The sequence below is a fragment of the Streptococcus mutans genome, assembly GCF_006739205.1.
Lineage (GTDB): Bacteria > Bacillota > Bacilli > Lactobacillales > Streptococcaceae > Streptococcus > Streptococcus mutans.
Genome location: NZ_AP019720.1, coordinates 576,715 through 807,400, shown reverse-complemented (window position 1 = coordinate 807,400; position 230,686 = coordinate 576,715). Strand labels below are relative to the sequence as shown.

The window sequence follows — 230,686 nt, the reverse complement described above, 5'->3', positions numbered from 1 at the left end:
AGAATAAGTCTTTTTCAAATGCTGAATCACTCTTAAAATATTCAATGAAGATATTCCGACTTCAAAAAAATTTTCGTCACGATCCAAAGCATAGCCAGTAACTGATTTAAATATTTTAATTAAGTGCTGTTGTGTCGCCGATAATTCTTCGACATTTTCAGACAGAACAAGTGATTTTTTAGCGATTTGAAGATATTTATTTTTTAATTTGGAAGTATCTATTTTTCCATTGATCATCAACGGCATTTCAGAAAGAAAGATAATGGAATTAGGAAGCATATATTTGGGCAAAATTTTAGATAATTCTTTTCTAGTTTCAATATCACTACAATGCTCTTTTGACTCACAAAAAGCTATTAGATTCCCTGTTTCTTCCTGATAAATAGTTTTTGCTCTTTTTATTTTTGACATTTTTGATATTATTGAATCTATTTCCCCTAGTTCAACCCTATATCCATTTACCTTAACTTGATCATCTTTTCTTCCAATAAACAGATAATCTTGATCATTAGTATATTCTACAATATCTCCCGTATGATATAAGATATTGTTGCCATGTTTTAAAGATTTTACAAAACTTTTTTCTGTCAGTTCTGGTCTATTTTGGTAGCCAGGTGAAACTCCTGAACCTTGTAAACACAACTCACCTTTTGGACTTTCTTTTCCATTCTCGTCTAAAATATAAGCTGTTGTATTATTTAAAGGCTCACCTAGATAAATTTGATTAGGATCCGTTACCTCACTAGCAAAGGCCCAAACCGTTGCTTCCGTTGGTCCATATAAATTAATAAGCTTTCCACCAATCGAAAGTAATTTCTCAGCAATATTTTTTGTCAGCTTTTCACCCCCAACTAAAACAAGTTTTAGTCGCTCTTTCAAAAGTGTCATAAGCTGCTCATCTTCTGTAAAAATTCCCCATCTGGATGGTGTACTTTGAATTGTATCAACTTGGTATATTCTTATTAACTGAGTCAACTTTGATATATCTTCAATTTCTTCATCGCTTGCAAAAACACATGTTTTCCCCATAAATATTGGGAAAAGGGTTTCAAGAATAAATATATCAAAGGAAATTGATGTCACACACAAAATAGAAGAATAATTATACTGACTGAATCTGTTAGAAATAGCTTTTAAAAAGCTATAAAGATTACTTTGCGTTATCTTTACTCCCTTAGGTTGTCCTGTAGAACCAGAAGTATAAATAATATAAGCTAAATTTAACTCAGAACTATCTAATTCTTTTGCTTCATACTCAACATTTTTAATCACCTGTTTATTGTTAACAATATATTTACAGTTAGCATCCTTCAGTATAAATTTTTTCCTTGACTCAGGGAATTTTGAATCTATAGGTATATAACACGCACCAATTTTTAATATCGCTAATATAACTAAAACATTTTCAATGGAACGATCCATCATAATAGCAATTCTATCAGATTTTCTTATTCCTTCTTGTTTGAATCTTTGAACATAATTATCCACAAATTGATCTAGTTCTGCATACTCTACCTTACTTTTATAAGAGACTAAAGCAGTTTTTCCATTAAAGTCACTAAGGTTTTCCATTATTTTATAATAAATATTAGTATCTTCAATATTTTGTAATGTTGTGACAGTATTAATATCTTTCTGAACTACAGCCTCTTCACAAATATTTATAAACTGCTCAACATACCATTTTGCTTCATTCCTTGTTAAAACTTCAACATTAAAACTAAAGCATCCTAATATCTCGTCTTCCCGTTCTTCAAGTGTCATTGAAAAATTGAATTTTTCTGAATTTTGTCGGACTGTAATATGATTTAAGCCAAATTTCTCTAGAGATTTCCAATTACGACTATAATTTTGATAATTGAACATTGTTTCAAATTCCAAACGAGGTAGTTGAGGATTGATTTTTTTTAATTGCTCTACCAAATGATCAAATTGATAGTCTTGATTTTCTAACATTTTTCTTATATTAGAATTCATTCGTTGGCTATATTGCTCGTAATTTTCTGAATCATTAATCTTTACTCTAATTGGTAAAGTATTTATAAACATCCCAATAGTTTTTATAAACCTCGGGTTTGTTCTACCAGAAACTGGAGTTCCAATGATAAAATCGTATAAATTATGTTCTTTATGTATAAGTTGAGCGTACATAGATAACAAAAATGAATATATACTTATCCCCCATTCTTTAGTTGTTTCACGAATCTTTTTATTTAAATCCTTTGAGAACGAGAATTCAATGGAATCTCCCTCAAAAGTAGAATTTGATTTTTGCTTTAAATGTTGAATTAATTGATAATTCTCAAAAATTTTCAACCAAAATTTTTCTTGTTTTTTATAGCTCGGTGAGTGAATATATTTTTCCATCCAAATACAATAATCAAAATAGTCCACATTTTCAAAATAGATCTTTTCATCAGAAAGTTTTTTAAAAAGTTCATTGTGTAACAAAACAATTGAATAACCATCTATAATACTGTGATGAAAATCAAGAATCAAGTATTTTTCTGAAGGGGCATCGGCATAGATTAATCTGATTAAGGAATCCTTACCAATTTCAAAAGGACTTATAATACTACTAAGAGTCTCATCAAATGCTGCTATTTTTATCTCTCTAACATCAATAATTTGATTTTGCACTTTTTGAAATATGCCGTCTTCATTAATACTAAAATTGATATTTAAAGTTTGATGTTTCTTTATTATTTCTTTTAAGCAATCTTCAAATTCATTTTTATCAAATTGATCAGTTAATTGGAAAATAACTGGAATATTAAAAGCTGTGGAAGAAGGATTAAATAGCTGATTTAATACCATTCTACTTTGTTGAGGAGAAGCTTTCAATGAATCCACAGGCCCACTTTCTTCTTCTAAAGTATCTATAGATTTACTTTCTTTTTCTAAAGTTTTATTGTTAATTACTTGTTTCGATAACCATAATTGGTTAACAATAAAATTCGCAAGTTTTTCTATTGAGTCATTTTTTAAAAGATCTTCAAAAGATACATCAACATGATAAGTATTTTTTATTTCACTAATAACTAAAGTTGCTATTAATGAATTGCCTCCTTCTGAAAAGAAGTTTGTCTGTGTAGAATCAATTTTGTGATCTAACACTTTATCCCAAATCATCAAAAGCGTTTCTTCGATTTTATTTTGAGGTTTACTTGTAGTCATATCGTATATAATCCCTTTCTTCATTCAAAGGTTTTAATGATAGTTAGTACTTTTAAAAAAGTAACTTATCTATTATTAAATTTCCTAAAGCCTCTATTGAGTCATTTTCATAGAATTCCTCTAGAGATAAATCAACATTACATTGATCCTTTATCTGACCTATAATGACCGTGGCCATTAATGAATTGCCTCCTTCTGAGAAGAAACTGTCTGTTACAGAAAGAACTTGATGTTCCAATACATTCTCCCAAATTGTCAAAACGGTCTCTTCTAACTGATTTTTAGGTTTTACATCTTTTACCTCTTTAATAGATTCTATTTTTTTAGGATCCGGTAATTGTTTTTTATCAATTTTACCATTTGAAGTTAATGGGAACTCTGACATATAAATATAATGGCTAGGAATCATATAATTTGGTAAATATTGTTTCATAAACTGATTCAGTACATCTTTTTCAATTTCATTATCAGATTTATAATATGCCAGCAATTGTTTTTGATAATCATTCTGTCCTACAGTTACTATCGCATTTTGAATGGTCTCAAAAGATTGAAGAATTGCTTGAATTTCTCCTAACTCTATTCTATTTCCGTTAACTTTTACTTGAATATCTTTTCTTCCACAAAATTCCATGTATCCTTGGGAAGTTAAGCGTCCCAAATCACCTGTCTTATAAATTCTGCCTAATTTAGGATGATTAATGAAACTATCATTAGTTTTCTCAATATCATTAATGTAGCCCATTGCAACTCCTACTCCTCCAATATATATATTTCCCATAACTCCAATAGGAAGTTCATTTCCCATATTATTCAGAATATACATCTGTTGATTAGCCAAAGGCATTCCATAAGGTATTGATTTCCATTCTGGTTCAACTTTAACAATTGGGTAATAAATTGACCATATTGATCCTTCAGTAGCACCTCCTGCACTAAAAAGATTAGCATTAGGAAAGATTTTTTTTATTTTCAAAGGCAATTCTAATGGTATCCAATCACCACTCAGAATAATATTTCTAATACTTAATATTGGCTTCTGGTCTGCTAATACATTACAAATTAATTCCATATACGCTGGTACGGAATTCCAAACTGTAATCGGGTTATTTTGAACGACTTTTTTCAAATAATTTGTGTCTTTATTTTGACTAGCAATAGTTAAAGTTGCCCCAGAAACTAATGCACCAAATATGTCATACACTGAAAGATCAAATGCAAAAGATGAAATCAATAGAATATTATCTTTTGGAGATAGTGTAAACTTATGATTAATATCCAAAATAGTATTAATACACTGTTTATTTGAAATAGCTACTCCTTTGGGCTCACCAGTACTTCCCGAAGTAAATATGATATATAGCATCTGATCTAAATTGATCTCTGTTTTTGGATTTTGTTTAGACAAACCTTGAAAGTCTGGAGCATTAGTATCAATAATTAGTATATCTTTCTGCAAAGGTACCAAATCAGTTATTACAAATTTCATTCCAGATTTAACAAAAATCTTTTTAACTCTTTCAATTGGCGTTCCCGAATCCAAGGGAACATATGTTACTCCTAGTTTAATTAAAGCTAGTATAATGATTATTGCCTCAATATTTCTATCTTTCATGACACCAACTACATCGCCCACTTGTAAGCCTAAATCTTTTAATTTATTGGCCATAAAATTAGATCTCATATTTAATTGTTCAAAACTAATATTTTCTTCATCACAGGCAATAGCAATTTTATTAGGCATCTTCGCTACATTTCTTTCGATCAATTGTTTCAAACACTGATTATCAAATTTAAAATCCTTAGCTGTTTTATTATAATTTAAATCAATAAAATCTTTTTGATCTTGAGAAATAATTTCTATTTCCTTTACATACCTTCTATCATTTTGAATAATTGACTCAATAACTTGTAAAAATGAATCCATAAGCTGAATAATACTGTCATCATCATACAGTTCAACAGGGTAAGTTATTTGAAACTTTACCGTATTTCCAAAATCAATTCCTTCAACAATTAAATTCATTTTAGAATCAATCGGAATCTCTTGATAGTCTAAAAATATCTGATTTGATTTTTCTTGTTCACCTTGCTTGAAATTGGTCTGCATAACAAACATAATATCAAACAAAGAAGCAATTTCCGTATTTTCTTTGTTCTTATCACTAACTATCGAATCAATCGGATATTCTTGATTTTCTAATGCATCCATCACTTGCTTTTTTACATCCTCAATCGTTTCCAAGATAGTTTTTGATGGATCTACTTTATATCTAATTGGTAAGCTATTAATAAAAGAACCAATCATTTCTTCCAAATCCGCTAATACTTTTCCTGAAACAGGGGAACCAATAACTATATCATTAATTGAGGAATATTTAGCTATAAGAATGTAAAGTGCAGTCATAAAAAGTATATTTAGACTAATATTATTTGTAACTATATAATCTCTCAATTGTTCATATAATTGTGAAGATATTTCTCTATTATAGTAAATCGTTCGTTTAGAATTGGGTTTTATAGTTTTTTCAATTCCTAAAAATATATTCTCCTGATAACCTTTAAGCTGTTCTTGCCAATACTGCTTCTTTTGCATATACTTACCATTACTAATCTGTTTATTTATCCAATTAGAGTAATCTTTATAAGTAAATTTAGGACGCGTAAATTTAATTTCAAAATAGTTTTTTTCAATATTTTTTAAGAGTTGATTTAATGAAAAACCATCTATGGCAATATGATGAATGTCTAGAAAAAGGATGATATCACTATTGGATTTTATGATAGAAGCCCTAAAGGGAATCGATTTTTCCAAATCAAATGGTTGAATCAAATACTTTTGCAAATACTCAAAATCAATTATTGGTTCATATTCTACAGAAATATTAAGTAGTTTTTTCTCAAACGGAAGAACTTTTTGGACAATTTTGGAATTGTTAAATGTATAAATTGTTCTTAAAATTTCATTTTCTTTTAGTTCTTTCCAAATAGCCTTTTTTAGTTGTTCCATATCAATATTGCTACTTACCTTAATGAAATATGGAATATTATAAGATGTGTCACTTCGGCTCTTGTTTAACAGAAAAAGTCTAGACTGAGTAGGAGAACAATCATAATTATCAGCTTTTGATAGCACTTCTAAATTAGAGCCAGCGTCATCTTCTGTCACCTTAGTCAAATGAAACAAATCTTTCAAATTTGGATTTAACATAACATCTCTGACAGAAATTTTTTTATGAAATGCTTCTGATAGTCTTGTTGATATAATTGTTGCATTTAAAGAATGTCCACCAATTTCAAAAAAATTCATCTCTAAATTAAGGTTTGGCTTTTTTAACACATCTTCCAAAATTTCTATGAAAAATCTCTCTGTGTTACTTTCGCTAGGTTTTTCAACCTGACTTTGTATTTTTTCCAAATAGATTTGTTTAAGCTTGTCAGAATCAACTTTCCCATTAAGTTTTAATGGCATATTATCTAGCAAAATAAGATCATTGGGCACCATATATTCTGGAAGCTCAACATGAAGTGTTTCAATAATAGAAGCTTCTGACACAGAAGAATTAGACTCAGCAAAAAGAACTAATTTAGAATTAGATTTTTCACCAATTAGGAGACAAATAGCTTCTCTAATATGATCAATCTTTTTTGCAATACTTTCAATTTCTCTAAGTTCTATTCGAAAACCTCGATACTTAATTTGACTATCTCTGCGGCCAATAAAAATGAGATCCCCATCATTATTTTCTCTAACATAATCTCCTGTTTTATAAGCACGTTTGATCCCTAGATTTGGAAGAGAAATAAAGGAACCTTGAGAAGCATCTTTTTGATTTAGATAACCAATAGCAAGACCTCCACCTGTTACAACTAATTCTCCAACTTCCCCTTTTTTTACTTCTTCAAAATTTTCATTAACGATAAGAATTCCAGTATCATTAATTGCTTTACCGATCGGAATATCACCTTCTAACTCTGAGTATTGAATATTATGCATGGTCGTAAAAACAGTGTTTTCTGTTGGTCCGTATCCATTATAAAATTGAGTTTTCTTGCTATTCTTCATTACTATTTTTAGGTGTTTATTAGATGCTCTATCTCCACCTATAATTACTTGTTCAAGCTCATTGAATACACTTGGATCTTGCTCACACAATGAATTAAATAAAGGGGTTGTAAAAAAGGCTCGATTGACATGATCATTTTTCAACTTTTCTTTTAATGTTTGACTATCAATTAAATCCTCCTTATCAATGATAGATAGGCATGCACCATTTAAAAGAGCTGCATATATTTCTAATGTTGACGCATCAAATGCTAAAGAAGAACCATGTAGCATAACTTCTGTATTTTTCATTGTTAAGCTTTTATTGTCCTTTATCAAACGAATAATTCCTCTTCCGCCAACCTGCACTCCCTTAGGAAAACCCGTAGTCCCAGAAGTATACATAATATAAACAATTTCATCTAAACTTTCTTTGACATAATGATCTGTTACTAAATCCTTTGAGGAAGATCCTTCTATAATTTGGTTCCAATTTACTTTTTTATAATTTTTATATTCAATATCTGATTCTGTGATAATAATTTTCGACCGGCAATCGTTCAGGATATATTCTTTTCTTGATTGAGGAAAATCAAAATCTAGTGGGACATAGATAGCTCCTATTTTTAAAATTCCCAAAATTGCAGCAATATAAGAAATTCCTCGTTTCATGTCAATTGCGACTTTATCACCATTATCAACCCCAGAAGAAATTAAAATATTTCCAACTTTATTTGCTAGTATATTAAGCTCCTTATAAGTTATTCTTGTATCATTATGAATAATTGCAATCTTATCTGGAAATCGTTCTACCTGTTTTTCGAACTCATTAATTATAGTGAGATAATTATCATAATCAAATTGATTATTTTTAAATTTCTTTTGCTGCTCCATCATATCCCCTCCCCATCTAAAATGTTATTTATAAACTCAACATATTTTTGTAACAACTGTTTGATGTCCTCATGGCTGTACTTATCGGTATTAAAACTGATTTGAATTTTTATATTATTTCCAAAATCTACCACATTGGCTGTTAAGTCATATTTTTCAATTAATATATTTTTCTTTTGTTCTACTAGTTCAATATCTCCAAGTTTTAATGGAGATTCATAAATCTGATAGGCAAACATAAAATTAAATAAACCACTTGAATTTAGCTGACCAGAACTTCGAAGTATTCGAATCAATCTATCAAAAGGATAGTTTTGATTAAGAAGAGCCATTTTAATTTTATTATTAAACTCCATTAAGTAGCTATTGAAATCATCTTCTTTCGGAATTCTAATTGGAACCGTATTCACAAATAAACCCACAACATTTTGCAACTCTGATAAATTTCTTCCTGAAACAGGTGTCCCAATTATATCAACAGGAAATTCAAGTGTATTTATTAACTTTGCGAAAACGGAAAAAAGAAAGACATACCGAGTTATATTAAGTCTTTTAGCAAATTCATCAATTCTTAACAAATCTCCCTCTTCAAAAGAAAATTCTTGTATATCACCTGAATAGCTTTGTTGAGAGTGTGGTAATTGATTAGAATGACTATAATTGGCAAATTCTTTTCGCCAATATTCTTCCTGTTCCTGCAAAATTTTTTCAAATTCATCTGTTTTAGTATATTCAGCATAATCCCCATAAGTGATCCTTGATACCTGTTTATCATCTTCTCCTAAATAAAAGTTACTCAATTTATTCATAATTAAATTCATTGAGAACCCATCTGAACTAATATGATGCATATCAATAAATAAATATTGGGAGTTTTGTTCAGAATATAAACCCATTCTTATCAACAAATCTTTAGATAAATCAAAAGGACGTATGAAACTCTTCTCAGCCTCTTCTAAGCTACCTAAATCTGATAAATCTTCTAGAGCAATGTTATAATTTGCTGTTTTATTCACAGTTTGAACAACTTCATTTCCAACAACATGATAAGTTGTTCGGAAAATATCATTAGTTGATACTAATTTATGAAAAGCAATTGCCAATTTATTACTATCCAAAAAGCCTTTAATTTTAAAAATAAAAGGAATATTATACAAAGTTGATTTTAAGTCAAACTGTTGCAAAAAATACATTCGTTCTTGTTCAGGAGACAGTCTATAAACTTGAGATTCTTCAAGATGAGGGATAGACGCTAATTTTTCCTGTTTAGAAACAGAATCATTTATATATTGATATAATTTTTCAATCGTATCATTTTCAAATAATTCTAAAACATTTAATGATATAGAAAATTCCCTACTTAGCTGAGTACAAATAAGCATTGCATTAATGGAATTCCCACCTAATTCAAAAAATGAAATGTCAGTTCCTATATTGTGCTCTCCTAAAACTGCTTTCCAAACATTATAAATTTTTTCCATCATTTTATCGGAAAAGGTAGGGCTAGAAATTGTTGTATTTCGCAAAGAGTCTTGATATCGTAGAAGTAATTCTTGACTATCTATTTTTCCATTTCTGTTAAGAGGCATCTGAGTATATTTTTTCACGATGGAAGGAATCATATAATTTGGTAAAATTTTTGATAGTTTTTCCTTTAAGTCATTCTCTGAAAGTGAACCACTATAAAATGCTAGCATTATGGTATTTTTATTTTGTAAAAATGGAATTACTTGAGCTAAATCAACTCCGTCAATATTTAAGATAGTATTTTCCACTTCCTGTAATTCTACTCTATACCCCCTAATTTTTAACTGTTTATCTGTTCGTCTAAGATATTCATATTTTGAATTTCCCAACTGTCTAACGACATCTCCTGTATTATACATTCGAATAGGAACTCCACTTTTATAAATTAACTTAAAAGACTCAGTTGTCTTTTCTTCATTATTTAAATAACCATCAGCTAAAGGTACTCCTTCGATATATAAATTTCCAGGCGCTCCAAAAGGTAACTCGTTTTCTTTTTCATCTAAAATATGAAATTGGGTATTTTGGATAGGTTTTCCTATTGTAACATCTACATTTGTAACTTCATCAATTGAGACAACATGTGTTTCAGATGGCCCATAGTGATTATATAGATGTACATTATTCTGTTTAATATTAGTAATTATTTCTTCATTTACAGTTAGAGCCTCACCAGCAACAATGATATTATCAACGTTTGACAAAAATTCTTGCAAGCCGATTGTATCAGACATTAGAACTTTAAAAAAAGAAGTAGGTAAAAAACTAGTCTGGATCTTATTTCTGTTAAAAAACTCCAAAAATTTTAGCGTATCTTTTTTGCTTTCTTCATTAACAATAACTAGACATCCACCTGAACACAATGTTGACCAAATTTCTTGTGATGCCACATCAAAAGCTAACGAGGCAAATTGTGAGACTGTTTTAGAAAGAGAATACTGACATTTTTGCTGTTGAAAATTAACCAAATTTTCCATAGCTTTATCTCTAAACAGAACACCCTTAGGTTTTCCTGTTGTTCCAGAAGTATAAATGACATAAAGAAGTGAGTTCACATCTCGTCGTCTCTTTTTAGGCAATTCAAATTCAATTTTTTCAAAATTCTTTTGTGAATAAATCATGTGTTTCAATGAACTTTCTTCACCAAACAAGTGGTTTTTCTCATCTGTTATAATAATTGAAGGTCGAGCATCCTCTAGTATTTGTTGGTTTCTTTTTGTTGGAGCTTCGATATCTAAAGGAATATAGGTTGCACCTGCTATATATATTCCTAAAATCATAATGACAGCATCAACTGATCGAGTAGCATATACTGCAACTCTATCCCCTTCTTTAACACCTTTTGAAATAAGCATATCTGCAAGATTACTACTAACTTTCTCAATATCATGATATGTAAGTTGTTTATCTGAATCTACTAATCCAATTTTCTCTTTGTTTTCTATAAATTGTTGATTTAATAATGTATATAGAGAGCTAGTTTCAACAACCTCCAATACCTTATTCTGAACAGTTTCTATTAATATATCTTGAATCTTTATTTCTACATTTTGAACTATTGTATTATAAATACTTTTAATAGTATTTAGCAAAGATTCTATTAAGCGTTCTGAATAAGATTGTGGAGAAAAGTAGATTTGGACAGTTCCCTCACTTTGAGAATTATAGATAAAATATAACTCTTCTAAGTGTAAAGAAACTTGATCTCTTTTCAACATACTCTCTTCTTGAAGATCAAAACTAATTGGTAAATCTAATTCATTTTGAACTACAGATTTTACTGACAGGGATTTCTTATAAGCCTCCAAAATTCTATATTTTGTCTCATTAAGAAATTCTTTCATTGTCTTTTCTTCCTCAATTTGACAATTGATGTACAATAAGATGTCGTCCGAATTAAAATCAAATACTTTATACGGAAAAGGTAGCGTGAAATTTGTTTTACTAGAAAATTTCCAAGTTAATAATTGCAGTATTGTAAAGAATAGAACAGCCTCAGCAGGTTTGCTTCCTTTAGTCATATTTTTTATTTCCTGCATTAAGTCTTCATCCAAATTAATAGATTTACATGTTACAGTTTCTACATTTTCTCCATATATATCTCTTAAAATTTTCACTAAATCAGTCGAAACATCTGTTATCAAATGATTTGGGGTATTCATTTTATATCCTCTCTTCTTTTAAAAATTAAAGTCTAGTTTATCTTCTACCGACTGTAAAGCCTCATTGAAAGTATTATCTGGAAGAGTAATCTCACGGAAATAATTTTTAGTGACTAAATCATCAATAATTCCTTGGATATTTTTTCCTAGAATCGAAATATACTGATTACTATATTTATGAGGATTATAGAGTATACGAATAGAAATCTTCTCTTCTTCCTCAGAAAAGATAAGAGTCAAGTCATACGTTGTAGCCTCAGTTGCTTTATAAGTTTGAAATTCCAATTGAGAATCTGACAATTCTGCTATAAAATCATCTTTATGGATAGGAAAATTTTCATAAACCAAAAGTGTATTAATCTGATCATGAGAAACTTGTGATTGTTGTAAAATCTCACTTAGAGGCAATTGTGAATAGCCAAATGCATTAGAAATATTTAAATGAATACTTTCGACTATACTTGATATACTACTATCATCATTGATATTAGTCACTTGAGGAATAGTATTTATAAAAAGTCCAACTTCATTTTCAATATTAATATCTCCATCTCGACCTGAAACAGTATAGAAAAATACTTGTGATTGACTCTTTAAATATTTATACAATATGGTTGACCAAATTAAATGAGCAAAATCATTTGTAGTACAGTTTAAATTTTCACAAAATTGTCTGATTTGTTTATCTTGTTGTTTTGATATTGAGAATCTATATTCACCAATATTATGTTCAATCGTTTTTCCCTCAAGATTTCTATCAAAGTAATTTTCTAAATTTAAATTCTCACCAATGTTTTCTAAGAAATTTTTCCAATATCTTTTAGCTGATTCAGTTTCAAATAAATCTTTATAATCAAAGTAATCATCTATATTTATGTTTTCTTCTTCATTTATATAGGTTGCATCCTTCAAAAGCTTAGTATAACAGGTGAATATTTTACGTAAAACAATCAACATTGACCAACCGTCCAAAATTATATGGTGATAGTCAAAAATTAAACTGACTTCTTGGTCTTTAAATTCTAAAATAGTAATTCTAAACAGATCTGATTCCTGAGTATCAAATGGGATATCTAAGAATTCATTTTCTAATTTCTTAACAGCAGCTTCACTATCCTGTCTTGGACTTTCAAATGTATAAGCGTCTATACTAATTGTATTATTTTGTTTAATAATTTGAGCAGGCTCACCAAATGTAGTTAAATCGAAACTAGTCCTTAGAGCTTCGTACTGATCTACTACAAATTGCACAGCTTTATCAAAAATTTTTTTATTCAGTCTACCTTTAAAGTCTACTTTAAATTGTTCATGATAAATATTTCTATTTTTTTGAAATTGTTCAAGAAACAAAATATTACTTTGCATTGGTAATGTTTTTCTAATTTTATCAATATTTTTATCATTAACAATAGGTAAATTGTTACTTTCATATTTAAATGTTTCATTTGTAACATCAGAAATACTTCGCATTGTTGATATATCTTCTGAACAATTTATCAGCTCATTTATTGTTTGCACAAAATTCTGATTCATTATTTCCACATCTTCTTGACTAATTAACGTGCTGTCAAAATAAACATCTACGAATAGTTCTCCCTTTAAGAAAAATACTGAAAATTCAATAAGATATGGATTACTATTTGACTTATTTATTAAACAATCTAACTCAATATTGTCCAAAGTCATGAATTGTGTACTTGATTCACTACTTATTTCTCCCAAAAAGTTAAAACTAATTTCAGGATCTAAATCTTGTAAATTACTATTTACCAAATGGAGTAATCCATAGCCAATACCATTATGAGGCACCCTATTAATGATATCTTTAACTTGAATTAATGTTTGTAAAACATCATCCTTGACTTTAAAAACAAGCGGATAAGTATTAGTAAACCATCCTATACTTCTCGCTAAAGTGGTTTGAGTAAGGTACTCTTCACGACCATATCCTTCCATTAAAATAGGAATATTTGAAATAGAATAACTTTTCTTTAAAGCCATTAAAACACTTGTCAAAAGAATATGCTCCTGGGTAACATGGGAATTTGATACTGATATATCTGATAGTTGAGAGCTGATTTCTTTTTCCAATTTTATTCTAGAATGTTTTCTATCCTTGATACTTCCTGGATTAATAACACCATCTTGATTAATTAAATCGACAGGCGTTTGCACAATATTATCCCAATACTTCTTTTCCATATTACTTTCAGAAAACTTAACAGATAACGTGTTTATTCTATTAGCCCAAGTAATAAATGAAGTTGTTTTAAAACTTGAATTTAATGACTGTCCATTTCTAAGTTGTCCATAATAACTACAAAAATCTTCTATAAGTATTTTCCACGAAATTGTATCTATCAAAAGATGATGAATTGAAAGCACGATTCTTTCACAATCATCACAAATGAATTTAACAATATTTATTAACTTTGAAGATTTAGATAAAATATTATATACATAGCTATTAATGATCTTTGCTTTATCATCCCATCCACAAATATCAATTTCTTGATAATCATAAAATCGTTGAGCGTCTTTTTGATTGTCAATTGATAACGAATTATTGTCAAGTTGACTCCTTAATATAGTATGCTCATCAATGATTTTTTCTATAGCTATTCTTAAAAATTCATCATTTATTTTATCTTTACTCACAAGTACTACAGCTTGATTCCAATGAGTTCGCACTTGAAAATTTTGTTTCCAAAACCATTGACTAATCGGAGTTAATGGGACACTATTATCAAGTTCCGAATCTTCTTCGATTTGATTAGACTTAACTACTATTTTTGTAAGTTGAGCTATCGTTGGATTTTTCAAAATTTCTTTAACTGAAACTTTATACCCTTTGGAAATGAGTTTCGAAGCCATACTAATAGCTTTAATAGAGTCTCCTCCAAGAGAGAAAAAATTATCATCTTCTGAAAAAGAATCAATGGAATAATCTAATATATTACTCCAAACAGATTTAATATCTTCTGTTAAATTACTTGATTTAATAAGACCTTCCTTAGGAGCAATATGTTTTGACGAATACATACTATCAAGTAACTTCCTATCCACTTTACCACTTTTATTTATAGGAAATTCTGGGACAATATAAATGTGACTTGGAACCATATATTGAGGTAATAAAGTCTTAAGTTCTTCTTTGATCTTGCTTTCATCAATAGTTGTTGAACTTTCAATATAAGCAATGAGGCTCTTATTATTTTTTGAAAGTTTATTTTGAAGGCTTACCAAGCAGTTCTTTTAGCTTACTTTCTTCAAATATTTTTCAATTTCACCCAATTCAATTCGATAACCTCGAATTTTAACTTGATCATCAGAACGACCAATGAATATTAACTTCCCTTCTGAAGTCCATTTTACTAAATCACCTGTAGCATATAATCTTGAATTTGAAATTTTCGGTAGTCTCACAAAAGATTTCTTTGTAGCATCTTCTTTGTTAATATATCCTTGAGCTACCTGTATTCCTCCTATATACAGTTCCCCAACAACACCGATAGGACATTTTTGTTTTTTATCATTAAGAACATAAGCTTCAACATTATCCAAAGGTTCTCCAATTGGAACATCTTCAGATTTATAATCAAGATTACTACAATCAAAATAAGTTACTTCAATTGCTGTTTCAGTTGGGCCATATAAATTAATTAATTGAGGCTTGTCGTTGTCAAAAATACTATAAAACTTGATTACTTGTTCTTTTGTCAGTGCTTCTCCACTCGAAAAAACTATGCTAAGACTTTTTAAAGAATCTTTGTTTTCTCTCTCACAAAATTCAAGAAATACATTTAACATTGATGGAACAAAATGAAGTTTTGAAATATTTTGGCTATTTATTAACTCAATAATCCTTTGAGGATCTTTTTCCTCTCCATTTTCTAAAAAATATAATACTGCACCTTCAAAAGTCCAGCCAAATAATTCCCAAATAGATACATCAAAACCAAATGAAGTTTTTTGCAAAATTATATCATTCTTTGTAATTGGATAAGCATTTTGCATCCATAGCAATCGATTCATAACAGCTTCATGGGTTAGCATAACTCCTTTAGGATCTCCTGTCGAACCAGAGGTATAGATGATATAACACAGATCTTTATAGGTACTGTCTGATTCAACTTTAGAAATATCTGGTTCTTCATTTAGAATATTTGATATTGTTTCAGAATTAATCTTTCCATTATAAAATGGTTCCTCACTAATAATGAAGTCACAACAGGAGTCATCTAAAATGTATTTCACTCTCTCCTCTGGTAAAGACGGTTCAATAGGAACATAAGCTGCACCAGATTTTAGAACACCTAGTATAGTTACCATCATATTTACTGATTTATTAACAATAATAGCAACTTTTTTATTGTTATTCACTCCTTGTCTTTGTAAAAAATTACCAACAATATTTGATTTCTGCATAAGTTCGGTTGTAGTCATTGAAGTATTTTTATCTTTAACAACAATCTTATTAGGAAATTGCTTGACTAAATTTTCAAAGGGTTCATGGAGTTTTTGCTGTTTTCCTGTAAATTGCTTCCACGTTAGAAATGATTGTAGTGTCTGTTCCTCTATTTCAGAAATAATTTTAATATCCGATAAATTATTTTTTTGCTTGTCAACTACTTCCATCAAAATCTTTTGCAAACTTTGTAATAGTCTATTTGCTAATTGGTTCGAATATTTTTTATTATCATATTCTAAAGAAATTGAAAAAGTATTATCCTTTGTATTATCTAAAACTTCAAATAACAAATCGTATTTCACATCTTTATTATCAGCAGACATTTTCTCGAAAGTTGTATTATCAATAGAAAAATTAAAATCTTCAATTTCATTCATTACAAATAGTACATTAAATAATTGGCTAATATCATTTTCTGTTTTGTCTCTACTAATTTTAATAATTTCTTCTAAAGAAAATTCTTTATATTTTAAAGCTTCGATAAATTGATTATTTACATATTTATTCATTTCCTCAACTGTATGTAAATTTTCATAATTCAATCTAACAGGTAGAGTATTAACAAACATACCAATAATATTTTTATACTGACTTCTATTTCTATTTGTTACTGGAACACCTATACAAATATCTTTTTGATTTGAAAAACAACTGAGTAAATATCCAACAATTGAAAACAACAGATTAAATACTGTTACCTTATTTTTCAAAGCGATATTTCTTATCTTATAAGAAAATTCACTATCGAAACTCACACCAGCCTTTTTTTGATGATCAATAGTTCCAAAATCAGATAATTTTAGTGGCTCCACAAGTGTTCCAAATTCCTTTTCAAAATGTGAATGACTTGCTTTTAAGAAATGAGGAGATAGTGTTTGTAAAGCATATTGACTATACGAAGCTTTTCTTTCAAGTTCTACTCCTGCATATGCCTTTTTAAAATCATTAATAAAGGGATTCAAGCTTCCCCCATCAAAAGAAATATGATGGCTATCTAAAAAGAGATATTTTTGAGACGAAGTTTTTATTATTTTCGCTCTGATAAGAACATCTTTTTCAAGATTAAATGGGCGTACAAATTTTTTAAATTCCTTTGTTAAATCAAAAGATTTTTCACTAAGCTCTTTCCTTTCCATAACATGATAATAATCTTTTACCTTAGGGGTTTTTACCATAACACGCTCATCTTTTAAATAAAAGTGAGATCTTAATAATTCATTATTTTTTACTACTTTGTCCAAACTAGATTCCAATTTTTCAAAATCTATTTCTCCATTAATTTTGTAAACAATTGGCATATTATATGCCAAAGACTTCTCATCAATCTTTTGTTCAATAAAAATTGCTTTTTGACTTGGACTTGATTCATAAGAAATCTCCTCCGAAGATTGGATACTAGTTTCTAGCGGTTTTAAGTTTTCCCTATTTGTTAAATTATCAACAAGGTTAATAGCATTTCTAAATTTAAATATATCATCAATTGTTACTTTTTTATTTAGTTCTTCTTGTAATTTATTGGCTAATTCAATAGCAGTTAAAGAATTTCCACCCATTTGGAAAAAATCTTCATCAGGATTAATTTGTCTACCTTTTAAAATCTCAGTAATAATTTTCATTACTTTAACTAATAAAGGATTATCATTATTAATTTCTTTAACAGATGTCGATTTATTTAGTACTATTTTTTCCAAATATTTTCGATCAACCTTTCCGTTAGAAGTTAAAGGAAATTGTGACAAAGACTCAATAGTACTAGGAACCATATATGAAGGTAATTTATTTGTAAGTTGTTTTAAGACTTGATTAGGATTAGAGTCAAATCCCGTAACTCCTTCATAAAATGCATGAAGAGATATTAAGCCATTAATAGAGACTGGAATAACAACAACAGAACAATCTGAATCCTGTCCTATTATTTCTAATATATTTTTTTCGATATCCTGAAGTTCTATTCTATATCCATTAATTTTAATTTGATTATCAATTCTTCCATAATAAAGTAACTCACCACTATCAGTATATGCAACTAAGTCTCCTGTTTTGTAAAAAACTTGTCCCATAATTTGTTCTAATTCAATAAAACTATTTTTTGTCTTTTTAGAATCATTTAAATAACCAGAAGATAAACTATCTCCTCCCAAATATAGTTCACCTTTAAAACCAATGGGGAGAAAGTGACGATCATTTGACATTACTAAAGCAGTTGTATTGGCGATAGGTTTACCAATTGGTATATTATCCATGTGTTTTTCTAACTTGAAAGATGTGGCTACAACAGTATACTCTGTTGGACCGTAATTATTATATTGTTCGTAAGCTTGTTCTGAAAAATAGTGTAGCTTTTCTGCACCGGTTAAAAGAATTTTCAAATATGGATTTTGCACCTTGCTAAATTTTTCAAAGACTACTGTGGGTAAAAAAGCAATACTAACCTTATTTTCAATAAATTTTTGATTTAATTTTTTAACATCAAAACGATCTTTTTCTGAAACAACATAAACTTTTGCTCCAATTGATAAATAAGGAAATAATTCCCAAATACTTGCATCAAAAGCCACACCAGCGTATTTAGCAGCTATAGTTTCAGAAGTTATTGAGAAATTATCATTATGCCAAGTAATGAGATTCATCAATGATTGATGAGAAACTTTTACTCCTTTAGGTGTTCCTGTTGTCCCTGATGTAAAAATAACATAAGCAATGTCGTCTCCTCTTACATTTACAGCATTTGAAAATTGATCTACTTCAACTGGAGCTTTATTTAACAAATCTTTAGCTACATATTGTTTTATTTCCTTAGAAATTTGAAGATTAGCTTCTTCTGGAACAATAACACTATTTAAATGAGTTTCTTTTATAATATGCTCTATTCTTTCTGGAGGATAATCTAAAGAAATGGGTGAGAAAGCAAAACCACTTTTCAATATGGCAAAAATAACAATAAACATTTCTGAACTATTATCCATCACCAAGGGAACAATACTTTTTGGCTCAAAGAGTTTACTTAAATAAAGAGAAAGTTTCTCTGATTCCTGATTAAGTTGTTCATAAGTTAAATACCAATCATCTGACGAAATAGCTACTTTGTTTTTTAATCTATCAGTAACTTTTTGAAATAACTTTAAAAAGGTTGGAGCTTCAATTGATAATTCTTTGCCCCTTGATATCTTTAAAATACTTTCTTTTTCTTCATTTGTGATTAAAGCAATATCCTTAATCTTCTGATTAATATTTTGAGGGAGTTCAGATATAACTGTTTTTATCAAATGAAACATTTCAGAAAGACCATTCTCTTCATTTTCTGAATTAGTTATACTACAATTCAGCATGTCTAATTGATAATAAAAATTTAAATATACATTATTCTTGCTATGTTCATCATTAATAGAACTAGCTTTCTTTTTTCTAAAATCAATGATATACCTTTGAAAAATATCATTTGTAACATTTTTCCTAAGAAATGATTGATTATTCTTTAGTATAATCTCCCTTTCTTCCAAAATAATTTGTTTAAGGGTTTGTTGTGGATCCATGTTTTCCGACTCTAAAAGTACCAGCTTCTGACTGTCCATTACAATACCCGTATCAAATCCTATTTCTCCATATCTTTTAAAAGTTATCATTTTTATGAGCGATGAAAAAAGAATCTGCGTCAATAAAGGATCTTTTTTTGTTATTTTTTCAATATTTCTCGTTTCATTTTGCTCAAATAAAATTTCCATTTTTAATCCCTTTCTTTTAAATCATCAATATAACCACTAGTAATATTAAAAATCAAATTGTGCTATTTCTTTTGTTTCTTGCTTTTGAAACTTTTCTTTCAATTGATAAATTTTCAATTCAGGATTTTTTATTGACTCATCGATAAATGAATTAAAAGTTTCAAATAGCAAAGTAATATCGCTTTCATCATAAATAGAAATTAAATATTTTATTCTAAAAGCTAATTGCTCACCAATTAGTGAGGCAACTAAAGCAAGTTCAAAATTCGATTCTATATTTTTTATTGGTATATCTATAAACTCACCATCAGAAATTACTATTTTAGGTAAAATTTGAAATGCAAAAATTTTACTGATATTTATTCTGTTTCCATTTTTATCTCTTACTTCTGAAACAAAATCATTAATCTGATAATCCTGATTATCTAAATAATCAAGCATTTTGCTTTGAGTATGCTTCAGTAAGTGAATAATTGAATCTTCTTTTGTAATTCTTGTTCGTGTTGCAATAGTATTGGTAAAAATTCCAATAACATGATCAACACTTGTTGACACTCGACCACTGACCGGATTCCCAATTATTTGATCATTTTGCTCCTCCAGATAATACAATGTCAATGCAAACATTGTATTCAAAAATACATGCTCTGTTATTCTATTTTTCTGGCAAAATGTCTTGATTTTTTGATATTTCTCTGCTTCAAAGATTACCTCCCTTTGTTGAGCTCGTTCACTTATTCTTTCTCTATTATTATAGGAGGTATAATCAATAAATTCTTTTTTCCAATAATTTTCTTGATTTTTATAAGAAATGGTATTTAATAAATGATCATCTAACCACTGTGCATAGTCTTTATATTCTGTATCGAAATGGTCTGCTTCTCCTCCTTCATAAGCAGTAATTAATTCTCTAACAAAAATATCCATTGAAGTAACATCACAAATAATATGATGAAAATCAATAAATAAATATTCTGAGGCATCCAAGAGAGATACTAAGTGATAAATTCGAAATAAAGGCAAATCAGATAACTTAAAAGGCTCAATTAAATTGGTAACTTCTGTCTTAGGATCATTTAAATAAATCGTTTCTAATGAAAAATTTACTGATTCTTTTGGTAAAATTTTTTGCTTAATTTCATTGTGATTCATGAAGACTGTTTGAAAAATTTCATGATTCTGTAAAACTTTTCTTATGGATTCTTCAAGATTTTCCCTCTGAATATTACCTTTCATTTCCAATAGAGCAGTCACATTATTAGAAGTACTTTCTGGATATCTTATTTGGTGAATGTACATTCTTTTTTGTTGAGGGGAAGTAGTGTATTCATTTAAATCATTTTTTTTAATCTTAGAAATACTTTCTTTATTTAACTTCGAGGATTCATTAGAAGAGTTTAAAAATTCCGACAAATCATTTATAGTATTATACTTATAAAGATCTCTTATAGTTAATTGTTTTGAAAAGTATTCCGAAACTTCATTAATGATTTTCATCATTCCAATAGAATCAATTCCTAGATCTAAAAAACTTTCATGATAATTAACATCTGTATATCCAAAAGTATTTTGTATGATAATCTCTAATGTTTTTCGACTGTCTTTTTCATCAACAATAAGACTCATATTTTTTCGGTTTTCAGCGTTAATCCAAAATTTGCTTTTTGAAAATTTGATTGAAGGCATTGGAACTAACTTTGGAACTCTTTTTTCAAACTCTATTCCTTTACAAAAGTTAGTGGCCAAATTTTCCAAATCTGTCAACACTTTTTCTTCTAAAGCTTTATTTCCAACTTCTGATGAAAAAAATATTTTTTCATCTTTTACAAAAGTATCATTATTTTTAGTAATCAAATTATTAATTGTAAAATTAATTTTCTCAATAAGTTTTTCCACTTTATTTTCTGAAATGATTACCAACCGATTCTTATAATGACTTTTTCTATACAGAAGATTTAACGATAATTTTTCTAAATTAATCTTTTTATTTAAGAGTAAAAATTGGTGCATCGCTTCTAATGAAGCAATTAAACCCTTTTTTGTTGGATTAGAAAAACAAAAACACAGTTCAGATTGATGTGTATTGGAAGTATCGGAAAAATTTTCTGGAGGATAAAATTCTTGTAGAATAATATGACAATTCGTACCTGAAAAACCAAAAGAGCTAACCCCAGCTGTTCTCAATTTATTTTTTTCTACATCCCACTTTTGAAATTCATTTACTAAATAAAATGGGCTATTGACAAACGAAATATTTCTATTTGGTCTTGAAAAGTTAATTGAAGGAACTAAATGCTGTTTCTCAATCATTAAGGCTGTTTTAATTACTGAAATAACACCTGCGGCTTCAAATAAATGACCAATATTTGATTTTACTGATCCAATACCACAAAATTGTTTCCTACGTGTAAATTTAGATACTGCTTGAGTTAATGCTTTTATTTCGATAGGATCTCCAAGCTTTGTTCCTGTTCCATGTGCTTCAATATAATCAATATCTTGTGGGTTAATATCATACTTTTTCCATAATTCTGTCAGTAAATCCACCTGTGCTTTACCATTTGGTGCAGTAATTCCTGCAGATGAGCCGTCTTGGTTTACATTTACTCCTTTTATTACCGAATAGATGTGATCTTCATCTTTTATTGCATCTGCCAATCGTTTTAAAACGACAATTCCTACTCCTTCACCAAGGACTGTACCATCTGCTTCAGAATCAAATGGCCTAGTCTGCCTATTGCTAGATTCTATTCCTAATTTTTCTGAACTTGTTTCTGGACAAAAAGAGATGCGAATTCCCCCAGCAATAGCCATATCGCATTCTTTATTGGTGATGCTCTTACACGCTTCACTAATCGCTACGAGTGAAGAAGAACATGCTGTATCAATTAAAACAGCTGGACCTTTTAAATTGAGGACATACGATATTCGACTAGGAATAATTGAATTCAAATTTCCTGGAATGGCCATTGGATCGTTATTATAAAATTTGTTAACCCAGTTTTTATATTTATAGCCCTCTAAATCTCCAATATGGCCGAGATAAATTCCTGTTTTAGAATCATTTAAAGTCTTTTTGCTAATACCCGCATCATCTAGAGCTTCTAGACATTTTTCCAAAGTTAATCTTTGAATAGGGCTCATCAATTCTGCTTCTCTAGGAGTTATATTAAAAAAATAAGGATCAAAAGAAGCAATATCTTCTAAATAAGAACCCACTTCAAATTTCATATTATTATTCTCCAATATATGTACATCTTTACTTCTTTGTTGTGGGAAAGAAGATATAGTTTCTTTTCCTTCTTTCAATAGATCCCAGAATTCTTCCAAGTTTTCTGCTTGTGCAACTTTTATTGACATTCCTATAATAGCAATATCTTCTTTCATTGTTTCTGACATTTTTGTTACCTCAAATAGTGATTAATTTCATTTTTAAAAGTATAATAGCATTCATCAAATCGTTCTAATTGGGTATTACTAACTTCTTTTAAAACTAAAGCTTTTTTGACTTCATTATAAATTTCATCTAGTTCAATTAAAAAAGCTATCTCCTCTTCAATTGAAAACTTTTCTTTTGCTTGTTCTAAATATTTGTAAATTTTAATAATTTCTTGATCATATAAATGGTTACTATTTTTATTAATAACCATTTGATTAATACCAAAATGACAAAATGATAAAATGACTTCTCTCGATGCTTGTAACCGATCATTCGGATCAATATTTTCTGGAATTAATTTATTAAAACTCATTCTTGATTCTTTTAATAAATTAGCTATAATCCGATTTCCTCCAATTTCAATAAAGTTAGAGAGACCATAAGATTGAAGATTTTCAATAATCTTTTGCCATTGAACTGGTTCGCAGATTTGGCGAGAAAGCAATTCTCTATAATTACTTTTATCATATATCGAACCTGTAACATTAGAGAATAACACTTTATCATTATGTACAAAATTAATCTCTCCCAATAGATTAAATAGTTTTTTGGCAGCAGGAGCCATCAATTTTGTATGAAAAGCTCCTAATGTATTCAATTTCATATAATAAACATTCTTAGATGCTAAATAAGAGATAAATTCCTCAACACAATGTTTTTCTCCTGAAACAATTACTTGTTTACTCGAATTAATATTAGAAATAAAAATATTTTGTTCTAATTTAATTTCTTTTATATACCTTTCAATTCGACTGATAGGCACATTTTTGAGAGAATACATACTCCCTTCATCTTTAGCAATACACTCTTGCATAAATTTTGCCCGATTTTTTACTAAATAAAAACCTGTTTCAACATCAACTTTTCTAGAACATACTAAAGCTGTTAGTTCACCAAGACTTTGTCCTGCAAAATAAATTGGATCAATATCTTTTCTTCTTTCAAAATCTTTAAACTCCAATAAACTATATAAAAAAACTGCAATTTGAGAAAGATAGGGATCATTCAAAATAGTTTTTGGTTCTTCGGAAATAATCTCTGTTCTCAAATTTATTCCTAAAACAGAACTCCCTTTGTCAATTATTTCTTTTAAGTTCTTTTCACTTAAAAAAAAAGAAGAAAAATCTAATTTTTTGACTCCTTGACCAGAAAATAATGCTACTAATCTCATAATCTGCTCCATTCTATTAGACTAAATTAACTCAATAGTCTTATTTGCTCTTCAATATACTCTGCTAACAATTTAGGAGTTTCATAAAAGAAAATATCAGTTTCACTAATTTCAGTATCAAATGCAAGATTAATCATTTCAACAAATTTCATAATAGTAATTGAGGAGAACCCGAGTTCAAAAAAATTTGTATTTAGTTCAATATTTTTCAGGCCAAGTTGGTATTCTGTAAATAAAATAATAAAATTTTCTATTGTATTTTCTATCGTTTGTTCTTCGAAAAGATTTAATAATTCGAACAACTCATTATATTCAAGGAACTCGCCACCTTGTATTCTTTGTCTTAACTCAACTCTTTTCAATTTCTGACTTCGTGTCTTAGGAATTACAGAAATTGGATATACCTCATTAATTTGTAATTTCTTAAATTTATTTACAATTTTCTTTATTTTTTTACCATATTTGTATAAATCAAAAATATTTTCACTTTGCCTTTTTTCAATAAAACAAAAAACTTCTTCATTTGAATTAGAATTGTTGACACCAATAATTACAACTCTTCCTGATAACTCTGGAATTTTTTGAACAATAGTTTGTTCTATATCATTTGGATAATAATTATGTCCATATATAATGATAATTTCTTTTTCCCTACCAAATATATATAATTCATTATCAAAAATTAAACCTTGATCTCCTGTTTTTAACCACCCATCATCACTAAATATTTTTTCTGACTCTTTCTCATTATTGTAATAACCTGGTGTAACACTCAATCCATTTAACTCAATATTTCCATAATATCCTTCGGGAAGAATTTTATTATCATTATCAACAATTCGGATGTCTGTTTCCGATATGGCTTTTCCTACAGAAACAACTCTATAACCTTCTGACTCTTTTCTTATAATAGCAGGTTCCCCGACTGTCACCCCTTCATGTCCTATTGTTATTGTTTTTAATGGTGATTGAGCTTTAGGCAAACAAGCTGCTACTGTATTTTCTGCTAATCCATACACTGGGTAAATACAATTTTCCCTCAACTTATATTTAGACAAATGCTTAGTAAGTTCCTCACATAATCCATAATCTATTGGTTCTGAACCATTAATAATCATATTAATACTAGATAAATCTACGTCATTAATTTTGGTTGTATTTAATGTTTTTATCAATAATTTTGAGGCAAAATTAGGACAAGAAACAATATTAATTTTGTATTTATCAATTTGATATAGCCAATTTATTGGATGTACAATAAATTCACGTGTCGGCATTAAATATTGATTCATTCCCTTTATTAAAGGAGCCAAATGTCCTGAAGCAAGTCCCATATTATGAGTTAATGTTAACCAAGTTAGAATCCTCTCTTCAGTTTTCCATTCGGTTGATTTTAAAATAGAAAACATATTAGTAGATAATGTATTATCAGTATAAATAACCCCTTTTGGTTCCCCAGTTGAACCTGAAGAAAATTGAACCATAACAATTCTATCTTTTGAATTATTTTGGGTTACCCTACCTGTTATTTTTTTAGTATCAAGTGAAGATAAAGAAAATTTATCTTTCAATACTATATTTTCACACTGCTTCTCTAACTCTGTTATAAGGACTGGCTTTTTTAACTTACTAATAACTTTATTTGTTCCTTGAATATATTCTATGGAATCAAACCCAGTTGGTATGGCAATATATCCCCCTAAGAAACAGGCCCACAACAAATATAAGAATTTATTATTATGTGTAGTCTGAAAAACAACTTCCTGTCCTTCTTCAATTCCTAATTCTTGCAGTGCACCTAAATAGTTAAGAGCATTAGTTCGTAAATGTTCATAGGTTTCAAACTTATATTTACCATTTTCTAAATAATAAATCCCTTTTTCTGGTTCTCTCAAAATAGTTTCATTAAGGCATTGTATTAACATCATTTTCCTACTTTCTACATATAAATAAAATCTTTTATTTGATTACAAAGACTAGCAATATTGTCATCGATGTAAAAATGGCCACCTTTAAATAAAGATATTGAGCACTTATCAATAAAGTAATTTTCCCATTGTACCAAATCCTTTACCCGAAATTTATCATCTTTACCACTACAAATCAGACTTTTTACAGGAAACTTTTCCTGCTTCTGTTGAAAATAATAGTTCTCTATCAATTTAAAATCATTTTTTATAATAGGAACAAAATATTCTACAAATTGTTTTTCTTTTATTATTTTTCCAGGTATCCCTCCCAATTTTGAGACTTCTTCTAGAAATATTTTATCTGGTAACAAATGAAGTGGTGGGGTAGACTTATGATAAAAACAAGGTGGGATATTCCCAGAAAATATTACACCTTTTGGATAAGGTAAATGGTATTCTTTAAAATAATAAAGTAATTCTAACACTATCCAAGCTCCCATACTATGACCAAAAATATAATAATCCATATCAAAATTAACCATTATTTTTTTGATAGAATTAAAAACATCATCAATCATATCTTCAAAACTAGCATCTAATTTTTCGTTCAAACGCTTTCCTCTACCACTTAATTCAATTGGTTTAAAAATAATATTATCGGGCATGTATCCTCTCCATTTATTAAAGCTACTACTATTACCTCCAGCATGAGGAATACAAAATAGGACAACCTTCTCTGTTTTATTCAACACTCTTTAACCCCTCAATCATATCAATGGCTTTAACCTTTCGATGCAAAAGTAAATTTGATAAAATGGTGATTCCTAAAACACAGACAATAGCTAAAGCAAAACACCAATATGGTAATTCGTTCGGCATAGCCTGCAGTTCTGTCGTCATAGCGTTAATAAAAAGGATAAAGAGCGAATGACCGACAGGTAAAGCAAAGCCCATAGCTACACAAGAAATAATTATATTTTCCTTAAAAATAAGGTTATTCACTTTATTTTTAGAGTAGCCTAACACTTTGAGTGTGGCAATATCTCTAGTTCGATCAAAAATATTAATAGATGAAATATTATAAATAGTCGCTACTGTTAATGACATGGCACAAATAAGAAATAGAACAACCATTGGAAATGTCGTTGATAAAATAGCATTCATATTTGATCGAACATCCTTTTTAGTTGTATAAGTTAAATCCTTATCAATAACTTTGGCCGATTGAATTAATTGGGATGTTTTTTCATTACTATTTTTTCCTTTTTGGATTAATAGCATTGAGGGGTGAAGGGTAACGCCTTGTTCTTTCAAATAGTCAGCGTCAGCAACAATAAATTTAGAAGAATATTGGGTTGATATGGCTGTTACTCTAACTTTTATGGGAGATTGTTGAGTATTTGAAAGGGCTAATCTTACTTTATCCCCAATCTTTAAATGAAGCTTATTAGCATAAACCTTTGGTATGACAATGCCATTTGAATAGTGAGACAATTCTTGACCGTTTTTCTTATAAACTTTCATAAAATGCTCTTTTTGACTACTAGCATATAAAGTCGTTGCAATACTATTATTTCCTTGTCCAAGTTCTAACTTTTGAATATCTAACTTTTCAAACTTTAGATGTGGATTATTTGATAATTTATCTTGTATAGAGTTAATTTTAGGAGAAATAATACTAATATTATAAGTATTGACATCATTAATTTCCGTATTAACTACAGTAGTCATAGCGTTATAATAACCAAAAGCTAATATAATCATCAAAAAAGATAAAGCAACACCTAGTAAATTAAGGCAAAAACGTATTTTATTTAAGAAAATATTCCGAATAACATATTTACTTCCATAAGATAAATACCGCCATAAGAAAGGAATCCTTTCTAATAAAATACCTTTAATATTTTTAGGAGGCTCCTGTCTAATCAAATTTGCTGGTCTCTCTTTTAAAACTTTTCGCGTTGAAAAATAAATAGCTAATAAACCAAATAATAAAACAAGGCAAAAAGAAGGAATCAAAGATTGTAACTCAATCTTCACATGATAATTTGGTAAAGCATACAATGAAGATACTTGAGCTTCACCAATATCAGTAAAAGCAAAGTAAGCTAGCACACTTCCAATAAATGTCCCAATAGAACTTGTCAATAAAGTATAGAATAAGTAATAACTTCTTATGTATCTAATTCTTTTACCTAAGGAGCGCATGATTCCTGTCTGTACTCTGTTTTGTTGTATGAGCCGTGTCATTGAAATAAAAGTAATGACCGCAGCAACAATAAAGAATAAGATAGGAATAACCCTGCTAAGACTTTCATCGGTTGTGATTAAACTTTTTAAATTAGTGTAGTTACTTGATTCAGTTGTAACAAGACCAGAAATATAAGTTGTATCATAATCTTCAGAAAGTTTTTGAAGAACCTTTTTACTATTATTACCCTTAATCTTTAAAAGAAGTTGATTATAAGAATGATTTTTTTTTGAAATATCGAAAGCTTTCTGTTCTGTGATATAACCTATGCCGAATTTTTGAGGCTCAGGTGTTAAATTATTTCCTGATACTTTCATAACAAACTCAGGATTCTCAATAATTCCTGCGATTTTAAAAGTGAACTTCTTACTATTGATTTGAATTTGTATAGAATCATTCATCTTATAATGATGCGCCTTAATATAATCACTATCTAACAAGATTTCGTTGTTATTGAGTTTTTTTCTTCCCTGCACAATATAAGAACGATTTAGCTTAGAAGTAGGAGAAAAGCTAGAAATTGTTAAAGCAGAGCTATAATTTTTGAAAGTTTGTTTTCCTTCAAAATTAACACGTCCCTCTGCCTCTTGTATATTAGTATATTTATCTTTAATAGCATCTATCTTTTTTGAAGTAAGCGAAATAAAATTTACTGTTGCATCGCTCAGGTGATAGTCATGATAGTAGTTTTTTGTATAATCTCTTAAGCTACTGGCAACACTAGACAAGCCAACAAAAAGAAAAGAACCAATAGAAACAATTAAAATAATTGTTATAAATTGTGCTATATTGGTACGAATATCTCTAAATAATTTTTTTAATAAAATTTTCATCATATTACCACTCTAACTCTGAAACTGGAATTTTATCTGAATTATATTCAATTTTCTCGATTTGTCCGCTTCGAACATGAATGACTTTATCGGCAATTTTTGAAATAGCACTATTATGAGTGATTAAAACAACGCTCTTTTTGGTACTTTCGTTTAATTCCTTAATCAATTGAAGGACTTCCTTCCCAGTTTCATAATCTAAAGCTCCTGTAGGTTCATCGCAGAGTAATAACAGAGGATTTTTAGCAATGGCTCGTGCTATTGATACCCTTTGTTGTTCACCTCCTGAAAGTTGTGAAGGAAAGTTCTTTAATCGTTCAGACAATCCTACTCTTTTTAGAATATCCTTTGGATTCAGAGATTTTTGGGATACCTCTATGGCAAATTCCACATTTTCTAGGGTATTCAAATTTGATATAAGGTTATAAAATTGAAAAACAAAACCAATTTTTTCAGCACGGTATTTTGTTAATTCCTTTTCACTGAAGTTAACAATATCCTGTCCTTCAACAAGTATTTGACCTTCAGATACTGTATCCATTCCCCCCAATAAATTAAGAATAGTACTTTTTCCAGCGCCACTGGCTCCTAAAACAACTACAAATTCTCCGGATTCAATGTTGAATGAAACATGCTTTACTGCTTCAATTTCCTGATTTCCTACTTTGTATCTTTTCGATACATTTTTAAATTCAATAATGTTCATCTTTTCCTCCGATTAGGTCTAAATTCATTATGACTAGATTATTAACCTGAATTTATTATCATAATATCATTCAGTTTCTTTTTTCTCTAGTTCTTTTTTTTGACAGTTTGTACATAATCATTATCTATTTATATTTAAATAATATAGAATAAATACTTTCACAGACCATATATACTAATAGCAAGTTGCTAAAATCTTATGAGATTAATAAATTTTGTAATCTAATATTAAAACTATGATTCGTACTTAAAATTATTCTTTTATAATTATTGTTTACAAATTTTGTTTACAAATTGTAATGTTTTTTGATAAAAAATAGTTTATACTACTAAGTAAGGAGAGGGAAGATTTTATGACTAAGGGAACAAGGGAAAATATTATAAATGCTTTTTTTAGACTAGCTTCTAAGTATCCAAAACGAACCAATTTTTCGTTTTCTGAAATTGCTGAGGAAGCCTGTATTTCAAGACAAACAATCTATAAGAACCACTTTAATAATCCAGATGAAATTGTATCTTCTATATGTTACGAAATCAATAAAAAAATAATGGAGGCACTTGAAATATGTTCAAAGAACCATTTAAATATGCAACCTTTAGATAATATTTGTACTTATCTTTTTCCGTTGCTCTTTCATTATAGAATTTGGCTAAATGTGCTTTATTCTACAGCTTCAGGAGCTGTCTGGCGCATGGCTCTGAAAAAGCAATATCTATCTTGGGTAAACGATAATTTAGAACTGCAGTTATTTAATATAAAATTTCCTAAGGAAATGCTAACTGATATATTTGTCAATAGTATTTTAGCAACTATTGAAACATGGATCACACAGCCAATACCAGAATCTCCTGATATTTTTACAAAAAAATTTCTATTGATGTATCAAACTCAATTTCAAATTACCTATAAAAAGAAGAGAAACCAATAATTAGACTGAAGACAAAGCTCTTAGAAATCATTTTTCAAGGGCTTCTCTTTATGTTTTACGGTATAATAAAAAAGAATTGTAAGGTAAGGCACTGCACCCCAAAAATGAGACAGTAGAAAAACACTATTAGTGGACTTGGTATAATAAAGTGAACAGGAAGTTAAGTGAAAACGAGGAAAAATATGATGCCAAGAGAAGTATTTGATAAAGCATTCAAAATAGCTGCAGTTAAACTCATTCTAGAGGAAGGACAGTCTGTAAAAATGGTTAGTTCAACTTTAGAGTTCATCCAAAAATCGTTTATATCGCTGGATTCAAGAAGACGAAAAATATGGAGAAAGAGCGTTCTCAGGACAGGGGAGCGCTCTTCGTCATGCCCAAAGCGTAAGCCATCTTCAAGACAGATAGAGAATGAAGCGTTAAAGGAAATCATTAAGACTATTTTCTATGAACATAAAGAACGCTATCGACGAGGAATAAGGGTCAATCGCAAACGTATTGCTAGACTATTTCATGAACTTTGTCTCTATACTAAAGGAAGCCCGCTATAAATACAAGTACTATAACCGTCGACGTTCCTCATTGAGACGTCCAAATTTGATTAATCCGTGTTTTCAAACAAAAGGTAAAAATGAAATCTGGCTAGGGGATTTCACTTATATTCCGACAAAAGCAGGAACACTTTATTTATCTGTATCCGTCTTTATAGATATCTATAGAAGAAAGATTGTAGGTTGGGCGATGGGAAATCATATGCAAGGCCAGTTGGTAACAGATGCTTTTAATCAAGCTTATCATAGAGAAAGACCTAAGAAAGGATTAATAGTCCATACAGATCAAGGTTCTCAATAGACTGAAGCACGATTTCAAGATCTGATGACGCAGAAAAAATGTCAGTCTAGTATGAGTCGAAAAGGTAATCCATATGATAATGCACTCATGGCATCCTTTTACAAGACCTTAAAAAGAGAGCTTGTCAACGATGCGCATTTTGCATCCATTGAACAAGCCCAACTTGAAATCTTTAAATAGATTGAAACCTATTACAATCCGAAACGTATCCACTCGGCCTTGGGGTATCAATTACCAATAGAGTTTGAAAAAAATAATCACTAATCCACTTAACTTCCTGTCTACTTTTTCTTGACAAGTCCATAGGCGGCCGACCTTCTGTACTCTATGGGAGATTGGTCGTTTAATTTATGTTGAATTCTAGTTTCATTATAAAACGTGATGTCATTTTGACAATATCTGTTATACTATCTTTGGTTAAGTTTTTCCAATTATGGAGATAGAAGGTTTCATACTTTAGGACAGAATGGAACCATTTGATACAGGCATTATCTGTAGGTGTGTGTTCCTTTACGGAACATAGAGCGGATGATGCCTTTTTCTGTGCAGGTCTGAAAGTAGGCTTTTAAGGTGTAAACAGAGCCCTGATCACTGTATAAAATGCTCCCCTAGGCAATTCCAATTGATTGAGCGTATCCAGTACAAAGTCAATATCTTGGCAATCCGAAATAGTATAAGCCACAATTTCACGATTATAGAGAGCCATGATGGAGGATAGGTAAAGCTTACAATTCCCAAAGTAGAGGTAGGTCATGTCTGTGACAAGCTTCTCCATTGGCTTTTCTGCTTGAAAATCACGATCTAGCTTATTCTCTGTCACATAGTAAGGCTTACCTAGATTTGGCACCTTCTTGGGACGTGTCCGACAGAGCCAGCCCTTTTCCTTCATGATGCAGTAGACCTTTTTAGGATTGACGATGAGACCATACATCTTCTTGAGTAATCGGGTGATGGTACGATAGCCATAGATAAAATGATTTTTCATACAGAGTTGCTCGATTTTTTCTACAATCTTGTCTCTCTTCTCAGGTTTTTCGCCTTTTGCTTTCCAACGGTAGAAAGTTGAGCGTTTGACGCCGAAACAGTCTAGAATGATAGACACTGGGTAGACATTCTTGTAGTCTTCCACTGGCTTGATAAGATTTACTTTGTCGGTTGCCTTACCAAGTTCCGATACTTTTTTAGGAATTCCACCTGTAGTTGTAGTTGTTCTACTTCAGATAGTTCCTCCATACCTTTACCGTAGGTATATTGTTTGCCTACAGCTTGATGAAAACGGTGCAATTCGTCGTTTTCATACCATCTCATCCAAGTGTAGATTTGACTATCATTCTTAATTCTTAAAGTCTCCTTAATGACCTTGTTAGACTTACCCGCCTTTTTCATTTCGATACAGGCTAACTTAGTTTCCACTGAATAGGCTTTTTTGACCATAATAAAACACTCCTGTTTCTAGTTTACTAGATTTCAACAGAAGTGTTTTTCTACTGTCCCATTTTATGGGACTAGTGCCATAATGCTCATATGTTTCACAAGGAAAATCCTGATTATAATCGCAAGCAATATGGCTTCTACATCCTAGCTGACCTTGTTCCAGATGACCATTTTCTCATACAAGTGGATGTAGTTAATTTTTCATTTATCTATGATTTGGTAGAAAATACTTATAGTTTCGATAATGATCGTCACAGTCTTGACCTTATCATGCTGATTAAAATTCCTCTGTTTCAGTATTTCCATATTCGCTCCATAAACCATTAAAGAGATTGAGGTGAACAATGCCTACCGTTGGTTTTTCCGTTTGACTTTAGCCGATAACATGCACCGTTTTACTACTTACGGTAAGGAATGGCAGCTGTCGTTTCCAAAATAAAGACTTTATAGAAGCTATTTTTAGTCATGCCCTTTGGTTTTATTTAAGGTTTGTTTAATTGATCCTTCTGAGTATTAATAGAAAAGCACCCCAAAAAAAGTTTATTTTCAATCTGACTAATAACATAATTTTAATATGAAATTAGCAGGAATTGAGAAAAAAATTAACCTATCAAAAAGAAGAAAACTCTATCTGGAAAACTCTATCTGGAAAATTCTTCACTACTTATAAATTATGTTAAAGTGAATATGTCTTATTAAAACTTGATACTTGAACTTGACATCATGTACAAAACTAATAAGGCGAACTAAGAAAGCCCCTACTTTTATGAATGGTTAGAAAAATCATGGCTACACGATTCTTACTGATATTATTGGCCTTTCTCGGTTGTTTTAAAACCTTAAATTTTTCCAAAAATTCCATACAAGAAAAGCCGATGAATTTGTTCAATTTCTTCTCCTAAATTCTCACTTTCTGATAATTGATTTCCAATACTATTGAGAGCATCCATAACGTTTAATATAAGTTCTGTTGACAAATCTTTAGCGATAACTCCTTCATCTTTTCCTAGCTTAATATAAGAACGATAAATCTCACGTTTTTTGGCAACAATGGCTTTCGTTAATAATTTTGAAAAAGTAGGATCTTTTATCGTTTTTTCTTTAAAATAGACAGAAATCTGATGACTCATTTTTTTTTGACATAACGCTAAAGCTTGACATAACTTCATCTTAAAATCTATTTCACTGGTTAAAATGTTTTCAGCTTCCTGTGTAATTTCTTCAAATAGTTTATTAACACATAAATCTACTAAACTCTCTTTACTTTCGAAATAATTGTAGATGGAAACAGGAGATACTTGTGCTGCCTTTGCAATAGACTTGATACTCGTCCCTTTAAAACCTTTTTCTTTAAATAAATGCAAAGCTGCTTGAATAATAGCTTGTTTTTTTCTCTCTGTTGTTTTTTGATATTGATTCATTGAATACCTCGCCATCATTATAACATAAAAATGAAATATATTGCTCAAATTTCATTTTTGTTTGTACCAAGTTTCCCTCGGAAAGTTTTCTAAAGTCTTAAATCCATTTCCTTAGTTATCCAATCGGGGTGCAAGTGCATCTCTAAAGCAGTACTTGCCTGTGACATACTTTCACCACGTGGTAAGAATCAAAGCAGTAAGCAAAGCTCTTATGCCGTCCCAACAACTCCTCAAACCTGTTGGCTTCGTAGCCTGAATCATCGTTGATAATAACCATGTTTTTGAGACCATAGTGTCCGTACTACGTCTTAAGATAGTCGGTCATTTGAGAAAACAAGTTCTTGCTTGTCCAAAAATAACCAAAATTGAACAGGTTTGATGAGTTTGCCACGTTGGCTATGGCAACGATCTCCTGCATGGATATAAGGATATAACCCCATCTAAACTTCAAATGCTGGTCTTTTCCCTGACACCCAATCTAGACACCCTCCCCTTCAAATCATAACCACCCGTCTAACGGGTGGTTTGGACGAGGGCTATAAGCCCACATCACCAGCCAGCGCCTAAAGACGCTGGCTTTCACTTTGTTCAAGCCTAACTGCTTTTGACTCGTCACTTACCTCTCAAAGGGGCTATGGTATTACTTGCCATTATCCCTAAAGGGATCTTCATATTCTTTCACGCTCAATTTATCAAGTGCGCTATCATGTTTTTCTTGTTCTTGTATATATTTCTTTATTGTGGCTTCGTTAAGTCCCACTGTACTCACATAATAGCCCTCTGCCCAAAAATGGCGATTCCCAAATTTATATTTGAGATTAGCGTGTTTATCAAACATCATAAGAGCACTCTTACCTTTTAAATAGCCCATGAAACTTGAAACACTTATTCTTGGTGGAAGGCTGACCAACAATATGAACATGGTCTGGCATCAGATGGCCTTCGATAATTTCAACATCTTTGTAACTGCATAATCGTTGGAATATCTCGCCTAAACTACTTCGATATTGATTATAGATGATTTTTCGTCTATACTTAGGGGTGAACACAAGGTGATAGAACATATCCACTTTGTATGTGATAAACTATGTGCCTTTTGTGCCATTTTTTGCTCCTTTCGCTTTACAATAGGCTTGAACACCTTTATTGTATCGCGTTTGGAGATTTTTTGTATAACATTCAATGCGCACCCGCATAGCGGGTGGTTTATTTGTCTCAGACTCTTTTTGGTGAGAGCCGTCAAAACAGATGTGGTTTTACTTAAGGACTAGTTTTTGCCCAAATTTGTGATTTTATTCAACACTCTTTAACCCCTCAATCATATCAATGGCTTTAACCTTTCGATGCAAAAGTAAATTTGATAAAATGGTGATTCCTAAAACACAGACAATAGCTAAAGCAAAACACCAATATGGTAATTCGTTCGGCATAGCCTGCAGTTCTGTCGTCATAGCGTTAATAAAAAGGATAAAGAGCGAATGACCGACAGGTAAAGCAAAGCCCATAGCTACACAAGAAATAATTATATTTTCCTTAAAAATAAGGTTATTCACTTTATTTTTAGAGTAGCCTAACACTTTGAGTGTGGCAATATCTCTAGTTCGATCAAAAATATTAATAGATGAAATATTATAAATAGTCGCTACTGTTAATGACATGGCACAAATAAGAAATAGAACAACCATTGGAAATGTCGTTGATAAAATAGCATTCATATTTGATCGAACATCCTTTTTAGTTGTATAAGTTAAATCCTTATCAATAACTTTGGCCGATTGAATTAATTGGGATGTTTTTTCATTACTATTTTTTCCTTTTTGGATTAATAGCATTGAGGGGTGAAGGGTAACGCCTTGTTCTTTCAAATAGTCAGCGTCAGCAACAATAAATTTAGAAGAATATTGGGTTGATATGGCTGTTACTCTAACTTTTATGGGAGATTGTTGAGTATTTGAAAGGGCTAATCTTACTTTATCCCCAATCTTTAAATGAAGCTTATTAGCATAAACCTTTGGTATGACAATGCCATTTGAATAGTGAGACAATTCTTGACCGTTTTTCTTATAAACTTTCATAAAATGCTCTTTTTGACTACTAGCATATAAAGTCGTTGCAATACTATTATTTCCTTGTCCAAGTTCTAACTTTTGAATATCTAACTTTTCAAACTTTAGATGTGGATTATTTGATAATTTATCTTGTATAGAGTTAATTTTAGGAGAAATAATACTAATATTATAAGTATTGACATCATTAATTTCCGTATTAACTACAGTAGTCATAGCGTTATAATAACCAAAAGCTAATATAATCATCAAAAAAGATAAAGCAACACCTAGTAAATTAAGGCAAAAACGTATTTTATTTAAGAAAATATTCCGAATAACATATTTACTTCCATAAGATAAATACCGCCATAAGAAAGGAATCCTTTCTAATAAAATACCTTTAATATTTTTAGGAGGCTCCTGTCTAATCAAATTTGCTGGTCTCTCTTTTAAAACTTTTCGCGTTGAAAAATAAATAGCTAATAAACCAAATAATAAAACAAGGCAAAAAGAAGGAATCAAAGATTGTAACTCAATCTTCACATGATAATTTGGTAAAGCATACAATGAAGATACTTGAGCTTCACCAATATCAGTAAAAGCAAAGTAAGCTAGCACACTTCCAATAAATGTCCCAATAGAACTTGTCAATAAAGTATAGAATAAGTAATAACTTCTTATGTATCTAATTCTTTTACCTAAGGAGCGCATGATTCCTGTCTGTACTCTGTTTTGTTGTATGAGCCGTGTCATTGAAATAAAAGTAATGACCGCAGCAACAATAAAGAATAAGATAGGAATAACCCTGCTAAGACTTTCATCGGTTGTGATTAAACTTTTTAAATTAGTGTAGTTACTTGATTCAGTTGTAACAAGACCAGAAATATAAGTTGTATCATAATCTTCAGAAAGTTTTTGAAGAACCTTTTTACTATTATTACCCTTAATCTTTAAAAGAAGTTGATTATAAGAATGATTTTTTTTTGAAATATCGAAAGCTTTCTGTTCTGTGATATAACCTATGCCGAATTTTTGAGGCTCAGGTGTTAAATTATTTCCTGATACTTTCATAACAAACTCAGGATTCTCAATAATTCCTGCGATTTTAAAAGTGAACTTCTTACTATTGATTTGAATTTGTATAGAATCATTCATCTTATAATGATGCGCCTTAATATAATCACTATCTAACAAGATTTCGTTGTTATTGAGTTTTTTTCTTCCCTGCACAATATAAGAACGATTTAGCTTAGAAGTAGGAGAAAAGCTAGAAATTGTTAAAGCAGAGCTATAATTTTTGAAAGTTTGTTTTCCTTCAAAATTAACACGTCCCTCTGCCTCTTGTATATTAGTATATTTATCTTTAATAGCATCTATCTTTTTTGAAGTAAGCGAAATAAAATTTACTGTTGCATCGCTCAGGTGATAGTCATGATAGTAGTTTTTTGTATAATCTCTTAAGCTACTGGCAACACTAGACAAGCCAACAAAAAGAAAAGAACCAATAGAAACAATTAAAATAATTGTTATAAATTGTGCTATATTGGTACGAATATCTCTAAATAATTTTTTTAATAAAATTTTCATCATATTACCACTCTAACTCTGAAACTGGAATTTTATCTGAATTATATTCAATTTTCTCGATTTGTCCGCTTCGAACATGAATGACTTTATCGGCAATTTTTGAAATAGCACTATTATGAGTGATTAAAACAACGCTCTTTTTGGTACTTTCGTTTAATTCCTTAATCAATTGAAGGACTTCCTTCCCAGTTTCATAATCTAAAGCTCCTGTAGGTTCATCGCAGAGTAATAACAGAGGATTTTTAGCAATGGCTCGTGCTATTGATACCCTTTGTTGTTCACCTCCTGAAAGTTGTGAAGGAAAGTTCTTTAATCGTTCAGACAATCCTACTCTTTTTAGAATATCCTTTGGATTCAGAGATTTTTGGGATACCTCTATGGCAAATTCCACATTTTCTAGGGTATTCAAATTTGATATAAGGTTATAAAATTGAAAAACAAAACCAATTTTTTCAGCACGGTATTTTGTTAATTCCTTTTCACTGAAGTTAACAATATCCTGTCCTTCAACAAGTATTTGACCTTCAGATACTGTATCCATTCCCCCCAATAAATTAAGAATAGTACTTTTTCCAGCGCCACTGGCTCCTAAAACAACTACAAATTCTCCGGATTCAATGTTGAATGAAACATGCTTTACTGCTTCAATTTCCTGATTTCCTACTTTGTATCTTTTCGATACATTTTTAAATTCAATAATGTTCATCTTTTCCTCCGATTAGGTCTCTTCAGATTTATAGATAGTATATAAAAACCAATCCTGATTTTTACTTTTTTCAATTTTTGAAAACCCAATGCTTTTTAGCAATTTACTCAGCTCATGGCTTGTTTGATACATTGTCATGTGATAGTTTATTTTATCTTTTTCAGAAGCGACAACCAAAATAGAATGGCTGGACATCACTCGGTAAATTTCTTGAAAACCTTTTTTTAGATCCTTCCAAAAAAGATGGGTTTGGATGGCGAATACGACATCAAAATATTGATTTTGATAGGGTAAGGCCTCTACACTTCCAATTTTAAGTTGAACACTTCCATTCTGTACTGACTCTCGATTAATCCGTTTTGTAGTTTGATAGGATTCTTTAGAGATATCTATTCCATGAATCTCAAGATTCTTACCTAAAGCGATAAGATTTTTGATGGTACTACCTCCACCATAGCCTACTTCTAAAATCCGACTATTGTCTGAGATAGCCGTCTGTCTGATCACCCAGAGACTGAGATCTTTAAAATAGGAAGACCAGATTTTGGTAATTACTCGGCCAACAGCACCGCTAGGTTTTTTAGCTTGCTTAATAAGATAATGAATCAACATGTAAAATTACAAAATTCTCCTTTTACATAAGTTTGAAATATTTATATTTATATTTCAAACTTTATTGTATAAAAATTAAAGAATAATGTCAAGAAAAAATCACGCCAATCGCATAAAGAAAATAGAAGGATAATTCCTAAAGTAAGTTCTAGTTTTCATCATAAACAAGAAGTTAGACTGAAATGACAAAATAGTGTAGAACTTAGTCTGGGACAAATAGGACTTACTAAGATGAAACACAAACATTTAACCCTCTCAGACACCGTCGTAATGACATTCAATGGGCATCGAACGGTAAAAGACTTTTCATGAGATCGGATCACAAATTGGCAAGATTCTTTCAACTGTTTCTAAAGAAATTCGTAAGCACCTCTCATCAAGAATAACTGTTATGAAGCACGTCAAATGCATGAAGAAAAGACTGTTTTCAGAGAATAATTTCACAAGCACAAACTCTCCTCTTAAGGATAATAGACTTAGGAGATGTTTTGAATGACTGAAATCCTTAATTTTCTGATTGCGGTACATGATGATCGTAAGAATTGGAAAATCAAACACTGTTTGTCTAATAGTTCTTTTGATTTTCTTTGCTCACCTGACAGCAGCCGATAATGGTAAGATATTGAAGACTTTGGAAAGCCTATGGGTCTGGTCTTCTTTACGTCGTGTTCTTAAGCTAGAAAATGGTATTCCATCCATGATACGCTGCAAGGCGTGTTTGCGACCTTAGATAATCAAGTTCTTGTGAGGGTCAACTCTGATGTAGTCAGAAATGCTTCAAGAAGCAGAGTTATCAGCTAAAACCTTCCCAACCTTTGCTGCTGGCTTTTGATGGCAAAACAATGAGAGGCAATGCCAGTCCAAAAAGCGTTACATGTTGTCTCTGCTTATGCGACAGACTTGGGCATCTGTTATGATCAAGTGGTAACTGTGATGATAAGGGAAGTGAAAACACAGCTATACCAGATTTATTAGAACACTTATCAGTAAAAGGTTGCCTAATTAGTATTGACGCTATGGGCATTCAGAAAGTCATTGCCAATAAGATTATCAAGAAGTAGGCAGACTGTTGCTTAGCTGTTAAAGAGAATCAAAAAGGACTCTTAGAGACTATAATGAACTGCTCCCTGTCAAGTGGACAATGAAATAATAAAAGATTAGGCAACTGTCAAGCCCCATCTAAAATAGACAGTATAAAAAGCGTATTATTTAGTAAGGTATGGCTTCCTGAATTCCATAGGAGTCATACCTTTTAATTTCTCTTGTGATCTGTGGTAGTTATACCAGTTAATGTATTCCCTAATTTGACGGATGAGTGTTCCCTTGTCTTTAGGTGGAAATGGTCTTAAGGACTCACTCTTCAAGTGAGAAAAGAAATTCTCACAGGCTGCATTATCGTAACTATTTCCCTTACCAGAATGAGAAATGGTCACTCCATATTGGTCTAGTTTTCGAAGATATTGTTGATTGGTGTATTGAAATCCTTGATCAGAATGAAGAATGCAGACCTTAGTTGAATCCCAGAAATTATTAAATACAAGATCTATATTATCAAAAACTAACTTGTTATCATTGAAATCGGATAGCGTATAGTCTAAAATGGAATTGTCATAACAATCTTTTATGACACTCAGGAACATCCTCCCATAGTTGTAGTAAACGTAGCTGACATCCGTTGTTAGTTTCTGGGGAGGGCGTTCTGCTTTAAAGTTTCGGGCAAGCACGTTGTAGTGGACGTGTCTTGCCTTTTCAGTTATCTCTCGTTGAGTACAAGAATGATACGTCTTCTTACGAATAGGTGAGTAATGACCAAGAATACGCATATAGCGTAAAATAGTCTTTGGGTTACGGAAGAGTTGATAACAGATGAAGCGATAACCTTTCTGAGTATCATGGAAGAGGTCTGTAACCTTTTGAGCGAGGTTTGAATCAAACTGCTTATATTCAGGTTTCCCATTGCTTAACCAGAGGTAGGTATGATGACCTTGGGAAACCAAAATAGGAACATAAAGAGGAGACAGGGTAACGATTCTTTAACCGATCAACGACTTGATAAAGATGGCCTCTTCTCACTTTCTGAGGAGAGGCCTTAAGGTCTTTAAAATAGTATTCTCCATGTGTAGATAAGCATTCTACTCTTCTAGTGACATCTCATCTAGATTTCTCGTTTTAGGACGACCAGTGGACTTAGTGCCTCGTAAATCTTGTGTGAGTAGGGCTGGGTTTTCGCGGTATTTCCTTGTCCAAGTTAGTCCCTGATTATCTGATTTTAACCCATATTTTTTGACAATGGAAGGCATCCCTCCACTCTTCCCACTAAGGTAATCTTTTACGACCTGTAATTTGAATTCTGATGAATACTTAGTGAACTTGCTTCCTTTTTTGGCCATATGAAAAGAACCTCCTTATAAGAACAGTATATAACTTTTTTATACTGTCCATTATAAGTGGTTCTTTTCAACGGCCTTGTCTCTCTTTTCAAGAGGGGCAAGATCGTATTGCAAGAAGGTAACACCTGTACACCTTTTCTGATTCGGTGCTTCAGCTGTGAAGTCACAATTGAGACTATTCTCTTCAATGTTTATCAAACTGGTCTTAGTACAATAGCCACAATAACGACGGATATTAGTTTGCTTTCAAGACCTTTTCCACGTCGGTCTAATAGTCCATTGATGCCATCTTTCTTAAACTTTCTCACCCATGAGTAAACTTGTTGGTAAGAGCCCCCATACTTCTCAACCGCCGCGTGATAGTTCTTATTGTGAACCATTGTGAAAGTGACAATTTCAATACGTCCTTCAAAAGTTGTCTTGCGTCCTTGTTTCATACGAGTCCGTTCTTTACGAGTGGTTGGTAATGTTTCACCACTAGTATACCGTTTTATCCACCTTATGGAACATGAAAATTAGAGACCCCATATTTTTCAACAATTGAGCTAAACTTCCTTGACCCTCAAGGTAATCCCGAATGGCTTGTTCCTTCAGTTCTTGACTATATTTCTTTCAAATTCTAGACTCTTTGAGACCCTCTATGTCTGATCCTTTGTATTTTCTAACCCAATCTTTGATGGTTTGATGATCTACTCCAGAATGCCTTGTTAAGGTTGAAATGGATCTCTCTCGTTCCAAGTACAACAAAACAATCTCCAGTTTTTCAGCTACAGACTTTGAACTTCTTTTAGACATAAGAAAACTCCCCTTATAACTTCTAGTGAATTTTTGGTTTTTCACTGTCCACTATATGAGGAGTGTATCATTGACCACTATTGGATCACTTATTGTAAGTAAAAAATGACCAGAAGAGGACAAGGTGGAACATAAGCTTTCACGCCTTTATCGTGGTTATGAAGGGAATAAGGATTTCTTTGAAGCTTTCTCCTGTTATTCTTACTGACAACGTGGGAGAGTTCACTAGGGTGGATAATATCAAGTTTGATGTGAGAGAAGAGTCTAAGCTACTACTCTTCTGTGCCTCAATCGTCCTGACTAGAAAGGACATATTGAGAAAAGCCACACCCTCATTCGGGATAATTTGCCTAAAGGAACTTCTTTTGCTAACTTAACACAAGATGATTATTAACCCACATGTTAACGGCGTTAGGCGTGCCACTCTGAATAATCAATCAGCCTATGATATCTTTACCTTTGTCTACATTGAAGAATTAGCTAAGTTACTTGGCATCTCTCCTATAAATCCTGAGAATATCATTCAATCACTAAAACTTATCCAACATAAACCCTCTCTAGTCGCAATCAAACTCATAACAAATTAACAACTAAATAGAAAGGTTCTGTCTCAACCAAATTGCCAGATAGGGAGAACTTACTTTGGGGCAGTCTGAAGTTAGTGATTTTAGTGTACACTTTTTTCAAAAAAGTACAGCCTATATCTCCTATTAAATAATCTACAAACTTAAAAATAGAGCTTAGATTCAAACTAAATTCTGTTGATTTGACACCTTTTTCCCATAACTAATACTCACTTAAAATCAAAAAGCAACCTCTCGTTCATTCTCTACTGACAATTGATTCCGCTTCTTCCAGACAGGCTTTAGATCACTTATTGAAATGAGGAACAAGGCCATTTCTTAATTTTTATTATTTCATTGTCCATTGGCAGAGAGCAGTTCAAAACATCTGACATTGTCTTTCCCTTTATCATTTTTCTTAGCCTTTTGTGTATATTTCCTAATAAAGTCAGACTTAGCATCAGTATAAGCATCACGATTATGCTCATATTTTTCCCATAAGCCAAGTTTTAACCTTTCATAGTCTTTAGCAACTTCCGGATACTCTCTTAAGTAATCTCTAAAATACAGTTCATCATTATCCCCTTGATAACGTAAATGAAGGTGAAATACTTTCTCGGCAAAGCCGTCTTTTGTATAACCTTTATTAAAAGATAACCGTTTCTCACCTTCAGACATGAGGAGATAACCAGCATCCAGCAACCGCTTCTTGAAATCTTGTAAATCTTCCTTTTCAGGAACTTCTAATAAAATATCAACAATATTTTTAGCCCAAATGTCAGGAACAGCTGTGCTGCCAATATGGGAAATACTTTTGATACTTTGACTTGGAAGCAAGTGTAAAAGCCGTTCTTTTTCTTCTTCATACCAATCTTCCCATTCCTCTTTGTGTTCAACAAGAAAAATAGGGAATAATTGCCAGAGTTCCTTTAAACTCATATCTGATAAGTCTTTGACCATCCTTTATTCATTTCCCTTTTTGAATTTTACCTTTTCATTATAGCAAAAACACCCTTGCGGAGTGATTTTACATTACCTATTTTAATATTGAAAAACAGTCCTAAGGACTGCTGCTTTTTAATAATACTCACCTTGTCGGTAATTCCAAGAGTTGAACTGATCTGATAGGTGCATCATGATTTTATCAATATCAAGACCCTTACGGATAACAACAGGGCACGGCTCTACTGAACGGCTATCCGCTCCTTGTTGCGGGATTAATTTGCCGTCTTTATCAACCATTGAGACCATAACACCTTGCTCATAGCGCGTTTCAATTGTCTTATCAGGCTGGATAGAAGCGACATAATCATCAGCTTCAATAACAAGGTCAACCATGGATTCGATACGTTCACCAATACCTTCCACTTTACCGCGGTTCCCTTTACCTGATGGATTAGCAGAGGAAGCATAAACCATACGGCCTTCTTTTTCCCACATTTCTTTGGCAATTTGCTCGCCAGCCACGCCAAATTTAATAACAAAACAAGAGGTGCCGCGAATATCTGTCATCAGTTCTTCACGTCCATCGCCATAAGCTTTCAATTTTTCGTAAGCTTCTGCTTTCCATGGTAAGATACAGCCAAGAAGGATATCTTCATCCCAATGTTTTTGATAAAAGGCATCAATTTCTGGTGTTAACTGGGCTAAGGCACGCAATTCTTCCATACTGCCGCAAAGGACAACCCCAGGTTTGTTGCGATTGCGCTTTTTAGCTTCAAATTTACGTTCGAGACCTTTTTTATCTGAAGTCATGATAATGTAGCCAACCTTAGTTGGACAAACGATTACACCGCCTTCGCCCTTAACAATTTCAAAGCCTTCTTGTGAAAGATTGCCATCCCAATGGATATGTTTAGTCATAAAAATTTCCTCTTCTAGTTAATATCTGTATTTTCTGACAACTTCTATTATAGCAGTAAGTCCTATGAAAATCAAACGCTATTTTCCTCCCAAAAGGCAAGTTTATAGTCTTCTAAAGATGCTGTTCTTGCAAATTACTGTCTCGGAAAATGGTTATAGCACAAAAATGACAAGCTTTGATGACTATCTCACTAAAGCAAATCAGTTAGAACAAAAATTACTCATTGAAATCAAAACATCTTCTCAAGATTCAAAGAAGATAATGGCACATTTTCTCAACAAATACGCTAAACCAATCAAACATCAGATTCATTCGCTTGATTACCATCTCATTGATAAGGTTAAAAAATATGATAAATCTCTTGTCGCTTACTTCATCCTTCCTTATAAGTCTATCTTCTCCAGAACCAAAGCCAACGGCTATACGATGGAATACTTTTCCTTAGACCAAAATTTCATGACCAAACTGCTGACCAATCATAAGAAGATTTACGCTTGGACAGTCAACAATGAATCAGTAATGACAGGGATGATTTTGATGGGTGTCAATGGCATTATTACAGATTACCTAACCACTTCCCAAGGAGAAAATCAAAGATAGCCAGTCCGACAAAAACTATTCCAACTTACTCCTACGCCACATTCAAGATATTTTTAATTTATTCTAAAGAAAATAAAAGAGAGCTTTTTCTGATTGCTAAAGCATCATAAGGCCTCTCTTATTTTTTTCTAGATAGCATATCTCATCACTCAATGATTGTTTTATCTACTTTTTTAGTGCCAATAGCTTGGACGGTTTTGCTCATACTGTGCAATCAGGTCTTCATACTGAAGAGTGATTCCAATGTCATCAAGTCCATTTAATAGTTTATGTTTCCATTCCCCATCAATATCAAAGGAAAAATCTCCTACGGGAGAATAGATTTTTTGTTCAAAAAGATTAACGGTTACTTCATCTGTCGGTTTTAATTTAGCCAGTTTATCTCGAACTTCCTTAGGCTGGATAATGGGCAAAATACCATTATTCAAATCATTATTATAGTGAATATCTCCAAAAGAGCCAGCTACAATAACTTTAAACCCATAATCAGCCAAAGCCCAAGCTGCATGTTCCCTTGAAGAACCTGCTCCAAAGTTATCACCTGTAATTAAAATACTCGCCTCGCGGTATTCTGGTTGATTAAAAATAAAATCTGGATTTTCTGTATAATTATTATCCAAATACCGCCACTCATACATCAGATATTTTCCAAAACCTTTTTTATCAATGAGTTTCAGAAATTGCTTAGGCAAAATTTGATCGGTATCAATATTATCATTCATTAAAGGAACCGTTGTTCCTGTATAAATTGTAAATTCTTCCATATTAAACTTGTGCCTCCGGTAATTGACGAACATCTATAAAGCGACCAGCAATTGCTGCTGCTGCTGCCATAGCAGGGCTGCAAAGGTGTGTTTTCGCTCCAACTCCCTGTCTATCTTCAAAATTACGATTGCTAGTTGAAGCACAGTGCATGCCTTCAGGTACCTTATCAGGATTCATACCAAGACACATGGAACAGCCCGGATCGCGCCATTCAAAGCCAGCATCTAAGAAAATTTTATCCAGACCAATTTTTTCAGCAGCCTGCTTGACAGGACGGCTGCCCGGAACCACAATAGCGGTCAAATTAGGAGCAATATGTTTACCAGCAACGTACTTAGCTGCCACTTTCAAATCACTTAATCGCGCATTGGTACAAGAACCTAAAAAAACATAACCAAGTTCAATATCCTCTGCTGTTTGACCCGGCTTCATGTCCATATAATCATAAGCCCGCTTATCATTCATATCTCTAATATCAGGAAAAGCTTGCCCAAAAGCGACTCCCATTGAAGGATTAGTTCCCCAAGTCACCATGGGAGCTAATTGAGAAACATCTAATTCAATCACCTTGTCGTAATGAGCATCTTCATCAGAAACCAAAGTCTTCCAATCAGCCACTGCTGTTTCAAAATCTTCAGGGACACACGCTTTGTTCTTAAGGTAATCAAAGGTCTTTTGATCAGGATTCATAATTCCCATTTTAGAACCAAATTCTATGGACATATTGCATATAGTCATTCGTTCTTCCATGCTTAGGGCATCAACAGCATCACCAATATACTCAACAACATAACCAACACCTAAAGCCACACCATATTTAGCAATTAAGGCTAAAATGTAATCCTTGGAATAAACACCCTTTTGTGGTTTTCCTGTAAATTTTACCAAGAGCTTTTTAGGTTTTACCTGCCAGATAGTCTGGGTCGCAAAAACATGCTCAACTTCGGTAGTTCCAATTCCAAAACCAATAGCACCAAAAGCGCCATGTGTTGCCGTATGGCTATCTCCGCAAACGATAAATTTACCCGGCTGTGTACGACCAGTCTCAGGGCCAACCATATGGACAATTCCCTGATTTTCAGAACCATGGTCTGCATGAGGAATATTAAATTCGATAACATTTCTAGCAAGAGCATCCATTTGTGCCTTAGAAATAACATCACGAATATCATAAATATTAACGGTCGGTACATTGTGATCAAATGTTCCAAAAGTTAAATCAGGACGGCGCACTTTTCGACCAGCATCTCGCAAGCCCTGAAAGGCTTGCGGGCTAGTCACCTCATGTATATAGTGCTGATCCACATACATGAGTTGGGGCTCTCCTTCCTTACCGGTAATCACATGGCGATCCCATAATTTATCAAAAATTGATTTTCCACTCATACTAGACTCTCCAAAATTGTCATTACAATCATACCTATATCTATTACCAAATAGCTTAATCAAAAATCTTTTTTATCTGATGATAAACAATTATTCTCTTAACAAATACCAAAAAAATACTGGCATTAGAGATTAGCAATAATAGCAGCTGTCATCTGTTTTGTATTAGCCAAACCGCCTAAATCACGCGTTAGAATCCCCTGCGTCAAGGTTTTATTAACAGCGTGTTCAATCATTTCAGCACCAGCAGTTTCTCCGAAACTGTCACGCAGCATCATAGCAACTGATAAAATCATAGAAATTGGGTTAGCAATACCTTTTCCAGCAATATCAGGTGCTGAACCGTGAATGGGTTCATAAAGGCTAGGACCGCTTTCTGAATGACTGGCAGACGGCATGACCCCTAAGGTGCCAGGCAGTACACTGGATTCATCGGACAGAATATCCCCAAAAAGATTTTCAGTCACTACAACATCAAAACAAGCTGGATTAGTAATCATAACCATGGCTGCACTGTCCACCAATTGATGCTCCAAAGTGACATCTGAATATTCTTTTGCTACTTCTTCTGCTATCTGTCGCCAAAGCTTTGAAGTCGCCAAAACATTTTGCTTATCAATACTGGTTACTTTTTTATTGCGACCACGTGCAATGGCAAAGGCCTTACGCATAATTCGACGGATTTCACTAGCTGAGTACTCATTAATATCACATGCCGAATTTTTAGTTAAAGTATGTTGACCAAAGTAGATACCACCAGTCAATTCACGAACAACCACAAAATCAACACCAGCAATACGTTCTGCTTTTAAAGGCGATAAGTGCCTGAGGGCATCAAAAATACGCACTGGACGAATATTAGCAAAAAGATTAAGTTCTTTACGTATAGCTAACAGACCTTGTTCCGGACGAACAGGTGCCTTGTCGTATTGCGGACTGCCAATGGCCGCCAATAGAATCGCATCAGCAGTTTTTGCTGCTGCTAAGGTATCATCAGGAAGCGGATGCCCACTGGCATCAATTCCTGCACCTCCAAAAGCTTTTGCTTCAATTTCATAGTCAAAGTTAATCTTTTGAGCAACAGCGTCAAAAACCTCTAAACCTGCTGCCATAATTTCTGGACCAATACCATCTCCTGCCAGCGTTACGATTTTTTTCATTTTCCTCTCCTAGTCATTACTTGGATAATCACGTTCTGAAACTTTGTGACCAATTTCACCAGCATTTTCCTTTTGAACAAAGGTATTAGCATTGATATAAGCAATAGCACTAGCTTTTAAAACATCAAAGTCAAGACCAGAAGCATTGAAAATGGTATCCGTATCAACATTTTCCACAGAAACGAGCACACGTGCCTGAGCATCAATACCATCAGTAACAGCCTCAATATTATAACTATCTAACTTAACAGTTTGATTAAAGAATTTATCGACAGCATTGAAAATAGCTTCAACAGAACCCTTACCATTAGCAATGATAGTTACTTCTTCCTCACCCTCATTGACCATAATAACTTGTGCTGTGATCGTGTCGTCATCATTTGATGTCAGCCTTAAGTCCTTAAAGTGGAAACCTTCAGGATTTTCAACACTAGTCCCTGCTACCAAAGCTCTAATATCAGCATCTGTGATATCGTGTTTTTTATCGGCCAACGATTTAAATTTTGCAAAAAGAGGTGCAACCTCTCCTTCTTCAAAATCAAGCTTCAATTCTTTTAATTTTTCAATAAAGGCATGACGGCCAGATAATTTCCCAAGCGGCAGGGAACTTTTCTTAACACCAACCAATTCAGGCGTGATAATTTCATAAGTGAGGGGATTCTTAAGAAAACCATCTTGATGAATACCGGATTCATGCGAAAAAGCATTGCCACCAACAACAGCTTTATTTTTAGGAACAGGAATACCCGAGAAACGTGATACCATTTCTGAAGTGGTCACTGTCTCATCAAGAACGATAGCACTGGTCGCATCATAGTAATCTTCACGAATATTAAGAGCTACGGCCACTTCTTCAAGAGCTACGTTACCAGCACGTTCTCCGATACCATTAACCGTTCCTTCAACACGTCCAGCACCATTTTTAATGGCAGCGAGGGTATTAGCGGTTGCCATTCCTAAGTCATCATGACAATGAGGGCTGAAAATAATGTCACGGTCAGATTTAACATTTTCAATGAGATACTTGAAAATATGGCCAAATTCTACTGGCGTGGTAAAGCCAACTGTATCAGGGATATTAATATAAGTAGCACCAGCATCTACAGCAGTTTGCACTACCTGCAATAGGAAATCAAGTTCTGTACGTGTGGCATCCTCTGGTGAAAATTCAATCACATCAAATTTTGAGCGCGCATAAGTTACATGTTCCTTAATTACTTCAAGAATTTCTTCTTTGGATTTTTTAAGCTTAAATTCACGATGAATAGGACTGGTTGCAATAAAGACATGACATTGTGGAAATTTGGCATCCTTAAGCGCCTCATAACAGGCATCAATATCAGATTTCACAGAACGAGCCAGACCTGATACAGCAGTCGTTGTCATCGCTGCTGCAATTTGCTTCACAGCTTCAAAAGAGTCAGGGCTAGCAGCTGGAAAACCGGCTTCAATATCAGAGATTCCCCACTTCTCCAATTGCTTGGCAATAGCTACTTTTTCTTTAATCGAAAAATTAACCCCCGGTGTTTGTTCGCCATCACGGAGCGTTGTGTCAAGAAATTCAACCTTACGCATAAGATTACCACCTTCTAATTGAAAAAATAAAGTAAAAAAACATCTCACTCAGAAACCCAAGCGAGATGTTTTTTCTTCCCGCTTGGTAAGCCAAACAGGACTAATGCTTTTGCATTAGCCCTCACACCTCAACAACAAAGCGTCATTTCGTGTAAACATTTGACTTTTTCCTTTCGATGTATGTTGTTAACATCATACCTTTTTTTAGAATGATTGTCAATAGAAATCAGGAAATTTTCTGAAAAATCAAACAATGACTTTTCAATTGAAAATTCTAAAATGAAGTTAGCCACTTAAAGATATGAAAAAACACAGTCTAAGCTAGATTAATGTGTTTCGTTTAAAATACTGGCCACTTTGGTATTGATTAAATCAATGGCAACGAGATTGCTGACACCTTCTGGAACAACAATATCAGCATAGCGCTTGGTTGGTTCAATAAATTGATGGTACATAGGTTTAACAACTCTTGTATACTGCTCAATAATGCTATCTAAACCACGACCGCGCTCTTGCATATCACGTTTAATTCGGCGAATAATACGAATGTCATCATCGGTATCAACAAATAATTTAATATCCATCAGGTCACGCAAACGCTGATCTTCTAAGACAAGAATGCCTTCAACAATAAAAACATCTTGAGGCTCTTGACGATAACTCTTTTCACTGCGTGTATGCTGTGTGTAGTCATAAATGGGAATATCTACCGGACGATCAGCAATTAACTCTTTCAAATGATTGATCAGTAAGTCTGTTTCAAAAGCCAAAGGGTGATCATAATTAGTTGTTACACGCTCTTCAAAAGTCAGATGACTCTGATCCTTATAGTAAGAATCGTGTTCAATCATAGCAATTTTAGCATTGGGGAAGTTGGCCAAAATAGCCCGTGAGACACTGGTTTTTCCACTACCAGAACCGCCTGTTACACCAATAATAATCGGTTTTTTTCGCATAATTAAAAGATAGAGACAAAGATACAATCAAAACAGCTCTTGCTAAAAATCCTAATGTCTAAAGGATTGATAAAAATAATCAGGCAGCTTGACCTACTTTAAAGCTAAAGCTCTTTATCTTTAAATTTCCTTTCTTATTGTTAAAAACTATATTCTTATTTATTTTACACTAAATCATGATATAATGAAATAAAAATCTAAAGATTCGGAGGCGACCTATGCTCAAACTTGGTATTATTGGGACAGGATCCATTTCGCATCAGTTTATTGAAGCAGCTCAGCTCAGCCAGCACTATCAATTAACAGCGGTTTATTCACGAAAATTAGAAACAGCAGAAGCTTTTTCTGCACGTTATCAAAATATTGCCTGCTATGATATGCTAGATGACTTTTTTAACGATGCTTTTGATGTTCTTTATATTGCCAGCCCAAATGCCCTTCATTTTGAACACGCCAAATTAGCATTAGAAGCTGGAAAGCATATTATTGTTGAAAAGCCGGCTTTCTCAACTCCAGAGGAGTTAAGCAATATTGTCCACTCGGCAGAAGAAAAACAACTGTTCTTTTTTGAAGCTGCTCGTAATTATCATGAAGAATCTCTCCTTCTTATTAAGGAATTCCTATCCCACAAAACAGTTATCGGGGCTGACTTTTCCTATGCTAAGTATTCTTCAAAAATGAAGGATTTACTGGCAGGCAAGCTGCCCAATGTTTTTTCAGATAAGTTTTCAGGAGGAGCTTTAGTTGATTTGGGAATTTATCCTATTTACGCTGCTATCAAACTTTTTGGAAAGCCTAAAAGTGTCAACTACACAGCGACACAATTGGAAAACACCATTGATTTGAACGGCAATGGCAATCTGATTTATCCTGATTTTCATGTTTCCATTAGGGCAGGAAAGAATTACAACACCTTAGAATACGCTGAAATTTATACCAGTGAGGGAACTCTCCGACTGAATCATATTCAAGGAATCAGCTCTGCTATTTTCCAAAAACATGATGGTAGCCGCGAAAAATTAGCCCTTCCTGACATTGAACACCTCATGTTGGAAGAAGCAAAGCACTTTGCTGAAATGATGAACAATAAAAATGAGGTCATTTACCAGACTTGGTTAGAGGATACTAAAACGGCTAGTCAAATTCTCTATCAGATGCGTCAAAGTGCCGGTATTGTATTTGAGGCAGACAAAAAATGAAAACACAATTTCCAAGCGTTTGGCAAGATAAACTCAGCCAAAAACATTTTTCAGCATTTACGACCATTCAAGAAGCTGCTTTTGACCCTATTAAAAATGGTAAGAGTCTTCTTGGTATCAGCCCCACTGGTAGTGGTAAGACCTTAGCCTATCTTTGGCCTAGTTTACTCACTCTCACACCTAAAAAAGCTCAACAATTGCTCATTCTAGCTCCTAATACCGAGTTAGCTGGACAGATCTTTGAAGTTACCAAGGAATGGGCTCAACCTCTTAATTTAACAGCTCAGCTTTTTTTATCAGGTTCCAGTCAAAAACGACAAATTGAACGTTTAAAAAAAGGACCAGAAATTATCATTGGCACATCTGGGCGTGTCTTTGACCTTGTGAAACTCAAAAAGATTAAGATGATGAACGTTAATACAATTGTTCTAGATGAATTTGATGACTTACTTGGTAAATCTCAAATTCACTTTGTTGAAAATATTGTGAAACGTGTTCCTCGTGACCATCAGATGATTTATATGAGTGCAACAAATAGCATTGATAGAACATTTTTGACTGATGATACCCTTGAGATTGACTTATCAAAACAAACGGTAGACACCATTTCTCATTATTATATCACTGTTGCTAAGCGTGAACGTGGAGAATTGCTGCGTAAATTTTCTAACATTCCTAACTTTAGGGGACTTGTTTTCTTTAACAGGCTGTCAGACTTAGGAGCCAATGAAGAGCGTCTACAATTTAGCGGTGCTTCTGCTGTTTCACTTGCCAGTGATGTTAATATTAAATTCCGCAAAGTCATTTTAGAAAAATTCAAAAATCATGAAATCTCTCTATTGCTGGCAACAGATTTAGTAGCGCGCGGCATTGATATTGAGCTTCTCGAAACAGTTGTCAACTTTGATTTACCAAGAGATAAAGATGCATACAATCACCGTGCCGGACGAACAGGACGCATGGGAAAAAATGGTATTGTTGTTACCTTTATTAGTCATCCTGAAGAACTTAAAAAACTGAAAAAATTTGCACACGTTTCAGAAGTCTATCTTAAAAATCAGATTTTACATAAAAAATGAAAACAGAGTTGGTGATTGCTCTGTTTTCATTTTTTTGATAGATTTGTTCAAAAGCCGCCTATTTTTTATCACTTTTCTTAAGCAGTAAGGGGAACGGCTGCTGTTAGCGGCTCGACAAAGACTAACGAGCAAAAAAGAAGGCAATCAATAGAAGAGAAATAGATTTACGAGTAAGCTTAATAGCAATACTAACTAACCTAAATTAGCCAAGACATCTTTCAAATGTGAGATTGCTTCATCAGGCAAAGACAATTTAGGATTTTTTCGATTAAAAGCTTCCAAATATTGCAATCGGATTTTCATCCGTTGGCGGATAATTTTGACATAAGCCTTATCAAAATTAGGAATCTTATAGTGAGAAGAAGAAAGGTACTCAAAACCTTTAACGGAACCAAAAGACTCAAATTTTGCAGTACCATCAACCACTTGTTCAATAACATCCAACGTAGTCTCTTTAGGAATATCTTGTCCCAAATAAGAACCTGTATTGATAATATAACAGTTTACTCCTGATTCAAATAAATGTTGAAACTTAATATAATCTTCCACCAATGGATAGACACGGAAAGGATTAGCATAAGGTTCAATAATTAACGCATCTAAACTGTCAGTCGTATTTTCAGCCGTTGATCGCGTCGTAACCAAAGTACACCCCATAATTGAAGCCATAATAGGGTCGGTAACCCTAATAAGAGGTGGTAAAGAATCATCCTTCATTATCCAAAAAATGGACTGAATAGGGTGATTAATACGATCCACACGGTTAGGTGTTGAAAAACGAGACTTAATGGTCCGGCCATTTCCATTTCTGATATCCTCAGTAACAAGGCGAAGATGCCCTTCCTTATCCAAAGCCGCACCGCAATTTTGAACCGCTACAAAATACTTCTGTTCGCGATGACCAGCTGGGTAGTCATTTGTCTTATCAAAATAAGCAGGCTCTAGGGCAATTGTTGAGCCGTCCTCTTCAGAAATAACAAAAGCGTCATCATGCAAGACATCTATCCGATATTTCCCATTATGTTTAGCATGTGTGAGAGTTGACTTGCCAGAACCAGATAGGCCAAAAAAGGAGGCCACATAAGGTTTTTGTCCTTCTTTTTCAAAAATTTTCAAACCACCATGACAGGCAACATATTTATTACGATTAGCTGTTCCCCAAGCCAAAGTCAAGGTTGCTTTTTTTAATTCTCCAAAATAATGGAGTCCCAGAATAGCAGCACAATTGTGATTGGTATCAAAATAAACCAAACCATCTGGATAATCAGGATGACTCCACTCTGGATCAGAAAAAATATAAATATCAGTCTCTTCATAGCGTTTTGATTTCTTTAAACGCTCACGATAAGTATCATTAAGAACTTGAAAATTATTAAGCCAAGAGTAGAGATTATTAATATCATCTTGTGGTACCATTAGATGAGCACGTAACATAAAAGCTTCATCAAGCCCTACAACTGCATCTGCGCGATAAAAAGTACGATGCCTAGCCTGAAAAATGGCTTCACGAATAATTTGAAGAATTTTTGCGTCTTCTTTACTATCCTGTCCAAAAATTCGACGAGCCTTGGCAGTACGTCCAACAATTCCGCCTGAATTTTCCAATAAAATTTTTGCATCTTTCGGAAGACCTAGATCCTCAGCATGAGCAACGGGTGTATCTAAAACAATAGTGTTAGGAGATTTTGCAGCTAACCGATAAGCTTCTGCCAACTCCTTCAAAGGCACCACATGATTTTCGTAAAAAGCAGTTTCAATAGTAGCTTTTAATGCTGAAAAATAAGAATTGTTTTTACGCATTGAATCTTCTGAAAAATGTTGGCGTGTAACCATATTAATTCCTCCCAAATAAAGTATTATTCTTCATTATTATATCATTTTTATGTAAACGCTGTTATTTTAAGATAAAAGAAAAACTCAAAAAACACGTTCCCATTCATGTTAATTATAGCTAGTGAGCAGGTTCTAGGAGTTTAAGAGAGTGAAATGCACATTATGTTCTAGCTGCTTATTTTAAATTTTTTAGAAAATTCTGTCACATCGTCTCATTTCTACAATTGCTTTAAGGTCTTCATTTTACAAAGTTTTTACTTACAGGTCAATGAAAATATGGTATGATAATAAAGGTTTTGTCCCTTAGAAAGGTTTATCATGTCCAAAACACAAGCTTTCAGAAGTCTGATTGCCCTTTTAGGTCTTATCGGCGTCAGCATTCAAATCAAACAATCCGGTTGGGGAATGCTCCTTTATTATACAACTCTTTCAAATGTCATTGTCTTTAGTTTTCTGACCTATCTTGTCATTAAAGAAAAGCGTAACGGTTCTATCAATTCCAATCCTAAGCTCTTACGCCTCAAGGGTGGTGTAACCATGACAATTATGATTACTTTTATGGTCTATCATTTTTTATTAGCACCTAAGGTAAGATCTTACGATTACTACACTATTCGCAATTTCCTTGTTCATTACATTGTTCCTCTTAGTACTATTTTTGATACCTTGATTTGTGATCGTCGCAAAATATATCGTTGGTTTGACCCTATTATCTGGACCTGTCTTCCCTTACTTTACTTTGGTTTTGCGCTTATCAATGGACTTCTCTTAAAATGGCCAATCCCTGGTACTGCTGATAGTCCCTTCCCATATTTTTTCATTAATATGAATAAATACGGAGCACAGCAAGTGTTAATCAATGCCTTGGTTATTGCACTACTGTACTTACTCTTTGGCTATATTCTATTGGGAATCAAGCAAATGATTGGTCAAAAGAGGCAAGTGACTGACAATTCCTCTTTGAACATGTCCTGATTTTTTCAATTAAACCTAAAAACACAAAAAAGTGAGATTTCATTTCCTCACTTTTTTATATTGCTTAATTTTCAGATTTATAGAAAATTCCCTTGCTGAAATCATCGCTGCCAAAAGTCGTTTGCGAGCTGATATAAAGACGATCACGAGAAGTATCTGAGGTATCACTATAACCTGTCGTAAAGTAATTTTCAGGTATTGCTGTCCCGCCTTTAACAAAGAGCAAATTATAAACCACTGTACTATCTGCTGAAGTCAAAGTTGCTTGATACAGGCCATCATTTGTTGCCTGTCCAGATGAAATGGTGAAATCCGTTGCATTTTGGATAGTGGCACTTTCAAGACCACTTGCATTAAACTTAAGCTGATCGCCCAGTTCATTTTGCCAAGTTCCCGCAGCTGAACTGTAATCTCCTGTAGCAATAGTTGTTAAATCAAACTTAGATGTTGCTTTTGAAGAGGAATCTGCTTCCTTCTTTTCTTCTGGATCCTTCTTAGGATTAACAATATGTGTCTGTGTCTTTTCTTTATTTGCTGTTTTCTTTGTATTTGTAAAATAGGCTGAAATAAAATAAACGGCTAAACCAATAATAATAAGAGTAATACCCGTTAATAAAATACTAAAAACAGCCTTCTTTTTTGATTTCCTACGGCTAGCACGACGTCTTGGCATGAGAATCCCTCCATCTTCTTATTCTACTCTTCTTATTTTACACAATTTTTCATGAAAAAAATAGTGCTTTAAAGGTTTTTTAAAGAATTTTCTCCATTTTCGTTTCTCTGGCTTTTAATCCTTGACGTTCATAAAAAGCCAAGGCTCCTTTATTGTCGTTCCAGACATTAAGAGTAAGATCATAGCAGCCCAATTTTTTCGCATACTTTAAGGCAAATTCAAAAAGCTCCTGACCAATCTTTTGTCCTCTGGCTTCTTTTGATACACATAAATCATCAATAAAAAGAGTTTTCAAGGGTTTTGATACCGAAGATCCCTCAGTCTCCTTTATAACCAAAAATAAATGCCCTAGGACTCTATTTTTACCATCCGTATAGACAAAAATAGGTTTTGACTCATCTTGTAAAAGTTCCTTCAATTCTGTTTCAGAATATTTACTTCCCTTGTCTGTATTCTTAAAGAGATCTGGGCGAACCGTTTGATGAACCTGAAAAATCTGATTTAAAAGCTCTTTCAGAACAGGAATATCTGTAACTTGTGCCAATCTAATAGACATAGAAGTCTCCTTTTTCTTTTATATCTTTTGAAACTTAGTATCAAAAAGCAGCTGTCTAGCTTCTACCTCTTCTATTTTTTACAACTTTTCATGATTTGACAGCAGTTGTTCAGCTTTTTCTAAAATGGAATTTGTTTCTGACCAGTGCAAATAATGATGCTGACCACAGAGAATAAGTTTTGTCTGTGTATGCTTATTTAGGTATTCAGATTCTAAATATTCTTTCTCACGAAAAGACTCCGAAAAAACAATAGAAGGAACTTTTTCAGAAATAACAGTTTTAAAATCCTCTTCTCCTAAAGCAAGCCTTATTTTAAAATCAGGCAAAGACTGGACATCATTTAATCGTCTCTGACAATAATCATAGCCCCGCCACAACTGCTTAAACTGTTGAGAAGAAAAATGAGAACGACTAAGATCTTTAAGGTAGTTAAGCCTATCAGCTGCTGTTTTTAATTTTTGCCGCCGCAGGGCCAATTGAGGATAAAGATCCGAAGAAAAACCCGCACGATAAATCATAGCAGTCGTTGGTTCCAGCCCAATAAAGCCTAAACAAGCCTTTGATGATTGATTCATTATTTGCAAAGCTGCAAAACCGCCAATGCTATGAACACATAAAAGATACGATTGGAATTTAAAGTGTTCAAAAATCATTAAAATAGCATTGACCCAATCTCTGAGTCCAACATTCACTTGATTACTAACAGGACTGTAGCCACTATTGGGGGCATCTATGGTTAATATGCCAATGCTATCAGGCAATTTGTCAATAATATTAGCAAAATTGTCAGCCGTACTGAAAAAACCAGCACCGCTTAAGAAGACAAGACAGGGATTACCCTCTCTGTGACAAGTATAAATCGGACCAAGCAAAGTATTAACCATTTCTTTATTAAGTGCTGCCATTGCAATCTCCTGCTGCCACTATTAAAAACTATTTTTTCTTATCGTCATCATCCATGGACAGAACGCTGAGAAAGGCTTCCTGAGGGACCTCAACTGAACCAATTGATTTCATCCGCTTTTTACCAGCCTTTTGTTTTTCCAAAAGTTTACGCTTTCTGGAAACATCTCCGCCATAACATTTAGCAAGAACATTTTTCCGCAAGGCCTTAATATCGGAACGCGCCACAATTTTTTGACCGATCGCTGCTTGAATGGGAACTTCGAATTGTTGCCGCGGAATGATCTTCTTCAACTTTTCAACAATTAATTTCCCCCTTTCATAGGCAAACTCTTTATGGACAATGAAGCTAAGCGCATCAACTTTATCACCATTGAGCAAAATATCCATTTTTACCAGCTTAGACTTGCGATACTCAGAAATATCATAATCAAAACTAGCATAACCACGGGTAGAGGATTTTAGTTTATCAAAAAAATCAAAAACAATTTCAGCCAAAGGGATTTGGTAAATAACATTGACTCGGTTATTATCAATATAATCCATAGTCACAAAGTCGCCGCGCTTACGTTGTGATAATTCCATGACAGCTCCCACATACTCTTGCGGCACCATAATCTGGGCTTTAACGTAAGGTTCCTCAATACTATCAACCTTAGTTGGATCAGGAAATTCAGATGGATTAGAAACCTCAAGCCTCTCCCCATCTGTGGTATAAACATGGTAAACTACAGATGGCGCTGTCATAATGAGATCAATATTAAACTCACGCTCCAATCGCTCTTGAATGACATCCATATGCAAAAGACCTAAGAAGCCACAACGAAAACCAAAGCCAAGGGCTTGAGAAGTCTCAGGTTCAAAGTGAAGACTGGCATCATTAAGCTGTAATTTCTCTAGGGCTTCACGCATGTCATTATATTTGCTGGAATCAATAGGATAAATTCCTGCAAAAACCATGGGATTCAACTGCTTATAACCATGCAAAGGTGCTTCGGCAGGGCAGTCCGCCAGAGTCACTGTATCACCAACACGAGTGTCTGCCACTGTCTTGATTGAAGCAGCTAAATAACCTACATCACCCGTTGCCAAAAAGTCACGATTAACAGCCTTAGGAGTGAAAATTCCTACTTCTGTCACGTCAAAAGTCTTGCCATTGCTCATGAGTTCAATTTTATCTCCGGGTTTGACCATACCATCCATGACCCGAATTTGCAGAATAACGCCGCGATAAGCATCATAGACAGAATCAAAAATAAGAGCTTTGAGTGGGGCTTCAACATCCCCCTTTGGAGCTGGTACTTTTTCCACAATTTGCTCCAAAATCTCTTCAATTCCGATGCCTGCTTTGGCGGAAGCCAAAACAGCTTCACTAGCATCCAGTCCAATGACATCTTCAATCTCAGTGCGCACACGTTCAGGATCAGCTGCTGGCAAGTCAATTTTATTGATAACAGGTAAAATTTCCAGATCATTATCTAAAGCCAAATAAACATTGGCTAAGGTCTGCGCTTCAATACCTTGTGCAGCATCTACCACCAAAATGGCACCTTCACAGGCTGCCAAAGAACGTGACACTTCATAAGTAAAGTCAACATGTCCTGGCGTGTCAATCAAGTGAAAAATATAAGTTTCACCATTTTTAGCCTTATAATTAAGCTCAATCGCATTTAATTTAATGGTAATACCACGCTCACGTTCTAAGTCCATGCTGTCCAAAAGCTGAGCTTGCATTTCTCTGCTAGAAACAGTTTCTGTCTGTTCCAAAATACGATCTGCCAGCGTTGACTTCCCATGGTCTATATGGGCAATAATAGAGAAATTACGAATTTTCTCCTGACGATTTTTAAGTTGTTCTATAGTCATTTTTTATCCTTGTTAAAATTAATCAGTAGCTTTATTATAACAAAAAAGACAGGGGCTTACCATAACCTTATCCTGTCTTTATATTATCTAACAGTCGTTCTAAGACAAAAATCCAGTCTCTTTTAAATCTATCAGACTTAGCAGTTTGACGCAGTAATTAATTGAAATTCTCACACTTTGACTTATAACCTTAATCCTACAAGATTGAAAAAGCAATGAGCATATCTTATAAATCATTTTATAAATCATTAGTAGTTCTGATCATATTCAGGAAATGCTTCATCAAAAAATTCTGTTATATCTTTAGAATAAGTGAAATCTAATCTTTTACTTTCAAGTTCAGTCACTATCAAATGTTCTAATTCTTGATCTGTCATAATACTTTCCTCTAGCTTCACCTACTAATATTTTTCAATTATTATTGAAAATTCCTATATTTTGCATATCAAACAACGATAGCCCATTTAACCTCACTATAAAATCATAGGATCTTTTTGGTGAACTCAAAATCTCCATAATACTTATAGTGAACTTACCCATCACAAAAACCACAAAGAGCGGAATAAAAATCGGTAGATCGTAATGAAATTGTGATTTCAATTCTGCTGTCCCACCTCCGCAAAATTGACTAGGTATTAACAAGAACTGCTGCTCAAGCCTTTAACAGTTCAGTAGACTATTAAAGGCTTGAGTCTAATCTAATCAACTACTATACAATAAAAAGGGCGGAACACTTTTTTGTCCCAACCTCTTTTTATAGAAATTAACACTCTAGTTTTCTTTTTTTCTAGCTGCAATCAAAGTAGCCGCAGCAAATGCAGTTGAAATAACACCAAGAGTAGCTAAACCATTTTGTTTAGCAGCCCCAGTATGTGGAAGAGTCGGTTGATAATCACGCTCTCTAACACGCATTTCTCCTTTTCTTGCCGTTCTAAAGCTTACTGACTTAGCTACGACAGGTGATTGAGGATCCTCTGGTGTTTTTGGTTTTTCTGGCGTTGGTTCATCAGGAGTTGTTGGTGGTGTCACTGGAGGAACTTCCTCAGTTTTAGTTTCAACAACAAGATTTTTATGCCAAGTCACAGTAAGTTTTTTCAACTCTGGTTTTTCTGGCGGTGTTGGTTTAGCTCCCGGATCTTTAGGCACAGCTACAGCTGAATTAGTCGCAAACCAAATGGTTGTTGGTAAGTTTTGATCATTACCACCAACAGTAAAGGTGAAGGGTTCTCCCTTGTAAGTCATAGCACCTGCACCATAATAAGCCGTCGCAGCACGTGGCGTTCCATCAGCATTGACAGCATCCCAGCCATCTGCTCCATCACCATTAAAGGTTGCACCATTAGCTTTATATTGGTTGTCCTTAGCCGAATAGATTTCATTTCCATGTAAGTCAACAGATGAGCCCGGTATTTTAACGAATTCATTATCCCCAAGGTTTACTTTTTCCACATGATCGCCATACTTAGTCGTCCAATGATTTAACGATGAGAGACTCATAATGGCATTATTGCCGCTTAAATCGATTTCATTGCCATTTTCATCATAAAAAATAATTTGCATCGTCACACTGATTTTATCATTTCTGCCAGCATTAGATGTCTGTGCACCAATGAAAATTGTCTTAGTTGGATCATGGAACAAATTGACCAGTGCACTGCCTTCATTATTCGTTGAACTATTGAGAGTATAATTAATCTTTACCTTACTAATCTTTTTATCATTATATTTTGAATTAACGATATTATCGTAGGTAACTGAAATCTGATCTCCCACTTTCATTTTGAACCAAGTATCTTCTTTTGGATCATATGGATTTGCTTGGGTAAAATCAGAAGCTGTATAATTATCAGTATTATATTGCTGAAGAATATCTTCAGTTGCATGTTTTTGACGTGCTTCTTTTGTTAGGTACTGATTAACACCCTCAATAGAAAGTTTTGCCTCAGGTTCATTAATAAACACAAGTCCTTGGGCTTTTTCAACACGCCCAGATGCCAAACCTTGTGCAACTTCTTTTTTATATTGCTCGTAAGCTGCCTTTTGAGCTTCATACTCCTTGACATCAGACTGATACTTTTCAAAATCTTTATTATATTGTTCTTGTTTTTGAGGAAATTCAGCTTTTGCCTTTTGATAATCAGCTACCGCTGTATTAATTGTTTGTGCCTGTGCTTTGTTATCTGCATCTGCAGCTTCTACCGAAGGCTGTTTTTGAGCTTCAGTTTCAGTGACTTCTAAACCTTCCTGATTAGCATTAGCCTTAGCATCTTCCAATTCTTTAGAAGTAACTTGAGACGTTGTCGTTGTTGTATTTCCTTGTGTGTGACTTTCGACAACAGCTACAACAGGAGACTGTTCTTTTTCTGTTGCAGCCGGTTCTGATGCTTGTGTATCAGCAGTAGGTGCTGCAACAGTATCAGAATTTAATTGAGTTGATGCTTCATCTGCAAAAACATTCGTTGCTCCAAAAGCCGCCAAAGCAAGGCTGCTTAGCAAAGTAATTTTAGCAGTTTTCGATTTCATAAAAACCTTCCTTTATATTATTAATTCATAAGAATACAATTTTAATTATAACAATAAAAAGACATTTTTTCAAAGAATAAGACTCATAAATTAAAAAATAATGTCTTTTTTATTACAAATTTTCACTTAAAATAGTTCCAATTGAAACCAAAGTGCTTTCTCTTATCTATTATTCTTATTTTTGAATTTCTGTTTTAAATCGGAATTTTTACCAAAAAAAATAGAGTCTAAACTGATATCATAGTAATTGGCCAAATCATTGGCCAGTTGAATGGGAATTTCAGAACTATCTTCTTCATAGCTTAGCAGAGTGTGTTGAGGGATTCCTAGACAATCAGCCACCTCTTTGGGACTTAAACTATAATTCACTCTGAGAGCTCGCAATGTCAACTTCTCCACTTCTGCATCCCCTTTCAACTTACCATTTGATTCCCATACAAACTGCATAGGAATCATTACCTAAAAATAGCAGTATTATTCATATGAAATACTTTTAATTTCAAAAGGCAGATTAATTAAGAAAAAGGGAACCTAATCAATCATCTTAACCACCACAGATTTTAAGATTTTGAAATTAATAAGGTGAAGATTATATTGTAGTTAAAATTTTACCTTTATGAAAGCTATTTTTAATAAGAATATTATAATTCGTTTTAAAACGGAAGTCAAGTATTTTTTTCTTAAAAACTATTTTTCTATTTACATTTATAGATGAAAGCGATATTATGTAATTAAATGATTTTACTTTAAGGAAGGTGAAGCATGGGACGCGGTAAATTAACTCCACAAGATTTAGAAGCAATGAAGGCTATTTCTGCCAATCTTCAAAGACTTCTAGCTGAGAGCGGAATGAAACAATCTCACTTAGCCACTATCCTTAACATTCCTACAAGTAGTCTTAATGAATATGTTAAAGGAAAGAGTTTGCCAAAAATAGGGAATATTCAAAAAATCGCAGATTACTTTGGTCTCCAAAAATCCGATATTGACCCTAGATTTGCAAGTAAAAAGGACTCTTCTACTCTTGATAAAATTAATCATATTGCCAAACAATTAGAAATGAAGAGACAGATAAAAGTCTTAGATTTCTGTTACCAACAATCAAAGGAACAAGATGAAACAGCAAGCTTATCTGCCAGTGATGAAACGACTGATGATAAAGTTGCTGACAAATCAAATCATACGCAGTATCAAAAGGTTGTTGATTCTTTTATTGCCAAAGAATTAAACGATCAGACAATTATTCATTGGGATAATGTGATAAAAGCTAAGGATTTGTATCAAACCTTTGGACGTCAATACGAAAACATTCAGATTTATGGTGAAGTTTCAGCTGGTACTGGTATCTGGGTTGGACATGAAAAACAAGAAACCATTAAATACCCAATACCAATTCCAGAACATGATATTGCTCTTACTGTCAATGGTAATAGTATGGAACCTTTATTTTACAACGGTGACGTTATTTTTGTTAAAAAGACTAAAGCTATCCATCACGGACAAATTATCGTTGTTATTGTAAATAATGAGGCATATGTCAAAAAACTCTACCGAAAAAACAAAGAAATTCGACTCATCTCATTAAATCCAGATTATGATGACATCATTTTAAAAGAAGATGATACAATTGAAGTCATCGGAACGGTCATTACCTAAAAATTAAAGAAAGTCCCATAAAAGACACTTGAATTATTGCTTCAAGTGTCTTTTGCTTATTTAAAAATCTTTCGCATAATGCGTTTTAGTAAATCAGTAACTAACATGGCTCTAAAACATGTGCCGCCTTTACGGATTATATATGCCGATTTTGGAACCATTCGAAACAACACAGCTCTAAAACAGCCTGTGTTACATGAGTTTGAATTAACAGGTTTTGGAACCATTCGAAACAACACAGCTCTAAAACCTCAAGATTATCGTCTTGAGCTGGCTTTTCGTTTTGGAACCATTCGAAACAACACAGCTCTAAAACCTCGTGGACCAATTTTCGTCACGACATTTCGTAATCGCGCCATTCATCTCAGCTAGAATTCAGCTTCAAATAATTCCTTTTTAAAAGGTTTTGATTGCTTATATTATACCTCAAAAATCGCTAGAAATCAATCTTTCTAGCGATTTTATTGTTTTATAATTGTAGTTTCTTTTCCAAAGCCTTTGTTAATACTTCAGAATAATTCACTTGATCACGATCTGCTAATTGTACTAGCCACTCAGGTACGGTAACATTCTTTCGAATAGCTTTGTTATTTTTGAGATAAGGATTAGGATCTGCTTGAATCATAGTTGCAAAGCCATCTTCAACAGATAGTTTCCTTATCTCACTTGGATTAGGCAGTTTCATTCCCTCATCTAGATAGGAGGCCAATACACTTTCTAACATCTGACGAGCGTTCTTCATGGCTTCTTCCAAATCTTCCCCTTGCGTACCACCGCCAAATTCAGGAAATTCAACCCAATACCCTTCCTCTTCCTTATGAAAAATTGCAGGATATGATTTTAACATGACAACTTCCTCCTCTATCATAATAAATTTAAATCCCTTAAGAGTTTCTTTTCAAGACCAATTTTAAGCACTTTATTTCCATGAATGGGAATCGTCACAATATAAGGTACTCCATCTTTCTTGAAATGATGATGACTTCCTCTCACCCGAACTTCTTCCCATCCATTGTTTATCGCTAATCTAGCTAATTCTTTCCCTGTTAATGGCAAATAACATTTCTCCTTTTATTTTATACGCATTATACGCATTTGTCAATTCATAATAGAAGATAGCCCCTGATTTAGAAACTATCTTATTATTCGTATTTAGTTGTTGCTTTCTGTTATCAAGAAATAATCTTCATCTAAAATATATTGAGCAAAACCATCAATTTTACGGGGTTCAAGAAATAAAACAACCATATCGGATAAGTGAATATATTCTAGAATTTGCGCGATTTCTTCTCTTTTAAAATAGGATAAAGTATTGATAAAAACGAGAAGCTTCTTTTTATTTAGATACTTATAAACTTGAAGGACTTCAAACATTTTTTCAAAAATGGTATCACTTTGTGTTTCAATTTTGACGCCTAAAGCTTTGATTAACTCTAAAATAGTAATCTCATCATATTCTAAGTCCAATTCATTTTCTAAACATTCATAAGCAATTAATTCCGTAATGGTATTTGCCAGTTTTTCAACCATAGACTTAACCTCTGGTTTTTCATTAAACTGATTTTCTAAATCAGCGTGAACCAACTTCAGCAAGGACGGGGCATTGACATCATAACCTAAAATATCTGTCACAAGCATTAACTCAGATGGTTTCAGACTCTTAAATTTTCTATTAAAAAATTTAAGTTCACTATCTTCATCATATTGATAAAGATTTCTCACCATTTGAGCAAAAACTTGCACATCTTCTAATACCAAAATCGTAGATTTTTCAAGAGTTATTGGTTCATCCAATATAGGAAAATTAAGTTTCATCAGGAAAAGCCTCCCCTAGAAAGACCAGTCGTGAATCCGAATTAGCAATGCTAGTATCACGCTCACCATTCAGGTAAATCATACGGGCAAACTGCTTTTCAGTCACGGTCAACAAGGTGATATTGCCCTTCTTTGGATTATTCTCCTTCAAGCGGGCAATCATGGCTGTATTGGCAGAGTTATTCAAAAGCAGCTTGCTGTATACTGAAAACTGATGCATGATGAAACCTTCGCTCAGTAAAAATTTCCGAAATTTACGATAAGCTTTGCGTTCCTCAGCAGTATCTGTTGGCATATCAAACATTAAAATCATTCGCATATATCGGTAACTCATATCCTAAACTCAGGAACTCCTTTCCCATCATTATTCAGCGCCTTGATTACCTTTTTGGTATAATCGCTGACAATATTTGTCAAATACATCTCCTTATTATTATAAAGATAGGTGTCTGAAAACATGCTGAATAGCTCACGTTTTATTTTAATAAAAGAGTTATTTCGATTTTCATAAACAATACGGTCAACAATTGGACGAAAAGGCTCCATAATATCACTGGCAAAGTTAAACTGATTGAATTGGTTGGCATGCTTGAGACCAAATTGTGTCATACAGCCAGATACAACCACTTCACGCGCAAACATACTTAACAGCAGCGTATAACCATAGTCAAGACCTGCATTAATATCATTATCTTGTTCTCTGAAAAAATCATTTCCAAATAAGGTATTGAAATAAATCCGCGCAGAATGTCCTTCTCGATTACTAGGGTCAAAAGGCTCTAAGTCATGATATAAATCCATAATTGACTGAGATTTTTCAAAATAAGAACATTCTCCCAAATAACATGACTGATTCAAAATCTTTTGAGCGATGATTGTTGTCCAAACATCACACTTTACCTCTTCTGCCCAAGAAATCTGATTGTTTAGCTGCAAACTGGAATCATGTCGCGCATAGTAAGGCATGAGCATAGCTGTTGGCAAACGTTTATCATCACAAAAAATGAGCAAAATATTCTCATCAACCAAACGCTTGACTAGCATAGTTGACAAAACAATATCTGTTGTCTCAAGTAATAAGATGTCAATCTCAGACAGATGAATCATCTCTGTCTGATAAGTATCTTTAAAAATCAAGTGGTTGTTCTTATAAGACAACTTGGAATGCGTATTAACAACCACTGTCCGCCAGCCCATTAGTCTCCTCCTAACTTACTGAGATCAATCCGCGTTTCGTAAAGACCGGTGATGGATTGGTGGATGAGGGTGGCGTTGAGAATTTCAGTAGTTGAAGTATATCGTTTTCGATCAATATTTTTATCAAAGAATTTAAAAGTAGCCGGTGCTCCTATAGCAGTAAATGTTAATAAGTTGATAAATGAACTTGCTAATTCTTTAAGATCTTCACCATTATTTTGTGCATATAATTCTTTGATTTTTTCTAAATTTCCTTCTGCTAAAGTATATTTTTTAGAAAAATTTGACACAACATCTAGCAACTCCTTAAATTCATCTTTATGTTTATCAACATAGTCCAAATGCTTTGGTTCATCAACTTTATGAATATTTTTAGCGTGATAAAGCAAGGTTCCTAAATGATTTGGCAAAACGATTTCATTTCCCTTTTGAAGTTCCCTAGCACTTGCCAATAGCCTTTTTCGTCCGTTTTCTAGTTTAAATAAACTATATTTTGGTAACTTTATAATATTTTCTTCTTGAACATTTCGATAGCCTTTTCGCTCAAGAAAAGCAACTGGATCCCTTTCAAAAGTCATCTTTTCCATAATAGTGACACCAACTAAGGCTTTGACTGTTTTCAATTTTTTAGACTTACCTTTTTCAATATCAGCAATAACTAAAATAGAATAAGCAACAATCGGGCTATCAAATCCTCCATATTTCTTGGTATCCCAATAAAATTTCTTCGTTTTTCGAGGAATAAGCTTGTCAGAATTACCTTTCGGCAAGATAGATTCTTTAGAAAATCCTCCCGTTTGCTCCTCTACTTTCTTAACAATATTAACTTGTGGATAAGAAAGCACTTTTTTAATATTAGAAATATGCTCATCTTTTTTCCAGATAATTTCACCATTTTTATCAGTACGGACATCATCTTTTTTAAAGAAGTTCATAATATTTGAATAGAAAAATTTCTTAGCAGTTGCTTTATTTTCTTTATGTCCATGAAAATGAGGATAATCCCCATAAACAAATTCAGGTTCCAATTGTGGGTAAACACCTAGTAAAGCCTTTCCAATTACAGCATTGAGATAGGCATCATGTGCATGATGATAGTCATTAATTTCACGCACTTTGTAGAGTTCAAACTCTTTACGGAAATTGGAAACAAGATTTGATTTCAAGGTCACAATTTTTACTTGACGAATTTTCTTGTTGTTTTCATCTGTTTCTGTATAAAATCGTTCATCCAGAATACGTGCTACATGTTTGGTAATTTGTCGTGTTTCTACTAATTGACGCTTGATGAATCCAGCTTTATCATCGTCGGTCAATCCACCTCGTTCAGCTTTTGTCAAATTATCAAATTTACGTTGTGTAATAAGCTTTGCCGAAAGTAGCTTACTCCAATAGGATTTCATTTTACGAACAACATCTTTACTTGGTACATCATCCGATTTTCCACGATTTTCCTTTGAGCTAGTCAATACTCTATTATCAATAGAATTATCCTTGATAAAAGCTTGCGGGATAATATGGTCTATATCATACTGGCTTAGATAATCAATATCCAATTCTTCTCCAGTATACATATCTCTGCCGTTTTGTAAATAATATAGAAACAATCTATCATTTTGTAACTGTGAATTCTCAACCGGATGTTCTTTAAGAATTTGACTTCCAAATTCTTTAATAGAATCTGTCAAACCTTTCAAACGTTGCTGTGAATTTCGCCGTCCCTGTTTGGTAAACTGGTTTTCACGCGCCATCTCCACGACGATATTTTCAGGTTGATGTCCCATAATTTTGACAAGCTCATCAACAATCTTCAAGCTTTGTAAAATTCCTTTTTTAATAGCAGGGCTGCCAGCAATATCACTAACAACTTGATTTAGATTGTCTGTTTCTCCAATAACTTGTGCCTTAGCAATCTCTTCTTTGAAAGAAAGAGCATCATCGTTAATCAGTTGCATAAAGTTCCGATTGCTATTGCCATCATCAATGAGATAATCAAGAATTGTTTTTCTGCTTTCTTTATTGCGAATACCATGAATTAACTCAGCTGATAATCTTCCCCAACCAGTATAATGACGTCTTTCCAGCTTTTTCACTTGTTCTTTGGTCAATAAATCACTGTAATTTTCTAGACGTTTTCTAATCATTTCTCTATCTTCAAATAACGTTAAGGTCAACACAATATCTTCTAAAATCTTTTCATTCTTTGAATTATCGAGAAAATCTTTATCTAAAATTTTACACAAATCATGATAAGTTCCATAAGAAGCGTTAAATACTTTATTTTCTTTATCCAGACCTGTTAAATCAACAATACGAAATTCATCAAATTCTTTTTCAAGGAAATCCATTAATTTATCTTTAGTTACTTTTCGATAAACCTTAAATACGCCATCAAAGATTTCTTGCTTCATATTGGCATCAAAAAATGCTGTTTTTCCTTGCTCTGTTTTATATTTAACCTTTGTTAATTCATTGTAAACAGTAAATTTTTCGTATAATAAACTATGTTTAGGAAGAACTTTTTGATTTGGCAAGTACAAATCATAATTTGTCATACGATTGATAAAAGCTTCTGCAGAGGATTCTTTATCAACGATTTCATCAAAATTCCATGGTGTAATTTTATCAGCCGATTTCCGACTTAACCAAGCAAAATCACTTTTTCCGCGCGCTAATGGACCAACATAGTAGGGAATACGGAAAGTCAATATTTTCTCAATCCTATCTTGATTGTCTGCTAAAAACGGATAAAATTCAGCCTGTCTACGAATGATAGCACGCATTTCTTGAAGATGAATCTGATGTGGAATAGAGCCATTGTCAAAGGTACGTTGCTTTCTTAGAAAATCTTCACGCTCAATTTTATCAAGGAAATAGCCACTTCCCTCAATCTTATTTAATAGACCTTTAAGGTATTTATAAAAAGCTTCTTGATTTGTTTTCCCATCAATATAACCCGCATAGCCGTCTTTTGAAACATCAGAAAAAACTTCGTTATATTTATCTGATAATTTCTGACGAATGAATTGTTTAAGCTGAGCTAAATCCATCTGATGTTCATTATATCGCTGAATCATCGAAGCAGATAAAGGCGCTTTGGTACTAACATCAGTAACTGTTAAAATCCCTGATAAAAGGATACTATCATACAGTTTCTTTGCTGATAAAAAGAGCTCTGCGTAATTATCTCCAATTTGAGCTAATAGTACTTCTAACTCTTCTTCATAAGTATCTTTAGAAAATTGCAATGGTGCTTTCTCTTCTAATTCAAAATGCTTTTTAAAATCAGCTTGATTACCAACAATTAGTTTTAGAAATTCTGCAAAGCGGCCATTAGACTTTTCATTAGGAAAAAGTTTCAAAACTCTATCTTTCTTAGCAGACTTACTGATTTTATCAGTCAGAATTTCCTCAACTTGAACATTTTGCTCCTGAAGCGAACTATTCTCAAAAGTATTATCATAGACTGCTAAAAATTCTTGAAACAGTCTTTGTACATCATTATTGCGTGTATCAAACTTTCCTTCAATTAAAAAATGGCCTCTAAACTTAATTATATGTGCCAAAGCCAAATAAACTAAACGCAAATCAACCTTTTCTGGATTATCCGCAAGATATTGCCGCAAATGATAAATGGTTGGAAAATTTTCATGATACTTAACTTCTTCTTCAAGATTCCCAAAAATGGGATGGCGCTCTCCTCGTTTATCCTCAGTAACAAGAAAAGAATCCTCTAAACGATGAAAGAAACTATCATCTACCTTGCTCATTTCTTCTGCAAAAATCTCTTGCAAATATAAAATACGATTTCTACGACGTGTATAACGACGGCGAGCTGTACGCTTTAAACGTCTATCTGCTGCAGTATTCCCGCTATCAAATAATAAAGCGCCAAGCAAATTTTTCTTGATATGACTTTTATCTGTATTTCCCAGAACCTTCATCTTCTTAGCAGGAACCTTGTAGTCATCTGTCACAACAGCCCAACCAACAGAATTGGTTCCAATATCAAGTCCAATAGAGTAAGGTTTTTTCATAAATGTCTCCTTTGAAAAAATGTCCTTGCAAAAAAGCAATAAGTATTATACAATAATTGTGTTGGAATCATTCGAAACAACACAGCAAGTTAAAATAAGGCAGTGATTTTTAATCCAGTCCGTACACAACTTGAAAAAGTGCGCACCGATTCGGTGCTTTTTTATTTGCTTTACTGTAAGCGTTTCTATTATACCACTATCTACGAAATATTTTAACAATATAAATGAAAAAATATAGAAATATTTCTGTATTTTTAAAATGTAACTAAGCTTTGTCCGATTTCAAGAAAAAACGTTTAAAAATTTTTAGTTTATCAAATCAAAAAATTGATGAAACCAGTCTAAAATAAACTATTTCATCAATCTGACATTTACTGTTCTTATCTTAATAAATTATCCAGCGGATCGGTTGTTTCGATACCTAAATCTTTTCCAAAGATATTGTCTAAGGCTTTTTCAAAAGGTATTGGTTGTTTTTTGATTGCTTTGTATTGGGCATCTAAATCCTTATCAAATGGATCTTCAAGTGTATCTTTCAAAGCCGGTCCATAAGTTTTATCTAGTGCTCTTTCAAAGGGAGTATTGGTCTCTTTCTTTTGTAGTGACAATTGCTTTTCTAGCATAGCAGATGTAGCAGAGTCCTCTTGGACTGATTCTGATGCTCCTGAAATTGCATCACTAAGTTGAATGGAATCTCCCTTTAACTCCTGAACAACAGTGACATAGCGAATAAAACGTTGTAAACATTGCGCAAGATAAATAACGGTATCATCATCTTTTATTTGATTATTTTCATCAAAGACTTCTGAGGCATTCCCTAGAAAAAATTCATTTCCGGGCATGACCCAAGCATCAAGACCGGGAGCATTTAGGATTTGCCTTAAGTGCTCTTGTGCATGAGAAGTTCCCTGATTATAATAAGAAGCTCCGACAATCATGACAGGTTTATTTTTAAAGGGATGAAGCTGGTAAGATAACCATTCAAGCATGGATTTTAAACTGGCTGTAATGGTTTGATTGTGCTCTGCTGTCGCAATAATGATGCCATCTGCATTTAAGATATCTTCATTAAGCTTTTGAATAAGAGGACAATCTGCAGCACTACTATCTTGATTGAAAAGAGGGAGCTCTTTAATTTCCAAAATCTCCAATGCAAAAGCTTGACCGAACCGCTCTTTAATAAATTGCAACAATAAACGATTATAGGAAAAGGAGGCATTAGAACCAACAATAGCAACTAATTTCATCGATAGTTCCTTTCTTTTTCTGATTATTCTATCTCTATTATACAGAAAAATGCATCTTGCGATTAAAAAAAGTCATATCTTATATAATGACTTTTTTTAACTTTTATTTAAGTATCTTTCTATTGTTTATCTTGTCGATAATCATTTGGTGTCATGCCCGTCTGACTTTTAAAATTACGATGAAAATTTGAAACAGCTTTGTAGCCTAATTCTTGGCTAATTTCTTCTACACTTTTAGTTGTCAGTCGCAATTGTTCTTTAGCAATTTCTAAACGAATGGTTGTTTTTAATTGATTAAAAGAAATACCAAAAAGCTCGTGGCAGAGCCTTGAAAAATAATTGGCTTGATAAAAAAAATGAGCTGCCGCTTCTTTTAAGCTAATATGATGAACATTATCTGAAACGTATTTCATAATAGCACCTGATTGGCTATCCTTAGAAGCATACTTAACATTTACTGAAGGAAAGCGAGAGGCAAATTTAGATACTTTAGCATCATGTTGACGCAGGAGCTCCGTAAATAACAAACCTGCTAGCTTTTGCCTTTGAAAATCAATATAGACTTGTTCATCATTATTGTCTCTTAGATTTTCTAATTTTTCAAGGGCATCAAGATAGGCATGGCAAATTAAATCGGATAGATTTGTAAAAAGAATATAAGCATCTTCACTTGTATGATCATTCATTAAATCATGAATGAGAGGATTGTCGCCCACAGTATATTGATTGAGCGGTGACGGTAGGTCAAAATCAAGACTATATAAACGCAGTAAAATGGGATTTCTATCTAGAGAGTCTATCTGCAAGTGATTAAAAGATTGAGCGAGGATAATATCATAAGGTTGTAAAGGGACTTGTTTTTGGTCTGAAACAATAACCACCTGCGAAAGAATTTCCAAAATATAAAGATGTTTGCAAGATTTATGAGATTGCTGAAAGGGTTCATTTAGAGTTTGCGATAAGGTATTTGAAATAAAACGGACCATACTAAGCAAACCTCCCATCTAAAAGTCATAAAAAGTCATTTTTTAAGATATTTGTAAGGCTTTTCAAATGTGATGTTTTTCACTTATAATTATAACATAAATTAAAAATGCGAGGAACTGTCATATGGAAAAAGAATACAAAGTTGATGTCGTCGTTGCTGGAGCTGGCGGTGCTGGTTTAGCTGCTGCTCATGCTGCCGCTCAAAATGGACTTAAAGTCTTGGTTCTCGAAAAATTAAAACAAATTGGTGGGAATACTAGAATTTCCTCAGGTTTTTTTGCCATTAACACTAAAGAGCAAAACGCTGCAGGTTTAAAGCTTTCTACGCAAGAAGCCATCAGACAACTGCAAGAACATAATCATTTTCTAAGTAATGGTGCTTTGTTAAAAAACATCATCGAACATGCTAAAGAAACTTTAGAGGAAATTGAAAAATTGGGAATGGAAATTAAGCTCAATCCAACTAAGAATTCTACTCAATTTGCACATTTTGGTAATGATTACCAAGGTGGTTCTTATCACATGTATATGAATAAGGACTCTAGTTATCTGCAAATTCAAAAATCGTTGGAAGCAATGGGAGTCACCTTTATCTTTGGTGTCAGAATGACGGAACTCCTTCAAGATTCTAATGGACATGTCCGTGGTTTGAAAGCTCTCAATGATGCAGGAGAAAGTATGACAGTGCATGCTAAAGCTAGCATTATTACTACAGGTGGCTTTGGCGGTGATAAAAGACGTGTAGCCAAGGTTATGCGAACTTTAAATCTTCGCACTTTAGGTGTTCCTAATATGGGAGAAGGCTTGTCAGCTATGGAAGCTGCTGGAGGAGTTAATATTGATGGATCAGCTCTTATTCATGCAGCGCAAATGGCTCAATCCACTGTTACCCAAGAAACCAAAGGCAAGCAATTAGCAGGCTTTAATGATTCACCTCTAACACAACTTTTGCTTTCACCCTTGCTTTGGGTAGATCCAAATGGTTCTCGTTTTACCAATGAAGATGTCGTTTATGATACGGTTCAATGGTCCAACGCTGCCTATGGTGTAGGTAGTAAATATTACTATGTCATGGACACAGCAACACTTGAAAGTTATACGAAGCAGCCACTGCTTACTATTTCCAAATCCGGACCGGGTGCTTCTCAGGCTAAGGGAGATTTTGTAAGCTTAGCTGAGCAAGCAGTCCAACAAGGCATCGCTTTTAAAGGAGACAGTCTTGAAGAGCTAGCTCAGAATTCCGGAATGGATCCTATCGCTTTTAAGGCAACCGTGGCAGAATACAACAAGGCCATTGCAAGCCAAAACGATGAAATATTCAGTAAATCTGCATCATCACTTAAATATGATGTCAAGAAGGGACCATTTTATGCTTTTATCGCTCAAGTGGTTTATTTAGGAACAGTTGGCGGTGTCCGTGTTGATAAAGATCTTCGCGTTCTTGATGCTTATATGAAAGCAATTTCTGGACTTTATACTGGCGGAGCTAATGCTGGTGGTTATTATGCCCCTCGCAATTATCCTGCTTATGAAGGTTTAGCTTCAGGCTTCTCATGGACATCTGGACGTTTAGCTGGTCTAGCTGCCGCTAACGATATTAAAAAATACAATTAGGAGGCTCTCATGAATCAAAAAAATCTCAGTCCAAGCTCTTGGTTTTTTAAAATTTCAGTCTTGTCTCTATCCATTCTAGCCATGACAGCTCCTTCGATTTCTATTGCCAATAATCTGTTGCAAAAGACTTTTACTCAACAGTCAACAGCAGAAATTGAGATGATTTCAACTCTTCCAAATTTCGGAGTGCTTCTGCTCATTCTCTTTGCAGATACGATTGCTAATAAATTTGGTATTAAACGTACTATTATGGCTGGTTTGTTGATGTACCTTTTAGGTGGTGTTTTACCTTCTTTTATTCCTAATTATTATGCTATTGTCTTCTTACGTTTCCTTATGGGCTGTGGAATTGGTTTATTTAATCCTTTTTCAGTTAGTTTAATGTATCGTTTTTATAAAGACCAAGAATTATCCGATATGTTAGGATTTCAAAATACTGGTCAAAATCTTGGAAATGCTGGTTTTGGTTTCTTATTAGGAGCCTTGGTATTAGCTGGTTGGAAAGTTGCCTTTATGGGATATTTTATTGCTCTTATTCCGCTTATTCTCTTCGGCGCTTTTGTTGTTATTCCTGACGATCAACCAACTATTAAAAAAGAAAGACCAAAATTGGCGGATTCTATTAATGGACATATCCTTCTCTTGGCCTTGCTTTTTCTCATTATCTTTGGCATGTTTATGATGATGACCATTAAGATGGCACTTTTTGGAGCGGAAACTGGCCTCATTTCTGCTTCAGCAGCCTCTTCTATTCTTGCAGTATTAGGGCTGTCATCTATGTTTTCAGCTATTGCCTTTGGAAAATTAAGTAAGCGCGTTGGTAATTTTATGCTACCCATCTCATTGACAGGTATAGCTATGGGCTTCTTCATTGTTGCCAGTGCCAGTAATGCAGCTATGGTTGTTTTGGGAGTTATTATTGCTGGAATTTTCTTTGGTTGGGTTTTTCCACAAGCTTTTCTCCGAGCAGCACAGGTTGGCCCCAAAGAGGGTGGAACATTGACAACTTCAGTTATCCTAATGGGAATCAATCTAGGTGCCTTTCTTTCTCCTTCAGTTGTTAATTTTGTTGCTAATCTTTTAGGAAATAAAACGGCTGCATCAGTTTTAGCAATGTGTGGCTGGGGCTTTGCTCTTTTGGCTATATTGGAATATCTTTATACGTTCTTCAACCAAAGAACGTAAGTTTCATAAATTTAAAATTAAAAGTTAAAATATGGAAAATGCTTGCCATTAAAATTTTTATCATCCTTTTAAAACAAACTTTAACTATTTTTAATTGAGTCTTTTAAAAGGACTTATTAGATAATGGTGCATAAAAAAGCGAAACAATTATTATCTTTTTGTTTCGCTTTTGTCTTTATTCTGTCCGTAAGGCTTCGACGGGATCTTTTTTAGCTGCTACACGTGATGGCAGAATACCTGCAAAGACGGTGAGTACGATAGAAATAGCAATGAGAACAATTGCTGACCAAATAGGTAGGGAAGAGATATGATTGATATTCAGCCAATTTTTCACAATAAGTGTAATCGCAATATTTAGTAAAAGGGTAATCAAGATTCCAAGTACTCCAGCGATAGCACCTTCAATAATGGTCTCTGCTGTAAAGATACGGGTTACATCCTTCTTAGAAGCCCCCATAGCACGCAAAACACCAATTTCCTTGGTGCGTTCTAAAACAGAGATATAGGTAATAATACCAATCATAATAGACGATACAATCAAGGAAATAGCAACAAAACCAATTAAAATATAGGTGACGGCATTAATCATTGTTGTTACTGATGACATCATCAAACCAACTGTATCTGTATAACGAATTACTCTAGACTTATGCTTATCCCTTTTGACTTTTTTATTATAATCACTGATTAAATCCTTCAGAGCTTCCTTATCTTTGAAAGAAGAGGCATAAAAATGGATGGTTTCTGGATTATTGTTATCAATGATACCAATTTTTTCCAAGTTATCTTTATAAGTTGCATTGGCATTTTCATTGTAACGATTGACATAATCAGCTAATTCTTCAGCTGACATCGAAGCCATACTAGCTTGCTGCTGAACACTCAAATTGTCTGAGGAGAAAGTTTTGTTACCGCTTGAAAAGGATTGACCGGTAAAGACATTCAATTTCTTATTAGCCAGCTGCTCTTTGGCAATAGTGCTGCTCTTGATTTTTTTAGCAAGATAATCAGTTAAATCATGGCTGTAACCAACACCGGCACTGGAACTTTCGCTTGTTGTTCCTTCTTGTGGTTTGACAATACCAACAATCTTAATATTTTCAGCAGCATTGATGACTTGCTTCATGTAAGCATCATTATCAGAACGATCAATCCAAGCATTACCTTCTTTTTGGTAAAGATCAGAATTGATAACGAGCTTGTAAGTTCTGCCAATCAAATCTTTATAATGGTAACTGCTGGTTTTGACTTTTTTAATCGTTTTGCTATTTAATTGCTTGGCATCCTTAATTCCCAAACTGTAAAGAACATAATCATCAATTTTGTTGTTTTCATCAGCCATAAGCACAACTTCATTATATTGCTTTGGCAAATGCCCTGAAATAACTTGATATTGTGAAGACAGCATTTTTTCATTAGAAGATAATTCTTGCCAAATATCAAGGTTAGAAACGACTGTTTGAATACTTGTGCTGGTATCTTTCAGATCTTTGCTTAAAGTATTAGGATTGACAGCTTTGACTCCCTTTGAAGTATCAGACTGATAAATTCGAGGTGTTATTTTATAAGAATACTGAATATCTTTGGTAACAGCAGCAAATTTCTTTTGATGTTTTTTGATATAAGTTTTAAATGAAGCCAAATCATTATCAACGACCTGCGTTGAAATCATATTCTTTAGGATACTATTGGTTCCAATCTTCTTGTTTGTCTTTTTCTTATCAGACTTCTTGTTTTCATTACTATTAGCTGCAAGAAGTCCGATAAAATTTTTATTGGAAGACTTTTCGATAGATAAAGGATAAGCAACCAGCGTATCTTCTTGCGTTTTAGCAATATATTTTTGCACACCATTTGACAGCGATAAGATCAAAGCAATCCCAATGATCCCAATAGATCCTGCAAAGGCAGTTAGCAAGGTTCGTCCCTTCTTGGTCAATAAATTATTAAAAGAAAGCGAAAGAGCTGTTGTAAAAGACATTTTAGTCTTTTTAAAATCAACAGTTGCTTTTCTGATCTCATCGTCAGTATATGGATTGCTGTCATTAATAATATGACCATCAAGAACCTTGATAATGCGATTAGAATATTTTTCTGCTAAATCGGGATTATGAGTTACCATAATGACTAAACGCTCTTGAGCAATTTCCTTTAGCAAATCCATAATCTGCAAGGATGTTTCTGAGTCTAAAGCCCCTGTTGGTTCATCAGCCAGTAAGATATCAGGATTATTAACTAAGGCACGCGCAATCGCAACCCGCTGCATCTGACCACCTGACATTTGGTTGGGCTTTTTATTAATCTCATCTTCCAAACCAACCCGCTTCAAAGCATCCAAAGCACGTTTTCGGCGTTCAGCTTTTGAAACACCTGATAGGGTTAGGGCTAATTCAACATTAGCCAGCGCTGTTTGATGCGAAATGAGATTATAAGACTGAAAAACAAAACCAATAGTATTATTGCGATAGCTGTCCCAGTCTTTGTCTTTAAAATCTTTGGTCGATTTTCCGTTGATTAATAAATCACCAGTCGTGTATTGATCCAAACCGCCAATAATATTAAGCAAGGTCGTTTTCCCTGAGCCGGACTGCCCTAAAACCGCAACAAATTCATTGGCACGAAAGTTGACACTAACATTTTCCAAAGCCATTCGCTTAATACCCGCAGTTTCATATACTTTAGTAATATGCTTTAACTCTAACATTCTTAACTCCTAGCAACAAGATAATAACTATTATTTTAGAATTTTACTGCTAAAACTGCAAAGGAAAAACGTAAAAAAAGAAAACAAACCAGTTATTAGAACCGTTTTGTCTCTTCTGTACTGCCTCTGTTCTCTTTGTTTTTCCTTCTAATCTGCCACAAAAGGCTGCAAAATGAAACCTCATAAAGAATCAGAAAAAGCAAAAAGCAGTGTAAAAAGAAGGCTTCAGGCAAAATATAGATAACAGAGTCTGTGTTTGGGTTAAAAAGCCAAGTATCATCCCCTGCAAAAAGGACTTGATGAAAAAGTGTGAAAAAACTATCAAAACCTATTCCCACAGCGATTAGAGTCAAAATAAGAGGGATAAGTGCTGTAAACTTTAGAGATCGTTGATACAAGACACCATAGCCTTTTTGAACGACATTTTTCATAAAAAAAAGAAAACTAGGCAGGGTTAAAAGAAAACAGATTTGTGCTAAATGAAAAAGCCATTTTACTTGCTCAAAATGGTGCAAACCATCTTTGGAAGAAGGAAAATCAGGCATAACCAGCTGCCAATGAAAAGGACTGGTCAAATAAAGCATTAAACGATTGAAATTATCCTGAATCTGACCGCTTTTCATATAAACCACTTTTTCCAAACCCAACAAAGATATCTCTAAAGGATAAAAAAGCCAGACTAAATAAATGGTGGCAAGAACTGAAAAAGCCAGCAAAAAAAGAAGGCTAAAAATAAAGTGAAACTTATCTTTCATCGAAATCCCACTCCGCAAGACTGGATAAAACAAAATCTGGCTGAATTGGCAAAGCAGGTACTTCTTCTGGTTTGGTGAAACCTGTCGTCACCAAAAGCGTTGCAATATCATTTTTAATGCCAGCAGTAATATCTGTCAGATAATTATCGCCAACCATTATCGCTTCATGGCGTTTGACGCCCAGACGATCTAAAGCTTTATTCATGATAACAGCTTCAGGCTTACCAATAATAATAGGCTTAACACGTGTTGCTTTTTCCAAAAGAAATAAAATAGCCCCCGCTCCCGGCAATAAGCCGCGCTCTGTTGGAATATTGAGATCAGGATTTGTTCCAATAAAAACAGCCCCTTTTTGAATGGCCAAAGTCGCCAGAGTTAGCTTTTCATAAGTCAAATTCGTATCTAAACCAACCACTACATAAGCAGGATTCTCACTATCTTCACGATACCCCGCTTCAGCAACAGCCTTTTTAAGTCCTGTTTCACCAATGACATAAGCTGTTTTCCCACGTTTCATATCGTTCATATAATCAATAGTCGCTAAGGTCGCTGTGTAAATAGTTTCAAGTGGCGTTTTGATATTAAAAGAGGTTGCTAGCATTTCTTGAACCATTTCGGGCGTACGTGTTGTATTATTAGTCACTAAAATATAGGGAAACTGTCTTTCCTGCAATCGTTTAACAAAATCTTCTCCAGCAGGAATTCTGTCTTTTCCTTTATAGATGGTCCCATCAAGGTCAATAAGGTAACCCTTGTATGTCATTAATCCTAACTCCTTTAATCTATTACAGTTTTCCAATCATCATTTTCATAAGCGGCAAAGCACATTTGAATTTGGTCTTCATTGGTCTTAGCTTGAGCTAATGTTGGCAATTGATCTCGTTCAAAATAGTCACTAGCAATGGTCTCAAGATTTTTAGTAAAAGCGCCACCAGTTGCATAACAGAGTGAAAAAATTTTACAAATTTTATAAGCATAAGGCGGTTGGTTATGTTTATCTCTATCTTGTACTGCTATTACTTTATCTAAGACAACATTTAAACCTGCTTCTTCCTTAACTTCTTTGATAGTATTTTCCTTGACAGACTGATCAACATCGCACCACCCTCCCGGCAACGCCCAAGTGCCATTGGCCTCTTGGACGAGCAGGATTTTATTTTCTTTAAAAATAGCGGCACGGGTATCAATCTTTGGTGTTTGATAGCCAGTCTCACTAGCAAAGAGATTTTCAACTTTTTGAGCTGGCAAATCAGAAAGAGCCGTTAGCATTTGCACAGAGAGATCTCGAATCTCTTCAAATCGCTCAATATCATATTTATCCTTACCATAGGCCAGACCCGCTTGTGCCAATGACTGCAAACGAATTAGCCAATCTAACCATTTCTTCTCTTGCATGGCTTAGCTCCATCATCTAGTTATATTTTTTCCCACTGCGTAATGGCTTGTGCATTAACGTACCCGTTTGAAGTAATCTCATGCTTGGTGATTAAGCCATCTTGTTCCAAACGTGATTCAATGTCACTGCCATATTGCACCTCTTTGACATACTTGAGGTTAATTTTTTTCGGAGTATATGCTTTTAAAAAATTAAAATCAAGGACATCATACATCCATTCAAGATAACGGCTGTTGTTGACATGTCCATTAATATCAAGGTCAAAATATCGAACATGATAAAGCGTGTCAGTCGCTTTTTCCAAAGCTTTATACTTTGGCCCCCTTAAAATTTTTCTGATTTTCTCAGACTCATAAGGAGCAACCAAATCTTCTGGGACATCATGCACCCTGCGTGTATCATAATCCATAAGAACAAAGGTTGAAAAAATATCTACAAGCTTTTCACCATTTTGATCGTAAATGCGAAACTCACGATAACAAAAATAACGATTGTATGAAATTGGCTCTGTTTCAATCTCCACAATTTCATTAAAACGTGGTAAGCGGTCAATGGTCACCTCGTGTTCTGAGACAACCCAGACTAAATTATAATCTTTAAAAATGCGCTCATCTCCCAAACCTAAACTAACAGACTGATCGCTAGCAATCTGTAAGGCAACTGACAAAATGTGAGGCAGCTTAACATTATGATTGACATCACTTTCATAAAAAGGTATTTGATAACGTGTTTTAAATTTTTTCCCCATGATTATTTCTGCTCCAAAATAAATTTCTCAGCAACAGTATCTCCCAAAAAGAGACCTTTTTTACTCATCCTAATACAATCTTTTTCCACTAAAATCAGACCATCCTTCTCTAAGTCATCAATAGCCTGACCATAAACTTCCATTAAAGGCAAACCAAATTTGTCTTCAAATCGCTGAATTGAAATCCCCGATTTCTTTCGCAAACCCAAAAAGAGTTCTTCTTCCATTTTCTCCGATTGACTTAACCTTTCTTCTTGAAAGCGAGCCTGTCTCTTTTCCTTAATAGCTTTCAAATAATGCTGGATAGGCCCGCGGTTACGATAGCGGATACCATCAACATAGCCCGAAGCCCCTGCACCGCAGCCAAAATACTCAGCATTGTTCCAATACATCAGATTGTGACGGCTTTCAAAACCAGGCTTGGTAAAGTTAGAAATTTCATAATGCTCAAAACCATGATCTTCCATTTCAGAAATGATATAGTCAAACATTTCCGCCTCCAAATCTTCTGCTGGCAGATTGAGTTTCCCGCGTCGCATTTTATTCATAAAAACCGTATGATGTTCCAAAATCAAACTGTAAAGGCTCAGATGCGGAATATCCAAGGCCAGCGCTTTAGCTACATTTTCTTTGACATCAGTTATGGTTTGATTGGGCAGGGCATAAATCAAGTCAATAGAAATATTATCAAAACCAGCACTTTTTAAACTGTCAATACTTTCATAAATCTGAGCTTCATTATGTCCGCGTCCAATTTGTTTCAGATGCTTATTATTAAAAGTCTGTACACCTAAAGAAACACGATTAACAGCTGATTGCTTCAACACTGCTACTTTATCCGGTGTCAAATCTCCCGGATTTGCTTCAATGGTAAATTCTTCCAACATATTAAGATTGAGATTTTTCGACAGATTAGTCAGCAGGTAATCCAATTGCTCCCCAGAAATGGCTGTTGGTGTACCGCCGCCAATATAGAGGGTTTGCAAGTCCTTAATCTGATAGTAATCATTAAACTCCTTAATCAGGGCCTCCAAATAAGCATCTACAGGCTGATTCTTAATAAAAACTTTTGAAAAATCGCAATAATAGCAAATCTGTGTACAAAAAGGAATATGCACATAGGCTGACGTAGGTTTTTTAGACATAGTTTTATTATATCACATCTTTTTTCAGTGATATGTAAAATCTTCAGAACTCTATACCCCAATCAGAGGTGCTAATGATGTCGCTTAATATAAGATTGTCCAATCCGTTCATGGGATCAAGTAACTCCGACAGTTCCTCAAACTGCTAGAGTTATCACTTACAAAAGCAAGAGATACTTTAATAGACCAGTGAACTAGCGAACCTTTAAAGGTTTGAAGCTAAAAATTAAGACGCAAGAACTGCCAGCCAAGCGTTACGTCATTAATATATAAAGAATTAGTGACCTCTAAAGATAACCACAATCAAGCTTAGAGAGCGATACTGCCTAAGATGACTATCAAAAAAAGTCTCAAAGGAAAGGAATGGTTCACTCCAATAGTTGCTTAGAAATCCTATTATGCAGTAAGCAGTATCAGCCGATTATTGTATCACGTCACTTTTGCAGTAGAGGTTTGACAAAATAAAGTAGACGATGTATACTTATAAACAAGGTAGACAATGTCTACTTTCGGAGGAAAACAATGAAGCGCAATACAGCTCAACTGAAAGAAAAGCTCATTCAAACAGGAGTTGAAGAAATCAAAAAAAATGGCCTTGATCAGCTCTCTCTTAGAACTATTGCTAAAAACTGCGGCGTCACTCATGGGACTCCTTACCGCCACTTTAAGAGTAAGGAAGATTATCTGAGAGTTGTCTTGACACGACTTTCGACTTTTCTCAATCAGGAAATAGCTCAAGGGATTGATCAAAAAGTTTCTGCTCGAGATCAGCTCGCTCAAATGGGATTTAATCTCATTACTTTTACTAAACGTTATCCTTATTTCTTTGAAGCCCTCTTTATTAAATTTCCCTTTAAGTATATGAAAATTACTCAGGAGACTATTGTACTGGATTCTGACTTACCGGGGTTTGATAAATTTAAACGTATTGTTTTCGATCTCCGTAAAGAGGAGAGCTTCACTAATAGTGAAGCTGAGACACTTTTTCACTTCTGGAGTTTTATCTCAGGTCTTGCTGTTCTAGCCAACAGTCCCATTGGGCGCGACCTTGATAATCAAGCTATCCACACGACTATTAATCATATGCTTGATATTTACATTAAAGGAGAACAAACATGAAAATTTTAATTGTTTACACACATCCAAATCCAACTAGTTTTAATGCTGAAATTCTCAAACAAGTTCAAACAAATCTTTCCAAAGAACACACTGTTAGTACTTTAGATTTGTACGCTGAGCATTTCGACCCCGTTTTGCAATTTAATGAAACTCATAAACGACGTGATTTGGCTAAGGTTGCTGAAATGGAGAAATACCGCGACTTAGTTACTTGGGCAGATCATCTGATCTTCATCTTTCCTATCTGGTGGAGCGGTATGCCGGCTATACTCAAAGGCTTTATTGACCGAGTCTTTGTAGCTGACTTTGCTTATTCTTATAAAAAAGTTGGTCTTGAAGGGCATTTACAAGGAAAATCTGCTTGGATCATCACGACTCACAACACACCATCTTTTGCTATGCCTTTCGTCCAAGACTATGGTAAAGTCTTGAAAAAGCAAATTCTAAAACCTTGTGCTATCTCACCAGTGAAATTAACTGAATTAACCAGTATCGAAAAAATATCTGATGACGAGCGCCAGAAATTATTGCATAAAGTAGCTCAAATAACGCGTAATATTTAATCTCAAAAAGAGAAAGGGAAAATCAATTAAATTTTCCCTTTCTCTTTTACTTCTGCTTATTAGAATACCAGACTATAAGCATCTTCCAAGTAGGAGATAACAGCTCCTAAAAATTCAGCTGCTGGTGCACCATCTAAGACTTGATGGTCAAAGGTCAAACTAAGTGGTAAAAATTGTTTTTCAGCTACTTGACCATTCTCATCAAGAGTCAAAGCTTTCTGGATAGCCCCAACACCTAAGATAGCAACTTCAGGTGCATTCAAAATCGGTGTAAAGTATTCAATGCCTTGAGCACCTAGATTGGTAATAGAGAATGTGGAACCTGAATACAAGGATGGATCCAGAGTTCCTTTACGTGCTTGTTCTGCTTCTTCTTTAATAGTTCGTCCCAAATCTGACAGCGTTAATTTATCAGCATGACGAATAACAGGAACGACCAAACCATCACTCAAAGCAGTTGCCATACCAATATGAATATCTTCTTTTTCTTCATATTGACCGCCTGCATACCAAGCATTCGCTTCAGGATAATCTTTCAAAGCCTTCGTTACCGCTTTGGTCAATAAGGTTGTAATGCCAATTTCCCCGTTTTCAAGCGGTGCATTAACCTTAGTTTTTATATCTTGCCTGAAAGCCATTAAAGGCGTAACATCTGCCTTTCGATGAAGCGTTAATTGAGCACTAGAATGGATACTACTCATCATGCGCTCAGCAATGACTTTGCGTATACCTGTTAAACCAACACCATAGTTTACATTTGTTGGAGCATCTAAAGCCGTTACAGGTTCAGCTGTAGGAATACTAGCAGGATTAAAGGCTTCAACGTCACGGCGTGTGATACGTCCGTTACCGCCTGTTCCTTTGATATAAGTAATGTCTAGCCCTTTTTCCTTGGCAATCTTTCGGGCCAGCGGTGTGATAAAAATCCGTCCGTCTTCATGCTTTTCAGCAACGGGTGCTGCTGAAACAGTCCTGCTTTCTTCTGGAACTACTGTTTGCCCTGCTGAAGCAACTTCACTTTCAGCTTCTGTATCTACTTCTGGAGCGTCACCTGCAGCGTCAGGAACAGCCTCACCTTCTTGACCAATCCAAGCAATGATTTGTTTACAAGGAACAGTCTCACCTTCTCCCTTAACTATTTTTAAAATAACACCAGCTTCTGGAGCTTCAACTTCACTTGTTAACTTTTCAGAACTAATTTCCAACACGGGATCGCCAGCTGCAACTGTGTCGCCTTCTTTAACGAGCCATTGGTTAATTAGCCCTTCTGTCATGGTTAAACCTAATTTAGGCATCACGATTTCTGTAGCCATATTATCCCCCCTTCTATGCTTTCAAGTCGTCAATCAATTCAGCTGCTGCTTCAATGACACGGTCTGCATTAGGGATGTATAGTTGTTCAAGATTGATGGCAAACGGAACAGGTACATTTGGTGCACAAACACATTTAATTGGGCCATCTAGATAATCGAATGCCTTATCATTAACAACAGAAGCAATATCTGTCGCTGTATTATTATGTGGGTTTGATTCATCAATCACAATCAAGCGTCCTGTCTTTTTCACAGAATTTAGAACGGTTTCTTGATCCCAAGGTGCAACTGTTCTAAGATCAATGACTTCAACAGAAATGCCATCCTTAGCCAAACGATCTGCTACTTCATAAGCCACATAGAGCATTTTACCAATAGTTACAATGGTTAAATCATTACCTTCACGACGGACGGCTGCCTTTCCAATCGGAACGGTATAATAATCCTCTGGCACTTCACCTTTAAAGCCATACAACGTCTTATCTTCTGAAAAGATAACAATATTATCATCTTCAAGAGCAGAAAGAAGCAGACCCTTGGCATCATAAGGTGTCGCTGGAACAACTACCTTAATTCCTGGGATTGAACCAAAGATGCCATAGTAAGATCCTGAGTGCTGTGCAGCAGCTGAAGCGCCTGCACCATGCATGGTACGAACGGTCATCGGCACTTTTGCCTTGCCACCAAACATATAACGCATTTTCGACCCTTGGCCAATCAAAGCATCAAAACAAAAACCAATAAAGTCATTGAACATCAATTCTGGCACAGGATGCAATCCCGTCAAAGCCATCCCAACAGAAGCTGACATGTAACCATGTTCTGAAAGAGGGGTGTCAATAACACGATCACGACTGTATTTAGCCATTAAACCGCTGGTAACCCCCATAACACCGCCCCAGGCTTCTTCGTTTTGCTCTTCTAAATGTTTAACCTTAACACCACCTGCAATATCTTCACCAAGTAAAATAATTTTGTCATCTTTGGCCATTGCCATATCAAGCGCTTCATTAATTGCTTTCATAAATAATAGTTCTCTAGCCATTTCTAACCTCCTTTACTCAGCAAATACATCTTCAAGTAGTGATTCTGCTTTAGGAATTGGACTGTCTTGAGCATATTTAATGGCATCATCAACATCTTTCTTTGATTCTTCTAATATTTCATCCAATTCTTCTTCTGTCAATAGCTCATGTTCAATAGTATAATTGCGGAAAACTTCTAGTGGATCAACATCTGCCCAGTCTTTTTCTTCTCCGTCTGGAGCTTTATATTTTTGTTCATCCCCTTCAAAGTGACCATGATCACGGTAAGTAACAGCTTCAATCAAAGTTGGCCCTTGACCAGATCTAGCACGTTCAACAGCTTCTTTAGCCACTTGATAGACGGCAAAGAGATCTTTCCCATTAACACGAACACCAGGCATATCATAAGCCAATGCCCTTTCGGCAATGGTAGCTGATGCTGATGAATACCATTGTGGTGTTGATTCAGCAAACAGGTTATTTTCATTGACAAAAACAACAGGCAATTTCCAAATAGAAGCCATATTTAAACATTCATGGAAAAGGCCTTCATTAGCGGCACCATCTCCAAAGAAACAAACAGCAACATCATCAGTCTTAAGATACTTATTACGCATAGCAGCTCCAGTTGCCAGACCAAAACCGCCACCAACCATACCATTGGCACCAAGGATTCCCTTGTCCAAATCAGCAATGTGCATGGAGCCACCCTTACCTTTGCCAAGACCCGTCTCTTTGCCAAAAATTTCAGCCATCATGCCCTTAAGGTCACCACCCTTGGCCACACAATGACCATGCCCACGGTGGGTACTGGTAATATAGTCTTTATCCGTTAAATTGGCACAGACTCCTGCGGCTACGGCTTCTTCACCTGCATACAAATGAACAAAACCAGGAATTTGCCCCGCTGCAAAGAAACGTCTAGCATTTTCCTCAAAATTACGAATATCCCACATGGTTTTATACATATCTTTAGCTTGCTCTTTGGAAACTTCTTGGGCTTCAATATCTGTTGCCGTGTGAACCTTCAAATCAACAAGTTCTGAAACAGCTTCATTTGTCCTTGTTCTTGTTAGTTCTTGTGGTAAATCTTTATAGTTTGGCATTATCCTTCCTCCTATTTTAAAGTCTTTACTGAACAATTCGCTTAGCAACTTCTTGAATGAGTTCTGAAATTGTCGGATGGGCATAGACTGCATCAACAACTTGATCAAAAGTTCCTTCTGCCTGTCTCAATAAAATCAATTGTTGCAACAAATCTGTCCCATGTTCGCCAACAATAACAGCCCCTAAAATTTGATGATACCTCCTTTCCGAAATCAGTTTAACAAATCCTTGCGTCTCTGTTGATGCAATGGCCCGTCCGTTGAAAGAAAATGGTAATTGTTCAACGAGGACATCATAACCTTGTTCTTTAGCCTCCTCTTCACTCAATCCAAAGGAAGCCACTTCCGGATTGGTGTAGAGCGAACGCGGTACACCTTGAGCATCAACAGGATCCTGTGCCTGACGACAAATAGCTCTAACAGCTTTGATGCCTTCCATGCTGGCAACATGAGCTAGCATATAACTTTCCGTCAAGTCACCGATAGCATAAACATGTGGAGTAGACGTTTCATAGTAATCATCAACTTTGACAAAACCACGTTCTGTTAGCTTTAATCCCATTTCCTGAGCTAATTCTGTATTAGGCTTACGTCCTGTTGCAACTAACAACTGGTCAAATTCTTGAGCGCCATCCCCCTCTAAAATAACTGATTGAGCATTTACTTCTTCTATCTTAGCAGCTTCAAAAATATGAGCTCCCATTGTTTTGAGTTTCTTTCTTATAATAGCACGCGCAGCTTTATCCTCTGTCAATAGTATTTGCGGGGCAATTTCAATGACAGTGACATTCACACCCAATGGCTGCATGGCAAAGGCTAATTCAATCGCAATAACACCCCCACCAATGATAACCAATTTCTCTGGTAAAACTTTTAAATTGAAAAAGCTATCTGTTGTTAGGTAATTCACCGAATTAATACCATGAATTTGCGGAATAAAAGGATGGCTACCAGTCGCTAAAATAACATCTTTCCCAGAAATCTTTTCACCATTGACCATAAAGGTCTTGTCTTTAAGAAATTGTGCTTGGCCTTCATAATAATCAATTTTTAGAGATTTAAAAGTTGTGTGAATGCCTCCTTGTAAAGTCGAAACAACCTGATCTTTACGATTGACTAACTTAGCAAAGTCTACACTTTCAAGATTAGTTGAAATGCCGTATTTGTTAGCTTCCTGCATTGATAATAACCAATGACTGTGCTGCAGATAAGCCTTGGAAGGAATACAGCCAACGTTTAAACAAGTTCCGCCAATGTCTTTTTTTTCGACGACAGCAACTTTTTTGCCTAATCTTGCAGCCTCTTCAGCTGCAATATAACCACCGGGTCCAGCACCAATAATTAAAAGATCATACTTAGCCAAAATATCACACTCCTTTCTTGCAAAAGAAACTGTACTATAATATTGAAAACGCTTTCTATATTCTATATTATAGTACTTTTTGATAGGGATTTCAAGCAAAAAAGTTTGTGAATTAAAAATTTTATTGCACTTCTAAAATTAAAAAACCAACAGTAAACGCTTGTATATCAAGGGTTTAACTATTAGTCTTTTTCTTTAAAAAAGTAATATTTTGTGAAAATTAGAAAACTATGAGAATGTGAATTTGAGTTTCTTATCCTTAACAGATACTGTCACAAAAGTCTCTTTTTCTTTATTTTTCTGATTTTGAATAAGATATAAAGCCAAAGGGTTTTCTAACTTTTGCATAATTGTCCTCTGCATGGGTCTGGCACCAAAAGCTGCATCAAAACCTTCTTTAGCTAAGAGGGTATAAACCGATTCAGTCAATGTCAGATGAATATCTTGTTCTAAGAGGCGAGCTTGCAAATCAGAAACCATGACCTTAACAACACCTGTCATATCTTTTTCAGAAAGAGCATTAAAGAGTACCGTCTCATCAATCCGATTAAGAAACTCTGGTCTGAAACTGTGATTCAGCTCATCTAGAACTTTATAACGGACTTCTGAAGTAATGCAGCCACTATCTTGCAGACTTTGTAAAATATTGGTTGAGCCAATATTGCTGGTCATAATTAAGATGGTATTTTTAAAATCAATGGTTCGCCCTTTTGAATCCGTCAAACGCCCTTCATCTAAAACCTGCAGTAAGGTATTAAAAACATCAGGATGAGCTTTTTCAATCTCATCAAGTAGGACGATAGAGTATAAACGCTGACGAACAGCCTCAGTTAATTGGCCTCCTTCTTCATATCCGACATAACCTGGTGGTGGTCCTACTAAACGTGCGACAGCATGTTTTTCCATATATTCAGACATATCGAGACGCACCATCTCAAGTTCACTGCCAAAAAGAACTTCCGCCAAACGTTTAGCAAGCGCTGTTTTCCCCACACCAGTCGGTCCCAAAAAGAGGAAGGAGCCAATTGGACGTTTAGGGTTTTGAATGCCAGCACGAGAGCGAATGATGGCCTGAGATACCTTTTGTACGGCTTGATCTTGACCAACAATTTTTTGGTGCAATAATTCTTCTAAGTGCAAGAGACGATCACGCTCGTTTTCCATAACACCCTGTACTTTGATGCCTGTCAAGCGTTCAACAACAGCTGCTATATCTTCTCTAGTCACAGTAACATTAATTATCTTCTGACTGTCTAAACGTTCCTTTTCTAAAGCTGTCATCTTTTGATGACATTTCCTTATTTCCTCATCTTCTAGACGGACATAATCTGCGACTTGATTATTTTCAAGAGCAAGATTAGCCTGCTCTTCTAAAGCCGTTAAATGTGAACGAAGCTCTTGTACCTGATCTAGGAGCTCTCTTTCCCTTTGCCAATTTTCTAATAATTGGCTTTTTTGCTCCTTTAATTGCTCAAGATGACTGTTTAATTTAAACTTATCGTCAGTGTCAGAATCGGTCAAACGCAATAAACGAATTTTCTCAGAAATAAGTTGCTGAGACAAATTGGTCATTTGCACGGGATAAGCATGAGAAGCAAGCCGCTTAGCAGCACAGGCTTCGTCAATTAAATCCAGAGCCTTATCTGGCAAAAAGCGATCAGAAATATAACGCTTGGACAAGCTTGCGGCAGCTTCCAAGCTATCTTCTTCAAGTCTGACACCATGAAAATTTTCATAAATGGGCTTGAGACCTTTAAGAATTTCCATGGTATAATCAAGATCTGGTTCATGAACTAAGATCCTTTGAAAACGTCTTTCTAACGCCCTATCGTATTCAATACTTTCACGGTATTCTGCATGGGTAGTGGAACCAATAATTCTAATTTTTCCTCTAGCCAAAAGCGGCTTCAAAATACTGGCCGCATCAACAGAACCCTCTGTCCGTCCTGCACTGACAATAGAATGAATTTCATCTATGAAAAGAATAATCTGACCGTTTGAGTCTATAATATCATTGAGAAGAGCTTTAAAACGTTCTTCAAATTCACCGCGGTATTTAGTTCCTGCCAGCAAGGCTCCTATGTCAAGACTGTAAATGACCTTACCTTGCAAATTTTTCGGAACTTGATTTTTAACTAACCGCTGAACAAATCCTTCAATAATGGCTGTTTTTCCAACACCTGAATGACCAACCAAAACGGCATTATTCTTATTCTTACGCGATAAAATACGAATAATATCATTCATTTCATCCTGACGACCAATAATTTTATTAACAGGTTCATCTAAAGCACGCTGATTTAAGTTGACAGCATACTTTTCTAAAGCATCATAAATAGTTTCTTGACTGGAAGAAATAGCAGGTTTCCCTTTACGAATCCTATGCATCTTTTGATAAAGTTTTTCTTTGTTTAGACCCTGTTCAAGCAAAAAAACAGTAATGGGATTGCGTTGTTGGTTAAAAAGTGCCAAGATCAAGTGTTCTACAGTCAGCACCTGATCCTTTAAATCAATCATTTCCCGATGCGCGTCATCCAATAAATTTTTTAAACGCTGACTGTATAAACGTGCATAACTGCTTTTTTCTGTACTTGAAAGGACTGGGATTTTATCTATTTCTTTATTGATAATCTCAATCAGCTGATTGGTATTTATTTCTAAAGATTGATAGAATTGAAAAGCAAATTGATCAGGTTTTACCAAGACAGCCCATAAATGGGGAATGTCCAGCTGATAATTACGATGAGTAATAGCCAATTCCTTTGCTTCTTCTAAAGAATCTTCAACTAACTGAGTCATTTTATCGATCATAAAGTCACCTCCTTCGACATTAAAGCGCTTACACTTTCGAGGTTATATTCAGTATAACATAATTTATTTTTTCTGACATTTATCTCTTACTTTTGAATAATTTTAACGATAAAATAAAAGGACTGAGATAGCTTCTATTGATTACAAGGAGTAAGTAATCATAAAAGCTATCTCAGTCCAATACACACCATTTTTAAATGCCAATTTCTGCTTGGACAACTTTGGCAATGGTATCTACATAATAATTGACCTCTTCTGTACTAGGTGCTTCTGCCATAACACGCAAGAGGGGCTCTGTTCCACTTGGACGAACCAGAATGCGACCATTGCCAGCCATCTCAGCTTCCATTTTTTCAATGATTTGTGCAATCATTGGCACTTCCATAGCCTTATTTTTCATGTCATTTTTAACATAAATATTAACTAATTTCTGTGGATAAATCGTCACTTCATTGGCCAATTCAGACAAAGTTTTACCTGTTTCTTTCATCACTTTGGTCAATTGAATAGCTGTCAGCTGACCATCACCTGTTGTGTTATAGTCCATAATAATCACATGACCAGATTGCTCACCGCCGAGATTATAGCCCGAACGTCGCATTTCCTCAACAACATAACGATCACCTACTGCTGTGATTTTTTTGTTAATATTCTCACGATCCAAAGCTTTATGGAAGCCGAGATTTGACATAACGGTTGTGACGATCGTATTTTTAGACAGCCTTCCTTTTTCAGAAAGATACTTGCCAATAATATACATAATCTTATCACCATCAACAATTTCACCATTCTCATCAACAGCGATCAAACGATCACTATCGCCATCAAAAGCAAGGCCAATAACAAAATCAGATCCCTTAACAAGATTTTGAAGTTGCTCAGGATGAGTAGATCCTACTCCATCATTAATATTGAGACCATCCGGCTCCTCGCCAATAACAGTGATATCAGCGTTCAAATCAAGGAAAACTTGGCGGGCTGAGTAAGATGCAGCACCATTTGCTGCATCAATAGCAATTTTCATTCCTTCAAGGTCTGAACCTGTTGACACTAAGAACTTTTCGTATTTACGAAGTCCTTCTGGATAATCAACGACCATTCCCAATCCTTGAGCTGAAGGACGGGGTAAGTCATCTTCTTTAGCATCTAATAAAGCTTCAATTTCTGCTTCTTGTTCATCAGCTAATTTAAAGCCATCACCACCAAAGAATTTGATACCATTATCAAGCGCAGGATTGTGACTAGCAGATATCATGACACCTGCACTGGCTTGTTCAGTACGCACTAAATAAGAAACCCCCGGTGTTGCCAGAACACCTAGTTTATAGACTTCAATACCAACAGAAAGCAATCCAGCAACAAGAGCTGATTCTAACAATTCTCCAGAAATGCGAGTATCACGGGCAACGAAAACACGCGGGCGCTCCGGTTCATGCTGACTCAGAACATAGCCGCCAAAACGTCCAAGTTTAAAAGCCAGTTCCGGTGTTAGTTCTACATTTGCCTCACCACGTACGCCGTCTGTACCAAAATATTTTCCCATAACTATTTGATGCTAAGCATCTTCCTCCATTAATTTTAATCATTATAATATTATTTTTTCTTAGCTGTCAACTTAACAGTTACTTTTGCAGGACTTATCTTAAGATTATCCGCAGCTAAGGGAATTGTCTTTGTTGTATCCTTAGTAACATCTGAAATATTAACTTTAGCCTTAATGTAAGAGATTTTTTCGAGATTTTCTTGTTTACCATAGACAAGAACCTCTTTTGTAGCTAATTCGTAGCGAATATCAGACAGACTGCTGTTAATTTGACCTGTTAACTCAACAATAATCGGTACTTTTTTTGACAATTCTTCAACCTCAACCTCTAAGTCTGTTTTTGTTGGGTCAATAATACTTGGTAAAATTTTACCGTTTTCAGAAACAGCCTGCAAGGTTACTGAATCGCTGTAATCTTTGGATAGGACTTGATTCTCCGGAAGAACAGCTACTACATGATCAATCTGTTCAATAGTGGACTCATCGCTAGTAACCTCTACCTCTGAAGCACTAGTAGAAATTTTCTTTAATTTGTAACCATCAGCAATTTGATTATCAGATACTTTACCAACAACTTTAAACGTCTTTGTTTTCTTTTTACCAACGGTCACATTTATAGTCGTCGGTGAAGCTTCTGCGCTGACACCACTAGGAAGATCTTTTATCTCCAAAGGAACCTTATTGGTACCTTCTTTAGCATTTGACAAGTCAGCAACAACTTTAAAATGTCTGGTGTCATTATTGATTTCTGAATCCAATTTCACCCGATTGGTTGAGGTCAAATAAACCTCTGTATCATAAGAATAACCACTAATGAAGTACTTATTGCTGTCATATTTAATATCAATAGGGACATTTTCTAAGGTATGGTTATATGTCTGCAAAAGGCCAGTTGTTTGATTTCTTGAACCATAATTGACTGAATTAGCTGTCAAGAACAAGAGAATGGCAAAAAAGATTGAAACAAGAGTTAACCAGAGACGTTTAGTAAAAAACCGCTTAAACATGATGGCGTCCTCCAAAGAATTGCTTCATCCAATTCTTTTTCTTTGGTTCTTCTTTAATGAAATGCTCCCGCAATAAGACCTCAAAAGCTTCAAGGGACAAATCATGGATAAAATCACCTTTATAAGCAACAGAAATAGCTCCTGTTTCCTCGGAAACAACAAAGGTAAAGGCATCAGAAGCTTCTGAAAGTCCAATGGCAGCACGGTGGCGCGTTCCAAATTCCTTGGAAATATGACTGGACTCTGAAAGCGGAAGATAGGCACAAGAAACAGCAATCTTATTTCCCTCCACAATAACGGCACCATCGTGCAAAGGTGTATTAGGAATAAAAATATTAATCAGTAATTCTCCAGAAATATCTGCATCTAAAGGAATTCCAGTGGCAATATATTCTCTTAGGGTCTGAGTCTCTTCTATTGATACCAAAGCTCCAATTTTGCGCGGACTCATATAAGCCACAGCTTTCACAAAGGCGGCAACTAATTTTTCATCATCACTCAGCTGCTGTCTTTGGATAAAAGACTGGGGTGTTCGTCCAAAACGTTCCAAGCCAGACCGAATTTCAGGAGCAAAGATAACAACTCCGGCAATAACACCATAAGTAATAACTTGGTTCATCAAAAAAGCAATTGTTGTGAATCCTAAGAATTCTGCGACAAATTTAAAGAGAACAAATAGAACAACTCCTTGAACTAAAGACATCACTTTAGTACCTGCTAAGGCTTTGATAAATTTATAAATCAACCATGATACAATAGCAATATCAAGAATATGAACTAAAATTTTTAAAGGACTATCAATAAGACTAGCCCAAAATTGGGCATTAACGTTAAATAAACTACTCATACAATTCTTTCTTTTTAATATCAAACTTAGCTATATACTTCTTTATTATATCATTTTTCAAGTGATTTTTCTGTATCTCAAACGCTTTTTTTATGATAAAATGTTCATATGACTTTAAAATCGAGAATAGGAATTTTAGCTGGTAAAACAGCACACTTTTTTCTCAGTAAAATAGGGCGCGGCTCTACCTTACCTGGAAAAATTGCTCTTAAGTGCGATAAAGATATTTTAGATACACTTGCTAAAGATTATGACATTGTTGTTGTCACAGGCACTAATGGAAAAACCTTAACAACAGCTTTAACAGTAGGAATTTTAAAAAAGGCTTACGGTCAGGTGCTAACCAATCCTAGTGGTGCCAATATGATTACAGGAATTACCTCAACTTTTTTAACTGCTAAAAAATCTAGAAATGGTAAAAAGATTGCGGTGCTGGAGATTGATGAAGCCAGCCTTCCTAAAATTACAGATTATCTAAAGCCCAGCCTTTTTGTTTTCACCAATATTTTTCGTGATCAAATGGATCGTTACGGTGAAATTTATACTACCTATCAAATGATTTTGGACGGTGCTGCCAAAGCGCCAAAAGCAACTATTTTAGCTAATGGAGATAGCCCACTCTTTAACGCCAAAACAGTTGTTAATCCTGTGCGTTACTATGGTTTTGATACAAAAAAAGAAGCTGCTCACTTGGCACATTACAATACTGAAGGCATCGTCTGTCCTAAGTGCGAATATATCCTACAATACAAGCTTAATACTTATGCCAACTTGGGCGACTACATCTGCCCCAACTGTGGTTTTCACCGTCCTCATCTGGATTACAGCTTGACTCAGCTAACCAAGATTAGCAACACTCAAGCTGAGTTCATCATTGACGGACAGGATTATAAGATCAATGTCGGCGGCCTTTATAATATCTATAATGCCTTGGCTGCAGTCGCTGTTGCAGAATTTCTCGGTGTAACTCCTGAACAAATCAAGGCTGGCTTTGACAAGAGCCGTGCTGTTTTTGGACGCCAAGAAACCTTTAAAATCGGCGATAAGTCATGTACTCTTGTTTTAATAAAAAATCCTGTTGGTGCCAGTCAAGCACTAGAAATGATTAAACTAGCACCTTATCCTTTCACCTTATCTGTCCTTCTCAATGCCAATTATGCTGATGGCATTGATACCAGCTGGATTTGGGATGCGAATTTTGAGAGCATTTTAGATATGAACATTCCACAAATCTTTACAGGTGGTGTCCGCCATTCAGAAATAGCCAGACGTCTGCGTGTTACTGGTTACAATGAAACAAAGATTGAGCAGGCTGAAAAACTTGAAGACATTCTAAGTATGATTGAAAAACAAGAGGCTGATCATGCCTACATTCTAGCTACTTACACAGCCATGTTGGAATTCCGCGAATTACTAGCCAGCCGTCACGCAGTAAGAAAGGAGATGCATTAATGACTTATACTTCTCTACAATCTCCTGCTGACAAGGATTACTTATATGATATCAGGGTTGCTCATCTTTATGGCAATTTGCTCAATACCTATGGCGATAACGGAAACGTTCTCATGCTTAAATATGTTGGTGAAAAATTAGGTATACGAATGACTTTTGATATTGTCTCAATCGGCGATGATTTTGATGCTAACAAGTATGATATGGTTTTCTTTGGCGGCGGTCAGGACTATGAGCAATCCATTGTTGCTAAGGATTTGCCTAATAAACGCTCTGCTATTGCCAGCTTTATTCAAAATAATAAGGTTGTCCTAGCTATCTGCGGCGGTTTCCAGTTGTTGGGACAATATTATGTTCAAGCCAATGGCGTCCGCATTGACGGTATTGGTGTTATGGGTCACTATACGCTTAATCAAAAAGATAATCGCTACATTGGTGATATCAAGATTCATAATGACGAATTTAACGAAACCTACTACGGCTTTGAGAATCATCAAGGAAGGACCTTTTTGTCTGATGACGAAAAGCCTTTAGGGAGAGTTATTTATGGAAATGGTAATAATAAAGAGGATGGCAGCGAAGGCGTCCACTATAAAAATGTTTTTGGCTCCTACTTCCACGGTCCCATTCTTTCGCGTAATGCTAATCTAGCTTACCGCCTTGTGACAACAGCTCTACATAACAAGTATGGCATTGATATTCAACTACCTCGCTATGAGGACATTCTTAGCTTAGAGGTTGCTGAAGAATACGGCGATGTTAAAAGCAAAGCGGAGTTTGAGAAATAGAAGATGATAAAAGCACAGATAAATAACATCTGTGCTTTATATTATAATTTATTAACATTTACGAGAGGGGAACAAAAATCGGTAAGTCGTAACGCAATCACGACTTCTATTTTATCTTTTTACCTTACGGAAGGTGGATTAGGTACTGACATAGACGGACATTTATGGGATTAGACAAGCTTAACAGTCCAACAGACTGTTAAAAAAGTTGGAACGCTTTTGTCCCCAACCTCTTTTTTTAATCAATCCTCCAGCTGCTCACTCAATTCTTCCCATTCTTCTAGAAGTTCCAATTGTTCTGTTTGAACGCTTTCTAGTTCTTTTTGCAGGTCGGCCAATTGAGTAAAGTCATTAGTAGTAAGCATGGCCTCATTAATTTCAGTTTCACGCGCTTCAATGGTTTCTAAGCGCTCTTCAATTTCGGCTATACGCCTCTTTAATTTGCGTTCTTCTTTTTGGTTGGCCTTTTGGGCTTGATAGTCCGTGGCGGCAGCCAAGGAGGATGAAGGGGATCCTGACTGCATAGGTTGAAGGAACTCTGTCTTTGCTTCTCGCTCTGCTTTTTTTTCAAGATAATAATCGTAATCACCTAAGTAAAGGGTGAAACCATTTTGGGAGATTTCGAGAACTTTTGTCGCGACGCGGTTGATGAAATAACGGTCGTGGCTAACAAAGAGAAGAGTGCCATCAAAATCAATAAGAGCAGTCTCCAACACTTCCTTACTGTCAATATCTAAGTGATTAGTAGGTTCGTCTAGAATGAGGAAATTATTGTTTTCCATGGATAACTTGGCAAGAAGCAAGCGCGCACGTTCACCACCAGACAGCATGGCAACAGATTTCTTGACATCGTCGCCTGAAAAGAGAAAAGCACCTAAACGGTTTCTAATATCCACTTCTGCTGTCCTTGGAAAGGCTGACCAAAGCTCTTCTAAAACGGTATTGCTCGCTGTCAGATTGGACTGGGTCTGGTCATAATAACCGACTTGTACATTTGAGCCATAAACTGAGCTCCCATGAATAAATGGTATTTGCCCCATAATGGACTTGAGCAAGGTTGATTTGCCAATACCATTGGGACCAACGATAGCAAGGGCATCCATTTTTCTAACATCTAGATCAATAGGCTGCGCTAATATCTTGTCATCATAACCAATAGCTGCATTAGTAACCTTTAAAACCTCATTTCCGGAGGCTTTATCAACATGAAAAGTTATATTGGCAGATTTTTTACTGGCATCGGGTTTATCCAATCGCTCCATTTTTTCCAATTGCTTACGCCTAGCCTGTGCCCGCTTGGTCGTTGATGCACGAACAATATTGCGCTGCACAAAGTCCTCTAATTTAGCAATTTCTTTTTGCTGCTTCTCATAATTTTTCTCTTTCATGGCAATTTTTTCAGCCTTAAGATCCATGAATTTGGAATAATTTCCCACATAGCGATCTAGAGAGTGAGGGGTCAAATCAAGCGTAACTGTCGCTACCTTATCAAGAAAATAACGGTCATGACTAACAATGATTAAAGCTCCTTGATAATTGACTAAATAATTTTCCAACCAAGAAATGGTTTCAATATCCAAATGATTGGTGGGCTCGTCCAATACCAACAGTTCTGGTTTTTCTAGAAGCATCTTGGCCAAAGCTAGGCGCGTGTTTTGACCGCCTGAGAGTTCAGCAATTTTCGTCTGCCACATAGACTCATCAAATTTAAAACCATTGAGAATAGCTTTGATGTCACTCTCATAAGTGAAACCACCCTGCTGCCTGAAGGATTCGGATAAGCGGTCATAATCAGCCATGAGTTTATCAAAATCATTTCCGACCAACTCTGCCATTTGCCCTTCCATAGAGCGCAAATGTCTCTCAGTCGCACGTAAATCATCAAAAACATGGAGCATTTCATCATAAATGGTATTATCAGATTTAAAACGGCTATTCTGAGCCAAATACGACAGGGTTACATCACGCTTGAGAGTGACCTCACCTGATGTTGCTGTTTCTTCACCCACGAGAATTTTTAAGAGTGTAGACTTACCAGCACCATTAGGTCCAACCAAGGCGATACGATCATGTTCATCTACTTGAAGATTAATATTATCAAAGAGCACATCACCAGAAAATGAGCGCTCTAATTTGTTTCCCTGTAAAATAATCATAATTCTATTGTATCAGATCTCGACTGACTAAGCTAGTTGAGATAGTAAAAAAGATAACCGCAGTTATCCTTTTTACATTGTTTATTGATCCAAAACAGCCATCGTTGTTAGGGCTGAGTCATAATAGTTTGTTGATGACAGACCCTTGACAAAAACTTTCTTTTCTTGCTGATGTAAACGCTCATACTTATGGTTTAATTTCTTAGCTGCATAGAAAATTGGAGCATCAAAACTAGCCGACTGATGACTATCCAACCGTTCCCCATTCAGCTTATAACCCGCATAGATGGTCTTTTCGGTCATGAAGAAATTCATCATCTTCTTAAGTATTTTTTGGCTCTTTTTATCATTGCTTTTAGCTAAATTATAGGGCATACGACAGGCATTATAGTAGTAATCACCATCATATTTGCTGGCAATAAGGTTAGCCTTGGCAGCCTTTATCTCACCTGATTCACGAACCCACATAAAATCTGGCAGGAGACCAGTTTTATGCTGACGGCTCATTTTTTCTAAACTAGCTAGCATGGAAGTCTTGATCGTTTTCCAAGTCTCATCTTTACTAAACTGATAAAAAACATCAAATTGTTCTGGCAGTATATCTGAGGTGCGAACGAGATCGTAATAATCAGTCCCTTTAACAGCCCAATTACCAACAGTCAAGGATTTCGTCTCTGAATTGTAATTATAAGTTAAAATATCCTTTAAAAGCAACCTAGCTTGTTTTTTATAAGTATCAGCTTGATCAGACCAGAGCTCTGATGCTTTAATCAAGGCATAAGCAATATACAGATCACCATCCGTTGCACTGTTTGACAAATCCTCAATTGAACCATCTGTTTTAATATTTTGTTTCCAAGACATTAACTGCGTATTGGCAGTGCGATGATTCATATAATATTTGTAGAGCTTAGCAAATTGGGACTTAGTTGTTATGCCCTTCTTAGCAGCTTTAATGGCAATATACATTCCATAACCCTGTCCTTCAGAAAGAGCAGTTGTCCCTTCATCACTAGTAGCCGTCTTTATATAAGCACTTTTTCCATGAGTTACAACATAATATTTAGACCAATTTTTATAGGTATTCCTTTGCATATCATTAGTACTTTTCACTCGGATAAAATAAAATCCTACAGCCAGTGTTGCTAGCAAAAGTATAAGCCAAATGTATTTTAATTTCTTTTTTTTCACTTTCTTCTCCTCTAGCCTGCAAAACGTTTTGTTTTAACCCATTTGGTTCCTTCACGATGTAAAATCTTATCCATCATAACAGAAGCTACTGATGAAATGGATACAATAATAAAGAGCTGCGTATAAGTAAAGTAAGCCAATAAGGCAATCCAAATTTGTTTAACGGTTGCCTGACCATATTGAGTCGCCTGTGAAATGGAAATTTGCAAGAGATAAAGCAAAATCATTAAGAACCAGTTAAAGAGCAAAAGCTGTGCCATGTAAATATTATTAGCATCAAAAGCAAAGGGAACCTGCACACCTGGCTTAAATAGACCAATAATTAATGCAATCAAATTGGAGAAAAATAAGATATCTGATAACACAATGGCTGCATTAAACCAAAAGAAAGTACAAGTATAGTAGAAGACTTCCCATTTGACACGCCAATTACCACGGCCAAAAAGGTGTTTAAAGTTAGCAATAACAACCTCATAGTTACCTTTAGCCCAGCGCTTTCTTTGCAAATAATAAGATTTCAGCGTTTCGGGTTCTTGCTGGAAAGCTTCTGAATTATAGGCAAGGGCAATCAACTTACCACTTTGCATGATTTTAAAGGAGATATCCGTATCTTCTGTCAGGGCACCATTTCTCCAGCCGCCGATACTCTTAACAAATTCCGTATTGATAATAAAGTTGGTACCAGGAATCCGTCCAATTTTTCCCAAATGCCACATACCAACATGTTGGATACGTTGGGTAACAACGATTTCCTGATTAATACAACGAGTCAGGAAGTTTTGATTAGCATTACGCGTCTTATTTCGACCAAAAGCTGCCACATGACGTTCTGGATCTTCCATAACCTTTTGAACAAGGAAATAAAGAGCATTTCTTTCAGGCATGGCATCCGCATCATAAACACAGATATAATCACCTTTAGCTATCTTCAAAGCATCATTTAAGACACCAGCTTTTCCACCAGTACCACTACGATTAATCAGAGTCAAATCTCGATCAGCATATTGCGGCAAAGCTTTAATGCTTTGCATTTCCTGATACGTATTATCTTCACAGTTATCAGCAAAAAGAATAATTTCAAGCTTATCCCTTGGGTACTTCATATCCAAAATAGCCTTTGCTGTCTGTGCAATCACAACATCTTCATTATGAGCTGGAACCACAACTGTCACCATCGGATATTCTGGCAAAGGGCTGGTATCAACATCAAAATCACTGTGCTTAAACCAAAAATGAACTGCTGACATAAGGATGATCAATGCCATAGCTAAGGAAGACCAAATCGAAATTAAACTAATAATCATTAGAATTTGACTCATCATCATCCACCGCCTTAAAATTTTTATTAACTCTTTCTAAAATAACTAAATAACTAATAAACAAGGTGACAAAACAGGCCGCAAAAAAGAGACTGATGCCAAGACCAATGTTAAAAAATAAGTTTGTTAAGTTCATAATCTCCACTTACCTAATATTCTACAATAATATGAGTTTCCAAAAGACGTTCCAGCCTTTTGAGGATATCTTCATAATAAGCATAACGTTCCCAATTATCATGATTAACTAATTGATAACCATATTGGAACTGAATTTCATGGCTAGTTGCCTCATTATTGAAACGCAAACTGCTAAGATTGATACTAACCTCTTCTTCCATCCCGCGATGCCAGTTGGGATCTGAATTTATTTGAACAATAAGAAACAAACCATTTCTCAAATAAAAAACACGGTCACTGTCATGTTTGGATTTAAAAATGGCACGATTAATGCGTTTAATACTAGCATAATACTCTTTAGGCTGAATTTGCTTAAATTGTTCAGCATGAGCCCAACTAACCAACATTGTTTGAATAGTGACGTCCTCAGAATGCTGTGCCTTACGAGCATAGTATTCATAATAGCTTTTGGCCTTAGAGGTTTGAACTGCAATCGCACCTTTTTTCTCTAAAAACAAAGCTTCTACTTGATTAGCAGTAATTAAAACTATAGGCAAAACTAAAATTAAAGCTAAACGGTCATACAAAGGGATATATGAAATACCCACAGACAAGATAAATGAACCAATAATAATAGAAAAGAGTTCGGTCCAAGTTACTAATAGGTCTGTTAAAAACCAAGGAGTAATGATAGCCATAAAAATAAGAAAGGCATAAACCTCTAAGATAAGCAAACCATATTGAAGAGCAACATAAAGACCTAATCCAGCAGCTAATAGCATAAATAAAAGCATGCTGAAAAATTTTAACAAACGTTTCATTCTAAAATTATTCCCCCGTTCCAAAATCATCCGGCCGCGCGCCATTATTAAAATAATAAGAAATAGCTTCTAAAATACGTTTTGAAGCTTGACCATCGCCATAAGGATTTTGGGTCTGGGCCATTTTATCGTATTCTTCTTTATTATCCAGCAAACTTATCATAGCATTTTTGACACTATCTTCTTGAGTACCAACTAATCTTAAAGTCCCTGCTGCTACTCCTTCAGGTCGCTCTGTTGTATCACGTAAGACAAGGACAGGCTTCCCAAGAGATGGCGCCTCCTCTTGGACACCACCAGAATCTGACATAATAAAATAACTCTTATTTGCTAGATTATGAAAATCCATAACATCAAGCGGTTCAATCAGATGGATACGCTCTGTATTTGCTAGAATATCCTTTGCTGCCTTTTGAACAGCAGGACTCAGATGAACTGGATAAACAAGCTCAACATCTGGATAATCAGCTAACACTGATTTAAGCGTCTTAAAGACCCTTCTCATCGGCTCTCCTTGATTTTCACGACGATGCATTGTTACTAAAATAATCCTATTATCTGATTTAATTTTAGTAAGAACATCATGATGATAGTTCTCTTTAACAGTTAAATCAAGAGCATCAATAGCAGTATTTCCAGTAATAAAAATATGTTGAGCAGGATGATTTTCCTTCAAGAGATTATCACGGCTTTGATTAGTTGGTGCAAAGTACAAATCTGAAACAACATCTGTTATCTGGCGATTAACTTCTTCTGGAAATGGAGAGTATTTATTCCAAGTCCTAAGGCCTGCCTCAACATGACCAATTTTAATTTGATTATAGAAAGCAGAGATGCTAGCAGCAAGAGTTGTCGTTGTGTCACCATGAACTAAAATAATATCAGGTTTCTCACTCTTTAAGACTTCATCAAGTTTATTAATAACATTTGTTGTAATGGTTGACAAGGTCTGCTGCTTACTCATAATGTTCAAATCATAATCAGGCCTAATCTTAAATGTCTCTAACACCTGATCAAGCATCTGTCTGTGCTGAGCAGTTACTACGGTTACTGTTTCAAAACGTTCAGTCTGCTCTTTTAAAGATATAATCAGGGGCGCCATTTTGATGGCCTCTGGTCTTGTACCAAAGACAAGCATAACTTTAATCTTTTTCATGTTCCCTCTTCATGATAAATTGAAATTAATGTAAAGCCAAATGATACATCTTTGTCATAATAGCATTATTTCATTACATTTTCAATACAAAATACTTTGATTTTTTTAAAAAACTTTTCCTTTATTTTATAATTATATTAAAAACACTCTTTTTTCACAAGAGCGTCCAAGGATAAAAATCATTACTAAATAAGTATTTGGCAAGCTTTAGAATTTTATCATTTTCTTTTAATGAGATAAAAAATCAATCAAGAGACTGTTTCGTATATGTCAATAATATTAAATTTATATAATAAAGTGATATAAAACTATTATTTTACTCACATTTAATTAGCGTAAAGCTTCTTAACAGCAGTTATATCAACTGTTTGAATACCATTGTAGGAACCTGATGAGGCCATTACCGAAGTTTCTTTATCATCATGATCAAGTCCTATAGCATGCCCTAACTCATGCTCTGCTGTGTGGACTATCCTATCAAAACTATAACCGTAACTTGCATCTAAAAGATAGTAGCGATTAAGCTTAACATCAACATGACTCATGCGATTGGTCACTGCATTCGTTTCTGTTTCAGCTAAACCAGCGGCTTGCGAATTTACATCAGAATAATCCTTTGCTGTAATATCTGCTGATGCTTTATCCGAAATGATATTAAAAGTGAAACTTCCTGTTGCATTCCAATTAGCCAGAGCAGTTTGGTAAGCCTTAACAATAGTTTTATCAGTAGAAGCTATATAAACACTAGCACTATTTTGACTCCAACGACTCCCTGCTTCATGTTTATAATTATCTGTTGATAATTTAGACATCGTATCCGGCAAACTAAAGTCATTACTAAAAAAAGTCGTTATCTTATTCCATTGTTCGGAGATCGTTGATTCCAAGTCTGTTTTATGATTATTTGTAAAATAAAGAAAAGCAAAAATAATAGCAGCAAGAATAATAAGAGTTTTAATGATGCTCCAAATAATATTCCATATTAGTCTAGGAATAAAAAACAAAATTTTAATGAAAGTCTTCATAAATAATCCTTTCTATGCTTGTCATAAAACTCAGGATGACAGACAAAAACAGGAACTTTCTGATATTCATCTCACTTTTTAATCTATAACACTAAGCAAGATCCAAATATTCTTATATTTATTTCATTCTTGAAAATCCAGTATAATATTTAAGAATACGCCTAAGTATAGCAGGCAAGAGAGTAAAAAGCAAGGATTTACCGCAATTGGCAATGAATCGATATTTGTATATAATATCCACTAAAATCCCAATGGAAAGGAAAATTGAGTCAATTAGAATCGCGTATTTATGGGCAGCATTTCAACTTACCTAGTGTAACTATAGGCTTTGAATAGTGACTGAATTAAGAGTTATCTTAAAATAGCTTGCAGACTCAGAGCGAACTTCCTTTTGAAGTTTGTTTGTTGACTCTCAGAAAGTGTGCTATTAAAAAATCACCCCTAAAAGAGTTTTTGATTCAAAATCATGGTCCCTTTATTTAATAGGTAATTTAATTTACTTGTCTCAAACTTAGCAGAACGAGACGAACTGAAAATCACGTAATAAAACAGCAGGCAGAATTAAGACTCTGCCTGCTGTTTTTATTTGTCAGCTAATAATTAATTCACTTTCAATTCTTTAAAATGACCATTTTTAACTTTGCTGTAACCCTGTTTTTTGAGAAATCTTTCACTTTGCTTTAAGCTAATATAAGTTGCTCTTTTACCTGAAGGAGTATTAATGTTTACTTCTGGAAGCTTTTTCGCTAATTCATTAAGATTAGCTTTGGTATAATCTACACTTACTTTTTCTATCAAATAGACATCTTTGTAAGCAACACTTTCCTGAACACCTGTAATACCTTGATATTTCTCTGATTGAGAGCCAACCTTCTCTTTTGCTGCTTGAGCATCTGTCACCTTGAGTGCTGAATAAAGGATTTTTGATTCCGCCGTTTGTTTAAGTACCTTATCATTGCCTTTATTATGATAGTAAGTCAATCTAACATCAGCTACACCTTCTTTAAGAAGTTGGTAGGACACTGTTTCTACACGAGATGAATTAGCACTTACTGTTTTTTGATTAGTTAAGGTAAAAAATGTTACAGCTACAATAATCAGCCCTAACACAATACTTAATTTCTTTTTCACAAATCGAATCCTCACTTTCATTTTCTACTCTTATTTTAACTGCTTAAAAATAAACTGTCAAATAAAACCAGAAAAACTTACCTTAAGATTATTAGGACAACCGTTCTTCTTTTTGATAGTCAATAGGAAGCCATTCTAAAAGAAAATTCAACTGTTTTTCCCAATAGTACCACTCATGTCTGCCATGGTCGTTACGATAGTCAATATTAAGCCCTATCTTTCTTAATTTTTTCACAGCTGTTTCATTAGCCTGATAAAGAATATCTTCATAACCGCACCAAGCGTAGAACTTGGTTTTTTTATCAGACTTTTCTGCTAGTGTTGTCAGAAAATGTTCCTGTAACTGTTTTCCTTGTAAATTTCCAAAGATGCCTTCCCAATAGTTTTGAGATGCTCCTGTCGTTTCTCCTAGGTCTTGACCATCAATTCCAAGTCCAAGTGCACCTGAAAAAGAAGCTGCGTGAGAAAACTTATCTGTTGAAAGAGCAATCTTATAAGCTCCGTAACCTCCCATGGAAAGTCCCGCAATAAAAGTTTTCTCACGTTTTTTTGTCATATTTGGAAAGAAACGCTGCAGAATTTGAGGTAGTTCTTTGGCAATCATATCATAATAATCCAAGCCATAAGCTGTATTGGTATACCATGCTAAATCAGTTGATGGCATAATAACGATAAGATTTGTCTTTCTAACGAGACGTTCAATAGCTGTCCGCTTTTGCCATGAATTTTCATTGCCGCCCATACCGTGCAAAAGATAAAGAACAGGAATATCGGTATCATTTATATAATCTTCCTTAATCTCTGAAGCATCGGGATAGATAACATTAACATGGCGTTCCATCCCTAAAGTTTTGGAATTGTATTCTATCTGAAAAAAAGCCATTTTTGATCTCCTTTTTTTGTTTTCATTATAGCACAATCCCTCTTTTTTTGGTAAACTAACAAAACAAACGGAGGAACATATGGTTACGATTTACGGTGATCTTATTGACAAGGAAACAAGGTGCATTGATTATCATGGCCCAACAGACATTGTCGCCCTAAAATGTTTTGCCTGTCAAAAATACTACCCTTGTTTTTTATGTCATAATCGACACGAGACACACAATTTTCAAGCTTATCCAGAAAAATTAAAAAAAGATAAGGTTGTTTTTTGTGGATCTTGTCAAAGAGAATTAACTATTGAAGCATACAAAGAAAAAGGAACCTGCCCTTTCTGTCACCATCTTTTCAATCCCAATTGTAAAGTACATTATAATCATTATTTCAGAAATTAATAAAAAAGCTAGGATTGAACTGCATACTCTTTTAGTTGAATTTCTCTATCCAAAAAATCCAACCATTTGGAAACAGTATCAACCAAGCCTCTTTTATCTAACTTCCATAACTACTGGTAAAATAGCTGGACGACGCTTAGTTTGTTCAAAAAGAAATTTACCAATTTCATCACGAACAATAGATTTCAATTCTCCCCAATCAAACGTATCTTGTTGCAAATAATTTTCAACAGCCTTATTGACAATATCTGCACTTTCGCGTAAAATATCACGGCTTTTTCTGACATAAACAAAACCACGTGTATTGATTTTAGCTCTTGAAATGATTTTCTTTTCTTTTTTATTGACAGTTAAGGCAATGATAAAGATACCATCTTCAGAAAGCACCTTGCGGTCTCGTAAAACAATATTGCCAACATCACCAATAGCATTGCCATCAATCATGACATCTCCAGCCGGGATACCGCCTTCATGTAAGAAACCATCCTCTTTATCATAAACCATAATGTCACCATGTTTCATAATATAAATATTTTCCGGAAACATGCCTATTTCAAGAGCCAAATCAGCATGGGCAGCTAATTCACGATATTCTCCTTGTATAGGGAAGAGATATTTGGGCTTAAGCAGATTAATCATCAGTTGAAGATCACGACCATTAGCATGGCCAGATACGCGTAAGTCCTGAGTAATGAGTCTCACATCACCGCCAGCCTTATAAATCATATTCTCAACACGCGCAACAACGGCTTCTTTAGAAACAGTAGGTGTTGTTACAATATAGACCAAATCACCATCTTTAATTTCAACATAACGATGACGGCCAATAGCCATTTTTCTTAAACCATTGAGTGGCTCGCTCATCCGACCAGTTTCTAAAATAATTAGTTCATGATCTTCAAATTTATGCATATCTTTTGGTTTGACAATAAGTTTTTCATCAACCAGAGAAAGCTTTTTAAGACGGATAGCTGTTCGAACAATATTTTCAACATCATAACCTGTCAGCACAACACGGCGGCCATTGTTAGCAGCCGAATCAAAGACTTGTTGGATACGAACAAGATTAGAGGCTACTGCAGCGACGATAATACGTCCTTCCCAATTGGAAATGACTTGCTCCATTTCAATACCTACTTCAGCTTCACTGGCAATTTGAACAGTGCTATCAGCATTAGCAGAATCTGATAAAAGTGCCAGAACACCTTCACGTCCAATTTCAGCAATGCGAGCTAAGTCAGTCTGATAAAGCTTGCTGGCTGCTTGGTCAAACTTAAAATCACCTGTATAAACAATATTGCCTTCTTTAGTGCCAACTACAATTCCTAAACTTTCTGGTATAGAATGGGTAGTTTTGAAAAAAGAAATAATAGCATCGTCAAATTCAATTTCAGTTTGAGCATCAACCACATGGAAATTATGGAATTTCTTAGTTGCATCGTTGTTTTTAACGACCAACTTAGCTAGTTCAATCGTTAACTCAGAACCAAATACCGGAGCTTTGACATCACTCAACAAATAAGGCAAAGCACCAATAGCATCAGCATGTCCATGGGTTAAAAAAATTCCCTGTACACGCTTTTTATTTTCAATCAGATAATCCAGATTAGGAATAACAACATCAACACCTAACTGTTCATTTTCTGGATACTTAAGCCCAGCATCAAGAATGAAAATGGCGTCGTTGACTTCTACCACATAGAAGTTCTTACCATTTTCACGAACTCCGCCTAGGGCAATAATTTTAATGTCACTCATTATGTCTCCTTACATTAGTTTTATAGGTTTTGAATTTCAATTTTAGTGTCAGACTTATCTCATTATTAACGAATGAATCTGATGAAATATATCTCATCAGATTATCGTACCAACCAGCAGTTTGGCTATTCTTTCACTATAATAATACTTTCATACATACGGTTCTTGCTTAGCAAGTCGAATGACTGCGGGCAATAAAAAATTGCATACATTGTTAGTATACAACTTTTCGCCAGTTTTTTCAATTTATTCAAACAGTCCGTAATAGTCTGAAATGTTCATCTTTGCTTTTTCTTCGGCCGATAAATCTTGGATAATACGACCGTCTTCCATTACCAAGAGGCGATTGCCATATTTAAGAGCATCTTCCATACGATGAGTAATCATGAGGGCTGTTAGATGATCACGTTTCACGAATTCTTCTGTCAGTGTCATTAGAGCAACACTGGTTTTAGGATCCAGAGCCGCTGTATGCTCATCAAGTAACAAAAGCTCTGGACGTTTGATGGTTGCCATAAGCAAACTGAGCGCTTGTCTTTGCCCACCTGATAGCAAGCCTGTTGGGGTCTCTAGATGCTTTTCAAGGCCATTGCCAATTTTATCAATTACTGCTTGAAACTCTTCTTTATAAGCACTAATGCGGCGCGAGACAAGTCCACGTTTTTCACCACGGTATTTGGCAATTAAGAGATTTTCCGCAACTGTCATTCTTGGTGCAGTCCCCATTTTAGGATCCTGAAAGACACGCGATAGATATTTTGCTCGCTTTTCAGCAGGATAGGCGGTGACATCTTCTCCCATAATAGAAATGCTGCCGTCAGTCAAAGACAGTGTGCCAGCAAGGACATTAAAGAGAGTTGATTTCCCTGCTCCATTTCCACCAAGAATGGTCAAAAAATCACGTTCGTATATATCTAAACTGACATCATCAAGAATTGTCTTATAATCATCAAAGCCATTGTTAACTTGAACCGTAGCATTCTTTAATTCAACAATTTTAGTCATCGTGATAACTTCACTCCTTTGAAGAATTTCTTTTTCAGCTCTGGAATCATAAGACAGATAGCCAAGACTAAAGCACTGAAGAGTTTGAGATAGTTGGTCTTAAAGCCCATTGAAATAACAGCTAAAATCAAGAATTGATAAAGAACAGAACCAACGACAATAGCTAATAAACGCTCCAATAACGTTAGACTCGTCGAAAAGAGAACTTCACCAATAATAATACTAGCCAACCCAATAACAATGACACCAATTCCTTTTGAAACATCTGCATAACCATCTTGCTGGCTAATCAGAGCACCGGATAAGGCAATAATACCGTTAGATAAAATGAGCCCCATTAATTCCATCTTATCTGTATGTATGCCAAAACTCTTGGCCATATCATGATTATCACCTGTTGCAATGTAGGCTTGTCCCAGACGTGTATTAAGAAAGAAAATCATCGCGCTAACGACAAGAAAAACAAAAATAAGACCTAAACTAAGGAGATTAATCTCTCCTGAAAAGGGTAAGAGATCCTGTAATTTTTTAGCATCTAAAAGACCTAAATTTGCCCGTCCCATAATCATCAACATAACAGAATGACAAGAGGTCATAACCAGAATTCCTGATAAAAGCGTGGGAATTTTCCCTTTAGTATAAAGAAGTCCTGCTGCTAGTCCTGCCAGACAGCCTGACAAACTTGCAATAATAGTTGCTAATAAGGGATTCATTCCCTGTGTGATCAAACTCACAGCCACTGCTCCTCCTAAAGGAAAGGAACCTTCCGTCGTCATATCAGGAAAATTTAAAATGCGAAAGGTCATAAAAATACCTAAACCTAAAATGGACCAAAGAAAACCTTGAGAAATGGTTGAAAGTAACATTATCGTCCCCTTCTTTTGTAATATCTTCTATTTTAACACAAAAAAAGGAGGGGGACAAAAACCTCTTTGAGAGATTCCTCCTTATTCCACTCCTTATTAAAGTCCAATTTTCATTGATTCTTTTGCTGTTTTGCTTTTTTCAAAATATCAGATGGGATATCAATGCCTAACTCTTTCGCAACTTTTTTATTCACAACTGGGGTTCCCTTATCAAAAATATCAACAGGAAGTTGTGAAACTTTTTTACCTTCAAACACTTTAACAGCCATTTTACCAGTAGCAACACCCAATTTATACTGATCGACAACAACCGAAGCAAGTCCACCTTCTGTTACCATGGTATCAACACTTGGATAGATAGGTTTTTTAGCTGTTTTAGCCGCTGATACCACTGTTGGAAAGGCACTGGCAATTGTATTGTCCAAAGGAATCCAGACAGCATCTGTCTTATCCAGCATCACATTCATTGTAGTCGCAATCTCATTGGTTGAAGGAACAGAATATTCCAGAACCTTGTAGCCTTTTTTCTCAGCAATTTTTTTAAATTCCTCCACTTGGGATTTTGAATTATCTTCACTGCTAGAATAGAGAATACCAACTGTTTTGACATCTGGCGTTAATTTTTTGATTAAACTAACTTGATCACTGATTGGTGTCTTGTCTGAAACACCCGTTACATTTCCATTTGGTTTTTTCAAATCTTTAACCAATTTGGCACCAACGGGATCAGTCACAGCCCCCATAATAATTGGTGTCTTTTTGGTTGCACTGGCCAATCCTTGTGCTGCTGGTGTAGCAATACCAACGAGAACATCATTTTTATGATTGACTAGGGTCTGACTCATGGTTTGTACTTTGCTTTGATCACCTTCAGCATTCATAAAATCAATTTTGATTTTTTTGCCAGAATAACCTTCTTCTTTAAGACCAGCCTTAATACCACGATAAATCTCATCTAACGCATTGTGACTGACATATTGGAGCACACCAACTTTAAAAGTTCCCGATTGTGAATTCTTCCTATTTTGTTTGTCAACGGATTGGTAAACTAAAATACCAATAACAAGTACAGCTAGAGCCAATAAAACGCCCAATAAACGTTTATTTTTCATATTTCCTCCCAATAATGAATGTCAATGAGAATAGCTTAAGTATGATCAAAATCTAACCTGCTGCTAACAAAAAAAGCTTTCCCACGCTTACAAGCCAAAAAATTGTCTGTTTAACTCTCTCAAATTCACTAAGTTACTGTTTCTATTTTACTGTAATTTTCAGCTTTTTTCAATATAGCAGATAATAACTTTAAAGACTTTAGGAAATGATTTAAGTCTGCATATGGTATAATAAAAGAACTAAAAGAAAAGGGGAAAATCATGTCTTTTGATGGCTTTTTTTTACATCATTTAACAAAGGAATTACAAGAACAGATTCTTTGGGGGCGTATTCAGAAAGTAAACCAGCCTTTCGAACAAGAGCTAGTGTTGACGATTCGCAACAACAGGCAAAATTATAAACTGCTTCTTTCAGCCCACCCTGTCTTTGGCCGTGTTCAATTAACCAAGACCGATTTTCAAAATCCTCAAAGCCCTAATACTTTTACTATGATTATGCGAAAGTATCTGCAAGGAGCTCTTATCGAAAACATTGAACAAATTGAAAATGACCGTATTCTTGAAATGAGCATTTCCAATAAAAATGAAATTGGTGATCAAATCAAGGTTACTATGATTATTGAAATCATGGGGAAGCACAGTAATATTATTCTTTTAGATAAAAATGAAGGAAAAATTACTGAATCCATTAAACACATTGGCTTCACTCAAAACAGTTACCGCACTATTTTACCTGGCTCAAGATATTTAGCACCACCGAAAATACAGGCCCAAAACCCTTTTACCATTTCTGATGAAACATTATTTGAAATCCTACAAACAGAAGATTTAGCGGCTAATAATTTACAAAAACTCTTTCAGGGCTTAGGACGCGACACGGCTGCCGAATTGAGCCAAAGATTAAAAACTGACACATTCAAAAACTTTAAACTGTTTTTTGACTCGCCAACTTCTCCAACTTTGACTGAAAAATCTTTTACTGCAATTACTTTCAGCAATTCCCAAGAAACCTTTGGTAGCCTGTCAGATCTGCTTGACTATTTCTATCAAGATAAGGCTGAACGCGACAGAATTGCACAGCAAGCCAGCGATCTTATCCATCGTATTCAAAATGAATTAGAGAAAAACAAGAAAAAACTCAAAAAGCAAGAGCAAGAATTGCAAGATACAGATAAGGCTGAAGAGTTCCGCCAAAAAGGAGAACTTTTGACCACTTATCTTAATCAGGTCCCTAACAATCAGGACAGTGTTGAACTGGATAATTATTATACGGGACAAAAAGTAAGCATTCCGCTTAATAAAGCCTTGACACCTAGTCAGAATGCGCAACGCTATTTTAAAAAATATCAAAAATTAAAAGAAGCTGTGAAGCATTTAGGGAGCCTCATCAGCGAAACAAAGGCTACTATTCAATACTTAGAAAGTGTTGACAATGCCCTCAATCAGGCCAGCCTGTCTGAAATCAGCGAAATTCGTGAAGAGCTGGTTCAAACAGGTTTTGTCAAGCGCCGCCATCGTGAAAAAATTCAAAAACGCAAAAAACCTGAACCTTACTTAGCTTCTGATGGCAAAACCATCATTCTGGTTGGAAAGAATAACCTTCAAAATGACGAGCTAACTTTTAAAATGTCTAAAAAAGGGGAGCTCTGGTTCCATGTCAAAGACATTCCAGGAAGCCATGTTTTGATTAAAGATAACCTTAACCCTAGCGACGAAATTAAAACGGATGCTGCCGAATTAGCAGCTTACTTTTCAAAGGCTCGCCTTTCCAATCTTGTCCAAGTTGATATGATTGAAGCTAAAAAGCTCAACAAACCCAGCAAAGCCAAACCCGGTTTTGTCACTTATAGGGGACAAAAAACGTTGCGCGTAACGCCTAATGAAGCTAAGATAAAAGCGATGAAGATGTAATTTTTTACTTTTTCCAATTTTATTTCAGGCATTATCTATTTGGTTAAAGTTATTGCTACCAAACCTTTGAATCACATATTATCAGCTATCTTAAAGCTTTTCTAGTAAAGTTAACACTCTCTAGTCACTGTTTTCAAGAAATCTAAGTTCTCTTAAGTCCATAAATCTTGGAAAGCACTATCAAAAACGAGGAACATTATGTTCATCATCCAATGATTGGAATTTCTTATTCAGCTATGACCAATTTGTGCTTTTGATAAAATAATATTATAATAAAAAAGATATTATTAAAAAGGTTGGAATTATGTCACATCAAAATGCAAAAAATACAACACAGAATCCGAAAGAGCTTGAGAATGGCATGGTTCGTGGCTTACAAAATCGCCATGTGCAATTGATTGCCATTGCCGGAACCATCGGAACAGGGCTTTTTTTAGGAGCAGGGCGTTCCATTTCATTAACAGGACCTTCCATCATCATCGTTTATCTCTTAACAGGACTTTTCATGTTTTGGATGATGCGTGCGATGGGTGAAATGCTTTACCATGATCCTGATCAGCATACTTTTATCAATTTTATTACCAAATACATTGGTAAAGAATGGGGTTATTTCGCAGGTTGGTCCTATTGGGTGTCTGTCATTTTCTTAGGAATGGCGGAAATCACAGCTATCGCCAAATATGTTCAGTACTGGTTTCCATCTTGGCCTGCTTGGATAATTCAGATTGTTTTTCTTTTAATATTAGGATCTGTTAATTTAATTGCTGTTCGTGTTTTTGGCGAAGCAGAATTCTGGTTTGCCATGATTAAAATCATTGCCATTTTAGCATTGATTGCAACAGCTATCTTCATGTTACTGACTGGTTTTAAAACGAGTCAGGGACCAGTTAGTCTTGCCAATATTTCTAAGGGATTTGAAATGTTTCCCAATGGTTGGATGAAATTTCTCATGTCTTTCCAAATGGTCTTCTTTGCTTATCAGGCTATTGAATTTGTTGGGATTACCGTATCCGAGACACAAAATCCCAGAAAGGTTTTACCAAAAGCTATCCAAGAAATTCCAATGCGAATTGTGATTTTTTATGTCGGTGCCTTAATTGCTATTATGACCATTTTCCCATGGAGAGCATTACCATCAGATACATCACCATTTGTCATGGTCTTCAAACTGGCGGGTATCAAATGGGCGGCTGCCTTAATCAACTTTGTTGTGCTAACTTCCGCAGCGTCTGCTCTAAACTCGACACTCTATTCAACCGGTCGTCACCTTTATCAATTAGCTAATGAAGCACCTAATCAATTTATGAAACGCTTCAAAATCGGAACACTTTCAAAAACTGGTGTCCCAAGTAAAGCCATTATTTTCTCAGCTATTGTTATTGCTATTTCAGCTTTTATCAATGTACTGCCTGGAATAAAAGACGCTTTTGCTTTGATTACTGCGTCTTCTTCTGGTGTTTACATTGCTATTTATGTTTTGACCATGCTGGCTCACCTGAAATATCGTAAATCAAATGATTTTATGGCAGATGGCTATTTAATGCCTCATTACAAAATTTTAAATCCTATCACAATTATTTTTATGGTCTTTGTTTTTATAACTTTGTTTTTACAGGACTCAACCTATATCGGAGCCATTGGAGCAACTATTTGGATTGCTGCCTTTAGTTTCTACAGTAAGTTTAAATTTAAAAAACAATAGATCGCTAGTCAAGTCAAAAAGAGCTAAGGTTTATAAGTCCTTAGCTCTTTTTTAAAGTTATAATCCAGTTTTATTCTGCCTTGTCAATATCACCACGAATATCTTTGGCGTTAAATTTAGCAAAGAGATATTGCCGATCTTGAACGGGGAAACGTTGATCTAACTGATCAACAGCACCCACTTCAACCTGCCCTTCTGAAATAACATAGTCCATAACATGGCCACCAAAAGTATGATCATCAGAAATAAAGTGCAAATGATAACCAGCCACACTGACACCATGAAAAATTTCAGGCGTCCAAATACCAACAATAGTACCGGTAATATTTTCAGCTCTGTATTCTGGCTGATGTGTTGCCACTTCTGCAAATTTCTCATCAGGGGTCGAACGCGGAATCATACGTACATGCATTTTAGCAAAGGTTCCGTGAATTTTAATCGAACGAAAGAGATTCTCCCCATCATAGTAAGACTCAATACGTTCTTGCAATTCTTTATCTGTCATTTCAAAACGCTGCTTAAAAATAACCTCTGCTTCATGATGAATGACAGCTGCATAAGGCACTTTCATATCATCAGGCACTTCAACAACTTCTGGTTTATCACCAGATCCTTTAGCCTGATAAGCTTTACCATCTAGGACAATTAATTCACCATCAATGGAATCAAGTGTTCCTAAACCTAAATCTCCATATTCTAACAGCTCACCCACAGTTAAAGAACCATCATAGAGACCTGCCATAAGCGCTCCTAAGGTATTATATTGAAATAATTTGTTGGTTTCCATTTTAAACTCCTTTTTAGTAGAATTCATCAGGCAAAATAGTTTCACCCAATTTTACATTATCCTTATAGTCCATTGGAACATCAATGAGAACTGGACCATTTTCAGCTTCCTTGAGTGCTGTTTGAAGAACTTGATCAAACTTTTCTTTACTATCAGCACGGTAACCTTTAGCACCGAAACTATCAGCATACTTGACAAAATCAACAGGACCAAAATCAACACCTGCTGAACGGCCGTATTTCATTTCTTCTTGGAATTCAACCATATTATATTTACCATCATTCCAAATGATATGAACAATTGGTAAATGTAAACGAACAGCTGTTTCCAATTCTTGGCCAGAAAAGAGGAAACCACCATCACCTGAAATAGAAATAATCTTCTCATTTGGCCGTACAAGAGCTGCCGAAATTGCCCAAGGCAAAGCAACACCTAAGGTTTGCATACCATTTGAGAAAAGTAAGTGTCGTGCTTCATAGCTTTTAAAATAACGAGCCATCCAAATATAATGGCTGCCAACATCAACCGTTACTGTCATATCATCAGTCGTTTGCTTTTGAAGGACATCAATCACATCAAGCGGATGAACCAGACCGGATTTGACTGTCTTATCAAATTTGACATCTTCTACTACATTATCACGAAGGCCTTTGAGATAGTCAAGAGAACCTTTTGGAAGTGAGTAGCCACTAATAGCAGGTAGGAGTAAATCAAGTGTTTCAGCTATATCACCAATTAATTCACGTTCAGGTTGGAAATAAGTATCAATTTCAGCTGGAGCAACATCAATAACAATAATGCGAGCCGAAATTTCAGCATTCCAATTGCGCGCTTCATATTCAATAGGATCATAGCCAATAGCGATAACTAAGTCAGAACGCTTCAGCAACATATCTCCGGGCTGATTACGAAAAAGCCCCACACGACCAAAAAAAGTATCCTCTTCTAAATCTCTTGAAACAATACCAGCTCCTTGGAAAGTTTCAACGACTGGCAGCTTGACAGCTCCTAACAAACGGCGAATAGAAGCTGTAACTGCAGCCGTTGACGCACCATTTCCTAAAAGTAAGACAGGAAGAACCGCATTTTTTATGGCCTGTGCCAAATAATTAATATCATCAACTGACGCTGAACCTAGTTTAGGATCTGTCAAGGGCTTAATCGCCTTGACAGTAACAGGACTATCAGTTATATCTTGAGGAATAGATAAGAAACTAGCTCCCGGCTTTCCTGCTTTAGCCAAACGATAGGCATTAGCAATATTTTCTGAAAGTGTTGCGGGATCCTGAATTTCTGCTGAATATTTGGTAATGGGATCGAGCATAGCGACATTATTCATTGACTGGTGAGCCCGTTTGAGCAAATCAGCACGTTTAACCTGACCACCAATAGCAAGGACAGGATCTCCCTCAGCTGTCGCAGTAACAAGACCAGTCGCCAGATTGGAAACACCGGGACCGCTGGTTGTAATCACAACACCAGGCTCACCAGTAATACGGCCAATTCCTTGAGCCATAAAAGCAGCATTTTGCTCATGGCGTGCTACAATAAGTTCTGGCCCCTTATCTTCTAAGGTATCAAAGACACGATCAATTTTTGCACCAGGGATTCCAAAAACATAGTTGACATCATGATTAATGAGGCTGTCTACAATCAGGTCAGCCCCATAGCCTTCCTTATTTATTTCGGTCATAAAAAGTCCTTCTTTCACAAGTTTCATGTCAATTATACCACAGATTTTTCAAGACTTTGTGAACTTTTATTTGTGAGTTTTTTAACTAAAAAATGAGAACTCTTTCAAAATTAAAATTTCATTTTTGAAGAATTACTGCAATTGCTCTCGCAAATCGGCAATATCATTATCGTCAGGTACTAATTGTAAGTATTTATCGGCAAAAGTTTTAACTTTTTCATCATAACCGAATTTTCGCAAAATATAGATATAATCCTTAAGAAAGTCTGGATTATCAGCCAAATCTACGATTAAAGTATCATAAATCTCAAGAGCTTTTGTGTCAGCTTCAAGTTTCTGGTAGGCCTTAGCTATATTCCACTTTGTCAGCACACTATCAATATCTGCTCTGTCTAAATTGATCACATCTTCAAAACGATTCTCTTCTAAGTAAAGATTGCTAAGTCTCATAAGGGCTTCTTCATCATCTTCTGCTGTTTCTAAAACTTTCAGAAGGTAATTTTCGGCGGCTTTTTTATCATGCAGTTCATAGGATAATTGTGAAGCTAAAAGGAGGAGCTGACTGTCAAATTCATTCTTTGATAATCCCTGTTGCAGCATACGCAAGGCCTGCTTCGTTTGATGTTCTGCATGAAGCGAAAGAGCATAATTGTATTCATATCCTGCGAAATCAGGATTCATACTGTCTAACTGCTTAAAATAAAGATTGGCTCTTTGGTATTCTTCTTGATCATAGAGTAAAGTTGCAACCTCAAAAACAGTTGTTTCATCAAATTCAATTTCTACTGCCTTTTCGAGAAATTCAATAGCTGTTTCAAACTTTCCTAAGCTAGCATAGGCACGTCCAATTCTCTCATAAGTAGAAACACCTGTCTCTTCTAAAATCGCACGGTTATCCAATTGAGCATAATGCTGGATGGCTGCTTGAAAATCCGATAAATTCATTTCAATCTCTGCTAAACCAAAGATGACCAAGGGCTCTTGGCTAATTTGGCTAGCTTCTAATAATTTTTCTCTGGCAACTTCTGTTAATCCTTCTGTATCATACAAATCTGCCTTAACTAACAATGCTGTCAAATAATCGGGATGATCAGGTTCGATAACATCTAAATACATAAAAGCTTCATCAATGTGACCATCCTCGTTAGCAATTTGAGCCAGATTAATATTAACCTCAGGAAAATCTGCCCGTAATTGCAAAAAGATCTCTTTGGCTTGTGGATAAAAGCCAATGGATTGCAAATAATCCGCTAAAGCTAAAAGTGTTTGATCGTCATCTTCTGTCAGTGCTTGTTCAAAATATTTTTGGGCTTGTTCTAAATCTTGATTTTGAATAGCTGTCAGCATTTTTTCACTATTTAACATCTTTCTTAATATCCTCCTCTTCTTTCTCATACAGGCCACTAATAGGCTTATACCATTCAAAAATTTCTTTGACGACAACCTTAATTGATGCATAAACAGGAATTCCCAAAAAAACTCCCCAAACACCAAACATTGAGCCTGCTGTCAATAAAATAAACATAATGGTAATGGGATGAATACTAAGTTTGCTGCCAAGAACAAGCGGAGAGACAAAGCGCCCTTCAATGGTTTGTTCAACAATAAAAACAAGCGCTACCTTCACCACCATAACAGGTCCTTCAACGAGAGCCAAAATAAAAACTGGTATCGTTGCTAAAAAGCTTCCTAGATAAGGAATCATATTTAAAAATCCCGCTATAATCCCAAAGGTCACTGCATAGCGCAAACCAATAATCGTGAACATAATGGAAAACATAAAACCAACAATAATCGCAACAGTCACTTGACCTTGAACATAACCAGCCAGCTGCCGATTAACATCTCCCAAAATACGATGAATGGGCTGACGCATTTTAGTAGGCAAATAAGATACAAAAGCTTCTTGCATCTTACTGCTATCACGTAAAAGATAAAAAACAATGAAAGGAGAAATTATAATAGCTACTGTAACACGTGCAATTAGCGATGCAAAATTTCCAGCCCAAGTTACTGCTCCTTTAGAAAAAGTTTCCGCATAATCAACAGCCTTCTGGCTAAAATTAGTTACTGCATCTTCAATTTGCGGTCGAAAACTAGCCAGCAAATCGTTCCTCAACAATTTTGAAACCTGAGCATCTACAGACCTGACATAACTTGGTAAGTATTTAATAAAAGAGGTTAGTTGCTCATTAAGCATGGGAAAAAAATTGGCTATGCCCCAAACAAGAAGCCCTGCTATGATAACAAAGACAATTGTAATAGCCATCACACGGCTAGTTCCCCGTCTTTCAATAAAATCCACAATAGGCTTTAAAAGGTAGTAAAGTAAGGCTGAAATTACCAAAGGTAACATGATAACAGCTAAAAAAGAAAGAAGAGGTTTAAAAATAGAACTAATCTTGGTAAAAACAAGAATATCCAAAAAAACTAAAAGTAAAACCAATAAGACCGTTACGGTTTTATTATCCAAGAACCATTTAAAAAACCAAGAAAGATTAAATTTTTCACTTTTTTTATTCACAAAAAAACCTCCATATTTGATCAGTTTGTACCCAAATCAATACGCTTTATCTCTATCAATCAAGCAACTCTATTTTTCATAAAAAATCACATGTTTATCAACTAGCTTTTGCTCTTGATAAACAAATTTGGCAGAGAAAAAGGGGGCATCTTCTAAGATCCATTTAAAAATTTCATAGTCGCCTTCCCATGTTGGCTTAGTTAAAACCTGATTATAAGGTACCCATTCCAACGTTCCTTCACGACTGTCTTTATCAGAAATCAACCGACCTTCAAAATCTCTTACCTTAAACACATAAGTATACCAATCGTGACCCGGTGTGAAATCTGGAAAAGTAATAATGCCTTTAAAATCCATTTGTTTGACAATTAAATGAGTCTCCTCAAAAATTTCACGTCTGGCACATTCATCAGGACTCTCTCCTTTTTCTAATTTTCCACCTACACTAATCCATTTGCCTTCATGAACATCATTCGGTTTTTTATTACGATGCATCAATAAAAGCTCGCGCCCATTATCAATATAACAAATTGTTGCTAATTTTGTCATTTACCATCTTCCTTTTTAATCTTTTTTCTTATTATATCAAAAAATGCCCTAAAGCCTCTTGTCTGAGAAGTCTTTTTCAATTTTCCTCGCTCTTCCATTTTAAGGATCAGATAAAAATTATCCACTATATTTCTATACCACCTCCGCATAGTTGCTTAAGGATTGACATGGGCTGACGTTCATATAGGATTAGATAGCACAAGGGATAAGAACCACCAATAAATCACCGCATCAATCTAAATCTAGAGAAAAAATCAAAGAGGCAGGACTTTTGTCCCAGCCTCTTATTTATCTTTAATTAAGTATTTTTTGTGTTTTGGCATAGTTGGCTTCGACTGCTTCCTTTTCAGCTTTCCACCAATCTTCATGCTCAGTATACCATTTAATGGTATCTTCCAAGCCTTCTTCAAAATTAGTGAATTGTGGTTTCCAGCCAAGCTCCTCACGCAGCTTTGTCGAATCAATGGCATAACGAAGATCATGACCTGCACGGTCTGTTACATGGTCGTATGCATTTTTTGGCTGACTCATTTTTTCAAGGATAAGTTCGAGCACTTCTTTGTTGTTCTTTTCACCATCAGCACCGATGAGATAAGTTTCGCCGATGCGGCCTTTAGTGAGAATTGCCCAAACTCCTGTTGAATGGTCATTGGTGTGAATCCAGTCACGCACGTTCTTACCTTCACCATAGAGTTTTGGTTTGATACCTGACAGGATGTTAGTAATTTGGCGCGGAATGAATTTTTCGATGTGTTGGTAAGGTCCATAGTTGTTTGAACAGTTGGAAATGGTTGCTTTCACACCAAAAGATCGCACCCAAGCCTTGACAATCAAGTCAGAGGCTGCCTTGGTTGATGAATAAGGCGATGATGGATTGTATTTCGTTTCAGCTGTGAATTTTTCACCCGGACCTTCACCGTGGCCCGGCAAATCTTCACGTAGCGGAAGATCACCGTAAACTTCATCAGTTGAGACGTGGTGGAAACGGATGTCGTATTTGCGTGCAGCTTCCAACAAGGTATAAGTTCCAACAAAGTTAGTGTAAATAAATGGTGATGGATCTTTTAGTGAATTGTCATTGTGGCTTTCAGCTGCATAGTGGACAATAGCATCCGCTTTGGCAGCCAATTTATCTACCAATTCGCTGTCTGCGATGTCCCCAACAACCAACTCTACACGGTCGCCAAGAATTTCTTCAAGGTTAGCACGGTTACCAGCGTAAGTGAGTTTGTCAAGAACAGTCACATGGACATCTGGGTGATTATTGTAAACGTAGTGGACAAAGTTTGAACCGATGAAACCAGCGCCACCGGTAACGATAATGTTTTTATATTCTGTCATATATTAAGATACAAAGGGGCGATTCAGCTTGCTGAAAATTTCCGTAGAAAAATAGGAAATCTGACAAAGACTCTTGCGTCTAGGAAAGATTATCTTTTTTCATAGGAAATTAGCCCCGTGTTCAATTTAGAAAGATAAACTGAACACTCCTTTCTAATTTATGTTTCTTTTCATCAGAATGACGACACATAGTTCTGACTCGCTATCGCTCGCCAATTTTGATGACGTAAACTCGCCTTATTTCTCTAGTACTTTTTTCAAGTAATCAATTTTTGCAAAGTCTTTGCGATTGATTTTATCAGCTCGATAAGAGTCCTTATTAATCTCTAGTTCTTCTAATTCTTCTAAGGCAAGGCCTGCAAAACTAGGCAGGAAATGGAGCCCACCAAATTCTACAGAAAGACCGTTTTTCTAAAATTCATGCTCATGGCGGTCAACTCAACCGTTCGGTAAATCTGTTCCTCATCAGGCACCTCCCAACCACGAGGGTTACTGGGTACATGAATATCTACAACACGCGCCTGCCATAATCTGCCTGTCCGATCTTCCAGACCAACAGTACCCATTAATAGCGATGTAGTTCACATCTGATTGAGCTCTTTTGCAATCTCTAAGAAGATTTCAAACATCACAAATCTTCTGCTTTTAATGGTTTAACATCTTTGAGCAATGGGTGGTTTTTATCCGCTTCTGAGACTTGCGCTTCTGCTAGATTTTCCCATTCAATTCCTAATGTTGGATCAGCATAGTTGACGAAAGCGTATTTTGGTTTGAGTTCAAGCGCCCAGTAGTCATTAACGAGATAACTGTAAGAAACCTTGTCAGATAAGACTTGGAAACCATTAGCCACACCGCGGGGAACAAAGATACCCTTGGAAGCATCAATAACTGCTTGGTAAACATGACCAAAACTATCTCCTTCACGCAGATCAACCCAAGAACCGAGAACCCTTCCCTCGTCCGCTACTGAAATGTATTTATCCCATGGTTCTGCATGCAGACCGCGTAAAACATTTTTACGGGAAAAACTAACATTATTTTGCAATTTGCCTTCTGCAAAGAAGCTTTCTGGAAAACCTAGCGGCACCATTTTTTCCTTTTGAAAATTTTCTTTAAACCAACCGCGGTTATCGCCGTGGACTGGAATATCAAATTCAATCATTCCAGGAATAGCATCAATCTTGCATGCTGCTAATTCCTTGCCAAAAAATTGTTCTTCAGTCATTTTAAGCTTCTCCAATCAAACGGAGCAAGTACTGCCCGTATTCATTTTTCTTCAAAGGCTGTGCCAATTCACGTACTTGGTCAGCTGTGATATAGCCCATACGATAAGCAATTTCTTCAAGATTAGCGACTTGTAAATTTTGCATACGCTGTACGGTTTCAATGTATTGCGCAGCTTCTAGTAGACTTTCATGCGTACCTGTATCCAGCCAAGCAAAACCACGTTCCATAACTTCAACTGATAAGTCTCCTCGGTCAAGATAGGCTTTATTAACATCTGTAATTTCAAGTTCTCCCCGAGGACTAGGTTTAATATTTTTAGCAATATCAACAACACTATTGTCGTAAAAATAAAGACCAGTAACTGCATAGTGTGATTTAGGGTGTTCTGGCTTTTCCTCAATGGAAATAGCATTTCTGTCATTATCAAATTCAACAACGCCAAAGCGTTCTGGATCTTTAACTTGATAGCCAAAGACAGTTGCACCGCTTTCTTTGCTGGCAGCTTTTTGTAGCATTCGACTAAGACCCGGACCGTAATAAATATTATCTCCCAAAATGAGAGCAACATGATCATCACCAATAAATTCTTCTCCAATGATAAAGGCTTGTGCCAAACCATCTGGACTCGGTTGCTCAGCATAAGAGAGCTTAATGCCGAATTCGGAACCATCCTGAAGCAACTCTTTAAAACGAGGTAAATCTTGAGGCGTGGAAATAATCAAAATATCTTTAATTCCTGCCAGCATCAAGGTTGAAAGCGGATAATAAATCATTGGTTTATCATAAACCGGCATGAGTTGTTTTGAAGCAGCGCGAGTCAATGGGTATAAACGCGTCCCAGAGCCGCCCGCAAGAATAATTCCCTTCATTCTAGGTCTCCTCTTTTATATTTATAATCATCTTTCATTTTATCATTTTTTGTTAACGGTGTCACTAGCTATTCTTAACGATATATTTATCAGGACTGTAATCACTGGCCTGTATGTCTAATTCTTTATCCAAGAGCATCTTTACTAGTTGATTGCCAATCAAAGGACCTGTTGTTAAACCAGAGGATCCTAGACCGCTGGCTGCATAAACATTGGCTAAACCAGTTACTCGGCCAAAGAAAGGGGCAAAATCACGGGTATAGGCTCGTGTTCCTACTCGCTCATTTTTTGAAGTGGCCTCTTTTAATTTTGGAAAATAAGTTTGCGCTTCCTTCTCCATTTTATCCAAAACACTGTTATCGATTTGCAGATCAAACCCTTGATCATTTTCATGACTGGCCCCAACACTCACTTTTCCATGAGCAAAAGGAATGATATCAACTTCACCCTCAGGCATAATAACTGGAAATTTCTCTGTATCTTCGCTATTAAAAAAGTAATCACGTAATTGCCCTTTTTGTGGCCTAATGTCAATCTTATAACCGAGTGGTTCTAATATTTGCGGTAACCAAGCACCGCAAGCAAGTAATACTGCTGTATATTTTTTGCCATTAACCCTATAGTTACCATCTGATAACACTTGAAGTCCTACTTTCTTGTTAACCATTTTCGCATGACTGGCGTTTAAAAGTGCTTCTGTTAAACTGGCACCTTCAACACGAGCAGCACCAGAAGCATAAATACACCTATCAAAACCGACAAGATCTGCTAATAGACCTGTAAGGTCTGCTCGTTTTTGAATTTCTAAATGGCCGATGAGAGGAGACTGACTTTTGCGTTTTTGACCTATCTCAAAAAGCTCATCTAAGCTTTCTGCTTTATTTTTTAAGAGAAAAGCACCAGATTGTTCATAAAAGTCAACCTTACAAGCATCCCTTTTTAAATCGGAAAGCAAGGTTTGATAAAAATCTGCTCCCAAACGCGCCAAACGATACCATGCTTTATGACGGCGTTTGGAAAACCAAGGGCAAATGATGCCCGCTGCCGCTTTCGTTGCCTGTCCGAATCCGTCATCAAAGACCGTTACAGCAATATCTTTTTCTTTAGATAAGTAATAAGCAGCTGTTGCACCTACAATACCTGCTCCAATAATAGCAACTTTTTTCATAAAAGTTTCCTTTTTCTATTAACCAATTATAAATGATAAAACGGATTGGTGTTAACTTGACTTTCTAAAATAGTGATGTCCCAGTTTTCTTGACAGGACCATGTTTGGAATTTTTCGGCCAATTTCCTAACAAATAAGACTTCAATATGATGGCCGGGATCCAAAGCCAAGAGACCATTGGTTAACATTTCCTGAGCGGTATGGTAATAAATATCACCTGTGATATAAACTTGAGCTCCTTTAGTTAGAGCTTCTTGATAAAAACTCTGACCACTGCCGCCACAAATGGCAACACGAGAAATTAAAGGATTATTCTCACCATAAGACACCAAACGAACGCTATCCAAATTAAAAATTTTCTTAACCTTTTTTGCCAAATCTTCAAAAGAGAGGGGAGAAATATCTCCAACACGCCCAATACCATAATCATCTTTACTTGGACTCAAAATTCTTCTGTTCTTGATATCCAATAAATCACAAAACCAATCATTGAGCCCATCAGGAACAATATCAATATTCGTATGGCTGACATAAACAGCAATATCATGCTTAATGAGATTAAAATAAATATGATTTTGAGCAGTCTCAACTAAATTCTTCAAAGGACGAAAGATAGGAGCATGCTTGACAATCAATAAATCTACCTTTTTTTCAATCGCTTCGGCTACAGTTGTTTCCCGAACATCCAGAGCAATCATAAGCCGCTTGATTTCCTTATCCAGTGTCCCAATTTGCAGACCCGATATATCGCCTTCCAAAGACAAGTCCTGCGGACAATAAGCTTCGTAACGTTTAATGATTTGACTAGCTTTCATAGAGCACCTCCTTAATTTGCTCGATTTTTGTGCTAAGGAACATGTTGTCTGCTTTCCTTTTAGCAGGAACCTTGGTCAGAGCCAATTCCAATTTAGCCAATTCTTTCCGCCATCTTTCTTTAAAGATAGACGACCGTTCTTGTCGCAAAAATGGCCCAAAGCGCAAGTCTTTATCTGACAAAGTTATCTTTCCTTTTTCAACCACTAAGATTTCATAATACTTGTGTCTATCCTTTACCATTTTTTCAGCCTTAATCATAAAATCATTGGCTACTAGCCAAGAACGTAAGTCATCTTCACAATTATTAGGCTGTAAAATTAATTGTTTAACAGAATTTAATTTATCACTACCAGCTGCTAATATATCGGCAATCAAACGACCGCCCATGCCACAAATGGTAATAAGATCAATATCATCATTATCATTAAGAGCCGCCAAACCATCAGCTAAACGAACAGCAATTTGGCCTGACAATCCTGATTCACTGACATTAGCCACAGCAGATTCATAGGGACCCTTGATAATTTCACCAGCAACAGCAAAGTCAATCAGCCCTTGCTCAAGTAAGTAAATGGGCAAATAAGCATGATCACTGCCAACATCAAGAAGCCTTGCACCTTTTGGCACAAAGCTTGCTACTTCCTGTAAACGATGAGAAAGGGAAACTTCTCTCTTCTTATCTGGCATCAGAATCACTCCATAAATTCATAGCAGACAAAAAATCGTCTGAAACGGTTACATTGGCTGGATTGGCTTGTTCTCGCTCCTTGCGTCTTTCTTCAACTTGGCGTAATGTACTAATCCCTTCACGACGCCAATTTCGCAAGATGGCTTGAATATAATTCCAATTGGTCTTGCCATTAAAAACAGCTTCACGTAAGGCTGCTCGAACAAGATCAGGATCTGTCTTATCATCTGAAACCGTCTTTTGCAGATCTTCTAACTCAAAAGGACTCAGCATACGTCCTAATTCACGCTCAAAATCTTCAACCAAATCCTTCAAGGCATTACTTGTACCTTTAGAAGATGAGACAGTTGTCTCATCAGCTGCAGTTAACAAATCATCCAGTTTTTTCAATGCCAAAGTAGCATCAAATAGAACTTCGCTTTCTCCGTCCAATTCAATCGTCTTCATGTCTAGCAACTCTTGACTAATCAGATTGGATACTGAGCGATTAACTTCTGGGACAGTCTTGCCAATAGCTGTGGCTATCTGACTCGTAGCAATGTCTTCCATCTTTGTGGTGTTTTGAAAGTAGAAAAATTGCCAAACCAGAAAATCATCCGCATTACTAAAAATATCTTTGTAATGAAAAAGCAAGGCACTTGGTAAGACCAAATTCCCTGATTTATAATGTTGCAAAAAACTCATAAGACCTCCTTACAGATAGCCATAAAATGATATATCCTTTTCCAACTCTTCCAAGCGATAAGGGGTTTCTTGATAAACAGCGTAATTAATCCAATTGCTAAAAAAAGTCGCTGCTGCGAGATTCCAACGCATAATAGGATGAGTTGTCACATCATCATCTTGATAATAATTTTCCGGAATTTTAGGATTCTTACCAGCTTTGAGATCGCGTTTGTATTCATTGTCCAAGGTTTCTCGGTCATATTCTAAATGACCAAAACTGTAAACCTCTCGCATATCACGACTGGCCAAAATAGACAGACCAACTTTTTCACCGCTAGCAAGGATTTCTAGATTGGTTTTGTTGTTAACATCTTTTAGCAATACTTCAGTGTAACGTGAATGAGGCGAGAGGAAACAATCATCAAAACCACGCATCAAAGGACTTAGCTGTTCATTTACTTTCTGCAAATAAATGCCTGATAATTTATCTGTCATCTGAACCTTGTCAACACTATAACGATAATATAACCCTGCTTGTGCTCCCCAACAAAGATGCAAAGTAGAGTAAACATGAGTCTTAGACCATTGAAAAACCTGACAGAGTTCCTCCCAATAATCAACTTTCTCAAAGGGCATGGTCTCAACTGGTGCACCTGTGATAATCAAGCCATCATAATAATTGTCTTTGATATCCTTAAAAGTTTTATAAAAGGTCTTCATATGTTCAGCCTGAGTGGTTTTTGAATGATGACTCGTCATGTAGAGAAAGTCAACACTCAGCTGCAAGGGCGTATTAGCCAACAGGCGCAGTAATTGCGTTTCTGTTGCTACCTTTGTTGGCATTAAATTAAGAATCAAGATACTCATGGGCCGAATATCCTGATGAATTGCCCTTTTATCATCCATAACGAAGATATTTTCCGACTTCAAAATATCCACAGCTGGTAATTTTTTATCAAGAGTAATTGGCATGAAAATATCTCCACTTCTATAATGTCTATTTATTATTATAAAACAGGGAGATATAGTTATCAAATATATATTTTCTCTAGTTAGATATAGGTTCCAACTATAATTAGCCAGGAAAATTCATCAAAACTTTAGTATCATAACCTTCAATAGCCTGACGTCCATCGAGCCCATCTAACTCGATTAAGAAAGCACAGCCTGCAACAATACCGCCTAACCTTTCAATCATTTCAATGGTTGCCTTAACTGTGCCACCAGTTGCTAAAAGATCGTCAACAATAAGAACCCTTTGACCGGGCTTAATGGCATCTGCATGCATGGTTAAGGTATCAATACCATATTCTTTTTCATAATGAGCTTCAATAACTTCACGCGGCAGTTTCCCCGGTTTGCGGACAGGAGCAAAGCCAACACCCAATTCATAGGCGACCGGACAGCCAACAATAAAACCACGCGCTTCAGGTCCAACAATCATGTCAATTTTTTTATCTGTCGCATATTGGACAATCTCACGAATAGCATAGCTATAAGCATTGCCGTTAGCCATCAAAGGACTGATATCACGAAAAGTGACGCCTTCTTGTGGATAATCCTCAATTGTTGCAATGTAATTTTTTAAATCCATTTGTTTACTTTCTAGGGCAATCTGCCAAAAAATCATTTATGCTTTATTATAGCATGAAATTCTTTTTTTCAAAATCTTTAATCTTAAAAATACAAAAAGGGCTAAGCAGCCCTTCATTTAGGTAAAATTGTCTAATTGTGCTGACACTTTCTTTGATGTGCTTTCAGCTTTTTAATGACCCAATCATAATGACTCGATGTGGCACTGACAAAATAAGCTCCCAAGGTTGTTTCTCCAACCCAATCGAAAATTCCTTTGGCGAACAAATCTTCATTTGAAAATTGCTTAGCTAAAGCAAATAGTTTTTTCTGAGAATTTTCCAACAGTATCTTAGCTTTTTCTAAAGAAGTTTTCTGATGTTTTTCCAAAAATTCAATATTCATTTGTCCATAATTTCGCCAATTATGAGGTTTTTGTAGAAAAGATGCCCTTTCTCCTTTTTGATTTTAAGCAATCCAGTTTAAAAGGAGCATTGCCATTCGTATAAATGAATGAGAACATCGCGAAGATTTTTATCACGCTTCCAACGTGCCTCTTTCTTTTTCTCATCTTCTGAAAAATCAAAAACTGCTGTTAATTCTTACTCGCTTAGAGATGATATCAAAGTGTTCAATGCCTGATAGTCATCCTTGGCTGCATTGAGTAAATCAGTTTTTATTGTCGGTCTAGCTATCATTTTTCCTCCACTTGATAGCGTAAAATAGTTTTGAGCTTGCTTTTTTCTGTTCTCTGCGCATTGCTAAGGTAGATTTCCCTGTGAATGTCAGACGAACGTTTTAAACCATGTTCTTTGGCAAAAGCGTCCATCTTAGCAAAGGACTGCGGTTCATCATCATAAGATCCGATATGAAGAACCTGAATACATTTTCCATCTTTAATACTTTCAAAAGAAATAGATTCGTAAAAAGAATTTGGTTTTTTGATTTTAACTCTATCTAAAGCTTGGGCAACAAGTTCTTTAGTGATAAATTCAGGCTGACGAATCATAATCGTATAGGAGAGTTTATCTTTTTCCAAAGTATCCTCCTTAGCATCTTTCGCTTGTTGCCAGAGACCTTCCAAAGGATAGACTGCAAAATCAGTAACTGCCCGATCATCCTGCTCAGTCTTCATTGCTTGTTTATAAGCCATTTTAATGCCATAAGCTAAAGCATAAAGAGCAGATACTCGATTAGAGAAATCTTGATCATTAGGGTTTCCTTTTCCTTTGATGGTAATAAACTGTTGTTCTTCTACTTCAAGAAAAATGGGTTTTGCTTTGACACCGTATAACTCTTTTTCAAATTTACGCCATTCATGTTTCATTGTTATTCTCCTTTTTTATACCAAGAAAGTATTAGACTTGTTTGGAAACGAATCTATTTTTGCTTTGTTGCTGTTTAGTGTGAGTCCGATTATAGATGCGCATCTGTCTTTCAGGACTGAACCGTTTTGTCATAAGTTAAGAATTCTTAAAGTGATTGGTTCTTAACTCATGAAAACATAAATGTTTTGTGATTTCATAGATCACCCCCATTTACAAGTTCAGTATAACATAGCAAACTGGACAGCTAATGTCAGGTTTTATAAATTGTTAACATTTTCTTCAATTTTTTCTGAATGGCTTGACGTAAAGTCTCAGGTTGTAAGACTTCTAGACCTTCTCCAAACGATAAAAGGTAACTTTCCAAAACATCATTATCAGGAAGATCAATTTCTGCATATAAAGAACCCTCCTGATCTGCAGTGACATCCGAAAATTCATCATAAACGCGAAAGGCTAACTGAGGAGCAAATTTAAGAGATAGATGTACTGTCGAATCATAATCAAAATCCGTTTTAATCAGTATTTCTGAAAAATCATCTTCAAAACAATCGCTTGAGATCTGCCACTCTTTGATTCGTGACAGTTTGAAAAAGCGATAGTTCTGCCTTAAGAGACAGTAAGCATACAAATACCAATCCTGCCCTTTAAAAACAAGACGAACAGGTTTGACCCTCCGCTTGGTTTGTTTGGCTAGACTACTGAAATAAAGGAAGGAAAAAAAGTGCTTCTGACAAATAGCTTCTTTTATAAGCTGAACTAATTTCTGCTGCTGATCATGATTTTGCCAAGGACTAAACTGGACCTCAATCCAATTAGGATTTTTCACTTTGAACAAAGCTGACAATTTAGTCAGTAACTGTTTATCGTTTACAATACCGTTAACGGAACCTAAACCTTGCAGGCCATCTAAAATCTGTTCTTTTTCTTCTTGTGACAATAAGGACTTAGACAAAACAAAATCCTCATCCAGCTGAATACCGCCATTTTTCCCTTGACTGGCATAGATAGGAATACCGCTGCTGCTAAGAGCATCAATATCACGATAAATCGTTCTGACAGAAACTTCAAACTGTTTAGCTAAATTAGCTGCTGTGACCTTTTTCTTTGTCAATAACTGATAAATGATTTGAAATAATCTGCTCTCTCTCATGTTTACCACCTCTTATTCTCAGGCTTATTATAACATATAAAGATGACATTTATTGTCAGGTTATTAAAATGTTATTCTTTTAACAAAAAAGCCCTTCAAAAAATTGAAAAGGGCTTAGATTAGCGATCGCGTTTTAAAAATTCATATATTTCTTGAGGTGTTCCTAATGCCATTAACTCTTGGAATTTCACTAATTTTTTCAAATCTTGATAAATATGACTGTCAGAAATTTCCCGTTTTTGAGCATCTTTATTAACTGTCATAATGCCATCATCAATGGAAACAAAGTCCAATTCATCAAAAATTTGGATCATCTTGACCAGCAAAATATCTGGAATTTTGAGAAATTGACTGAGCTCTTTTAACTTATGACGTACATCAAATTCCGGAAACTGGTAAATCGTCTTGTAAAGCTTAGCAAATTGCTCACGCGTTCCAGATCCTGTTAAATAATATTGATGCTTAATCCTATTTTTAAAATAAATGACTTCAAAATCCCGATTTTCAAAAAGTGCTAGAAGGTCTTCTTCTTTTTCCGGTATTTCAAATAAGACAACTGCCTTACTATCTGTTTGATCTTCTAAAAAGGGAACTCCGTCAGGCAGAGCGCTATTGCGAGCACGGATATCAAGCAACTGAATGCCTTCAACACGCGCATCAACTAGCATCAATTGTAGACTAGTATTGCCGTTCCAACGATTAACCGATAAAGTAACAGCTAGTTCGAGATGCTGAGCTTGTTGAAATTCTGTCACGAGCGAACCGTAGTTAAAGGCAAGGAGATCAAAGACAGCCTGTTCCTGAGCCACTTTTAACTTCAAATGAGCTCCATTTTGTCCCATCGTTCTAACCTGTTTGACTGTAAAATCCCTTAGTAAAAAAATAGGTTTTTTATTGTCCATACCAAAAGGAGCCAAAGTTTCAAGCCCTTTTAAAGTATCTAAACTAAGTTCTGGCAAGTACAATTCTTCATCAATTACTAAAACAGACTTTTGCGATAAATCAATCGCATGTTCTTGAATATAATCATTTAAAACCTGTGATAATTCTTCTAATTTATCAGCCTCTAGAGTCATACCCGCAGCTCCAGCATGGCCTCCAAAAGCCATAAATAAATCCCTATGCGCATCAAGGGCATTAAAAATATTGACTGACTCTAAACTACGGGCACTTCCCTTGGCAAGGCCATTTTCAATATTAAGAACAATGACTGGCTGGTTTATTTGTTCCATAATACGACCTGCAACAATCCCCAGAACACCAGCATGCCAGCCTTCTTTAGCCAAGACCTGAACAGATTTGTTCTCATCAACCAGAGTCATAGCTTCTTCAAAAATAGCCTGTACAATGGTCTTTCGCTCCTCATTTTTTTCATTAATCATGGCCGCAATAGTCTTTGCTTCTTCATCATCAAAGCCTGTCAACAATTCAACAGCAGGATTGGGATCATCCAGACGTCCCAAAGCATTAAGCTGGGGTGCTAACTTGAAACCAATAGTTTCTTCATTGATATCAGCAAAATCAACACCTGCAAGTGCTATTAATTCTTGCAGACCGACGCGCTCTGTTTGTTTTAGGATTTCAAGACCGTATTTGACCATTACACGATTTTCATCGGTGAGCGATACCATATCGGCAATGGTTCCAATAGCCACCAAATCCAGCATCTCTGTCGGAATGGATTCTAACAAGGCACAGGCTAGCTTAAAAGCGACACCGCACCCTGCTAAACATTTAAAAGGATAATTAGCATCCGGATGTTCAGGATGAACAACAGCATAAGCTGAAGGAAGCTCAGCAGGCATACTGTGGTGGTCAGTAACAATGACATCAACACCTTGTCCTTGCGCATAAGCAATAGCATCATGGCCAGCAATACCATTATCCACAGTAAGAATCAGTGATATATCCTGCTGCTCAATAAAATATTTATAAACACTGAGATTGGGACCATAACCATCGGTAAAACGATTAGGAAGATAAGCCTCTACCTCAGCTCCCAGCATTTCCAAAGCTTCCTTTGCAATGGAACTTGACGTCATACCATCAGCATCGTAATCCCCATAGATAAGAATTCGTTCATTGGTTTCAATAGCTCTGCGAATACGCGTGACAGCCTTGTCCATATCATTTAAAAGAAAAGGATCATGTAATTGAGACAAATCAGGTCTCAAAAACGCTTCTATATCTTCACTTGTTTTAAAACCTCGCTCATATAAAATTTGTGCAGCTGTAGGATTGAGATTTTCTTTTTTAGCCAGCTCAAAAAAGCCATCATCTGGCTTTTTTTCATTTATTTTCCAAGCATATTTGGAAGTAATCATTTGTAGTTAAATACCTTTCTGGTTAGAAAATCCGACAATTTAGGAAAGAGAATATAGGCTTTATGCGCCGCCTTTAGTAGAAAAGGCATATTGAGTTCGCGTTTATTTTTTCCAAAAATAGCAACTATTTTTTTGGCAACATCATCAGGCTGCAAAGTGAATTCTTCAACGCTCTTAAGATAATTGCCGCTAGGATCTGCCTTATCAAAAAATTTAGTGGCAATCGGTCCCGGATTAACAGTCGTGACATAAACTTCTTTGTCTGCTAATTCTAAACGCAAAGCATTTGAAAAACCAATCACTGCAAACTTGGTGGCTGAATAAATCGTTGATTTACTAGAAGCAATCAAGCCCGCCATACTAGCAATATTGATAATATGCCCTGACTGAACCTCTGCCATCTTTTGACCAACCAAACGAGAAAAATTGATGGTTGCCAAAGTATTGACATCAAACATGTCTCGAATATCTCTGTTAGAATAGTGATCAAAGTCTTTAAATTCACCAAAGCCTGCATTGTTAATAAAAATATCGATGCGGTCAAATTTTTGATAAATGGTGTCAACTATATCCTGCACAGCCTCATCATCTTTAATATCAATTTGAAAACAAGTTACTCTTTCACGATAGGCATACATGTCTTCTAATTTTTCCTTATCACGGCCCAATAAAACAAGTTGATCTGTCTGCGGTAAGCGTTTAATGATTTCTTCAGCAAGCCCCCCTGAGGCACCTGTAATGACAATTATACGTTCTTTCATAGTTTTACTTCTTCTAAGTCTCTGACAATATGAACATCAGTAAAGATTTCCTGTGCATCATCTCTCATACGGCTAATATCATGTGAAAGAAAACGAGCACTGATGTGATTAAGTAGCAATTTCTTAACAGAAGCAGCTTTTGCAACACGAGCAGCTTCCATATTAGTTGAATGCCCATGACGCCTCGCTAAATTCTCATCTCCCTTACTATAAGTGGACTCATGAACCAGTACATCAGCTCCCAAAGCAAGTCGAATACTGGCATCTGTTTTTCGGGTATCTCCTAAAATAGTAATAACCTTGCCCTTTTTCGGAGCCGAAATATAGTCTTTAGCAATAATTGTCGTCCCATCTTCTAAAACGACATCCTGACCATTTTTGACCCGACCAAAAAGCGGGCCAAAAGGTAAACCTGCTGCTTTTAATTTCTCAGCATCCAGCGTCCCTTCTAAATCTTTTTGAACAACACGATAACCAACACAAAAAATCGTGTGATCTAGCTTTTCCGCATAAACCATAAACTTATCGGTTTCTAAAATTTTCCCTAAATGCTTAGCATCAAATTCATGAAAATGAATGTGATAAGGTAAATGAGCTCCCGAAGTACGTATGCTAGCCATAACTAAATGTTTAATACCAACCGGTCCATAAATATCAACATCTGTCTGTTCGTCATTGGCTTGAAAAGCACGGCTGGATAAAAATCCCGGCAAACCAAAAACATGGTCACCATGCAGGTGGGTAATAAAGATTTTTCTAATTTTACGCGGTTTAATAGTTGTTTCTAAAATTTGACGCTGCGTTCCTTCACCGCAATCAAACATCCAAATTTCATTAAGTTCATCTAACAGCTTTAAAACGAGGCTGGAAACATTTCTCGCCTTAGCTGGCTGGCCAGCACCCGTTCCTAAAAATTGAATTTCCATACTAACAATACTTTCTTTCTATACTGGTTAATCTTCTTTGAGGTAAAGCACTGCCTGATTTTGAGCATAACTGTAGTATCTGCGTCCTGAGTAGGCCTGTGCTAATTCTATAACTTCTTCCTGATTGAAACTTCTTATTTTAATCGTGCCATCTTGCAGACGGCTAATGTCGCTGAGCAAAGCTGCAGCATTTTCCAATGTTTCACTTTGATACTCATCAAAGTTCATTTTTTTCATTTTAATTTGTTGATTGTCGCTAAAAATTTTATACTGGGGAAATATCTGAGCTAAGTCAAATAAGAGACTGTCAGTAATTTCTTCCTTTTTTTCACTAAAGACCTGCGCTTCTTCCTCTTCATTTTCATAAGCAAACCCATACGATTTTCCTGATAAATTAAGCCGAACAAAAGGCTTTTGTTCATCAAACGATGGTTTATCTGTAAATAAATGTAGGTTCCGACTCAATTCAAAATAATAATCTGTTGCGGCCTGAGGAGATTCCTTTTGATAAAGTTCCGCAAAATAAGCATTGATAACGCTTGGCGGCGGTGTGATAAAGCTTAATTTTTCCTCATCTGACAAAAAGGCTAACTTGTTTTGCAAGTAAATCTTATCTAAGCTAGTAAAACCACCATACTTAAGGGCTAAATCAAGATAATTCACGATAAAACTCCTCTAGCCTCCATTTATTTTTTTCCGAAATGTAACCTTTAATTTCTTGCAGTTCTTGTTTAAAATCATAAGAAGTCAGCAAGGCTATCTTGTCCAATTCATAAAGTTTATAGCTTTTTTCTTGACGCCATGTAATCGTAAAAGGAACAAAAAGAGTCTTGATCTTTTCCAAAATAGACTGACGTAAAAGTGCTGCCGCCTCATCAGACTTAGCAGACAGGCTGATGTGAGGAAATTGGCTGGCAATGAAATTTTCTGCCTTATCCATTTTATTGTAAACAAGCAATCGAGGAATGGCTGTCATACCAAGTTCCTTTAAAAGTTCATGAACAACTTTTTCATGCTCTTCATGATTAGGATCACTGGCATCAATAACATGAAGCAACAAATCCACTTGTCGGCTTTCCTCAAGCGTTGACTTGAAAGCAGCAACCAGTTCGGTTGGCAAATCCTGAATAAAGCCAACGGTATCCGTCAAAGTAGCTTGAAAATGATCTGTCAAATAAATTTGCTTGGTTGTCGCATCAAGTGTAGCAAACAGTTCATCAGCCTCATACTGCTTATTATCAGTCAAAACATTCATGATGGTTGACTTGCCCGCATTGGTATAACCAATCAGCCCAATTTTAAAAATTTGCGAATCCAAGCGTTTTTCGCGGTTTGTTTCCCGATTTTTTTCAGCATTTTTCAGTTGCCGTTCAATATCTGCAATTTGCTTGCGAATAGAACGGCGATTCAATTCTAATTGGCTTTCACCGGGACCACGGCTGCCGATACCCCCAGCCTGACGGCTGAGCATGATACCCTGCCCAACAAGACGCGGCAGCATGTATTTAAGTTGGGCTAAATGAACCTGAAGTTTGCCTTCGTGACTGCGTGCCCGCATGGCAAAAATATCTAAAATAAGCTGCATGCGATCAATAACTTTAACTCCTAGTTCTGCTTCCAAATAGGCATTCTGGCGAGGTGTCAAACGATTATTAACAATGACGCTATCAATAGCGTCCGTTGCAATTATTTGCTTGATTTCAAGTAATTTTCCTGAACCAATGAAACTCTTACTGTCATAGTGGTCTCTTTTTTGAGTGTGTGTCTGAACGACCTCAGCTCCTGCAGTTTTCGCAAGACTGGCTAATTCTTCCATAGACAGATCGAAATTTTCACTATTTGGTAAAGCGACACCAATAAGAATGACCCGTTCTTGTTTTTGTCTTGTTTCAATCATTCTTGTTCCTTCACTTTCAGAGAAATGTCTTCTTTTGCCAAGCAAATATGAATAGCAACTTGGTTTTTATTATATCACAGCCAGCTAGAAAAGTCTGACAATTTTTCCTATTTTTTGAAGAATTTCATCAGCATTTAATTAATGTAAAAACAACTTAAACTATGAAAAAAATCACCTCATAGTGATTTCTAATTTCTTAAAAAATCAGCAACAGCCTGATTGATTTTTCCCTTGCAGTCCGAATCACTGACCGAATAAAATGAAACAGCCATACGGTTTTTAAACCAAGTCAACTGCCGTTTCGCAAAACGTCTTGTGTTTTGTTTAATTTTTTCAATAGCCTCTTCCAAACCAATATCACCTGCAAAATAAGGAAAGAGTTCCTTGTAGCCAATTCCGCGAGTTGCTTGTGCATGAGGATAATTATCATACAACCACTTGGCTTCGTCTAACAATCCTGCTGTCATCATCTTATCAACGCGAGCATTAATGCGTTCATAAAGATCTTGCCGATTGTCATTTAAGCCAATCAATAGAACATCATAAGGACTTCCTTGATTTTGGACACCTTGGCTAAATTTGTGGAGTTCCAAGGAACGCATCAAACGTCGACGATTCGGTTCTGTCATAACAATTTGTTTTGTTTCAGCTAACTGAGAAAGTTCTGTATCAGATAAGGTTTCCAATTCTCTTCGATAGGCTAAAACAGCTTCATGATCAACTTGGCCTCCCAAATGATAACCTTCCAGAAGACTTTGTAAATAAAGCCCAGTTCCGCCGACAATAATAGGAAGATAACCTCGAGCGCAAATACTGGCAATTTCTTTTGTTGCTTCCTGAACAAAATCAAAGGCAGAATAATTCTCATCTACCTCTCTAACATCAATCAAATGATGCGGAACTGCTGCTTGTTCGGCAGCCGTGGCCTTAGCCGTACCAATATCCAGCTTTCGATAAACCTGCTGACTGTCACCGCTAATAATTTCACCATGAAATTGCTGGGCTAATTTAATTCCCAGTGCTGTTTTTCCGACTGCTGTTGGACCTAAAACAACAATTAATTTTGTTTTCATAGACTTTTTCCTTGAAAAATATATTATTTTTTAAGATAATAGTATTATTATAACATATAAAAGGAGACTTAATTATGGCTAAGAAACATGCATTTGCTAGAGGTCTTGCAACAGGTATTATCGGCACTGCTGCAACAGTTGCTGGGGCAGTCTTTGCTGTTAAAAAAACAATCATTGATCCAGAAGAAAAAAAAGCAGCTTTCATTGAAGAAAACCGTAAAAAAGCTGCTCGCCGCCGTGTCACACGTTAATTGATTTACTAAAATACCAATAAAAGCTTTTCAAGTAAAACTGACTTGAAAAGCTTTTATTTGCTCTTTCTTGAGAACTTAACTGCCCATGCCTTTCCTCCCTCATGGTAATAACCACTGCGGCATCATCACTCATTTCTTTTGATTAACGAGTCTGTATAGATCTCGGTAAAATAATAAAAATTGCTGTGATAAGTACTGCCCACATCATAGCTGCTGGAAAAATCGTTAAGGCTAATAGTAGTCCAATTAATTTAATCGTAATATCTACCTTCATCCGACTGTTGTGCTTACGAGCCATCAACTGAACATCATTTTGAGAGGTTACCTTCTCAAGCTCATTATACATCCAGACATTGCAAAACGAAACAGCCAAAACAACCAAGCCATAAAGTGTTTGCGCAACAGAACTATTAAAATGATTGGCAACAATGCTTGTGGTATAAGGAAAAAACGAAGAAAAGAAAAGCAGGAGCATGGAAATCCAAACTAAATTATTGTTAATTTTATCAATACTATCCCAAGCGCGGTGCATATTAACCCACATGGTTCCAATCCAAAAGAAAGATATGGTATAAGCAAAGAAATTCATCCTTAAATCCCATATAGCCGACCAAGTCATCTGACTAGGTTTTTCTAATTCTAAAATGAGAATGGTTATGATAATGGCAATCACAGCATCAGTAAAAGCTACTAAACGGTCTTTTGACATTTTTTCATCTCCTTTAAACAGCAAAAAGCTCTTTTTATTATAACATAAGAAAAAGGTCTTAAATAAAACCATTAGTATACGATTTAAGCATCTGAATTTTTTAATCAATAAAAAATTCAATCTTACTAATTCGTATCGTTTTTTCAAAAATATTGACAAGTTACTTATCTACTTATATTATTAAGATATCATGACGCATTAAGAATAGAACATAGGAGAACTTTGATGGAAAATTATAAGTCGCAGCACCATTACTCTTTTGCAATCAAATGCTTATATATCGCACTACAAATAGCCAATTTAATACTTGTCTTTCTCACTTTAGTAACTTTATTTATTTCTTTTCCTTCTTTACGTGTGCGTTTGTTCCCTTTTGCGATAGCTTTAATGACTGTCGTCTATCTATTTTTGAGAAATATTAATTACAAAATTTGTCGATTATTTGGCTACCATGCTTCACCAAAGTTGGTAGATTATGGACAGACAGTGTCTTATGATGGCGTAACACTGCCGACTTTTGAAAAAATAACTGAAAATTATAAAACAATCTATCAGACCAGACATGTTGGGTTTCAAAGTCTCTTTTATTTCTTTTTTATGGCGTTAAACGCTGGACTGATAGCTTTTTATGGCTTTCTTGCAGAACTAATCTTTCTTTATGCAAAGATCACTACACAAGCAGCAGTCTACATTTATGGACTAGGCGGTGCTGTTGCTATCTTTATCATCATTTTTATCCAAATAAGGCTTAACAAAGAACTGCAAAAATACTTTGCCAAATGGTTTCACCTCAAAGTGATTTTAATGGAGCATGAACAGCCAATTTATTCCAAAAAAGTGCCATCCCAATTGAAGCCAGCCAGATAAAAATCTGCTGGTTTTTATTGTCATCTTCATCAGATTTTACCTTGATATCACTAAACCCATTACTCTAAAAAGACTCATACTTTAAAAAATCAGTGATTTCTTTGGCAAAAACGATTGGCATTTTGGTGTTTAACAGATATCCACCTTTTTTGATGACAGAAAGGCGAGCATTGGGTATCAGCTCTGCTATTTTCCTAGCAGGCAAAAGATTGGGCTTATCCTTTTGACCGCAAAGAATCAAAGCGGGTATGTCTATTTGCTGGATAGTTTCTCTTAAATCAAGAGTTGACAGAGACTTTGAAAAGGCTAGAAAAGAATCCTTCTCTACTCCTTGTTTTTTAAAAAAGGACTTGGGAAGCAGCTGCAGGCCAAGAAGCTGCAACTTATAAAGAAAACTCCTCTTCAAATCATGCTGCGCGCCAGAAACAATGAAGCCTTTTATATGCGGTAAAGTATGGTCGCTCAGCGCCAAAACCAGCATAGCGCCCAAGGATAGACCAATTAACACAAAATCTTCTTCTATCCCTTTGAGTTCAGCAGCAACTTGTTCCACCAAAGTCGTAAAATTTTCAGGCATTTTTCCTTCATCAAATAAATCCAAGGCTAGACAGTCGTAATGAGGCAGAGCAGCTATCACGTCATTCCAAGCCGTCTTATCCTGTCCCAAACCATGCAAAAAGACTAGTTTCATATGCTGTTCCTTTCAGTCACATTTATCCAGTACCGCTTCATCATGTTCCCCGTTGATTTATCCAAACGGCTGTCTTCATAGACACCTCCGTTTGCGAGGATAGTACGTTCAGAACCAATATTCCAGTCTGCGCAGGTCACCAAAACCTTGTCAATGCCTAATTTCTTGGCTTCTAACAATGCTAGGCGCAGCTGCACTTTAGCGTAGCCTTTCTTACGCTCATCAGGCCGAATAGAATAACCAATGTGGCCTGAAACATTAAGCAAACCTAAACTATTTAGATGATGTCTGACATTGCAAATACCAATCATTCGCTTATCGGACTGACGAATGCAGAGAAAAACCGTTGCTGTCCACCCTTCTTCTGCTGGCTTATCCTTTGAGAGCCTGTCTAGGTAAACCAGCCAATCAGACAATCTATCAAATTTATAAAGCCCAGCTCCGCCATACATGTGCTCACTTTTAAAAGCTTCCTTATAAGCCAGTAATTCCTCTTCCCAATCAAGACTGGGGCGGACTAGGATTAAGTTTTCGGTCATAATGTGCACTCGCTTTCGTTTAGGAGTTTTTGAATTGGATTCAAAAATATAGTTGTACAATCTTACAGATTCAGAAACTGCTCTCTATTGTCATCTGAATCTTCTTTATGAAACATAGTTAAAAATTGACTATAATCTTCGAATCTATCAGTAGGAATCTCAATTTTATATTTTGACTCATTGTTATTATCATTTTCTGCATCAATTTTGTTTAAGCCCCACGATTTAAGCAAATCCAGTAATTCATCTGAAATTCGTATATCCCGTTCTCTAATGTCGTCTAGTTCCCATTTAGATTTTTCTTGAGACAATTCTTGAACAATTGTAATTTTTGATTTATTATAGCTATCTTGTTTCTTTTGAAAATAACCATTACCCGCAATAATATTCAGTTTCTTCTCGAAAGGAAGTTTATTGCCAATATGTTCGATAAGAAGTTTTACTTCTTGTTCTGTACTATCTGGAAAGTAGCTACTTTGCCATTTTTGAGGCAAGATATGCTCAATTTCCCACTTAGGAGGAAGTAAATCTTCTTGTTTTTGATAGGCAAGAACTTTCAAAATCATTCGAACTGTGTTTCTATGAGAATGCTTTATCTTTTCTTTTAATTCCTCTTCATCGATAGGTTTAAAATCAAATTTTGGATTTTCAGAGCGGTAAACTTCTGCATTTAAATTCAATATGCTGCGCTTTACAGCATTAATAGTTGGAGTCACTATATACCTAGCAGACAGAACTGCGAACAAACGTCTGAGGAAAGTTAGAAAGTTACTTTCAAATTCCACAGAATCTTTATATCTTAAATAGTAGATAACAACAGGATATTTCCAGAATTCATTCGGATATGAGGACAAAGCATCTAAGACTTTGAGAATCTCACTATTTTCTGACCAAGCTTCATCATCAATTATTGTATTATTGTTAATAATAGTCCATAAGCTAGCAAGCAAACTCAATTCATTTATCAGCTCTTTTTGATAAAGTTTTTTTTCTTTATTTTGTAAATAATACTTCCGCATTCGTGGAGTTGTTGTATTTCTATCATTATCTTTTGCTCTTAAATAGAACATATAATAATAGAATAGCTTTTGTATACTTTCATTTGCATTTGCGGCATTTTCATCAAGCTGCTTCCAATTTTCAACGAAGGATTGTTTATCCATTTCATTTAGGTGATTATATATATTAGCTTTAAAAATATCAGCATCAGATAAGGCCAACCCTCGATCATTTAGTGTTGAAAATATGGTCAGAGCAGTATTTTGTGAATCCGCAGTGATAGGAAGTAAAATTGCTCTATTCAATACATTCCAAATGAACCAATAAAACAACTCTGGCTCTTTACTAGCATAATCTTCAATTAATTTTACAAACAGACTGTAATTAAGAGAGTAATTATCTTTTGCTTCTTTTTTCACTTCGCCTGTAACCAGAATATTAGAAAAAATTTCATTCCCTTCTTCTCCCATTACCCTAGAAACAATTAGTGTTTTCTCAAAATCAACTTTCGCAGTTAATTCATCTTGTTGCCATAAGGCTGATTCAATTTGCGTGATAAAATTTTTAGACTGAGGCGTCTCACTCATAGAAGTCAACTTAGAATATATCGCTCTCAATAACAAAAACAATGAAGTAATGCGTTGCTGACCATCAATAATTTCTTGCTCATTATTTTTTTCATATGCAACAATTGTTCCTAAAAAGTAGGTGCTTTCTTCACTGCTATCACTGCTCTCGGAACTTTCTGTATACTCCACGAGATCATCAAATAAAGTCTGAATCTGATCAGCTGTCCAAGCATATGGTCTCTGATATTCAGGAATAACAAAATTTTTCTTTTTTCCTGTCTCCAAAAGTTGTTTAACAGTTTGTTTATTGACTTCAATAGTTGTTGACATAAATTTTCCTTTCTTCCAAAATCTCAATAATATTATTAGTATTTCTATTCCTAGATTTGAAAATAGCGAGATAGCTAATGGATTATTAAAACTCCCTTTCTAGTTCCTCTTCAATATGCTTGGTATTGTTATCTATTATTTTATTAATATGTATTACCAATTCAATATAGTCCATATCATTGTCAAAAATCTCTTTTACATTCTTCAAGAAGTCTCTTTCCTGCTCTAATACCGGAACGTAACTACCTGCCAAAAAAGTTGAACAAGAGGAAAAATGAATTTTTTTAAAAGTACTTTTCCCAAAACTTTTATCTTTTATAATTTTAAATAATTCTATTTTCTTACTTTTATCATCTATGACTTTTACGCCCAAGTTCACAAATTTTATTGCTAATTCCTCGCTATTGGTTCCCTTCAATGCTTTTAATAAAATATTATTATTTTCTTCCACGATGGTTTCCAATAAACTATTATAGTAATAAAGAGAATCTTTTGATATTATATAATTCAAAAAAATTAAATAAATTTTTTCAGCATCTTTAAAACTTTTAATGCTATGTAGCAACATAGAAGCCTCATTGCTATATCCCGTTTTCAATTTATTAATCTTTTTCAAACTTTCTACTACAAAGTCTATATCATCATTTCCTAATTTTTGAAAAAGATAGCATCCCTGATCGATATCTTTCTCTAGATTTTTTAAATACAAAGATTTTAAAACATTTTCTCCAAGTAGATTAATTAATCTTGGTACCTCCTCTTCTTTTATAAAATGAGGAATAACAAAATTAATATCATCTGCCTTCTGAATTAGTATTTCTTTAAAACTTGGCTTCACTAAAATATACTTGTAAAAATCTAAAATAGTAAAATATTTTGGTAATGACTCATTTTTTAAAAGGCTCTCTAATATTTGTAAATCTTCTTCCTTGACTTCCTCAAGTCTAACTAGATAAGCAAATTGCCACTTATACCGCTCTGATTCTGGAGAGAAAGCAATAATAGCCTGTATTTGTTCTCTTTCTATTTCTTCTAAAAATCTATCAGGCACAATATTTTCAAAATGATAATTTGCTCTAAACATTGAATCAAGAAAACTCATTTTACTATCGTTATTTACTTTTTGAAACATATTAAATAAAACAAATTCAATATTTCTATCATTCATAAATGAATCACTTTTGAATTGGTTAGCAAAATTAAAAATTTCATCCCAATTGCTTGAATAGTTATTTGCTATTTTTTGTAACTGTAATTTATCATTATCTGCATACGGATATGCATAATTGTGTTTTATTAAACTATTATATACCTTTTGTCTGTCAGAAATTTTATAATCTTTAAAAATTGAGAAATTCCCTTTAATTTCTACCGTGTGCAAAGCATAAACTATCTTTTCTTCCACCATTGACAAATTTGCTAAATTCGAAAAAAATAATTCTTTAATATTTTTTAAATCTTCTTCAATGGTATTAGGATGACTATCTGAATATTTTAAAATAATAAGTTGGTAATCATATAATAGTTTTTCAATATAGCATCTAACTTCTGAATTTCCTATAACGTATAGTTTTGCTAGAAGTTCCATGATATTTTTATGATATTTCTTCAAATTATCCCCGTCTGGCACTGTGTAACGTCTAAATATACCTGTATCTCCATTTGCAGTTGCTTTCTCTACTTCAATCTTAAAATACTGTTTTAAGATTGTCACAACTAATTCTTGATTGTAGCGTTGATACAAGTCAAATTTATTTAATTCAACTATTGTTTCTCCCGCTATATTGTAGTAGATATATTCTCTAGTTGTTACCAAACCATAATTTTCTTCAAGAATGGTATAAACTTCAGAAATTCTATTAGGCTTTTTAGCAAAATATTTTATCAATAATTGAAGAGCATGTTTATAATAATTCGTTCGGCTAATTGTATGGACTATCAATAAAATTGAATCTTTAATGGTTGTTTTTTTATTCTTTTCATCAATAAAACTATCTCTTGTATAATCCTCAATCTCAATATTGTCAATTTTATTTTTAATATAAGAAATTGCCTCTAAAGGAAGCAAAACACCAAATTGTGTTAGAAATTTTTCTTCATCTTGACCATTTTTAAAGCTATTTTCACTATAATGTTTTTTAACCGCATCGGAAACTATTTCTACATCACTCTCTTTTTTTATAAAATTAGAGAATTGATTTAATATTTGAACAACTTTTTGATTATTTAATGGATAGAGCTCGCGTAAAATCTCTAAAACAGATACTTTTTTATTAATTAAAAACTTGATAACAATATAGTCATCTAATGATTGGTCTGCTATCTTTACAATTTTGTTATTATAGATATTACATAGCTCTCGTTCATGAAGTCTTTCAACCCCATCCCTAAATTCCTTTTCTGTTATATCAGTTATTTGCAGTAGTTTAGTAAACTCTTGATTGTCTGCTAAATTATCTAATCTAATTTTTTTAAGGTATGACAAAATGAAAAGAACCTTTTGTCCCTCGTGGATAATATTATTTTTAGTTAAAATCTCTTCATAGTAATCTTTTAAAATATCAACTTCGTCATTGAAATTAGCCAAATCCTGTGAACTAGATAATTTAACTGCAATGACTGCAATTCGTGGATTCCCTTTAGAGATAGTATTGATATGCTTAATTTCTCCGTGGGAAAAATCATGCTTAGAGAATTGATTAAGTAATTGTGTAAAGTTATTATCTTTTAAAACATTTGGCTCAATACTCTCATATTTAAACTCTTTTATATTAGCAATTACTTCATTTTCAGCATAATCACGAACAGTAAGAATAAACTTAACATTAGTGTCTGTGTTTAGCAAACCAAGTGTCGGAATATAATTTTGAGTTATGTTAACGTCATCAATGAAAATGATATTTTCTTTCTGTGAGTCTAAATGACTCTTGACATCTTGATAAATTGATTGATTATTGCTCTTGATACAAAGAATGTTATATTTACTTCTATCAAGTGAGGAACAAATTTCAATTGCTAATCGTGTTTTTCCTGTTCCGGGTTTAGCTGATATTAACAGAATTTGATTTTCACTTGATATTATCAAATTAGTAATGTCACTTATATCACCGATATAGTCATTTGAAATAGGAGCGTTTGTTTTACTGCTATCATGAATTTTCATAAAGTCATCAATATTCCATACCTGTTCCGTAGACTCGCTGATTGATAGATAGTCTTTTGCCAAATATTGAAAATCTAATTTTGTAAGGTCATTAGCAATGTTATTAATTCCAATTAACTCAAGCTCATAAGGCTCAGCTAATTTTTCTAGTTCTTCTTTTTGTTTAATTTCTATATTTGAGGAAATATGACAACAAATAATTCGTTCAACTTTATCTTCGTCAATTTTTTCATCTAAAATTTTTTCCTTAACTGACTGAATATCTTCTTTCAACTTAGGTATTACAGACTTATGGGTGCCATACATGATATAAATATATTTATCATCTTTCTCCGCGTAAGAATCTGGGATTCCCTTAGTTGTCTTATCCGTTCCTTCTTGAGACCCCAAAGAAACTAAATTTTCAAAATGGTATTTTCTTCTCAGATAGGCATCTCCTAAATTCTGAAATTTTCCTCCTTCTAACTCTTTAATAGCATTTTCAATTTTATTAATTTGACTCATTAAAACCTCTTTTCATAATGACATCATGTATGCTTAGTATCCTCAACCTACCATAATATTTAATTTATATAATAAAAGCTTTTTATCCATCCATAAAAACGATGAAGTTGCTCTTAAAACCAGTCGCTATAGTAGTCAAGATATCGTTAGCAATGCTAACAATACAGGTTCTTGAAAGACTTTTGACTTTCAAGAAATCATGAAACCGTATGTTTGCTGGCGTGCCGAACCACATGAGCTGGCTGACAATAGGAATACTGTTTACAAACGAAATGCTACAGCAACCAACCGCTGCTTTTTAAATTATCTCCCCCTCTTCAATTCCATACTCATCTAAGATGTCTTGGATTTTGTCAAAGGCTAGGCGGAAGTGTTCGAGTTTGTGACCGTCGGAGCCGATGGAGTATTTGTGGCAGTCTAAGTTTTTGACTAGGCCTAAGGCATAGCGGTAGAGGTGCTCGTGGTGATAGAGGTACATGGACTTGCTGTTGAGTTCAAAGGCTAGGTTGTGGTCGATCATCTTGTGGAAAATGCGGCACAGCTGGGCTTCATGAGTCTTTAATTCATCAACCGTCAGGTCAAACAAACGAAAGCCATAGTCGAAATGCGCCAGTACATCAGCTTCCACGCGTCCGATGGCGTATTCCAGCTTGTCTAAGTATTCTTGGATAATGGTTTCTTTGTCCATATCTGCCACTTCATCATCCAAATAATCATTGACCCCGTTATGATGGACAGAGAGTAATTTCAAATCATAGTCCTTGTCAGCTAGGAAGCTGATAATGTCCGCTTCACGGGGCTGGTAATAGCCAATTTCAATGCCTCGCTTGATGCGGTTACCGTATTTCGCATTAAGCTCGGCTATTTCCTTAGAATAAGCCTCATAATCAGGTACATCATCCTGCTGAGTGTAGGGGTTGGACAGGTCGTAGTGCTCAGTCGTGACAATTTCCCCATCATAGTGAGTCAGGTAGTCCTCAAAGCTAGCGTCAGAATCATAGGAAAAATGGGTGTGTAAATGGTTATCGCGCATCGGTTATAAGTTGCTCCTTGTTTTTTCTTCTATTTTACCAAAAAAGGCGGAGATAGGGAAAACTGCTTTTTCATTTCGAGGAGAAGGCGTTTGTGTTTAGGCAAAAACTGTCTTTTTAGTTATAGTTTAAAACTATATGCTTTTCTCTAAATTAACTATTTTTCAAAAGTACTCAGCTTTTGTACAATAAAAAGCAAGAAATCTAGAAAGAGGCATGTATATGACACAATCAAAATTCCAACTAGTTGGATCTCTTCTTCGTCCAGCTGATCTGCTTGACTATAAAAATAAAATTGAACATCGTGATAACATTCAGTATCCTTTTTATGATAGTTTTCCGGGTTATCGTGAAACAGAAACAGCAGAGATTAAAAAGGTCATTGCTGATGAAAAGGCAAATGGTATTGATATTTTGACAGATGGTGAATATTCTAAGTCCATGTGGCATTTAGATTTTATTTGGGGACTTAAAGGTATTGAACGTTACATTGCAGACCACGGCTACACTTTTAAAGACCATGATGGCGGACAGTACGAAACACGTAAAGACATCGGTATTCGCATTACCCAGCCACTTTCAGGTAAAAATCATCATTTTTTAGATATTTACAAACTGCTCAAGGAAGAAGCTGGTGATACGCAAACAAAATTAACGATTTGGGGACCTGCGCATGCTTATACTGAACTGACTATCTTTGATAAACTTGCTGGTGAAGGGCAAGTTTACAAAACCAATGACGAATTAAAAGCTGGTCTTATCAAGGCCTACAAGGAATTCTTGACAGAATACAAGGAAGCTGGCGGTGAGATTATCCAGTTTGATGACTGCCTTTGGGAACTTTTTGATGAATCAAATCCTGCTTCGTTTTTTGCTGATGGCAATGCTGCGCTGGCTGATTTAGCTGATGAATTCATTGCGATCAATAACGAGGTAGCTGATTACGGGCATCAATTAGGACTCAAAGTTTGGACACATAACTGCCGCGGAAATTATGAAAGCCGTTCTGCCTCAGGCGGAACTTATGAAGCGATTGCGGAAAAATTCTTGCGTGATCAACACTATGACCGCTTCTTCTTAGAATGGGACAGTGACGTCTCAGGTGATTTGAAGGCTCTTGCTTCTCTTAAAGATAAAGATGCTGAGGTTGTTCTTGGACTCCTTTCCAGTAAGACAACTGATCTTGATGATGAAGAACGTGTTCTCAAGTTATTAGAACAAGCCAGCACCATTTTGCCTAAGGAACGTTTGCTGCTGTCACATCAATGCGGTTTTGCCTCTTGTGATTCTGGCAATGAGTTGGCTATCCCGCAGCAATGGGCTAAAATCAAACAAGGCCAAGAAATCGCTAAGAAATTTTGGGGTTAAGTAAAAATCCATTTGGAGCATTATCTTCTCCAAATGGATTTTTAGACTGTTTTAAAAGAACCTCCCTGATACTAAAAGAAGATTGCTATTCTAACTTAGTCTTTTAGGACGAGGCAGCAAGCTACAGACCGTACTGATTTACAACAAAGTGAGCCTGCAATATTAAAAATAAGCTAGATGTCCATCTTTTAGCTTTATTTTGAAAATGGCAGATGATCTTTAGTCAAGAACACTTGCTCAGAAGTCAGATGTGTCAGCTCCAAAAATTTCTCTTGAAATTCGGATAAAGGTAGATTTGAATGACAAATCCATTCATCACCAGTATTGACATACCACTTACCCAATCGCTTGATTTCTTCTGTCATATTCGGAACATCTTTTTGATTGGTGAAGGTCAGTATATAGACTATCTCAAAGGCTGATGAGATGGCGTTTTTAGCTATTTTTTTAAGAGAAGTCATCATTAACTCCCTCCTTTCAATTTTATAAAACAGTGATGTCAAAATAGTTTCGATCAAACTGTCCGGGCTCTACAAAGCTCACATTGCGTTTTTCTTCAAAATAATCTGATTCATCTACCGCAGTTGACAACCCGCTCCAAGGTTCTAAGGCTATAAAAGGACTCTTATTGGCTGTTGACCAAAGAATAAGGTAAGGAAAATCTGCAAAATCCAAACGCAGGCCTCCGCCGTGATTTTTAGAACGCAGACTGACACTTCTTGATTGTAGATTATCTAAAGTAATGGCGTCATGCGTAAACAAAGAATAATCCAAATCAAGGTATTTCTGCCCTTTCAAGAAAATTTTTCTGTCTTGTAAATCAAGCAACCCTGTATCAGGAAAAGATTTTGGTACTGTACAGGTTTCTTCCTTTTCAAATTCAAGATAGTAGTCTTCATAGCGATCTCCTGCAAACAAGGGACAGTTCAAACCGGGATGGCCTCCGATAAAATAAGGCATGATGCTTTCTTTTTCTTTGTTAATAACCTGATACTCTGTGCGAATAGTTGTATGCTTTAAAGTGTAGATAATCTTTAATTCAAAATGATAGGGATATTGCATCAGCATTTCTTTGTCAGGAGTAATGGTAAAAACAACACTGTCTTTTCCCAGTTGCTCAAAGCGAAAATTTTTCTTTCGCACCAGGCCGTGTCTAGGGATGCTGCCATAACGATGTGAGTGTTTCTTAGACGTGTAAATGCCCTTATCATTTCTTAAACTGCCGCAAATAGGAAAAAGAACCGGTGCCTGAGAACTCCAGTAGTAAGGATTTCCCTGCCATAGGTATTCTATACCATCTTGATCTTTGATAGAAGACAAAGCACCACCAAACTCTTTAAACTGGACAGTTACTTTTTCATTTTTTAGTTCAATAACCATTACTTATCCTCATTCTTACTTCATATTTTTAACATTAAAACAAAGCAAGAGTGCAATCAAAGACTGTCACTCTTGTTTTTATTGCTGTCTTTATCCAAAATTTAGGCTGTTTTTTGGAAGTATTCATTAAATATAGGATATATTGAGAAAATATTGAAGTAACAAGCTTTTTGATTTAATTTCAGTCAAGACAGCAAGCCTCCCAAACAACGCAAATGATTACCAAATGCGATTAAAATACCGGCATCAGTCAATTATTTGGGTCTCAGCTAACTTTTTATACCAGTAGGCACTTTTCTTGGGATAACGCTCTTGCGTATCAAAATCAACATAAAAGAGACCATAGCGCTTCTCATAACCATTTGACCATGAGAAGACATCCATCAGAGACCAGATAAAGTAACCTTTGACATTGGCACCGTCTGCTATAGCATCTGAAAGAACTTCTAAGTGTTTTTTAACATAATCAATACGGGCATCATCATAAACAGTATGATTCACAAATTCATCCTTATAACCAAGACCATTTTCAGTGATATAAATCTTCTTGTAATTAGGATAGTCCTGCTTAACTCGCATGATTTGGTCGTAAAGTCCTTGCGGATAAATGATCCAATCCCAATCTGTTTTGGGAACATTTACTGGCGCTTCTCTGCGACCGACACCCTTAATCTGGTACTTAGAACTTCCTTTTTCGCCTTTAGCATTATGCGTAATTTCGGTTTCACCATCAAAAGCACGCATCCAATCACTCATATAATAATTGATACCCAAGAAATCATTGAGATCTTTAGCAGCTTCAAGAGCAGCAAAATCTTCCTCACGAAGGTCTAATTGACCACCATTGACAGCCAAAATATGATTGACCCCTTCCATAGTTTTCTCAGAATACTTACCCAGATAAGTCGCATCCAAGATGAATTTATTATGAATAATATCTTCTAATTCTGCCGCACGAATATCTGCTGGGTTGTTTGGATCATAAGGATATTTGGTTGGCAGAGCATGAACCACACCAATTTCGCCAGAGTAGCCACCATCTTTGAAAAGTTTGACTGCCTTGCTATGTGCAACCATCATGTTGTGGTGGGATTGGAAAAGCTTGGCAAGATCGTATTGGATGCCCGGCGGAAATTTTCCAACCAGATACTGACCATCACCAATGGGGCCAATTTCATTGAAAGTTGTCCAATAATTCACTTCTGGAAATTCTTTAAAGCAAAATTCAGCATAGTTGACAAAATGCTCTATATTTTCACGATTGAGAAAGTCACCATTTGAATGCAAAGCCTCTGGGGTATCAAAGTGATGAAGTGTTACAAAAGGTTCCACATGACGTTTATGGCATTCAGCAAAAAGATTATGATAAAAGGCAAGACCTTTGGGGTTAACGGCTCCATACCCTTTTGGAAAAATCCGTGACCAAGCAATGGAAATGCGAATACCGTTGATGCCAAATTCTTCTGCCAACTTTAAATCAACAGGATATTGATGATAGAAATCGCTGGCAGGTTCAGCTGTATACCAATAGTTATCTTCTAAATATTTATCCCAAGCAACAGGACCCTTCCCATCTGCATGAGTGGCACCTTCAGCCTGATAAGCTGCTGTTGCACCACCAAAGATAAAATCTTTAGGTAATGTTTTGCTCATAATGTGACCTCTCAATCTTTAAATTGTTCTTCCACAAAGGCAAGCGCTCCCTTGCCATCACGCGTCAAACCAATATATTGAGCACCTTCGGTCTTAGCTAATTTGATGCCAAGTTTATCCGTTTCTGCTTTCATATCCTCATAGTTAGAAGCAACTTGCGGAGCCAAGATGACTAATTGGTATTGGTCTAAAATTTCGCGGTGAGCGCCATAACTTCCAGCTGCAGCCTTAACAGGGGCTCCGTATTCTTCTGCGGCTTTATTTAAAGCATTAGCTAAAAGACCGCTGGTACCGCCGCCGGCACATAAAACGAGAACATTTGTTTCTTCAGTGATAGCATGAGTTGCTGGCTCTTCTTTAGATTCAGTACCTTCAAGAATAGCATCAGCTTTTTTCGTATCAAAGTTAGCTGCTACTTTTTCTTTTAAAGCATCAGATGAACTTTTACCTTCAGCTTCTTCAGCCAAAATCTGTTCATCATAAACTTTAACAAAAGGATAATAAATGACAGTATCTACAAGGATTAAAAGTGCTGCAAGAACAAAAGATAAAACAGCAAATCCAGTTCCTAAGACAATGCCTATTGGCCCGGGTGTTGTCCATGGAAGATTAGCAAAGAAACTGTTCATTCCAAGGGTATCAACAAAAAACTTAAAAATCCAAACATTAACAATTGGGGCAAGAATGAAAGGGATGAAAAAGACTGGATTTAAAACAATAGGTGCTCCAAACAAGATAGGTTCATTGACGCCAAAGAAAGTTGGCACAACAGAAGCACGTCCAATAGCCTTATTGCGTTTTGATTTACATAACCACATGAACATGAAGGGAACAACTAATGTTGCACCAGTACCACCCATAGTTACAATAAACATCTGAGTGCCTGAGGTAATCACTTTATCAGCATGTTGACCAGCATGAATCAAATGTGCATTCAATTCAACATTTGAATATGTAATGGCTGCAATAGCCGGCTCAACAATAGAAGGACCATGAATACCGACAAACCAGAACAAGGCGTAAGCTCCAAAAATAATCGTAATACCAAGATAGCCATCGGCTGCTGAAAATAAAGGAGCAAGCAAGGTTCCAATTGACTGAGCCACATTTACTCCAATAACTGCCTTAATAGCTAATTGGATAGCATACAAAATAATAATGGAAAAGGCAAATGGAAAAATATCTTTAAACACTTGAGAGATATTTGGCGGTACCTCCTCAGGCATACGAATGGTGACATTATTTTTAACACAAACCTTGTAGACATTAACAGTAATAAAGGCTGCAATGAAAGCAGTTAACAAGCCCTTAGTTCCCATAAAGGCACTCAAGAAACCACCTTCTTTAGCTGGATCCGCTGCCATGATTAAGAAACCGGCCATAGAAGCTAACATTGTTGAAATGAAATTAATCTGGTTGGTCTTTTCTAATTGGCGGTTCATCGAATCCGTTAGTGATTTAGCAGTTGTACCAGCCACTAGGAAACCAATAATCCCCATCGTATAGTTATAGGGTGTCATCAACATGTTTTCAATACCTTTTGGCCAAGTAAAACCAAAGATATTAGGAACATAAGCGATCAACAGAAAAATACTCGAAAATAGAATGACCGGCATTGCCGAGATAAACCCATCACGAATAGCACGTAGATAAATATTACGCGAAATTTTTTCAAAGAAAGGCTTTCCCTTTTCAATTTGAGCAATCAATGTGTTCATATTATTTTAGCTCCCTCTTTTGTACAATTCAATTAAATGTTTCATCAAATCTTTTAGAAGTATGGTTGTCATCAGGTGATCTTGTCCGTGCATTAAAGTAACACTAAGTTCAATATCATCGCCTTGTGCTTCCTTAGCCAAAAGGCTTGTTTGAGCTTTATGGGCATCAACAATACAGTCATCTGCCGCAGCTACAAGCTCTTCTGCCCTATCGTACTCACCGGCCTGTGCCGCATTCAAAGCTTCAAGTAATTTAGAACGTGCATCTCCTGCATAGGCTACAATTTCAAACCCCAAAAGAGTCGCTTCTTCTCTGTTCATTTTCATACCTTCTTTCTAAAAATATAATATAGACATGTTCATTCTATTTCGCTTCTTCATAAGCTTGATTGCGTTTTTTCATTTGAGCAACATACCAGAAAAATAAAAGAGTATAAATAGCAAGTGCAATCACAGCATATAACATGTATTGCACATCACCAGCTGTGCCCTTACCTGCAAAATAAGCTAAAAATTTTTCAATAGGACCTTCCATTGTCGTATGAGAGATTAATGTCGAGCTGCTTATTCCCTTAGGAAATGCCCCAACTTTTTTGGCAGTTTCCGTGATAAACGGTGCCATTAAACTTCCTGACCACAAAAACAGAGGCAATTCAATCGTACCAATAATAATCATTCTGATTAGCTTACCGCGTGTTACAACCAATAAAGCTGGAGTAACACCCATTGCAATAATTCCTGCAAGAGGTAATAATTTGTTCCCTGGTAAAATAATGGCTTCAAATAGCATAATAGGTGCTAAAATGTTAGCAGCAGCCCAAATTTCTGCACGACCTGCAAGAAATGGCCAATCTAATCCAATATTTAATGTGCGACCTTTCAATTTGGAAGAAGCAAAATTTGTAATTCCTTGTGATAGCGGTTCCACAGCTGCGATAAACCAAGAGCCAATCAGTGAAAATAACTCCAAACAAACTGCAGCTGTAAAAGCTAGAGAAATCACTTGTGTAGGAGTTTGACCAGCCAGCAAACCAACAAATATCCCCAAATAAACACCGATAGCAAATTTAGAACCCCAAAAACCAATTTTAGCATTTAATTTAGCAGCATCAAAATCATATTTATCCAACCAAGGAAACAGCTTATCAAAAATTTTATCAAATACCATAATGATTGGGTTCATCATGTAATTCATGTGAGTTGTTGTCATGGGGTTTTCATTGCCAGTTCCCAATAAATCATTGAAAGTCGGTTTCATCACATCAGAATTAATGATTTTTAAAACTCCAATAAAGATGACTAAAACCGTTGCAACAAGTAAATTTGCACCACTAAAAATAGCAAATAGACCTACAATAGACAGGTGCCAAATATCAAAGATATCAACATCCAAGGTATTTGTTTGATGGAATACCAACATGATGATATTAACAATAAGCATGACTAACAGAAAATATAATGTATATGGAGAGCCCCAGGTAATGGTTGCTAGTGGTGCCCAACCGACATCAGTAATATTTAAGTGAAGTCCAGTACGATCTACAAAATCCGTCATCGCTCCAGAAAAAGCAGTAGACAAAATGTTGATGATGGCACTAATACCAGTCAAGGCAATCCCTAATTTAATACCGCCTTCCAAAGCTTTTGTAAATTTCACTCTAAAACATAAAGCTATAATGGTTAAAATGACAGTCATCAGTGGTGCCGCACCAAGATCAATAATTGGCTTAAAGACTGCATTGGCAAATTCAATTATCACATTCATATGATTATCTCCTATTGATTACAGTTTACGTATGTAAACTTTTAATAATTTCTTCCATCTTTTGATAGACAGGTTCTGCCATTACAGGAATACGATAAAGAATTGGTCCTGCATCCACCACAGGGATAGTAACATCAAAGCCTAGATCCGTTTTAGAAATTTGAGCAAAAATATCATAATGAGAGAGTAGATCTTCATTAATATCTTTAATCATCACAGCATCACACGATACTTGATAACCACGTTTTGTCAATTCTGATTCCAATGCACTCTTAATTTGATGGCTTGAATTCACACCTGCACCACAGGCAGCTAAAATTTTAATCATAATTTTACTCCTTTTTAATAATGCTGTTTTAAATAATCAAAAATTTTATGGCTATCTTCTAAATTGAAAAAGACTTTCAAATCACTAATACTTTGCCGATTAATAAAATCCATTATTCCAGCCAGCAATCCTGCTTGTTCACTCTCATTATGATTTAAAATCATAAATAAGAATGAAACAGTCACTTCTTCATCCGGCAGAATCATATTATGAAAAACAATAGGATATTTTAGTTTTACCGGTACAATACGAGTTTCTGTTACATATTCGCTTTCTGTATGAGGAATAGCAATATTTGGTAAACTTGTATCAATCGGAGATAGGGACAGAGCAGTTGGATAATTTTTTTCTCTTTCAATTAAGTTGTTGATATACTCTGATGTCACTAATTTTCTTTCCAGCAATTTTCCAGCAATCTCTTTGAATACTTCTTCTTTTTCTTTTTGTTTTGAAATAAATACTGTATCTTCGCTAAATAACTGTGACATAACCGCTCACCATTTTTTAAGCCCTTTCTTTCCAAGACGTTGCGGTTGCTTTTAAAACCTTATTCAGCTCATCAATATTCTTGAATCCTTCTGTACGAAGCCACTGGCGGGCTGCTGCTTCGCCTTTTTCAATATAATCTTTAACTGAACCAGCCCATGTGGCACGTCCGCAAAGGACACCGTTAAAATTAGCCCCTGACTCTTTTGCAAAAACAAGCGTATCTTGGAATAACTTAGCAGAAACACCTGCACTCAAATAAATATAGGGAAGCGGTGTTGCTTGATCTTGTTGTTTAAAGAAGTTTGCTGCTTGATCTTGAGTGTGAACAATTGGGCCATCACCAAAACCTTCGACATACTTCATGTTAACAGGAACCTCAACCTTCAGAACATCAATGCCAAAACGCTCGTCTGAGAAGACTTTCATAGCATCAAGCACTTTATGAGGCTTTACTTTAGCATACTCAACGCTTGCGGCATCAGTAATGGTTTCGTCATAAGCTAAAATTTCAAGGAAAAAGGGAATATCTTCTGCCTTACATTCAGAACCAATTCGTTCAATATAAGCCTGTTTTTGCTGGTTAACTTCTTCATCACCATCAACATCATAGTAGAGCAAGAATTTAACAGCATCTGCACCTTGTTTTTTCAAACGTTTGGCTGACCATTCAACCAGACAATCTGGCAAGCGTTTAGTGCTTGTTGTATCATAACCAGTCTTCTCATAAGCAAGGAGCAAACCTGCATTTTTATCCAAATGTTTTGTTGCTGGAAGACCATATTCTGGATCAAGCAGCATGGATGAAGCATAAGGTGTTAATTCTTCTGCTACTAAGACCTTCAGCTCTTCCATTTGAGCAATCGTTGGTTCTTGCGTTTGATACTGCGCCATCAAGCGTTTTAAAGCACCACGCTGGTCAAAAGCTAAAGCTGAAATAATTCCATTTTCATCACTAAGTTTTTCCATATAACTGCGCTTTTCTTGTGTTAATGTCATCTTTTTAAACCTCCGCTACCTCAATTTGTTGGTATAAATTATCATAATTTTCTAAGTTAACGTGTCCAGTTAATTTTTCCTGAGCATTGAGCATACCAAGTGTATTCGCTTTTTTGAGCAATTTCTCATCACTTGCTCCTGCAGCAAGAGCCGATGTAATTCCAGCTACCGTTGAATCCCCTGAACCAACTGGATTAACGACTGCTATTTTAGGAATAGTGACCTTATAAAATGTTTGACCATGCTTGGCAAAAGAACCTTGAGAACCAAGTGAGACAATAATCCAATCAATTCCTGAAAAGATGGGGCTAGCCAAAGCATACTTTAAAACAGCAACATCATTTGTAATCTCCCGTTCCATAATTTGAGATAATTCTTCTGTATTGGGCTTGATGACAGTTGGTTTAGCTGCACCGTTTAACACTTCCAACAAAGCCTGACCTGAACAATCCAAAACAATAGGAACCTGATGTTGCTTGCAAATCGCAATCATTTGAGAATAATAGTCTACAGGAACCCCTTTTGGAAGACTTCCTGAAATTGCGACAACTTCTAATTTTGGAAGTAATTTTTCAAAAAATTCAAGAAACCCTTTAGATTCTTTAGCGGAAACATAAGGTCCTTGTTCTAATATTTCTGTTTGATAGCCACCATGTAAAATAGCAATACAATTTCTTGTCTCTGCAGAAATCTTATAAAAAGAATGCTTTATGGCAGACTTATCAAGTTCCGCTTCTAAAAATTCACCAAGTTTCCCACCAAGAAGGCCGCTAGCAAGGACATCGTCTCCTAACTGAGACAGAACACGTGTCACATTCAATCCTTTTCCTCCGGGTGTTTTATGCGTTTCAATGACACGATTGACAGTATCAACCTTTAAGTCATCCAGCTGGTAAGCAATATCAATGGAAGGATTCATCGTAACTGTTAGCATCATAATGATAACTCCCCTTACTCAATCGTGATAGTCACCGCGATTCCACTTTTCTAGAAATTCATCAAAGAAATGCGGATCTGCTTGTTTATCGTTATGTGCTTCTAAATGTTTGATCTTAGCAATTAATTTCTTATTTTCTTCTGTCGGTTTATACTGGGCTTTAATAAAAGCATCTACAATATCAAATAATAACAACTTACCTATAATAGCGCCGCCAAAGCTAACGACATTTGCATTAAGTTCTTCTTTTGAATACAGTGCAGAAGTCATATCTCTTACTAATGCCGTTCTAACACCCGGTACTTTATTGGCAGCATTACTTATACCCACACCAGTACCGCACATACATACACCTAAATCCGCTTCACCACTGCTAACTGCTTCGCCCACTTTTTTACCAAAGATGGGATAGTGCGTACGTGTAAAGTCATAGGTCCCTACATCTAGAACTTCATAACCTTCTTCTTTTAGATGTTTAGATAGTTCCATTTTCACATCAGTAACAATATGGTCACAACCAATAGCAATTTTCATTTTCATTTCCTCACTCTATTTGTCTTTAGCACATTTTATTTAGCATATCTACACGGATCTGATGACGGCCGCCGTCATATTTAGCCTCTACAAAGTCCTTAACAATATTTTTGGCCAGTTCATCTCCAACAATTTCAGCACCAAGAGTAATGATACGCGCATTATTATGGCCGCGTGTCATATAAGCTGAACGTTCATCAGACACTTCTGCTGCAATCATACCTTTGACTTTAGTAGCTACCATAAAGCTGCCCGCACCATAGGCATCAATTGCAATCCCCAAATTTTTATCATTTTTTTGTACTTCATGTACAACTGCTAAAGTTGAATCTACAAAATCCAAATCTTTCCTTTCAGTAACATCTAAAACTTCATGATTGTTGTCTTTTAAAAATGTTTTAATAACATCTTTAAGTCTTTTACCAGCTGCATCTGAACCAATAATAATTGCCATAGTCATTCTCCTTGAAATGATTTTTTAGTCAGAAAAGCGTTTTCGTTTTTCTTTAGTTATAATATACTATAACTTGTTTAAAAAATCAACACATTTTTGTTTATTTTTTAAACATTTTTGGTATTATTTAAAAAATATTTCCTTTTTCTGTTGATAAAATATAATTTTTGTTTGAAGTTTGAGTGTTTTTACGCAAAAAAATAAGAGTCCGAGTCAGACCGCTATGATTGCTAAACAATCTTGAAGGTCTTCTCTCGCTCTCTTTGATTATCTTATTTTTCTGATCACTTTTTGTTATCTAACGATTTAGTTAATAATCTCAGTATATTTGCTCAGTTTTTGAAGCTTATCGTCATCTTGACAATCTGTAATCAGAGCTGTCAATTGTGATAGCTGATAAAATGACGTAAAATCTTCTTTTCCAATCTTTGAAGAGTCAATCAGTAAATATTTTTCAATTGCCCTTCCTAAAGCCATCTTCTGAGTATAAGCTTCTTGGAAACTTGATGTCATCACTTCATTTCCTTTGACACCATTGCCGCTGAAAAACATTTTAGAAAAATGCATTTTTTCTAAAACGATATTTGTTATTTCTCCAATAAAAGACTGAGTGATACTTCTCATTTCGCCGCCCAATAAATGGACTCTAAACGTCTCTGATTGCTTTTGCGATAAGATCTGAAAAACAGGAAGACAATTGGTGATGACTTGCAAAGTTGTCTTATTAATCTCTTCAGCCAGCAGTTCTACAGTTGTTCCCGGTCCTAAAAAGATCGTATCTCCTTCTTCTACTAACTCGGCAGCCTTTTGTGCAATATAGTGCTTTTCTTCTATTTGTCGAGAATGTTTTTCTTCATGGGACATTTCTTTATATTGAAAAATATTATTGCTTCTAGCCCCACCGTGAATACGTGTTAATACTCCCAAGCCTTCCAATTCAGTTAAATCGCGACGGACAGTCATGTCTGATACCTTTAATCGTTCCACAACTTCAGTAACCCGAATGGTTCCTCGCTTATTAATGAGTTTTGTGATTTCTTCTAATCGTTCTTCCTTCTTCATAAATACCTCTTTTCCTTCTTTTCTTCTATTATATAATATTTTTAAATTTTTTTCGATATTCAAACATAAAACAAACATTACGTTTAAATAACAGTTCTTTTCATAAATAAAAAAGAGTATTTATGAAAAGAACCTCCTGATAAGAACAGTGTATAACTTTTTTATACTGTCCATTATAAGTGGTTCTTTTCATTAGACTACTCTTTTTTGGAATATGTCTGCTATTAAATTTCCACAACTTCTAATTTTTCACCGCCTAATAGAATTAAATAACTGTCTACTTGTTGGATATTATAGGATTGGCTCAAAGCTTGAGCATAAAGTGTCATCTGACCTCGGTAACGCTCTTTAATAGCTTGACTATTAGTGAATTTATCTGTTTTATAATCAAAGAGGACAATCCGATTATCAAAAAGAATGTAACCGTCAATAATCCCCCGCACGACATAGTCTTCTCCGCTTGCAGGATCCGCTTGCAGCATAGCAAAGGGTGCTTCACGATAGACCTTGTCAGCATTTGCTTGAATGAGTTTCCCCAGTTGGCTGGTCTGGAAGAAATGCAAAATCTTATCAACCTGAATAGCTTTTTTAACATTTTCTTCTACAGATAGTTCTGCCAGAGCAGTTAAAATATCTTCAAGACTAACCTGTTCACTCAAATGAAGCCGCTGCATAAGTTCATGAACACTTGAACCAAGAGCTGTTGGATCTTGGTTCGCCTTTTTTGAAAATTGAGGCAGCTCAAACTTTGGTTTAGTCTGATAGGAAGTTTGCATCACCTCTACACCTTCTGTTTCCATAACAGGCTCATAAAATTTTTTGATCTGACTTGGCGTACGAACAGTTGGTAAATGGATAGCAGCCTTATAGTGCTGATTTAATTTTTCAACTGCTTCTAACATATCTAAAGCACGCGCAATATTATCTGATTGCCGATTATCCTTAAGATTATCCGCATCATAAGCCTGCTCTGCTTCTAAACTTCCCATTTTATCTTCTGTTAAGTCTTCATCCGTTATAAAACTTGTTTTAAAATGAAGTTCATCGGCAGCATAAGCAGCTTCAATCGCCAAAAGCCAATCCTGAAAAGTCAAATAGTGTTCACGATCAGCTACTGGCAAATGATTGTTTTCTGATTTGCCATCATACTGATCCCCTAATTTTTCCTGACTGCCTTTTCCGACCAAGTAAAGTTTCTTTTCAGATCGTGTCATGGCAACATAAAGCAATCGCATTTGTTCAGATAGGGTTGCCAGACGAAGCTCACGCTTATTCAGTTGATAAGGAAGAGTATCCATGCTGACTTTAACTGTTGGCAATAATTTTTCCTCTAGTTCTTCTTTCATATCAGCAATATACTTGATACCAACACCGTTTTGCCGCGATAAGATTAAGGGTGATGTCATATCTTGAATGCTAAATTTTTTATCAATATTAAGAACAAAGACATATTTAAATTCCAATCCCTTACTCTTATGAATCGTCATCAGCGTCACTGCATTTTTAGGTAAAGCGACTTCAACATCAGCCAAGTCATTTTGATTTTCTAGAATTTTGTCAATCATGCGAATGAAGCGCGACAACCCCTTAAAACCTGTTTTCTCAAAGTTATCGGCACGCAGGGCTAGAGCATAAAGATTGGCTTGGCGCTGTTCAGATTTTGGTAAACTTCCCACATAATCATAGTAAAACTTATCATTATAAATTTTCCAAATCAAATCATAGAGCGAATTTAAGAGACTAAACTCACGCCAACTGAGAAAAGTTTCAAAGAAAGCATCCAATTTGGCAGACAATGCTTCTGTGATCAACTGAACTTGCTGGCCTTGGCCATTTCTGGCATTCTCCATCTTTTCATAAAGATTTTGTTTGTGTTGATCTGGTAGATTTTGCAGAGCTAGACGAGCCAAGTCATCCTCATCAAAAGCAAACATAGGTGAACGCAAAAGAGCTACTAGAGCATAATCATTGAGAGGATTATCAATAGAACGCAGAGTATCCAACATGACCATAACTTCCACTGATTTCAGATAGTTTTGTTCACCACCATCAGTCACCAAAGGAATGCCATAATCATCAAAGGTTTGCAAGATACCATCATTGCGTGTCCGCGATGAGACAAGCAAGGTAATATCTTCAAACTGAACCTTTTCTTCATTATGAAGGCGAATAATCTCCTTAGCAACCAATTTGACCTCACCTAGACTGATTTGATTACTATCATCTTCTACAGCAAGATCTTGATTTTGCTGATCCTTTGTATCATAGATGAGGACTTGTGTTTCATTTTGCGGATAAGGAATTTTCTGAGCTGAACTGCCAGCCACAAGCTGATGGGTATCATCGTAGAGAATTTCTCCAACCGTTTCATCCATAAGGTGCGTAAAAACACTATTGGTAGCATCTAAGACTTCTGACTGACTCCGAAAGTTTTCTTTTAAGAGAATGAGTTTTCCATGCTCTGGATGTTCTTGAAAATCCTTAAATTTTTGATTAAAAATCTGTGGATCTGCCTGACGAAACCGATAGATAGATTGCTTAATATCTCCTACCATGAAGCGATTGCGCCCATTAGATAAAAGTTCCAACATGCGCTCTTGGGTGTGATTATTATCCTGATATTCATCTACCATGACTTCATGATACTTATCTATATAAAGCTGACGAATAGCATCATTTTCTTCTAAAATCTGGATAGCAAAATGTGCAATGTCTGAAAACTCAAAGGCATTTTCCTGCATCTTTGCTTGCAGGTATTGTTTTGAAAAATCAAGGTTAAAAGATTGCAGTACTTGCAACAAAGGCAGACTTTGATCCTGATACTTGAAAATTGTTTCCAAGTGTTTTAGTCCTCTTAAGCGACTGTGCAAACTGCGAAAGACAGGATATTTAACTCCTGCTACTGTCACATCGTTACCAGATGGAATGAGTGTTGCAATGTCATTTGCTAATTTCCCCAGACCATCTCGCCCGTATAGACTGTCAAAATGCAAGACCCAATCCTGCAGCTGCTCAATCATTTTAAGGTGCCTTTGATAAGCTGCTGTTGGAGTTCCTTTAGCCGTTACTTGCTTGTAATCTTCTAAATCCGTCACATCACGAAGAGCGAGAGCAGTTTCCTGCAAAGTATTCAAAAAGTCTTTCACTTCTTGTTCAGGAATAGCTGAAAAATCCTTATAGGTATTGGCTCCTTTTAAGAAATTCTCCAAAAGCCATCTTTGGGGATTATCGGTTGCCTGACTGAAATCATAAATTTTGTAAATAATTTGTCTAAAATTGCTCGAATCTTTTCGATTTCCAGCAAAATTCCTAACAAGCTTAGTGAAAAGCTCTGCTTGATCGCCAGTTCTGTAATCAGTAAAAAGGTCGTCAAAGACATCATTTTTAAGAAGATCCTGCTCGCTTTTATCTTGTAAAATTCGAAAATTCGGTGAAATTCCCAAGGTATAGCCGTACTGTGTCACTAATTTTTGGGTAAAGGCATCCATGGTTCCAATATCCGCAGTCTGCAATCCCAAGAGTTGTTCGCTGAGAAATTGTTTGAGGGCAGTGTCATTTGTCAAACGCAATTGCTCGGTGATTTTCTTTTCTAAACGCTCCTTAAGCTCACCAGCAGCCTTAACGGTAAAGGTGGAAATAAAAAGCTGATCAATCGTTACACCACGCAGAATTTTATCCATAATCCGCTCAATCATCACAAAGGTTTTTCCTGAACCAGCAGAGGCAGAAACCAAAATATTGGTTCCTGAAGTGTAAATGGCCTCAATTTGCTCAGGTGTTCGTTTTTGTTTCTTATCAGACTGTGCTTCTTGAATTTGTAAGGAAGCTATTTCTTGATCTGTTAAAAATGATTTAAAGGTCATTGCCTTCCTCCTCTTTTTTAGACTGCATTAACGCCAAGAAGCCCTGACGTTTTTCTTTGCGTGGCAGCTGATAAAGTTTACGAGCATAAGGCATGTGGCGATCTGCTTCAAAATGTGTAATAGCCTTCAGCTGTTCTCCCTGAACAGATTTGCCATCCTGACTGTAGGGGTTAATGAGAAAGTTTCCTTTTCTGATTTGCTTTGCGGCACTGCGATAGAGTCTTTTATTATAATCAAGCAGCAAATCAACTTCTTTTTGACTATAGACAGCATCATGCAAATGGTATTTCCCATTAGCCAGATGTGCTTTTTCATCTTCTAAAAAGAGTCCCTTATAACTTAAATTCTTATGAACCGTTTCCGGAATTTTTTCGATGGATTTCATATTGGCTAAATCAATTTTAGGTTCCTGCATATGAAGATACATGGCTCCAAAAATCTTATCTGTCTCATTCAAATTTTTACAAGACCGAAGAGCTTCTATATAAGTCACTAACTGCGGACTGAGTCCATTGTAAAATTTTTGCAGATCAAAGGTATTTTTACTTGATTTATAATCAACAATTCCTAAACTGCCATCTGACAAGCGATCAATGCGATCAATAACCCCTCTGATTTTAACAGTCTGATCCAGCATTAACTCAAAGGCTTCTTCTTCACTTTCTGCCTGAACAGGATTATCCCCTTTTAAAATGGTAGCCGTACTACGAGCAATATCTTCTAAAATACCCAAAGCATAGCGACTTTCCTCATCTTCATTATAAACCAAGTGAAAGCTATCCTCATGGTTGGTTATATCAATGGCACGATTTAATTTACTGTCAAAATCATCAATAGATTGATCTTGTATAACCAATTCAAACACGCGGTGCAAATAAGTCCCATGATTTCTAGCATCAGGATGAATCGTTTCAAGCTCTTGCAAGCCAAGGATATATTGAAGGAAATAGAGATACTGATTATTGTAAAAAGTTGTCAGGGCAGACGATGATAGACTTAAAGGTTGATCTATTGGAAAACGTGCTGCCATAACCTCTGCAGCAACCTGCTTGGTCTGCATCTTATCGTTCACTTCAGGAATCGTAAGTCCTTCTTTTGCCAATTTTTGGCGTAAATAGCGAACAGCAACTGACCAAAAGGTCTGCTCTTCTTTAGATAATTCTTGGTCAATAGCAGAGCGGTTAAGTTCAATCACACGCGACAAAAGCGCCTTGTAATTGCCAATATCTTCTGGATCCGCAGCTAAACGATTGCCCCCCTTTTCGACAACTGGCACACCCATATCTTGCAATTCAAGCAAATAGGAGGAGGTGTTGTCCTCTGCCTCGTTTAAAATCTGCGGCAAGGTTAAGACCAATTCCTGAGTGGCCGCATTGAAGAGTGACAGGGCGGTGAAATGATTTTTCTTGAGATTTTCCTTAGTGACAATATCAAAACGACGATTGTCAGGAGTTGCTTCATTGATTTTTGCACGTTCTTCATCCGAAATAAGACTCTTATTTTGGACAATTTTAGGAAAATGAGACTGGGTCATTCCCATAGCAAAAACAAATTTATTGCTATGGGGCTCCACCAAATCATAAGACTTAACTGTCACAACATCAACACTAGCAGGAACCGTCCGATAATCAGCCGCCAGCATGCCGCTGCGTAAGAGTGCCAGAAAATCAGCCAACTTCATTTTTTCTTGTCCAAAAATCGTATGAAATTGCTCTAAAATAACCGTAAAAGTTTTCCAAACTTGCTCGTTCTTTTCCTGCTCAGTGTCACTGACACCTTGGATTAATTTTGAAAAATTATTCGTTAAAGAAATGGCTTCTAAAAAGCTGGTCAATTTTTGCAGGATACTGTCTCCCTTTTGAGCCTGTATTTTAACCAGCTCTTGTAAAGGTGACATGACTTCTGCCCGCAGTTTATTTAAGGCTTTTAGATCAAATTGCCCATGATTATCTAGCGTAAAGTCCTTAAAAAACTTTGTTTTTCCTTTAATATCAGCATAAATGACATACTGCTCCAATTTATCTAACTGATTTTGCCTGATTTTGCCATATAGGCCTGATTTGAGCAGATTCATGACATCCTCAGCACGAAAATTATAACGTTTAACCCGCTCCAAAGAATCCACAAAATGAACCAGCGGGTGCGAACTCATGGACTCCGCTTTGCCAAAATAATAGGGAATTTCATACTTATCAAAAATCTTGCCAATCTGCAGTTTATAGGCATCCGCATCCCCAAGAAGGACCAAAATATCCTTGTAACGATGACCTTCATAGAGTTTCCGGCGAATGCTCTTAGCAACATGTTCCACTTCTTCTTTTTGATTAATGACATCCCAGATAGTTACATGTTCCTTGTCCTTATCTGTCAAGACCAGCTGACTGTCCGAAAAATCATGACAACTTTCAAATAGCTGAGAAAGTTTGGTAAAGGCAGGCAAAGCTTCTTGCTTTGATACCACATATTCTGGTTTGGTTTGAAATTTACCAGCCAAACCACGAATGAAATCAAGACTAGCCTGATAGACATTCTCATTCGAAAAAGTTGAACGATAAGCTTTTTGACTAATATAAGTCCCAATGATAATGTCAACACCTTTTTCATATAACAGTCCTATCAGGTTTTCTTCTTCAGCAGAAAAACGTGTGAAACCATCAACAACAATTGTCAAATCCTGCAAAGCCGTATCTAAATGACCGAATTTGATCTGTTGTGCAAAGAAGGCAATCTTGCTTTGATTATCAAAATGGCCAGCACTTAAAATGGTTTCAACCTCTGTAAAAATCTTAATCAAATCTTCCTGCTTTTCAGCCGAATTTAGCTGATTTAATTCTAAGACAGTCAGATTAGAAGCCTTGAGTTCCTTATACAAATCCACCAATTGATTGATAAAATGAGCATCTTGCTTAAGACGCCCAAAAACACGCAAATCTTGGTCTGAAAAACTGGATAAAGCACGATAAAAAACCATGGCAAGTCCATTATCATCAATGGTTTCGCCCTGATGAATATCATTTAAAACAAAATAGCGTGCCATCTGCTCAAAACGCGTAATGGTAATAGCAAAGGAAGCCCGCTCAGGCAGGGTCTCCAAAACAGCTCGCTCCTTCTCAAAAGACAAGGAGTTGGGAGCAATATAAAAGACCCGCTTACCAGCCTTAGCAGCTATTTGTGCTTCCTCGGCCAAAATCTCTGTTATGTTGTATGGAATGTCGGTATATAAAAGTTTCATTATTACCTCTATCAGATTGAAATAATTGGTAAGCATGTCGCTTCTTTATATTATCACAAAATTGATCAAAAAAATATTCGTATCATTATAATGATTTTAGGTTTGACGACTAAACATTTTCCAATTCTTTATAATTCTTAATCTCTATTATCTAATATTTTACTTTTATTGTCATCCACTTAATATATATATTTGATTTCCTTCTATCCAAAAGAATCAATTTCAATCGGTCTAACATCACAAGTCTATATGTGTAGGTAAAACATGATTTCTGTATCTGATTCGTTGTTGTCACTGGGATCACCCCCGCTCGTGCGGGTAAAACTGATTGCTACGCAATTATTCACAAAATAGTGTAAATATATAAAATTACGTATAAAAAGTTCGGCCAATCGTAATGAAAGCTCGATTCAATTTTGTCGTCTTGCTTTCCTTAAAATAGATTAGATAAGCTCCGGCAGAACACCGAACTTTAAAGGGTTGAGCCTAAAAAACAAGACGCGAAAATTCCAATTTATCACTGCGTTAAACTAAAACCACTACACAATAAAAAGTTAGAACACTTTTATCCAAAATTCGTAGAAAATCCAGCGTCAGTGAACTTTCTTGAAACCTTGCGATACACGTTCGAGCAATCAATAACACTGAGAAAGAAAGCTAGCAAGGTGGCTAGACAGACCGTCGCTAACAGCTTTTCTTGCTTAGCCCTCATTAACTTTGACACATTTCCTCGTCTATTTGATTGTGATTAAGTAGGTATCATCTCAGGAAAAGGTTGATAAATGACAGAAAAAAAAGAGCCGTTCCACAGAAATCTCTATTTCACAGACTCAATTCACAACCTTTATGAAATAAATGCTTTTATAAAGCTAAACTAATGCCGTAATCGCTGCAATCAAGCCAAAAACAATGCCTGGCATATTGGCGGCAGCTAAAGGAAGGTCTCGCTTTTCTTTACAAAGACCATAAATTACCCACAGTGTGCAGTTAAGTGCAGCCACTGACGGTTGGATAAAATCCCCCTTATTTCCTGCTAAATTATTCATAATCTGAGGGATATAAGACACATACATCATTATAGACATAAAAGTCGCTACCCAACCTAATATCAACATATTTTTTTCTTTCCGCAAAGTTCTTCATTACCTCAATTCTTCAGACTGTTTTCCATTTTAAACTTTTCTTTGAAAATGTCAAATTGTTTTCAAAAGAATGTTAAGCCATCCCGTTTGTCTTTTATGACACCATTGCTTGATTTATCATTCTTCATAATCAATAAACTGCAGTCTTTATAAAGTTTCATTCCATTTTGCCAATCGTTTTTTCAGAAGCGGTATAGCTGATTTAAGCCAAAAATCATCACTAAGCCATCCTGATGACATGCCGCCGGATTCACTTATAAAGTCTTTAACAAGAGCCATCTCACCCATTCTAAATTCTTTTCCAGTTAAGTCTTGATAGATCGTTCTTATATCCTCTTCTAATTTTCTTTCGGAATATGGCATAGCTACCTTTTGAAAATGCTTTTCTAAATAGTTCCAAAAAACAGGATCCCCTCGTAAACCAAACCTGTCTACCGGGCCATCTTTAAAAATTTCAGATACAACATGTGTCATAACCTTTCTCCTTATTCTAGTCTTTTGGTTTGATTGTAAGACAAGGCAGCAAGCCGCAGACAGTTTTAACAACTGGGAGGGTTGAAGGGTGATAATTAAACTGACAAAGTTAGTCACAAAAACGTACGGTAAGACGCGCTAACAAAGTCATAAAGGATAAACTAAATGACTATCATCCCTTTAAAACGGGAAATTGTTTTCACAAACACAGGTCTTTTATAGGCTTGACAAACGACGTTTACAGAAATTAATTTTCTTTTCATATTGAACTAACAGCAAACATCATTGATGGGCACTGTCCTTGCTAAGTTATCTGTTTAAAAATAAGAAACAGACGGCTATAAGCTTATCAGCTGTCAATTTTTACCTCACTTCTGCACCAATTTTTTCGGTTAGGGCTTTGGTGATTTTTTCCATGTATTTGGCAACTTCTTCATCTGTGAGATTATCATTAGGATTTTGGAAAGTCAGGCTGTAGGCCATTGATTTCTTACCTTGTCCCAATTTTTCACCAGCATAAACGTCAAAGAGTTTTACTTTGAGATATTAAGAACCCATATTCATAGATTTCCTACTTATTGCCTAAAGCATTAGCTTATCGAAAGCGACCGTAAGGTCACTAAGAACTATAGGTACCACCGTAGGCAGAAGAAGATTGATTAACTGATTTGTCAATCTTCAAAGGGATTTTCAAGGCCTTAGATCACCTCCTAATGTAGCCACCAAAGATTACTGCGACGTTTCGTTTGAAAAATCGATAATATTTTTTAGGTGAAACTAGTGTAAACTGTCAAAAAACTTTTATTCATTAAAGTTCTAAAAAAGACTTGTATTACTCCCTACAAGTCTTACATTGTCATTTTACGTGATGATACTCTCTTCTCACTATTTCTTTTTATGAAAAGAATACTAAGCACTATTAAACTCAAACCATAAATGCCATACAGAGATTGATAGGTTTGCTTGCCCATTAACTGGAGAACTAATAAGATAAGGATACTTAATATATTGACAATGCTTGTTATTTTTAAAACCCATTGTTCGTCATCATTGCTTTGCAAAAGCATCTTAGAGCTTTCATATAGAGGTGTTGCTCCCATGACCACAACCGTGTACAAAGTAAAAGGCAGCACATTATCAATAACTTCATCAGACAAAAAATGAGCAAAAGGATTTGAAAATACTGTTACTAAACAAGCAAATATAAATATAACAGCGTAGCTATTTCTAAAAATAGTAGCAATCAATGCTTTTTCGTCTTCTTTTTTCCTAGCTTCAGGCAAAAAGATTGCTATTGAACCCGCATACATAAAGGCAGGTGTTCTCACAATTGCAAATAATTGACTGACTACCGCATAGATGGACAAAATGCGTAGCCCTTGTCTTCCCATGAAAGCGTCGAAAGCCATGATAAATAAAACACTCTCCAGTATTTCTTGTATGGATAAAGGAATTCCAAAACGGATAAGCTCTAACTTACTTGTCGAAGCCTCTTGAAGCGCTTGAAAAACAAGAGATTTTACAAAAATGAAATACCCTAAAACAATGACTAGCAGCGATAAAATAGACGAAATAGCAGCTCCACGAATTCCCAAAAGAGGAACTAAGTAATAGTTTAACAAGACATCTAGCACGGAACTTAGGGTTCCAATCCAAAAAATGGGCTTTGTTTTCTTCTCAATTTTCAAAAGATTTGAAAAAAGGAAGATTAATAAGGTCAATAAAATATAAGGAGACATGATCTTGAAATAGGTAGTCGATAGTTCCAATAATTGACCATCAAAACCATAAAAAACTTTCAAAAAAGGTCTGCTCAATCCCAGACAAAAAAGAATGAATGACAGTCCAATTCCAATATCAATTAGCAGGGATGATTTTAAAAGATTTTTAAATCGTTGGTATTCTTTATTATAAAAAGCCTTGGCACCTCTAATATTAAACGACAAACTAAAGGCTCCAAGAATACCTCCAAATGCAAAAAGAAAATTCTGGATAACAGAAATGCCAGACAAGGCAGCATTAGAATTATCGACAGCAAAATGAAGAGAAATTTGACCAATCAAAACTTGAACAAGGTTTGTGGCAACGAGAGGAAAAACATAACGGTTCACCTCTTTAGAATAACTCATAATGCCTCCCGAAATGGTTTTAGGTATAAATAAATGTCTGATTTAATAAGATTTGCATAAATAATATGTAATATAGGTGTCTCCTCTAAAAAATGGACAATAGCTTTCTTACAATCGTCATAAGTCACATCATACTCTTCTTGAATGACCTCAATGATTTTGTCCAAAGAAAAGTTTTTAGAAATACAATATAAAATTTCAGCACCTATATCATCAAAAGAATAATACTCTAGATCTAATCTATCATATCCTATAAACTCATCGTCAATTTTATCAACAACAAAATCTCTCTTCCCTTTTATTGTAAAATGATTTTTCATACCAATACGCTTTCCTCTTCATCATAAAAACATGCTAAATCAGATCCAAGCAAAGTTCCATCTAACTCCAGTGCACTGCATCTGCATCCACCACCACACCAAGGTAAGGGGCAACCAGCACATTTCCCCGAAATATCGTCAAATGTAATATTTCTCAATTTATGAAATATAGAAGAATTATGCCAAATTTCATAAAAAGATTTTTCTTTTACATTACCTGCTACAAGTTCATCAATGCCGTTCATCAAATCACAACCATAAACATCACCTTTATGGTTGATAGAACAAGCTCTTACTCCAGCTTGGCAAGACATTTCTCTTTTCTTGTTACTATTAAAGTTCAGACTTTGATGCCATACACTTTCAAGTAAATCTAATCGGTTGTAAAAAGCTAGTGGGAAATAATGTGTCCAAAAGACATCACTTTCATTTGGAGGAACTATTTTAAACTTCACTTTAAATTCTCCACGAGACAATCTCTCTGTTAAATCTAAAAATACAGGATACCAATGTTTCTTATCTGCTAGAATGCTTCCATCATTAGCTCTACCTGTTGGGCAAATAATCATTACAGACATATATTTAATTCTAAGCATATCGTTTAACCTAATAGTGTTAATCAAATCATCTACATTGTGCCTTCCTAATGTAAAAAGTGTAGAAACAGGAAGATTATACCTTTGTAAATTTTTAATACCCTCTATTGCCTTTTTAAAGCTTCCTTTACCTCTTTGGCTATCATGAACTTTAGAGCAACTTCCATCCACGGTCACACAAATTCTATCCAAATGCAGTTTAGATAATTCCTTAGCTACAGAATCTGTAATGAGGTTACCATTAGTATTTAAAACTTTAGCAAAATGATATTTATCAAAAGCCTTTAAGATGTCTAATATATCATCTCTAATAAACGGTTCACCTCCAGTAACACCTACTCGCGGAACTCCCATTAAATTTAATTCACGGAAAATAGAATCCAGCTTCTCAACAGACATCTCTCCTTTTTTACTGGCAAAAGGGCCTGCTTCTGCTGAACAATATGAACAACTTAATTACAACGATTTGTTACACAAACATCAACCAATAACGGATATGGTGAATAATCTCTCATTAAAATACCTCCTAAAAAATCTGTAAGCTATGCAATGGCCTACAGACCTTGTTTTACTAGTGCTTACCCCAACAGTTTACCTTAGTTGTTTTAGGAACACTAAACTCTTTTTTAGTCAACATAGTATTTACCTCCTTGATTTGATAGAATTATTATAAATCAAATCCAAAAAGAGAGATTTTTTATCCCATATACACAATTTCATATTATCCTTCTAAAATTTTTTGAAGATGGTTTTCATAGGTTTCAGCAATATGCAAACTCCCTGCCAATTTCATTGCTGCTACTGATTTCTTTATTTCAATAATAGCAAGTGTCGTCTTATATTTTTTATAGGCAAATAGATTTTGAGCATAATGAAAGACCAAGCGTTCATAAATTTCTGTTTCATCAAAATGACAGATGCTTAATTGTTTTTCAAAATACAGTGCATCAATCAGTTTATCTCTTTCAATGCAAGTTATAAAAGAATTCAGAGCCATACGTGAAATAAGACGTCGATTTCGAGGTATTTCTTTATAAAAATCTGACCGTCTCATCATCTCTCTAGAGAGAACCATAAAAGTTTCATGTTTAAAAACATCAATAGTATTCGTAAAAAGTAACAGCTCATAGAAACCCCAGTATTCAACTTTAAATAAGTAATTTGTTAAGTAATCTAGGTCTGCTTTACTATAATAAGTTTCACCGGATAAATCTTGCAACCTTATTTTTACTAGAATAACATTCAAATGGTGAAAAATTCGACCTTCTTTTAAATTCTCTTGTTGCTTAATCAATACCGCTTTTAATCGTTCAACATCTTTATTATTAACACACTCCCTCACATCTTTAAGGAGCTCATTTAATTCATCCTGATGGAAATCATTGGCAGCATACATAAATTCTTCAATAGGCATATTTATTTTGTACAGTGCTGTCATAAGTTTACTTATTGTCAGCTCAGATTCTCCATTTTCAAATCTTGAAAGATGTGAAGTTGATAAATTTGAACCAGCTACTTCCTTCATTTTTAGACCGCGTGATTCTCTAAATTTTTTAAATATTTTTCCATATTCAGTCATCAATAGTACCTCAATTGTCTATATGGGATTTATATTCAGTTAATTGCAATTTATTATAACATATAAGAAAAGTGAGTGAGGAGAAAAACATGAGAAATAAAATTTTTATGACTTTGATAGTGGTATTAGAAACAATTATCATTATCGGCGGTGGGTAGGCTCACTAGCTTACATACCAAAAAAATCTACCTTTAAAGGTAGATTTTTTCGTTATCTCACTTCAGCACCAACTTTTTCGGTTAGGGCTGAAGTGATTTTTTCCATGTATTTGGCAACTTCTTCATCTGTGAGATTATCATTAGGATTTTGGAAAGTCAGGCTGTAGGCCATTGATTTCTTACCTACTCCTAGTTTTTCACCGGCATAAACATCAAAGAGTTTTACCTTGATCAGACGTTTCACACCGCTGGCTGCAATAGCATCCAAAATATCTTGGTGACTCACTTTTTCTGAAAGAAGCAGGGCAATATCGCGCGAAACAGCTGGGAATTTAGTGATATCTTCAAAGACTAAATCCGATTTAAGAGCTGCTTCCAGTGCATTAAGATTCACTTCTGCTACATAAGTTTCTGGAATATCGTACAGTTTAGCAGTCTGCGGATGAACTTGACCAAGATAACCGATAACTTGACCATCACGTTCAATCAAAGCTGTACGTCCGGGATGCATATTAGCCATTTCTTTAGTCGCAACAAATTGAACAGTGATTTCAAGCTTAGCAAGAATAGCTTCCAGAACACCTTTAGCATAGAAGAAATCAACTGGGGTTGCTGCTGTCTGAAAGTCTTTTTCAGTTACTAAACCTGTCAGAGCAAAGGCAAAAGTATCTATTTCCTTAGGCAAATCTTTTTGGGGATCCGCTGTTTGCTCAAATACTTTGCCAATTTCATATAGGGCTAGATTGTTGCTCTTACGTGCTACATTATAGGCAATGGTATCTAGCATTCCAGAGACAATATTTTGACGCAGTGCCGAACGCTCAACGGTCATTGGCCACATCAGTTCTGTCACCTTGCTAGGATTTGGCGTAAAAGCAACTGCCTTTTCAGGCGTGGTCAAGGCATAGGAAATAATTTCTGAAAGACCACTACCTTCAGCCAAACTTCTTATCTTACGACGTAATTTTTGTGACTTGGTCAATTCACCAACTGTTCCTGCTGCTTCAGGCAGTGTTGTCGGTAATTTATCATAACCATAAATACGGGCGATCTCTTCGACCAAATCCGCCTGAATGCTAATATCCCAACGGCGACGCGGTACAGAAACCGTGAATTTTTCGTCATTGCCAGAAAGACCAAAACCAAGGCGAGCAAAAACACTTTCAATATCTGAGAAAACTAAGTCTGTACCTAAGCGAACATTGACATAATCCAGACTAGTGGATACTTGAATATCATCTGTCGGAACTGCTCCTGCACTGACCTGACCAGCGAGAACTGTTCCATCTGCCAATTCCGTCAGCATTGCTGCAGCAAAATCAAGTGCCTTAACAACATCAGCGTAATTAACACCCTTTTCAAAACGTGAAGAACTTTCGGAACGCAGATTAAGACGGCTGCTTGTTTTACGAATTGATTTTCCATCAAAGACGGCTGCTTCAAGGACAACATTTTTAGAAGAGGCATCAATTTCAGTTGTCGCACCACCCATAACACCTGCAAGTGCCACTGGTTTATCTGCTACAGTAATGACAAGATCCTCTTCAATCAAATCACGCGCTTCACCATCAAGTGTTACTAATTTCTCACCAGCTTTTGCCTGACGTGCAAGAATATCCTTGCCTTCAAACTTATCTAAATCAAAAGCATGCATAGGCTGTCCAAAGTAAAGAAGAACATAATTGGTCACGTCAACCACATTATTAATCGGACGAATGCCAGCATTCATAAGCAGATTTTGCAGCCACTGTGGACTTGGTTTAATGGTTACATTTTCAACCACACGCGCTTTGTAAGTCAAAACCTTGTCAGAAGCGATGGCTACCTTGATAAGGTCAGCTGCTTTCTTATCACTTTCAGTCAAGACTTTATCTTCAAAATGAACAGATTTATCATAAATCGCTGCTACTTCATGAGCCACACCGCGCATGGATAAAGCATCTGCACGGTTAGGTGTGATAGACAGCTCAATGATTTCATCATCTAAGTCCAAATAAGGGAAGATACTTTCACCCGGCACAGCATCTTCAGGCAAAATTTGAATGCCATCTGAATACTCCTTAGGAATAATGCTGTCCGGCAAACCAAGCTCCTGCAGAGAGCAAATCATACCCAGAGATTCCATACCGCGGATTTTCCCTTTTTTAATCTTATAATTATCTGCAATACGAGCTCCCGGAAGAGCAACAATTACTTTAATGCCAGCTGTAATATTTGGTGCTCCACAAACGATTTGACGAGATTCTTCCTCGCCAGTATCCACCTGACAAAGATGAAGATGCGTTTCTGGAACATCTTCACAAGAAAGGACATGACCGACGACTAATTTTGACAGTCCTTCTGCTGGAACGTCTACCCCTTCAACTTCAATACCTGTTGTTGACATTTTTTCAGCCAATTCGTGACTAGGTACATCAATATCAACTAATTCTTTCAACCATTTATAACTTACTAACATGTATTTCCTTTCCCTAACTTAAAGACTTTTTAAGCAACCAATCCGTATCCACTTTGTTACCAACAAAAAAAGAATGCTTAGAAAATTGTTCAAATCCATATTTAGCATACAATAACTGGGCCTTAACATTCTTTTCCCAAACGCCCAGCCAAACCCATGATAAGCCTGATATTTGCGCACGTTCTAAAGCAAATTCAAAAAGCTGTTTTCCTAAACCTAAACCTTGATAAGCTTTCAAAATATACAGACGTTGAATTTCAAATGCATCTTCTAATACCTGCTCGGTTTGAGAGATGCCCCAGTTCACTTTCAAAAATCCCGCTGCTTTATCGGACATCAAAATAAAATAGGTTTCTGATTCTTTATCAGCTAATTCTAATTTTAAAGCAGACAAAGTATAAGCTTCGTCAAAAAAGTTTTGCAGCTGCTCTGCTGTATTATCAAAAGCAAAGGTTTCACGAAAAGTCTGAATAGCAATTTTCTGAAGCAAAGAAAGCTCATCTTGATTGACTTTTCTAATTTCAACCTGTGACATTTTCACTCCTTTAACTTGTGGATGGCTGAGCCAGAGCAATTAGCTTGCAAAAGCTCTACAACCTTATAGATTTAATTGAATTGTTCTGTAAAACGGCTGTCACCTTGATAGAAACCTCGAATATCATTGATTCCATAGCGCAGCATAGCCATACGTTCTTGGCCTAAGCCAAAGGCAAAACCAGAATATTCTTCAGAGTCAACGCCGGACATCTCAAGAACACTTGGATGAACCATACCGGCACCAAGAATTTCAATCCAACCTGTTTTCTTACAAACATTACAGCCTTTGCCGCCGCATTTAAAACACGAAACATCCACTTCAACAGAAGGCTCTGTAAATGGGAAATAAGAAGGACGCAGACGAATCTTACGATCTTCACCAAACATTTTTTTACTAATCATTTCCAGTGTTCCTTTGAGGTCACCCATAGAAATGTTTTTACCAACGACCAAGCCTTCAATTTGATGGAATTGATGGGAATGCGTCGCATCATCTGTATCGCGGCGAAAAACACGCCCGGGTGAAATCATCTTAAGCGGCCCTTTAGAAAAATCATGTTTATCTAAAGTACGTGCCTGCACAGGACTGGTATGTGTTCGAAGCAAAATGTCTTCAGAAATATAAAACGTGTCCTGCATATCACGTGCTGGGTGATCTTTGGGCAAATTCATGCGTTCGAAATTGTAATAGTCTTGTTCAACTTCATAGCCATCAACCACTTGAAAACCCATTCCTAGGAATATATCTTCAATTTCTTCACTTATCTGACTGAGAACATGGCGATTGCCTAGATGTATTTGGCGTCCCGGAAGAGTGACATCTAATGTTTCTGATTCTAATTGCGCTTGAATTTTGGCGGCTTCAACGATTTTAGCTTGTTCTTCAAAAGCCTTTGTTAAGACATCACGGACTTCATTGACTTGTTTTCCAACAACAGGACGCAACTCATTTGGTAAGTCCTTTAGACCTTTTAAAAGTTCTGTCAAGGAACCTTTCTTACCCAAAACCTTAACACGCAAATCTTGTAATTCTTTGCTGTGATTGCCGCTCATTTCCTTTAATGTTGCTTGAGTTGATTTTCTCAGCTCTTCTAATTGTGCTTGTAAATCCATGTGATTTCCTTTCCTATTTAAGGACCTTGTTAAAAACAAAAAATGTGCCAAAACTCCTTAAGCGGAGCGTTGACACGCGGTACCATCCGTTTTTATCTAGTATGACTAGACCTTAATTATTAAGCCTTTCTTTCTGAGTGAATTCACTAAACTTTCATCCAGCGGGTTTCCAGTCACGCCCCGCATTCCCTGTCAAACTTCCATAAAGCTACTAATCTCATAGACTTTTATTCAATTGTTACTATTTTAACAGATTTCACAAAATTTCTCAATAGGCTGAATCAAAGATTCTATGGGGAACGAGATTCCATTGCAATTTACAGAAATGATTTTGTCGTTCCCGCCTTGTTTCCTTGTTGAGAATTACTTTAAGTACTATTGCCGTCAAAGATTGATTGTGTCCTTACAGTTTTTTCAAACTAAGCACTTCCAAGCTTTTTTAAGATATCTTTTCGACTTCTTTTAGCTTAACAGAGATAATCTTAGAGACACCTGATTCCTGCATGGTAACCCCATATATACTATCTGCAGCAGACATGGTGCCTTTACGGTGAGTGACCACAATAAACTGGCTGGACTTATCAAAACGATTCAGATAATCACCAAAACGCTTGACATTGGCCTCGTCAAGAGCAGCCTCAACCTCATCCAAAATAACAAAGGGAATGGTTTTAACACGAATGATGGCAAATAACAATGCCAAAGCAGACAGTGCCTTTTCACCACCAGACATAAGATTGAGAGATTGAATCTTCTTGCCAGGCGGCTGCACTGAAATTTCAACACCGGTCATCAAGAGATCTCCTTCTGTCAAAAGCAAGTCAGCACTTCCTCCGCCAAACATCTGCGTAAAGGTCGTCTTAAAACTGTCACGAATAGCTTCAAAAGTCGTCTTAAAGCGTGCCTTGACCTCATCATCCATATCATGAATAGTATTCAGGAGAAGTTCCTTAGCGTGAACAAGGTCATCTTTTTGACTATTTAAGAAATGCAAACGCTCAGACACTTCATCGTACTGACCGATTGCGTCAAGGTTGACCGGTCCCAATCCCTTAATTTGCTTTTCCAATTGGCTTAAATGAGCTTGAGCAGCTTCTAGATTTTCAATCGGTCCTGCCTCTTGTTTAGCATCATCTAAGCTTAGTTGATAATCTTCAGCCAAGTTATTGGCAAAACGGCGCAATTGATTGGATACATGATCCCTTTTTGCTTCTAATTGCGTTTGCTGACGAATGAACTCTTCATTCTTTTGATTAGTTTTTAGGAGATTGGTCTCAACCTCTTCTAGCTGTGCTTCACAGTCTTCCAGTTCAAAACGGTAGCGGACAAGTTCTTGGTCACTCTCTATTTTTCTAGCCTGAGCGTTTGCTAATTGCTGTTTGAGCGATGGTAAACGTTTTTCATCCAAATCCTCTTCTTGGCTATCTAAAAGTTGCATCATACCAACTTCATTTTGCTCCAATTCAGCTAATTCTTCTGCCAAACGTTTTAAATTCGTTCTTTCAAATTTCTGTGTATTAGACAAATCACGCTCAGAAAGTTGCAAAGAAGAGAGTTGTTGACTTAAAGCAGCTGTCTTTTGCTGAATACTATCCTTATCTTCCTTGATTTGAGCAATCTCTTGATTGAGCTTTTCCTTGTCATCAGCAATTTTATACAGCTTTTCTTGTAAAAGTGCTTGGTCTTTTTCTAAGTCTCGATTAAGATCCGCCTGATTTGTTTGTTTTAATTGGGTATAAAGCAAGACCAGCTCTTGTAAATGAGACTCTGATTGTTGATACTCCATCTCAGCCTTTTGCTCAGCCAATCGGGCTTGATTTCCTTTTTCCCTTAATTCTAAAAGATCTGCTTTTTTCACTTCCAAGTCCTGCTTGGTCTTTTCAACTGTTCTTTCCTGCTCAACTTGTTTTTCTTCTAAAAGCGCTAGCTCTTGTGTCAAATGATCCAGTTCTGGCTTGATAAAAGTTGTATTATTTTGACGGCTAGTCCCTCCTGAAAAGGACCCTCCGGGACGGATCTCTGTTCCATCTAATGTCACAAGACGCACTTGATAACGTAACTGGCGAGCTGCCTGATTGGCATGACCAACCGTATCAAAAATCGCTGTGACACCCAGTAAATTGCCAAAAATTGTTTGCAAACGAGGCTCAAAACTTACCAAATCACGTGCTAAACCGAGAAAGCCCTGGCTGGAAGTTAATAGGCTTTGATTTGACTCAGATAAACGACGGGGTTTAATGGTTGTTAAAGGAAGAAAAGTTGCTCGACCTTGACGGTTCTTCTTTAAAAAATCAATAGATCGTTTGGCCGCCGCTTCATCTTCAACAATAATATTTTGACTGCTGGCACCTAAGGCAATCTCAAGTGCGGTTTGATATTTTTTATCAAAAGTTAAATGTTCACTAACCGCGCCAACAATACCTTTAATTTTATCAGCCTGCTGAAGAACAGACCTAACACCTGCATAGAAATTACTATGGCTTTTTAAGATGGACTTCAGACTGCTTTGGCGTGCTTTCTTGTCTTTGACATCATCCAACAATTGAAACATAGCCTCTTGCTGCTCAGCATAAGCAGCTTCTAAATTCTGAACAAGCTGTGCTGTTTTTTGATAGTCCTTTAGCAATTCTTGAACTTTGGTTTTAGCAGTTTCAAAGTTTGCGGATTCCCTTTGTTCTCGATCTTTTGCTTTCTCTAAGTCTGCTTGTACTTGTTTAATTTCTGCTGTTTTACTTTCGGATTCTTGCTTTCGACTATCCATTTCTGCTTTTAAAACAGCCAATTGGTTAGAAGTATCAGCCTCTTTTTGCATGAGTCTAACAAAATCTTCTCGTAAACTTTCAATAATATGATCAGGATCTGTTGCAAAACGTGACAATTCCGTTTCGACATTTTTAATTTCTTGATTTTTTTGTTTGAGATCCTCTTCTAATTGTTCTAAGTCAACTTCTTTTTGAGCTAATTCTGTTTTAAGAGAAGCCTTTTGCTCTGACAATTGTTCTAGGCTTTTTTGAGTAGATTGCTTCTTTTCTGTCTTTTGACTAACCTCTAAATGAATGCGTTCAATCTGACGCTCATAATCACTAATGAGACGTGTCATTTCAAGGAGATCAGCCTGCTTTTGATCCATTTGACGAGAAAGCTGGTGCCTTTTTTCTTTTAGAGTCTGATTCTTAGTTTCTAATAGATCACGTTCTTGATAATAGGCTGCTAAATTTTGTTTAACTTTTTCAAGCTCAGCTTGGTTTTTCACTAAGGCTTCCTTATGATGGAGAATTTGGTAGACCAGCAAGTCTAACTGTTTCTCCTTGCGTTCTGTTTCCAAAACCAAAAATTCTTTGGCTGTTTTTGCCTGACGTTCTAAAGGCTTTATCTGTGTCTCCAGTTCATAGATAATATCATCCAGCCGATCCAAATTATCCTGAGTCTGTGTTAGCTTAGACTGCGTCTCTTTTTTACGTGTTTTGTATTTTAAGACACCGGCTGCTTCTTCAAAAATTGAACGACGCTCTTCTGGTTTACTATTAAAAATCTCTTCCACACGTCCTTGAGAAATAATGGAAAAGGAATCACGCCCCAAACCAGTATCCATAAACAAATCGTGAATATCGCGCAGGCGTACTTTTTTACCATCAATAAGATAATCACTGTCCCCATTACGATAAATATGGCGTTCAATGCGAATCTCCTCTTGAGCGTCTTTGATAAAGGCATCGCTATTATCTAAAATAACCGTTACTTGAGCGTAATTGAGTGGCTTTCGATTTTCAGTTCCTGCAAAAATCACGTCTGGCATCTTGCCGCCACGCAGGCTCTTGGCACTTGACTCACCCAAAGCCCAGCGTAAACTCTCCGTAATATTACTCTTTCCTGAACCATTTGGTCCAACAACGGCTGTCACTCCTCTGTCGAACTCAACCTTGGTCTTATCAGCAAAAGATTTAAATCCCTGCATTTCAATTTCTTTTAAAAACATTAAGAACCTCGTTGAAGTTTTTCAAGCGCATTTTTAGCAGCCTCTTGCTCTGCTAATTTTTTTGATTTGCCTGTCCCGCTACTAAGTTTTTCATGATTCATAGAAACAGCAACTTCAAAGCATTTTGCATGGGCGGGTCCTGATTCTTTTAAGACCTCGTAATCGATCAAAACATCCCCGTCAACTTGCAATAATTCTTGAAGTGCCGTTTTATAATCGGTAACACGTTCATAATTATTATTTTCAACCTTAGGAATCACAACTTGATTGAGAAAGGCCTCAACAGCTTTAAGACCTGCATCCAATAAAAGAGCACCTAAAAAAGCTTCAAATAAATCGCCCAAAATAGTATCTCTTTGACGACCGCCAGATTTTTCTTCACCCTTACCTAATTTAATATAGCGGTCAAAGTGACAATTTCTAGAAAAACCCGCCAAACTTTCTTCACGAACAATCATCGAACGCATTTTTGATAAATCACCTTCAGCTTTTTGAGGGTATTTGTCAAAAAGATAACGTGAAATCGTTAACTGCAGAACAGCGTCTCCTAAAAATTCCAAGCGCTCGTTATGTGAAATGTTTAGGAGGCGATGCTCATTAGCATAACTAGTATGAGTAAAGGCAGTTTCCAATAATTCCTTGTCAGAAAAGACGATCTTAAAGTCTTCTGCCAGTTTTTTTTCTAATGTTTTCATATAAATCCTTTCTTTTATCCTTAGACCTTTCTATTATAGCAAAAATCACCCAGAACAACCATTTCCGAGTAATCTTTGTTTTTCATTCTTCCTTTTAAGCTGTCCACTAGATTTTTGCTAATGGTAAAGCAGTATCTGGCGAGGTATCATAAATCTTAAAATCATGATCTACAGCCAAATCTGCCTGCATGAGAGCATTCTTCATCGTCATATGGGCTAATTCTTTGACATTGTTTTCTTTGCTGAGATGTCCCAAATAAATCTTTTTTGTTTTATTCCCCAAAGTTCGAACCATTGTTTCTGCACCATCATCATTTGATAGGTGTCCTTTATCGGATAAAATACGCTGTTTTAAACTCCAAGGGTAGATACCTGAGCGTAAAATTTCAATATCATGATTGGACTCAATCAGATAACCATCAGCATTTTCAATCAGATCTGCCATACGATCACTGACATAACCTGTATCCGTCAATAAGACAAAACTCTTGCCGTCTTTCATCAGGCGGTAAAACTGTGGTTGAGCAGCATCATGGCTGACACCAAAACTTTCAATATCAATATCCCCAAAAGTGATGGTTTTCCCCAGATCAAAGATATGTTTTTGGCTGACATCAATTTTACCAATCATGCTATCCATAGCTTGCCATGTTGCTGCATTCGCATAGACATCCAAACCATATTTCCGAGCTAGTACACCAACACCGTGAATATGATCTTTATGTTCATGTGTTACTAAAATGGCATCAACATCATCTACTTTTCGGTCTATTTCTGCCATTAATTGACTAATTTTCTTACCTGAGAGGCCTGCGTCAATTAAAATTCTCTTTTGAGGAGTTTCCAAATAAAAACTATTGCCACTTGAACCAGAAGCCAGAATGCTGTATCTAAAACCTGTTTCTGTCATGATTCGTCTTCATCTTCTTCCCATTCATCAATTGCATCATTATCGTTTTCATAAGGTAAAACGATGGTAAAGGTCGACCCTTCGCCTTCCTCACTATTGGCCCAAATAAAGCCTTTATGCTGTTTGACAATTTCTTTGGCGATTGCTAATCCTAAACCAGTCCCACCTTGAGCACGGCTTCTTGCCTTATCAACACGATAAAAACGGTCAAAAATAAGAGGGAGATCCTTCTTAGGAATACCCAAGCCTTGGTCGGATATAGAAAGGATGAGTTGTGTATCTGTTGTCTGCATCGTTACAGTCACCTTACCGCCATCAGGTGAATATTTGATTGCATTATTTAAAATATTATCAATTACCTGAGTCATTTTATCGGTATCAATTTCAATCCAAACTGATTTGTCAGGATAATCTCTAATAATTTCGTAAACCTTATTAGTTGATTGCTGACTTTGAATTTGATCAAAGCGATCCAGAATATAATTCATAAAAGCTGTAAAATTCGTCAATTCAACATCTAAATGACTGGTCTGATTATCAATACGTGATAAGCTAAGTAAATCAGTAATCATACGCATCATGCGATTAGTCTCATCAAGTGATACCTTGATAAAACTAGGAGCCACTGATTCTGTCAGGGCACCATCGTCCAAAGCTTCTAAATAGGACTTTACAGAGGTTAATGGTGTCCGCAGTTCATGACTGACATTAGAAACAAAGAGACGGCGTTCACGTTCTTCTTTTTCCTGTTCGGTCGCATCATGCAAGACAGCAATTAGTCCTGAAATAAAGCCACTTTCACGGCGGTTTAAGGCAAAACGAATGCGTAAAGTGATAAATTCATCATATTCATCACGCCGCGTCAGAACAATTTCCGGCGTTTTTGTAATCAAATCATTGTAAGTATAACTATCATCATCCAAAATATCCAGAATATTGCACTCCAATGCCTGCTCACGCGTTACATTCAGTTGCTTTTGCGCCATATCATTAATAACGGTAATCTTTCCGCGGCGATCTGTTGCCAAAACACCATCTGTCATATAAGATAAAATACTAGTCAGACGGTTTTTTTCCTGTGCCAAATTTTCATGCGTTAAACGGAAAACTTCTGATAAATCATTAACGTTATTCACTAGTTCTGACAAGTCAGAGTTATCCTCAACCTTTAATTTATCAGTATAATGGCCAGTAATCAAAGAACGTACTTTAGCATTTAACTGTTTAACTTGATTATTATTTTTATACTCTCTGTAATTGAGAAAAATAAAATAAAAAAAGAGTAAAATGATTAAAACTGCTAATAAAATTCGTAAAAATAAGGGACTTGATTCAAACACATTAGTCATATGATTTCATGTAATAACCAACACCGCGTCGCGTCAAAATGTACTCTGGACGACTAGGTGTATCTTCAATTTTTTCACGCAGACGACGAACAGTAACATCAACAGTACGGACATCTCCAAAATAATCATAGCCCCAAACCGTTTCAAGTAAATGTTCACGCGTCATCACCTGACCTGTGTGTGTCGCTAAGTGATGCAACAACTCAAACTCACGGTGAGTTAACTCTACCTCTGTTCCACGTTTTTTAGCAACAAAAGCATCTGGTAAGATTTGCAAGTCCCCAATAATAATTTCAGGTATACCTGAAGCATTTTCCTCAGCCACTGCGGATTCAATATTTTCAGTACGGCGAAGATGCGCTTTTACACGCGCCAGTAATTCACGATTAGAAAAAGGTTTAGTCACATAATCATCAGCACCAATTTCAAGACCAATAACCTTATCAAACTCACTGTCTTTAGCTGATAACATAATAATTGGAACATGGCTGTTTTTTCTAACTTCCTTAGCCACTTCAAGACCGTCTAGTTCTGGTAACATTAAGTCCAATATAATCAAGTCAGGATTTTCTTCTTCATATTTACTTAATGCTTCACGCCCATCAAAGGCTGTAATCGTGTCATAACCTTCCTTAGCCAAGTTAAACTTGATGATATCAGAAATTGGTTTTTCATCGTCAACGATTAGAATTTTCTTCATTATGAATACCTCGCTTATGGTCTTAAAATAGAAGTTTATGAAATAAGTAAGAAAGATTAAAAATCATGCTATTTTATTAATTTTTATCTGATTTTTATATCAAGCCCACTTAGAGTAAACTTTATGTTAGAACCATTTTTATTTACTTAAAGCTTTACTGCTTAAAGTAACCCTCTACGATTATATCAAAATCAATGGCAAATGAAAACCAACAAGTTTATTTCAAACTATTAGAGAAAGTTATCTTACTGAATTTTCTGATAATATTTGACATCTTAGAAAAGGTATGATAGTATAACAATATAATGTTAGAAAAGCTAACAATAAATTTATGTCAAATAAGGAGAAGACTATGGCACTCATTACCTTTAAAAATGTGGAAAAATACTATGGGGACTACCATGCACTTCGTAATATAAATCTAGAAATTGAAAAAGGACAGGTTGTTGTTTTACTTGGTCCTTCAGGATCTGGGAAGTCCACACTTATTCGCACAATGAATGCTCTGGAATCCATTGACTCTGGTGAACTCATTGTTAACGGTCATGAAGTTACCAATGCTTCAACTAAGGACCTAGTCACACTTCGAAAAGAAGTTGGTATGGTTTTCCAACATTTTAATCTCTACCCTCACAAAACAGTGCTAGAAAACGTGACATTAGCCCCAATTAAAGTTTTAGGAATGGATAAGAAAAAGGCCGATGCTATTGCTGAAAAATATCTCACTTATGTTAACATGTGGGATCGCAAAGATTCCTATCCGGGTATGCTATCTGGCGGACAAAAACAGCGTATCGCTATTGCACGCGGACTAGCTATGAATCCTAAGTTACTGCTTTTTGATGAGCCAACTTCTGCACTGGATCCTGAAACCATTGGGGATGTTTTAGCCGTTATGAAAAATTTAGCCTTAGAAGGCATGAACATGGTCGTCGTCACTCACGAAATGGGATTTGCACGTGAAGTTGCCGATCGTATCATTTTTATGGCTGATGGAGAAATTCTAGAAGATACAACTGATGTTGATGGTTTCTTTAAACATCCAAAAGATCCACGAGCTCAACAGTTCTTAAGCAAAATTATCAATCATACCAGTGAAAAAGTGAATATCAACCAAAAAGGAGAAAGCGAATGAACATCAAAAAATTTCTCATCAGTTTGGCTGCTCTGATTATGATTGCAACAAGCCTTTCAGGGTTATCCAAAGTAAACGCTGATAATGTAACCTCTCCACAAGTTAAAAAAATTAAAAGGGCTGGAGTGCTTAAGGTCGGTGTCAAGCAAGATGTTCCTAATTTCGGTTATTACAATGCTGAGACGGGTAAATACGAGGGAATGGAAATTGATATTGCTCGTAAAATCGCCAAATCTATTGGGGTAAAACTTGAACTTGTTCCCGTTACGACTCAAACTCGTGAACCTCTTATGGACAACGGCCAAGTTGACCTAGTTATTGCTACCTATACCATTACTCCAGAACGTCAAGCTTCTTACAGTATTTCTAAACCTTATTATTATGACCAAATTGGTTTTTTGGTTCGTCAATCAAGCAAGATCTCAAAAATTTCTGATCTAGACGGACTTACTATTGGTGTTTCTCAAGGGGCAACAACTAAGGTTAATCTTGAAGCTTATGCTAAAAAACACCACTTAAAATTTAACTATGTTCAATTGGGAAGTTTCCCTGAACTTGCTATTTCTCTCTATTCTAAACGCATTGACGCTTTTTCTGTTGATAAGTCCATCCTCACTGGCTATGTCAGCAAGCAATCTAAATTGCTAAAATCTGGCTTTAATACGCAAGAATATGGTATTGCCACTAAAAAATCAAATACTGGCTTAACAAAATATGTTAATTATTTATTAAAAAAATGGACTGCTGATAAAAGTCTTGAAAGCATTTATAATAAACATAATCTTGAATCAGCCAAACCAGATAAATAATGAGTAAAGGAGATATTATGCTACTATTTACTGCTACTTCCGGCCCTTTTGCTCTGAGCCGCTGGTCTGCATTCTTTGCCAATTTCAATCAATTTTTAAAAGGCTTCTTTTATACACTTGAAATGTCCGTCTTCGCTTTACTGCTTTCTTTAATTCTTGGTGTCATTTTTGGCGCCATGAGTTCCTCTAAAACTAGGCTTCTCAAAGGAATAGCCCGTGTTTATGTTGAGATTTTTCAAAATACACCATTATTGGTACAATTCGTCTTTGTTTATTACGGGTTAGCTATTATGACAAACGGTGCTGTTATGATCTCAGCCTTCTTTACTGCAGTACTTTGTGTTGGTATTTACCACGGTGCTTACATTGCAGAAGTCATTCGCTCTGGTATTGAAGCTGTGCCTAGAGGACAAACCGAAGCAGCTCTTTCTCAAGGATTTACCTATCAAGAGACCATGAGTCTAATTATCTTGCCGCAGGCCATCAGAACTATCTTGCCACCAATGACAAACCAAGTGGTTAACTTGATAAAAAACACATCAACAGTTGCTATTATTTCAGGCGCGGATATCATGTTTACGGCCAAAGCTTGGGCCTACGAAACAACTAATTACATCCCTGCTTTTGCTGGTGCCGCCTTCCTTTACTTCATCATGTGTTTTCCTCTTGCAACTTGGGCTCGACGTAAAGAAGAAGCTAACAAAGAAGCTTATCATTTATAAAGGGAGGCTGACTAATGAAAGCATTATTAACACCCACAAATTTCAATTTTTTACTTCAAGGTTTGTGGCTAACACTTTATATCTCTTTTATTTCCATTGTACTATCTACCATTTTAGGAACGATTCTAGCTGTTATGCGCAATGGTAAAAATAAACCGCTAAGATGGATTGCTAGTATTTATATTGAGTTCGTCAGAAATGTTCCTAATCTTTTATGGATTTTCATTGTCTTTCTTGTCTTTCAAATGAAATCCACTCCTGCTGGGATTACTGCTTTCACTGTTTTTACCTCTGCAGCTCTAGCAGAAATTATCCGAGGCGGATTAAATGCTATTGATAATGGACAAACTGAGGCAGGACTTGCTCAAGGATTAACCAATTCTCAGATTTTTATTTATATCATTTTCCCTCAGGCTATCAGAAAAATGCTGCCAGCTATCATTTCCCAATTTGTAACTGTTATTAAAGATACTTCTTTTCTTTATTCTGTTATTGCCCTTCAAGAATTATTCGGAAAAAGTCAAATTTTGATGGGAAAATATTTTGAAGCTGATCAAGTCTTTGCTCTTTATGGGATTGTTGCAGTAACTTATTTTATCATTAACTTTATCATTTCAAGTTTTTCTCGCCGTCTTGCTAAAAAGTGGGAACAAGCAACGGACTAAAAAATCAGTCTGGATATCAAAATTCCAGACTGATTTTTTTACTTTTATTTTTAAAAGTACAGCAACATTAATTTGCCTTAACTTGTCCTGTTGCATAATCAAAGGTCAAACCGCTTTGAACATTAGGAATAAAGACATTGAACTCTAGACTGCCATCTGATGATTTGGCTTCTAGATGACTGCCACTGGCTAAGATATCATTGTTGTCATCATAGATAAGAGTCACACGATAACGAACACGCTTATGACTATCCAAAGCTTTTCTAATCAGTGTTTCATAATAATTTTGTCCCCTTGAGTTTGAACTATTGGCTTCATTAGCCCAAGCTGCTTGTGTTGCTACATTTTGAGGATTACTCGTTGAAGCATCAAATCGTTTCAAACCACCAACCAAAGCATAAGCCAATAAGTGTCCACGATCAACCGCGTGATCATAGTCACCCGGCAAATCATAAAGCTGATGCCAGCCTGCTGGCTGCCAATTTGTCCTGCCATTTCCTGTCTCTTGGCGGTTTCGGTACTGACGAGTAGCCTTACTTAACAAAGCATTTGCTACTGTTGGTACTGTCTGTCCTTGAACGATTTTGGTCTGATTACTAGCATACGGTTGGCTAGCAACATCAGCGTTAAGGTCAGTTTTATTATGATTAATAATGAAAGAACCTGCACCACTCCATTCAATTTGTCTACCCAAGGCATTTTTTACTGCATCCGTCATAACAGTATTGGCTAATTCTTGACTGGGAGTCGCTTGATGGCTCATTGAACCATTTGAAAGTATATCCTTGTTTTTACCTGTCAATAATTGGGCAGCCTGCTTTATAGGGTTACTATCAGCAATATGATCACTGGTTGCAATATAAGTACAAACAAATACGCTCAAAGCAGCAAGGAGAGATAAGCATAATTTTTGCTGTTTTCGCTGAGACTTGTTCGTTTTTCTAGTCATAGAAACTCCTCTAAAAATACCATTAAAAAAGTAGGCTAATCCTACTTTCCAGTAAATTTATCAATGATTGACTGCCATTTATCCCAGGATAAGATAGATAAAGGATTTCTACCTTCACCAATAAAACTATAACCAAACATTAGACCGATTGCCAGAAAAATGAGACATAAAAGAGCAATGAGGACAACAAAAGCTAATTGATTCCGAACATATTTCCAACCACTATTCATTCCTATTCTCCATTAACACGGCTAATTGTTGCACCAAGCTTAGTCAGCTTTTCGTGAAATTGATAGTAACCACGATCTAAATGATTTAACTTACCAACAGTTGTTTTACCATCAGCCACCATACCTGTTAAGATAAGGGCAGCACTAGCTCGCAAATCAGTTGACATAACTTGGGCACCTTGCAGTTGTTCGCCACCATGAATCATGGCTGTATCGCGTAAAATTTCTGAAGTGAGCCCCATCCGCCGCATTTCTTCTAAATGTTGAAAACGATTCTCAAAAACTGTCTCGATCATTGTTGATTCACCCTTAACGACTGCCATCAGTGCTGTAAACTGCGCTTGCATATCCGTTGGAAAACCGGGATGGGGCATGGTTTTAACCGTTACAGGTCTGAGTTTGGTCACATCAGATATCACTCGAATTCCTCTTTCTTCTTCAGTGACTTGGACGCCCATTTCTCTTAATTTAGAAATAAGAGGACGATTGTGTTCCCACACAGCATTCTTAACCAAGACATTTCCATTGGTCATAGCCGCTGCAACCATGAAGGTTCCTGCTTCAATACGATCTTGAACAACACTGTGGTCAGTACCGTGCATTTTATCAACACCTATAATGGTCAAGGTTTCAGTTCCTGCACCAATGACTCTGGCACCCATCTTATTTAGAAGATTAGCCAAGTCAACGATTTCTGGTTCACGTGCTGCATTTTCGATAATCGTTGTTCCATCAGCTAAAGTAGCAGCCATCATAAGATTCTGAGTCGCGCCAACACTTGGAAAATCCATGTAAATGTTAGCACCCTTTAAACGATCGGCAGTGGCTGTAATATCACCACCTGTCTGTTGAATCTTTGCTCCCATAGCTTCTAAACCTTTTAAATGCAAATCAATGGGGCGACTGCCAATTGTACAGCCTCCGGGCATAGAAACCTTAGCATGACCATTTCGTGCTAAAATAGGTCCCAAAACAACGATAGATGCTCGCATTTGACTGACATATTCATAAGGAGCCACATCTAAAATATCACCTGTTGCATCTACCAGTATCTGGTTCCTTTCTTCATCAAAATCGACTGCAACATTTAAACCACGTACAACATTGTTCATGGTAAAAACATCAGACAAAATAGGTACATTCTTCAGAAGCGTTTGCCCTTCTGTCGGTAAAATAGCCGCTGCCAATAGCGGAAGAACGGCATTTTTAGCCCCTTCAATAACGACTTCCCCTTTAAGTTGTGTATTTCCGCCTTCAATAATTATTCTATCCACGAATTTCTCCAATTATTATATTTTATTCTTGCATTATACCACAATAAAGACACTATTCGAATAAATTAAATCGCAAAAAAGATATCTTGACTTAACGAAATGACAGACCAGATAAAGGTACTAACCATATAACCAATGACAATGCTAATAAACAACAAAAACAATTTAAGACGTCCTATATTCTCAGAAGCTCGTTTAACAATTTTTCCCCAATCAAATAAATTAATCAGAAGATTGTAAAAAATAGCAATGAATATAAAATGACTCATCAACATGATACTATTTCGTAAAATTTCCATAAGTCTATTATACCAAAAAAGAGAGTGGATAAAAATCGATAGAGCGTCATGAAATGGCGATGTCGATTTTGTCGCTTAGTTTTCGCAAAGTGGATAGGTATCGACATTGTCTGGCGTTCATGGGATAGATAAGATTCAATGATTCCTAAACAGTTAAAGGTTTAAGCCTAAAAATTAAGATGCGAAAATTCCCATCAACCATTGTGTTAAATTAAAACCTCTGTACAACAAAAAAGCTGGAGCACTTTTTGTGCCAGCCTCTTTTTGTTTCTTATTTAGATCCTACATTTATACGGTTAAGAGCACGCCGCAAAGCAACCTGAGCACGTTGAACTTCATCAATACGATGTTGCTCTTTAGCTTCTTCAATTGCTTTTTCAGCACGTTTTTTAGCACGTTCTGCCCGAGAAAGATCGATATCACGTTCACGCTCAGCCGAATCCGCAACAATAGTCACAAGATTGTCTTTAATTTCAATAATGCCACCATTAACTGCAACCCAATCAACATGACTGTCATCATCAATACGTTTAATTTTCATCTCGTGAACTTCAAGGGGTGCAATTAAATTTTCGTGATTAGCCAAAACTCCCAATTCACCATTTGGCGTTTTGACCAAAATGAACTTGGCATGATGATCATATTTTAAACCATCTGGCGTTACAATTTGTACAGTCATTTCTGCCATTTGATCACCTCATTTAAACACCCATCTTCTTGGCTTTTTCAACAACATCCTCAATAGCTCCAACACTTCGGAAAGCATCTTCTGGAAGTTCATCATATTTTCCTTCGAGAATTTCTTTAAATCCACGGACAGTTTCAGCAACAGGAACATAAGAACCCGGCTGTCCTGTAAATTGTTCTGCAACATTGAAATTTTGTGAAAGGAAGAACTGAATCCGACGCGCACGGCCAACCAGAGTCTTTTCTTCATCAGATAACTCATCCATACCAAGAATAGCAATAATATCTTGTAACTCACGATAACGCTGCAAGACATGCTGTACTTCTGTAGCAACATCGTAGTGCTCTTGACCAACTATTTCAGGCGAGAGAGCACGTGAACTTGAAGCTAAAGGATCCACCGCTGGGTAAATCCCCATTTGTGTCAGACGGCGTTCAAGGTTAGTGGTTGAATCTAAGTGAGCAAAGGCTGTAGCTGGCGCAGGGTCAGTATAGTCATCGGCTGGCACATAGATGGCCTGAATTGAGGTAACAGAACCTTTTTTCGTCGATGTAATCCGTTCTTGCAATTGCCCCATTTCAGTTGCCAAGGTTGGCTGATAACCAACGGCTGATGGCATACGGCCAAGAAGAGCTGAAACTTCAGAACCTGCTTGGGTAAAACGGAAAATGTTATCAATGAAAAGAAGCACATCCTGACCTTCTACATCACGGAAGTATTCAGCGATGGTAAGACCAGTAAGAGCAACACGCATCCGTGCTCCAGGCGGTTCATTCATCTGACCAAAGACCATAGCTGTCTTTTCAATAACACCAGATTCTTTCATTTCCCAATAAAGGTCATTTCCTTCACGTGTCCGTTCACCAACACCAGTAAATACCGAAATCCCGCCATGCTCTTGAGCAATATTATGAATTAACTCCTGAATCAAAACGGTCTTTCCGACACCGGCACCACCAAAAAGGCCGACTTTACCACCTTTAAGATAAGGGGCAAGAAGGTCAATAACTTTAATTCCTGTTTCTAAAATCTCAGTTGAAGTTGATAGATCATCAAATGATGGTGCCTTTTTATGAATTGGCTGACGTTCAGCATCTTCTGCAAAAGGTTTATCAAGGTCAATCGTATCTCCAAGAACATTAAAGACACGACCTAGTGTTTCTTTTCCAACCGGAACACTGATAGCACGGCCCGTATCAAAGACTTCAAGCCCACGTGTTAAACCATCAGTTGACTCCATAGCAATGGTACGAACTAGTCCATCACCGAGTTCAAGGGCAACTTCAAGAACAATTCTTTGAGACTTGTCGCCATCTTTATAAACGACCAATGCATTATTAATCTCAGGAAGTTTATCATCTGTCGCAAATGCAACATCAACAACAGGACCAACTACCTGAGCAATTTTGCCTGTGCTCATTTTTTTCTCCTTTTAAAGTATTAGATTAGTCTAGGGCATTGGCACCCGCAACAATCTCTGTAATTTCTTGTGTAATCGCAGCTTGACGCACACGATTATATAGTTTTGTTAAATCTTCAATGACCTTGTCTGCATTATCTGTTGCAGTCTGCATAGCTGTCATACCTGCAGCATGCTCTGCTGTTTTAGCATCAATAATCGCTCCATAAATCAAACTTTCTGCATATTGAGGTAAGAGTTGTTCCAAAATAGCTTCTCGACTAGGTTCTAATTCGAAGTTAGCGACATTATCTTCACTAGCTTCATCTGCATCCAAATCAGAGATAGGAAGCATTTTTTCAACACGAACCTGACTGGTTAAACTATTAATATGATGGCTGTAACAGACATAAAGTTCATCAAAAAGCTCATTTTTGTACATTTCAACAGACTTGGAAATGATACGGTTAACTTCTTCAAAACTGGGATTATCTTCCAACCCACGTAATTCAAAGGCTACTGGAATATGACGAGCTCTGAAAAAGTCCGATCCCATTCCACCAATAGAAATGATGGTGTAATCATCACCCTTTGGATGATAATCTTTAATGGTATCCATAACGGCCTTTAGGATGGTTGAATTGTAGGCACCAACCAAGCCTTTATCAGAAGTAATGACAATATAAGCCGTCTTCTTAATTGGACGTGAAATAAGCATCGGATTGCTGGAACCCTTCCTCAAATCAGAATGTAAAAGATCCGTTGTGATTTGACGAATTTTTGAAGCATAGATTTGAAAATCTTTAGCAGCTTGTTCAGATTTAACCAATTTAGCAGAAGACACCATTTTCATGGCACTGGTAATTTTTCCTGTCTTTTGTGTTGAAGTAATTCTTACCTTGATTTCACTAAGAGAGCCTGTCATACTAGATCCCTCCCATTATTAACTAAATTGTGACTGATCTTTGAAAGTCTGAATGGCTTTGTCCAGCACTGCTTCTTCTGGAAGATCTTTCGTTGTGCGAATCGTTTCAAAGATACCAGCGTCGTGTGAGTCAATGTAATCAAACATATCATCTTGGAAAGTCAAAATATCATCAACAGGAACACTGTCTAAAAAGCCATGTGTCAAAGCATAAAGAATCAAGACTTGTTTTTCAACTGCCAAAGGTTTGTGAAGGCCTTGTTTAAGAACTTCTACTGTGCGACGTCCGCGATTAAGCTTAGCTTGTGTTGCTGAATCAAGATCAGAACCAAACTGTGTAAAGGCTTCAAGTTCACGATAAGAAGCCAAGTCGAGACGAAGAGTTCCTGCAACTTTTTTCATGGCCTTAATTTGGGCAGAACCACCAACACGTGATACAGAAGATCCGGCATCAATAGCTGGACGGATTCCTGAGTTAAACAAATTTTCTTGAAGGAAAATTTGACCGTCAGTGATGGAAATAACGTTGGTTGCAATATAAGCTGAAATATCACCTGCTTGCGTTTCAATAAATGGTAAGGCTGTAATAGAGCCGCCGCCCAGCTCATCAGAAAGCTTAGCAGAACGTTCCAAAAGACGGCTATGAAGATAGAAGACATCCCCAGGATAGGCTTCACGTCCCGGTGGACGGCGCAAAAGCAAAGAAAGTTCACGATAAGCTACTGCTTGTTTTGATAAGTCATCATAAACAATCAAAGCATGTTTGCCATTGTACATAAATTCTTCTGCCATTGCAACACCTGCATAAGGAGCAATGTAAAGCAAAGGTGAAGGTTGCGAAGCCGAAGCTGTCACTACAATAGTATAATCAAGAGCGCCATATTTACGAAGAACCTCTACTTGACTGCGAACAGTAGACTCCTTTTGACCTATAGCAACATAGATACAAATCATATCTTGTCCCTTTTGGTTAATAATAGCATCAATGGCAATTGAAGTCTTACCGGTTTGACGGTCTCCGATAACCAATTCACGCTGTCCGCGGCCAATTGGTACCAAAGCATCAATGGCCTTTATTCCTGTTTGCAAAGGTTCAGAAACAGATTGACGCTGCATGACACCAGGAGCTGCCGCTTCGACAGGACGTGTCGCAGTCGTTTCAATTTCACCCAGACCATCAACAGGCTGACCAAGCGGATTAACGACTCGGCCAATAAGCGACTGGCCGACTGGTACTTCCATAATTTTACCAGTACGCTTAACCGTGTCACCTTCACGAATACTATTAAAATCACCAAGAATAATAATACCGATATCACTAGACTCAAGGTTTTGCGCCATTCCGAAAGTTCCATTGTCAAACTCAAGCAATTCACCGCTCATAGCATTATCAAGTCCGCAAGCACGAGCAATACCATCACCGATATAAGTAACAACACCAGTCTCTGTGACATCAAAATTTGGCTGGAAGTTTTCAATTTGCTTTTTAATTAAAGCGCTAATTTCTTGTGCGTTAATTGCCAAAAATCACACCACTTTCTATTTCAAATTCATTTTTAATTCTTGTAATTGGCTACGAATACTAGTGTCAATTACCTTATTATTTGCTTTAATAATAAAACCACCAATGATTTCATCATCAATTTTTTCAATAAGATTTCGTTTGGTTAGGGCAAATTTCTTTTCAACAAGTGCTGTCAACCGTTCTTTTTGATCATCTGAAAGAGCGACAACTGTCGTTACCTCAATATCAAAGATATGTGTCTTAAGACTGAGCTCTTTCAAAACTTCTTTCATTATAAGATAAAGAAGCTGCTGACGTTCATTTTGTAAGATAATCTCAAGAAACTGTTTCATATAGTTCGAACAAGACTCTTGAAACAGTCTTACAACTTCAGATTTAGCAGACAGATCAATTGCCTTGCTTGCTAAAAAATCTTGTACTTGCTGATCATCAAGAACACTCAAAATTGCTCTAACTTCATCATAGATAATAGGGACTGAATCTCTTTCAAGAGCGACTTCAACAAGACTCTTGGCATAGATCTCAGTCACAGCCTGCGTTTTTTTATCCATTAGGCATCTCCTAATTTGTCTAAGTAGCTATCAATTAAGTCACCTTGAGCTGTCTTATCAAGATTTTTTGCCATAATTTTTTCGGCTAAAAGAACACTAAGATCTGCCACATCTGCCTTAACGCTTGATAGGGCTTCTGCCTTGCTTGTAGCAATATCTTGATTGGCCTTATCTTTTAGACGACCGGCTTCCTCATGAGCTTCTGTTATAATCTTAGACTCTTGAGCTTTACCAGTTTCCTTAGCGTTATCAATAATTTGGGCAGCTTCATCCTTAGCTTGGTTAAGCTCAACTTGACGTTTATTCTCTAAAACCTGAGCATTTTGACGTGAATTTTCAGCATCATCAATATCCTTTGCAATTTTTTCTTCTCGTGTTTTGAAAATAGCTGCCAGCTGAGACCAAGCAAATTTCTTAACCAGAAGTAATAAAAGGATAAAAGATCCTGTCACGATAAGCAAATTGCCTAGACTTGTTCCATTAATAAGTGTTGACATAAATCACTGCTCCTTTCTTAATTGCCTTTAGTATCAATATTGACCTTTTTACCAATATAAGTCGTCGTTAAAAGAACAAAGACATAGGCTTGTATTCCTGAGATGAAAATAGAAAATCCAATCCAAGCCATGTTAAGCAGAAAGGCTATTGGTGTCGCATACGGGCTAAAATCAGCAAACTGTACCAAAAGCGCCATAACAACTTCACCAGCATAAATATTACCATATAAACGAAGAGACAGTGAAATAATATTCGTTAGTTCTTCTAAGAGATTCATAGGCAACATAGCTGCTGTCGGTTCTAAATAATCCTTTAAGTATGTTTTCAAGCCATGCTTACGAATACCTTCAAAGTGACAGATTACCGCCACCATTAAAGAAAGACCAAAATCAACTGCAAAATTTGCTGTTGGGGAAGTCCATAAATTATAATCTTTAACTTGAATCTTTGTTAATAAACCAATATTGTTAGCAACAAAAACAAAAAGGAAGAGACAAAAAGCAAATAGGCTGTAATTTTTAGTATAAGAACCTAAATTAGGCTTGATAATTCCAAGGACAAAATCATAGATCCATTCTAAAACATTTTGTCTGCCCGTAGGCTTTATTTTCAGATGGCGGCTTGTCCAAAAGACAAATAAGAATGCAATAAGAACAACTAAGAGAGACATCATCAAGATGGTTAAGTCAAACTCAATACCTAAGAATTTAACCGTTGGATTTATTGTTTTTTCCAACTCTAATTCCCCCTTTTCTTATTATGAAATCAGCCAACAAAGAATGTTGAAGCAAGAAGCACGAAAAAGGTACCTTCAATAAAGGCAACACCCATAATCATGAGCGTTTGTAATTTACCATACATTTCAGGCTGACGAGCTGCAGATTTTGCAATATTAGCAACTAAAATTCCTTCACCAAGGCTAACGCCTAAAACAGCAATCCCAAGTGCTAAAATCTTTAAATTCAACATAATGAATTCTCCTTCAAAATTTTTTTACTTGTTTAGTTTAGTCCTATTTTGCAGGTTTGTCAATGAAAACAAGAAATTTGGTTGCGTTTTCTTAGACTTTTCCTAACCTATTCTTTTAAATTATCAATAGCACTTCTCAACATTATAGAAGACGCTTTTAATTCGATTACTTATCTTATAAATATTAGGTCAAAAAAGAGACTTAGACGCTTTTGTCTAAGTCTCTTATTGGGAAGGCTTAAATTTCTAAATGCCAAATTTCTTTAGCATATTGTGTAATCGTATCATCTGAAGTAAATTTATCAGAGTTAGCAATATTACACAAACTCATACGCGACCAAGTTTCTTTATCACGATAAAGAGCATCAATCTTTTCTTGAGCCTGCACATAGGCTATGAAATCTTCAAGTAAGAAATATTCATCATTATGGGTAATCAGGGCTTCATAAATTTCAGTCCCTTCACTTTGACTATTAGGAATCGTTCCATTGATAAAGGTATCAACAACACGTTTGATAACAGGATTAGATTCATAGACACCGCGTGAGTAATAATCATGATTTTCATAATGACGGTAGACATCATCCTTGGTCATACCAAAGATGACAATATTCTCATCACCAACTTCATCTTTGATCTCAATATTAGCACCGTCAAGCGTTGCTAAAGTAACAGCACCCGTCATCATGAATTTCATGTTAGACGTTCCGGAGGCTTCCTTGGAAGCTAGAGAGATCTGTTCAGAAACATTGGCTGCTGGAATGATAAGTTCCGCTAGACTAACATTATAATTTTCAAGAAAGACAACTTTGAGTTTTCCTTGAAGGCTTTCATCGCTATTAATAAGATTGGCTAATTCATTAATAATTTTAATCACAGATTTGGCAAAATGATATCCCGGTGCTGCTTTGGCTCCAAAGATAAAGACACGCGGAACCATATCAAGATTTGGATTATCCTTTAGATCCCAATACAATTTCACAATATGAAGAACATTTAGTAGCTGACGTTTATAGGCATGCAGACGCTTAACTTGTACATCAAAGATAGCATCTGTTGAGACCTCCACGCCTGTTGATTCTTTTATATAAGCAGCTAATTTTGCCTTGGCATCTTGTTTAACCTGATAAAAATGATCAAGTACAGCAGAATCATTGGCAAAATCATTTAACTTTCTCAATTCGTGAATATCTGTGCGCCAGCTATTACCAATCATTTGATCAAGCGCTGCAGATAATTCTGGTGCTGCAATTTGTGTCCAACGACGCTGTACGATACCATTAGTCTTATTGTTGAATTTTCCAGGATAAAGGGTATAGAAATCATGCAAGGTATCTTCTTTGAGCAGTTCTGTATGAAGCTTCGCAACACCATTAACAGAGTGACCGCCAATGATAGCCAAATTTGCCATATGAATTTGATTATCTTTAACAATGCGAGTATTTTCAATAATTTGAGGATCAATGCCTTTTTGGGCTAAACCAGCAACAAAACGGTTATCAATTTCCAGAATAATTTGATAAACACGAGGCAAGACATTCTTGAAAAGCCCAGCATCCCACTTTTCAAGAGCTTCTGAAAGAATAGTATGGTTAGTATAACTCATCGTTTGCACAGTCGTTTCCCATGCTTGATCCCACTTAAGATCGTATTCATCAATCAACAACCGCATAAACTCAGCAGGTGCTACTGCTGGATGGGTATCATTGATATGAACAGAAATTTTTTCGTGAATTCTTTCTAGCGGTAAACCTTGTTTAAGATAAGATTTAATAATGGTTTGTAAACCAGCACTTGTCATAAAGTATTCTTGAATCAAGCGTAACTCTTTACCTTCATAATTAGAATCATCCGGGTAGAGAATAGCCGTAATATTTTTAACACGACGACGTGATTCCAGAGTTGGGTAATTCAATTCACATTCTTCAGGAATCTCAACATCCCAAAGACGCAAATTATTAATGTTATCATTACCAAAACCAATTTGCGGAACATCATAAGGAATAGCACGCAGGATTTGTGCGCCATCATAAACCGGAACAATGCGTCCTCTTTCATTAGCCTGCAAATAAACATTGCCAAAAAGTTTTACTTCAACAGCATCATGATCCTTACGTGTCTCCCAAACATTGCCGACAGAGCCAAACCAAGAGTCTGGCAGTTCCACCTGATAACCATCAACGATACGTTGCTTAAAGAGACCATATTTATAACGAAGGCCATTCCCAAAACCAGGATAACCAGTTGTTGCTAATGAATCCATAAAGGCTGCTGCCAGACGGCCGAGACCGCCATTACCAAGTGCCATATCATGTTCAGCATTTTTAACGTCCTCAAAATTGACACCAAGTTCAGCAAACCCTTCCTTAACCGTATCTAAGATACCTAGATTAAGTAAATTAGTTTCCAGCATACGTCCGGGAAGAAACTCAATTGAAAAATAATAAGCTACCTTCTGCTGATTTTGGGAAATCTTGCGATTTCTTTCTAACCAAAGCGGCGTATAATATTTACGAACAACTTTAGCCAAAGAAGCAAAAAGTTCCGTCGGTGTTGCTTCAGGTATCTTAATTAATTGCTCTTCATGCAGAGTGTCTTTAAAGTCACGAATGAATTTTTCCTTTGTTAGTTGCATTTTTTTCCTTTCATAAGGGACAGAACTAGCCTAAGCTAGTTCTTTATATAGATGTTCATAAGATTGACTGGCTGTATCCCAAGAGAAGTCAGTTGTCATCGCATTTTTTTGGAGAATTTTCCAGTCTTCTTTTCTATTATAATAGACATCTAGCGCAGCTTCAAGCGTTTTGGTCAGCCAATAACCTGAGAAGTCTTGGAAACCAAAACCTGTTCCTGTCTTTTCAAACTCATTATAAGGAATAACAGTATCCCGAAGTCCGCCTACTTCATGTACAAGCGGTAAGGTACCATAACGCATAGCCATCATTTGTGACAAGCCACAAGGCTCAAATGCACTCGGCATTAAGAAAATATCGCTGGCAGCATAAATTTGCTGAGCTAATTCTAAATCAAAAGTGATATTGGCTGACATTTTGTCTGGATAAGCATGACCGAACCAAGCAAAAGCATTTTCAAAATCAGCATAGCCTGTTCCTAGTAAAACAATCTGTAAATCCAGTTGCATCATTGTATTAAGTTGATCAACAACCAACTGAAAACCCTTCTGATCTGTCAGACGAGAGACAATACCAACCAAAGGAACATCCTCACGTACTGGTAAACCAACACGCTCCTGCAAGGCTGCTTTATTTTTAGCTTTACCTGACAGATCATCTTTTGAAAAATGCACTGCCAGATGTGGATCTGTTTCCGGATCAAATAAGTCCGTGTCAATACCATTGACAACACCACTTAACTTACCTGATTCCATCCGCATAATTTGATCCAGTCCTTTACCAAATTCAGGAGTCATAATTTCTTTAGCATAAGATGGTGAAACAGTGGTGACACGATCTGCATAGAGCACCGCTGCCTTCATCCAGTTGAGGCAATCATTCCACCGCAGCGTCCCATCACGATAACGCTCATCACCAACTCCAAAAAGCTCTCCTAACATAGAAGGATTGAATTGACCTTGAAACTCGATATTATGAATGGTAAATACTGTCTTAATCCCATGATAAGCATTAATCCAATGGTATTTTTCCTTTAGCAAGTAAGGAATCATGGCGGTGTGATAATCATGGACATGAAGAATATCCGGAATAAATTGAATTTTTTCCATAGCTTCTAAAGCAGCTAATTGGAAGTAAGCAAAGCGTTCACCATCATCAAATTCACCATAGATTTGACCACGATAAAAATAATGCTTATTGTCAATAAAGTAAAAGTCAACGCCATCTCTGAAGATATGTTTGATACCAACATATTCACGACGCCAGCCGACATTGGTGAAAAAGTAGAACAGATCTTCTATTTGGTCACCAAATTTAGCATCAACAACATCATAATAAGGAAGGATAACACTGACTTCATTATTATTTTTCACAAGGGATTTGGGCAAGGCACCAATAACATCGCCCAGACCGCCTGTCTTTGCAAAAGGAGCCCCTTCCGCTGCTACAAATAAGATTTTCATTGAATAATATCCTCAACAACTTCACTTGCTTTTGCGATAACAATAGGTTTATCTCCCGTACCGCGAATGGTTACTCCAGGAGCAATCTTAACATTTTTATCAAGAATAGCATTCTCTACTACTGCACCATCACCAATGCTTACTTTAGGGAAAACAACACTGTTAACAACACGGGAATGATTAGCAATATGGCAGTTGCGCGAAATAATGGAATGATCTACAGTTCCTTTGATGATGCTTCCTGAAGCAAACTGAGCATTTTTTACAGTCGAATCCACTGCAAAATAGGTCGCTTCTTCATTTTTGACCTTAGTATAAACTTTTTGGTTAGAATAAAGCAAGGAATAAAATTTTTGAGATTCCAGCATATCCATATTGGCATTGTAATAAGACTGGATAGAAGAAATATTAGCCAAATAACCAGTGTATTCAAAAGCAAGAGCTTTCTCAGCTACTGTCAAATCACGCAATAAGAAACGAAGATTAATCGGTTCTTCTTTTTGATTTTCTTTTTCCATCTGCTCAATCAACCAAGAGGTATTCACAATATAGATACCAGCAGACATTTTTTCTGTTTCATTACCAGACTGACTATCACGGCGTCCCGTAACAGTATCCGTTTCATCAATTTCTAAAATGTCATTAGCTGCAGAAATAGCATTGATTGGCAATTTTTTATAAACAACTGTTATATTGCGTTTATTAGCATTATGCAGATGAATCACTTGCTGCAAGTCAATATTACACAGAATATCACAAGACATGTAAATGGTTTGATCAGAACCTGAACGTTTTAAATAAGTCAAGATTTGATCATAATAATCCTTATCGGCATAAATACTATCTTCTGGTGTATTATAGAAACCTAGGAAATAATGACTTAAGAGTGTATTAAGACCCCATTCACGACCGCTTCTGATATGATCAAAAATAGAACGAATATTTTGTCCACGGAAAATACCATAAACACTTCGAATACCAGCATTTGCTAAATTTGATAATTGAAAGTCAATTAAGCGATATTTACCATCAAAAGGCAGATTTGCCAAGGGACGCGTATCTGTTAATCCTTCCATTTCTGGGAATCCGATAGCACTTCCTAGAATTGCAGAATATTTATCAATCTTCATTTGGAACCCCCACTACTTCATTATAACCAATAACTTGGACTTCTTCAGTACCATCAATCTCAACGTCTTCACCAATCTTGGCTCCTTCGCCAACAATGGCACGTGTAATTTTAGCACCTTCGCCAATAACAGCACCACTCATAATAAAGGAATCCTTGATTTGGGCACCTTCTTTGACCTGAACATTGGTTGACAAAATAGAATGTTCAACCTTACCAGAAACAAAACAGCCATCTACAACTAAAGAATCTTTTACATGAGCTTCTTCGGTGATAAAGTTTGGCGGTGCGATTAAGTTTTTTGAATAAATCTTCCAAGAACGATCACGGCTGTGAAGGTCATTGTCTTCGCCAATATACTCCATATTAGCTTCCCAGAGTGATTCAATGGTCCCAACATCTTTCCAATAGCCGTTAAAATTATAAGTATAAACACGCTCACCTGACTCAAGATAAGCAGGAATGACATTTTTACCAAAGTCAGACATATCAATATTGTTCTTTTCAGCATCAACAAGCATGGTCCGTAAACGATCCCAATTGAAAATATAAATTCCCATTGAAGCTTTGGTTGATTTTGGCTGTTCTGGTTTCTCTTCGAACTCAACGATACGGTCATTGGAATCCGTATTCATAATACCAAAACGACTAGCCTCTTTAAGAGGTACATCGATAACTGCAACTGTCAAGCTGGCCATATTATCTTTGTGGGTTTGAAGCATATCATCATAGTCCATCTTATAAATATGATCACCCGACAAAATAAGAACGTACTCAGGATTAATACTATCAATATAATCAATATTTTGGTAAATCGCATGGCTGGTTCCTTGGAACCAACGATTGCCTTCTGTTGCAGAATAAGGTTGAAGAATTGTTGCCCCAGAATTAATACCATCCAAACCCCAGCTTGAGCCATTTCCAATATGACTATTAAGAGCCAGTGGCTGGTACTGTGTAATAATACCAACATTATTGATGCCTGAATTGGCACAATTTGAAAGTGCAAAATCAATAATACGATAACGCCCGCCAAACTGGACAGCAGGTTTTGCAATGCTTTGCGTCAATTTTCCAAGTCGTGTCCCTTGTCCCCCAGCAAGAATAAGAGCTAACATTTCATTCTTCATATGCATTTCCTTCCCAAATAAGTTTTTACTTTCTCAAACGACGTTTTATTTTCCAAATACTAGCACCCAAGGCTGGCAAAGTGAAGCTGAGCGTATTTTCATATTCCTTCCACAAATTTTTTTGTGTTTTGACTGTCATATTGTGCTCTTTCCAAACTCCACCAAATTCCTCAAGTTCAGTATTCCATACTTCTTCATATATACCCGCAACCGGAACGCCTATTGTAAAACCTTTGCGTTCCACAGGAACCATATTGAAGACACAGACTAATAGATCTCCCTTCTCATTTTTTCTGATAAAAGACAAGACACTTTCATCAACATTATCAGCATCAATAATTTCTAAACCATCATAACTGGTGTCCAATTGCCAGAGTACCTTATGATCTTTATAAAATTGATTGAGTTGGCTGGTAAAATCTTGCATTTTAAGATTAAGTCCATCCTCTTCCTCAAGATTAGTCCACTCAAGGGCATGGTCATATTTCCATTCTAAGAATTGGCCAAATTCACTTCCCATAAAGAGCAGTTTTTTACCAGGATGGCAGATTTGATAAGTATATAAATTTCTCAGACCAGCAAATTGATTATAACGATCCCCCCACATTTTATGCATCAGACTCTTTTTGCCGTGCACAACTTCATCATGTGAAAATGGTAAGATAAAATTTTCGGAAAAGAGATACATAAAACTAAACGTCACAAGGTTAAAATCGTATTTGCGATAAATTGGATCTTCTTCATAGAATTTCAAAATATCATTCATCCAACCCATATTCCATTTATAGTCAAATCCCAGACCACCTTCTTCACGCCTGCCCGTAATCTTAGTTGTAGCTGTTGACTCTTCTGCAATCATCATTACATCTGGATGAGCTAATTTGAGCACTGTATTTAAACGCTGCAAAAAATAATAACCTTCTAGATTGCGATTGTTACCTTCTATGTTAGGCTGCCAAGGCCCTTCGTCATAATCCAAATAGAGCATATTGCTGACAGCATCAACACGAATACCATCAATATGATAGAAATCTATCCAAAATTTAGCACTAGAAATCAAGAAAGATTGAACTTGATTTTTACCCAAATCAAAATTAAGAGCTCCCCAACGATAATTATGGGCACGGTCATGATCCTGATACTCAAAGGTCGGTGTCCCATCAAAATAAGCCAGAGCATCATCGTTTTGTGTAAAGTGACCAGGCACCCAGTCAACAATGACACCAATATTATTAAGATGACAGGCTTCAACAAAATCCTGAAACTGTTCTGGAGTACCATAGGTGTGCTCAAAGGCAAAGAAGCCCATCAATTGATAGCCCCAGCTCATGCCCAAAGGATGAGCCATCAAAGGCATGAATTCAACATGTGTATAATTCATCTTTACTAAGTAAGGAACCAATTCATCCTTTAATTGTTCAAAGCTATAGGGACTTCCATCTTCATTTTGCTTCCAAGAACCCGCATGAACTTCATAAATATTGACTGGCCTTTTAAAGAATCCCCAGCGTTTACGGCGGCCCAACCAAAGACCATCTTTCCATTTCTTTTCAGGAATGGTTCTGATGAGAGAACCCGTTCCCGGACGCTCTTCCAAATAAATAGCAAATGGATCCATCTTTTCAACAATTTGCCCACCTTGTCGCTTCACAAGGTATTTATATATATGGCCTTCCTTAGGTAAATCCGTAAAGACTTCCCAAACGCCTGCCTCATTTTTATCCATTTGTAAGGGATTATCAAACCAGCCAGTAAAGTCACCAATAAGATGAAGATCCTCAGCATTTGGCGCCCAAACCCTGAAAATATAACCCTTTACGCCATTTTTTTCAGTTTCATGAAATCCAAAGTAGTGTTGTGCATGAAAGTTTTCTCCAGTTCCAAATGTTCTGAGTGCTTCTCTCTCATTCATTGTATCACCTCCTCTTTTATATCGCTTACCAAATCCTTCTGACAGAAACGCTCAATTAGCAATTTATCTTCCTTTATTGCTGCATTCGTTCCGTTTATCTTATACCAACTAGGAGTATTTCCAGACTTTTGACTGTGCTGCATTCATTGGACTATTCCACCATTTAAAGAAAACAAATTGCTATAAGAAAACAAAAATAATCCAAGAAAACTTGGATTATTTTTTTAATTCAAAGACCGTAGCTGTCAAATTTTCAAGTTGTCCACTCAATTTATGAAAGCGTTTTATATTTGTTAATATTATATCATACTTTTCATCTTGTGTCATATCAATTTTAGCGTTTTTTTCACTAACATTGAAAATTAATTTGAAAATTTTATCGTGGCTACTTATGCTGACAATCACTAAGCCAGATCCATATTCTGCTGACTCAACATAAACATGCTTACGGATGTCCTCATAGGTCTGATAAGAAAAAGCCTCTTCTTGTGTTTTTAAACGAATTAATTCTTTAACAAAATTAACGGTTGACTTATAAAGTGTTACATTATTCCAGTCAATTTGATTAACCTCATCGGGGGCATTATAACTATTCATTGCGCGTTCTTTATCAGCATGGGTTAATTCCCCATCTGGACCCGTTGGAAACAGCTTAGTTCGTAAAAATTCCTGTCCTAATTCAATGAAGGCCATTCCCTGCATCAAAATCCCCAGACTATTTGCCAGCTCAACGCGTTTAATATGAGTTGTTTTATCATCTTCAGGATGTAATTCTATAAGCAGATCATTAAGGTTATAATTGTCATGTGCCTCTACATAATTGAGTACTTGGTTCGGTACCAAATAAGAACTTAATTCGTCACTGCCTAACATGCCCTTGGCAATTTTATTCTCAGTAGGCTCTCCTGATACAAAACCGCGTTTGAAATCGCCGTAAACTTCAGCACCCTTAATAGCATTTCTCACATCGTCATTGAAAAAACCAATACGCGGCATTTGATAAGCATTATCTTTTTTAGCCTTATCTTCTGGCATGAGCCCTATTCCCATATCCCAACCTTCACCATAAAGCAAGATATTTGGATCGATAGCATCAACAGCCTGACGAATAGCATTCATGGTTTCAACATCATGAAGCCCCATCAGATCAAACCGAAAACCATCAATATTATAGGCTTGAATCCAATAAAGAATGGAATCAATCATGTATTTCCTAAACATTTCTTTTTCACTAGCGGTCTCGTTTCCACAGCCCGAACCATTTTGCAAGGAACCATCATGATTCATACGATAATAATAATCAGGCACTGCCAGCTGAAAAGCAGAATCTGTGGAAGAATAGGTATGGTTGTAAACCACATCCATAATGACACCAATACCTGCATCGTGATAAGCCTGAACGAGCTGTTTTAATTCTAAAATGCGAGTGGTTGGTGCATGAGGATTGCTCGCAAAGCTAGCTTCTGGAACATTATAGTTTTCAGGATCATAACCCCAATTATAGGCGTAAGAGCCATCTTCATTGAAGGTCTGGTGATGATCAAAAACAGGCTGCAGCTGCACGTAATTAATACCTAAACTCTTGAGATAATCAAAACTTGTTTGATCGCCATATAAATTTTTGGTTCCTGTTTCAAAAGCACCTAAGAATTTGCCGCGATTTTCATGCCTGACACCTGAAGTTTCAGATTTAGAAAAATCTCGGATATGCATCTCTGCTATCACCGCTTGGTTAGGATTGCTAAGACGCCAATTAGCCTCTTGCCTGTGTTTGACTTTAAAACCTTCCGGTATTAAATCAGTATCAGCAATAACAACTGAACGTTTCCCGTCAGCCGTTACAGCAATAGAATAAGGATCTCTTGTATCACGAAAAATACGTCTGCGATAATAAACACGGTAACGATAAGCATGATAATTCAAGTCACCTTCGACTGTACGCTTCCAGACCCCATGTGTATTTTTTGTATGATCATCAGGGGTTCTGTTTTCCCCGCGCTTCATTTTTAAAACCTTGAGAACACTTGATTTCTCACCAGTTGAACTGTAAATAATTAATTCAACCCGTCTAGCAGTTGGTGCCCAAAGCCGAAATTCAGTTTTATCTTCTTGATAAGAAAAACCAAGCCAGCCTTGAAAACCCCATTCATAATCAAAACGCTTACTATTGACAGCCATATCAAAAGCATGCGGCTGACGTTGATTATAAGCATGGCTTGCAACTGCTGCTTGCCATGAATAATAAAGCGTATCATCCCCTTGAACAATCCAAACCTCGCTTTTAGACAGACCAGGATTGCAATTAATACTAAAATCAGGTGTTCTAACGGACCAGTCAGCATTTTTGACAATCAGATAGACTTGACTTTGAAAAGTGTCAGACTCATACACGAGATTTCCAACAATTCCAAAATTATCAAAACGTGAGAAAGAGGCATCCCTTCCCATCTGTCCGCTCTGCCATTGCCATAAGCTAAACTCAAAATAATTTTCTGTATTACTATGGTAATGTACGACTACGGTATGTTTCATGTCTTTTTACCTAACTAATCTTGCTCTTTTGTTTTATCCATCTCATCCAGACTTTCTGCTTCTCTCGCAAATTTCTGGGCAATTGCTTCTAGCACCAGTTCTTCTGTATCAAGAGTAATCGCATCATCTGAAATTTCATCTGTATTAGCAAAGAATTCAATATGATTTTTTAAATTGCGCAATTCAATCGGTGCATCACCGCCGTACTCTCCATCAAGGTTAATCATCATCCGCTTAGGAGGATTCCCTTGAGGAATAATTTTAAGGTAACTGGTTTTAATATACTCGATCTTTTTGTGATTAATATGCCGCCCACCTGTCAAAACAAGACGAATAAGATCTGTTAATTCAAAAAGATTAGCCGTTTTAACTAAGATGAGCGTAAACTTACCATCATCCAACTTAGCATCTGGAGCAATCGTTTCAAAGCCTCCAACAGAATTGGTTAAAGCTACAAAAATCATGGAAGCTTCACCTTCAAAAACGCCATGATCATAAAAGACCTTGACAGGGACATTTCGAACACGTGGTAAGAGCTCCGCCCCCTTGACTAAGTAGGCGAGATAACCAAACATTGTCTTTAGCTGGCTAGGCACACTATAGGTCAATTCTGTCAAACTGCCTGCTGCGGCAATATTAATGAAATATTTGTCATTATAAGCCCTACCAATATCCATATGAATGGTCTGGTTTTTACCAATGAGCTTAGTTGCTTCAACAGGATTGCCACGGGGGATTTTAAGAGCACGAGCAAAATCATTGGTCGTCCCCGTTGGAATAATAGCCACTTTAGGACGTCTTTTCAGAGGTGCAATCCCGCTGACAACCTCATTGATAGTGCCATCACCTCCGGCAGCAATGACTAAATCAAACCCTGCTTGACTGGCACGTGCAGCTTCATTTTTAGCAGAATCTGCTCTGGGCGTGGTCTGAAAGGCACTCGTTTCGTAGCCAAAGCTCTCTAAGATATCTAAAACTTCTGCTACATTTTTCTTCATGATTTCTTGACCTGAAGTTGGATTGTAAATTAAACGTGCACGTTTTTGTTTTCTTACCATTTCTCTCTCCTATCACAAACTTTCTAGCCAAGCTTCATCCTTAATTTCAATTCCTAAAGTTTTAGCCTTTTCTAATTTAGAACCTGCATCACTCCCCGCTATGACCAGACTGGTTTTTTTAGAAACACTTCCAGCTACATTAGCACCAAGACTTTGTAGTTTTTCTTTAGCTTGGCTGCGGGTCAAGTTTGCTAGTTTACCAGTTAAAACAATTGTCATCCCAGTTAAAGCAGCATCACTTGCTGTTTTTTTGCCGAGATAAGTCAAGTTCAAACCTGCTGTTTTTAACTCTATCAAAAGTTTCTGTGCGCCTGCTGTTGCAAAGTAAGTTTTTAAAGACTCTGCAATAACAATTCCCAAACCATCAATAGCAGCAATATCATCAAAATCAGCAGCAGCTAACTGCTCAAGACTCTCAAAGCGTTCCATAAGAAGTCTGCTCGCCTTACTGCCGACATGACGAATACCCAATCCAAATAAAAGTTTTTCGGCTGAATTGGCTTTGGAAGCCTGAATAGCCTTATAAAGCTTAGTTGCTGATTTTTCCTTGATCCCTTCGAGCTGCATAAGGTTCTCAGGAGTCAACTGATAGATATCAGCCACATCGCAAATGAGTTCTGCTGTAAATAATTTTTCAACAATAGCCGGACCTAATCCTATAATATTCATAGCATCACGACTAGCAAAATGAATCAATTTCTCCTTTAATTGGGCTGGACAGCGTGGATTAACACAGCGAAGAGCCACCTCATCCTCAAAATGGATCAGTTCACTCTGACAGGACGGACAGACTGTTGGAATTGGTAGCGGCACTTGCTGGTCACGTTTGTTTTCAACGACATGTAAAACTGCCGGAATGATATCTCCAGCCTTATAAACAACAACTATGTCACCAATTCGGATATCTTTTTCAGCAATATAGTCAACATTGTGTAAGGTTGCTCGGCTGACCGTTGTTCCTGCCAGCTGAACAGGTGTTAAATTAGCTGTTGGTGTCACAACCCCTGTTCGACCAACTGTCCAGTCAACCGATAAAATTTCTGCTGTTTTTTCTTCAGCTGGAAATTTATAGGCAATGGCCCATCTGGGTGCTTTAACTGTAAAACCGAGTGCCTCTTGTAAGGCCAAACTGTTCACTTTGATAACAACGCCATCAATATCATAGGCAAGTTCAGCCCTTTCCTTAGCAACATCTTCAATAAACTGCCAAATAGCATCCATTGAGGAGGAAATAATATGACGAGGATTGACTGTAAAACCGAGCTTGGCAAAACTTTCTAGTACTGCTTCCTGACTGCTGGCAGCTGTCGGACCAGCCTCTTGATAGATAAAGGTCGCCAATTTTCGTTTAGCCACAACCTTAGTATCCAATTGACGCAAAGTGCCTGCCGCTGCATTTCGCGGATTCGCAAATTCAGTCTCACCATTTTCCCTACGCTCAGCATTGATAGTTTTAAAGGAAGCTTTAGGCAAATAGCATTCCCCACGTACTGTCAAATCAATATTTTCAGGTAAATGCAGTGGAATATCTCGCACACGCTTAAGGTTCTCCGTGATATTTTCACCAACTGTCCCGTCTCCTCTGGTAGCCCCAACTCGTAAACGGCCATTGACATAGGTTAGAGAAATAGAAAGACCATCAATTTTCAATTCTGCTAAATAGTCAGCCTGCGGAAATTCTGCTTTAATACGCCTATCAAAAGCATCTAATTCTTCACGAGAAAAAGCATCTTGTAAAGAAAATAAAGGATACTCATGTCTATACTTTTCAAAACCATCTAAAACAAGGTCACCCACACGATGCGTCGGACTATTAGGAAGAATATCCTCTGGAAATTCTTTTTCAAGTTCTACAAGTTCACGATAGAGTTTATCGTACTCAGCATCTGAAACACTGGGATTATCTTTTGTATAATATTCTCTGGCATATTGATTAAGAAGCTGAACCAGCTCATTCATACGTTCTTTCATATTTCTTATTTTACCATATTTTCACTAGCTTTAACTAATTTTTAATTATAAAAGAAAAGGGAAAGCTTTATTTTAAAGAATTAAAAGCAGTGTAAAGAAAGAAAAGCAACTTTCACGTTTATTAGAATGATTATTAAGAGCTGATTTTTTCAAATCGGTTATAGGCAAAATCTTTATTGTCTCATAAAAAAATAATCTTCCGAAGAAGATTATCTTGTAAAATCTATATATTGGGCCAATTTATCAATCACAAGAGCTCCAAAAAGAGAGGAAATCAATTCTCCTACTGCTACAGTTATCCAAGTCAGTAAAAATGGCGTTTGGAGAACAAGAGAAATTTCCGCTGCTATCGTTACCATAAATATAGCGTAAAACACAGAAAAGTAAAAGAAGGCCTTATTAAAGAGGCCATTAAAAATGTATTCCTTTTTATACTTAGAAAAAAGGATCAGGCCTAATGTTACAAAAACTAAGGTTGAACCACCGCCGACAAAGACATCAAGAAGACCAATAGTCCCAAAAGTATTGGCAATCATACAGCCTAGAGTAACAGCAATGATGTATTTAGGATTATAGAAAGCTAAAAAATTAAGCATTTCTGAAAGCCGAAATTGTATACCACCATAAGAGATGGCATTTAACGGCGGAGTCGCAGTCAAGGCGACATATAAGGCCGCCACAATGGCGATATGGGCTAAATCACGAACAGTTAGTTGTTTCATTGTTTCTCCTTTAACGGATCTACCGTTTGTAATATGCTTGGTGAAAGGGAAATAAGCACCAAGGGTTGTCAGACAACTTATCCAGTATAGCATATTTTCAATTTTTTTGATATAGTAATCTTATGAAAAGATTACTACGCAATGAAACCCTAAAAAAGATTATTACCCATGAAACTTCCAAATATATTTTTTTCGGCATTCTGACTACCTTTGTCTATTTTCTAACACGGACGCCGCTCTTTTTCATTACTAAAGAAGCTACTCTTTCAGCAGTCATTGCTAATGTCACTTCTATTACCTTTGCCTTCTTTACCAATGATTATTTTGTTTTTAACCAAAAACGTCAAGGCTGGCTGAAACGTTTTATTCAATTTTTCATCGCCCGTCTATCAACCTTAGCACTTGATTTGCTGCTGGCCTTTTTACTTGTTGACAAGTTTCCGGGTATTATCGGCCGTTTTGTCAGAAACAATCATGATATGATTAATTTTATTGAAACCATTATTTCACAGTTTTTGATTATGGCAACCAATTATATCATCAGTAAATTCTTTATTTTTAAAAATAAAAAAGAGAGCTAATCAGGGCTCCCTACAACCAATCATTCCTTTTGTTAAAAAATTCAGTTCTGCAAAACAGGTACTGAATTTTTTTCTTCTGCAGTTAGAACCAACCATTCTCACGCGCAATACGGACTGCATCTGTTCGATTGTTGGCGTTAAGCTTGTTAAAAATAGCTGTCATATAGTTGCGGATAGTTCCATTGGACAAAAAGAGCTGCTCTGCTATTGTTTGATTGGAGGCTCCTTTAGCAACCAATTGTAAAACTTCTTGTTCCCGTTCACTAAGCGGATTGCTGTCAAAGGTTACCTCTTCAACTAACTCTGGTGAGTACTCCCGCTGACCTGAAAGGACAGTATAAATGGTTGCCATTAATTCACTGGCAGAGCGATCCTTAAGTACATAAGCATCAACATGGGCTGCTAAAGCGCGTTTGAAATAACCAGAACGTTTGAACGTTGTCACAATAATGACCTTAGTATCTTGGTGCTGACGAATCCACTCTAAAACATCCAAACCTGTTTTGATTGGCATTTCAATATCTAAAATAGCAACATCAACTGTTTGCTTACCAAGTAGCTCAATTGCCTCTTGACCATCAGCTGCCTGATAAATCTCTTCAACATCATCTTCCATAAGCAGTAATTGGCAGAGCGCATCTCGCAGCATGGATTGATCTTCAGCAACTAGTAATTTCATTGACGTCCTCCTTCATTTAGGTAAATAGTGACGACTGTCGGATTGTTGGAAGAGGTAACTTCAACTTCTCCATTGACCAGACCAAGCCGTTCACGAATAGAGTGCAATTCCTGACCTGTCAGCTCATCAAATCCAACACCATTATCCTCAACAGTTACTTCAATCCCCTCCTCCCCACGTTTGATCGTAATCTGACAGTCATCAGCCTGACTGTGCTTGATGACATTATTAGCCAGCTCCCGCAGAACCATGGTCATAGTAGACTGAGTAACAGGGGATAAGCTGTCCAAGTCCAACTGATTGTCAACAGATAGACTGATATCAGATAAACCAAAGAGACGCTCCATTTCAGTCAGCTCCTCCGACACTGTCCGATATTTGAGATGATTGACAAGTTCGCGCACCTCATGCATGGAATCATGACTGATTTGATTGAGCTCTTCTAGTTGCTTTTGCACGGCTTCGTACCGACCCTTTTTCATTTGCTTAAGCGCCAGCTCCGTCTTGAGACTCATCATGGCAAAGGTATGCCCCAATGTGTCATGTAAATCACGGCCGATCCGATTGCGCTCATTTTCAGCAGATAGGATATTGATGGTGCGGTTTTGCTCAACAATCTCTGCTTCCATTTTTTCTTGCAAACGTAAATGATTTTGGAAATAGTACATGCCAAATACAAAAATTGGAAGTGTGATGGACATCAAAAAGACAGCAATACTGTTCCTATGAACAATCCCATAAATAATGCCATTAATCCCCAGAAAAAAAGTGACCAGAGAAAAGGATAAAAAGCGGTAAGACCGATAGCTGTCTCCAAACCGCCAAACCAATAGATTGACATGATAAAAAAGAAACCACATCATAGCCCCTTCATAAGCTAGAGTCATAAAAGCAATGTAAGCCAGTGTGTAAAACCATAAGACCGCAATTACCCTATGATAGCTGGCCTTCAGCCGAACTAAAAGCAGATAGGCAGCTGTAAAACCAGCGGTTAAAATTAAAGTCCACATAGGATAATAGTTTGCCGCAGTACCTAAAATGGGAAAAGCGAGAAAGACTAGCCCTATATAATAAGGCAAGTCATTCTTTTGATGTCGTCTAAACACTTTCAACCTCTTGTTTTTGTTTAATGAATAGGGCAAGCCCTGCTACTATTATGGCATAAGCCAGTGTAATAAACAAGGAATTCCATGTCAGCTGACCTTTTTGAGCAAAATTGACCGCTAATTGGTTAACGTGATAAATGGGAGAAACTTTAGAGATAGACTGTACCCAGTCTGGAAACATAGTAATAGGCATCCAAGAGCCCCCTAGAATGGCTAAACCCAAAAAAGCAATATTCCCTACAATAGACATGATTTGTTCGGATTTAATCCGTTCAATCAAAAGCCCTAAAGCTAGAAAGACTAAGCTAGCCATTAATAACAGTAAACTTGTTCCTATCCAGCGAATCGGTGTCATTTCCACATGCCTAACAAAAGCACCAATCATAAAAGTCACAATAATAGAAACTAAAAAATTCAGCAAAACTCGAAAAATTTTTGACAGATAATATTTATAAATGGAAATCCTAGAATGTTCGAGATAGCTTAACCAATGATTAGTTTGGTCTTCCTTAAGCATATAAGGGAAAGAAAAGATTCCAAAACTCGACATAGAAAAGGCGGTCATAGTAATCATAAATGATCTGATAAAATCTGTCTGCCCTTGTGTTGTGTCATACATCTTCATTCCTGAATAAATAAGAAAGAAACCAACTGGCATCCCAACCGCCATGATGAACATGGGCCAAGTCCTCCAGGTCTTAATCCACTCAACTTTTAATAATGCTTTCATGCTTCTTCTCCTTTTGTCGAATCAAACAGGGTATTTAATAGAGTCTTATTTTGAATCTCAATCTCTGAAATACTGCAACCTTGTTTCTGCAATATAGACCATATTTGTTCCAAATCCTTGGTCATAAAGGTTACCGTATCCTGTTTTTCTTCTATGTCGTAGACCTTATCAAGACTATGAACTAGCTGAGCATAAGTAATAGATAAGGTTACTTGTTTTTCTTTATCCTCACTGCGCATGGCAAATGGGGTCGTATCCCGAATCAGTTGTCCTTGGTGCAAGACCAAAATGCGATCCGCTGTATGCTCCACTTCTTCAATATAATGAGACGAATAGAGAATGGTCGTTCCATTTTCTTTCAAATCATGAACAATCTCCCAGAAACGTTGCCGTGTGGAAGTATCCATACCTGCCGTTGGCTCGTCTAAAAAGAGAACCTTAGGTTTTCCAATCAGACAAAGGATAAAAGCCAAGAGACGACGCTGACCGCCAGATAATTTCCCAGCCAGTTGCTCATACTGCTGATCTGAAAACTGCAATAATTGCCTAATTTCTTCTTCAGTCAATGAATCATCTGCAATTTCCCTAAAGAATACAATCAATTCCTTAACTTTTAAGACAGAAGGGATTGTATTTTCCTGTAGGAGAACTGCTACCTGAGCTTTGGGCTTATTTTTTTGTCCTTTAAAAAGCACTTGACCTGAACTAGTCTTTATGTCTCCTAACATACAAGACATAAGGGTTGTCTTCCCTGCACCATTTGGTCCAATCAGCGCTATACAGTCGCCCTCATTAACCTCAAAAGAAATGTCCCTCAAAACTTTTTTCGCCTTAAATTGTTTGGATAAATTTGAAACGCTTATAACAGTGTTCGCCATATTATGCTCCTCCATATGATGTTTTCCAGTTTGATCTTAAATATCCAAATACTCGACAATCTCGCCATGCTGAACTTTATCAGCTAGTTTCTCAACAATGTCTTTGCCCAAGTATTTCGCAAAAGTTTTCAAATCATCCGCAACTTCAAAAACATTATTTTCCTCAACCTGATTGGGATCAAAACTTGAGTCTTCTTTGCCTTTATCCCAGTAATTCCAATTAATATCTGTCCGCTCATAGTAGACGTAATGCCTCTTTTTTGTTAAGTAAACCCTTTTCGAAATCAGCCTCTGATTGTTCTCAGATGTGACAGTATGAGAGTAGAGTTTATGCCCTTGAAAGACTTTGTAAGAACGAATGCCGCCTTTCAAAAAACTGAGTTTGATTTCTTCATAAGTCATTTTCTTTCCTCCCTGCGATTTTTTTAAAATAGGGAAAAATTCCATAAAACAGTGTCATACAAATGCCCATGAGTGCGTAAACATGCCATAGTGAGATGCCCGCAAAATAATCAGTCATCAAAGCCAAAATACTAACAAAAGCTACAATCACGATAAAAATGAGCAGTAATTTCAATGATCTCATGATCCCCCCTAATCCGTCAATTCTTTAATAAGCGATTTCGTTATCCCAATTAAAGCAGAAGCAGCAATCAGCAAGCCAATCATCAGTCCCAAGTGTGAAAAGATAGCCTCAAAGTGTAAGGTTTCAAAAATATCTGTAAAAATACTCAACCCTGCAAAAATAGTTGCGATGACAACATACACAATATAAGAAATTTTAATTTTCATAGTCCCTCTTCGTTTTCTTTATGATATGATTTTATCGAAAAACAGCAAGACATTTCAGCCCAGAATGTCATGACATCATATGACTTTTGTCATGTTTTAGACAAAAGAAAAAGACAAACCTCAACAAGAAGTTTATCTTCGGTTTGAAATAGCTTTTAATCGTCTCCTTTTTTTTCATCTTTGTTAAGAGTATGATGTCTGGATTGAATAATCGTAATAATATTACCTCTTCGAGGCTTGAATTCTTTGACATATTTTTTTTGGTAACTGGCATTTAAAACAGCCCCTAAAATCAGAATTCTAGCAAAGACAATAAACCACAGCATCAAAACAAACAAAGTAACGGAACCAAAAACACGTAAATTTTCCATGCTAGCTGTAGCATAGTTAATATAAGTACCAAATAAACTTGTCATGGTAAAAAAGAGAAAACTGGTAAAGATGGTTCCCGGCAAAATGTAGCGAATTTTTTTAATTCTGACATTAGGCAAGATATAATAGAGAACCCCTAAAGCAACGAAAAAGATGGCTGCTGTCACGGGCTGAGTCAAATTCATGAGAATATCATATAAATCTTGATTAAGAAAAGAATTATGATAAAGAAAGGTTAATACGGTTTTACCGAAGGTGGACAACATAATAGCAAGAGCCAAAAAGAAAATAACCAGCAAACTAGAAAAAATACCCACAATATGTCCTAAAATCAAATCACGGTGATTCTGGATACCATAAGATTTATTCATGGATTTCTGTAAAAAGGTCAGACTTTTTGACATAGTCCATAACCCTGTTACAATGGCTAACCACAAGAGACTGGTAGAGGGCTTATTAAAAATCCCTCTGACAATACCAGAAGTATTTTCATAAAGTTGTTCTGGTAGATTATTTTTCATGAAAGACAAAAGTTCCGAAGTATCAATATGAAGATAAGGAAACAAATTAGCCAGTAAAATCAAGAAAGGAAAGATGGTCAAAATCAAATAGTAAGCCACTGCTATACTGGACAGATCCATTTCAGAACTTTTATAATATTCTAAGAAATTCTGGACAAACTGGCTTGCCTGTAATTTTTCGATAATCTTTTTCACTGTCGCTCCTATTAATAAGTCCCTTCTTGACCCTGACTCGTTAGAATACGGGGACCGTCTTTTGTAATGACAAATTGATGCTCATACTGACAGGATAATCCGCCATCAAGCGTTTTGTGTGCCCAGCCGGTGTTCATATCAGTATCAATTTCCCAAGTGCCGGTATTAATCATGGGTTCAATAGTTAAGACCATACCCTCTTTCAAACGCAGACCACGTCCTGCTCTACCATAATGCGGTACATTGGGTTCTTCATGCATGGTTGGGCCAACACCATGACCAACTAAATCACGGACGACACCATAACCGTTGGCCTCAGCATATTCTTGAATAGCTGCTCCAATGTCACCAATACGATTGCCAACTACTGCCTTTTCAATTCCACGATAGAGACACTCTTTGGTCACTGCCATTAGATTCTTTACTTCTTGAGAAACATTGCCAACGGCATAGGCCCAGCAGGAATCAGCCACACCGCCACGAAAACTATCTGTATATTTTTTGACTTGAGCCACATTGTCAAAATTCAATTTTGAGACATCTAGGTCTTCTTTAGCAATGGGACCGCCAAGTACCATATCAACCTTAAGAAGATCGCCATCTTTCAAGATATAATGACGTGGAAAGGCGTGTGCAACTTCATCATTGAGTCCGCAGCAAGTTGCGTAGGGGTAATCCATAAGCTGCCCATCAACACCAATTTGTAAGGGAAGATAGTTCTCTTCCTTACAACGTCTGCGAACATATTCTTCAATTTTCCACATATCAAGTCCGGGTTTAATCAAATCACGTAAACCGATATGAATGCTAGCCAGAAAATCACCTGCCTCATCCATCGCTTCAATTTCACGCTGTGATTTTAACGTAATCATTTTTAACTCCTTAGTTTTTAATTCAATTTTGCTGTCACAACAGCCTTTGTAATCACTTGACTGCCATGGTAAATTTCAAAGTCAAGAGTCGCGCTCCGTCGATTTTCTGTAATAATTTTAGGATGTATTTTCAAAAGGTCATCAATTTGAACAGCTTGTAAAAAGTATAACATCATTTGCTCAATAATGATATTCTTTTTATGCTTCTGTGTCAAAACACGCATGGTAATGTCTTTTATAAATTCTGTCAAAACGCCATGAGCTAGATTCCCTGCAGAGTCAATCATAGCAGGTTCAACAACAAATTGAAAGCCGGTTCTTTCTTCCTGTAAATTGGCTGTGATTTGTTCACTATAGGTATGAGAACTGGTTCTTTGAAAGTTTTGCAGATTTTCCATAACCTGACGGCGCGTAATAACCCCCAAAAGGCTATAATCTTCCTTGACAACTGGCAGCATGTCAAAACCTTCAAAAATCATCTTCTGACTAATGTTAGCTAAACTAAGATTGGACTTAGCAACAACAGGATTTCTCGTCATTAATTGATTGAGAACCATATTAGGGTCCTTACCTGCCACATCACGCATACTGATAACGCCCACAACCATGTCATGGCTATTGATAATAGGATAGCGGACATGGTTGGTTTTTTTGATTAAACTGTTATAATCCCTAACAGTATCTGTATCATGCAAGAAACCATGATAAACTTTTTCCTGATAAACTTCATCTACGGTCTTAATATCTGTCTTAATACGAACATTGGACAGGGCTTGATTGATGATGGTTGCAACCGTAAAGGTGTCATAATTGGTGACCATCACTGGAATACCTAATAGATTAGAAGTATCAAGGACTTTTTCAGAAACTGAGAAACCTCCCGTCACCAAAATAGCATTTTTATTTTCCAAGGCCAAAAGTTGAATGTCTTCACGATCGCCAACAATTAAAAGACCATCATTTGTCAGATAACGATGAACATTATCAATTGTCATGGCGCCAATAGAAAACTTGCTGAATTCATGACCGAGACCTGATTCGCCCGAAACGACTTCAGACTCACTGATATTAGCAATTTCCTTATAAGTTAATTTACTGAGACGTACTCTTACCTTTTTCTCTACACGAATGGTACCGCTGCGTGGTCTTGTTTCAACAATACCGCGATTCTCAGCTTCTTTAATCGCACGATAGGCCGTTCCATCACTAACCTTTAAATGATTGGAAATACTTCTAACACTGACACGTTTCCCAACTGTTAGATTTTCTAAATATTCCAGAATATCTTGATGCTTACTCATAACTTTTATCACCTGCTTTTAAATCATATTTCAAATAATCACGCATTTTATGGGTGTATCTATCGCTTCCCTTAAATTGCCTAACCAATCTAAATCCCGCCTTTTCTGCCACTCTGGCACTTGCTCTGTTTTCTTTATGGACAATAATTTCTAAGTCTTTCAGATCGAGTTCTTGGAATGCCAGAAAGACAAGATTTTCAAGTGCTTCGGTTGCCAGCCCCTGTTTCCAATAATGACGATGCAAAAAGTAACCTATTTCAGCCCTCTTAGCTATTATATCTAGCTTGTCCAATCTAATAGCACCAATCATTTTATGATCCTGTTTGTTTTCTAAAGCCCAAATTCCTAAGGGATTTTTCATAAAATAATGAACCAACAAAAAGTCACTTTCTGCCAAATTTGCCTGACAAGGAAAAATAAATGCCAAATTCTGCGCATCTCTTGCTATTTCATAAAAATCTTTATGATCCTTAAAAGCAAAAGAGCGCATCAAAAGACGCTGTGTTTCAAATTCCGAAAAGCGTCCTAACTGTGTCCATATATCCATATTGTTATAATACAGTTTTTTAGCCTAATAGTCAAAGAAAAATTTTTAAAAGCAACTATAAAAAGGAAGTCCCATTCTTTTTGGTGAGTCTAGATTTCATCAACCCTTCATGATAGAACTATAAGCAGTTCTATCACTTTCACAACATAAAGCATTCATTTAGGGTGCTTTTTCGCCCTAGTACCATCGTCATCTACAAAGAATAACTGCCAATTGCCGCTGTGGTTACAGAAGTTTGAGATTGTCATATAAAATAGCCGTGATAGTTTGACGCAATGGTTGATTGGAACCTGCAATCTCCAATTTTAGATGCGTACCACCCCTCCTAAGTCTGATTGGCAAGAAAAGCCAATCACAATCACTAAATGAAATAGCTTTTTATTTGTTATAGAAAGATTTATAATAGGCTTATCGTAAACTTTTAATCGTTGAATTTCCTAGATAATATAGGAAGGTTCCTTGTATAGATTCAGTAAGGAGGCTTACTTATGTGGGCATTATTTGCATTTCTTTCCGCCTTATTTGCAGCATTAACCTCAATTCTTGCTAAAATTGGGATTGAGGACGTTAATTCAAACTTGGCAACTGCTATTCGAACTCTTGTAGTTGTCTTTTTGGCTTGGGGCATGGTCTTTTTAACAAAAGGTCAGACGGGTTTAGCTGACATTAGCAAGAAAAGCTGGACTTTTCTAATTCTTTCTGGTTTAGCAACAGGTGCCTCATGGCTGTGCTACTATCGAGCTCTTCAACTGGGTAAGGCATCAGAGGTTGTTCCTATTGACAAACTCAGCGTTGTGATTACCCTCATTCTTGCTTTTCTTGTTCTGCATGAAGACTTTAGCATAAAATCTTTGATTGGCTGTATACTGATTGGCGGCGGAACTTTGATGATAGTTAGTTAAGTTATACTATTAAAAATTCCATTCAATGATATTGAATGGAATTTCTTCGTTTTCATCTCTTTATAATAATATCTATAAAGTGCAAAACTAACGGAACAGCTGCGCCAGCTTTTCCTGATTTTGACTGTTAGTATAAGCTAGAATGTGATCCCCTTCCAATAACACAGTCTCTCCTTTAGGAATAATATTTTGTCCTTGACGATGAACAGATATCAAAACAACATCACTTGGGAAATTAATTGTTTTGACAGTCTTACCATGAACAGAAGCGCCTTTTGATAAAACAAATTCAACAATCGCATTTTCATCGTCATTTAATTTAAGTAGTGTTGCTGTACTTTCAATATTAACTTCATTGATAATCACACTAGCTAGCAGGCTGGCCTGACTAACACGACTATCCACCCCCATATCTGCATTAAAAAGCCATTCATTTTTAGGATTATTGACACGGGCAACAACTCGATCTACTGCGTAGTTGAATTTAGCAACGGTTGACCCTACAAGATTGATTTCATCTTTTCCCGTCAAATAAGCAACGGCATTCGCTGTTTCAACAGAACATTTTTCAAGTAAAATAGGACTGGTCCCATCTCCATGTAAGACCTCAGCTTGGGAAAATATTTGAAGGACTTGCTCAAAACGTTTTTGATCTCGCTCAATAATTGTTACTTGATGATGCGAATCCAATAATTGCTTAGCCACATAAGCTCCAACCTTGCCACAACCGATAATAATAATTTTCATAGCTTCTTCCTCCTCAGAAAATAAAGCGTTCTCTCAACTGATTAGCCGTATCAGAAGATGCAGCTAAATGGATAACATCTCGAGAGTGCAGTAGTGTTTCTCTATTAGGAATGAACGTCTCATTTTTTCGACTTAAGGCTATGACTCGCACTTCATGGATAGGGAGAACCTCTTCTATTTTCTTCTTATCCAACAAAGGAGGAATATTAAAACGTACAATCTCTACAGTAGAATGTCCATTCCCCAGACTCAAAACAGAATCAAAATGCTTAAAGGTCAGCAGGTTCTTGGTTCGTTCAATACCCCATTGTGTTGTTGCAATAACTTGAATGCCTAGCGCATTGTATAAATCAACTTTACTGGAATCATATAATCTGGCAATGACCTTAGGAACTTTGTAGATTTTTTTAGCAATACGGGCCACCAAAGCATTCGTATCATCACTATCTGTACAGGAAATTAAACTATCTGCATGCTCAATACCTGCTTTCACTAAAATTTCTCTATCAAAGCCAACTCCTACCAAAGATTGACCTGTAAAATGATCATCTAAAGCTTCCAAATAGTCTTCATCAATCGTAATAACCGTAACATCATTTTCTTCTTGACTTAATTGATTAGCCAAACCAGAACCTAAACGACCACATCCGACAATAATAATTTTCATAGCTACCCTCCTTTTGATAACAATGAGACCAATGAATTAGTGTTTTCTTCTCATATAAGCCTTACGAGCTTCCTCAATAAACAAAACTGGAATTGGACAGAGAATCAAATAGACCCAATGCCACACACCTATTGCCGCCGTGTTGAAGAGACCATGTAAAAATGGTAGGTAAGCTAAAAGACAGAATAAGAAAATTTCAAACATCATACCAAAATTAATGACCTTATTTGAAAAGAGTTTCACTTTAAAGATAGAGGCCTTTTCAGTACGTGTATTCATCACCATTCCCAACTGGCAAAAGATAATAGCACCAAGAGTCATTGTTGTTGCCTGCTGGTAGAGCTGACCTGATGACGCCAAATGCCCACTTAAACCGCCGCCAATAGCATAAGTAAAGAAGAAAGCTCCCATAGCAATAGCTGCTTCTAAAAGGCCATACCAAATAAAGGCCTTTATCAATAAACCTTTGTTGAGCAGACGGTCTGTTGGACGCCGAGGGGGACGTTCCATAATCCCATCTTCAGCTTCTTCGACGCCTAAACCAAGGGCAGGAATCATATCCGTTCCTAGGTCAATCGCTAAAATCTGCATAACGGTTAAAGGTAAAGGAATACCTCCTTTTGAAAAAAGAAAAGCTGCAGAAGGCACGGCCTCCGAGGTATTACTATTAAAGATATAAGTCAGGAATTTCCGAATGTTGGTATAGACAGCACGCCCCTCTTCAACAGCGCGTACAATAGAAGCAAAATTGTCATCTGTCAAAATCATATCCGCAGATTCCTTAGCAACATCTGTCCCTGTAATCCCCATTGCCACTCCAATATCAGCTTTTTTCAAGGCTGGGGCATCATTGACACCATCACCTGTTACAGCAACAACATGTCCCAAAGCTTGCAGATTGGTAACAACACGATATTTTTGTTCGGGCGCTACACGGGCAAAGACAACTTCATCTGATAAGGCCTGTTTCAAGTCATCATCTGACATATCTTTTAATTCTAGGCCAGTAACCACACGAGGATTTTCCCCTTGGACAATACCAATCCGTTTGGCAATGCTGACAGCTGTTAAACCATAATCTCCTGTAACCATGACAATACGAATGCTTGCCTTACGGCATAACTCAACAGCCGCTGCCACTTCTTCACGCGGAGGATCTGCCATAACCACTAAACCTTGAAAAACCATATCCTCTTCAATGACTTCTGGACTATAGTCAGACAAGGCTTTGGGAAGGTCAGCTACTTCTTCTAGATTACGATAGGCAACTGCTAAAACACGCAAACCTTGACGCGCATAATCATCATTAGCCGCTAAAATAGCTTCCCGATCTGTATCAGTCAAATCTCTCAGCTGACCATTCTCATAAACCTTGTTACAAAGCTCAGAGGTCTCTTTAGGAGCTCCTTTAGTAATTGAAATGAAGGACGAACCATTTACAGGTTGTTTTAGTCGATGCACAGTCGTCATTCGCTTACGGCTGGAATCAAACGGTAATTCTCTCACTCTTTGTGCCCAAGTTTCATTTTCAGTTAAGTCAATCCCTGCTTTTTCAGCCACAACATTTAAGCAGGCTTCTGTTGGATCTCCTAGAACCGTATAACGAGGATTTTCATCACTAGGTGCTAGAACACGTGCATTGGAACAAAGTGCTGCTGCTCTCAGCAAGAACTCTAAACCCTCTTCATTGGCAACTGTAACTTCCTGATTATTTCTTTCTAAATGTCCATCAGAAGCATAACCTTGACCTGTCACTTCGTATTCATGATTTAAAGTCCAAACATGGTTGACTGTCATTTCATTTTGGGTCAAGGTTCCCGTCTTATCAGAACAAATGACTGAGGTCGCACCCAAGGTTTCTACTGAAGATAATTTCTTAACCAAGGCATGCTCCTTGGCCATTCTCTGAACGGCCATGGCAAGGGACAAAGTAACTGTTGGCAAAAGTCCTTCTGGGATAAAAGCGACAATCATTCCCAGAGAAAAGATAAAGGCTTGGGCTAAAGGTTGTTTAACAAAGAAAACAGAAGCCAGCAAGAAAAAGATACCAATAGTTACCGCAATCAAAGAAATCTGCTTAGTTAATAAGTCCAATTCCTTTTGCAGCGGACTTTTTTCATCTTCCATTGATTGGGTCAAATCAGCAATTTTACCAAATTCGGTTGCCATTGCGATTTTCGTTACCACAACTTTGGCACTGCCATTTGATACACTAGTTCCGGCAAAAACCATATTTTTAAATTCCAAATTTTCCGTGTCTGAATCAAGAACAGGATAATTATTTTTCCGAACAGGATTGGACTCACCCGTCAAAGCAGACTGATTGACCTGCAAATCAGTAGAAAAGATAATACGCCCATCTGCCGAAATGGCATCTCCTTCCTCAATCAGCATGACATCTCCGGGAACCAGTTCTTCTGCTAAAATCTTACTCTCCTTACCATCACGGATGACTCTGGCGTATGAAGGGAGCATCTTTTTCAAGGCTTCAGTAGCCTGACTGGCCCGATACTCTTGGAAAAATGAGAAAAGACCATTAATAACATTAACAAGCCAAATGGCAATCCCCAATTCAATTGTCCCGCTAAAGAAGGCAACTGCACCGCCTGCCCAGAGCAAGAGTGCCATCATACTGGTAAAATTTTTAATAAATTTCAGCCAAACAGGCTCTCCCTTGACTTCATTCAACCGATTGAGACCATATAACTCTTGCCGCTTTTGAACTTGAGAAGCCTCAAGTCCATTTGAACTGGTTTGTGCAGCTTCATAAACATCATCAGATACAAGTTTTTCTATTCCCTGCATCGTTTCTTGTTCTGTGCTACTCATAACATATACCTCATTTGACCTCACATGTAAGATCAAGTCTTTCTTGCCTATATTATAAGCTTTTTTATAAAAGTTGTAACTCAAAAAGGCTAAAATTTTTCATTCATTTCATAAAATGGATAGCAGTGGTTTCATTCTAATTCTTATAAATCTACAGTCTCTCTATAAAAAAACGATTGAATTTCTATTCCAAATTTTAACTGAAATAGATTCAATCGCTTTTCTTTTTTAAGTGAGATGAGGCTAACATTTAGCTTCTATAAATTTCTTTTTACAAACTATGCCAAATGTCCTTATCGTATTGTTGGATTGTTCTGTCTGATGAGAAGAAACCAGCTTTAGCGATGTTTTGAATAACCTTTTTATTCCATACATTTTGGTCCTCATAATCAGCTAACATTTCTTCTTTCTTAGCAATGTATTCTTTCAAGTCAATCAGTGTCATGAACCAATCTTTATTGATAAGCTCATGGTAAAGACGTTCTAAACGTTCTTTTTTACCTAACGCAAGGACATCCTTACTAACGATGAAATCAACGGCTTCTTTAATGACTGCATTATTAGTATAATAATCCTTAGAAACATAAGTTCCCTTGTCATACAAATCAATAATGGTATCTGAATCCTTACCAAAAATGTAGATATTATCTGAACCGACAAGTTCAGCAATCTCCACATTGGCACCATCCATCGTACCCAGTGTTAAAGCACCGTTAAGCATGAATTTCATGTTACCTGTACCAGAAGCCTCTTTTGAAGCCAAAGAAATTTGTTCCGAAATATCAGTAGCAGGGATTAATTTTTCTGCCACAGTGACATTATAATTTTCAACAAGGAAGACATTAAGGTAAGGACTAACATCCGGATCATTATTGATAAGCTCTGATAAGCAAAGAATCAAATGAATAATGTCTTGGGCAATGGTATAAGCCGGTGCTGCTTTACCACCAAAGATCACAGTAATTTTACGTTTTGGAAGATTGCCTTTTTTGATTTCAAGATACTTATGAATAACATAAAGAGCATTCATTTGCTGACGTTTATATTCATGGAAACGCTTGATTTGCGTATCAATGATAGAATTTTCATCAAGGTTGATTCCCTTATTTTCCTTGAGATAGCGTTTAAGAGCTAATTTATTGTTAAATTTGATTTTTGCCAGCTGCTCATGAACAGTCTTGTCATCCGCAAAAGCCAATAATTTTTCAAGCTCAGTCGCATCTTCAAGATAACCTTCACCAATTAATTCTTTAATATAGGCTGCCAAGTCTTGATTGGCAAATTCCAACCACCGACGGAAAGTGATCCCATTAGTCTTGTT

The 230,686-nt window shown here is 35.8% G+C and carries 184 protein-coding genes, 13 pseudogenes and 1 riboswitch (2 of these 198 running past the window's edge); of the genes and pseudogenes, 29 read left to right on the top strand and 168 right to left on the bottom strand.

The window, feature by feature from the left end; translation table 11 throughout:
* The 10 genes and pseudogenes from mubD to mubX (FNL60_RS04135) form a co-directional block, all read right to left on the bottom strand.
* On the bottom strand, positions 1 to 3,132 hold the 5' portion of the coding sequence (gene mubD / locus FNL60_RS04180) for a mutanobactin A non-ribosomal peptide synthetase MubD (protein ID WP_080063574.1). The gene continues 1,236 nt to the left of window position 1, outside the view; only the first 3,132 of its 4,368 coding nucleotides appear in the window; its start codon is at positions 3,130 to 3,132; the stop codon falls past the left edge of the window.
* Positions 3,133 to 3,229: 97 nt separating this feature from the next.
* Complete coding sequence (gene mubC, locus FNL60_RS04175) at positions 3,230 to 8,116, bottom strand: mutanobactin A non-ribosomal peptide synthetase MubC (protein WP_002267531.1); 4,887 nt, start codon at positions 8,114 to 8,116, stop codon at positions 3,230 to 3,232.
* Positions 8,116 to 11,805, bottom strand: a complete 3,690-nt coding sequence (gene mubB / locus FNL60_RS04170; RefSeq protein WP_002311967.1) for a mutanobactin A non-ribosomal peptide synthetase MubB — start codon at positions 11,803 to 11,805, stop codon at positions 8,116 to 8,118. Before mubB ends, mubC begins: the two co-directional genes overlap by 1 nt.
* Before the next feature lie 18 nt (positions 11,806 to 11,823).
* Positions 11,824 to 19,998, bottom strand: a pseudogene (mubA, locus tag FNL60_RS04165) (mutanobactin A non-ribosomal peptide synthetase MubA).
* 45 nt (positions 19,999 to 20,043) lie between these two features.
* Entirely contained in the window at positions 20,044 to 23,397 is a 3,354-nt protein-coding gene (gene mubH / locus FNL60_RS04160; RefSeq protein WP_002267528.1) for a mutanobactin A polyketide synthase MubH, read from the bottom strand.
* A 5-nt stretch (positions 23,398 to 23,402) separates the two neighbouring features.
* Positions 23,403 to 24,620 carry a mutanobactin A biosynthesis transacylase MubG gene (gene mubG, locus FNL60_RS04155; protein ID WP_011074617.1) on the bottom strand — a complete coding sequence of 406 codons (1,218 nt, stop codon included), beginning with the start codon at positions 24,618 to 24,620 and terminating at the stop codon, positions 23,403 to 23,405.
* Positions 24,621 to 24,634: 14 nt separating this feature from the next.
* Positions 24,635 to 26,536 carry a mutanobactin A non-ribosomal peptide synthetase MubE gene (gene mubE / locus FNL60_RS04150; protein ID WP_002267526.1) on the bottom strand — a complete coding sequence of 634 codons (1,902 nt, stop codon included), beginning with the start codon at positions 26,534 to 26,536 and terminating at the stop codon, positions 24,635 to 24,637.
* Positions 26,537 to 26,547: 11 nt separating this feature from the next.
* Positions 26,548 to 27,267, bottom strand: coding sequence for a mutanobactin A biosynthesis thioesterase MubT (mubT, locus tag FNL60_RS04145; RefSeq protein ID WP_080008395.1), 720 nt, complete (start codon positions 27,265 to 27,267; stop codon positions 26,548 to 26,550).
* Positions 27,260 to 29,602 (bottom strand): mutanobactin A system ABC transporter permease subunit MubY, encoded by a 2,343-nt coding sequence (gene mubY / locus FNL60_RS04140; RefSeq protein ID WP_157794550.1) that lies wholly within the window; start codon positions 29,600 to 29,602, stop codon positions 27,260 to 27,262. Before mubY (FNL60_RS04140) ends, mubT begins: the two co-directional genes overlap by 8 nt.
* 4 nt (positions 29,603 to 29,606) lie before the next feature.
* Entirely contained in the window at positions 29,607 to 30,308 is a 702-nt protein-coding gene (gene mubX / locus FNL60_RS04135; protein WP_002265149.1) for a mutanobactin A system ABC transporter ATP-binding subunit MubX, read from the bottom strand.
* 352 nt (positions 30,309 to 30,660) lie between these two features.
* Here mubX (FNL60_RS04135) and mubR point away from each other — a divergent pair, with 352 nt between their 5' ends.
* Together mubR and FNL60_RS04125 are read left to right on the top strand one after the other, a co-directional pair.
* Complete coding sequence (gene mubR / locus FNL60_RS04130; RefSeq protein WP_002266732.1) at positions 30,661 to 31,236, top strand: mutanobactin A biosynthesis transcriptional regulator MubR; 576 nt, start codon at positions 30,661 to 30,663, stop codon at positions 31,234 to 31,236.
* 185 nt (positions 31,237 to 31,421) lie between these two features.
* Positions 31,422 to 32,352 (top strand): annotated as a pseudogene (locus FNL60_RS04125) (IS3 family transposase).
* A 17-nt stretch (positions 32,353 to 32,369) separates the two neighbouring features.
* Here the strand turns inward: FNL60_RS04125 and FNL60_RS04120 are convergent.
* A pseudogene (locus FNL60_RS04120) lies at positions 32,370 to 33,525 on the bottom strand (IS3 family transposase).
* An 87-nt stretch (positions 33,526 to 33,612) separates the two neighbouring features.
* Here FNL60_RS04120 and FNL60_RS10365 point away from each other — a divergent pair.
* A pseudogene (locus FNL60_RS10365) lies at positions 33,613 to 33,995 on the top strand (transposase); the annotation flags it as partial.
* A 366-nt stretch (positions 33,996 to 34,361) separates the two neighbouring features.
* Here the strand turns inward: FNL60_RS10365 and FNL60_RS04100 are convergent.
* The 5 genes and pseudogenes from FNL60_RS04100 to FNL60_RS04075 all read right to left on the bottom strand — a co-directional run bounded on the left by FNL60_RS04100 (position 34,362) and on the right by FNL60_RS04075 (position 39,896).
* Positions 34,362 to 34,943, bottom strand: coding sequence for a TetR/AcrR family transcriptional regulator (locus tag FNL60_RS04100; RefSeq protein WP_002263281.1), 582 nt, complete (start codon positions 34,941 to 34,943; stop codon positions 34,362 to 34,364).
* Between the two features lie 640 nt (positions 34,944 to 35,583).
* Positions 35,584 to 36,048 (bottom strand): annotated as a pseudogene (gene tnpA, locus FNL60_RS04090) (IS200/IS605 family transposase).
* 187 nt (positions 36,049 to 36,235) lie between these two features.
* Positions 36,236 to 38,578: a mutanobactin A system ABC transporter permease subunit MubY gene (gene mubY, locus FNL60_RS04085; protein ID WP_157794550.1), complete on the bottom strand. Its 2,343-nt coding sequence runs from the start codon at positions 38,576 to 38,578 to the stop codon at positions 36,236 to 36,238.
* Positions 38,579 to 38,582: 4 nt separating this feature from the next.
* Complete coding sequence (gene mubX / locus FNL60_RS04080) at positions 38,583 to 39,284, bottom strand: mutanobactin A system ABC transporter ATP-binding subunit MubX (protein WP_002265149.1); 702 nt, start codon at positions 39,282 to 39,284, stop codon at positions 38,583 to 38,585.
* Between the two features lie 12 nt (positions 39,285 to 39,296).
* Positions 39,297 to 39,896, bottom strand: coding sequence for a class I SAM-dependent methyltransferase (locus FNL60_RS04075; RefSeq protein WP_002263794.1), 600 nt, complete (start codon positions 39,894 to 39,896; stop codon positions 39,297 to 39,299).
* Positions 39,897 to 40,388: 492 nt separating this feature from the next.
* On the opposite strand from FNL60_RS04075, the pseudogene FNL60_RS10475 reads away from it, so the two are divergent.
* Positions 40,389 to 40,954, top strand: a pseudogene (locus FNL60_RS10475) (ISAs1 family transposase); the annotation flags it as partial.
* A gap of 147 nt (positions 40,955 to 41,101) precedes the next feature.
* Here the strand turns inward: FNL60_RS10475 and FNL60_RS04060 are convergent.
* From FNL60_RS04060 to FNL60_RS10470, 3 genes and pseudogenes are all read right to left on the bottom strand, one after another.
* On the bottom strand, positions 41,102 to 41,893 hold the full coding sequence (locus tag FNL60_RS04060; RefSeq protein WP_167395603.1) for an IS3 family transposase: 792 nt from the start codon (positions 41,891 to 41,893) through the stop codon (positions 41,102 to 41,104).
* Between the two features lie 72 nt (positions 41,894 to 41,965).
* A pseudogene (locus tag FNL60_RS04055) lies at positions 41,966 to 42,286 on the bottom strand (transposase).
* 239 nt (positions 42,287 to 42,525) lie between these two features.
* Positions 42,526 to 43,081 (bottom strand): annotated as a pseudogene (locus tag FNL60_RS10470) (transposase); the annotation flags it as partial.
* 157 nt (positions 43,082 to 43,238) lie between these two features.
* On the opposite strand from FNL60_RS10470, the pseudogene FNL60_RS10465 reads away from it, so the two are divergent.
* A pseudogene (locus FNL60_RS10465) lies at positions 43,239 to 43,668 on the top strand (IS30 family transposase); the annotation flags it as partial.
* 330 nt (positions 43,669 to 43,998) lie between these two features.
* On the opposite strand, the gene FNL60_RS04040 reads toward FNL60_RS10465, so the two are convergent.
* Together FNL60_RS04040 and FNL60_RS04035 are read right to left on the bottom strand one after the other, a co-directional pair.
* Complete coding sequence (locus tag FNL60_RS04040) at positions 43,999 to 44,604, bottom strand: GrpB family protein (RefSeq protein WP_002263641.1); 606 nt, start codon at positions 44,602 to 44,604, stop codon at positions 43,999 to 44,001.
* 117 nt (positions 44,605 to 44,721) lie between these two features.
* On the bottom strand, positions 44,722 to 45,507 hold the full coding sequence (locus tag FNL60_RS04035; protein WP_002263642.1) for an L-threonylcarbamoyladenylate synthase: 786 nt from the start codon (positions 45,505 to 45,507) through the stop codon (positions 44,722 to 44,724).
* 64 nt (positions 45,508 to 45,571) lie between these two features.
* Between FNL60_RS04035 and FNL60_RS04030 the strand changes: the two genes are divergently transcribed.
* Positions 45,572 to 46,108: a glycerophosphodiester phosphodiesterase family protein gene (locus FNL60_RS04030; RefSeq protein WP_002263643.1), complete on the top strand. Its 537-nt coding sequence runs from the start codon at positions 45,572 to 45,574 to the stop codon at positions 46,106 to 46,108.
* A 173-nt stretch (positions 46,109 to 46,281) separates the two neighbouring features.
* On the opposite strand, the gene leuD is transcribed toward FNL60_RS04030, so the two are convergent.
* The 5 genes from leuD to udk all read right to left on the bottom strand — a co-directional run bounded on the left by leuD (position 46,282) and on the right by udk (position 51,950).
* Positions 46,282 to 46,872, bottom strand: a complete 591-nt coding sequence (leuD, locus tag FNL60_RS04025) for a 3-isopropylmalate dehydratase small subunit (RefSeq protein WP_002262705.1) — start codon at positions 46,870 to 46,872, stop codon at positions 46,282 to 46,284.
* Between the two features lies 1 nt (position 46,873).
* Positions 46,874 to 48,259: a 3-isopropylmalate dehydratase large subunit gene (leuC, locus tag FNL60_RS04020; RefSeq protein ID WP_002262706.1), complete on the bottom strand. Its 1,386-nt coding sequence runs from the start codon at positions 48,257 to 48,259 to the stop codon at positions 46,874 to 46,876.
* A 125-nt stretch (positions 48,260 to 48,384) separates the two neighbouring features.
* Positions 48,385 to 49,419: a 3-isopropylmalate dehydrogenase gene (leuB, locus tag FNL60_RS04015; protein ID WP_002267888.1), complete on the bottom strand. Its 1,035-nt coding sequence runs from the start codon at positions 49,417 to 49,419 to the stop codon at positions 48,385 to 48,387.
* A 9-nt stretch (positions 49,420 to 49,428) separates the two neighbouring features.
* The gene (locus tag FNL60_RS04010) at positions 49,429 to 50,994 is read right to left on the bottom strand and encodes a 2-isopropylmalate synthase (RefSeq protein WP_002264341.1); all 1,566 of its coding nucleotides are present in this window, start codon (positions 50,992 to 50,994) and stop codon (positions 49,429 to 49,431) included.
* Between the two features lie 326 nt (positions 50,995 to 51,320).
* On the bottom strand, positions 51,321 to 51,950 hold the full coding sequence (udk, locus tag FNL60_RS04005; protein ID WP_002276314.1) for a uridine kinase: 630 nt from the start codon (positions 51,948 to 51,950) through the stop codon (positions 51,321 to 51,323).
* A gap of 218 nt (positions 51,951 to 52,168) precedes the next feature.
* Here udk and FNL60_RS04000 point away from each other — a divergent pair, with 218 nt between their 5' ends.
* Both FNL60_RS04000 and FNL60_RS03995 read left to right on the top strand, forming a co-directional pair.
* The gene (locus FNL60_RS04000) at positions 52,169 to 53,149 is read left to right on the top strand and encodes a Gfo/Idh/MocA family protein (RefSeq protein WP_002279997.1); all 981 of its coding nucleotides are present in this window, start codon (positions 52,169 to 52,171) and stop codon (positions 53,147 to 53,149) included.
* Positions 53,146 to 54,228: a DEAD/DEAH box helicase gene (locus FNL60_RS03995; RefSeq protein ID WP_002279996.1), complete on the top strand. Its 1,083-nt coding sequence runs from the start codon at positions 53,146 to 53,148 to the stop codon at positions 54,226 to 54,228. Before FNL60_RS04000 ends, FNL60_RS03995 begins: the two co-directional genes overlap by 4 nt.
* Before the next feature lie 192 nt (positions 54,229 to 54,420).
* Here FNL60_RS03995 and FNL60_RS03990 read toward each other — a convergent pair whose 3' ends face one another.
* Entirely contained in the window at positions 54,421 to 56,061 is a 1,641-nt protein-coding gene (locus tag FNL60_RS03990; RefSeq protein WP_002264337.1) for a phosphoenolpyruvate carboxykinase (ATP), read from the bottom strand.
* A gap of 318 nt (positions 56,062 to 56,379) precedes the next feature.
* On the opposite strand from FNL60_RS03990, the gene FNL60_RS03985 reads away from it, so the two are divergent.
* Positions 56,380 to 57,036 (top strand): Pr6Pr family membrane protein, encoded by a 657-nt coding sequence (locus FNL60_RS03985; protein ID WP_002269623.1) that lies wholly within the window; start codon positions 56,380 to 56,382, stop codon positions 57,034 to 57,036.
* A gap of 64 nt (positions 57,037 to 57,100) precedes the next feature.
* Here FNL60_RS03985 and FNL60_RS03980 read toward each other — a convergent pair whose 3' ends face one another.
* From FNL60_RS03980 to FNL60_RS03945, 8 genes are all read right to left on the bottom strand, one after another.
* Positions 57,101 to 57,709: a DUF6287 domain-containing protein gene (locus FNL60_RS03980; RefSeq protein ID WP_002270553.1), complete on the bottom strand. Its 609-nt coding sequence runs from the start codon at positions 57,707 to 57,709 to the stop codon at positions 57,101 to 57,103.
* 79 nt (positions 57,710 to 57,788) lie between these two features.
* Positions 57,789 to 58,265: a GNAT family N-acetyltransferase gene (locus FNL60_RS03975; protein ID WP_002268969.1), complete on the bottom strand. Its 477-nt coding sequence runs from the start codon at positions 58,263 to 58,265 to the stop codon at positions 57,789 to 57,791.
* Positions 58,266 to 58,343: 78 nt separating this feature from the next.
* Positions 58,344 to 59,171, bottom strand: coding sequence for an alpha/beta fold hydrolase (locus FNL60_RS03970; RefSeq protein WP_002279995.1), 828 nt, complete (start codon positions 59,169 to 59,171; stop codon positions 58,344 to 58,346).
* A 28-nt stretch (positions 59,172 to 59,199) separates the two neighbouring features.
* Entirely contained in the window at positions 59,200 to 61,035 is a 1,836-nt protein-coding gene (gene lepA / locus FNL60_RS03965) for a translation elongation factor 4 (protein ID WP_002262717.1), read from the bottom strand.
* A 248-nt stretch (positions 61,036 to 61,283) separates the two neighbouring features.
* The gene (locus FNL60_RS10550; RefSeq protein ID WP_002262718.1) at positions 61,284 to 61,412 is read right to left on the bottom strand and encodes a hypothetical protein; all 129 of its coding nucleotides are present in this window, start codon (positions 61,410 to 61,412) and stop codon (positions 61,284 to 61,286) included.
* A 34-nt stretch (positions 61,413 to 61,446) separates the two neighbouring features.
* Positions 61,447 to 61,677, bottom strand: coding sequence for a hypothetical protein (locus tag FNL60_RS10460; RefSeq protein ID WP_018110186.1), 231 nt, complete (start codon positions 61,675 to 61,677; stop codon positions 61,447 to 61,449).
* Positions 61,678 to 61,806: 129 nt separating this feature from the next.
* Positions 61,807 to 63,558, bottom strand: a complete 1,752-nt coding sequence (gene gbpC, locus FNL60_RS03950) for a glucan-binding protein GbpC (RefSeq protein WP_002279994.1) — start codon at positions 63,556 to 63,558, stop codon at positions 61,807 to 61,809.
* A 162-nt stretch (positions 63,559 to 63,720) separates the two neighbouring features.
* Positions 63,721 to 64,005: a helix-turn-helix transcriptional regulator gene (locus tag FNL60_RS03945; RefSeq protein ID WP_002262720.1), complete on the bottom strand. Its 285-nt coding sequence runs from the start codon at positions 64,003 to 64,005 to the stop codon at positions 63,721 to 63,723.
* Positions 64,006 to 64,320: 315 nt separating this feature from the next.
* Here FNL60_RS03945 and irvR point away from each other — a divergent pair, with 315 nt between their 5' ends.
* Positions 64,321 to 65,214, top strand: coding sequence for a LexA family transcriptional regulator IrvR (gene irvR, locus FNL60_RS03940; protein ID WP_002272311.1), 894 nt, complete (start codon positions 64,321 to 64,323; stop codon positions 65,212 to 65,214).
* Positions 65,215 to 65,292: 78 nt separating this feature from the next.
* Positions 65,293 to 65,586: a hypothetical protein gene (locus FNL60_RS03935; RefSeq protein ID WP_142366348.1), complete on the top strand. Its 294-nt coding sequence runs from the start codon at positions 65,293 to 65,295 to the stop codon at positions 65,584 to 65,586.
* Positions 65,587 to 65,683: 97 nt separating this feature from the next.
* On the opposite strand, the gene FNL60_RS03930 is transcribed toward FNL60_RS03935, so the two are convergent.
* The 8 genes from FNL60_RS03930 to FNL60_RS03895 all read right to left on the bottom strand — a co-directional run bounded on the left by FNL60_RS03930 (position 65,684) and on the right by FNL60_RS03895 (position 74,496).
* Complete coding sequence (locus FNL60_RS03930; RefSeq protein WP_002269450.1) at positions 65,684 to 66,061, bottom strand: type II toxin-antitoxin system HicB family antitoxin; 378 nt, start codon at positions 66,059 to 66,061, stop codon at positions 65,684 to 65,686.
* 17 nt (positions 66,062 to 66,078) lie between these two features.
* Positions 66,079 to 66,270 carry a type II toxin-antitoxin system HicA family toxin gene (locus FNL60_RS03925; RefSeq protein ID WP_002265423.1) on the bottom strand — a complete coding sequence of 64 codons (192 nt, stop codon included), beginning with the start codon at positions 66,268 to 66,270 and terminating at the stop codon, positions 66,079 to 66,081.
* A gap of 96 nt (positions 66,271 to 66,366) precedes the next feature.
* The gene (csn2, locus tag FNL60_RS03920; protein ID WP_002263546.1) at positions 66,367 to 67,029 is read right to left on the bottom strand and encodes a type II-A CRISPR-associated protein Csn2; all 663 of its coding nucleotides are present in this window, start codon (positions 67,027 to 67,029) and stop codon (positions 66,367 to 66,369) included.
* Entirely contained in the window at positions 67,019 to 67,363 is a 345-nt protein-coding gene (gene cas2, locus FNL60_RS03915; RefSeq protein WP_002263547.1) for a CRISPR-associated endonuclease Cas2, read from the bottom strand. The genes csn2 and cas2 overlap by 11 nt, the downstream gene beginning before the upstream one ends.
* The gene (gene cas1 / locus FNL60_RS03910) at positions 67,360 to 68,226 is read right to left on the bottom strand and encodes a type II CRISPR-associated endonuclease Cas1 (RefSeq protein WP_002280231.1); all 867 of its coding nucleotides are present in this window, start codon (positions 68,224 to 68,226) and stop codon (positions 67,360 to 67,362) included. Before cas1 ends, cas2 begins: the two co-directional genes overlap by 4 nt.
* Positions 68,226 to 72,263, bottom strand: a complete 4,038-nt coding sequence (gene cas9, locus FNL60_RS03905) for a type II CRISPR RNA-guided endonuclease Cas9 (RefSeq protein ID WP_002280230.1) — start codon at positions 72,261 to 72,263, stop codon at positions 68,226 to 68,228. The genes cas1 and cas9 overlap by 1 nt, the downstream gene beginning before the upstream one ends.
* Before the next feature lie 380 nt (positions 72,264 to 72,643).
* Positions 72,644 to 73,510 (bottom strand): NADPH-dependent oxidoreductase, encoded by an 867-nt coding sequence (locus FNL60_RS03900; protein ID WP_002280229.1) that lies wholly within the window; start codon positions 73,508 to 73,510, stop codon positions 72,644 to 72,646.
* A gap of 119 nt (positions 73,511 to 73,629) precedes the next feature.
* Positions 73,630 to 74,496, bottom strand: coding sequence for a helix-turn-helix transcriptional regulator (locus FNL60_RS03895; RefSeq protein WP_002280228.1), 867 nt, complete (start codon positions 74,494 to 74,496; stop codon positions 73,630 to 73,632).
* Positions 74,497 to 74,620: 124 nt separating this feature from the next.
* Here FNL60_RS03895 and FNL60_RS03890 point away from each other — a divergent pair, with 124 nt between their 5' ends.
* Positions 74,621 to 76,111, top strand: coding sequence for an FAD-dependent oxidoreductase (locus FNL60_RS03890; protein ID WP_002280227.1), 1,491 nt, complete (start codon positions 74,621 to 74,623; stop codon positions 76,109 to 76,111).
* 9 nt (positions 76,112 to 76,120) lie between these two features.
* The gene (locus FNL60_RS03885) at positions 76,121 to 77,296 is read left to right on the top strand and encodes an MFS transporter (RefSeq protein ID WP_002279852.1); all 1,176 of its coding nucleotides are present in this window, start codon (positions 76,121 to 76,123) and stop codon (positions 77,294 to 77,296) included.
* A 175-nt stretch (positions 77,297 to 77,471) separates the two neighbouring features.
* Here FNL60_RS03885 and FNL60_RS03880 read toward each other — a convergent pair whose 3' ends face one another.
* The 6 genes from FNL60_RS03880 to hemW all read right to left on the bottom strand — a co-directional run bounded on the left by FNL60_RS03880 (position 77,472) and on the right by hemW (position 84,044).
* Positions 77,472 to 80,000 carry an ABC transporter ATP-binding protein/permease gene (locus tag FNL60_RS03880; RefSeq protein ID WP_002280226.1) on the bottom strand — a complete coding sequence of 843 codons (2,529 nt, stop codon included), beginning with the start codon at positions 79,998 to 80,000 and terminating at the stop codon, positions 77,472 to 77,474.
* 95 nt (positions 80,001 to 80,095) lie between these two features.
* Positions 80,096 to 80,755 (bottom strand): TIGR01906 family membrane protein, encoded by a 660-nt coding sequence (locus tag FNL60_RS03875; protein WP_002278602.1) that lies wholly within the window; start codon positions 80,753 to 80,755, stop codon positions 80,096 to 80,098.
* Positions 80,745 to 81,518: a TIGR01457 family HAD-type hydrolase gene (locus FNL60_RS03870; protein ID WP_002280225.1), complete on the bottom strand. Its 774-nt coding sequence runs from the start codon at positions 81,516 to 81,518 to the stop codon at positions 80,745 to 80,747. Before FNL60_RS03870 ends, FNL60_RS03875 begins: the two co-directional genes overlap by 11 nt.
* A gap of 14 nt (positions 81,519 to 81,532) precedes the next feature.
* Positions 81,533 to 82,150: an NUDIX hydrolase N-terminal domain-containing protein gene (locus FNL60_RS03865; RefSeq protein ID WP_002280224.1), complete on the bottom strand. Its 618-nt coding sequence runs from the start codon at positions 82,148 to 82,150 to the stop codon at positions 81,533 to 81,535.
* A 20-nt stretch (positions 82,151 to 82,170) separates the two neighbouring features.
* Positions 82,171 to 82,899: an acyl-ACP thioesterase domain-containing protein gene (locus FNL60_RS03860; protein ID WP_002263557.1), complete on the bottom strand. Its 729-nt coding sequence runs from the start codon at positions 82,897 to 82,899 to the stop codon at positions 82,171 to 82,173.
* Positions 82,900 to 82,901: 2 nt separating this feature from the next.
* Entirely contained in the window at positions 82,902 to 84,044 is a 1,143-nt protein-coding gene (gene hemW, locus FNL60_RS03855) for a radical SAM family heme chaperone HemW (RefSeq protein ID WP_002263888.1), read from the bottom strand.
* Between the two features lie 522 nt (positions 84,045 to 84,566).
* Between hemW and FNL60_RS03850 the strand changes: the two genes are divergently transcribed.
* Both FNL60_RS03850 and mdaB read left to right on the top strand, forming a co-directional pair.
* Positions 84,567 to 85,163 carry a TetR/AcrR family transcriptional regulator gene (locus FNL60_RS03850; RefSeq protein WP_002263121.1) on the top strand — a complete coding sequence of 199 codons (597 nt, stop codon included), beginning with the start codon at positions 84,567 to 84,569 and terminating at the stop codon, positions 85,161 to 85,163.
* Complete coding sequence (mdaB, locus tag FNL60_RS03845) at positions 85,160 to 85,726, top strand: NAD(P)H-dependent oxidoreductase MdaB (RefSeq protein ID WP_002263120.1); 567 nt, start codon at positions 85,160 to 85,162, stop codon at positions 85,724 to 85,726. The genes FNL60_RS03850 and mdaB overlap by 4 nt, the downstream gene beginning before the upstream one ends.
* A gap of 59 nt (positions 85,727 to 85,785) precedes the next feature.
* On the opposite strand, the gene FNL60_RS03840 is transcribed toward mdaB, so the two are convergent.
* From FNL60_RS03840 to cdaA, 8 genes are all read right to left on the bottom strand, one after another.
* Positions 85,786 to 87,039 carry a dihydrolipoamide acetyltransferase family protein gene (locus tag FNL60_RS03840; RefSeq protein WP_002267206.1) on the bottom strand — a complete coding sequence of 418 codons (1,254 nt, stop codon included), beginning with the start codon at positions 87,037 to 87,039 and terminating at the stop codon, positions 85,786 to 85,788.
* A gap of 13 nt (positions 87,040 to 87,052) precedes the next feature.
* Positions 87,053 to 88,084 carry an alpha-ketoacid dehydrogenase subunit beta gene (locus FNL60_RS03835; RefSeq protein ID WP_002267205.1) on the bottom strand — a complete coding sequence of 344 codons (1,032 nt, stop codon included), beginning with the start codon at positions 88,082 to 88,084 and terminating at the stop codon, positions 87,053 to 87,055.
* A 12-nt stretch (positions 88,085 to 88,096) separates the two neighbouring features.
* Entirely contained in the window at positions 88,097 to 89,170 is a 1,074-nt protein-coding gene (locus tag FNL60_RS03830) for a thiamine pyrophosphate-dependent dehydrogenase E1 component subunit alpha (RefSeq protein ID WP_002267204.1), read from the bottom strand.
* A gap of 25 nt (positions 89,171 to 89,195) precedes the next feature.
* Positions 89,196 to 90,533 (bottom strand): dihydrolipoyl dehydrogenase, encoded by a 1,338-nt coding sequence (gene lpdA / locus FNL60_RS03825; protein ID WP_002264928.1) that lies wholly within the window; start codon positions 90,531 to 90,533, stop codon positions 89,196 to 89,198.
* Positions 90,534 to 90,761: 228 nt separating this feature from the next.
* A complete protein-coding gene (locus FNL60_RS03820) occupies positions 90,762 to 93,344 on the bottom strand; it encodes an ATP-dependent Clp protease ATP-binding subunit (RefSeq protein WP_002279910.1) in 2,583 nt (860 codons plus the stop codon).
* Between the two features lie 193 nt (positions 93,345 to 93,537).
* Positions 93,538 to 94,887, bottom strand: coding sequence for a phosphoglucosamine mutase (gene glmM, locus FNL60_RS03815; RefSeq protein WP_002267731.1), 1,350 nt, complete (start codon positions 94,885 to 94,887; stop codon positions 93,538 to 93,540).
* Positions 94,888 to 94,937: 50 nt separating this feature from the next.
* Positions 94,938 to 95,894: a CdaR family protein gene (locus FNL60_RS03810; RefSeq protein WP_002279909.1), complete on the bottom strand. Its 957-nt coding sequence runs from the start codon at positions 95,892 to 95,894 to the stop codon at positions 94,938 to 94,940.
* A complete protein-coding gene (gene cdaA, locus FNL60_RS03805) occupies positions 95,887 to 96,741 on the bottom strand; it encodes a diadenylate cyclase CdaA (RefSeq protein WP_002263112.1) in 855 nt (284 codons plus the stop codon). Before cdaA ends, FNL60_RS03810 begins: the two co-directional genes overlap by 8 nt.
* Before the next feature lie 108 nt (positions 96,742 to 96,849).
* On the opposite strand from cdaA, the gene murT reads away from it, so the two are divergent.
* Positions 96,850 to 98,193, top strand: a complete 1,344-nt coding sequence (murT, locus tag FNL60_RS03800) for a lipid II isoglutaminyl synthase subunit MurT (protein WP_002270956.1) — start codon at positions 96,850 to 96,852, stop codon at positions 98,191 to 98,193.
* Positions 98,193 to 98,981: a lipid II isoglutaminyl synthase subunit GatD gene (gene gatD / locus FNL60_RS03795; RefSeq protein ID WP_002263110.1), complete on the top strand. Its 789-nt coding sequence runs from the start codon at positions 98,193 to 98,195 to the stop codon at positions 98,979 to 98,981. The genes murT and gatD overlap by 1 nt, the downstream gene beginning before the upstream one ends.
* Before the next feature lie 242 nt (positions 98,982 to 99,223).
* On the opposite strand, the gene abc-f is transcribed toward gatD, so the two are convergent.
* The 9 genes from abc-f to FNL60_RS03750 all read right to left on the bottom strand — a co-directional run bounded on the left by abc-f (position 99,224) and on the right by FNL60_RS03750 (position 108,780).
* The gene (gene abc-f / locus FNL60_RS03790; RefSeq protein WP_002279908.1) at positions 99,224 to 101,137 is read right to left on the bottom strand and encodes a ribosomal protection-like ABC-F family protein; all 1,914 of its coding nucleotides are present in this window, start codon (positions 101,135 to 101,137) and stop codon (positions 99,224 to 99,226) included.
* Between the two features lie 81 nt (positions 101,138 to 101,218).
* Positions 101,219 to 102,328: a glycosyl hydrolase family 8 gene (locus FNL60_RS03785; protein ID WP_002263108.1), complete on the bottom strand. Its 1,110-nt coding sequence runs from the start codon at positions 102,326 to 102,328 to the stop codon at positions 101,219 to 101,221.
* Between the two features lie 11 nt (positions 102,329 to 102,339).
* Positions 102,340 to 103,650 carry a glycosyltransferase family 2 protein gene (locus FNL60_RS03780; protein ID WP_002267735.1) on the bottom strand — a complete coding sequence of 437 codons (1,311 nt, stop codon included), beginning with the start codon at positions 103,648 to 103,650 and terminating at the stop codon, positions 102,340 to 102,342.
* Positions 103,622 to 103,783 (bottom strand): hypothetical protein, encoded by a 162-nt coding sequence (locus FNL60_RS03775; protein WP_002263106.1) that lies wholly within the window; start codon positions 103,781 to 103,783, stop codon positions 103,622 to 103,624. Before FNL60_RS03775 ends, FNL60_RS03780 begins: the two co-directional genes overlap by 29 nt.
* A 13-nt stretch (positions 103,784 to 103,796) precedes the next feature.
* Positions 103,797 to 104,585, bottom strand: a complete 789-nt coding sequence (locus FNL60_RS03770; RefSeq protein ID WP_002266195.1) for a hypothetical protein — start codon at positions 104,583 to 104,585, stop codon at positions 103,797 to 103,799.
* 7 nt (positions 104,586 to 104,592) lie between these two features.
* The gene (gene wecB, locus FNL60_RS03765; RefSeq protein WP_002263104.1) at positions 104,593 to 105,741 is read right to left on the bottom strand and encodes a non-hydrolyzing UDP-N-acetylglucosamine 2-epimerase; all 1,149 of its coding nucleotides are present in this window, start codon (positions 105,739 to 105,741) and stop codon (positions 104,593 to 104,595) included.
* 326 nt (positions 105,742 to 106,067) lie between these two features.
* Positions 106,068 to 106,766: a M57 family metalloprotease gene (locus FNL60_RS03760; protein WP_002263103.1), complete on the bottom strand. Its 699-nt coding sequence runs from the start codon at positions 106,764 to 106,766 to the stop codon at positions 106,068 to 106,070.
* A gap of 600 nt (positions 106,767 to 107,366) precedes the next feature.
* Positions 107,367 to 107,897: a YehR family lipoprotein gene (locus FNL60_RS03755; protein WP_002267737.1), complete on the bottom strand. Its 531-nt coding sequence runs from the start codon at positions 107,895 to 107,897 to the stop codon at positions 107,367 to 107,369.
* Positions 107,898 to 107,988: 91 nt separating this feature from the next.
* Positions 107,989 to 108,780, bottom strand: coding sequence for an alpha/beta hydrolase (locus FNL60_RS03750; RefSeq protein ID WP_002263101.1), 792 nt, complete (start codon positions 108,778 to 108,780; stop codon positions 107,989 to 107,991).
* A gap of 79 nt (positions 108,781 to 108,859) precedes the next feature.
* On the opposite strand from FNL60_RS03750, the gene FNL60_RS03745 reads away from it, so the two are divergent.
* Positions 108,860 to 109,174, top strand: a complete 315-nt coding sequence (locus FNL60_RS03745) for a CHY zinc finger protein (protein WP_002266197.1) — start codon at positions 108,860 to 108,862, stop codon at positions 109,172 to 109,174.
* Positions 109,175 to 109,267: 93 nt separating this feature from the next.
* On the opposite strand, the gene rnjB is transcribed toward FNL60_RS03745, so the two are convergent.
* The 4 genes from rnjB to trpX form a co-directional block, all read right to left on the bottom strand.
* Positions 109,268 to 110,932: a ribonuclease J2 gene (gene rnjB, locus FNL60_RS03735; protein ID WP_002263099.1), complete on the bottom strand. Its 1,665-nt coding sequence runs from the start codon at positions 110,930 to 110,932 to the stop codon at positions 109,268 to 109,270.
* A gap of 246 nt (positions 110,933 to 111,178) precedes the next feature.
* Complete coding sequence (locus tag FNL60_RS03730; RefSeq protein WP_002263098.1) at positions 111,179 to 111,937, bottom strand: ABC transporter ATP-binding protein; 759 nt, start codon at positions 111,935 to 111,937, stop codon at positions 111,179 to 111,181.
* On the bottom strand, positions 111,934 to 112,803 hold the full coding sequence (locus FNL60_RS03725) for an ABC transporter permease (protein WP_002263097.1): 870 nt from the start codon (positions 112,801 to 112,803) through the stop codon (positions 111,934 to 111,936). The genes FNL60_RS03730 and FNL60_RS03725 overlap by 4 nt, the downstream gene beginning before the upstream one ends.
* A gap of 110 nt (positions 112,804 to 112,913) precedes the next feature.
* The gene (gene trpX, locus FNL60_RS03720; RefSeq protein ID WP_002264611.1) at positions 112,914 to 113,915 is read right to left on the bottom strand and encodes a tryptophan ABC transporter substrate-binding protein; all 1,002 of its coding nucleotides are present in this window, start codon (positions 113,913 to 113,915) and stop codon (positions 112,914 to 112,916) included.
* A gap of 261 nt (positions 113,916 to 114,176) precedes the next feature.
* On the opposite strand from trpX, the gene FNL60_RS03715 reads away from it, so the two are divergent.
* Both FNL60_RS03715 and FNL60_RS03710 read left to right on the top strand, forming a co-directional pair.
* The gene (locus tag FNL60_RS03715) at positions 114,177 to 115,826 is read left to right on the top strand and encodes an Rqc2 family fibronectin-binding protein (RefSeq protein WP_002264612.1); all 1,650 of its coding nucleotides are present in this window, start codon (positions 114,177 to 114,179) and stop codon (positions 115,824 to 115,826) included.
* Between the two features lie 304 nt (positions 115,827 to 116,130).
* Complete coding sequence (locus FNL60_RS03710) at positions 116,131 to 117,528, top strand: amino acid permease (protein ID WP_002279907.1); 1,398 nt, start codon at positions 116,131 to 116,133, stop codon at positions 117,526 to 117,528.
* Positions 117,529 to 117,598: 70 nt separating this feature from the next.
* Here FNL60_RS03710 and budA read toward each other — a convergent pair whose 3' ends face one another.
* The 25 genes and pseudogenes from budA to miaA all read right to left on the bottom strand — a co-directional run bounded on the left by budA (position 117,599) and on the right by miaA (position 140,887).
* On the bottom strand, positions 117,599 to 118,315 hold the full coding sequence (budA, locus tag FNL60_RS03705; RefSeq protein ID WP_002263093.1) for an acetolactate decarboxylase: 717 nt from the start codon (positions 118,313 to 118,315) through the stop codon (positions 117,599 to 117,601).
* Between the two features lie 13 nt (positions 118,316 to 118,328).
* On the bottom strand, positions 118,329 to 120,008 hold the full coding sequence (gene alsS, locus FNL60_RS03700; protein WP_002264615.1) for an acetolactate synthase AlsS: 1,680 nt from the start codon (positions 120,006 to 120,008) through the stop codon (positions 118,329 to 118,331).
* Positions 120,009 to 120,140: 132 nt separating this feature from the next.
* The gene (locus tag FNL60_RS03695; RefSeq protein ID WP_002264616.1) at positions 120,141 to 121,373 is read right to left on the bottom strand and encodes a tetratricopeptide repeat protein; all 1,233 of its coding nucleotides are present in this window, start codon (positions 121,371 to 121,373) and stop codon (positions 120,141 to 120,143) included.
* Complete coding sequence (locus FNL60_RS03690; RefSeq protein ID WP_002267188.1) at positions 121,363 to 122,532, bottom strand: AI-2E family transporter; 1,170 nt, start codon at positions 122,530 to 122,532, stop codon at positions 121,363 to 121,365. The genes FNL60_RS03695 and FNL60_RS03690 overlap by 11 nt, the downstream gene beginning before the upstream one ends.
* A 69-nt stretch (positions 122,533 to 122,601) precedes the next feature.
* Positions 122,602 to 123,081, bottom strand: coding sequence for an NUDIX hydrolase (locus FNL60_RS03685; protein ID WP_002267187.1), 480 nt, complete (start codon positions 123,079 to 123,081; stop codon positions 122,602 to 122,604).
* A 294-nt stretch (positions 123,082 to 123,375) separates the two neighbouring features.
* Entirely contained in the window at positions 123,376 to 124,422 is a 1,047-nt protein-coding gene (gene rfbB, locus FNL60_RS03675; protein ID WP_002267186.1) for a dTDP-glucose 4,6-dehydratase, read from the bottom strand.
* Between the two features lie 392 nt (positions 124,423 to 124,814).
* Entirely contained in the window at positions 124,815 to 124,988 is a 174-nt protein-coding gene (locus FNL60_RS03670; protein ID WP_002263086.1) for a hypothetical protein, read from the bottom strand.
* A gap of 62 nt (positions 124,989 to 125,050) precedes the next feature.
* Entirely contained in the window at positions 125,051 to 125,647 is a 597-nt protein-coding gene (locus FNL60_RS03665) for a dTDP-4-dehydrorhamnose 3,5-epimerase family protein (RefSeq protein ID WP_002279906.1), read from the bottom strand.
* Between the two features lies 1 nt (position 125,648).
* On the bottom strand, positions 125,649 to 126,518 hold the full coding sequence (gene rfbA, locus FNL60_RS03660; RefSeq protein ID WP_002263084.1) for a glucose-1-phosphate thymidylyltransferase RfbA: 870 nt from the start codon (positions 126,516 to 126,518) through the stop codon (positions 125,649 to 125,651).
* Positions 126,519 to 126,582: 64 nt separating this feature from the next.
* The gene (locus FNL60_RS03655) at positions 126,583 to 127,686 is read right to left on the bottom strand and encodes an NAD(P)/FAD-dependent oxidoreductase (protein ID WP_002267744.1); all 1,104 of its coding nucleotides are present in this window, start codon (positions 127,684 to 127,686) and stop codon (positions 126,583 to 126,585) included.
* 26 nt (positions 127,687 to 127,712) lie between these two features.
* A complete protein-coding gene (locus FNL60_RS03650) occupies positions 127,713 to 128,501 on the bottom strand; it encodes a Nif3-like dinuclear metal center hexameric protein (protein WP_002267745.1) in 789 nt (262 codons plus the stop codon).
* The gene (locus tag FNL60_RS03645; protein ID WP_002270952.1) at positions 128,491 to 129,189 is read right to left on the bottom strand and encodes a tRNA (adenine(22)-N(1))-methyltransferase; all 699 of its coding nucleotides are present in this window, start codon (positions 129,187 to 129,189) and stop codon (positions 128,491 to 128,493) included. Before FNL60_RS03645 ends, FNL60_RS03650 begins: the two co-directional genes overlap by 11 nt.
* Complete coding sequence (locus FNL60_RS03640; protein WP_002267182.1) at positions 129,179 to 129,874, bottom strand: DnaD domain-containing protein; 696 nt, start codon at positions 129,872 to 129,874, stop codon at positions 129,179 to 129,181. The genes FNL60_RS03645 and FNL60_RS03640 overlap by 11 nt, the downstream gene beginning before the upstream one ends.
* A gap of 9 nt (positions 129,875 to 129,883) precedes the next feature.
* The gene (gene metA / locus FNL60_RS03635) at positions 129,884 to 130,828 is read right to left on the bottom strand and encodes a homoserine O-acetyltransferase MetA (protein WP_002267181.1); all 945 of its coding nucleotides are present in this window, start codon (positions 130,826 to 130,828) and stop codon (positions 129,884 to 129,886) included.
* A 103-nt stretch (positions 130,829 to 130,931) separates the two neighbouring features.
* Positions 130,932 to 131,450, bottom strand: coding sequence for an adenine phosphoribosyltransferase (locus FNL60_RS03630; RefSeq protein WP_002263078.1), 519 nt, complete (start codon positions 131,448 to 131,450; stop codon positions 130,932 to 130,934).
* Between the two features lie 131 nt (positions 131,451 to 131,581).
* Positions 131,582 to 131,836, bottom strand: a pseudogene (locus FNL60_RS10430) (ClbS/DfsB family four-helix bundle protein); the annotation flags it as partial.
* A 74-nt stretch (positions 131,837 to 131,910) separates the two neighbouring features.
* A pseudogene (locus FNL60_RS10545) lies at positions 131,911 to 131,970 on the bottom strand (hypothetical protein); the annotation flags it as partial.
* 152 nt (positions 131,971 to 132,122) lie between these two features.
* Complete coding sequence (locus FNL60_RS03615; protein WP_002263076.1) at positions 132,123 to 132,755, bottom strand: GyrI-like domain-containing protein; 633 nt, start codon at positions 132,753 to 132,755, stop codon at positions 132,123 to 132,125.
* Positions 132,756 to 133,006: 251 nt separating this feature from the next.
* Positions 133,007 to 133,906, bottom strand: a complete 900-nt coding sequence (locus FNL60_RS03610) for a helix-turn-helix transcriptional regulator (protein ID WP_002268916.1) — start codon at positions 133,904 to 133,906, stop codon at positions 133,007 to 133,009.
* A gap of 119 nt (positions 133,907 to 134,025) precedes the next feature.
* Positions 134,026 to 136,230 (bottom strand): single-stranded-DNA-specific exonuclease RecJ, encoded by a 2,205-nt coding sequence (gene recJ / locus FNL60_RS03605; RefSeq protein ID WP_002279905.1) that lies wholly within the window; start codon positions 136,228 to 136,230, stop codon positions 134,026 to 134,028.
* Positions 136,227 to 136,991 carry an SDR family NAD(P)-dependent oxidoreductase gene (locus FNL60_RS03600; protein WP_002266218.1) on the bottom strand — a complete coding sequence of 255 codons (765 nt, stop codon included), beginning with the start codon at positions 136,989 to 136,991 and terminating at the stop codon, positions 136,227 to 136,229. Before FNL60_RS03600 ends, recJ begins: the two co-directional genes overlap by 4 nt.
* Positions 136,988 to 137,917, bottom strand: a complete 930-nt coding sequence (gene rnz / locus FNL60_RS03595) for a ribonuclease Z (protein WP_002267176.1) — start codon at positions 137,915 to 137,917, stop codon at positions 136,988 to 136,990. Before rnz ends, FNL60_RS03600 begins: the two co-directional genes overlap by 4 nt.
* Positions 137,918 to 137,944: 27 nt before the next feature.
* Positions 137,945 to 138,580, bottom strand: coding sequence for a hypothetical protein (locus tag FNL60_RS03590; protein WP_002267751.1), 636 nt, complete (start codon positions 138,578 to 138,580; stop codon positions 137,945 to 137,947).
* Entirely contained in the window at positions 138,567 to 139,814 is a 1,248-nt protein-coding gene (gene hflX, locus FNL60_RS03585; protein ID WP_002267752.1) for a GTPase HflX, read from the bottom strand. Before hflX ends, FNL60_RS03590 begins: the two co-directional genes overlap by 14 nt.
* Before the next feature lie 188 nt (positions 139,815 to 140,002).
* Positions 140,003 to 140,887: a tRNA (adenosine(37)-N6)-dimethylallyltransferase MiaA gene (gene miaA / locus FNL60_RS03580; RefSeq protein WP_002279904.1), complete on the bottom strand. Its 885-nt coding sequence runs from the start codon at positions 140,885 to 140,887 to the stop codon at positions 140,003 to 140,005.
* Between the two features lie 74 nt (positions 140,888 to 140,961).
* On the opposite strand from miaA, the gene FNL60_RS03575 reads away from it, so the two are divergent.
* The gene (locus FNL60_RS03575; protein WP_002279903.1) at positions 140,962 to 141,138 is read left to right on the top strand and encodes a DUF3042 family protein; all 177 of its coding nucleotides are present in this window, start codon (positions 140,962 to 140,964) and stop codon (positions 141,136 to 141,138) included.
* Positions 141,139 to 141,283: 145 nt separating this feature from the next.
* Here the strand turns inward: FNL60_RS03575 and FNL60_RS03570 are convergent, their stop codons facing one another.
* A complete protein-coding gene (locus FNL60_RS03570; protein ID WP_002272819.1) occupies positions 141,284 to 141,850 on the bottom strand; it encodes a TMEM175 family protein in 567 nt (188 codons plus the stop codon).
* A gap of 225 nt (positions 141,851 to 142,075) precedes the next feature.
* Here FNL60_RS03570 and FNL60_RS03565 point away from each other — a divergent pair, with 225 nt between their 5' ends.
* On the top strand, positions 142,076 to 142,717 hold the full coding sequence (locus FNL60_RS03565) for a hypothetical protein (RefSeq protein WP_002279902.1): 642 nt from the start codon (positions 142,076 to 142,078) through the stop codon (positions 142,715 to 142,717).
* A gap of 64 nt (positions 142,718 to 142,781) precedes the next feature.
* On the opposite strand, the gene FNL60_RS03560 is transcribed toward FNL60_RS03565, so the two are convergent.
* The 5 genes from FNL60_RS03560 to FNL60_RS03540 form a co-directional block, all read right to left on the bottom strand.
* The gene (locus FNL60_RS03560) at positions 142,782 to 143,408 is read right to left on the bottom strand and encodes an alpha/beta fold hydrolase (protein WP_002279901.1); all 627 of its coding nucleotides are present in this window, start codon (positions 143,406 to 143,408) and stop codon (positions 142,782 to 142,784) included.
* Positions 143,405 to 143,947 carry a GNAT family N-acetyltransferase gene (locus tag FNL60_RS03555; RefSeq protein ID WP_002272011.1) on the bottom strand — a complete coding sequence of 181 codons (543 nt, stop codon included), beginning with the start codon at positions 143,945 to 143,947 and terminating at the stop codon, positions 143,405 to 143,407. The genes FNL60_RS03560 and FNL60_RS03555 overlap by 4 nt, the downstream gene beginning before the upstream one ends.
* Before the next feature lie 62 nt (positions 143,948 to 144,009).
* Positions 144,010 to 145,845: a DUF262 domain-containing protein gene (locus tag FNL60_RS03550; protein WP_002279900.1), complete on the bottom strand. Its 1,836-nt coding sequence runs from the start codon at positions 145,843 to 145,845 to the stop codon at positions 144,010 to 144,012.
* A gap of 85 nt (positions 145,846 to 145,930) precedes the next feature.
* Entirely contained in the window at positions 145,931 to 149,512 is a 3,582-nt protein-coding gene (locus FNL60_RS03545; protein WP_002279899.1) for an nSTAND3 domain-containing NTPase, read from the bottom strand.
* A gap of 298 nt (positions 149,513 to 149,810) precedes the next feature.
* A complete protein-coding gene (locus FNL60_RS03540) occupies positions 149,811 to 150,545 on the bottom strand; it encodes a PHP domain-containing protein (RefSeq protein WP_002279898.1) in 735 nt (244 codons plus the stop codon).
* A gap of 220 nt (positions 150,546 to 150,765) precedes the next feature.
* Here FNL60_RS03540 and FNL60_RS03535 point away from each other — a divergent pair, with 220 nt between their 5' ends.
* Complete coding sequence (locus FNL60_RS03535) at positions 150,766 to 151,911, top strand: cobalamin-independent methionine synthase II family protein (RefSeq protein WP_002279897.1); 1,146 nt, start codon at positions 150,766 to 150,768, stop codon at positions 151,909 to 151,911.
* Positions 151,912 to 152,105: 194 nt separating this feature from the next.
* Here the strand turns inward: FNL60_RS03535 and FNL60_RS03530 are convergent, their stop codons facing one another.
* The 31 genes and pseudogenes from FNL60_RS03530 to yycF all read right to left on the bottom strand — a co-directional run bounded on the left by FNL60_RS03530 (position 152,106) and on the right by yycF (position 188,458).
* Positions 152,106 to 152,375 carry a DUF3884 family protein gene (locus FNL60_RS03530; protein ID WP_002263060.1) on the bottom strand — a complete coding sequence of 90 codons (270 nt, stop codon included), beginning with the start codon at positions 152,373 to 152,375 and terminating at the stop codon, positions 152,106 to 152,108.
* Positions 152,376 to 152,394: 19 nt separating this feature from the next.
* On the bottom strand, positions 152,395 to 153,291 hold the full coding sequence (locus FNL60_RS03525) for an aldose 1-epimerase family protein (protein ID WP_002267164.1): 897 nt from the start codon (positions 153,289 to 153,291) through the stop codon (positions 152,395 to 152,397).
* A gap of 246 nt (positions 153,292 to 153,537) precedes the next feature.
* Positions 153,538 to 154,944, bottom strand: coding sequence for a 6-phospho-beta-galactosidase (lacG, locus tag FNL60_RS03520; protein WP_002267163.1), 1,407 nt, complete (start codon positions 154,942 to 154,944; stop codon positions 153,538 to 153,540).
* Between the two features lie 11 nt (positions 154,945 to 154,955).
* Positions 154,956 to 156,662, bottom strand: coding sequence for a lactose-specific PTS transporter subunit EIIC (locus FNL60_RS03515; protein WP_002265220.1), 1,707 nt, complete (start codon positions 156,660 to 156,662; stop codon positions 154,956 to 154,958).
* Between the two features lie 6 nt (positions 156,663 to 156,668).
* Positions 156,669 to 156,983, bottom strand: a complete 315-nt coding sequence (lacF, locus tag FNL60_RS03510; RefSeq protein ID WP_002263056.1) for a PTS lactose transporter subunit IIA — start codon at positions 156,981 to 156,983, stop codon at positions 156,669 to 156,671.
* A gap of 43 nt (positions 156,984 to 157,026) precedes the next feature.
* On the bottom strand, positions 157,027 to 158,427 hold the full coding sequence (locus FNL60_RS03505) for a PTS galactitol transporter subunit IIC (protein ID WP_002279896.1): 1,401 nt from the start codon (positions 158,425 to 158,427) through the stop codon (positions 157,027 to 157,029).
* A 25-nt stretch (positions 158,428 to 158,452) separates the two neighbouring features.
* Entirely contained in the window at positions 158,453 to 158,755 is a 303-nt protein-coding gene (locus FNL60_RS03500; RefSeq protein WP_002265222.1) for a PTS sugar transporter subunit IIB, read from the bottom strand.
* 14 nt (positions 158,756 to 158,769) lie between these two features.
* On the bottom strand, positions 158,770 to 159,243 hold the full coding sequence (locus FNL60_RS03495) for a PTS sugar transporter subunit IIA (protein ID WP_002265223.1): 474 nt from the start codon (positions 159,241 to 159,243) through the stop codon (positions 158,770 to 158,772).
* A 16-nt stretch (positions 159,244 to 159,259) separates the two neighbouring features.
* On the bottom strand, positions 159,260 to 160,240 hold the full coding sequence (lacD, locus tag FNL60_RS03490) for a tagatose-bisphosphate aldolase (RefSeq protein ID WP_002265224.1): 981 nt from the start codon (positions 160,238 to 160,240) through the stop codon (positions 159,260 to 159,262).
* Between the two features lie 4 nt (positions 160,241 to 160,244).
* Positions 160,245 to 161,177: a tagatose-6-phosphate kinase gene (lacC, locus tag FNL60_RS03485; RefSeq protein ID WP_002273847.1), complete on the bottom strand. Its 933-nt coding sequence runs from the start codon at positions 161,175 to 161,177 to the stop codon at positions 160,245 to 160,247.
* An 18-nt stretch (positions 161,178 to 161,195) separates the two neighbouring features.
* Complete coding sequence (gene lacB / locus FNL60_RS03480; protein ID WP_002262464.1) at positions 161,196 to 161,711, bottom strand: galactose-6-phosphate isomerase subunit LacB; 516 nt, start codon at positions 161,709 to 161,711, stop codon at positions 161,196 to 161,198.
* A gap of 25 nt (positions 161,712 to 161,736) precedes the next feature.
* Entirely contained in the window at positions 161,737 to 162,165 is a 429-nt protein-coding gene (gene lacA / locus FNL60_RS03475; protein WP_002262463.1) for a galactose-6-phosphate isomerase subunit LacA, read from the bottom strand.
* A gap of 306 nt (positions 162,166 to 162,471) precedes the next feature.
* The gene (gene lacR, locus FNL60_RS03470) at positions 162,472 to 163,227 is read right to left on the bottom strand and encodes a transcriptional regulator LacR (protein ID WP_002265225.1); all 756 of its coding nucleotides are present in this window, start codon (positions 163,225 to 163,227) and stop codon (positions 162,472 to 162,474) included.
* A gap of 224 nt (positions 163,228 to 163,451) precedes the next feature.
* The gene (addA, locus tag FNL60_RS03465; RefSeq protein ID WP_002280325.1) at positions 163,452 to 167,090 is read right to left on the bottom strand and encodes a helicase-exonuclease AddAB subunit AddA; all 3,639 of its coding nucleotides are present in this window, start codon (positions 167,088 to 167,090) and stop codon (positions 163,452 to 163,454) included.
* Entirely contained in the window at positions 167,080 to 170,322 is a 3,243-nt protein-coding gene (rexB, locus tag FNL60_RS03460) for an ATP-dependent nuclease subunit B (RefSeq protein WP_002280326.1), read from the bottom strand. The genes addA and rexB overlap by 11 nt, the downstream gene beginning before the upstream one ends.
* 869 nt (positions 170,323 to 171,191) lie before the next feature.
* On the bottom strand, positions 171,192 to 171,437 hold the full coding sequence (locus FNL60_RS03455) for a SemiSWEET family transporter (RefSeq protein ID WP_002262921.1): 246 nt from the start codon (positions 171,435 to 171,437) through the stop codon (positions 171,192 to 171,194).
* A gap of 174 nt (positions 171,438 to 171,611) precedes the next feature.
* Positions 171,612 to 171,938: a hypothetical protein gene (locus tag FNL60_RS03450; protein ID WP_002262922.1), complete on the bottom strand. Its 327-nt coding sequence runs from the start codon at positions 171,936 to 171,938 to the stop codon at positions 171,612 to 171,614.
* 363 nt (positions 171,939 to 172,301) lie between these two features.
* Positions 172,302 to 172,478, bottom strand: a pseudogene (locus FNL60_RS03445) (phenylalanine--tRNA ligase subunit beta-related protein); the annotation flags it as partial.
* 308 nt (positions 172,479 to 172,786) lie between these two features.
* Complete coding sequence (gene wgkD, locus FNL60_RS03440) at positions 172,787 to 174,067, bottom strand: tryglysin-associated MATE efflux transporter WgkD (RefSeq protein WP_002265226.1); 1,281 nt, start codon at positions 174,065 to 174,067, stop codon at positions 172,787 to 172,789.
* Positions 174,064 to 174,387, bottom strand: a complete 324-nt coding sequence (wgkC, locus tag FNL60_RS03435; protein ID WP_002265227.1) for a PqqD family peptide maturation chaperone WgkC — start codon at positions 174,385 to 174,387, stop codon at positions 174,064 to 174,066. The genes wgkD and wgkC overlap by 4 nt, the downstream gene beginning before the upstream one ends.
* Positions 174,384 to 175,498, bottom strand: a pseudogene (wgkB, locus tag FNL60_RS03430) (radical SAM/SPASM peptide maturase WgkB). The gene wgkC and the pseudogene wgkB overlap by 4 nt, the downstream one beginning before the upstream one ends.
* Positions 175,499 to 175,554: 56 nt before the next feature.
* Positions 175,555 to 175,620 carry a tryglysin family RiPP peptide gene (wgkA, locus tag FNL60_RS10665; RefSeq protein ID WP_423160450.1) on the bottom strand — a complete coding sequence of 22 codons (66 nt, stop codon included), beginning with the start codon at positions 175,618 to 175,620 and terminating at the stop codon, positions 175,555 to 175,557.
* Positions 175,621 to 175,704: 84 nt separating this feature from the next.
* Entirely contained in the window at positions 175,705 to 176,562 is an 858-nt protein-coding gene (locus FNL60_RS03425; protein WP_002280351.1) for an Rgg/GadR/MutR family transcriptional regulator, read from the bottom strand.
* A 210-nt stretch (positions 176,563 to 176,772) separates the two neighbouring features.
* Positions 176,773 to 179,178, bottom strand: a complete 2,406-nt coding sequence (gene pheT / locus FNL60_RS03420; protein WP_002311998.1) for a phenylalanine--tRNA ligase subunit beta — start codon at positions 179,176 to 179,178, stop codon at positions 176,773 to 176,775.
* Between the two features lie 13 nt (positions 179,179 to 179,191).
* Positions 179,192 to 179,713, bottom strand: coding sequence for a GNAT family N-acetyltransferase (locus FNL60_RS03415; protein WP_002268540.1), 522 nt, complete (start codon positions 179,711 to 179,713; stop codon positions 179,192 to 179,194).
* A gap of 71 nt (positions 179,714 to 179,784) precedes the next feature.
* Positions 179,785 to 180,828, bottom strand: coding sequence for a phenylalanine--tRNA ligase subunit alpha (gene pheS, locus FNL60_RS03410; RefSeq protein ID WP_002264817.1), 1,044 nt, complete (start codon positions 180,826 to 180,828; stop codon positions 179,785 to 179,787).
* Between the two features lie 439 nt (positions 180,829 to 181,267).
* The gene (gene smc, locus FNL60_RS03405; RefSeq protein ID WP_002279973.1) at positions 181,268 to 184,804 is read right to left on the bottom strand and encodes a chromosome segregation protein SMC; all 3,537 of its coding nucleotides are present in this window, start codon (positions 184,802 to 184,804) and stop codon (positions 181,268 to 181,270) included.
* Positions 184,804 to 185,499, bottom strand: coding sequence for a ribonuclease III (rnc, locus tag FNL60_RS03400; protein ID WP_002266141.1), 696 nt, complete (start codon positions 185,497 to 185,499; stop codon positions 184,804 to 184,806). Before rnc ends, smc begins: the two co-directional genes overlap by 1 nt.
* 106 nt (positions 185,500 to 185,605) lie before the next feature.
* Positions 185,606 to 186,409 carry an MBL fold metallo-hydrolase gene (locus FNL60_RS03395; RefSeq protein WP_002279972.1) on the bottom strand — a complete coding sequence of 268 codons (804 nt, stop codon included), beginning with the start codon at positions 186,407 to 186,409 and terminating at the stop codon, positions 185,606 to 185,608.
* Positions 186,406 to 187,758, bottom strand: a complete 1,353-nt coding sequence (gene vicK, locus FNL60_RS03390) for a cell wall metabolism sensor histidine kinase VicK (protein ID WP_002264821.1) — start codon at positions 187,756 to 187,758, stop codon at positions 186,406 to 186,408. The genes FNL60_RS03395 and vicK overlap by 4 nt, the downstream gene beginning before the upstream one ends.
* On the bottom strand, positions 187,751 to 188,458 hold the full coding sequence (gene yycF, locus FNL60_RS03385; protein ID WP_002262930.1) for a response regulator YycF: 708 nt from the start codon (positions 188,456 to 188,458) through the stop codon (positions 187,751 to 187,753). The genes vicK and yycF overlap by 8 nt, the downstream gene beginning before the upstream one ends.
* A gap of 352 nt (positions 188,459 to 188,810) precedes the next feature.
* On the opposite strand from yycF, the gene FNL60_RS03380 reads away from it, so the two are divergent.
* From FNL60_RS03380 to FNL60_RS03365, 4 genes are read left to right on the top strand one after another with little or no spacing between them, the layout of a single operon-like run.
* Positions 188,811 to 189,593, top strand: a complete 783-nt coding sequence (locus FNL60_RS03380) for an amino acid ABC transporter ATP-binding protein (protein ID WP_002262931.1) — start codon at positions 188,811 to 188,813, stop codon at positions 189,591 to 189,593.
* A complete protein-coding gene (locus tag FNL60_RS03375; protein WP_002262932.1) occupies positions 189,590 to 190,402 on the top strand; it encodes a transporter substrate-binding domain-containing protein in 813 nt (270 codons plus the stop codon). Before FNL60_RS03380 ends, FNL60_RS03375 begins: the two co-directional genes overlap by 4 nt.
* 17 nt (positions 190,403 to 190,419) lie before the next feature.
* Positions 190,420 to 191,124 carry an amino acid ABC transporter permease gene (locus FNL60_RS03370; RefSeq protein ID WP_002264823.1) on the top strand — a complete coding sequence of 235 codons (705 nt, stop codon included), beginning with the start codon at positions 190,420 to 190,422 and terminating at the stop codon, positions 191,122 to 191,124.
* 14 nt (positions 191,125 to 191,138) lie between these two features.
* Positions 191,139 to 191,789, top strand: coding sequence for an amino acid ABC transporter permease (locus tag FNL60_RS03365; protein ID WP_002279971.1), 651 nt, complete (start codon positions 191,139 to 191,141; stop codon positions 191,787 to 191,789).
* A 67-nt stretch (positions 191,790 to 191,856) separates the two neighbouring features.
* Here the strand turns inward: FNL60_RS03365 and FNL60_RS03360 are convergent, their stop codons facing one another.
* The 21 genes from FNL60_RS03360 to FNL60_RS03260 all read right to left on the bottom strand — a co-directional run bounded on the left by FNL60_RS03360 (position 191,857) and on the right by FNL60_RS03260 (position 215,646).
* Positions 191,857 to 192,738 carry a DNA/RNA non-specific endonuclease gene (locus tag FNL60_RS03360; RefSeq protein WP_002262935.1) on the bottom strand — a complete coding sequence of 294 codons (882 nt, stop codon included), beginning with the start codon at positions 192,736 to 192,738 and terminating at the stop codon, positions 191,857 to 191,859.
* Positions 192,739 to 192,779: 41 nt separating this feature from the next.
* Positions 192,780 to 192,968: a DNA-directed RNA polymerase subunit beta gene (locus tag FNL60_RS03355; protein WP_002279970.1), complete on the bottom strand. Its 189-nt coding sequence runs from the start codon at positions 192,966 to 192,968 to the stop codon at positions 192,780 to 192,782.
* Between the two features lie 2 nt (positions 192,969 to 192,970).
* Entirely contained in the window at positions 192,971 to 194,242 is a 1,272-nt protein-coding gene (murA, locus tag FNL60_RS03350; RefSeq protein ID WP_002262937.1) for a UDP-N-acetylglucosamine 1-carboxyvinyltransferase, read from the bottom strand.
* Between the two features lie 65 nt (positions 194,243 to 194,307).
* On the bottom strand, positions 194,308 to 194,541 hold the full coding sequence (locus tag FNL60_RS03345; RefSeq protein WP_002285829.1) for a DUF1146 family protein: 234 nt from the start codon (positions 194,539 to 194,541) through the stop codon (positions 194,308 to 194,310).
* 271 nt (positions 194,542 to 194,812) lie between these two features.
* Positions 194,813 to 195,229: a F0F1 ATP synthase subunit epsilon gene (locus tag FNL60_RS03340; protein WP_002262939.1), complete on the bottom strand. Its 417-nt coding sequence runs from the start codon at positions 195,227 to 195,229 to the stop codon at positions 194,813 to 194,815.
* A gap of 13 nt (positions 195,230 to 195,242) precedes the next feature.
* A complete protein-coding gene (gene atpD / locus FNL60_RS03335) occupies positions 195,243 to 196,649 on the bottom strand; it encodes a F0F1 ATP synthase subunit beta (protein WP_002264827.1) in 1,407 nt (468 codons plus the stop codon).
* 25 nt (positions 196,650 to 196,674) lie between these two features.
* Positions 196,675 to 197,553 carry a F0F1 ATP synthase subunit gamma gene (locus FNL60_RS03330; protein ID WP_002262941.1) on the bottom strand — a complete coding sequence of 293 codons (879 nt, stop codon included), beginning with the start codon at positions 197,551 to 197,553 and terminating at the stop codon, positions 196,675 to 196,677.
* 18 nt (positions 197,554 to 197,571) lie between these two features.
* Positions 197,572 to 199,077, bottom strand: a complete 1,506-nt coding sequence (gene atpA / locus FNL60_RS03325; protein WP_002275914.1) for a F0F1 ATP synthase subunit alpha — start codon at positions 199,075 to 199,077, stop codon at positions 197,572 to 197,574.
* A gap of 15 nt (positions 199,078 to 199,092) precedes the next feature.
* Complete coding sequence (locus FNL60_RS03320) at positions 199,093 to 199,629, bottom strand: F0F1 ATP synthase subunit delta (RefSeq protein ID WP_002279969.1); 537 nt, start codon at positions 199,627 to 199,629, stop codon at positions 199,093 to 199,095.
* Positions 199,629 to 200,126, bottom strand: coding sequence for a F0F1 ATP synthase subunit B (gene atpF / locus FNL60_RS03315; protein WP_002266145.1), 498 nt, complete (start codon positions 200,124 to 200,126; stop codon positions 199,629 to 199,631). Before atpF ends, FNL60_RS03320 begins: the two co-directional genes overlap by 1 nt.
* A 17-nt stretch (positions 200,127 to 200,143) precedes the next feature.
* The gene (gene atpB / locus FNL60_RS03310; protein ID WP_002262945.1) at positions 200,144 to 200,863 is read right to left on the bottom strand and encodes a F0F1 ATP synthase subunit A; all 720 of its coding nucleotides are present in this window, start codon (positions 200,861 to 200,863) and stop codon (positions 200,144 to 200,146) included.
* Between the two features lie 29 nt (positions 200,864 to 200,892).
* Complete coding sequence (locus tag FNL60_RS03305; RefSeq protein ID WP_002262946.1) at positions 200,893 to 201,096, bottom strand: F0F1 ATP synthase subunit C; 204 nt, start codon at positions 201,094 to 201,096, stop codon at positions 200,893 to 200,895.
* Between the two features lie 238 nt (positions 201,097 to 201,334).
* Positions 201,335 to 203,731, bottom strand: coding sequence for a glycogen/starch/alpha-glucan phosphorylase (locus FNL60_RS03300; protein ID WP_002279968.1), 2,397 nt, complete (start codon positions 203,729 to 203,731; stop codon positions 201,335 to 201,337).
* A 30-nt stretch (positions 203,732 to 203,761) separates the two neighbouring features.
* Entirely contained in the window at positions 203,762 to 205,192 is a 1,431-nt protein-coding gene (gene glgA / locus FNL60_RS03295; protein WP_002262948.1) for a glycogen synthase GlgA, read from the bottom strand.
* Complete coding sequence (gene glgD, locus FNL60_RS03290) at positions 205,189 to 206,322, bottom strand: glucose-1-phosphate adenylyltransferase subunit GlgD (RefSeq protein WP_002264832.1); 1,134 nt, start codon at positions 206,320 to 206,322, stop codon at positions 205,189 to 205,191. The genes glgA and glgD overlap by 4 nt, the downstream gene beginning before the upstream one ends.
* A complete protein-coding gene (locus FNL60_RS03285) occupies positions 206,312 to 207,451 on the bottom strand; it encodes a glucose-1-phosphate adenylyltransferase (RefSeq protein ID WP_002262950.1) in 1,140 nt (379 codons plus the stop codon). The genes glgD and FNL60_RS03285 overlap by 11 nt, the downstream gene beginning before the upstream one ends.
* A gap of 25 nt (positions 207,452 to 207,476) precedes the next feature.
* Positions 207,477 to 209,363: a 1,4-alpha-glucan branching protein GlgB gene (glgB, locus tag FNL60_RS03280; RefSeq protein ID WP_002262951.1), complete on the bottom strand. Its 1,887-nt coding sequence runs from the start codon at positions 209,361 to 209,363 to the stop codon at positions 207,477 to 207,479.
* Between the two features lie 216 nt (positions 209,364 to 209,579).
* Positions 209,580 to 211,895, bottom strand: coding sequence for a type I pullulanase (gene pulA, locus FNL60_RS03275; RefSeq protein ID WP_002279967.1), 2,316 nt, complete (start codon positions 211,893 to 211,895; stop codon positions 209,580 to 209,582).
* 14 nt (positions 211,896 to 211,909) lie between these two features.
* Positions 211,910 to 212,953 (bottom strand): diacylglycerol kinase, encoded by a 1,044-nt coding sequence (locus FNL60_RS03270; protein ID WP_002262954.1) that lies wholly within the window; start codon positions 212,951 to 212,953, stop codon positions 211,910 to 211,912.
* 12 nt (positions 212,954 to 212,965) lie between these two features.
* Positions 212,966 to 214,924 (bottom strand): NAD-dependent DNA ligase LigA, encoded by a 1,959-nt coding sequence (gene ligA / locus FNL60_RS03265; RefSeq protein WP_002268549.1) that lies wholly within the window; start codon positions 214,922 to 214,924, stop codon positions 212,966 to 212,968.
* A 209-nt stretch (positions 214,925 to 215,133) separates the two neighbouring features.
* Positions 215,134 to 215,646, bottom strand: a complete 513-nt coding sequence (locus FNL60_RS03260) for a QueT transporter family protein (RefSeq protein ID WP_002262956.1) — start codon at positions 215,644 to 215,646, stop codon at positions 215,134 to 215,136.
* A riboswitch (PreQ1 riboswitch) is annotated at positions 215,644 to 215,740 on the bottom strand. (Overlaps the previous gene by 3 nt.)
* Positions 215,741 to 215,768: 28 nt before the next feature.
* Here FNL60_RS03260 and FNL60_RS03255 point away from each other — a divergent pair.
* Positions 215,769 to 216,227, top strand: coding sequence for a GtrA family protein (locus FNL60_RS03255; RefSeq protein WP_002262957.1), 459 nt, complete (start codon positions 215,769 to 215,771; stop codon positions 216,225 to 216,227).
* An 82-nt stretch (positions 216,228 to 216,309) separates the two neighbouring features.
* Here FNL60_RS03255 and FNL60_RS03250 read toward each other — a convergent pair whose 3' ends face one another.
* The 11 genes from FNL60_RS03250 to FNL60_RS03200 all read right to left on the bottom strand — a co-directional run bounded on the left by FNL60_RS03250 (position 216,310) and on the right by FNL60_RS03200 (position 224,220).
* Complete coding sequence (locus FNL60_RS03250) at positions 216,310 to 216,906, bottom strand: response regulator transcription factor (RefSeq protein ID WP_002262958.1); 597 nt, start codon at positions 216,904 to 216,906, stop codon at positions 216,310 to 216,312.
* Positions 216,903 to 218,012 (bottom strand): sensor histidine kinase, encoded by a 1,110-nt coding sequence (locus tag FNL60_RS03245; protein WP_002273067.1) that lies wholly within the window; start codon positions 218,010 to 218,012, stop codon positions 216,903 to 216,905. Before FNL60_RS03245 ends, FNL60_RS03250 begins: the two co-directional genes overlap by 4 nt.
* The gene (locus tag FNL60_RS03240) at positions 218,005 to 218,742 is read right to left on the bottom strand and encodes an ABC transporter permease (RefSeq protein WP_002262960.1); all 738 of its coding nucleotides are present in this window, start codon (positions 218,740 to 218,742) and stop codon (positions 218,005 to 218,007) included. Before FNL60_RS03240 ends, FNL60_RS03245 begins: the two co-directional genes overlap by 8 nt.
* The gene (locus FNL60_RS03235) at positions 218,739 to 219,620 is read right to left on the bottom strand and encodes an ABC transporter ATP-binding protein (protein WP_002279966.1); all 882 of its coding nucleotides are present in this window, start codon (positions 219,618 to 219,620) and stop codon (positions 218,739 to 218,741) included. Before FNL60_RS03235 ends, FNL60_RS03240 begins: the two co-directional genes overlap by 4 nt.
* Before the next feature lie 36 nt (positions 219,621 to 219,656).
* Entirely contained in the window at positions 219,657 to 220,022 is a 366-nt protein-coding gene (locus FNL60_RS03230; RefSeq protein ID WP_002279965.1) for an EXLDI protein, read from the bottom strand.
* Positions 220,012 to 220,206, bottom strand: a complete 195-nt coding sequence (locus tag FNL60_RS03225; protein WP_002262963.1) for a hypothetical protein — start codon at positions 220,204 to 220,206, stop codon at positions 220,012 to 220,014. The genes FNL60_RS03230 and FNL60_RS03225 overlap by 11 nt, the downstream gene beginning before the upstream one ends.
* A gap of 8 nt (positions 220,207 to 220,214) precedes the next feature.
* A complete protein-coding gene (locus FNL60_RS03220) occupies positions 220,215 to 220,412 on the bottom strand; it encodes a hypothetical protein (RefSeq protein ID WP_002279964.1) in 198 nt (65 codons plus the stop codon).
* Positions 220,413 to 220,567: 155 nt separating this feature from the next.
* The gene (locus tag FNL60_RS03215) at positions 220,568 to 221,500 is read right to left on the bottom strand and encodes a YihY/virulence factor BrkB family protein (protein ID WP_002262965.1); all 933 of its coding nucleotides are present in this window, start codon (positions 221,498 to 221,500) and stop codon (positions 220,568 to 220,570) included.
* 11 nt (positions 221,501 to 221,511) lie between these two features.
* Positions 221,512 to 222,372 (bottom strand): methionyl aminopeptidase, encoded by an 861-nt coding sequence (locus FNL60_RS03210; RefSeq protein WP_002264842.1) that lies wholly within the window; start codon positions 222,370 to 222,372, stop codon positions 221,512 to 221,514.
* 17 nt (positions 222,373 to 222,389) lie between these two features.
* The gene (gene spxR / locus FNL60_RS03205; protein ID WP_002262967.1) at positions 222,390 to 223,673 is read right to left on the bottom strand and encodes a CBS-HotDog domain-containing transcription factor SpxR; all 1,284 of its coding nucleotides are present in this window, start codon (positions 223,671 to 223,673) and stop codon (positions 222,390 to 222,392) included.
* Positions 223,666 to 224,220, bottom strand: coding sequence for a GNAT family N-acetyltransferase (locus FNL60_RS03200; RefSeq protein WP_002264843.1), 555 nt, complete (start codon positions 224,218 to 224,220; stop codon positions 223,666 to 223,668). The genes spxR and FNL60_RS03200 overlap by 8 nt, the downstream gene beginning before the upstream one ends.
* Before the next feature lie 488 nt (positions 224,221 to 224,708).
* Between FNL60_RS03200 and FNL60_RS03195 the strand changes: the two genes are divergently transcribed.
* Positions 224,709 to 225,122 (top strand): EamA family transporter, encoded by a 414-nt coding sequence (locus FNL60_RS03195; RefSeq protein ID WP_002264844.1) that lies wholly within the window; start codon positions 224,709 to 224,711, stop codon positions 225,120 to 225,122.
* Between the two features lie 87 nt (positions 225,123 to 225,209).
* Here the strand turns inward: FNL60_RS03195 and FNL60_RS03190 are convergent, their stop codons facing one another.
* The 4 genes from FNL60_RS03190 to FNL60_RS03175 all read right to left on the bottom strand — a co-directional run.
* Positions 225,210 to 225,869 carry a potassium channel family protein gene (locus FNL60_RS03190; RefSeq protein WP_002262970.1) on the bottom strand — a complete coding sequence of 220 codons (660 nt, stop codon included), beginning with the start codon at positions 225,867 to 225,869 and terminating at the stop codon, positions 225,210 to 225,212.
* A gap of 13 nt (positions 225,870 to 225,882) precedes the next feature.
* Positions 225,883 to 226,536, bottom strand: a complete 654-nt coding sequence (locus tag FNL60_RS03185) for a potassium channel family protein (RefSeq protein WP_002262971.1) — start codon at positions 226,534 to 226,536, stop codon at positions 225,883 to 225,885.
* Between the two features lie 36 nt (positions 226,537 to 226,572).
* Entirely contained in the window at positions 226,573 to 229,365 is a 2,793-nt protein-coding gene (locus FNL60_RS03180) for a cation-translocating P-type ATPase (RefSeq protein WP_002279963.1), read from the bottom strand.
* 271 nt (positions 229,366 to 229,636) lie between these two features.
* Positions 229,637 to 230,686, bottom strand: the end of a protein-coding gene (locus tag FNL60_RS03175) for a glycogen/starch/alpha-glucan phosphorylase (RefSeq protein ID WP_002273865.1). 1,227 nt of this gene lie beyond the right edge of the window; 1,050 of the gene's 2,277 nt are visible here — the last part of the coding sequence; its start codon lies beyond the right edge, outside the window — the gene reads right to left on this strand; its stop codon occupies positions 229,637 to 229,639.

Excerpts from the sequence above, each read along its gene's own strand:
- FNL60_RS03835 (WP_002267205.1), bottom strand. The coding sequence starts at position 88,084 with ATGGCTAGAGAACTATTATTTATGAAAGCAATTAATGAAGCGCTTGAT.
- FNL60_RS03725 (WP_002263097.1), bottom strand. The coding sequence starts at position 112,803 with ATGTTACTTTCAACCATTTCTCAAGGTTTTCTTTGGTCCATTTTAGGT.
- FNL60_RS03990 (WP_002264337.1), bottom strand. The coding sequence starts at position 56,061 with ATGGTTACACGCCAACATTTTTCAGAAGATTCAATGCGTAAAAACAAT.
- FNL60_RS03565 (WP_002279902.1), top strand. The coding sequence starts at position 142,076 with ATGGAAAATTATAAGTCGCAGCACCATTACTCTTTTGCAATCAAATGC.
- atpF (WP_002266145.1), bottom strand. The coding sequence starts at position 200,126 with ATGTCAACACTTATTAATGGAACAAGTCTAGGCAATTTGCTTATCGTG.
- glgB (WP_002262951.1), bottom strand. The coding sequence starts at position 209,363 with ATGAATGAGAGAGAAGCACTCAGAACATTTGGAACTGGAGAAAACTTT.
- FNL60_RS03640 (WP_002267182.1), bottom strand. The coding sequence starts at position 129,874 with ATGAGTTTTTTGCAACATTATAAATCAGGGAATTTGGTCTTACCAAGT.
- FNL60_RS03530 (WP_002263060.1), bottom strand. The coding sequence starts at position 152,375 with ATGATGACTTCTCTTAAAAAAATAGCTAAAAACGCCATCTCATCAGCC.
- atpD (WP_002264827.1), bottom strand. The coding sequence starts at position 196,649 with ATGAGCACAGGCAAAATTGCTCAGGTAGTTGGTCCTGTTGTTGATGTT.
- FNL60_RS03195 (WP_002264844.1), top strand. The coding sequence starts at position 224,709 with ATGTGGGCATTATTTGCATTTCTTTCCGCCTTATTTGCAGCATTAACC.
- FNL60_RS03425 (WP_002280351.1), bottom strand. The coding sequence starts at position 176,562 with ATGACTGAATATGGAAAAATATTTAAAAAATTTAGAGAATCACGCGGT.
- spxR (WP_002262967.1), bottom strand. The coding sequence starts at position 223,673 with ATGAGTAAGCATCAAGATATTCTGGAATATTTAGAAAATCTAACAGTT.
- FNL60_RS03695 (WP_002264616.1), bottom strand. The coding sequence starts at position 121,373 with ATGTTAAATAGTGAAAAAATGCTGACAGCTATTCAAAATCAAGATTTA.
- FNL60_RS03770 (WP_002266195.1), bottom strand. The coding sequence starts at position 104,585 with ATGAAACGTTTGTTAAAATTTTTCAGCATGCTTTTATTTATGCTATTA.
- cas2 (WP_002263547.1), bottom strand. The coding sequence starts at position 67,363 with ATGAGTTACCGATATATGCGAATGATTTTAATGTTTGATATGCCAACA.
- mdaB (WP_002263120.1), top strand. The coding sequence starts at position 85,160 with ATGAAAATTTTAATTGTTTACACACATCCAAATCCAACTAGTTTTAAT.
- FNL60_RS03995 (WP_002279996.1), top strand. The coding sequence starts at position 53,146 with ATGAAAACACAATTTCCAAGCGTTTGGCAAGATAAACTCAGCCAAAAA.
- glgD (WP_002264832.1), bottom strand. The coding sequence starts at position 206,322 with ATGAAGATTGATAAATATTCTGCAATTCTAGGAAGTGCTATCGGATTC.
- lacR (WP_002265225.1), bottom strand. The coding sequence starts at position 163,227 with ATGAAGAAGGAAGAACGATTAGAAGAAATCACAAAACTCATTAATAAG.
- pheT (WP_002311998.1), bottom strand. The coding sequence starts at position 179,178 with ATGTTAGTAAGTTATAAATGGTTGAAAGAATTAGTTGATATTGATGTA.
- FNL60_RS03185 (WP_002262971.1), bottom strand. The coding sequence starts at position 226,536 with ATGAAAATTATTATTGTCGGATGTGGTCGTTTAGGTTCTGGTTTGGCT.
- smc (WP_002279973.1), bottom strand. The coding sequence starts at position 184,804 with ATGTTTTTAAAAGAAATTGAAATGCAGGGATTTAAATCTTTTGCTGAT.
- glmM (WP_002267731.1), bottom strand. The coding sequence starts at position 94,887 with ATGGGAAAATATTTTGGTACAGACGGCGTACGTGGTGAGGCAAATGTA.
- rnz (WP_002267176.1), bottom strand. The coding sequence starts at position 137,917 with ATGGAAATTCAATTTTTAGGAACGGGTGCTGGCCAGCCAGCTAAGGCG.
- cas9 (WP_002280230.1), bottom strand. The coding sequence starts at position 72,263 with ATGAAAAAACCTTACTCTATTGGACTTGATATTGGAACCAATTCTGTT.
- miaA (WP_002279904.1), bottom strand. The coding sequence starts at position 140,887 with ATGAAAACAAAATTAATTGTTGTTTTAGGTCCAACAGCAGTCGGAAAA.
- FNL60_RS03575 (WP_002279903.1), top strand. The coding sequence starts at position 140,962 with ATGGCTAAGAAACATGCATTTGCTAGAGGTCTTGCAACAGGTATTATC.
- mubE (WP_002267526.1), bottom strand. The coding sequence starts at position 26,536 with ATGATGTTAATACAATGCCTTAATGAAACTATTTTGAGAGAACCAGAA.
- FNL60_RS03830 (WP_002267204.1), bottom strand. The coding sequence starts at position 89,170 with ATGCCAAACTATAAAGATTTACCACAAGAACTAACAAGAACAAGGACA.
- wecB (WP_002263104.1), bottom strand. The coding sequence starts at position 105,741 with ATGAAAAAGATTAAAGTTATGCTTGTCTTTGGTACAAGACCAGAGGCC.
- FNL60_RS03885 (WP_002279852.1), top strand. The coding sequence starts at position 76,121 with ATGAATCAAAAAAATCTCAGTCCAAGCTCTTGGTTTTTTAAAATTTCA.
- FNL60_RS03975 (WP_002268969.1), bottom strand. The coding sequence starts at position 58,265 with ATGTCTATTAGATTGGCACAAGTTACAGATATTCCTGTTCTGAAAGAG.
- pheS (WP_002264817.1), bottom strand. The coding sequence starts at position 180,828 with ATGGATTTACAAGCACAATTAGAAGAGCTGAGAAAATCAACTCAAGCA.
- mubY (WP_157794550.1), bottom strand. The coding sequence starts at position 38,578 with ATGAAAATTTTATTAAAAAAATTATTTAGAGATATTCGTACCAATATA.
- FNL60_RS10550 (WP_002262718.1), bottom strand. The coding sequence starts at position 61,412 with ATGACAGATCAAGAATTAGAACATTTGATAGTGACTGAACTTGAAAGT.
- mubR (WP_002266732.1), top strand. The coding sequence starts at position 30,661 with ATGACTAAGGGAACAAGGGAAAATATTATAAATGCTTTTTTTAGACTA.
- FNL60_RS03320 (WP_002279969.1), bottom strand. The coding sequence starts at position 199,629 with ATGGATAAAAAAACGCAGGCTGTGACTGAGATCTATGCCAAGAGTCTT.
- FNL60_RS03415 (WP_002268540.1), bottom strand. The coding sequence starts at position 179,713 with ATGTCACAGGTTGAAATTAGAAAAGTCAATCAAGATGAGCTTTCTTTG.
- hemW (WP_002263888.1), bottom strand. The coding sequence starts at position 84,044 with ATGTCTAAAAAACCTACGTCAGCCTATGTGCATATTCCTTTTTGTACA.
- FNL60_RS03860 (WP_002263557.1), bottom strand. The coding sequence starts at position 82,899 with ATGGGGAAAAAATTTAAAACACGTTATCAAATACCTTTTTATGAAAGT.
- FNL60_RS03760 (WP_002263103.1), bottom strand. The coding sequence starts at position 106,766 with ATGAAGACTTTCATTAAAATTTTGTTTTTTATTCCTAGACTAATATGG.
- lacC (WP_002273847.1), bottom strand. The coding sequence starts at position 161,177 with ATGATGCTAACAGTTACGATGAATCCTTCCATTGATATTGCTTACCAG.
- FNL60_RS03710 (WP_002279907.1), top strand. The coding sequence starts at position 116,131 with ATGTCACATCAAAATGCAAAAAATACAACACAGAATCCGAAAGAGCTT.
- rexB (WP_002280326.1), bottom strand. The coding sequence starts at position 170,322 with ATGAAACTTTTATATACCGACATTCCATACAACATAACAGAGATTTTG.
- FNL60_RS03505 (WP_002279896.1), bottom strand. The coding sequence starts at position 158,427 with ATGAATGTGATAATTGAATTTGCCAATGCAGTCTTTAAGCCAATTATT.
- FNL60_RS03235 (WP_002279966.1), bottom strand. The coding sequence starts at position 219,620 with ATGGCGAACACTGTTATAAGCGTTTCAAATTTATCCAAACAATTTAAG.
- FNL60_RS03650 (WP_002267745.1), bottom strand. The coding sequence starts at position 128,501 with ATGAAAGCTAGTCAAATCATTAAACGTTACGAAGCTTATTGTCCGCAG.
- lacB (WP_002262464.1), bottom strand. The coding sequence starts at position 161,711 with ATGAAAATTGCTATTGGTTGTGACCATATTGTTACTGATGTGAAAATG.
- FNL60_RS03935 (WP_142366348.1), top strand. The coding sequence starts at position 65,293 with ATGCGTTTTAGTAAATCAGTAACTAACATGGCTCTAAAACATGTGCCG.
- rfbA (WP_002263084.1), bottom strand. The coding sequence starts at position 126,518 with ATGAAGGGAATTATTCTTGCGGGCGGCTCTGGGACGCGTTTATACCCA.
- FNL60_RS03750 (WP_002263101.1), bottom strand. The coding sequence starts at position 108,780 with ATGGCTTTTTTTCAGATAGAATACAATTCCAAAACTTTAGGGATGGAA.
- glgA (WP_002262948.1), bottom strand. The coding sequence starts at position 205,192 with ATGAAAATCTTATTTGTAGCAGCGGAAGGGGCTCCTTTTGCAAAGACA.
- FNL60_RS03780 (WP_002267735.1), bottom strand. The coding sequence starts at position 103,650 with ATGATGAGTCAAATTCTAATGATTATTAGTTTAATTTCGATTTGGTCT.
- mubC (WP_002267531.1), bottom strand. The coding sequence starts at position 8,116 with ATGGAGCAGCAAAAGAAATTTAAAAATAATCAATTTGATTATGATAAT.
- FNL60_RS03345 (WP_002285829.1), bottom strand. The coding sequence starts at position 194,541 with ATGGAAATTTTACGAAATAGTATCATGTTGATGAGTCATTTTATATTC.
- FNL60_RS03355 (WP_002279970.1), bottom strand. The coding sequence starts at position 192,968 with ATGAATAGTGGTTGGAAATATGTTCGGAATCAATTAGCTTTTGTTGTC.
- rnjB (WP_002263099.1), bottom strand. The coding sequence starts at position 110,932 with ATGAGTGACATTAAAATTATTGCCCTAGGCGGAGTTCGTGAAAATGGT.
- lacA (WP_002262463.1), bottom strand. The coding sequence starts at position 162,165 with ATGGCAATTATTATTGGTTCAGATGCAGCTGGTAAAAGACTTAAAGAT.
- FNL60_RS03730 (WP_002263098.1), bottom strand. The coding sequence starts at position 111,937 with ATGACTAAAATTGTTGAATTAAAGAATGCTACGGTTCAAGTTAACAAT.
- lacG (WP_002267163.1), bottom strand. The coding sequence starts at position 154,944 with ATGAGCAAAACATTACCTAAAGATTTTATCTTTGGTGGTGCAACAGCA.
- FNL60_RS03900 (WP_002280229.1), bottom strand. The coding sequence starts at position 73,510 with ATGAAATTAGTTGCTATTGTTGGTTCTAATGCCTCCTTTTCCTATAAT.
- FNL60_RS04040 (WP_002263641.1), bottom strand. The coding sequence starts at position 44,604 with ATGGTCAAAGACTTATCAGATATGAGTTTAAAGGAACTCTGGCAATTA.
- mubX (WP_002265149.1), bottom strand. The coding sequence starts at position 30,308 with ATGAACATTATTGAATTTAAAAATGTATCGAAAAGATACAAAGTAGGA.
- FNL60_RS03655 (WP_002267744.1), bottom strand. The coding sequence starts at position 127,686 with ATGAAAAAAGTTGCTATTATTGGAGCAGGTATTGTAGGTGCAACAGCT.
- leuD (WP_002262705.1), bottom strand. The coding sequence starts at position 46,872 with ATGGAAGAATTTACAATTTATACAGGAACAACGGTTCCTTTAATGAAT.
- FNL60_RS03850 (WP_002263121.1), top strand. The coding sequence starts at position 84,567 with ATGAAGCGCAATACAGCTCAACTGAAAGAAAAGCTCATTCAAACAGGA.
- FNL60_RS03895 (WP_002280228.1), bottom strand. The coding sequence starts at position 74,496 with ATGGTCCGTTTTATTTCAAATACCTTATCGCAAACTCTAAATGAACCC.
- FNL60_RS03560 (WP_002279901.1), bottom strand. The coding sequence starts at position 143,408 with ATGAAACTAGTCTTTTTGCATGGTTTGGGACAGGATAAGACGGCTTGG.
- mubG (WP_011074617.1), bottom strand. The coding sequence starts at position 24,620 with ATGGAGCAGATTATGAGATTAGTAGCATTATTTTCTGGTCAAGGAGTC.
- FNL60_RS04100 (WP_002263281.1), bottom strand. The coding sequence starts at position 34,943 with ATGAATCAATATCAAAAAACAACAGAGAGAAAAAAACAAGCTATTATT.
- FNL60_RS03455 (WP_002262921.1), bottom strand. The coding sequence starts at position 171,437 with ATGTTGATATTAGGTTGGGTAGCGACTTTTATGTCTATAATGATGTAT.
- FNL60_RS03555 (WP_002272011.1), bottom strand. The coding sequence starts at position 143,947 with ATGACCGAAAACTTAATCCTAGTCCGCCCCAGTCTTGATTGGGAAGAG.
- mubY (WP_157794550.1), bottom strand. The coding sequence starts at position 29,602 with ATGAAAATTTTATTAAAAAAATTATTTAGAGATATTCGTACCAATATA.
- FNL60_RS03210 (WP_002264842.1), bottom strand. The coding sequence starts at position 222,372 with ATGATTACGTTAAAATCACAGCGTGAAATTGAAGCGATGGATGAGGCA.
- trpX (WP_002264611.1), bottom strand. The coding sequence starts at position 113,915 with ATGAAAAATAAACGTTTATTGGGCGTTTTATTGGCTCTAGCTGTACTT.
- FNL60_RS03525 (WP_002267164.1), bottom strand. The coding sequence starts at position 153,291 with ATGGTTATTGAACTAAAAAATGAAAAAGTAACTGTCCAGTTTAAAGAG.
- FNL60_RS03180 (WP_002279963.1), bottom strand. The coding sequence starts at position 229,365 with ATGAGTAGCACAGAACAAGAAACGATGCAGGGAATAGAAAAACTTGTA.
- FNL60_RS03820 (WP_002279910.1), bottom strand. The coding sequence starts at position 93,344 with ATGATCGATAAAATGACTCAGTTAGTTGAAGATTCTTTAGAAGAAGCA.
- cas1 (WP_002280231.1), bottom strand. The coding sequence starts at position 68,226 with ATGGGCTGGCGGACAGTGGTTGTTAATACGCATTCCAAGTTGTCTTAT.
- FNL60_RS03550 (WP_002279900.1), bottom strand. The coding sequence starts at position 145,845 with ATGTCAACAACTATTGAAGTCAATAAACAAACTGTTAAACAACTTTTG.
- FNL60_RS03615 (WP_002263076.1), bottom strand. The coding sequence starts at position 132,755 with ATGAAACATGAATGGCGTAAATTTGAAAAAGAGTTATACGGTGTCAAA.
- FNL60_RS03300 (WP_002279968.1), bottom strand. The coding sequence starts at position 203,731 with ATGCAACTAACAAAGGAAAAATTCATTCGTGACTTTAAAGACACTCTG.
- FNL60_RS03970 (WP_002279995.1), bottom strand. The coding sequence starts at position 59,171 with ATGGCAGCACTTAATAAAGAAATGGTTAATACTTTGCTTGGTCCGATT.
- FNL60_RS03570 (WP_002272819.1), bottom strand. The coding sequence starts at position 141,850 with ATGTCAAAAGACCGTTTAGTAGCTTTTACTGATGCTGTGATTGCCATT.
- rfbB (WP_002267186.1), bottom strand. The coding sequence starts at position 124,422 with ATGACAGAATATAAAAACATTATCGTTACCGGTGGCGCTGGTTTCATC.
- rnc (WP_002266141.1), bottom strand. The coding sequence starts at position 185,499 with ATGAAAACATTAGAAAAAAAACTGGCAGAAGACTTTAAGATCGTCTTT.
- FNL60_RS04035 (WP_002263642.1), bottom strand. The coding sequence starts at position 45,507 with ATGACTAAACATATCCATTGGGATGGCAATCTTTCACAAGAAGGCTTT.
- FNL60_RS03535 (WP_002279897.1), top strand. The coding sequence starts at position 150,766 with ATGACACAATCAAAATTCCAACTAGTTGGATCTCTTCTTCGTCCAGCT.
- csn2 (WP_002263546.1), bottom strand. The coding sequence starts at position 67,029 with ATGAAACTTAATTTTCCTATATTGGATGAACCAATAACTCTTGAAAAA.
- FNL60_RS03220 (WP_002279964.1), bottom strand. The coding sequence starts at position 220,412 with ATGAAAATTAAAATTTCTTATATTGTGTATGTTGTCATCGCAACTATT.
- FNL60_RS03670 (WP_002263086.1), bottom strand. The coding sequence starts at position 124,988 with ATGGGTACTGTTGGTCTGGAAGATCGGACAGGCAGATTATGGCAGGCG.
- lacD (WP_002265224.1), bottom strand. The coding sequence starts at position 160,240 with ATGACATTAACACAAGAAAAGCGCAGTTATATGGAAAAACTTAGTGAT.
- lacF (WP_002263056.1), bottom strand. The coding sequence starts at position 156,983 with ATGAACAGAGAAGAAGCGACTCTTTTGGGGTTTGAAATTGTAGCCTAT.
- FNL60_RS03450 (WP_002262922.1), bottom strand. The coding sequence starts at position 171,938 with ATGACACATGTTGTATCTGAAATTTTTAAAGATGGCCCGGTAGACAGG.
- FNL60_RS03250 (WP_002262958.1), bottom strand. The coding sequence starts at position 216,906 with ATGAAATTACTAGTTGCTGAAGATCAATCCATGCTGCGAGATGCGCTC.
- vicK (WP_002264821.1), bottom strand. The coding sequence starts at position 187,758 with ATGACTAATGTGTTTGAATCAAGTCCCTTATTTTTACGAATTTTATTA.
- FNL60_RS03630 (WP_002263078.1), bottom strand. The coding sequence starts at position 131,450 with ATGGATTTAAAAAATTACATTGCAACAATTGAGGATTATCCACAAGAA.
- FNL60_RS03930 (WP_002269450.1), bottom strand. The coding sequence starts at position 66,061 with ATGTTAAAATCATATCCTGCAATTTTTCATAAGGAAGAGGAAGGGTAT.
- FNL60_RS03305 (WP_002262946.1), bottom strand. The coding sequence starts at position 201,096 with ATGTTGAATTTAAAGATTTTAGCACTTGGGATTGCTGTTTTAGGCGTT.
- FNL60_RS03190 (WP_002262970.1), bottom strand. The coding sequence starts at position 225,869 with ATGAAAATTATTATTATCGGTTGTGGCAAGGTTGGAGCTTATGTGGCT.
- pulA (WP_002279967.1), bottom strand. The coding sequence starts at position 211,895 with ATGAAACATACCGTAGTCGTACATTACCATAGTAATACAGAAAATTAT.
- gatD (WP_002263110.1), top strand. The coding sequence starts at position 98,193 with ATGACTTATACTTCTCTACAATCTCCTGCTGACAAGGATTACTTATAT.
- FNL60_RS03515 (WP_002265220.1), bottom strand. The coding sequence starts at position 156,662 with ATGAACACATTGATTGCTCAAATTGAAAAGGGAAAGCCTTTCTTTGAA.
- FNL60_RS03240 (WP_002262960.1), bottom strand. The coding sequence starts at position 218,742 with ATGAAAGCATTATTAAAAGTTGAGTGGATTAAGACCTGGAGGACTTGG.
- leuC (WP_002262706.1), bottom strand. The coding sequence starts at position 48,259 with ATGAGTGGAAAATCAATTTTTGATAAATTATGGGATCGCCATGTGATT.
- metA (WP_002267181.1), bottom strand. The coding sequence starts at position 130,828 with ATGCCAATTACTCTTGATAAAAAATTACCAGCTGTGGATATTTTGAAG.
- udk (WP_002276314.1), bottom strand. The coding sequence starts at position 51,950 with ATGCGAAAAAAACCGATTATTATTGGTGTAACAGGCGGTTCTGGTAGT.
- FNL60_RS03865 (WP_002280224.1), bottom strand. The coding sequence starts at position 82,150 with ATGCAAGAGAAGAAATGGTTAGATTGGCTAATTCGTTTGCAGTCATTG.
- FNL60_RS03380 (WP_002262931.1), top strand. The coding sequence starts at position 188,811 with ATGGCACTCATTACCTTTAAAAATGTGGAAAAATACTATGGGGACTAC.
- abc-f (WP_002279908.1), bottom strand. The coding sequence starts at position 101,137 with ATGATTATTTTACAGGGAAACAAATTAGAGCGCTCATTTTCTGGTGAT.
- mubX (WP_002265149.1), bottom strand. The coding sequence starts at position 39,284 with ATGAACATTATTGAATTTAAAAATGTATCGAAAAGATACAAAGTAGGA.
- FNL60_RS03610 (WP_002268916.1), bottom strand. The coding sequence starts at position 133,906 with ATGAGAGAGAGCAGATTATTTCAAATCATTTATCAGTTATTGACAAAG.
- FNL60_RS03890 (WP_002280227.1), top strand. The coding sequence starts at position 74,621 with ATGGAAAAAGAATACAAAGTTGATGTCGTCGTTGCTGGAGCTGGCGGT.
- FNL60_RS03600 (WP_002266218.1), bottom strand. The coding sequence starts at position 136,991 with ATGAAAGAACGTATAATTGTCATTACAGGTGCCTCAGGGGGGCTTGCT.
- FNL60_RS03360 (WP_002262935.1), bottom strand. The coding sequence starts at position 192,738 with ATGACTAGAAAAACGAACAAGTCTCAGCGAAAACAGCAAAAATTATGC.
- FNL60_RS03340 (WP_002262939.1), bottom strand. The coding sequence starts at position 195,229 with ATGGCAGAAATGACTGTACAAATTGTAACGCCAGATGGTTTAAAATAT.
- FNL60_RS03500 (WP_002265222.1), bottom strand. The coding sequence starts at position 158,755 with ATGATTAAAATTTTAGCTGCCTGTGGTGCAGGTGTGAATTCAAGCCAT.
- recJ (WP_002279905.1), bottom strand. The coding sequence starts at position 136,230 with ATGATTACTTCCAAATATGCTTGGAAAATAAATGAAAAAAAGCCAGAT.
- FNL60_RS03540 (WP_002279898.1), bottom strand. The coding sequence starts at position 150,545 with ATGCGCGATAACCATTTACACACCCATTTTTCCTATGATTCTGACGCT.
- FNL60_RS04030 (WP_002263643.1), top strand. The coding sequence starts at position 45,572 with ATGAAAATCAAACGCTATTTTCCTCCCAAAAGGCAAGTTTATAGTCTT.
- FNL60_RS03545 (WP_002279899.1), bottom strand. The coding sequence starts at position 149,512 with ATGAGTCAAATTAATAAAATTGAAAATGCTATTAAAGAGTTAGAAGGA.
- FNL60_RS03230 (WP_002279965.1), bottom strand. The coding sequence starts at position 220,022 with ATGACTTATGAAGAAATCAAACTCAGTTTTTTGAAAGGCGGCATTCGT.
- mubH (WP_002267528.1), bottom strand. The coding sequence starts at position 23,397 with ATGTCAGAAACAATGAAAGAAGATATTGCTATTATAGGAATGTCAATA.
- FNL60_RS03255 (WP_002262957.1), top strand. The coding sequence starts at position 215,769 with ATGAAAAGATTACTACGCAATGAAACCCTAAAAAAGATTATTACCCAT.
- FNL60_RS03645 (WP_002270952.1), bottom strand. The coding sequence starts at position 129,189 with ATGCCAGATAAGAAGAGAGAAGTTTCCCTTTCTCATCGTTTACAGGAA.
- FNL60_RS03285 (WP_002262950.1), bottom strand. The coding sequence starts at position 207,451 with ATGAAGAATGAAATGTTAGCTCTTATTCTTGCTGGGGGACAAGGGACA.
- FNL60_RS03775 (WP_002263106.1), bottom strand. The coding sequence starts at position 103,783 with ATGAACTTAACAAACTTATTTTTTAACATTGGTCTTGGCATCAGTCTC.
- FNL60_RS03365 (WP_002279971.1), top strand. The coding sequence starts at position 191,139 with ATGAAAGCATTATTAACACCCACAAATTTCAATTTTTTACTTCAAGGT.
- FNL60_RS03745 (WP_002266197.1), top strand. The coding sequence starts at position 108,860 with ATGGTTACGATTTACGGTGATCTTATTGACAAGGAAACAAGGTGCATT.
- FNL60_RS03945 (WP_002262720.1), bottom strand. The coding sequence starts at position 64,005 with ATGCAGTTTGTATGGGAATCAAATGGTAAGTTGAAAGGGGATGCAGAA.
- FNL60_RS03495 (WP_002265223.1), bottom strand. The coding sequence starts at position 159,243 with ATGTCACAGTTATTTAGCGAAGATACAGTATTTATTTCAAAACAAAAA.
- FNL60_RS03685 (WP_002267187.1), bottom strand. The coding sequence starts at position 123,081 with ATGACAAAATTAGCAACAATTTGTTATATTGATAATGGGCGCGAGCTT.
- FNL60_RS03225 (WP_002262963.1), bottom strand. The coding sequence starts at position 220,206 with ATGAGATCATTGAAATTACTGCTCATTTTTATCGTGATTGTAGCTTTT.
- lepA (WP_002262717.1), bottom strand. The coding sequence starts at position 61,035 with ATGACTATAGAACAACTTAAAAATCGTCAGGAGAAAATTCGTAATTTC.
- FNL60_RS03665 (WP_002279906.1), bottom strand. The coding sequence starts at position 125,647 with ATGACTGAAGAACAATTTTTTGGCAAGGAATTAGCAGCATGCAAGATT.
- wgkC (WP_002265227.1), bottom strand. The coding sequence starts at position 174,387 with ATGAAAAATCATTTTACAATAAAAGGGAAGAGAGATTTTGTTGTTGAT.
- FNL60_RS03880 (WP_002280226.1), bottom strand. The coding sequence starts at position 80,000 with ATGTTAGAGTTAAAGCATATTACTAAAGTATATGAAACTGCGGGTATT.
- yycF (WP_002262930.1), bottom strand. The coding sequence starts at position 188,458 with ATGAAGAAAATTCTAATCGTTGACGATGAAAAACCAATTTCTGATATC.
- alsS (WP_002264615.1), bottom strand. The coding sequence starts at position 120,008 with ATGACCGAAATAAATAAGGAAGGCTATGGGGCTGACCTGATTGTAGAC.
- FNL60_RS03985 (WP_002269623.1), top strand. The coding sequence starts at position 56,380 with ATGTCCAAAACACAAGCTTTCAGAAGTCTGATTGCCCTTTTAGGTCTT.
- murT (WP_002270956.1), top strand. The coding sequence starts at position 96,850 with ATGACTTTAAAATCGAGAATAGGAATTTTAGCTGGTAAAACAGCACAC.
- FNL60_RS03270 (WP_002262954.1), bottom strand. The coding sequence starts at position 212,953 with ATGGTAAGAAAACAAAAACGTGCACGTTTAATTTACAATCCAACTTCA.
- leuB (WP_002267888.1), bottom strand. The coding sequence starts at position 49,419 with ATGAAAAAAATCGTAACGCTGGCAGGAGATGGTATTGGTCCAGAAATT.
- FNL60_RS03330 (WP_002262941.1), bottom strand. The coding sequence starts at position 197,553 with ATGACAGGCTCTCTTAGTGAAATCAAGGTAAGAATTACTTCAACACAA.
- FNL60_RS04000 (WP_002279997.1), top strand. The coding sequence starts at position 52,169 with ATGCTCAAACTTGGTATTATTGGGACAGGATCCATTTCGCATCAGTTT.
- budA (WP_002263093.1), bottom strand. The coding sequence starts at position 118,315 with ATGGAAACCAACAAATTATTTCAATATAATACCTTAGGAGCGCTTATG.
- FNL60_RS03370 (WP_002264823.1), top strand. The coding sequence starts at position 190,420 with ATGCTACTATTTACTGCTACTTCCGGCCCTTTTGCTCTGAGCCGCTGG.
- FNL60_RS03395 (WP_002279972.1), bottom strand. The coding sequence starts at position 186,409 with ATGACAGAAACAGGTTTTAGATACAGCATTCTGGCTTCTGGTTCAAGT.
- FNL60_RS03260 (WP_002262956.1), bottom strand. The coding sequence starts at position 215,646 with ATGAAACAACTAACTGTTCGTGATTTAGCCCATATCGCCATTGTGGCG.
- FNL60_RS03840 (WP_002267206.1), bottom strand. The coding sequence starts at position 87,039 with ATGGCTACAGAAATCGTGATGCCTAAATTAGGTTTAACCATGACAGAA.
- gbpC (WP_002279994.1), bottom strand. The coding sequence starts at position 63,558 with ATGAAATCGAAAACTGCTAAAATTACTTTGCTAAGCAGCCTTGCTTTG.
- FNL60_RS04010 (WP_002264341.1), bottom strand. The coding sequence starts at position 50,994 with ATGCGTAAGGTTGAATTTCTTGACACAACGCTCCGTGATGGCGAACAA.
- mubB (WP_002311967.1), bottom strand. The coding sequence starts at position 11,805 with ATGAATACCCCAAATCATTTGATAACAGATGTTTCGACTGATTTAGTG.
- FNL60_RS03810 (WP_002279909.1), bottom strand. The coding sequence starts at position 95,894 with ATGTTTAAGCGGTTTTTTACTAAACGTCTCTGGTTAACTCTTGTTTCA.
- FNL60_RS03875 (WP_002278602.1), bottom strand. The coding sequence starts at position 80,755 with ATGAAAGATAAGTTTCACTTTATTTTTAGCCTTCTTTTTTTGCTGGCT.
- FNL60_RS03870 (WP_002280225.1), bottom strand. The coding sequence starts at position 81,518 with ATGACATACAAGGGTTACCTTATTGACCTTGATGGGACCATCTATAAA.
- cdaA (WP_002263112.1), bottom strand. The coding sequence starts at position 96,741 with ATGAGTAGTTTATTTAACGTTAATGCCCAATTTTGGGCTAGTCTTATT.
- FNL60_RS03375 (WP_002262932.1), top strand. The coding sequence starts at position 189,590 with ATGAACATCAAAAAATTTCTCATCAGTTTGGCTGCTCTGATTATGATT.
- hflX (WP_002267752.1), bottom strand. The coding sequence starts at position 139,814 with ATGATTGAAACAAGACAAAAACAAGAACGGGTCATTCTTATTGGTGTC.
- FNL60_RS03715 (WP_002264612.1), top strand. The coding sequence starts at position 114,177 with ATGTCTTTTGATGGCTTTTTTTTACATCATTTAACAAAGGAATTACAA.
- addA (WP_002280325.1), bottom strand. The coding sequence starts at position 167,090 with ATGACCTTTAAATCATTTTTAACAGATCAAGAAATAGCTTCCTTACAA.
- FNL60_RS04075 (WP_002263794.1), bottom strand. The coding sequence starts at position 39,896 with ATGTTGATTCATTATCTTATTAAGCAAGCTAAAAAACCTAGCGGTGCT.
- irvR (WP_002272311.1), top strand. The coding sequence starts at position 64,321 with ATGGGACGCGGTAAATTAACTCCACAAGATTTAGAAGCAATGAAGGCT.
- ligA (WP_002268549.1), bottom strand. The coding sequence starts at position 214,924 with ATGAAAGAACGTATGAATGAGCTGGTTCAGCTTCTTAATCAATATGCC.
- wgkD (WP_002265226.1), bottom strand. The coding sequence starts at position 174,067 with ATGAGTTATTCTAAAGAGGTGAACCGTTATGTTTTTCCTCTCGTTGCC.
- FNL60_RS03980 (WP_002270553.1), bottom strand. The coding sequence starts at position 57,709 with ATGCCAAGACGTCGTGCTAGCCGTAGGAAATCAAAAAAGAAGGCTGTT.
- FNL60_RS03200 (WP_002264843.1), bottom strand. The coding sequence starts at position 224,220 with ATGGATATATGGACACAGTTAGGACGCTTTTCGGAATTTGAAACACAG.